The following is a 222,121-nucleotide window of genomic DNA, read 5'->3' as shown; positions in this document are numbered from 1 at the left end:
CTCTAGATCCCGCAGGTTCCGGTAGTCGAGGTTCAGGTCGCGCGGATGCAGGTGGCGTCGGGGATTTGCCTGGCGGCTGGCGTCGGCTTTTTCGACGGCGAGCCGCACGGAGCGGGCGTGGGCTGCGAGCGCTTCCGAGCGGCGGGACCAGTCAACATGCTCCGGCGGCCAGCTTTCCTTCAGCGCCTTGCCCATGTCCCAGAGTTGCTGGGCGAGGGCCTGGCGCAGCTCCGCGATACTTAGCTCTGCCGCCCGGAAGTGCAGCGGCGGGAAGACCAGCAGGTTCACGACGATGCCCACCGTGACGCCGACGCCCATCTGGAACAGGTATCCGAAGGAGAACGTGTCCGGATTATGGCCGCCGACCAACAGCACCAGGAGCGCCGCCGTCGGGATCCAGTCCCGGCCCGAACCGATCTTGGGCAGGCCGGCGAGGATAACGCCGAGTCCCATGACCACCGCGACCGTCCACGGCGACGGCGAGCCGAGGCTGAACAGCATGAACGCAAGGCCCACCCCGATCGCCAGTCCGACGAGCGTCTGGACGCCCTGCCGCATGGAGCCGGCAACGTTCTCGTACATGGCCACCAAGGCGCCCAGCGGGGCGTAGTACGGATAGTCGGCCGCTGAGCCCGGCATGAAGGGTGCGATCGCGAAGGCGACGCCCGCGGCCAGCCCGGCTTTCAGGGCCAGCTGCAGCCGGGGCCACAGCACCGCCGCGGCGACAGCGCTGCCCGCGGTGCGGGTCCATCGGCGCAGCAGGGAGGGCGGGTTGCCGGCTTGCTTTTCTGGAATGGCCATTCGGCTTACCCTAGGGCCGGGAGGCTCGTGCGACAACTGGACGAACCCCGGAGCGGGCCGCCCAAGCCGAAACGGGGCCGGTCAGGACGCCGCGTGGGCGGCCCGCCGCACCGCCGCGGACAGCCGCTGGGCCCGCCCCCCTGTCCGGCCTTCCTCGCTGCGGCGGGGCACATACCCGAACCCGAGGCCGTAGCCGGGATCCGCGAAGCCGAGGGCCGCGTTCGCTCCCTCGTGCCCGAAGGCCAGCTGGCTGCCGAAGTTCCGCCCTGGCTGGGGTTTCATGAACACGACGGCAAAGGCGTTGTCCTGCCCGGAGCACCGGTCCAGTCCCCAGACCTGCTCAGCGGCCATGAGCTCGATGGTGGCGGGGTTGAGGAAAGCGGGAACGCCGTCCACTCCGGTGGTGGCGGCGGCGTAGAGCCTGGCCAGCCCCTCGGCTGACCCCACACCACCTGCGCTGCTCATGCCCGAGGCGCGCACCAAGCGGTGGTTGGGCAGTTCCATGATGGTGCTGACCGGCGCGTTGCTGTTCAGCCCGTCGAGGCTGAGCGGGTCCAGCCACGGCTGGGCCGGGTCAGGGTCGTAGAGCACCTCGCGGTACCGGGGTTCCTGGTCCTCGGGCAGGCCCAGGAAGAAGTCGATGCCCCACGGGCGGCGGATGCGTTCGTCGTAGAGCCCCTGCAGCGTCATCCCCGTGACGCGGCGGCAGAGCTCCTCCATCAGGATCCCTATGGTCAGGGCGTGGTAGCCGAAGGCCGTGCCCGGGCGCCACAACGGCGCCGAGGCCGCGAGACGCCGCGCCGCGGCCGGGGTGGCGAACTCCGCCAGGGGAAACCCGCCGGCGACGCCGGGCAGCCCCGCCTGATGGGATAGGGCCTGCCGCACCGTGAGCCGGTCCTTGCCGTGGACGCCGAACTCGGGCCAGTAGGACGCGACGGTCCGGTCAAGGTCGAGCCGGCCGTCCTGGACGAGGAGGGCGATGACGAAGGCGGCGACTCCCTTGGAACAGGAGTAGGTGCCCGTGATGTCGCCGGGGACGAATCCCGGTCCGCCGCAGAGGTCCAGCACCTTGGTGCCGTGGTGGTAGGCCGACAGCTGCGCGCTGTAGCCCGGATCCTCGGAAAGGAAAGAGTCGAAGAGCTCACGCACACCCGCGAAACCGGGGGCGGCAAACCCGGCCGAGACGGCCGCCGTCGGCATCAGGCCGCGCCGTGTCCCGGGGCGACCTCTTCGCCGGCCCGGACCGGTCCGGGCGGCGTGCCGTCGCCGAACGGCCGGCCGCCGAGGGATTCGCGGCCGTGCTCCGAGAGCCAGTTGCCCAGTTCCGGTCCGCGCGGGACCACTCCGGTGGGATTGATGTCCTCATGCACGATGTAGTAGTGCTGCTTGATCTGCACAAAGTCGGTGGTGTCGCCGAACCCTGGCGTCTGGAACAAGTCGCGCGCGTAGGCCCACAGGACCGGCATCTCGCTGAGCTTTTGCCGGTTGCATTTGAAATGGCCGTGGTACACGGCGTCGAAGCGGGCCAGTGTGGTGAACAGGCGGACGTCGGCCTCCGTGATCGTGTCGCCCACCAGGTACCGCTGGGCCGCCAGGCGTTCCTCGAGCCAGTCCAGGGCCGTCCAGAGCCGATCGTAGGCAGCGTTGTAGGCCTCCTGGGAACCGGCAAAGCCGCAGCGATAGACGCCGTTGTTCACCTCGGTGAAGACACGCTTGTTGACGGCGTCGATTTCTTCCCTGAGGTGCTCCGGGTACAGCTCCGGCGCGCCGGCGCGGTGGTACTGGGTCCACTCCGTGGAAAAGTCGAGCGTGATCTGGGGGAAATTGTTGGTGACTACCTGCCCGCTGGGGACGTCCACGATTGCCGGGACGGTAATCCCGCGGGGGTAGTCGGGGAAGCGGCGGAAGTAGGCGTCCTGGATGCGTTCGATTCCGAGGACGGGATCCCTGCCGTCCGGGTCGAGATCGAACGTCCAGGACCTGGCGTCATGGGTGGGGCCGGGCTGGCCGAGCGAGATGACTGCCTCCAGGCCGAGGAGCCGGCGCACGATCACCGTGCGGTTGGCCCACGGGCAGGCGCGCGCTGCGATGAGGCGGTAGCGGCCAGGTTCCACGGGCCAGCCGGGCTCGCCGTGGGCGCCCGTGGCACCGTCCCGGGTGATTCGGTCCTCAATGTAGTTGGTATCCCGGGTGAATTCCTCGCCGCCGGTCACATACGCGCCCTTGGTGCTGAATCCCGGATCGTCGGTGTGGGTACTCAGGCTCATGGTCCCAGCCTAAGGCCGGGAAGGGAACGGCCCGAACGCGGCCGTGAACACAGGGGCCATCGGCTGCCAGGCAAACCACCATGCCCCGGCCACAACCACGGCGAAGAGGGCAATCCACACCGCGGCGGGGATGGAGGTGGCCCGGGCCAGCAGGTACGCGTCCGACGTCGGGAGCCTGTCCCGGTGCCGCAAATGGACGTTGGCCAGTTTGCCGAGGTCCCTGACGGCAGCGACCAGCAGCGCCAGGCCCAGCACGATCATCACGTGGCCGTTGAACACCGGCGGCACGAACAGCACCAGGAGCGCCGCGGCCAGTACGGCGGCGGCCGTGATGAGGAGCCCCACGCCGTTGCGGAGGAACAGGAAGGACGCCAGGAGGATGAGCGTGCCCACCGACATCGCGGCCGGCCCCCAGCCGTTGAAACCGCACCAGACCATCGCCGCCCCGACGACGGCGGGCACGGGGTAGCCCCAGAACGTCGACCAGGCGGCGGAGAGGCGGCTCCTGCTGTACGTCGTGGTGGTGCCGGAGTGGTCCATGCCCAGCCGGATGCCGCCGATCCGCTGGCCGGTGGTGAGGGCGGCAAACGCGTGGCCGAGTTCGTGGGTCACGGTGGCGAGCAGGCCAAAGTAGCGCCAGGACAGGCGGGGCAGGGAGACGGCCACTGCCAGCAGGATCACCGCCACGAGCTCAATACTGCTCACGTGCGGGCTGGGGGCGTGGGTGAATCCGGCAACGATCCGCTCCCACCATGTCAGGGCGAGGTTCGGTTCCCCCAGCAGGCCGGGCGGAGTCATGCCTTGCCCGAGGCATGCGCGATGCAGTACGCGGTCCAGGGCCTGGCCTCCAGCCGGTCCTCGGGGACCGGGGTGGCGCAGACAGCGCAGATTCCGTAGGTGCCCTCGTCCATCCGCGCAAGGGCGGCATCGATCTGCAGCAGGGAAGCCCTGCTCTGTTCCAGGAGCGCGGAGGCCTGGGATAGTTCGAAGGCGATCGTCGTGCCCTCGGGGTCGTGTTCGTCGTCGACGTTGGAGTCGAGGCGGGCGGCATTGACCGAGGTGATGTCCCGGCGGAGGGCGGGCAGGAGGGCAAGCTTCCGGTCACGTTCCTCGCGCAGGAGGATCCGGAACCGTTCGACGTCAACCATAGGCTTCAAGGCTAGCGCGGCCGCTGTAGCGGCGCCTAAACGGGCTGAAGGAGCCGTCCGCGCCGGGTGCCGGCCAAGCACTCAACGAACTGGTAGATGATTCCCACATCCACGGAACGGGCGCGGGCGGTGGGGGCAGCGTCTAGAGTGGGCGCATGGTGGACCAGACGCACCCCGAGACCCCCGCAACGCCCGAGGGCCGCCCAAACCCCGACCGTCCAAACCCCAATCATCCTGCAGACGCCGGCAACGCCGCGGCCCCCGAAAGTCCCGGGCAGACCGGGGACACTAATACGGCCGACACGCTCCTGCGCGAACTCGCCGCAGCCCATGGCGTCGACACCAGCTACTGGGGCTGGGACGGAGTGCAGCGTTCCGTGGCCGCCGGGACCCTGCAGGACGTGCTGGCGGCCCTCGGGGTCCCCGCCAACGGGCCCCAGGAGCAGCAACGCTCCCTGGCCGAGTCCCGGCTGGCACCCTGGCGGCGCATCCTGCCCCCGGTCCTTGTAGTGAGGGAGGGACAGGAGTCCCGCGTCGAGGTCCACGTCCCGCACGGAAGCGAAGTCCGCGTCTGGATCGACGCCGAGGACGGCAGCAGCTATGAGGCCGCCCAGCGGGAGAACTGGGACCAGCCGGTCGACGTCGACGGCGTCCTCACGGGACGTGCCACGTTCGCGATACCCGGCGGCCTCGGTCTCGGCTGGCATACCTTGAGAGCCGACGCCGCGGGCACGGCGGTGCAGTGTCCGCTGGTAGTTACGCCCGGCCGGCTCCGGGCCTCGGCCCTGCTCAAGGAACGCCGCACCTGGGGACTGACGGCCCAGCTGTACTCCGTGCGGTCCTCCCGGTCCTGGGGGATTGGCGACTTCGCCGATCTCGGGGACCTCGCCGAGGTTGCCGGGGAGCAGGGGGCCGGCTTTGTGCTCGTCAATCCGCTGCATGCCGCCGAACCAGTGCCGCCGGTCGAGGACTCCCCGTACCTGCCCACCACACGGCGCTTCTTCAACCCGCTCTACCTGCGGGTGGAGGAAATCCCGGAATACGGTTACCTGGACGCAGCCGGCCGGGCCGAGGTGGCACGCCTGGCCGAAGGCCAGCAGGCGGCCAACCGTTCCCGGGACCTCCTGGACCGCAACGCCAGTTACGCGGCAAAGCTCTCGGCGCTGGAACGCGTGTTTGCGGTCCGCCGCGGGCCGGCGCGCACCCGGCAGTTCGCCGACTTCTGCGCCGAGCAGGGGCAGGGGCTCGAGGACTTTGCGCTGTGGTCTGCGCTCGCCGAAGCGCTGCCGCCGTCGGCACCGGAATGGGCCGGAGCGGCGGCATCCCCGGCGTCGCCGTACTGTGTCGAGCAGCGGCCGAGGCTGGCAGCCCGGATCGAATTCCACTGCTGGCTGCAGTGGCTCTGCGACCAGCAGCTCGAGGCGGCCCAGCGTTCGGCACGCCAGTCGCGGATGGGGATCGGCGTCGTCCATGACCTCGCTGTCGGGGTAAAACCCGGCGGTGCCGACGCCTGGACCCTCTCCGGCGTTCTTGCCCGGGGCGTGAGCGTTGGTGCGCCCCCGGACATGTTCAACCAGCTGGGCCAGAACTGGTCGCAGCCGCCATGGCATCCGGGCCGGCTCGCCGAATCCGGCTATGCCGCCTACCGGGACATGCTCCGTACCGTGCTGCGGCACGCGGGCGGCATCCGCGTGGACCATATCCTCGGCCTGTTCCGGTTGTGGTGGATCCCCGAGGGCGGGGGGCCGGAGAGCGGCACCTATGTGCACTACGACCACGAGGCGCTCATCGGCATCCTTGCCCTCGAGGCGCAACGGGCCGGGGCGATCGTGATTGGCGAAGACCTGGGGGTGTTCGAGCCGTGGGTCCGCGGCTACCTGGCCGAGCGGGGGATATTCGGCACGTCGATTCTCTGGTTCGAATACGACGCCGATGGCCCGATTCCGCCGGAGCACTACCGCGAGCAGTGCCTGACCAGTGTCAACACCCACGATCTCCCCCCGACGGCGGGCTACCTCGCCGGTGAACACGTCACCTTGCGCGAATCGCTCGGGCTTTTGCGGCGGCCCGTGGCGGAAGAACGCGCCGAGGCCGCGGCCGAGCAGGAGGCCGTGCTGGCCCGGGTCCGGGCACGCGGCCTGCTGGCAGAAAACGGCACAGACGTCCGGACCACGGTGGAGGCGCTGTACGCCTACACGGCGCTGGCCCCGTCAGCGCTGCTGGGGGTGGCGCTGGTCGACGCCGTGGGGGAGACCCGGACCCAGAACCAGCCGGGCACCAGCACCGAATACCCGAACTGGCGCATTCCGCTGGCCGCTCCTGAGGGTGTGGTGCTGATCGATGACCTGCCGGACAACGAGCGGTTCCTGTCCCTGCTGGGCACCGTCCGCGGCGCGATGCATCCCGGAGGGTGACCGGACACGGGGGAGCCGGGCCCTGGACCGGGTGCGGGTAGTTTCTTGACCTGAGCCTGGCCTGAGGCCGGGAATGCAGACAGCATTGGCCGCACCAATACCGGCCGCTAGCATGGACCGATGACGCGGATCGGCCGACTCTCCCTGGCCGGCGGATGGGCGCTGGCGATGCTGCTGGCGGGGTGCACGTCGGTGCACCCCTTCCAGGCCGGCCCGCCTTCTCAGTCCTCATCTGCCGAGTCCCCACCGGCCGGGTCCCTGCCTGCCGGGCCGGCGGGGACCGAATCGCCGCCCGCGTCCCCCGGCCAGGACACGACCGCCGCGGCCCCACCACCATCCCCGTATTTCGCGCAGCCGGCCCCGCACCCCGCCCCGGGCGGGCAGGCCAGCAGCGGAATCGCGCACATTGTGGTCATCGTCCAGGAGAACAAGGCGGCCTCGCAGATCATGGGCGCCAGCGAAGCGGGCTACTTCAACAAGCTTGCGGCGGAATTCTCGGTGGCCGCCAACTACCGGGCCATCACCCACCCGAGCCTGCCCAACTATCTCGCCCTCACGAGCGGAACGAGCGCGGGGATCACCAGCGACTGCAAACCGGACTCGTGCACCGCCGATGTGCGCTCGATCGCCGATGAGATCACCCAATCCGGACGGACCTGGAAAATGTATGCCGAGGGCATGCCCGCGCCCTGCGCCGCGCATGACTCCCGCCGGTATGCGGTGAAGCATAATCCGTTCATGTATTACCCTGCCGTGACGGACGACGTGGCCTCCTGCTCGGACCATGTTGTTCCGTATGACCGGCTGGGACAGGACCTGCAGTCGCCGTCGACCCTGCCGGACTACGCTTTCATCAGCCCGGACATGTGCCACGACACCCACGACTGCTCCATCGGCACCGGAGACGACTGGCTCGCCCGCGAAGTGCCCAGGATTCTGGGATCCCCGGCCTTCACGGCGCAGAACTCCCTGCTGGTGCTCACGTGGGATGAAGGCAGCAAAGATGACAACCGGGTGGCTACGGTTTTTGCCGGCCCCGCGGCGCGGAAGCACTTCACATCCAATGCCGCCTACTCGCACTATTCCTTGCTGCACACCATCGAGGACGTGTGGGGGCTGAGCCCCCTGACCGACGATGTCCGCAATGCGCCCCTCATGGGCCAATTGCTGAACCACTAGCGGTCAGCCTATTCCCAGCCAATACACAGGAACCACTGCCCATAATGGACCCGAAGCTCCGGTCAACCGCTATTTGACCGGAGCTTCGCCACATCCGCCTGCACCGCCGGCGGTGTCCGCCCGGGTGAAGCTAGGGCTTGGCCTCGACGAGGATGACCAGCGTCTCGGGCAGTACGCCGTCGCTGGCCATCGCCTCGCCCGTTACCTCATTTTGCATCGCGGCCATGAGGGCATCCAGGTCAGGGACATCCATCATCACTGCGACTTGCGTCGGGTTCTCGGGGTTGACGAACGTACGAATGTTGGTGATCCCCAGTGGGCCAAACACCTCTTCGCGCTTCGGCGAGGCAAGCCAATGATCCTTGTCCTTGACATCGTGGTGGCCGATTATGGTTGGCATGGCGTTCCTCTCGCAGGGGGCCAGCGGTCCGGCGGCCCACTGCTCCGAAAGTTACTCGCCGCCGCATGCCCGGGCAAGTCATTTTTCCAGCCTCATACCGCCGCGTCTGTGCGCCTTCCGCAGGGCCGTGGCCTGAACTGGGCGGCCACCCGTCCCCAGCACCCGGTTCCCATGACAATCTCCTCCGATAGGGGCCTTTGGGCACACGCCCGGCGCGTGCAGGAGTTCCTAAAATGAAGCATGGCCGCCGACGCGATCGAGGTGGAACGCAAGTACAGCCCTTCGGAATCCGACGCCCTCCCGCCACTGGCATCAATCCCTGGGGTAGATCGCGCCGGGCAGCCCGTCAACGAAATGCTGGACGCCGTCTACTTTGATACCAAAGCACTGGCATTGGCCAGGCAACGGATCACCCTGTGCCGGCGGTCCGGCGGTCCGGATGCAGGATGGCACCTCAAATTGCCGGTCGCCGTGGGGGAGCGCCGGGCGATACGGGCGCCGCTTGGCGGCGATCAGGATGCCGTGCCGGAAAATTTGCGGCAGCTGGTCCTCGTCCACACCCGCTGCCACGCGCTGATTCCGGTTTCACACATCCGGACCAGCCGGAGGTTGACGCCGTTATACGCCGCCGACGGCGCAGTCCTTGCCAATTTCAGTGACGACCGTGTCGAGGCCCAATCCCTGCTAACCCGCGCGGGACCGTCGCGGTGGCGGGAATGGGAACTGGAACTCGCCGACGGCCCCCGTCGTTTGCTCCAGGACGCTGACGCTCTGTGCGCCGCAGAGGGAGTCACCATCGCCACGCACCCGTCCAAGCTCGCCCGGTCGCTCGGACCGGACTATCCGGAGAATCCGGCCACGGCTCCAAAGCCGAGCCCGAGCGGGCCGGCCTCGGACGTCATGCTCTCGTACGTATCCCAACAGGTACGCGCCGTGAAGCTGAATGATCCTCGCGTCCGGGTCAATGCGCCCGATGCCGTGCATCAATTCCGGGTGGCCGCCCGCCGGTTGCGGTCGGCACTGGCAACCTTTCGAACGCTCACAGATACGACGTCGGCGAGGTTTCTTAGGGGCGAGCTCCAGTGGCTCGCCGGCAACGTGGGCCAGGCCCGGGACGCCGAGGTCATCCGTGCCCGGCTAAAGGACATGATCAGTGCCGAACCTCCGGAGCTGTTAATCGGTCCAGTCGCGCAGCAGATCCAGGAGCACCTCGGCACCGTCCAGCAACAGGGCCTTGCCGCCGGCCTGGCGGCGCTGGACAGCACCCGCTACTTCCGCCTCCTCGATGCCCTCGATGCCTTCCTTGCGGTACCTCCGCTGAACGGCGGGGCAGGCAACGATGCGCCGGGGACGGTTGGCCGGCTCGTCTCCGCGGAACGAAAACGCCTCAAGGCGGCGGTCCGGTCCCTTGACGGCGGCGCAGGCGGGACACCGCAGGATGCCGCATTGCATGAAGTTCGGAAGGCTGCGAAGCGGCTGCGCTATGCCGCAGAGGTGGCTGCCCCCATTTTCGGCGCTCAAGCAACGAACGTTGCCCGGGCCGCGGAGGGCATCCAGGAGATCCTCGGAGACTTCCAGGACAGCGTGGTCACCCGGGAAACCCTACTGGTGCTGGCGGGGCAGGCCGCGGCTGGCCCCGGCGCCGGATTTACCTTCGGGCGCCTGCACGCCCTTGAGCAGCAGCGCGGCAACGAAGCCCGCTTGCGGTTCTACGATGCGTGGCAACAGGCCAGGCCGAAACCCCTGCGCTGGGCCTAGCCACCGCGTCCGAATGCCGGGAGAACCCCTATGATCGAACCCCGCAGCGCAATGCCGGCCATCTGGTCGGACGGACTGGGCCGCGCCAGCATCCGCTCCGTGCAGGTCCTCGCCGTGTCCGCCCTCGCATGGGCGATCATCTGGGCCGCCAGCCGCATCCCGCTCGTCATCATCCCCGTCCTCATCGCCGTTATCCTGGCCGCAGCGATCTCCCCGCTGGTCCGCTGGCTCACCGGGCACGCATGGCCGCGCGCCCTCGCGGTGGTTGCCTCGTTCGTGGCCATTCTCGCCGTTTTCGGCAGCGTCATCGCCGGCATCGTCATTCTGGTCTCCAACCAGTGGGGCGAGCTCACGGCCCGGGCCGCTGCGGGGGTCGAGCAACTGCACTCATTCCTGAACCACGGACCTGTCCCTGTCAGCGACCAACAGATCACCGCCGTCATGGACTCGGTGCGGGAGTTCTTCACCTCGAGCACGTTCAGTGCAGAAGCCCTCACCGGTGCCCGCACCGCGGTGGAAATCTTCACCGGCGCGGTGCTGATGGCCGTCACCCTGTTCTTCTTCCTCAAGGACGGGCCCGAAATCCGGGCCTTTCTCATTGGCATGCTGCCGGCCGACCAGCGCGCCAAGGCACGGCTGGCGGCGGATCGCAGTACCGTCGTCCTGGGCGGGTATGTCCGCGGCACGGCCATGGTGGCCGCGGTTGACGGTCTCGTCGTCGGGATCACCCTCGCCATCATGGGAGTGCCGCTGGCCCTGCCGCTGGGAGTGTTCATCTTCATCGGCGGATTCATCCCGATCGTCGGCGCTACCGTCGCTGGCACCCTCGCCATTGTCGTCGCGCTGGTCTCCAACGGACTGGTCCAGACGCTCATTGTTGTGGCCGTGGTCATCGGCGTGAACCAGCTCGAACACCACTTCCTGCAGCCGGTCCTGATGGGCAGGGTCCTCAGCATCCACGGCCTGGCGATACTGCTCGTCCTGGCTGCCGGCACCATACTGGCCGGCATTGTCGGCGCGCTGCTGGCCGTGCCGATCACCGCCGTCACGTGGACGGTCGTGAAGACATGGACCGGCAAGGACCCGCTGCCCGGACTTGAGCCGCCCGGGCCGGAGCTGCCCGGACCAGAGCCGCGGTAGCCTCGCCGTTCCGGACGCTGCCTGCAGCTGGCCGCTGCAAGGGGGGCCCGGCACTACAATTGACCGGTTCCCAGGACTTGCTCCTGCCCGGCACACGCCCGGCCACCAACAGAAAGATCCGATGCAGACCACTTCTGACCACGCCGTCCCGGCCCAAGTTGACCTGAAGCAGGCCGACCGCCCGGACCACAAGCCCCTGGTCCGCTGGCTACTGGCCAACCAGGTCGCACCCGCCGGCCCCGAAGCCGAGGAAGATCACAAGCCCAACGCCTGGTGGAAAGTCATGTGCCTGACCGGTGTCGACTATTTCTCAACCCTGTCCTACCTTCCCGGTATCGCCGCCCTGGCCGCCGGTGCCCTGTCGCCGCTGGCCACCCTGCTCATTGTGGCCCTGACCCTGCTGGGCATGCTGCCCATGTACCGCCGGGTCGCGCAGGAGAGCCCGCACGGGCAGGGCTCGGTTGCCATGCTGGAGAAGCTGCTTCCGTTCTGGCGCGGCAAGTTCTTCGTGCTGCTGCTGCTCGGGTTCGTGGCGACCTCGTGGATCATCACCATCACCCTCTCCGGAGCCGACGCGACGGTGCACCTGCTGGAGAACCCGATCGTCCCTGCGGGATTGAAAGGCAGTGCCGTGATCATCACGGTGATCCTGCTGCTGATCCTGGGCGGGGTGTTCCTGCTCGGCTTCAATGAGGCCGTGGGCGTCGCCATTCCGCTTGTGGCCGTCTACCTGCTCCTGAACGCCGCCGTCGTCGCCGCCGGGTTCATGCACGTCTTCTCCGATCCGTCCCTGATCGCCGGCTGGACCGACCGGCTGCTCGCCAGCGCCGGCGGCGGCCCCATGGACCTGATCGGCCCGGCCGTCATCGCCTTCCCCTTGCTGGTCCTGGGCCTGTCCGGGTTCGAGACCGGCGTCTCGATGATGCCGCTGATCAGGGCCACCGGCGACAGCCCCGAGCAGGTCATGGCGTCCCGGGTCAGGAACACCCGCAAGCTGCTCACCACGGCGGCGGCCATCATGAGCGTCTACCTGATGTCCACCAGCTTCCTCACCACGGTCATGATCCCGGCCAAGGAGTTCGAGGAGGGCGGACAGGCCAACGGCCGCGCCCTGGCGTTCCTCGCCCACGACCTGTTCGGCGCCGGGTTCGGCACCGTATACGACATTTCCAGCGCCCTGATCCTCTGGTTCGCCGGAGCCTCCGCCATGGCCGGGCTCATCAACATCGTGCCCCGGTACCTGCCGGCCTACGGCATGGCGCCGGAATGGGGCCGGGCCGTCCGCCCGGTCGTGATCGTCTACACCGTACTGAGCATCGGCATCACCATCGCCTTCAACGCCGACGTCAACGCCCAGGCAGGTGCCTACGCCACCGGCATCCTGGCCATGATGGTTTCCGGAGCCGTCGCCGTGACCGTCTCCGCGATCCGCCGGCACAGCCGCGCCGGCACCATCGGCTTCGGTGCGCTGACCCTGGTCCTGCTGTACGCGCTGGCCGCCAATGTCATCGAAAAGCCCGACGGCATTGCGATCTCGGCGTTCTTCATCGCCGGCATCATCGTCGTCTCGCTCATCTCCCGGGTCCAGCGCACCACCGAACTGCGGCTGGAAACCATCGAGTTCGACGAGGCAGCCCGGCAGTTCATCACCGATTCGATTGCCTTCGACGGGCAACTGAACGTCATCGCCAACAAACGCCAGGCCGGTGACAAGGCTGAATACGCGGACAAAGAGTACGAACAGCGCGGGCTGAACCCCGTCCCGGGCCCGGCGGATGTCATCTTCCTGGAAGTGGAAATCTCCGATCCTTCGGCGTTCAGCCACACGCTCCGGGTCGAAGGCGTCGAAGTGGACGGCTACAGGGTCCTGCGGGTGAAGTCCCCGGCCGTGCCGAACGCGATCGCGGCCGTCCTGCTGGCCATGCGCGACTCGACCGGCACGAAGCCCCAGTGCTATTTCGAGTGGTCCGAGGGCAACCCCGTCGGCCACCTCATGCGGTACCTGTTCCTGGGTGAGGGCGACACCGCGCCGCTGGTGCGCGAAATCCTCCGCGAGACAGAGCCCGACCAGGCACTCCGGCCCGCCATCCACGTGGGGTAGGCAGAGCGCACTCTGACCACAACGAACAGCCCCGCCGGGATTTGAGCAGTTCCGATTCCGGCGGGGCTGTCCGTGTCCTGCGACCCGTGTCTAAGCTCACACCCGGTCCCCGGGCCTCAGACGTTGGCTGATTTCCCCCAAGGGCCGATCTGGTCCAGGGTGTATCCGTCCGGGTATGCCACGACGGACATCCTTCCCGGCACGAATATGGGCTCGGTCGGCAACGGACGCAGCCTGGCCTTGAGGGAGCGGAACCGCAGCACCGCATTGAACGGCACGCGCAGCACTGCCGGGGCAGGTTTCAGGCCCAGGGCCACAGCGACCTGGGGTTTGTCCATCATCAGCGCCAGGATGGTCGGGGTGAACCGGCGAAGCAGGGCGGGGATACGGCTGGCGAAGGCCGCGACGGTCGCATTGAACAGCATCGAACCCTCGGGGCTCGGGCCCATGTTCCGGTCCTCGTATTCGTCCAGGAACCGCTCCGCCTCCGCGAAGGTGGCCGGGATGCCCTCGAGCCCCATCCGCCGGCCCAGTTCGGCGTAGAAGTCCGTGGCGGCCCGCTTCTCCAGCTCCGTCAGCCGGCGCCAGCCGTGACGTTCGGTCCAGCGCAGCGGCAGCACAAGCAAGGTCATGAGGACGTAGGCGAAGTCGTCCGGGGTACCGGGCACCCCCTTGTGGACCCGGCGGAGCAGGTTGATCATGGCCTGGCTGCGTTCGTGCTCGAACCCGTTGGCGATGATCTCGTGGAGGACGATGCCGGTGTCGTAGGAGCGCTTCATCGGCCGGGATTTCATCTCCCCGGTCGCCGCCAGGGTCCTTGCTGTGGAGGGGATGGCGAAGTTGCGGTAGTAGGCGACGAAGAAGCCCGAATGGATTTCAGTCTTGAAATCGAAGAGGACCATGTTCCGGTAGATCCCGTACATGTCCTTACCGCTCGGGCGTGTTCGGCGGGTCGGGTGCGTGAGGAGTTGCATGGGGGCTTTCCGTAGCTGTCGCAAGCTATGCCGGGGCAGGGGAGTTATGGAGCTTTGCTTCAACGGAGAGCAGGTAGCTGCGCTCCTCCGCGGTCAGGAAGGTCGCCGAAGTGCCCGCAGCGAGTTCAGCGTCCCGGATTTCGACAACCATCCGGTGCAGCCTGTCCTGTACCGGCGCCTGGGGGTCGGCCTCAAGGGTCCGGTCAAGCGACGTGCTCTGCAGCGCCTTGGACCAGATGGCCTCGACGCGTGCGAGGGTTTCGGTGTTCCGGCGGTGCAGGTTTTTGCGGGCAGCCCTGCCGGCAACCGCCGGGATCGTGAGTCCGGCGCCGGCCAGGACGGTCGCGACCAGTTCCAGCTGATGGTACGGGAAGTCAGGCCTGACCAGTACGGCCAGGAATGTCAGGTGCCGGGCCAAGAGGGACAGACACATCTCGGCCATCACCAGGAAGCCCATGATGCAGCCGGCGCCCAGCATGGAGAAACCGACGCGGAACGGGCGGCTCATCCGCGGGACGTAGCGGAAGCAGATCACGGCAATTTCCGCGCTCATCGAACAGATGAAGAGGGTGAGCATCAGTGAGAACAGGAGAGCCGGGAAACGGTCCTCGTAGATGCCCCAGGCGGGGGTCGTGACGGTGGGTCCTGCGAGGAGGAAGAACGCGGTCTGCAGGCTCAGCGTGAGCGTCAACGGAAGTGTGCGTGTCCACCAGGACCGGCGGCCGCCGGCTTCCGGGGCGATGGCGGCGTATGCGGCGAGGCGCAGATACCAGAGAGAGACAATCATCAGGGAGTTCAGGACCAGTTTGACCAGGTTCATGCCGCCCAGGGCCGTATCGACGGGGACGTAGACAACCGGGGACATGAGCAAAGAGCCCACGCCTCCGTACACGGCACAGGTGAACACCAGGTCGCTCCGGCTGCGAAGCAGGGCGGGAATGCGGGCACCGGCCAACAGGAACAGCGCCGCGGCCATCAGGAACTGCATCATCCGAAGACCGCCCCGAAGTTGCCCGGCTCCGCGTCCGGCTGCTGGTAGGAGCGGCGGATGCGGGAGGCAAGCCGGTCGGCAAGGAGTTCGGCCGTTACCTCGAGCTCGTCGGCGAAGTCGGTGCGTTTCAGGGCCGAGACGACGCGCTCCGGGTCGAGGTCCGGGAAGAAGACCTGGGCGTAGTCGTGCGAGAGGACTTCCTGCTCGTGCCGGAGGATCATGTGGGCGAACTCGTGCAGGACGATCTGCTGGCGGTGCACCTCTGACGCCGCCTTGGCGTGGAGGATGAGGTCCAGGCCGTCCATGCCGAACCACAGGCCACAGACCTTGTCGGTGGGGGTGTTCTCGATCGGCTTGATGACAATCGGACGCCCGCTCGCGGTCTCCAGGTGGGTCTGGATGGAACCCATGGAGACCGGTACCTGCAGCCGCAGGCCTTCTTCCGCAGTCCGGGCCCGCGCTCGGGCGACGCTGTAATCCATGGAGCTGATCCTTGGGATGGTCCGATAAGGGGCCGGAGTCCCTCCGACTCCAAGGAGGAGCGTATCAGCCCTGTTCAGGGGCCTTTCCGGCGCCCGGCGTGTCGGAAGAAGTGACGTTCGTCTCCGCCAGTTGCTCGTCGATGAGGTCCCGGATCTGAAGGAGCGTCTCGGGTGACAGGCCGCCGAGTTGCCGGGCAGCGAAATTGCGGACCTTGTTGGCCCGCATGCTGGCCAGGAGGTCGAGCTGGGCTTCGACTTTCTGGGGCAGCTCGTCCTGGTCGTGCAGCAGGTAGTCGCGGTTCACGCCGAAAAACTTTCCGAGGTTCTGCAGGAGCTCGGTCTTCTTCACCTCGGGCCCGGACCCGGTGCGCATGTAGTGCCAGCGGGCGCGGGAGATCGGAGTACCGGCCGCCTTCATGGCGGCGCTGACGTCGTTGAAGGTGATCTTCTTCCCGGCGGCTTCCGAAGAATCAAGGAGAAGGTTCAGCTTCCTTGCGAGTGCCGCGCCCGGCCCGGAATCGACTGACGCGTCGTTCATCGCGCGGCTCCTTTTCTGAGGTCGAAGGGTGGAACCAGAAGACAATATCATCCGATTGGACATGTCCAATAATTTTGCATTACCCTCTGAAAACAGAATTGGACATGTCTATTTCTGCACCGGAGGGGAGCCGGGCCACGCCTCCGGTACCGCCTCCATAGTGGAGGCACGCAGCCTAAGGGTTGCCCGTCAGGGGAGCCGCGCTCCGGCTGACGCCACGACGGCCGCATTCCTGCAGGAGCTTTTGGGGGGCCGGCAGGGATGCGGTCTTTTGGTTGGCCCGGCGGCGTGAGGTCCCAGTGTTCCTGTCGACGGCGGCCGCCGCGGGAGACGATGCGCTCCCCGCTCAGCGAGTCGCTAGTCCTTGGACGTCCGGCCTCGGGCCCGTCGAGCTGCCCAAACCACGAAGACCACGATGAACGCGACGGGCAATAGCACCAGCGGGTTCCAGCCTTTAACTGTCATTTGTCATCCCTCGATTTGCTTGCAAGTCTCTTGCGCAGACTCTACGCCGGCGGCCACGAGGCGAGAACGCTGTGCGGCCATCCTTTGGCGGGCACGTCCGGTGGGCTCCTGGCCGGGGCAGCGGGTATTGCTACTCAGCGGCAGCGGGGGCGACGCCGTAGCCCGTCTGCGGGGAAGCCGAAAAAAAACCCCTGGAATCCGTGGATTCCAGGGGTTTTCCCTTGTGCGCGGAGGGGGACTTGAACCCCCACCCCCTTTCGAGGACTAGCACCTCAAGCTAGCGCGTCTGCCATTCCGCCACCCGCGCAGGTGGTAATTCCGAGTTCGTTTCGCCGTTCAGCGTTTTGCTTTTCTCGGAAGCAGCGAGAAAGACTCTAGCACGACTTTTCCGGAAACAAATAATCGGGGTCCGCGGGGGTGGTGTGGGTAGGCTGAAGCAAGCAATTGAGCCACCCGCCACGAGGAGCCGCTATGACTGACAACCGGACCGAAACCAGGCCAGAGGATGAGGTCGTCAGGATCTGCCAGGAGCTGATCCGGATCGACACGTCCAACTACGGCGACGGCTCCGGCCCCGGTGAACGCGCGGCCGCCGAATACACCGCCGGGCTCATGGCCGAAGTCGGGCTGGACGCCGAAATTTTCGAAGCAGCACCCGGCCGAGCCAGCGTAGTCACCCGGCTGGCGGGGGAGGACCCCTCCGCCAGCGCCCTGGTGGTCCACGGCCACCTGGACGTCGTCCCGGCCCTGCGCGAACAGTGGTCGGTTGACCCCTTCGGCGCCGAACTGAAGGACGGCCTGATCTGGGGACGCGGCGCCGTGGACATGAAAGACATGGACGCCATGATCCTGTCCGTGCTGCGCAATTTCGCCCGCACGGGACGCAAACCCAAGCGCGACCTCATCTTCGCGTTCTTCGCCGATGAGGAAGCCGGCGGCACCTACGGCGCCCGCTACGCCGTCGAGAAGCGGCCCGAACTCTTTGAGGGCGCCACGGAGGCGATCTCCGAAGTCGGCGGCTTCTCCGCCACCATCGGCGGCCAGCGCACCTATCTGCTCCAGACGGCGGAAAAGGGCCTCTCCTGGCTCCGCCTGGTGGCCCACGGCCGCGCGGGCCACGGCTCCCAGATCAACACCGACAACGCCGTGACCAGGCTTGCCGGCGCGGTCTCCCGGATTGGTGCCTACAACTGGCCGATCGAGCTCACGCCCACCACGCGGCAGTTCCTCGACGGCGTCACCGAACTCACCGGGGTCGAATTCGATCCCGACGATCCGGAGAAGATCCTGAAGGAACTCGGCACGGTGGCCCGCTTCGTCGGCGCCACACTGCAGAACACCACCAACCCCACCCTGCTCAAAGGCGGCTACAAGCACAACGTCATTCCGGAATCGGCCGAGGCCCTCATCGACTGCCGCACCCTGCCCGGGCAGGAACAGCAGGTGCTGGAAATCGTGCGCGAACTCGCCGGCACCGGAGTGGACATCAGCTACGTGCACAACGACGTCTCGCTGGAGGTGCCGTTCGCCGGCAACCTCGTCGATTCGATGATCGATGCCCTGCATTCCGAGGATCCGGGCGCCAAGGTGCTGCCGTACACGCTCTCCGGCGGGACCGACAACAAGTCCCTGAGCCGGCTCGGCATCACCGGCTACGGCTTCGCCCCGTTGATGCTGCCGGACGAGCTCGACTTCACCGGCATGTTCCACGGCGTCGACGAACGGGTCCCGGCGGATTCCCTGAAATTCGGCGCACGGGTGCTGGACACCCTGCTCACCAACTACTGAGCGGAGACCGCCTGCCATGACGCCCGAGGACATCCTGAGCGGTCCGCTGCTGGAACGGATCCGCGGCCGCGCCGCCGGCTACGACCGCGACAACGCCTTCTTCCACGAGGACTTGGCGGACCTCACGGCGGCCGGCTACCTGAAACTTTTCGTCCCGGTGATCGACGGCGGACTCGGACTCGGGCTGGCGGAAGCGGCGCAGCTGCAACGCAGGCTGGCGACCGCGGCGCCGGCCACCGCGCTGGCCGTCAATATGCACCTGGTGTGGACCGGCGTCGCCCACGTCCTTGCCGCCCGCGGTGACTCCTCGCTGGATTTCATCCTCCAGGAGGCGGCACAGGGTGAGGTCTTCGCCTTCGGCAATTCGGAGGCAGGCAACGACTCCGTGCTGTTCGATTCCCGCACGGAGGCCGTCCCGCTGCCCGGCGGCGGCTACAGCTTCACGGGCCGCAAGATCTTCACCAGCCTGTCACCGGCGTGGACACGACTGGGCATCTTCGGGAACGACGCCCACGCTGCGGACGGCACCGGAGAACTGGTCCACGGGTTCATCACCCGGGAAACCCCCGGCTACGAGATTTTGCCCGACTGGGACACGCTCGGCATGCGGGCCAGCCAGTCCAACACGACCCTGCTGGAGGGCGCCGTCGTCCCGGCCGAACGGATCTTCCGGAAACTGCCCGTGGGCCCCAACGCAGACCCGCTGATCTTCGCGATCTTCGCCTGCTTCGAGACCCTCCTCGCCGCGGTGTACACCGGAATCGGCGAACGGGCCCTCACGCTCGGGGTGGAAGCCGTGCAGCGCCGGACATCGTTCAAGAACGGTGGCCGCAGCTACGCCCAGGACCCGGACATCCGCTGGAAGGTGGCGGAAGCGGCGATGGCCATGGATGCGCTCTACCCGCAGCTGTCCTCCGTAGCGGCCGACGTCGACGGCCTCGCGGACCACGGCAGCCAATGGTTCCCCCGGCTCGTGGGGCTCAAAGTCCGGGCCACGGAGACGGCCCGCACCGTGGTGGACCTCGCCATCCGGGTATCCGGCGGCTCCAGCTACTTCCGCGGCTCCGAGCTCGAACGGCTGTACCGGGACGTGCTCGCCGGCATGTTCCACCCATCAGATGACGAATCGGCGCACAATACCGTGGCGAACGCCTGGCTGGGCCCGCTGGAGACACCCTAGAGGGCCCAGGACTCCCCGCGGCGTTCGCGGCTGCCGATCCCAGCTGATGCGCGGCCGGGATCCGTGTGCGGCCTAGACGGTGCGCTGGACCTGGATGACTTTCCGGCGCAGCCAGAAACGCCGCCCGCCGCCCACGTAGAGGCGGCTGCGTTCCAGTTCCCATTTGCCGTACTCGGAATGCTCCACGAGCCGGCGGCGGGCCTCGGGGAGCGAATCCTCAGGACCGACCGTCAGAACGAGGTACTCGTACTGCTTGACATAGTCCCGTTCCCGCCGGACCGAGCTGCTCAGAAAATGTTCTTTCATTGCTCTCCATTTTCGTCTTTTTCCGACTAACGTGAAGTCATGAGCATCGATCCGCGTGTCGCGCTTCAGTCCCTGACCTCTGCACTGGAAGAACACCTGGCGGCGGCCTCCGCCCGCAGAAGTGACGGGGATCCCGCGGTCGAGGCGGCGTTCTTCGCCGTTGCCGATGCCTTTGAAGTCTACGACGATGCCCTGTATGAGGCGTATGGGGAAGTGACGCCGCTCGAAGTGATCGACGGCGACGAAGACGGCGACGAAGACGATGTCGACGACGAAGAGGACCTCGAGATCCTCGAGAATTCCGAGAACTAAGGGGACCTGCGGATCTCCGCGGCCTCAGCCGGGGTCGGACACGTCTTCGAGCGCCTGCGCGATCTCCGGCGGCAGCGGCGCGAGCGCCGAATCCAGGATCTCCTTGAGTTGAACCGGTGTCCGGGGACCGACGACGGCGGTTGCCACCCCCTGTTGGGACAACAGCCAGCTCAGCGACACATCCAGGGCAGTCCGGCCGAGCCCCTTCGCCGCCATGGCGACGGCTTCCACCACGCTGGACGCCGGTCCCTCGAGATAGGGTTCCACGTACGTCGCCAACCGCTGGTTGGCGGCCCGGGAATCAGCCGGGATGTGGCCGCGGTATTTGCCGCTCAGGACGCCGCGTCCCATCGGAGCCCAGGCCATCAGGCCCAGCCCCGCGTCCTCGATGGCCGGAATGAGCTCAATCTCCGCGTTGCGCTGCAGGAGCGAGTATTCGGACTGGTTGGCCACGAGGGGGAAGCCCGCGATTGCGGCGGCCTTTGCAGTCTGCCAGCCGTTGAAATTGGAGACACCGGCGTAACGCGCCCGGCCGGACCGCACCGCGTGGTCCAGCGCTGACAGGGTTTCCTCCAGCGGAACATTCGGATCCCAGGCGTGCGCGAACCAGAGATCCACGTAATCGGTTCCCATTCGGGCCAGGCTCGCGTCCAGCCCGGAGAGCATGCCGTTGCGGGATGTGTCGACGCTGCGGCGACCGTCCGCCGTCGTCAGTCCGGCCTTTGTGGAGATCACCACTTCGGAGCGCGCCACGACGTCGCCCAGTATTCCGCCGAGCATCGCCTCGGCCTGCCCGTCGGCGTAGGACGCCGCCGTATCGATCAGGGTTCCGCCGGCATCGACGAAGGAGCGCACCAGGGCGGCGGCATCCTGTTCCTCGGTTTCCCTGGCCCAGGACATGGTGCCGAGGGATAGGGCGGACACGCGCAACCCACTGTTGCCGACATAACGCTGCTGCATGTCAGCTAGCTTACGGGGTCGGGCTGCTTCGTAACGTAGGGTCTATAAACGTGAACTGGATACAAGCGGCTCTGCTGGGCCTGGTACAGGGGCTGACCGAGTTCCTCCCGATTTCCTCGAGCGCCCATCTGCGGATTGTCGGCGCCTTCCTCCCGGAAGCGTCCGATCCCGGCGCCGCCTTCACGGCCATCACGCAGCTGGGCACCGAGACGGCGGTGATCGTCTATTTCTGGCGCGACATCCTGCGGATCATCCGCGCCTGGTCCGGTTCGCTGACCGGCAAAGTCTCCCGGCAGGACCCGGATGCGCGCATGGGCTGGCTGGTGATCCTGGGCAGCATCCCGATCATCGTCCTGGGCCTGCTGTTCCAGGACCAGATCGAATCGGTACTCCGCAGCCTGTGGGGCGTCGCGACCATGCTGATTATCTTCGGCATGGTCCTCGCGGTAGCCGACACCATCGGCCGGCAGGACCGTGAACTGACGCAGCTGACCTACAGACATGGCCTCTATTACGGACTGGCGCAGGCCCTGGCCCTGTTCCCCGGTGTGTCCCGCTCCGGCGGCACGATCAGCGCCGGGCTCCTGATGGGCTACACCCGTGAGGCGGCGGCCCGCTACTCCTTCCTGCTGGCCATCCCCGCCGTGTTCGGCAGCGGACTTTACCAGTTGTACAAAGTGGTCTCCAAGGAAGGCATCACCGGCCCGTACGGGCTCCCGGAAACTGCCCTGGCCACCGTGATCGCCTTCATTGTGGGATACGTCATCATCGGCTGGTTCCTGAAATACGTCTCCACCCGCGGCTACCGGCTCTTCGTCTGGTACCGGATCATCCTGGGAATGTCGCTGTTCCTGCTCCTCGGTTTCAATGTCATCAGCGCCTAGCACTAGGCTTGGTCTGTGAAATCCTGGACCTCCCGCCCTGTTGCCCAGCTCCCCGGCAGCATGCCCGCCCTGAGCCTCTTCGATACCGCCAAGGGCGGAATTGTCACCCTGGAGGCCACGGGTGAGCAGTCCATGTATGTCTGCGGCATCACCCCTTATGACGCCACGCACATGGGCCACGCGGCCAGCTATGTCGCCTTCGACCTCCTCAACCGCGCGTGGCGGGACGGCGGCCAGCACGTCGCCTACGTCCAGAACGTGACCGACGTCGACGATCCCCTCCTGGAGCGCGCCACGGCCACCGGCGTCGACTGGCGCGATCTCGCCGCGAGCCAAATCGAGCTGTTCCAGACCGACATGGAGGCCCTGAACGTCCTCGCCCCGGACCACTACATCGGTGCCGTCGAGGCCGTTCCCCTGATCGTTCCCGCCATCGAGCGCCTGCTGCGCAACGGACTCGCGTACCGCGTCCCCGGCACCGGCGGCGAGCCCGACGGAGACGTCTACTACGACGTCGAAGCCGCCGGGAAGCACTCGACGGACGACGTCGACGCCTGGACCCTGGGATCCATTTCCGGACTCTCCGACGCCGAAATGCTGGAACTCTTCGCCGAACGCGGCGGCGACCCTGGCCGGGCCGGGAAGCGCCAGGCGCTGGATCCGCTGCTCTGGCGGGTTGCCCGCGAGGGCGAGCCCAGCTGGCCCGGTGGCGAGCTGGGGGAGGGCCGGCCCGGCTGGCACGTCGAATGCACCGTGATCGCCCAGGAGTACCTGCCCAAGCCGTTTACCGTTCAGGGCGGCGGCTCGGACCTTATATTCCCGCACCACGAAATGGGCGCCGGCCACGCGTACTCGCTGGCGGGCGTGCCGCTGGCCCGCCACTTCGCGCACGCGGGCATGGTGGGCCTCGACGGGGAGAAGATGAGCAAGTCCAAGGGCAATCTTGTCCTTGTTTCCAGGCTCCGGGCTGACGGGGAAGAACCTGCCGCGATCCGCCTCGCGATCCTGGCCCACCACTACCGCACGGACTGGTCCTGGACCGCCGCCGGATTCGCCGAGGCCAAAGACCGGCTCCGCACCTGGCGCGAGGCCCTCGCCGTGGCGCCGGAAGGCTCCGCCGCGGCCCTGCTTGGCGGGCTGCGGACCGAACTCGCCAACGACCTGAACGCGCCCGGCGCACTCGCCGCTGTCGATGCCTGGGCGAAGGCCGCCCTGGCAGCCCCTGGGGAGGCATCGGCCACGGACGCCGCGCTGGTGAGCGACGCCGTCAACGCCCTGCTCGGCGTCGAACTCTAACCGGTTTTCGATCGGCCCCGACCGGAGCAGATCCCAAATCCCAGCGGCCGTCTCCACGGTGGCTGCGTCGGCCGGTCAGGACGAAGCGGCCTCGATGATCTTCTCGTCGCCCTCGTTCACGGCTTTGACGACGGCGTCGTAGTCACCACTTTCGACAGCCTTGCTGACTTTCTTGGTGGCCTTGCTGATCGCCTTGTCGACGCGGTCGAGGTAGAGGTCCTCGACGATGGCAACGATCGCCGAGGAGCCCGGCGGCAGAAACTCCTCCGCGTTGACGCCGATGGACTTTTCCTCATGCCGCTTCCTGATGGCACCCACACCAGCGCCGATCCCGGCACCGATCACGCCGGACAGCAGCAGCGGCGGAGCGAACAGTCCGACCACCAGCCCGCCGACTGCGCCGGCCTTAGTGCCGCCGGCTACCAGTCCGCCGCCGTGCTCCTTGACCTCGGTCTTGCCCGAGGAGTCACGCGACAGGACGACGGCAGCCGCGACGGCCGCGTCGTCCATGCCCTTGATGGCCTTGAAATCCTCTGCCGCCGAGTCCTCGTCGGCGTACGACGACACGAACAAGATGTAGTTGTGATCTGTCATGGTGTGCCCTCCACTCGGTGTTGGCCGGCGTCGCGGCCAGGTCCAACTCTCGCCGCGACGGGCGCCCGCCGTCAGGGTCATAAGACTCTGGTCCGGGGAAAGCGGGACGCGGGCTAGGGCTTGTCCTTGCCCCGGCGTTTGAGGTAGCGCTCAAATTCGCGGGCTATCGATTCACCGCTGGCCTCCGGGAGGTCGGCGGTGTCCTTGGCCTCCTCGAGCTGGCGCACATACGCCGCAATTTCCGGATCCTCTGTAGCGAGCTCGTCCACGCCGCGTTCCCACGCGTCGGCCTCCTCCACGAGTTCCGTGGTGTCCAGCGGGACCTGGAGCAGCTCCTCGACCCGGTGCAGCAGGGCCAGCTGCGCCTTCGGCGACGGGGCCTGGGCTACATAGTGCGGCACGGCCGCCCAGAGCGACACGGTCGGGAGCCCGGCCAGCAGGGCCACCTCGCCGAGCACGCCCACAATCCCTACCGGGCCCTCGTACTGCGAGGCCTCCAAGTCCATCCGCTCACGCAGTGCGGCGTCGTCCGTGGAGGTGCTGACCGGAATGGGCCGGCTGTGCGGCACGTCAGCCAGCAGCGCACCGACCAGGATGACGTAGTCGACATGCAGGGCCTCGGCGTGCACCAGCAGTTCCGCGGTGTAGGCACGCCACTTGTAGGACGGCTCGGTGCCCTGGACGAAGATGACGTCCACGTTCGAGTCGGGGACGCTGGCCTTGAAGATCCGTGTGGACGGCCACTTGATCTTCCGCTCACCGGCCGCTGTCCGCCGGATCGTGGGCCGGGTGAACTGGAAGTCGTAGTACTCGTCGGCGTCGATCGCCCCGACCTTCTTGCCGCCCCAGAGCTTGTTCAGGTAGCGCAGGGCATCGCTGGCGGCCTCTCCGGCGTCGTTCCAGCCTTCGAAGGCCGCGAGCATGACGGTGATGCGCCGGCCCTCGGGGACTGGCTGCAGCAGCCGCTCCGGCTCGGAGACGGCGCCTGGTTCGGTGGGGTCTGCCTCGAAGCTGTTCATGCCATCACCCTACGTCCAAGAACCCGCCGAGCGCAGGCAATCGAGCGCCAAGGGACCGCAATTTCCGCCCGGAATCCCACGGTCGGGCGCGTGGAATTCGCCGTAGGCGTAGCGCGGGCGCCCGGCCGCGGGCTTCCCCGTAGACTGGAAGGCATGCGATCCTCAGCTTCCCGGCCCCTCCTTAAAGCAGCGCTCTGGGACATGGATGGCACCATTGTCGACACCGAGCCCTACTGGATCGCAGCCGAACACGCACTCGTCGAAGCCCACGGCGGACAATGGTCCCACGAACAGGCCATGCAGCTCGTGGGACAGTCCCTGATGTTTTCCGCGGGAATCCTGCAGGAAGCCGGCGTGGCCCTGGAACGGCGCGAGATCATCGACACCCTCACCGGCCACGTGATCAGCCAGGTCCGGAGTTCCATTCCCTGGCGCCCCGGGGCCCGCGAACTGCTCGACGAACTCTACAACGCCGGCGTCCGTTGCGCCCTCGTCACCATGTCCGAGGCCCCGCTGGCCCGGGAGATCGTTGCGAGCCTGCCCGAGCCCTACTTCGAGTTCCTGGTCACGGGAGACACTGTGACCCAGGGCAAGCCGCACCCGGAGGCTTACCTCACGGCCGTCGAGCTCCTGCAGCAGCAGGATCCCGAGCTCGGCCTGCACCACTGCGTGGCCCTGGAAGATTCCGTGCCGGGTGTCGCCGCTGCCGTGGCCTCCGGCGTCGTCACGGTCGCCATCCCGCACATCCTGCCCCTACCGCACGATCCCCGCCGCGCCACCTGGAACACCCTGGAAGGCCGGACAGTCGCTGACCTGGAGGAGCTCGTGGCCCTGCGGCACGACTTCCCCGACGCCACCTTCGGCGCCGCCGCGGACCCAACCGGCCGCTTAAGTACGGTCTCGACCACGCTCTCGACCGCGGGCCGCTCCCGTGGCTGACACCGGCAGCCAGGGGGAACGCGGCAAGACTCCGGCTAACCGCCGGGAAGGGATCCCGCTGGGCCGGATCGCCGGCATTCCGGTATTTCTGGCGTATTCCTGGTTCATCATCGCGGCCTTCACGGTGATCGCCTACGGGCCGGTCCTGCAGAGCAACAATCCGCGCCTCGGCGTCACCGCCTTCTTCGTCGCCTTCGCCTACGCGCTGCTGCTCCTGATTTCCGTGCTGGCCCACGAACTCGCGCACGCGCTGACCGCGAAGCTGTTCCACTGGCCCACGGAGAAAATTGTCCTCAACCTCTGGGGCGGCCACACCCAGTTCCAGAGCTTCACGGCCTCACCCGGCCGCTCCGTCCTGGTGGCGATGGCCGGCCCGGCCGCGAACTTCGTCCTTGCCGGCGCAGGCTGGCTCCCGCTTGCCTACGGCGACCTGAACGGCGTGGCCGACATCCTGGCCAACATCTTCGTCTGGGCCAACCTGTTGATCGGCATCTTCAACGTCCTTCCCGGCCTTCCGCTGGACGGCGGCCGGCTGGTCGAATCCGCCGTGTGGAAAGCCACCGGCAGCCAGGAGAAGGGCACAATTGCGGCAGGCTGGGCGGGCCGGATCATCGTGATCGCCCTCGCCCTGTGGTTCATTGTCCTGCCGCTGGTCAGCGGCGCACGGCCGGATATTTCCTTCACCCTCATCACCGCCCTGGTGGGCAGCTTCCTGTGGATGGGGGCGTCGGCCTCGATCCAGCAGGCCCGCCTGCGGGGCCGGCTGCACCTCGTCGACGCCGCGGCCCTCGCCGAACCCGCCCTCGGCCTTCCGGAAACCGCGACGGTCGCGGACCTCCTGGACCGGGCGCCGGGCGGAAAGCCCGCCGTGGTGCTGTGCGACCGGGACGGCCGTCCCGTGGCCATCGTCGACGCCGGCGCCGCCGCCAGCGTGCCTGCCGGACTGGCCGCAGCGACCGCCCTGACCGCGGTCTCCTACCCCCTTGGCGCGGGCGCCTATGTCCCCGAATGGTCCAAGGGCCAGGAGCTCGTCCAGTACCTGGCCCAGCTCGAGGGCCAGGAGTACGCGGTGGTGAACCGCGAGGGCGCCGTCACCGGGCTGCTGCGCCAGGCCGCCGTCGTCCGGGCCATAACGGGCAAGTACCGGAACGAACGCCAGAACCAGGGGCAGAACCGGTAGAGTTACTGGGCGGTCGTGAATTTCCGGCCCCCACGCGCAAGGACCGGTGCCCGCCGGCATGTCCGCGGCCACACAGCTTTACAGGAGCGAGGAACATCTTCATGAGCAGCGACACCGCCGCAGGCACTAACACTGCCAACACCACCGCCGCCGCAGGCACTGACACTCCCACCGCCGGGGCCAGCAGTGCCGCCGGCGCGAATGGTGCCACCGGCGCGGCGCGCCGCCGCGGACCCTTCCGTGAAGGCGAACGCGTCCAGCTCACGGACGAGCGTGGCCGCATGAACACGATCACCCTCGAAGTCGGCGGGGCGTTCCACACCCACCGGGGCTTCCTGAACCATGACGAGATCATCGGCAAGCCCGACGGCTCAGTGGTGGTCAACAACGTCGGACAGCAGTACCAGACCCTGCGTCCGCTACTCTCGGACTTCGTGCTCTCGATGCCCCGCGGCGCGGCCGTGGTCTACCCGAAGGACGCCGGCCAGATCGTGACGATGGCGGACATCTTCCCGGGCGCACGCGTTGTCGAAGCCGGCGTCGGCTCGGGCGCCCTGTCCATCTCCCTGCTGCGCGCGGTGGGGGACAACGGCTACCTGCATTCCTTCGAACGCCGCCAGGAGTTCGCGGACATCGCCCGCGGCAACGTCGAGACCATCTTCGGCGGCCCGCACCCGGCCTGGAAGATCTCCCTTGGCGACTTCCAGGAGGAAGTGGTGCGCACCGAGGAACCCGGCTCCGTGGACCGCGTGGTCCTGGACATGCTCGCGCCGTGGGAATGCCTCGACGCCGTCGCCACCGTCCTGGCCCCCGGCGGCGTGTGGATCAATTATGTCGCGACTGTGACGCAACTTTCGCGGACAGCCGAAGCCATCCGTGCGGACGGACGCTTCACCGAACCCGACGCGTGGGAATCCATGGTCCGCGGCTGGCATCTCGAAGGCCTGGCCGTCCGCCCGGACCACCGCATGGTCGCCCACACGGGCTTCCTGCTGGTAACCCGCCGCCTCGCCGACGGCGTCACGGGAATTTCGGTAAAGCGCCGCCCCTCTAAGACCGACTTTAACGAAGAAGACGTCAACGCCTGGACCCCGGGCGCTGTGGGCGAGCGTGCGGTCTCGGACAAAAAGCTGCGCCGCGCCGCCCGCGACGCAATTGCCGGAACGAACGTCGTCGACGCCCCGGAGATAACGAACTAGGCAGCATATTTCGGATGTCTCCAGCGGCACCCGCCTTCTTAGGGCTATGGTCTTAACAGAAGAGCAGGAAGGGGCTGATGCACGATGGAGACTCCGAATACTGACCCGGGCCGCACACCGGCCGAGGACGCAGCGGATGCTGCCGCCCGCACGGATGCGGCCCGCGCCGCAGCCGGCGAGGGTGACCGGTATGCCGCCAATGAACTGTCCGTCGCCGAGCGGCAGGTCAACATCCTTCGGGACAAGCTCCGCCACATTGACCGCCAGCTCGCCGCCGCGACGCAGAACAACTCCAAACTGGTCAGCATGCTGGAAACGGCCAAGGCCGAGATCCTGCGGCTGAAGAACGCCCTCGACCAGGAGGGACAGCCGCCGTACAGCTTCGGCACCGTCCTGCAGCTCAACCCGAAACGGCAGCCGACGGCCGGGAACAGCGGCCAGGCGGCCACGGAGGAATCCGTGGATATCTTCAACGCCGGCCGCAAGATGCGGGTTGGGATCAGCCCGCTGGTCAACATCAGCCAGCTCGCCGTCGGGCAGGAAGTCCTGCTCAACGAGGCCCTGATGGTGGTCGCCGGACTCGGCTACGAGCGGGCCGGGGACCTGGTCACGCTCAAGGAAATGCTGGGGCCCGACCGTGCCCTGGTGGTGGGCCGCGCCGACGAGGAGCGGGTCATCCGCCTCTCCGGCGCCCTGCTCGCCCAGCGGCTCCGGGTCGGCGACGCGCTCTCGATTGATTCCCGGACCGGGTACGCGCTGGAAAAGATCCCGCGCTCCGAGGTGGAGAACCTCGTGCTCGAGGAAGTCCCGGACATCACCTACCAGGACATCGGCGGACTGGGCCCGCAGATCGAACAGATCCGCGACGCCGTCGAACTGCCCTTCCTGCACCCGGACCTGTACCGGGAGCACGGGCTCAAGGCGCCCAAGGGCATCCTGCTGTACGGCCCGCCCGGCTGCGGCAAGACCCTGATCGCCAAGGCCGTGGCCAACTCGCTGGCCGCCCGGGCCGCCGAGCGCGCCGGCAAGACGGACATGAAGAGCTACTTCCTGAACATCAAGGGACCAGAGCTGCTCGATAAGTACGTCGGCGAGACCGAACGCCACATCCGCCTGATCTTCGCGCGCGCCCGGGAAAAGGCGTCCGAGGGCAGCCCGGTGGTGGTGTTCTTCGACGAAATGGACTCGCTGTTCCGCACCCGTGGCACCGGCATTTCCTCCGACGTCGAAACCACCATCGTCCCGCAGCTCCTCAGCGAGATCGACGGCGTCGAACGGCTGGACAACGTGATCGTGATCGGCGCCTCGAACCGGGAAGACATGATCGATCCGGCGATCCTGCGCCCGGGCCGCCTGGACGTGAAGGTGAAGATCCAGCGCCCCGACGCCGAGGCCGCGGCCGACATCTTCAACAAGTACATCACCACGGACCTGCCTTTCCACGAGTCCGACCTCGGAGAGCACAACGGCGACGTGCAGGCGACCGTGGACGCCATGGTCCAACGCACCGTCGAGGCGATGTACTCCACCGAGAAGTCCAACGAATACCTCGAGGTCACCTACGCCAACGGCGACACCGAAATGCTCTACTTCAAGGACTTCAACTCCGGCGCCGTGGTGCAGAACGTCGTGGACCGGGCCAAGAAGTACGCCATCAAGGACCTGTTGACCATCGGCCAGAAGGGCCTGCGGATCGACCATCTACTCCGGGCGGTCGTTGACGAGTTCCGTGAACACGAGGACATGCCCAATACCACCAACCCGGACGATTGGGCACGCATCTCCGGCAAGAAGGGCGAGCGCATCACGTACATCCGCACCATCGTCCAGGGCAAGGCCGGCCAGGAGCCCGGGAAGTCCATCGAGACGATGCCCAGTACAGGCCAGTACCTGTGACGGCTGTTGTCCCCGGCAAGCCCGCCGACACTGCGGGCGGGCTGCCGGTCGGCGGGGCGATGCGGGTCATGGGATCGGAGACCGAATACGGCATCCACGCGCCCTCGGCCCCGGGAGCAAACGCCACGATGATGTCAGCCCGGGTCATTCAGGCGTATGCCCAGGTGACCCGCCAGCGGGCCGCCGGCGGCGCCGAGACCCGTTGGGACTACACGGACGAGGAACCGCTGCACGACGCCCGCGGCTGGACCTTGGAGCGGAGCAGCGCGGACCCGGAACAACTCACCGACCAGCCTCCCGTCCTCGACGCCGAGGCGATCGCCCTCGCCTACGGGCGGCAGGAACTCGAGGCCGACGGCGAGGACGAGTCCGGCACGCTGCTGATGAACATGGTGCTGGGCAACGGCGCACGGTTGTATGTGGACCACGCCCATCCGGAGTATTCCAGCCCCGAGGTGACCAACCCCCGCGCCGCCGTCACGTGGGACGCCGCCGGCGACCTCGTGGCCCTGGCCGCGGTCCGGCGCCTCGCCGCGGATCCCGAACTGCCGCCGATCAACCTGTACAAGAACAACACGGACAATAAATCGGTCTCCTACGGCTCGCACGAGAACTACCTGATGCCCCGCTCGGTGCCCTTCGGCGAAATCGTGCGCGGCCTCACGCCGTTTTTCGTCACCCGGCAGATCATTTGCGGTGCCGGGCGGGTGGGCCTCGGTCAGGACAGCGCCCGGGCCGGCTACCAGATCAGCCAGCGCGCTGACTTCTTCGAAACCGAAGTGGGCCTGGAAACCACCATCCGCCGCCCCATCATCAACACCCGGGACGAGCCCCACGCCACCGCGGACAAATACCGCAGGCTGCACGTCATCATCGGCGACGCCAACCTCAGCCAGGCGTCCAACTTCCTCAAGTTCGGCACCACCGCGATGGTCCTGAGCCTGATCGAGGCCGGGCTGGCGCCGCGGATCGAAGTCCATGAGCCCGTCGCCGCGCTGCAGGCCGTCAGCCACGACACCTCGCTCACCGGGCTGCTGCGCCTGGGCGACGGCCGGCGGATCAGCGCCCTGGACCTCCAGTGGATCTATTTCGAGGCCGCCTCCAAGCACGCGCAGGACACCGGCGTCGCGGACGCCGTGGACGGTGACGGCCACACCCACGAGGTCCTGGAGCGGTGGTCCGCCACGCTGAGCGAACTCGGCGGTGACCGGGCGGCGGCCGCATCGTCAGTCGAGTGGCTCGCCAAACTGTCCCTGCTCGAGGGCTACCGGCAGCGTGACGGCCTGGGCTGGGACAACGCGCGGCTGGGCCTCGTGGATCTGCAGTGGGCCGACATCCGCCCCGAAAAAGGGCTCTACTACCGGCTGCTGGCCCGCGACCGGATGCACCGAATCGTCGACGACGCCGCGATTGCCCGTGCGGTGACCGAACCGCCGTCGGACACGCGGGCGTACTTCCGCGGGCGCTGCGTCAGCAGGTTCGGTGCAGACCTCGCGGGGGCCAGCTGGGACTCGGTGATCTTCGATGTCCCCGGCCGCGGCAGGCTCCAGCGAGTCCCAACCCGCGAGCCGCTGCGCGGGACCGAAGCCCTCACCGGCGGCCTGTTTGCCCGGCACAGGGAGGCCGGGACGTTCCTGGCAGAACTGCTCGGACTCAGCCCCGGTTCCTGAAAACAAAGCCCCCCGCGGGCGCCCCGGGCGTGGCACTATTGCTACAGGATGTCCCTTAGGAGAAAAGGGACGGACATGAAGGAGAAAACAATGGCAGGCCAGGAGCAGCAGCAGCCGCAGTCGCGGGACACCGAGGTTGACGAGGACGTCCCCGCCGCGCCGCCGGCCCCGGCGGACGCCCAGGCGTCGGCAGCCACCCAGGGCGTCGATGATCTCCTCGATGAGATCGACGGCGTGCTGGAGTCCAACGCCGAGGAATTCGTGCGCGCATTCGTCCAAAAGGGCGGCCAGTAGGAGCGCCGCCGGCCGCCGGATGAGGGCGGCGGGAGGGGCTAAGGGCCGGAAGAGTCGTTGATCCACCACGTTGAGGGAGAGCGTTAGTGCAGGAAACAACAGCCAACCGAGTAGCAGCCAACGCGACGTCCTCATTCACCGAGCATCTGCAGCGCGAACGGCCCGATTTGATGCCGTTCGGCCAAGTGCCTTTCAGCCAGTTGCCCGCCGGCGGGCACGCCGGCCAGCCAGGAGCACCGCTGCAGGCCCCGCACGGGACCACGATCGTGGCGATGACCTACGCCGGGGGAGTGCTGATGGCCGGGGACCGCCGCGCCACCATGGGCAACGTGATCGCGAGCCGGCACATCGAGAAGGTCTTTCCCGCCGACCAGTACTCAGTGCTGGGCATTGCCGGGACCGCCGGCATCGCCCTGGACATCACCAGGCTGTTCCAGGTTGAACTCGAACACTACGAGAAGATCGAGGGCACCCTCCTGAGCCTGGACGGCAAAGCGAACCGGCTCGGCGCCATGGTCCGCGGCAACCTGCCCATGGCCATGCAGGGCCTCGCCGTCGTGCCCCTGTTCGCGGGATTCGACCGACCCGCAGGTTTTGGCCGGCTCTTCTCCTACGACGTCACGGGCGGCCGCTACGAGGAACAGGAGCACCACGCGGTGGGCTCCGGCTCGATGTTCGCCCGCGGCGCGCTGAAGAAACTCTGGCGTCCCGGCCTCTCGGAACAGGACGCCGTGGCAGTCGCCGTCGAGGCCCTGTACGACGCCGCCGACGACGACTCCGCCACAGGCGGGCCGGACCCCGTCCGGCAGCTATGGCCGGTGGTGTATATCGTGAACCGGACAGGCGCCTTCCGGGTCCCGGACCGCGACCTTGCTGCCGTGGCCGGCCGCGTCATCGAATCCCGCACCGTCGCCCAGCGGGAGGCCTGAGATGACCCAGCAGTTCTATGTATCTCCCGAACAGCTGATGAAGGACCGTGCGGATTTCGCACGGAAGGGCATCGCCCGCGGACGTTCGGTGGTGGTCATCAGTTGCCGGGACGGGATTGCCCTCGTGGCGGAGAACGCGTCCCCGTCGCTGCACAAGATCGGCGAGATCTACGACAAAATCGCGTTCGCGGCCGTCGGGAAGTACAACGAGTTTGAAAGCCTGCGGCAAGCCGGGGTGCGGTATGCCGATGTCCGGGGCTATTCCTACGACCGCGAGGACGTCACGGCCCGCGGCCTCGCCAGTGTGTACGCACAAAGCCTCGGCGCGGTGTTTACGGCCGAACAGAAACCCTTCGAGGTCGAACTGGCCGTGGCCGAAGTCGGCCAGGCCCAGGAGGCGGACCATCTGTACCGGCTGACCTTTGACGGGTCCATCGCCGACGAGCACGGCTTTATTGTGATGGGCGGCCAGGCGGACAAGGTCTCCGAGGCTGTCGCGGCGGGCTGGCAGGGCGAACTCGACTTCGCGGGCGCCATCCGCCTGGCCCTCGCCGGGCTCGTGGCGGACAAGGAAACCACCACCTTGCCCGTATCCGCACTGGAAGTTGCGGTCCTGGACCGGGGATCGGAAAGCGGCCGCGGCACCCGCCGGGCGTTCCGCCGGCTCGAGGACCCGGACATCGTGGCATTGCTGGCTGAGGAGAACTGAGATGGACAAGCGCATATTCGGCATCGAAACCGAATTCGGAATTTCCTATTCAAGCCCGGAGTCCCGGCCGCTGGCACCGGAGGAAGTAGCCCGCTACCTCTTCCGCAAGGTGGTCAGCTGGGGACGGTCCTCCAACGTCTTCCTGACCAACGGCTCGCGCCTTTACCTGGACGTCGGGTCGCACCCGGAATACGCCACCGCCGAGTGCGACGACCTGGCCCAGCTGATCGCCCATGACCGTGCCGGGGAACTGATCCTGTGCGACCTCGTGGACGAAGCCCAGGAACGGCTGGCGGCGGAGGGATTCAACGGCACCGTATACCTGTTCAAGAACAACACGGACTCGGCCGGGAACTCCTACGGAAGCCACGAAAACTACCTCATCCCGCGGCGCGGCGAATTTTCCCGGCTCGCCGAAATCCTCATCCCGTTCCTCGTGACCCGCCAGTTGATCGCCGGGGCCGGCAAGATCCTCAAGACCCCGCACGGGGCGACCTTCGCGTTCTCCCAGCGGGCCGACCACATCTGGGAAGGCGTTTCCTCCGCCACTACCCGCTCCAGGCCCATCATCAACACCCGGGACGAGCCGCACGCGGACGCCGAGTTCTACCGGCGCCTGCACGTGATCGTGGGCGACTCCAACATGTCCGAAACGACGGCGCTGCTCAAGGTCGGCACGGTGGACCTGATCCTGCGGATGATCGAGGCCGGGGTGATCATGCGCGACATGCGGATGGAGAACCCGATCCGGAGCATCCGGGAAATATCCCACGACCTCAGCGGCCGGGCCCTGGTCCGGCTCGCCAACGGCCGGCAGCTCACAGCCCTGGAAATCCAGCGCGAATACCTGGGCAAGGTGACCGCGTTCGTGGCCGAACACGGCGCGCACAACCCCCACGTGCCGCTGATCCTGGACCTCTGGGAGCGCACGCTGGACGCCATCGAAAGCGGCGACACGAGCACGATCGATACCGAAGTGGACTGGGCCATTAAGAAGAAGCTCATGGACAACTACCGGGAACGGCATGGTCTGGGCCTTGACGCTCCCAGGATTGCGCAGCTGGACCTGACCTACCACGACATTTCCCGTGGCCGCGGCCTCTTCTACCTGCTCCAGGCCCGCGGGGCCGTGCGCCGGGTGGTGGACGACACCGCGGTCAAGGACGCGGTGGATGCCCCGCCGCAGACAACGCGCGCCAAACTCCGCGGCGACTTCGTCCGGCGCGCCCAGGAACTCGGCCGCGACTACACCGTGGACTGGGTCCATCTGAAGCTGAACGACCGCGCCCACCAGACCATTCTGTGCAAGGATCCCTTCCGGAGCGTGGACGACCGGGTGGATGCGCTGCTGGACTCGATGGGCTGATACCCAGCTTCGCACGTTATTCTGGGGTAGGGCCGCCCTGCGGCCGCCGCTTTCTTTGCCACGGGAAACCGAACGGCACTGAGTCCACCCTGCCTCGACGAAAGTTTCCAATTGCGCCGACTACTAGCAATTCTTCTGCCCGGCCTGCTGCTGCTGACCGCCTGCGGCGGCAGCGAAGCGCCTCCGGCTCCGGAACCCACCAGCCAGTCCGCGGGTGAGACCGCCAAGCTGGACTCGGTCAAATTGACTGAGAACGGTGACAAGAAAGCCCCCGGCGTCAACTTCACCAAGCCGCTCGACGTCAAGGAACCCACCGTCAAGGTGGTCACCGAGGGCGGTGGCGAGCGGGTCAAGGCCAACCAGATCGCCAACATTTCGATCGTGGCCTTCAACGGCACCGACGGTTCCACCCTCGAAGACACGTTCCCGAACGATCCCGAGCCGCTGGAGCTGAACGACGAGCTCAAGGGCAGCAGCCCCGTCATCTACAACGCGTTCGTGGGCGCCAAGATCGGCTCGCACCTCGCCCTGGCCGTTCCCGGCCAGGCCGCAGCCGAGGGTACCGCGGCCAAGCCGACCCAGCTCCTGATCGTCAAGGTGCTCTCCGCCAAGGACGCTCCGCCGGTTTTGGACAAGCCCGAGGGCGACGCCGTCACCCCGCCGGCCGGACTGCCGACCGTCAAGGAAAACGACAAGGGCGTCCCGGAAATCTCCGTCGCCGGCGTCAAGGCGCCGACCGCGCTCGTCTCCCAGGACCTGATCACCGGCAAGGGCCAGGCCCTCAAGCAGACCGACACCATCACCGTGAACTACGTGGGCGTCGCCCTCGCCACCGGCAAGGTCTTCGACTCCAGCTTCGAGAGTGGCAAGAAGGCCACCTTCCCGCTGACCGGCGTCATCAAGGGCTGGACCCAGGGCCTGACCGGCAAGACGGTCGGCTCACGTGTCCTTCTGGTCGTCCCGAAGGACCTCGCCTACGGAGATCAGGGCCAGGGCGACGCGAAGGGCGACCTCGTCTTCGTCGTCGATATCCTCGGCGTCAAGTAACCCACCGCTACACCTGCAACCACTACACGCCACCTCAAAGGAGCAACCATGTCATTTGGACAGCGCAACCTCGACCGCGAGAAGCCGGAAATTGACTTCCCCGAAGGAGACGTCCCCACCGAACTGGTCATCACCGACCTGATCGAAGGGGACGGCGCCGAGGCCAAAGCCGGCGACACCGTATCCACCCACTACGTGGGCGTCGCCTGGTCCACCGGTGAAGAATTCGACGCCTCCTGGGGCCGCGGCGCGCCGCTGGACTTCCGGGTCGGCGTCGGCCAGGTCATCCAGGGCTGGGACCGGGGCCTGCTGGGCATGAAGGTCGGCGGCCGCCGCCGGCTCGAGATCCCGTCCGAGCTTGCCTACGGCTCCCGTGGCGCCGGCGGGGCGATCGGCCCCAACGAGGCCCTGATCTTCGTCGTGGACCTCGTCGCCGTCCGCTAGTCCCCACCCGCCCCCTATCCTCGCAAGCTCGGACAGGGAACCCGGCGGTCGTGGGCCCACCGGCCGGTGGTACCAGCAGGCTGAATATGCTGCCGACATGCAGGAAGCGCGGTAACAATCGGAAAAGTTCTTCCGGCTGTTGCCGCGCTTTCGTCATTTTCCGGGACCGGCTTTAGTACCCTTGCGGGGTGTCCGCCTCACGTACAGAACGCCTCCTGAACCTGCTCATCGCCCTGCTCAACACCAAGTACGGCCTGCGCCGCAGCGAGCTGCGCGAAAAGGTCTATCACGACACGACGAGCAGTGACGTCGCCTTCGGCCGCATGTTCGAACGCGACAAAGGCGAGCTGCGCCAGTTTGGCTTCGACGTGGAGACCGTGACGGACACGGGCTGGGGCTCCGACGACCCGGCAACCACCCGCTACCGGATCGGTAAGGAATCGAACCGGCTGCCCGACGTCAGCCTCACCCCCGAAGAGTGCACGGTCCTGATCCTCGCGGCCCAGCTCTGGGAGCACGCCGCCCTCGGCTCCGCCGCCGTCGACGCGGTCCGGAAGCTGCAGGCCGCCGGCGGCCTGGTCGACGCCGAACTCCCCACCAGCGTCCAGCCGCGCATCCGCCCCGCCGGCCAGGCCTTCGAGGACCTGGTCGCCGCGATACACGCCCAGCACCCGGTCCGGTTCAGCTACCTCGCCGGCAGCACCGGCCAGGAGCAGGAACGCCTGGTGGAGCCCTGGGGCCTGGGCAGCCGCTTCGGCCAATGGTACCTCGTGGGCCACGACCGGGGCCGGGGGGACAAACGGTTCTTCCGCCTGTCCCGCCTGACGTCCGCCGTGACCGTCCTGGAGAAGGAGACCTTCACGCCGCCGGCAGGGTTCAACGTCCGCGCCGAGCTGGCCGGCCTGGCCGAGCTGCCGGTGCAGAGCGCCGTGGTCGACGTCGAACACGGGCGGCTCCTGGGCCTCCGCAAACGCGCCCAGCCGCTTCCGGACGCTGCGCCGGAAGCCCGAACACCGGGGCGCCCGGCCGGGACGGACCGCCTCGCGGTGCCCTTCCGCGATGCGGAGACCCTGGGCGAGGAGCTGGCCTCCTACGGTCCCCGCGTCACCGTGATTTCACCCCCCGAACTCGCCGGCGCCGTCCACCGCCGCCTCGCGGCAGCCGCCGAGTTCGCCGACAGGCCCCTGCCGGTCGTCGCCTTCCCGGCGGCGGGCCGCGCCGGCCACACCCGGAAACGAACCTCGGAGGACCAGCTCAAGCGGATGCTGCAACTCGTCCCGTTCCTTGTCCACAACCAGGGACTGCACATCAGCGAGGTCGCCGCCAGGTTTGGCATCACCCGCAAGGCACTCGAGGACGACCTGCGGATCCTGATCTGCTCGGGCCTCCCTGAGGGCTACCCCGACGATCTGCTGGACATCCAGTGGGACGATGACCACGTATTCATCACCCAGGCCCTGGACCTGACCCGCCCCGTACGGTTCACCGTGGACGAGGCCTGTGCGCTCCTGACCGGCCTGGAGACGCTCAACAGCCTGCCCGAGCTCGCCGAAGGCGGCGCCCTGGAATCGGTGACGCTCAAACTCATGGCCGCGGCGGGGGAGGAAGGCGTCAAAGCGGCCGCGCTCTCCGGCCCCGAGGTGGCCCCCGGCGATTCCGCCATCCTTGACACCGCCCGCGCCGCCCTCGAATCCGGCGCGCAGCTGCACCTGAGGTACTTCTCGGCGCAGCGCGACGCCGTGTCCGAACGTGACGTGGACCCCCTGCGGCTCTATTCGCTGGACAACACGTGGTACCTCGAGGCTTACTGCCACTCCGCCCAGGGCCTCCGCAACTTCCGGCTGGACAGGATCGAAGCCCTTGAGCCCAACGGCCGGCGGGCGGCCGCGACGGCAAAGCCGGCGGACAGCTTTCCGGTGAAACTGTTCACCCCGAACGACGACGACACGGTGGTCCTGGTGGAACTCGCGCCCCGCGGCACCGGCCTTGCTGACGACTATTACGCCGAGCGGACCGCGGCCCTGCCAGGCGGCGGCATGCTCGCCGAAATCCGGTTTGGCAGCACGGACTGGCTGCCGATGTTCGTGGCCCAGCACGGCGGGATGGTGCGGATCCTGCAGCCAGAGGCCCTCGCGGCCGCGTCGCGGGAGTGGCTCGCCGCGGCCCTGACGCAATACGAAGCCTTCCCGGATCGCCCGATAGACTGATCAGCATGCCTTGGTGGTCCTGGATCGTTATTTGGATAGCGCTTGTCGCGTTGTCGCTGTTGTTCTTCGGCGTGCTCGGCTTCCGGCTGTTCCGGCAAGCCACGACGACGCTCACCGAATTGGGTGAAGCCGCGGACCGCTTTTCCACCCTTCCTTCACCAGCGGGCACCGGCACCGTTTCAGCGGCCGGTTCGACAGCGGCCGGCGCCGGTGACCCGGGCAGCGCGGACGAATCCCTTCGGCCGGCGCCCGGCGACGCCATTTTTGCCTCGCCCGCGCGGATGCGACATGATTACCACGCATCCAAGCTCGCCCGGCAAAACGCCCGCCGGCTGCGCCGCATCCAACGCAAGAAGGACCGCGGGCAACCCCAGGCGCTGCGCGACATCGAAACGCGTTAGACATAGGATGTATTCAAACGAAAGGACCTCTCCCCATGAGGCTTGAAGGCTGGCATCTCATCATCATCATCGTTCTGGCACTGGTGCTGTTCGCTGCGCCGAAGCTGCCGGGCATGGCCCGCAGCCTGGGCCAGTCGATGCGCATTTTCAAGTCGGAAGTCCGGGAAATGAAGAAAGACGGCACCACCGATGCCAAGGATGGCTCCGAGCCGGTTGAAGGACGGGTCATCAACCACCCGCAGACCGGCGCAGCGGAAAGCCGCACGGGCGACGGAACCGACGTTCCGCCGTCGACCCGCGCCTAAGACCGCATGGCAGTAACCATGAGCCGTCGATCGAACCCCGAGGGGAGGATGGCGCTCCTCGACCACCTCAAAGAGCTGCGCAACCGGCTCTTTAAGGCGGCAATCGCCGTCGTCCTTGGGACGGTAGTGGGTTTCCTTGTCTACCAGCCAATGCTGGCGGCGCTGATCAAGCCGATCCGCGACCTGAATGAACATGAAGGCCGCCAGGCCACCCTGAATTTCGACGGCGTCGCGAGCTCGTTCGACCTCATGATCCAGGTCTCCGTATTCCTGGGCCTGATTATCGCCAGCCCCGTCTGGCTCTACCAGCTCTGGGCCTTCATCGTGCCGGGGCTGCACAAGAAGGAACGCCGCCTGGCCCTGTCCTTCGTGGCGGCGGCCGTGCCGCTCTTCGTCGGCGGCGTCCTGCTGGCCTGGCTCGTGCTGCCCAACGCGGTCCGCGTCCTGACCGACTTCACGCCGTCGGGCGGCTCCAACTTCATCAGCGCCCAGGTGTACCTGTCCTTTGTGCTGCGGCTGCTGCTCGCCTTCGGCATCGCCTTCCTCCTCCCGGTGGTCCTGTTCGGGCTGAACCTGGCCGGACTCATCAAGGGCCAGCAGCTGCTCAAGAGCTGGCGGATCACAGTCTTCCTGGTCTGCCTGTTCGCCGCGATGGCCGCTCCCGGCGCCGACGCCATGAGCATGTTCTACCTGGCCGGACCCATGCTGGCGCTGTTCTTCGCCGCGATCGGGCTGTGCCTGCTCAACGATCGCCGGCGCGAGCGGCGCGCCGTCAAACGCGACGCCGAGACCGAAGCCACCGCCGACCACGCCACCCCCAGCTCCGAGCTGGAGAATCTCTAGCCTTTCGCGCACTAGGCTGGAAACATGTCCTCACACCCCGGGCCGGAATCACCGTCCGAACGTTACCGCGCCAGCGTCGAGCGGGCTGCTGAAGCCAAGACCTATCTGGGCGGGTTCATCCGCTCGCTCGAATTTGAACTCGATGACTTCCAGCGCGAAGCATGCCTGTCCCTGCAGGCCGGCCGGGGCGTGCTGGTGGCCGCCCCCACCGGCGCCGGGAAGACGATTGTGGGGGAGTTCGCCATCTATCTGGCCCTCCAGCGTGGGCTCAAGGCGTTCTACACCACCCCCATCAAAGCCCTGAGCAACCAGAAGTACTCCGAACTGGCCGCCAAGTACGGCGCCGCCCAGGTGGGACTGCTCACCGGAGATACCAGCATCAACGGCGACGCCCCGGTGGTGGTCATGACCACCGAAGTGCTCCGCAACATGCTCTACGCGGATTCGGACACCCTGGATGATCTCGGCTTCGTGGTCATGGACGAAGTCCACTACCTCGCCGACCGCTTCCGGGGCGCCGTGTGGGAGGAAGTCATCATCCATCTGCCCAGCGAGGTCCAGGTGGCGTCCCTGAGTGCCACGGTCTCCAACGCCGAGGAGTTCGGTGCGTGGCTCGACACCGTCCGCGGGCAGACCGATGTGATCGTCTCCGAGCACCGCCCGGTGCCGCTGTGGCAGCACGTCATGGTGGGGCGGAAGATCGTGGACCTGTTTGCCGGCGACACGAGCTTTGACGAGATCGCCCTGCCTGTTGGGGCAACTGCCAGTGAGGCAACTGCCGGGGAGGCATCCGCCGTAGCCGATGCTGTTGTCGGCGGCCCGGCGGCCGCCGTCACCTCGGAAGCGCCAGGGCGGGCCGGCTTCGAGGTCAACCCGGAACTGCTGTCCATGGCCCGGGCCGAGAGCCAGATGAATTTCCGTGGCCGCTTCGGCCACGGCGGCCGGAACCAGCGCCGCCAGCAACGCAGCCAGCGGGACGAACCGCAGGGCGCCCAGCGCAGCCCGGTGCGGAAGGCCAGCCGGCCGCAGGTCATCGCCAGCCTGGACCGGCAGGACCTCCTGCCGGCCATCACATTCATCTTCTCGCGCGCCGGCTGCGATGCCGCCGTGGCCCAGTGCGTCGCGGCCGGACTCTGGCTGACCAGCGAGGCCGAACAGCAGATCATCGCCCGGCGCGTCGACGAGGCCGCCCAGGACATCCCCTCGGATGACCTCGATGTGCTCGGCTTCTGGAGCTGGCGGGACGGCCTGCTCCGCGGGCTCGCCGCGCACCACGCCGGCATGCTGCCGACCTTCAAGGAGGTTGTGGAGAAGCTGTTCGTCGACGGGCTGGTCAAGGCCGTCTTCGCCACCGAAACACTCGCCCTGGGCGTCAACATGCCGGCCCGCTGCGTCGTGCTCGAAAAGCTCGACAAGTTCAACGGCGAGGCTCACGTCAACATCACGGCGGGGGAGTACACCCAGCTGACGGGCCGCGCCGGCCGCCGCGGCATCGACGTCGAGGGCCACGCCGTCGTGCTGTGGCAGCCCGGAACGGATCCGGCCGCCGTCGCCGGCCTGGCCTCACGGCGGACCTACCCGCTGAACTCCAGCTTCCGGCCCACGTACAACATGTCGATCAACCTTTTGGCGCAGTTCGGCCGGCCGCGCGCCCGGGAGATCCTCGAATCATCCTTTGCCCAGTTCCAGGCGGATCGATCCGTGGTGGGACTGGCCCGGCAGGTCAGGAGCCGGGAAGAATCCATTGCCGGGTTCAGCAAGGCCATGACCTGCCACCTGGGCGACTTCACCGAATACGCGCGGCTGCGGCGGGCCCTGGGCGATGCCGAAACCATGGCCTCGCGGAGCACGTCCCGGGCCAGGAAGTCCTTGACCGAGGACTCCCTGAGCAGGCTGCTTCCCGGCGACGTAGTGGATGTTCCGGCGGGGAAGTCGCCCGGGCTCGCGGTGGTGCTCAGCTCCGACCACGAATCCCGCGAGCCCCGCCCCGCCGTCATGACGCTGGACAACCAGCTCCGCCGGATTGGCCTGCACGACGTCGAAGGTCCGTTGTCGCCGATCACGCGGATCAGGATTCCCAAGACCTTCAACGCCAAGGTTCCCAAGTCCCGCCGCGACTTGGCGTCCTCGGTGCGCAACGCCATCCGCGAGAACCGGCCGCCGGCGCCGCCGCGCCGCGACGACGACTTCGGCCGGGCCTCCGCTGCACCCAACCAGGAGAAGCGGATCGCCGAGCTCCGCCGGGAACTGCGCGCCCATCCCTGCCACGGCTGCAGTGAACGCGAGGACCATGCCCGGTGGTCCGAACGCTGGTGGAAACTCCGCCAGGAAACGGACGGGCTCATCCGCCAGATCCAGGGCCGGACCAACACCATCGCCAAGACGTTCGACCGTGTGTGCGGCGTCCTGACGGGCTACGGCTACCTGGAAACCTCGGACACGGGCGCGCTGTCCATCAGCCCGGACGGGCAACGCCTGCGGCGGATCTACGGCGAAAAGGACCTGCTGATTTCGCAGTCACTGCGGATGGGGGCCTTCAACGACCTCGACGCCGCCGAGATCGCCGCGCTGGCCAGTGTGCTCGTCTACCAGGCCAAGCGTGAGGACCGCGGCCTGCGGCCCAAGATGCCGAGCGTGTCCCTGGAATCCGCGGTAGACACCGTGGTCCGCGAATGGTCCGCGCTGGAGGACGTCGAGGAAGCCAACAAGCTGCCCCTCACTGGCGAGCCCGAGCTCGGCCTTGTGTGGCCGATCTTCAAATGGGCCAAGGGCCGGCACCTCCAGGACGTGCTGAGCGGCACCGACCTGGCCGCGGGCGACTTTGTCCGCTGGGTCAAACAGGTGATCGACCTCCTGGACCAGCTCGCCGACATCCCGAACCTCGACCCCCGGATTGCGCGGCTGTGCGCGGAGGCCATCAAGCTCATCAAACGCGGCGTCGTCGCCTATTCCTCCGTGGCCTAGGGCGCGGGCCGGACCGTCCCGCTCCCTGGACCACTCGCTGGCCCGCTACCGCGGCCTCCCAGATTTTCGAACCCGCCGGCGCTCGGCCGGCCCCCAGCAACAAGGAGTTCCCGCCCCATGACCGATTCGCCGGCCGCCCCCGCCCCCCGCAACGTCACGCTGTACCGCAACGGCTCGGTCTACACGGCTGCCGATCCCTTTGCGACTGCGATGCTGGTCGACGGCGACACCGTCGCCTGGGTTGGTTCCGAGCAGGCCGCCACGTCCATCGCCGATGCCTCCATGGAGGTAATCGATCTGCAGGGCGCGCTCCTGGCCCCCGGTTTCGTCGACTCCCACCTCCACCTGACGGAAACCGGAATCGCGCTGGAGGGCCTCCAGCTGGCCGGGGTGCGCTCCTCCGCTGAACTCCTCGACGCCGTCGCCGCCGCCTCCGCGTCCAGCGCGGGCGGTCCCGTCCTGGGCCACGGCTGGGACGAGACCACTTGGGCCGATCCCGCCCTGCCCTCCCGGGACGAAATCGAACGCGCGGCCGGCGGCCGCCAGGTCTACCTGTCCCGCGTCGATGTCCACTCGGCCCTGGTATCGAACTCCCTGGCCGCGTCGGCCGGACTGGACGGGCTCGACGGCGGCGGCGCCGGAAGCCAGGTCAAACGCGACGCCCACACCGCGGCCCGCCTGGCGGCCCGCCGGCTGCCGGCGGACGCCCTGCGCGCCTACCAGCAGCGCGCCCTCGCCGAGGCTGCGGCCAACGGCTACGTGGCCCTCGCCGAGATGGCCGCGCCGCATATCGGAAGCATCGAGGACCTGCGGCTCGCGGTGGCCTGGAACAGCACCTCCGGCGGCGGACCGAACGGGGTGCACGGCGTGGCAGTGCCGGAGATCCTGCCGTACTGGGGCGAGCTCGCCGGATCCGCCGAACATGCCCAGTCCATCCTGGACGAATTGGGCCTGCCTGTACTGGGCCTCGCCGGTGACCTGAACATCGACGGCTCGATCGGCTCACGGACTGCCGCCCTGCGGGCGGACTACACCGACGCGCCCGGAGAGCGCGGCAGCCTGTACCTCTCCGTGGCCGAGGCAGCCGCCCACCTCGCGGCGTGCTCCCTCCTGGGGATCCAGGCGGGTTTCCACGTGATCGGCGACGCCGGCCTGGACGCGGCCCTCGACGCCCTCGACCTCGCCGCGGCTGAGGTGGGGGAGCAGCGCGTCCGTGCCGCGGGGCACCGGTTCGAGCACGTCGAACTCGCCGATGCCGCGGCCATCAGCCGGCTGGCCCGCTATTCGGTCAGCGTCAGCGCGCAGCCGGTCTTCGACGCCCTGTGGGGTGGCGGGGACCGCCTGTACCAGCAGCGCCTCGGCTCCCGCCGGCTGGGAATGAATGCCTTTGGCAGCCTCTACGCGGCCGGTGTGCCGATCTGCTTCGGCAGCGACAGTCCGGTGACGCCGCTCCGGCCGTGGTCCAGCGTGCGCGCGTGCCTGCAGCACACCAATCCCGCCGAACAGATCTCCGCCCGCGCCGCGTTCCTCGGCCACACGCGGGCCGGCTGGCGGGCAGCCCGCTACCCCAACCCCATGGCCGGGCAACTGGTGCCGGGCGCTCCGGCCAGCTTTGCGGTCTGGGAGGTCGAGGAGCTCATGGTCCAGGTGGCCGACGGGCGCGTGCAGTCGTGGAGCACCGACCCGCGCGCCCGCACCCCGCTGCTGCCGGCGCTGGACACCGGCAGCGATCCTGCCTGCCTCCTGACGGTACGGGACGGCCAGGAACTCTATGCCAGCGGCGCCCTCCACGCCTGAACACCTGGCGCCTGATCCGGCCCGTCATCCAGCGGACGGAGCGGAAACATTTCCACCCGCGCCCCCGCCCTGAACTGCGCCGACAGACGAAACGGCAGGTCACGGCTCGGTTGACAGATCGGCCCGCCCCCGTAGCATTGAGGGGCAACGGAGGGTTGCGTACCGCGCAGACTCCGGCAGTCCCCGGTCCTTCCCAGGTTGCCGCACCCGCGGGAGCTTTACTTGGTCATGACCACGGGCACCCCCAGGGGGCGGGTCTACTTCGCAGCAGAAAACGGTTCCGGCGCCGCAATTCGTGGCCTGCCGGTACTGGCCCGAAGCGGGTGGACCTGCCCGGGCGGCCGTACGGCCGCCTCGCGGGCGCCCCACGGGCGCGCAACTCCCTATAATGGGAAGTTGCGCCTGAATATCCGGAACCATTGACTTTCGGCGCACCGACCGCTCCCTTCAAGGAAAGGCCTCGCTGTGCGTGTCCTCACCATCATCCCGACCTATAACGAGCTGGAATCGTTGCCCAAGACCCTCGGTCGCCTGCGCACAGCCGTGCCCGCCTCCGACGTGCTGGTTGTCGACGACAACAGCCCTGACGGCACGGGGCAGCTGGCGGACCGCATGGCCGCAGAAGACGGACAGGTCCACGTCCTGCACCGCGCCGGAAAGGCCGGCCTGGGAGCGGCGTACATCGCGGGCTTCAAGTGGGGCCTGGACGCCGGCTACGACATCCTCGTGGAGATGGACGCTGACGGCTCGCACCAGCCCGAGCAGCTGCCGCAGCTGATCGAGGCCGTGGAGCAGGGCGCGGACCTCGCCATGGGCTCCCGCTGGGTTCCCGGCGGCCGTGTGGTCAACTGGCCGCTCTACCGCCAGGCCATCAGCCGCGTCGGCAGCACGTACGCGCGGATCATGCTCGGAGTAAGGATCAAGGACGTCACCGGCGGCTTCCGCGCCTTCCGGCGGACCACGCTGGAGAAGCTGAACCTGGATGCGGTCGACTCGGTAGGCTATGGCTTCCAGGTGGATCTTGCCTGGCGCGTGGCCAAGCTCGGCCTGACCATCGTGGAACGGCCCATTACCTTCGTGGAGCGCGAGCTCGGCGCTTCGAAGATGAGCAGCAACATCGTCGTCGAAGCCATGATCAACGTCACCAAATGGGGACTCACGGCCCGCTGGAACAAGCTCCGGGGCAAGCAGGACAGCAGGCAGGACGCCTAAGGCGTGTCTCCCGGTCCGGGCATCACCGGGGTATAGGGTCGGGCGGTATGGCGCTGCGACTTGTTCAGGTGAATTTCAAGGCTCGGGATGACTCAACGCTCGGCCGGTTTTGGGCGGAGGCACTCGGCTGGGGTGTGTCCAGCGAGGGACCCGGTGTGACCAATGTTGAACCCCTGGGTTTCGTCTGGCCGGACCCCGCCGCCGTCTGCGTCGATGTCGTCACCGTCCCGGACCCCGAGACGGTGGGGTACCGGGCGCGCCTCGATCTCGCCACCACCTCTGCGGCCCACCAGGCGGAGCTGGTGGCGCATCTCTTGGGGCTCGGCGCGACGCCCGCCGACGTCGGCCAGGGTGCTGAGCCGTGGACGGTTCTGGCCGACCCGGAGGGCAACCTGTTCCGCGTGCTGGAGCCCCGCCCGATCTACCAGGACACCGGGCCGATCGCCGCGGTGGTGGTCAGCTGTGCAGACCCACGGGCCATGGCCGGGTTCTGGGCCGGGGCGACGGACTGGACCCTGCACGAGGTGGACGACGATCACGCGAGGCTGCGTTCGGCCAAGGGTGTCGGGCCGTACCTTGAGTTCCTTCGTACGCCCGGCGTGCCTGCCGTGTGGGGCCGTGTCCATCTCGACCTGATGCCGTACCCGGGTGATGATCAGGCGGCGGAGGTGGCCCGGCTGCGGACTCTGGGCGCCACTGACGCCGACGTCGGCCAAGGCGATGTGCCCTGGGTCTGCCTCGCCGACTCGGAGGGCAACGAGTTCTGCGTCCTCACCCCCGGCTGACGCAGTATCCCGGCTCCTGTGCGCGTCCAGGCGATGCAGCCGCAGGAGGCGCAGAGCATGGAGGAACAGGAAAAGGGCCGGGCCCGCATCGAATGATGCGGGCCCGGCCCTTGCCGTAGCCGGTGCGCTGGGGACTAGGCCGAGCGGCGTTCGCCGCGGCGTTCGCGCAGGATGGTGAGGCGATCTTCGAGGATCTGCTCAAGTTCGGGAAGCGAGCGGCGCTCCAGCAGCATGTCCCAGTGCGTGCGCACTGCCTTCTCGTTGCTGTTGACGGGGCGTTCGCCATCCACAAGCAACGCCTCCTTGCCCGTCTTCGAAACCCAGACCGGGGGGATTTCGGCTTCCGAGGAGAATGTCACGAACACCTGCTCGCCATCCTCGCAACGGTATTCAACCCGCTGGCGCGGAGCCGGTTCGACGCCGGATTCGGTCTCCATGCTCTGTGCGCCAAGGCGCATACCCCGCAGGCTGCGATCGCTCATCTTTTCTCCCTCTATTCGGTTCGCAGGGTCAAGCCCTGCGTTGTCCGGGGACCGTCAGGCGCCGGACTTCTGGTTGCACCGCGCTGTACCGTAACTGGCCCGGTGTGGCCCGGCCAGATGACAGTTACCAGTGGACAAAACTCTTTGGAACGTCATTGGAATCAACGCTGTGCGGAGCGTTTTTGTTCCGGACGGCTGAACTGACCGGACAAATATTCAAGTATACGGGAGTGGTGCGGGCGCGGTAAAGCGAGTAGCCCCGTGGCGTGAACTGCGTATCCTGTACCCGACCGGGCCGGCCTTAAGCCGGCTGGCCCCCGCCGCCGGCCGAAATGGCCGGTCCGCGGGGGCCAGGACGGAGCTATCCGATCCGACCGATCCAGGGCGGGAGCAGGCTCAGGGCCGGTTCCCTTGGCCGTCGGCTGCGGCGGGCGGTGAGTACGGTGCCACGTCCGGCGTTGAGGCCGTCTGCTCCTGCACCGCGCCTGCACCCAGTACGCTGCCGATCCCTTTGAGCGCCTCGCCAACCTCGCTGGGAATGATCCACAGCTTGTTTGAGGATCCCTCGGCAATCTTCGGGAGGGTCTGGAGGTACTGGTAAGCCAGCAGTTTCTGGTCCGGGTTGCCCTTGTGGATCGCGTCGAAGACCTTCTGGATGGCCTGGGCCTCGCCGTCGGCCCGCAGGATGGCCGCCTTCGCGTCGCCTTCGGCCTTCAGGATGGAGGACTGGCGCTGGCCTTCGGCGGTGAGGATCGCGGACTGCTTGGTGCCCTCGGCCGTCAGGATGGCGGCGCGGCGGTCACGTTCGGCCCGCATCTGCTTTTCCATCGAGTCCTGGATCGAGTGGGGCGGATCGATCGCCTTGAGCTCGACCCGGGAGACCCGGATGCCCCAGCGACCGGTCGCCTCGTCCAGGACGCCGCGGAGCTGGCCGTTGATCTGGTCGCGCGAGGTCAGCGCTTCCTCCAGGTTGAGGCCGCCAACCACGTTGCGCAGGGTGGTGGTGGTCAGCTGTTCCACTGCCTGGATGTAGTTGGCGATCTCGTAGGTGGCGGCCCGGGCGTCCGTGACCTGGAAATAGACCACGGTGTCGATCGAGACCACCAGGTTGTCCTCGGTGATGACCGGCTGCGGCGGGAAGGACACCACCTGCTCCCGCAGGTCGAGCAATGGCAGCAAGCGGTCCACAAACGGGATCAGCAGGGTAAGTCCGGGATTCAGGGTGCGTTGGTATTTACCCAGCCGTTCAACGACGCCGGCACGGGCCTGTGGAATGATCCGGACCGACCGGACCAGCACAATAATTACAAACACAATTAGTACCAGCAGCACAATTGCGACTGCGATATTCATACATCACCTATTCCCCAGTTGTTTTGTCTTAGTCTCGCGCCGGCAGCGCCGCACCGGCGGACAACAGTGCCCGCCGGACAGCGCCCCTTATTGGACGGCGGATTCCGGTTGCGGGGCCACGATCGCGGTGGCCCCTTCGATGGCACTGACCACAGCCTGCTGTCCGGGCGCCAGCACTCCCGATTCGGACCGCGCACTCCAGACGTCCCCGCCAATCTTGACGAGCCCGCCGTTTTCGCTCACAGCCTCCATGACGACGGCGGATTCGCCGATGAGGCGTTCAATATTGGTGCGCTGATCCGCCGGTCCCCGGTGGAGATGCTTGAGGGCCACCGGCCGGACGAAGCCGATCATGAGCAGGGACACCACGCAGAAGGCGATAATCTGCAGCCACGGATCGGCGCCGGCGAAGTCCGCCACCAGCCCGGCGAGGGCGCCGCCGCCGAGCATGATGAAGAACAGGTCGAGTGTGATCATCTCGACCACGGCAAACAGGAGAAAGAGCGTGAGCCACAACGCCCACCAATTCTCGATCAGCCATTCAGACATCAGTTCCCCCTTGAGTTCCGGGAGCTGCAGGCACAGGTCCCCAGTAACTGTGATTCCATCCTAAGCGGAACAGCAATAGCTGGGACCGGCGGTAGGGAATTGATGGCCAAAGTGGCCAAGTCGTTATTTCGCGGGTCGATTCCCCGGCCTGGCCTTCCGCCCCGGTTCCCCTCCCGGGGGTGGTTTTCGGGGCATGCCGGACGGCAGCCGCGAACCGGCGGGAGCGGGAATGGTCAGCGGATGGGTTGAAAGACGCTGATCCGGAAGCGGGCCGAGACAGAGGTCCGCTCCGGAAGCGCGGCCTCGAGGGCTGCCAGTGCGGCGCGGTCCAGGTGGTGGCCGGCCGGTCCCATGTAGGCCAGGTTGGCGACGTCGCGCGGGCCAAGGGTCAATGCCAGGTCCAGACCAGATGCTGCGACGGGCGCGAAGTGCTGCCCCAGGGACGCGGCGAGCCGCTCGTCCTTGGCCGGCTCGATCCCCAGCATCCCGGCCGGCCCGGCAACCTCCGCCAGGTGACCGGGCCGCGGTGTGACCACGACCAGGCGGCCGCCGGGGCGGAGAACCCGGGCGAACTCGGGCGCGTTGCGCGGCGCAAAGACCACGGTGACGACGTCGACGGCGTTCTCCGCGACCGGCAACGGCTGCCAGACGTCCCAGACGACGTTCAAAGCCTCGGGGTTCAGCCTGGCTGCGCGGCGCAGGGCGAACTTGGAAATGTCCAGGCCGATGGCCGCGGCAGGACCGCTGACCGCGGCCCGGTCCAGCACGGCCCTGAGGTAGTGGCCGGTGCCCGTCCCGGCGTCGAGCACGAGGGGCCGGCCGGCGGGGGCTTCCCGGAGCGCCGGTGTGGCGAGCCCGGCCACCGCATCGGCCAGCGGCTGGTAATGCCCCGCGGAGAGGAACTCGAAGCGGGCCGCCACCATGTCTGCGCTGTCGGCTTCAAAAACCGTCCCCTTGCCGACCAGGAAGTTGAAGTAGCCCTGCCTGGCCGCGTCAAAGCTGTGACCGGCTCCGCACACCAGGGTGCGGGCGCCGCCAGTGAAGCGGAGGCCCTGGCGGCACACCGGGCACAGGAGGGGGAGATCGGCGGCGGGCATAGCTTTCATCCTATGCGCGGATCCCCGGCCCGCCGCGCGGCCGGGGCACTGGCAACAGGGGCGCCGTGGCACCGGGCACACCGCGGCGCGCCCCGCCGCACCGGCGCAACGTGAGGTGTTTCACAGCGGGCGCGCCACGGGCTAGGCTCGCAATCGTGAAATCTGAACATCTTCCGCTGCTCAATTCCGTGTCCGCCCCTGCCGTGCACCCCGACGGTTCCCGCGCCGTGGTCTCCGTGCTCCGCCCGGACTTCGATGCCGATGCCTACGTGGGCCAGCTGTGGACCGTGCCCCTGGGTCAGGACCTGGCCCACCCGGACTTCAACGACCCGGACCAGAGGCCACGCCGGCTGACCCGGGGCTTCCGCGACACGGCACCGGACTTTTCACCTGACGGCCGTGCCCTTGGGTTCCTGCGTGCGGCAGCGGACGGAAAGCCGCAGCTGTTCGTGGTGGAAGCCGCCGGCGGCGAACCCCAGCTGTTGACGGCGGCCCCACTGGGGGTCAGCTCCTTCACGTGGTCGCCTGATTCCCGCAGCATTCTCTTCAGCGCCAGGACGCCTGACGAGGGCAGGTATGGCAGCGTCGACGGCGTGAGCGGGGGCAGCGAGGACGCCCGGCTGATCACGGATTTCCAGTACCGGATGAACGGTGTTGGCTACACCGCCGACAAGCCGCTTCAGCTGTTCATCCTCGAGGTGCCGCAGCTTGACGCCGAACCGAAGGTGGCGCCGGCCGGACGCGCCCTGAAGGCCCGCGGCACCGCGGCCGATCCCGCGGAGAATGCTGCCGGGCTGCTGCCGGCCGCCAAACAACTCACCACCGCACCAGCGGACCACAACGGCGCCGGCTTCAGCGCCGACGGCACCATCTACTTCACCGCCGCCCTGCACGATGGGCGGGATACTGACCTCGTCAGTGGAATCTACGCGCTGCCTGTTACCGGAGGGCAGCCGCAGGCTGTGGTGCCGGCCAACGCCGGACGGCAGAGCATCAGCGCCGTGCGTCAATCCGCCGATGGGCAGTGGCTCTTCTTCCTGGCCCAGGACCTGGGCGCATCCGGGCTGGACTTCGTGGCCAGGAACACCGTCCTCTATGCGATGCCTGCCGCCGGCGGACACGCCACGGCGCTCAGCGATGCCGAGGCGCTGGACCTGTCCGGCGGCAGCCGGCTGGAGCTGCGCGGCGGCGCGGGCGCCCTGGTGCTGAACAATGCGCGGGGAACCGTGGAGCTGCACGAATTCGTTGCGACGGGCGGCCACACCGTCCTCCTGGAAGGCAACCGGGTGGTGACCGGCGCCGCGGAGGGTGGCGGAACGCTCGTGGTGAGTTTCAGCGATTCGACGACGGCCGGTGATGTTGCCGTCCTCGAGCCCGGGCAGGTGCGCCGCCTGACGGACTTCTCCGCCCAGCTGCGGAGCGTGGCGGGGATCAGCGAGCCGCAGGAACTGACATTGGCCTCGGCCGACGGGTACCCGGTCCATGGCTGGCTCGTGAAGCCGGCGGGCCCGGGACCGCACCCGGTGCTGCTGAACATCCATGGCGGCCCGTTTGCCCAGTTCGGGGTGGCGTTGTTCGACGAAGCGCAGGTCTATGCCGGGGCCGGTTACGCCGTGCTGATGTGTAATCCGCGGGGTTCGGCCGGTTACGGCCAGGCACATGGCCGGTCCATCAAGGAGCGGATGGGAACCGTGGACATGCAGGACGTCCTGGCGTTCCTGGACGGGGCCGTGGGGAAATTCGAGGATCTGGACGCCGCCAATGTCGGCATCATGGGCGGATCCTACGGCGGCTACCTGACGGCGTGGACCATCAGCCACGACCACCGTTTCCGGGCCGCCATAGTCGAGCGTGGTTTCCTGGACCCCGTGAGCTTCACCGGTTCTTCCGACATCGGCTGGTTCTTCGGTGGCGAATACACCGGCCCGGCGGCGGAGCAAATGGCGGCCCAGAGTCCCATGGCGCGCGTGCAGCACGTACGGACGCCGTCGCTGGTGATCCACAGCGAGGAGGACCTCCGGTGTCCCGTGGAGCAGGGCCAGCGGTACTTCACCGCCCTCAAGCAACAGGGGGTCGAGACCGGATTCCTGGTCTTCCCCGGCGAGAACCATGAGCTGTCCCGCTCCGGCACCCCGCACCACCGGAAGCAGCGGTTCGATGAAATCCTGAAGTGGTGGGCCCGCTACCTGCCGTCCGCATCGAATCCGGCGCCGCAGCCCTAGCCCTGGCCCTGGCCCTGGCCCTGGCCCGCAGGCTTAGTCCGCGGCCGGGTCCGGCAGGAACCCGAGTTCCTGCCGGGCGCGGCTGATGTCCGGCTGGGCCCAACGGGCGGAGTATTCGGCATTGTTGCTGATGGAGCGCAGCTCGGCCCGGTCCAGGAAGAGGATCCCTTGGAGGTGGTCGGTTTCATGCTGGACAATCCGGGCCTGCCAGCCGGAGAAAGTCTGCTGGAGTTTCGTGCCGTCCGGCGCCGTGAAATCGAGCTGGACTGATTCCGGCCGCACGACCGCCGCCTGCAGGCCGCCAATGGAGAGGCAGCCTTCGTAGAACGCCGCGGACTTCGCGCCCAGGGGACGATAGCTCGGGTTCAGCATGGCAAAGAACGGCAGCGCCTCCCGCCCGCGGACGGCAGCGACGTCGGGATCGACGTCGAACTGGTCCTCCAGGACAGCGATCTGCAGTGGAATCCCCAGCTGCGGGGCCGCCAGGCCCACGCCTGGGGCCTTGTGCATCACGCTGCGCATGAGGTCGATGAGGTGGCCGAGGTCGGCATCAGCCAACTGGCCATCGTACGGCGCCGCCACGTGCCGGAGCACCGGGTGTCCGGCCTGGACAATTGGCGGGAGGATGCCGGCGCTCAGGATCTCCTGGACGGTCTCGCTTATCCGGGCGGCGCTGTAGTCGGAGGGCCTGGCGTCAAAGGGCATGCCCTCAGACTACTGGCGCCCGCACGCCTTTGTAACAAAGTCGTAGATGCGGGCGCGAAGTTGGCTGCCGGCGTCGACCTTCACAATTCCCTCGCGGCCCGCCACCCTGACCTGCAGCGGCAGGAGTGTGCCCACCTTGTCTTCGGCCACTGCATGGGGATCGCAGCGGGAGGGCCTGATGCCGAGGCGCACTTGGGCCGGGGCACCGCCGGCGCGGACCGTCACCGACCGGGGCCACGGGGCTTGTGAGCCCTCCGCCAGCAGCGTGGTTTCCTCGATCCGGTCAATCACCAGTTCACCGGCGCCGGCGGCGCGCGGTTGCAGCAGCAGACGCACGACGGCGGTCTGACCGTCCGCGGCGACCTCGAGCCCGGGATCCAGCGCGATCGTGGCGACAGCCGAGGCTTCCCGGGCCAGGCACAGCTCCGAATTGTTCCGCGCCAGGACGCCGAACGGGTCTGTTGCCGGAGCCATGGCCGGGACCGGCACGGCACCTTCCGGCGTGGCCAGCCGCAGGGATACGTGGGCGTCGCCCGCAGCCCCGGAGGTGGCTCCCGGTCCGGCCGGGCTGCCGCAATCCGGGGCGGGCAACGGTGCCGGCAGGCTCTTGGGCTGTCCGGGCGGAAGCTCGATCCCGCCGGTGCGGGCGGACCAGATGATCGGGGCCGCGAAGAGAGGGCTGGTCAGTTCCGCGCCGAGGACCGTCAGGGCATGGCCGGTGGTGTTCGTGAGCTGGATTTCGATGATCTGCTTGCTGTAGTTGTCGCGGAACTGGCTGATTTCCGCGGTCACGGGGCCTGTGGGGATCGGGGTAGCCGACGCCGTCGCGCTTGCCGGGGAGGCGGTGCCGCCGGCGGTTCCGGAGCTGCATGACGCCGCCGCGCCGAGCAGCACCAAGGCGGCCGCTGCCCGCAACACCCAATACGATGCGGCGCCGCGCATCACGGGAAGTCCGTCCATGCGCACAGTCTATTCCGGGGCAAACCCGTACCAATGCGCTGCCTAATGCATCGTGAAACGGCGGGCGATCAGGGAATTCACCGGCGGAACCGCGGCGACGCCTGCGATGCCACGGTTCCGCAGCGCCAGGAGACGGTCCGTGAGGGGCCGGCCCAGGGCCATGTTTATTTCCGCCTGGCGTGCGGCCCTCGCCGCCGCCCGCAACCGGGTCCGCTCAAAGGTCCGGAGGCGATCCGCGACATCCTGGCCGCGCACGGCCGCCGAGACGATCGGTGCCAACGCCGCCGCATCCAGCCAGCCGAGGTTCATGCCCTGCCCGCCGATGGGGCTCACCTCGTGGGCCGCATCCCCGATCATCACCACCCGGCCGGCCACCATCCGGGGGGCCAGGCGCGTGCGGACGCCGAAGCGGCTGAGCATGCTGTTGGTCCCGGCGTCGATGGCGAGCCCCGTCCGTTCGCGCACGCAGCCCATGAGCCACCGGGCGTCGACGCCGGGAGCGCCGGCTGCTGGTCCGCCGGCTGCGGGTCCGTCGGCTGCTCGTCCGCCGGCCGCGGAGTCGCCGGTACCCAGCCGGACCACCCAGCGGCGGAGCTGGCCGGGCAAGGGGAACGACTCCACGATGCCGGCGCCGGAGAGGAACAGTGCCGCGTCCGGACCGAACCCGGTGCCGTCCGCGAAGTCACCCATCAGGTAACTGTCCGGGTACTCTTTCACGCGCACGTCGGCGCCCTGCAGCGCCCGCACCGTGGAACGCACGCCGTCGGCGGCAATGACCAGCGGCGCCGAATAGCGCAGGGTGCCACTCCTGGAGTCGGCTTCCACGCTGACCCGGCCGCGGTCGTCGGACAGTCCGGTGAGGCGGACGCCGCGGTGCAGGGCGCCGTCGCCGAGCTCGTTGACCCGCCGCTCCAGGTGCGCCTCAGTACGGGCCTGGGGCAGGGACAGGACGAACGGAAAGCGGTCCGAGACGCCGGCAAAAGACATCCGGGCGAGGCATTTTCCGCCGGCCATTGCCATACCTCGGCGGATCTGGACCCCCTCGGCAATCATGGCCTCGGCAACTCCGGTTCCCGCGAGCGCGGCCAGCGCCGGCGGATGGATGCCGATGGCGCGCGACTGCGGCTCCGGTGCGCCCCGCTGTTCCAGGACCTGAACATCCACGCCGTCCTGCAGCAGCAGCGCGGCCATGAACAGCCCCACCGGACCGGCACCGATGATCAGCACCTCAGCCACTGGCGCCGGGCCCTGACTGGTAGACGCCGCCGGGAGTGCCGTGCAGCAGCAGGTTCCGGAAGGGGGCGTGGCGGGCGACGGTCCAGCCCGGGGGAGCGGCGGCGGCCAGCTCCGCGGCGGTGTAGCTTCGGCGGATGGAGGTCAGCCCGTCCCGCCGGATGTAGGAGCCGGTGAGCACCCAGGAGCCGGCAGAGAACAGCGCGTAGGCGGCGGGGCTGCGGCGGATGTCGTTGTGGACCACCGTGCCGCGGGACAACCGGGCCGACTCGGCGAGAAACTCTTCCAGCCCGTCAAGGTGGTGCAGGACATGGTTGGACACCACGAGGTCGTACCGGTTGCCCTCTTCGAGCAGCTCCGCGCTGGCCGCCTGGCGGAACGTCACGTCCGCCGTCGCGTGGCGGGCGCGGGCGAACAGGATCGCCCGCGGATCCGGGTCAATAGCGGTGACCTCGAGACGCAGTCCGTCCCGGGCCGCCCACCGGGCCAACAGCACGGAAACGTCGCCCCCGCCGCACCCGATATCCAGCAGGGACGTGGCGGAAGCAGCGGACAGCCGGGGCCTGATCCGGGACCGGTAGATGCCGCGCCAGCCGGCGACGGCACGGTTGACGAGCGCAAACTGGGCATACGTGCGCTCCAGGCGGCCGGGGTCGCAGCCCGGCAGGTCCATTTCCTCGACGGCGTCGGATGCGCGGTCCCGCAGGAGGGCCGCCCGAAGGTGTTCCATGCCCCGCTTCGCGCTGAACGGTTTCAGCGTGGCCGCTTTCAGACCCGTACCGCTACGGACTGCGCCGGTTCAGCTGATTCCGCTGGTTCCGCCGCCGGCTCCTGCCGCGGAGCCGCGGCGGCCCGCGGGGCAGCCACCCGGGTGAAGAGCGCCGTCTCGACCGTCAGGCCCGGGCCGAAGGCCATGGAGCAGATCCGTTCCGCGCCCGGGCCGGCCCAGCCGTCGTCCGCGGCGGCGTCTGCTGCCGGCAGTTCGAGGATGTGCTTGAGGACGAACAGGACGGTGGCGCTGCTCATGTTGCCGAAGTTCCGGAGGGTTTCGCGGGCCGGGACCAGCTGCTCGTCGCTGAGCTCCAGCCGGGACTGGACCTTGTCCAGAATGCTCCGGCCGCCCGGGTGGATGCCCCAGTGCTCGATCTCCCGGTAGGGGAGCCCCTGCAGCGAGCCGTCGCGGGACAGCAGCGGTTCCAGCGCGCCAATGATGTGGTCGTCGATGATGTGCGGGACATAGTTGCCCAGCACCATCTCGAAGCCCTCGTCGCCGATGTTCCAGGCCATCGAGTCCTCCCCGACGGGCGTCAGGACGGTTTCGAAGTGGTCCAGCCGCAGCAGGGGCGCTTCCCCGGGGATGTCCCGCGCTGTGATGATGGCCGCGGCAGCGCCGTCGGCGAACAAGGCCGACCCCATGATGGTGTCCGGATCATTGGAGGTCCGGACGTGAAGGGAACAGAGTTCGGCGCAGACCACCAGCACCGTTGCCTCCGGATCCGCCTCGCAAAAGGACTTCGCCGCCCGCAGCGCCGGGAAGGCTGCATAGCAGCCCATAAAGCCGAGGTGGTACCGCTGGACAGCCGGATTCAGGCCGAGGGCCCGGACAATCTTGTAGTCCGGGCCGGGATTGAAGAATCCGGTGCAGGAAACCGTGATCAGGTGGGTGATGTCCCGCGCCTCGACGCCCGGGCAGGCATCGAGGGCTTTTTGGGCTGCTTCAATGAAAAGCTTGGTCGCCTCCGTGGCGAAGATGCCGTTCCGGGTTTTGGTGCTGGGGCTGAGCACCAAGCCGGTGGCGGGGTCGAAGAACTGGGGGTTTTCCGCCTGGCTGTCCGCGGTGAGTTCCTCCACCGCCGTGTGCCTGGTGTCGATGGCTGCGGAGTCAAAGCACGTGTTGACGAGCCGGGATCCGAGCCGGGTGAGGCCCGGCTGGGCGGCGAACACGGCCCTGGCCTCGGGCTGGACCAGGATGGTTGGCGGGACTGCAGTTTCCAGAGACCTCAGGTAGACCGTCATGGTTCATTCTCAGCGAGCCTGCCGCCAAAGACAATGGAACGGCCGGAGATTCAGGAACACCTCCGGGCTGGACAACTCCGGCACGACGTAGCACGATCGCACTTGTGACCAGCAAACCCGACCGGGCGCAGCGCTTGCGCGACCTCGCGCTGTTACGCCGCGTCCGCGACCGAATGGACCGGGAATACGCACAGCCGCTGGATGTCGAGGCCCTCGCCCGCGGCGCCCACATGTCCGCCGGGCACCTCAGCCGCGAGTTCCGCCTGGCGTACGGCGAGTCGCCGTACAGCTATCTCATGACACGGCGCATTGAACGCGCGATGGCCCTGCTGCGCCGCGGCGACCTGAGCGTCACCGAGGCCTGCTTTACGGTCGGCTGCTCGTCGCTGGGCACCTTCAGCACCCGCTTCACCGAACTGGTTGGCGTGCCGCCCAGCGTCTACCGGCGCGAGGCTGCGAGGGCAACCGCGGGGATGCCCTCCTGCGTCGCGAAACAGGTCACCAGACCGGTCAGGAATCGAGAAGTCCCGGCCCCCGAACCGCAACTAGCATGAAGTCCATGGACATCAACATTCACGCGAGTTTCCTCCCACACAACGATCCCGACGCCGCCCTGGCCTTCTACCGGGACACCCTCGGCTTCGAGGTCCGCAACGACGTCGGCTACGGCGGGATGCGCTGGATCACGGTCGGCCCGGCCGGCCAGCCGGACACATCAATCGTGCTGGAACCGCCGGCCGCCGATCCCGGCGTCACCGACGAAGAGCGCGGCACCATCGACGAGATGATGGCCAAGGGCACCTACGCGCGCATCCTCCTGGCCACCAAGGACGTCGACGCCACCTTCGAGCGGCTGCAGGCCAGCGGCGCCGAGGTGGTCCAGGAACCGACAGAGCAAGCCTACGGGGTGCGCGACTGCGCCTTCCGCGATCCCGCGGGCAACCTGATCCGCATCCAGCAGCCGCTCTAAGGTGGCCGCCGGCCAGCGCCGGACCAGCCGCCAGCTGGTTAGATAGAGCCAGTCGACGACGACGGGGACGCGTGGGGCTGCCCCGCCCAACAGATGGAGACACGATGAGCATTGCCACGAGCACGGACACGCAGCCGCCCGCGCTGCATGAAGCGGACAGCCACGACCTGATCCGCGTGCAGGGCGCACGGGAGAACAACCTCAAGGACATCAGCGTCGAGATCCCGAAGCGCCGCTTGACGGTGTTCACCGGCGTGTCCGGCTCGGGCAAGAGCTCGCTGGTGTTCGCCACCATCGCCGCCGAGTCGCAGCGGATGATCAACGAGACCTACAGTGCGTTTGTGCAGGGCTTCATGCCCAACCTGGCGCGGCCCGAGGTGGACCACCTCGAGGGCCTGACGACGGCGATCATCGTTGACCAGGAGCGGATGGGCGCCAACCCCCGATCCACCGTCGGCACCGCCACCGACGCGAACGCCATGCTCCGGATCCTCTTCAGCCGCCTGGGCATGCCCCGCATCGGGCCACCGACTGCCTTTTCCTTCAACGTCCCGACGCGCAAGGCGAGCGGGGTGATGAGTACCGAGAAAGCCGGCGGCCGGGTCGAGCGGAGCGTGGTGCGCGATGTGGTCTACCTGGGCGGCATGTGCGCACGCTGCGAGGGGATGGGCGCGGTTTCGGACTTCGACCTCACCGCGTTGTACGACGACAGCAAGTCGCTCAGCGAGGGTGCCCTGACGATCCCCGGCTACAGCATGGACGGCTGGTACGGCCGGATCTTCAGCGGCGCCGGCTTCGACATGGACAAGCCGATCGCGAAGTTCACCAAGAAGGAAATGCACGACCTCCTCTACAAGGAGCCCACCAAGATTAAGGTCGAGGGCATCAATCTGACCTACGAGGGCGTGATCCCGAAGATCCAGAAGTCGATGCTCTCCAAGGACGTCGACGCCATGCAGCCGCACATCCGGGCCTTCGTGGAACGCGCCATCACGTTCCAGACCTGCCCCGAGTGCGACGGCACCCGGCTGAGCCCGGAGGCCAGGTCCGCGAAGATCCAGGGCAAGAACATCGCGGACCTCTGCGAGATGCAGATCAGCGACCTCGCCGCATGGATCCGCGGGCTTGACGCTCCTTCCGTCGCACCCCTGCTGAAAGGCCTGCAGCACCTGCTCGACTCGTTCGCCGAAATCGGGCTGGGTTACCTCTCGCTGGACCGGCCGGCGGGCACCCTGTCCGGCGGCGAGGCCCAGCGCACCAAAATGATCCGGCACCTGGGCTCGTCCCTCACAGACATCACCTACGTCTTTGACGAGCCGACGATCGGCCTGCACCCGCATGACATCGAACGGATGAACCAGCTGCTGCTGCAGCTGCGGGACAAGGGCAACACCGTGCTCGTCGTCGAGCACAAGCCGGAGACCATCGCCATCGCCGACCACGTCATTGACCTTGGCCCCGGCGCGGGTACCGCGGGCGGCAGCGTGTGCTTCGAGGGAACCGTGGGAGGCCTGCGGGCGAGCGACACCATCACCGGGCGGCACCTCGACGACCGGGCCAGGTTGAAGGACTCCGTGCGCACGCCGTCCGGCACGCTCGAGGTGCGGGGCGCCTCGACGCACAACCTCAAGGATGTGGACGTCGACGTCCCGCTCGGCGTGCTCTGCGTCGTCACGGGTGTTGCAGGTTCGGGCAAGAGCTCGCTGATCCACGGTTCGGTGGACGGCCGGGACGGTGTGGTGGTGATCGACCAGGGCGCCATCAAGGGTTCGCGGCGCAGCAACCCTGCGACGTACACGGGCCTCCTCGAGCCGATCCGCAAGGCGTTCGCGAAGGCCAGCGGCGTGAAGCCGGCGCTGTTCAGCTCCAATTCGGAGGGTGCCTGCCCCACCTGCAACGGCGCGGGTGTCATCTTCACCGAGCTCGGTGTCATGGCCACGGTCGAATCCACGTGCGAGGACTGCGAGGGCCGGCGGTTCCAGGCAGCAGTTCTGGAGTACACGCTGGGTGGCCGGAATATTGCCGAGGTGCTGGCCATGTCGATGACCGAAGCCGCGGTGTTCTTCAGCGAAGGGGAGGCCCGCACCCCGGCGGCCCACAAGATCCTCGACCGGCTCGTCGACGTCGGGCTCGGCTACCTCACCCTGGGCCAGCCGCTCACCACGCTGTCCGGTGGCGAGCGGCAGCGCGTCAAGCTCGCCACCCAGATGGCGGAGAAGGGTGACGTCTACGTCCTCGACGAGCCCACCACCGGCCTGCATCTCGCCGACGTCCAGAACCTGTTGGGACTCCTGGACCGGCTCGTCGACTCCGGCAAATCGGTCATCGTCATCGAGCACCACCAGGCGGTCATGGCGCACGCCGACTGGATCATCGACCTTGGTCCCGGCGCCGGGCACGACGGCGGCCGGATCGTTTTCGAGGGCACGCCCGGCAGCCTTGTGGCCGCCCGCTCCACCCTCACCGGCGAGCACCTGGCGGCCTACGTCGGTTCAGTGGCTGAAAACGGCATCAAGTGAACGAATGCGGTGAATCGGGGGACTAATCTGGGGGCGTGGCAAGCATTCGAGACGCTCAAAAGCAGATGACCCGCCGGCTTTTCCTCGACAAGGGGCTGGAGCTTTTCGAGGAGAAAGGGTTCGCCGCCACCACGGTGGATGACATTTCCGCTGCCGTGGGCACCACCAGGGCAACCTTCTATTCGCATTTTCCGTCCAAAGCCCAGCTCATGCGCTCGCTCGTCGAGCGGTCCAACGAGATGCTGACGGAGGCCGATGTCCCGCCGCTGCATTCGGTGGTGGAGTCCGGGGACCGTGAGCTGATAAGGGTCTGGCTGGCCCGGAAATTTGACCAGTGGGCCGACATCCGCCCCTATGTGGTGGCGGCTCACCAGGCCGCGGCCAGCGAGCCGGACATCCAGGCGGCTTTGGACCAGTGGTTCGACACGGCGATCGATGACATGCAGGCGGGCCTCGACAGCGCCGGGCGTTTTGACCCGGCCAGCCGCCGGGTCCGGTGCGCGCTGGCCTTCGGCGAACTGGAGTTCTTTTCCCGGCGCTGGATGCGGCTCGGCTGGACCGTGGACCGCGATACTTCACTGGATCTGATGGTCGAGAACTGGTGCTTCCTGCTGGCTGAGTGAGCCGGCAACGCCGGGGCGCAGCCTGTTGGCTGCGCCCCGGCGTTGTCAGCTGCCGCACGGCATCAGTGCGCCTGGACGTCCGCCGTCTGGCCATCCGCCGGCTGGCGGGAGGTGAACGGCAGGACCAGCCTGGACTGGTGGGCGGCGTCGCGGTAGATCTTGTGGGTGACGGGCCGGCCCACCGGCAGGTGGAAGGCGTCCGGCGGCAGCAGCGCGTTGTGCTCGTCGGCCAGCGGCTCCCCGTTGGAGAGCTCTGCGGTGAGCTTGTGGCCCGGCTTGAAGGTGTTCGCGAACGGATAGAGGCGCAGGACGTACTCCTCGATCGTCCCCGGCTCCACCGGCACAGTGCGGGTGTGCGGGTGGTGCGGGTTGCCCTCGGTGCTGCGGTCGTCAAGTTCGCGGTGCGAGGCCTTCAGGTATCCGCTGGTGATCAGCTGGCGCGCGCCGGTGGGCGCGTAGTCCCACAGGCGGAGGATGAAGTTGGTGTCCGGCTGGTCGATTTCGGCGAAGATGTGCGCGGCACCGGTGCCGATCATCTCCGTGTCCTCCTCGAAGGCAGGGGTGGACCAGCTGATGATCTCCACCTTGTCGGTCACTGTCAGCGGCGCCTGGTAGAAGCCGTCCGGGGCGGCGTACTCCGCGCCCATCAGCTCGGGCTCGGTCGACAGTTTGTGCCGCGGGCGCAGATAGAGGGACCTGTACTCGACGTCCTTCGGCGGCCACGCCTCCGCAGTCACCAGCTCACGCGAGCCCTCCACGAAGACGCTCACGGCCGGCTCGTCCATGACGCCGTTGTCGATGCCCTTGATCCAGTAGTCGTACCACCGGAACATCTTGTCGTGTTCTTCGATGAAGGGACGCGACTGCATAGGCGGGTACGGGCCGATGTCCAGCTTCTTGGGGCCCTTCAGCTCGTTGAACAGCTCAATCGTGCCGTCCATCGTCCAGCCGCGGCCCTGGTCGATCTGCAGGTAGACCGGGATGTCGATGTTCGGGGCCAGCGTGATGGGGTTGCGCTCCTCGTACCAGTCCCCGTCGAGCTCGTTCATCACAATGTCGAACCAGGCCTCGTGGTTCTTCGGGTAGTTCAGGACATGGACCAGGTTCGGCCAGGCGGCCACGTCGGGATCCTCGAGGCGCGCGGCGACGAGCTTCTTCAATTCCGCGGGGGAGTACTTCTCGATCATGCGGGACTTGACGTTGTCGGTGAACGCCCAGCCGGAGTCGCCGCCGCGGCCCTCGCGTGCGGCACGCGGCATGAACCACATGATGCCGCCGTGGTAGGTGGTCTCGTAGAAGTCGTAGTGGCCGCCGGAGACAAAGATCGCCTTCAGGTGCGGCGGCCGCTCGGCCGCTGCCAGCACCTGCATGGAGCCGAAATAGGAGATGCCGACCATCCCGACGTTGCCGTCGCACCACGGCTGCCCGGCGACCCACTCGATGAAGTCGTAGGCGTCCTGGCCAAGCGACACGCCACCGGCGTTGTAGTTGCCGATATGTTCGCCGCCGGAGTGGCCCGAGCCGCGCAGGTCGCCGATGACGTGGACGTAGTCCTCTTTGACGATGCGGGCGATGTCGCCGGCCTCGATGCAGCCGTCCCACATCGGGCTGGGGCGCCGCTGTGGCGGGGTTGTGAGGGCCAGCGCCTGCAATTCTTTGCCGTAGGGGCTCAGGGCCACGAGGGCGGGGCGCGGTTTGTCCCCGGTACCGTGATAGGCGTCCGCGGCGAGCTCGACGCCGTCCCGCATCGGGACCCGGAGGTCCTTGCGGACGGCGATTTTCTCTCCGCCGGCATCCAACATCTTCAGGTCATCCATGGGTGCGAAGCTCCTCATCTTTGGTCAGGCGGTCAAAGGCCGTGCGGTAGCCGTGGAGCGTCGTGAAGAACGGGGACGGCTCGAGGCTGGGGTCGCCCGCGTAGCCGAGTTCCGCGGCGACGCGGGCGAAGGGCGAGTATGGCGAGTACGTCTCCTGGAGGCCGTCGCGAAGGTACCGGCGGGCGGCGTCGTCGATTCGGGCCTCGAGGTCCAGGCTTTCCTGCAGGGCGTTCCGGGCCGCCTCACGGTCCAGTTCAACGCCGTACGGCACGCCGTCAGCGCCCCGGTACGGGTGGCCCAGGTACAGGTGTTGCGGGCGGACGACGTCGCGCAGGTACTGCAGGCTTGAGCGGTAGGCGGCCGGATCCTCGTAGCCGGGGAAGCCGTTGGCCGCTCCGTGGATCTGCACGGCGTCGCCGACGAAGACCGACTGCTGCCCGTCCACGACGTAGGCGACGGACCCGGCCGTGTGGCCGGGGATGTGGTGGACCGAGACGGTGACGTCCCCGCCCAGGGCGAGGGTCTCGCCGCCCTTAACCAGCATGGTCGGCTCCATCTCGCCGGAGATGACGTCGTTCGCGGCTTTCGTCTGCTCCTCGACGGCATTCGGATTGTCGATGTACTGCTGGCGCACGTCCACGTACTGGTCGACGTGCGCGCGCCGGGAGCGCAGCAGAGGCGCGTCGGCCTCGTGGATCACGACCTTTGCGCGCCGTCCGGTGAGTTCCCATAGGGCGTGCGCACCGCCGAGATGGTCGATGTGGCCGTGGGTCAGCAGGATCCAGCGCACATCCTCGATCCGGCGGCCGATCGCCTCCAGTGCCGGGACCATGCCTTCGGCAGGCGAAGACGCGATCCCGGTGTCGACAATGGCGGGCTCGGGAGCGTCGATGAAGAAGCTGTAGAGTCCGAACCGGCCCCACGGCGAGACCAGGGGATGAACAGCGACTGGCCCCGTCATTGCCCGGCCCCCGCGTTCAGGAAGTCGCCTGCCTCTTCGAAGGCACGGTAGAACTCCGGGATCCAGGAAAAGTTCTGGACGAAGCCGTGGTTGGCCCCCGCGTAGCGGCTGACGGTCGCCACGACGCCGGCCTCCGCCAGCCGCTGGCCGTAAAGTTCGCCCTCATCGCGCAGGGGGTCGTGCTCGGCGGTGATGATGAGCGCAGCCGGCAGGCCTGCGAGGTCATCGCGCTTGATGGGGGAGACGAGCGGGTCCGCCGGGTCCGCCCCGTTCTCAAGGTAAAAGGAGTTGAAAGGCTTGAGGCCCGCCGTCTCCAGTCCGAATCCTTCGGCGTTCTCCCGCAGCGAGGCGTAGCGGTCGACGTCGAAGTCCAGGTCCAGGGACGGGTAGAAGAGGACCTGATGCGTGATCCGGTCAAACCCGTCGTCGTGGGCTCTCGCGGCGACGGCGGCGACGAGGTTGCCGCCCGAACTGTCGCCGGCGATGGCGAGGTTCTTCCCGTCCCAGCCCAGGCTCGTACCCTGCTCGGCGGCCCAACGGACCACCCCGTAGCAGTCGTCGAGGCCGGCAGGGAAAGCGGCCTCAGGCGCCAGGCGGTAGCCGACAGAGATGACCTTATGACCGGTCTCCTTGGCCAGGGCCCGGGCAACGTGGTCGTGCGTGTCCAGGCTGCCGAGGAAGAACGCCCCGCCGTGGAGGTACACCAGAAGCCCATGAGCGTCGGCCCCGGCCGGCGTGTAGATCCGCACGGGCACCTCGCCCGGTGGCGTCACTGCGGTGGCGTCCTCGACGGAGTGCAGCGGCAGACGGTCCGCCAAGGCGGGAATTTGCGCGGCCTCGCCGGCGCGCATGGCCCCGGGGTTCAGCGGCGACCCGTCGGGCGCCGGCAGGGTGCTGAGGATCTTGGCAATTTCGGGATGGATGGTCATGGGTCAGGCCTTCGACTCTGCTGGTGCGTTGACGGCGGCGGGCTTCTGGGACGTGGGCTTTTGCCCCGGGAAGACGTCATTGACCTCGTCCTCGGTCCACCCTTGACGCGAGATGCGCTGCAGCTCGTCCGTTACCGGCTTGCGGGTTGCCTGGAACAGGGCCAGTGCATCCTTGACCGTGCCGGCCTCCGCCAAGGCATCGGCGAGCGCGCCGGCATCCTCGATGGCCGAGTTGGCGCCCTGGCCCTGGTGGTGCAGCATCGAGTGGGCCGCATCGCCCATGAGCACGACGGAGTCCGTGTGCCATGTGTCGACCGGGTCGATGTCGTAGACGGCGCGGATGTTGACGGTGTCCATGTCGAGGCCGCGGGCGATATTGACGATCCGCTCGTCGAAGCCCTCCACCGTCGCCACGAGGTCATCCTTCGTGATGGTGGGGGCCCAGGTGCTGTCCGGGCACAGTGCGGTGATATCGAAGGACATCTGGTTGCGGTGGCGCAGCGGCAGCAGGTAGACCTTCGTGCCCCTGCCCATGTACATCCGCAGGTTGTCGTCCACCACCATGCCGTGGGCGTCGTCGGCGGAGATCACAGCGCGGTAGGCGTGTTCGCCGGAGAACACCGGGCCCTTGCCGCTGAAGAGCTGCTCGCGCACGACTGACTTGATGCCGTCGGCGCCGACCACCAGGTCCGCCTCGACCGTCTTGCCGTTGGTGAAGGTCAGGACGGAGCGGCTGCCCTTGTCCTCGATGGTCTCCAGCTTGTGGCCAAGGTGCACCATGCCCTGCGGCAGCACGCTCAGGAGGGCATCGATGAAGTCGCCGCGGTGGATGAGGTGGGTCTGGCTCTGCTCGCCGAACTCAGGCCAGGTGTCCTTCATGATCGGCTCACCCGTGGCGGTGAGGATTTCGAAGTAGTCGCTCGGGGAGCTTACGTTCGCGATCGTGTCGAAGATGCCCCACTGGCTGAACCGGTGCATGGTGGCAGGACGCAGCCCGATGCCGGCGCCGACCTCCCGCATCTGGGATGCCTGTTCGTACACGCTGACGTCGGCACCGAGCAGGCTCAGGGCCTTGGCCGCCGCTGCGCCGCCGTACCCTGCGCCGACGATGGCGATCTTGAGGTTCTTGATGTCTTCAGCCTTCATGGTTTCATCTCTTTCTTGACTCTTTCTGGACCCGGGCCATGTGTGGCGGAACGGGCAAGTTGTGCTGGCCTGTCCGGGATCAGGCGTGAAGGGACAGGAACTCGGCCGGGTTGTCCTCAAGCAGGAGTTTGACCGTGGCGTCGTCGATGCCGGCCGCGCGCATGTCGGGGATCATGTCCTCGAAGATGTAGTTGATGGTGTGGCCCTTCACGCCCGGCCAGCCCAGCGGACTGCAGTTTGCGTCCGCCGAGACGAGGAGCTTGTCCGCATAGCCCTTGTTCACCAGGTTGACGAAGTGCTCCATGCGTTCGGCACGTTTGCGGCCCCAAAACGGCGGATCCGGCAGCTCGAGGTCGTAGCCGAACGTGTCGAAGCCGATGCGGCCGCCCTGCTCGTAGATCCAATCGTGCGGGGTGACCGGAGCGTTCAGGCCGTCGTCGGCGTGGCCGAAGAGCACGCGGTCCAGCGGGAGGCCCTCTTCGTTGAAGATGTTCACTGCCGGTTCCGGGTCGATGGCCAGATGAGTCAGGACCGGAGCGCCGGTGACGACGGCGGCGCGGGCCGCGGCCCGGTAAATGCGCTTGTCCAAGTCCGTCATGCGTCCGCCGCGGCTGACGCCGACCTTGATGACGCCGGCCTTGGCGCCCGTGTTGCCGATGCCGACGGTGATCTCGTGGATGAAGACCTCCGTGAGGTAGTCCACGCTCGCGCGGGAGAAGTGCGGCAGGGCGGTGTCGCCGCCGACGAAGCCGGTGCAGGCAACGATGTGCACGCCCGTCTTCCGGGACAGGGACTTGTAGTAGTCGACGTCGCGACCGTTGCAGATGCCCGTGGCGTCCACGAAGGTGCCGCCGCCGTATTCGCGGAACTTCCGCAGCTTCGGCACGGTTTCCTCGTAAGCCTGCTCCGGCGACTTCCACCATTTGGTGTCCAGTTCGGACCCGGGCATGCCGTAGCCGATGTGTTCGTGGACCGCCACGATTTCCAGTTCTTCGGCCGGGATGGTTCCCAGCACGGTGTTGACCTTGGTCATTCGTTCACCTCATGGTTTCGAAAGCTTGTTGTGGGTGGGCCGGGGCGTGCTTAGTGCACGGTCAGCAGGTTGCGCGGGTTATCCACGAGGATGCGCCGGGCGTCTTCGTCGCTCAGTCCGTGGGCCTTGAGGAACGGCACGAACGTCGTCAGGACGTGGCTGTAGGGCAGGTTGTACTCCGGCAGACCTTTGGCAACGCCGATCGAGTTGCCGGAGAGGATGATCCTGTCGGCATGGCCTGCCTTGACGAGCCCGAGCACCAGTTCGGCGCGGTCATGGTCGGTGAGGTAGTCCGCGTGGTCGTTCAGGCCCACGTGGTCAATGCCGACGAAGGCGCCCCGGCCGGCCACCTCGATGGCGGAGCCGGCAGCGTCCTTGCGGTCCAGGTCGCCGACGAGCACCCGGTCGGCTCGGAGCTGCTCGTCCAGGACGATGTCCAGATCGTGCAGGACATCGTCGCCGAAACGGATGGAGACCGGGACGCCGGTGTTCCTGGCGGCGCGGGCGGAGCCGCGGAACAGGCTTTCCTCGGTCGGGGTCATGCCGGCGCGGTCGGCAATGGTCGCGACGATGCCGGCGGCGGCGCGGCGCTCCACCCGGGGAACCACCATCCCCTCAGTGACCTCCTTGCCGAAGAGATCGGCGAACTTGTCGGCCGGCCACGGGGTGGGCGGGTTGGTCTGCGGCGTCAGGAAGTATCCGCCGAGTTCTTCCTCCGGGCCCAGGCCCGTGGAGGCGACGATGTGGACGCCGGTGGTGCGGGACAACGCCTCGTAGAGCTTGAGGTCGCGGCCGTGGAACATGCCCGTGCTGTCGACGATCGTCTGCCCGCCGTGCTCGCGGAAGTCCGCGAGCTTGGCCGCCAGGGCCTCGAAGATCTCCGCCCGGTCCATGGAGATCTCAGGGGCGTACTGGGCGCCCGGGACCACTGACAACAAGGCCTCATGGAGCGCGACAACGCCCAGCTCCGCGGCAGGGACGGGGCCCAATACGGTATTGACGGTTTGCCCGGTGGGGGCGTGGAACGCGTCCCCGCTATCGACGGGTGTGGTGTGACTCACTTGGCTTCTCCCTTGAAGATCGGGTGCTGAATACAGGGGCGCCGCGGTGCCTGACCGTGCCGTAGCCCCGTTGCGGTGTAGCCAGCATCACACCTTTCTTTACATCGTGTCAAGAAAACAGACGCACCGTACAAGTCCCTTGGATGCCGGTACATTCATGAAATAAACGTTGAGTACATTTTCTTGACATCCTGTAAAGATTGACATCAGACTGTGGTGAGAGCCACATCCACCCTCCGCCTGCCGGCTCTTGCTCCGGCAGGGCACCAGTCATGGCGCATCACCGGAGAATCGACCGGAAACAAAGGAGTTTCATCGATGAGTCAGACCATTTCGGTACCGAGCCGCGGCTCGGTACGAGCGACGTTCGTGGCCGCCTACAGCGCGGTCACACTGGCCCAGATCACGAACGCGCTGCCGGGCGCCCTCAGCGGCACGTTCGCCGCGGAATTCCATACTTCAGGCGCGGGCCTGACCTGGATCGCGGGCATGTTCTTGATGGGTATTGTCGTGTTCGAGCTCAGCTGGGGCCTCCTGGGTGACCTGTTCGGACGCAAGAAGCTTCTGTACATCGGAGCCGGGGTCAGCATCGTCGGCTCCGTCCTGGCAGCGCTGGCACCGACAACTGAGATGATGATCGCCGCCCAAGCCGTCGGCGGCATCGGGGCGGGCATCCTGTTCCCCATCTCGCTGTCCATGATCGCCGCGATTACGCCGGATCACCGCGCACGGGCGAAGGTCATCGCCACGTGGGCCGGGTTCCTGTCCCTCGGCGCGGTCATCTCCCCAGTGCTCGCTGGCTTCACCGCGCAATTCTTCACAGTGCCGGGTGCTGCGCCGGGTGCGCCGAACGAGTTCAGCGGCTGGCGGGCGGCCTACCTGGTTGCGGCCGCCATTGCCGTGCTCGTACTCCTCGTCGCGCTCCGGGCGAAGGACTCCGCAGCAGCCGAGGGGCGCAAGTTGGACATCCCCGGCCAGATTACGCTCGCGCTCGGACTTATCGCCGTCCTCTACGCCACGGTGACAGCGGTTGATGCCGGCTTCGGCAGCGCCCAGGTGATTGCGAGCTACGTCGCCGGCGGAATCCTCCTGGTCTCCTTCATCGTCATCGAATCACGCACCGCGCAGCCACTGATTCACCTGTCGCTGTTCAAGAACAGCGCCTACTCGATCACCGGCATTGTGGCGGTCACCGGCATGTTCGCCTTCCTCGCGATCTGCTTCAGCACCAGCGTCGCCGTCAGTGGACTCGCGCTGGCCGAAACCTGGAAGGTCGGTGTGCTGTTCGTCTTCATCCAGGGCCCGGCATTCGCCTTCATCCCGGTGGTGGGGTGGCTCATCCACCACGTAGCACCGCGCTGGGTGCTTACCGCGGGCTTCGTCCTCATGGCAGTCTCCGGTTTCTGGCTCTCGACATTCGCCCTCGGCACTCCGGAGGCCTTCGGCGGCACCCCGTGGACGGCCTTCATTCCGCCGCTCCTGCTGTTGGGTATCGGATTCGCGCTCACCGTCGGTTCCGTCACCGCTGTTGCCATCAACACCGTCCCGCCCCAGCAGATCGGCATGGCTTCGGCGACAACGAACCTCCTGCGCGACCTCGGCTTCGCCCTCGGCCCCGTTGTAGGCTCAGCCATCGCCTTCGGCATCGGAGCCACGGCCTTCGCGGGTCCCCTTGCCGGGATCCTCGGCGGGGCGGGGCTGCCCGCAGAGGCCGTCAGCGGGCTGGCGAACGTGCCGCCGCTGGGCTTCCTCGCCGGCTGGGACGGGGTCATCGCCCAGTTCTCCGGCCAGGCACTGGCCGGCGGCGCGCCCACCCCGGCGGTCGACGGTATGGTCCAGGCCCTCAACGCCGCACAGCCGCACATCCAAGGCGTGGCAGGGACCTCACTGGGCCAGGGGTTCCAGGCTGTATACCTCACCGCGGGCATCGCGGCGATCCTCTCCGCCACTCTCACCCTCTTCATCTCTGCCCGGTCCTCGGCGCCGGCGCCCGAGGCCATCGCTGAGACCATCGAAGCAAACGCCGAAGCGATCGTCCAAGCCTGACGGCTTCCGGCCCCGACCTGACCACCTACCATCCACAAGGAGAACACTGTGACTGCACCCACCGAATCCGTCATCGACATCTGGGACGACGACGTCCTGGTCGACCCTTACCCCACCTACGCCGCGCTCCGCGAGCAGGCCGCAGTGGTCCACCTCCCCAAGAACGACCTCTACGTCCTGACGCGCTACGACGTCATCCGCGATGCGCTCGGCGACCCGGAGACCTTCTCGTCCACCAGCATCGGCTTCAACCCCATGGTGAACGAGGCGCTGCAGGGCACCTCGCTTGCCTCCGACCCGCCCGTCCACACGCAGCTCCGCGCCACGCTGTCACAGAACCTCACCCCCCGGGCGCTCCGCGGCCTGAAAGTCGTCATCGACGAAAAGGCGGACAAGCTCGTCGCCGAGCTCGCCGCCAGCGGCAGCTTCGAGGCCATCGATTCCCTGGCGCGGGCCTTCCCGATCGAAATCGTTGCCGACCTCATTGGCTTCAGCGGACACGTCAAGGACAACATGCTGCGCTGGGGCCAGGCCGCGATGCAGGTCATCGGCCCGCTGAACCAGCGCACCCAGGAGAGCTTCCCGATCGCCGGCGAACTCTACGGCTGGTGCTCGTCGGTCACCGCAGAAGACCTCACACCCGGCTCAATCGGCCGAGGTATTTTCGATGCCGAGACACGCGGCGACATTCCCCAGGGCTCTGCGGGGCACATCATCCACCAGTACCTGGGAGCCGGCGTTGATACGACAATAGCGTCAATCGGGAACATCATCGCGCTGTTCGGCCGCCACCCGGAGCAGTTCGAACTGGTCCGGAAGAACCCGGACCTGGTCCCCGCAGCGTTCGCCGAAGTGCTGCGCTACTGGGCCCCGGTTCACATCTGGGGCCGCAAGGCAATGCGCGACGTGGAGATCGAGGGCGTCACGATTCCCGCAGGTGCCCAGGTGGGCATCCTCTTTGGGGCCGGCAACCGCGACCCGCGGCACTACGGGGATCCCGACACCTTCGACGTGATGCGGAACCCGGTCGACCACCTGTCCTTCGGCTACGGACCGCACGGCTGCGCCGGCCAGGGCCTGGCGAAACTGGAAGCGCATGCGATCATTGAGGCGCTTGCCCGCAGGGTGAAAACGCTGACGGTCTCCGACGAGGTCCGGGAGCCGAGCAACATCACGCGGAGCCTCGAGTCGCTCCAGGTCGCCAAGGTGGTGGCAGCATGAGGATCCAACTCGACCGGCCCCGCTGCGAGGGACACGGCCTCTGCGAAGAAGCCGCGCCGCGGCTGATGCACCTCGACGATGACGGCGAGCTGGTACTCGACGTCCCGGACGTGGAAGGGGCTGACCTGGACGCCGCGAAGGCAGCGGTGAGGGTCTGCCCGGTTGCCGCACTGCGTTTGGCCGCGGCATGACGATGCGAAAGATCGTGGTGGTCGGCAACGGCATCGCCGGACTCACGGCCTGCGACTCACTGCGCTCGGCCGGCTTCGACGGCGAGCTCACTGTTGTGGGCGCTGAGCGCCACCAGCCCTACAGCCGGCCGGCCCTCTCCAAGGCGCTGCTGCACGCTGTCGATGACAACACCGTCGACGGGAACAGCGACGGCGGACTCCAACCCCATGTGCTCCCCGAGCCGACTCACGAGGCAACGGAGCTGCTCGGAGTCAGCGCCACGGGCCTGGACGTCGAGGCCCGGCTGGTGCGCCTGGACGGGGGAGGGGAGCTGCCGTATGACGGCCTCGTCATCGCTTCGGGTTCCCGGGCAAAGCGACTCGGGGCGGGTGCGCAAAAGACGCAGAAGAAGGGAGCAGCCGGACCGCAACGGGACGGCTCCCACCGGGAACTCACCCTGCGCACCATCGAGGATGCGATCCTCCTCAAGGAACGCGTCGCATCGCGCCCGTCGGTTATCGTGATCGGCGGCGGAGCGCTGGGCATGGAGGTCGCGTCCGGTTGCGTGCACGCGGGCTGCGAGGTCACCCTCGTCTCCGACGGCAAGCCCCTGGCGCGTCAGCTCGGCGACCATCTGGCGGATATCTTCACCGCCGCCGCCATCCGGCGCGGACTGCGCGTGGTCGGCGGCGGGAAGGCCCGGCTTGTCGATCACGGTGCCGGGGCAAAGGTCGTCCTGGCCAACGGCACCGCGCTGGAGGCCGACCTGGTGGTCACCGCCATCGGGGACGCGCCGAACATCGGCTGGCTCTCCGGCTCGAACCTTCTCATCGACGGACAGCTGCGGGTCGATTCCCGCGGCAGGCTCCGGCCGGACATCGTCGCCGCCGGCGATGTGGCGTCCTTCCCGACCCGCCGCGGGGTGGAACGGGTGCCCCTGTGGACCAGCGCCATCGACCAGGCCAGGATCGCCGGCGTCGGCCTCCTCAAGGGTGACGCGGCGCCCGAGTTCGACTTCCAGCCGTACTTCTGGACGGAGGGCTTCGGCCTCTCGCTCAAGTCGGCGGGCTTCGCGCCGGCTGTCGGGCCTCCCGACTACTGCGAGCCCGGCGGGGCCGAGGACTCGATGCTGCTTCGCTGGGACAACACGGACGGTTCCGGCACCGCCGCCGCGCTCAACTACCGGATCCCCGTCCCCAAGCTGCGCCGGTTCGCCGACGCCGGTCCGGCCGCGCTGCGTGCGGCGGCGCCCGCTCGAACCTGACGCCGCACAACACCGTTAGGATTGATCCATGTCGTCGTTGCGAGAAGCCCAGAAGCAGCTGACCCGCGACGTGATCGTCGAACGGGCGCTGGAGCTCTTCACCGAGAAGGGGTACGCCGCGACGACGATCGATGAGATCGCCGCTGCGGCCGGCACCACCCGGGTGACTTTTTACGCCTATTACCCCACGCGCGGCGACCTGATGCGGGACTTCATGGCCCGCGTCAACGCCGTACTGGACCGCGCGGCCGGCCCCGAACGGGGATCGACCGCGGCCGAGCTCGTCGACGTCGTGCGTGCGGGCGAGCTGGCGGGCATCCTGGCCTGGCTGGAGTCGCGGGCGGCGCTCTGGCCGGTCTTCCGCCCGTACCTCGACGTGCTCGAGGAGGCCGCCGCCATCGACCGCGAAGTGCGCGCCTTGGTCGAGGGATGGCATGAGGAGGTCATTTCGGACCTCATGCGCGGAATGGAGCTGGCAGGGCGCTTCCCGGAGGAGACGCACCACATTCGCGGCACCCTTGCCTTCACCTCGCTCGACTACGTGGCCACGCTCTGGACCCGACGGAAGTTTGAACCAAACCGGGAACACGCCCTCGAGGTGCTCGCCGATAACTGGTATCACCTGCTCTGCGACGAAGGCTAAGCCTGCCCTCGCAGACGGACGCCTATGCTTATGGAATGGAACGCATTGGCGCAGGCGAAGCACTGGACAAGGCCGTCGACCACCGGGCCCTGGCCGTCGCCGTGATCGACATTTCCGCCGACGTCCGGCGGAAGTCACACAATGACACCGGCGTCCGGCCGCTGTCCAACGGCGTGCTGGAAATCCTCCGCGTCATCGAAAGCAACCCCGGCATCACCGTCGCGGAAGTCGCTTCCCGTCTGGGCCGGCAGTTCAGCAACGTCAGCGTCCAGCTGCGTGAGCTGGTCGCCGCAGGCCTCGTCACCAGGATCCGCGACGCCGCGGACAAGCGCTACGTCGCCCTCCACCCCACGGCCGAATCCCAGCGGATCAAGGCGCTCCTCGAGGGTGCCTGGGCGGGGGCGCTGGAGTCGGCCAGTTCCCGGTTGCTGCCTGCAGAGCGCGAGCAAATTGCCGCCAGCCTCCCGGCCCTGCAGCGCCTCGCCTCGATACTGTCCGAACCCGAGTAACCCACATCACCCCCCTCCACGGTCACGATCCGTCGCCCTCGATAGTTATACTTTTATAAGTATTACTACTTTGGAGGATGGGACATGGGTATGGCAACACAGTTGGAAGAGGCAGTCGTCCGGCGGGGGAGCAGGCCGGGGAACCGCTGGTGGGCGCTGGGGTTCCTCGCCCTCGCGCAGTTCATGGTGGTGCTGGACGGCACGATCGTGAACCTGGCGCTGCCGCGTCTTCAGCTCGAGACGGGGATCAGCGACTCGACCCGCTCCTGGGTGGTCACCGCCTACGCGCTGGCCTTCGGCGCGTTCCTGCTGCTCGGCGGACGCATTGCAGACTTCTGGGGCCGCAAGCGGACGTTCCTTGTGGCCGCCGTCGGCTTCGCCGCCGCGTCCCTGGTCGGCGGCATCGCGCAGCAGCCCTGGGAGCTGATCGGCGCCCGCGCGCTGCAGGGCGTGTTCGCTGCGCTGCTGGCCCCTGCTGCCTTGGCGCTGCTGACCGTCGCCTTTCCGGGCGGAAAGGACCGCGGCACGGCGTTTGCGATTTTCGGCTCCATCACCGGCGTCGGCGCGGCCGCCGGTGTCCTGCTGGGCGGGTTTTTGACCGAACACGTGAGCTGGCGCTGGTGCTTCTTCGTGAATGTGCCGATTGCCGCCATCGCCCTCTTCGGCGTGTGGTCCCTGGTCAGTGACAGCAGGGCCCAGGGGTCCACCAAGTACGACTGGCCCGGGGTTATTCTGGCAGCCCTCGGCCTGGGATCCCTCGTCTACGGCTTCACCAACGCCGAGCACGGCTGGGATGCCCCCGAAGCCTGGGGCTTCATTGCCGCCGGTGGAGTTCTCCTGGCAGTCTTCGTCTTGGTCGAGACCAAAGTCAGGCATCCGCTCCTGCCGCTGCGCGTGGCCACCGAACGAAACCGCGCGGCCGCCTTCCTGGCGTCGTTCCTTTCCGGCGCTGTCCTCATTGGCGGCATCCTGTTCATCAACTTCTACATCCAGATCGTGCTGGGCTTCGCTCCGTTCCTCGCCGGGCTGGCTTCGCTGCCGATGACGGTTGCGGTAATCATCACGGCAGCGCTCGTCGCGAAGAACCTGCCGAAACTGGGGGCCAAAATCCCGACCACCGTGGGGCCGGTCTTCATGGCGGCTGCGATGCTGTGGCTCACCCAGGTCAGCGCCGAGGGCAGCTACTTCGTCAACGTGCTCCCCGCCCTGCTTCTCCTGGGCGTCGGGCTGGGCATGGTGTTCGTGCCCATGCAGAACCTTGCCCTGTTCGGCGTGGACAAGGATGACTCCGGTGTGGCCAGTGCGTTGGTCAACGCCTCGCAGCAGATCGGCGGCTCCCTCGGCATCGCCTTGTTCAGCACCATCGCCGCAGCAGCCACGGCCGGTGGCGTGACACTGGCGGCCCTCTCTGCAGGTTATGCCTTGGTGTTCCTCTGGGCCGCAGGCGTCGCGATCCTGATTGCCCCGGTAGCCCTGCTGCTCATTAACATCGACCGCGAGACGTTCACCGGATCAGCTGGCGATACTCCAGTCGTGCACCTGGGCTGACGCAACCAGGCACGAAAAGCGGAAGGCCCCCTCGCCGAGGGGGCCTTCCGCTTTGACGGCTGTTGAGCCAGTGCTCAAATCCAATTCGGGGCGGCTGGAGCCGTCCCGTCGTTCGCTTCAGTGCCGGGCCCGGTAGCTGTGACGCCGCCATTGCCGCGGCCGGCGGCCCATTCGACGACGGCGGCCAGCGGTCCGGAGACCACGGTGGGGGTCGCCGACGCCGTGTCCCCGAACGTGAGGTCGCGGTCGGGGACCTTAACCACGAGGCCTTTGTCGGTGCCGCGGGTGTGCCAGGCGCCGGTGATGTCCGCCAGCAGCCGTTCCAGCACCGGTGCCGGGATGTCGGCGAAGCTCGCGCCGTTGGCGAGGTCGACGGCGTGCATCCAGACTTCGCGGCTGCGCATCCACACCGTTTCCGTGGCGGGCACTTCCCGGCCCTGGATGGTGCGGACTTTGTGGTGCCAGGCGTCCCCGGGCAGGTCGCGCCATTCGACGTTCAGGTGCACGGCCGAGTGGTCGAAGAGGTGCCGGAGCGCGATCGGGCTCAGCGTGGCGCCGAAGTCGATCTCGTGGTCCCGGACCGCAGTGGAGGCGTACATCGGGGTCTCCACTCCGGTGGCCGCCCACTCGATGAGCCGGGCGATCGCCCGGGCGTTGTAGCCGATGTGCGCCGTGATGTGGCGGCGGGTCCAGCCCGGCAGCAGCGAATCGCCGTCGAGCTCCGAGTCACTGAGTTCATTGAGCTTGCGGGCGAAGAACGCCGTGCCGCGCCGGGCCTGCAACAGCGCCGCGAGCAGTTCCGGGTCCGTCGTCTGGTCCTGGCGGGCAACCATCAGGCTTCCTTGATGACGCGGTTCTTCAGCTGGCCCAGTCCCTCGATGGTGGTGACCAGGACCTGGCCTTCCTGCAGGTAGCGCTTCGGGTCCTGGGCGTGGCCCACCCCGCCCGGGGTGCCGGTCGCGATCACGTCGCCCGGGTTCAGTGTGATGATCGTGGAAATGTAGGAGACCAGGAACTCCGGGGTGAACACGAGATCCCCGGTCGGGGTGCTCTGCTGGACTTCGCCGTCGACCGCGGAGGTCATCAGCGGGCCGGCGGTGAACTCATCCTTGGTGACCAGGGCCGGGCCGAACGGGGTGGACTTCTCCCAGGTCTTGCCCTGCAGCCACTGGATGGTGCGGAACTGGTAGTCGCGCATGGACACATCGTTCAGGACGGCGTAGCCGGCGATGTGGTCCGCGGCGTTGGCTTCGCTGATCCGGCGGCCTTTTTTGCCGATCACGACGGCGAGTTCGGCTTCCCAGTCGACGGCGTCGGATTCCTGCGGCAGGGCCAGGTCATCGTTGGGGCCGATCAGTGATTCCTGGTACTTGGCGAACAGGGTGGGGAACTCGGGGACTTCCCGGCCCATTTCCTTGATGTGGTTGCGGTAGTTGTGGCCCACGCAGATGATCTTGCCGGGGGAGGGGACCACGGCGTCCAGGTCGGCGCCCTCGGCCGGGTACGTGGCGCCGTTCGCCGCCTTCGCCGTCGCTTCCCAGCCCTGGGTGCGGAGCAGTTCTCCGACGTCGGCGAAGCCGTCGATCTCGGTCAGGGTGTCGCCGTCCTGGCGGACGGCCTTAGTTACTGTTTTGTCTCCAACAGAGGTGCGGAGGGTGAGGAGTCTCATTACTTGTTGCGTCCTTCGATGTAGGTGCGGTTGAAGTTCAGCCGTTCAAAAATGGGGGCGTCACTGAAGCGGAACAGATCAAACTGGGTTCCGGCCTGCAGCGACCATTCCTGCCAGGACGGGACCACGAAGAGGTCGCCCTTGGCCAGGGTCCTGGTTTCGCCGTTGAGGACCACGGAGCCGGAGCCTTCGAAGACCTGCCAGACGCTGGAACCGACCTCGCGGACGGCCTCGGTGCTGGCCCCGCCGCGCAAGCGGTGGAATTCGGCCCGGATGGTCGGCATCACGTCCCCGCCGGTGGTGGGGTTGGTGTAGCGGACGGCGGCGTGGCCCTGGGACACAGTGGCCGGGTGGCCCTCGTCCTCGAGCAGCAGCTGCTCGGACAGGGCACGGTCCGTATGTTCCCAGCGGTAGGCCGCAATGGGGGAGCTCGTGGTGTCATCCAGGCCCGACAGCGGGCGCAGGCCCGGGTGCGCCCAGAGCCGCTCGGAGCGGGAGATGTCCGGGGTGGCCTCGTCGGTGACGCGCTCGGTGCCGAATTCGAAGAAGCCGGCGTCAGCGTAGTGCACGAACGGGATGTCCAGGCCGTCGATCCAGGCCATCGGCTCATCGGTGTCGTTGTGGTGCCCGTGGAAGTTCCACCCCGGGGTCAGCAGGAAATCGCCGCGGGACATCCGCACCGGGTCCCCGTTCACCACAGTCCAGACCCCTTCGCCCTCGACGACGAAGCGGAACGCGTTCTGCGAGTGCCGGTGCTCCGGAGCCGTTTCCCGGGCGCCGAGGTACTGGATGGCCGCCCACAGCGTGGGGGTGGCGTACGGCGTCCCGGCCAGGCCTGGATTGGCCAGGGCAATGGCCCGGCGTTCCCCGCCCCGGCCCACCGGGACCAGATCGCCGGCACGGGCAGCCAGCGGGTACAGGTCGCTCCACCGCCAGACGTGGGGGACCGCCTTGGGGGTCGGGACCATCGGCATGAGGTCTGCGATCTCGGTCCACAGCGGGATCAGGTTTTCGCGGTCAAAATCCCGGTACAGCTCTTTGAGCTGGGCAGCTTCTTCGGGCGTCGGCTCCGGAGCAGTGTGCCCCGCGGCCACTGATTCGTGAGTCGTGTTCTCGGCGCTGATGGACACGTGGGCCTCCTCGGTAGGTCAGAACAGTTCTTTGGCGTAGTTCGACTCTACGGATGCCGGTGTGTGACCCCCAACATATTCTGCTGGTCAGAATTCCCGGAACCGGGCGGCCGCGGTGCTCAGTCCGGCTCGGCCGGGTTGGCCGCGATATCGATCTCCAGTTGCCGGCAGGTTTCCCGCAGGGCGGGGACCAGTCCGGCGTCAAACACGCGGCGGAAGCGGGTCGCCGGAGTGGCGACGCTGAGTGCGCCGACCACGTGCCCGTGCCGGTTGTGAAGGGCCATCCCGAGCGCGCTCACGCCCTCTTCCGTGCCTTCGAAATTGGCCGCGAATCCGTTGCTGCGGACGGAGTCAAGCTCGCGCAGGAACGCCGGGTACTCCGCGGCCGCAATGGTGTCCCCGCCAATCTCGGCATTGTTGCTGCGAAAGAGCTGGTCGATCATCGGCTGTTCCAGTTCGGCGAGCATGGCCTTGCCTCCGGACGTTTTGTTGGCGGCCATCACCGTCCCCTGCCGGTCACCAACCCGCAGCACATTGTTCCCTTCCACCGTCGCCAGGAAGCGCACTTTCGTCCCCACGCGCACCATGAGGTTCACCGTCTCGTTGAGCCGTGCAGAGAGAAGCTCCATGTGCGGCTGGGCCAGTGACCGGAGCAGCCGGGTCCAGCTCAGGCCGGCCGGCCCGACGCCCATTGCCGGGCCGGGGACATAGCGGCGGTTTTCATCCTGCACGGCGAAACCCCGGTAGACCAGCATCGCCAGCAGGCGGTGGGCGGTGGAGGGCGCCACGCCCAGCTCCTCGGCGGCGTCCTTGAGCCGGAGTGCTCCGCCGTCGCGGAGCAGCTGGAGGAGCTGCAGCGCGTTGTCCACCGCCTCGATGGAATAGGTGGGCCGTTTCTGGACGGGCTTCCGGGCCGCTCTGCCGGATGGGTTGTTCTGCACATCAGAATTGTATTGTGGTTCACCTGCGGCGGCTAGGACAGTGAGTGGCATGAATCACACACAATCTGTTGCAGTGCCGCAACGGTCTTCGCCGGGGGCCCCTGCCCCCTCTACCGTTGGTGGGCCTGCATCACGGTTCTCCAAAGGCTCGGCAGCCGCCGTCCTGGTCTGCTGGCTGTTGGTGGTCTTCGATGGCTACGACCTGATCGTCTACGGCACGGTCCAGTCCTCCCTGATCTCCGAGACCGGTTGGGGGCTGACCAAGGCCACCGCCGGGACCATTGGTTCCATGGCTTTCGTCGGCATGATGATCGGGGCAATCTTCGCCGGCCGGATGGCCGACTCGTGGGGCCGCCGCCGCACCATCCTGGGCTGTGCCATCGTCTTCTCGATTTTCACCATCCTCTGCGCCTTCGCCCCCAACGCAGCCGTCTTCGGGGGGCTGCGGCTCTTGGCGGGCATTGGGCTCGGTGGCCTGGTGCCCTCGGCGAACGCCCTCGTTGCCGAACTGGTCCCCACTAAGTGGCGGTCTACCATCGCCACCCTGATGATGTCCGGCGTCCCGATCGGCGGGTCCATCGCCGCCCTCGTCGGCATCCAACTGATCCCTGCTTTCGGCTGGGAGTCCATGTTCCTCGTGGCCGTGCTCGCACTGATGATCGTGGTGCCTCTTGGACTGAAATACCTGCCCGAGACGCTGGCCCCGGTCAGTGCCGAGGACAGGGGAACTCGCAACCTCAAAGAGCCGATCGGCTTCAAGTCTCTGCTCCGCGCCCCTTACCTGGGGGTGAGCCTGCTGTTCGCCCTCGCGACGATCGCTACCCTGTTCGCCTGGTACGGGCTGGGAACCTGGCTGCCCAACCTCATGCAGCTGGCCGGGTACAACCTGGGCTCAGCCCTGACCTTCGCCCTGGCCCTCAACCTGGGTGCGGTGGCCGGCTCGGTCATCACGGCCTGGGCCGGGACCCGGTTCGGCCCGATCCCGACGGCGATCGCCGCGGCCGCCGTCGCCGCCGGCGCGCTCGTGGTCCTGGTTACGGGACCGCCCGTGACGGTCGTCTACCTCATGCTGGTCCTCGCCGGCGTCGGCACCCACGGCACCCAGTGCCTCATCATCGCCGCCGTCGCGAGCCACTATCCCGGGCACCTGCGGGGGACCGCGCTGGGCTGGGCGCTGGGGACGGGCCGCATCGGCGCCGTCGCCGCACCCCAGATCGGTGGCCTCCTGCTGGCTGCCGGACTGGGCGTCAATTCCAATTTCCTGGCCTTCGCCGGTGCAGCCGCGATAGCAGCGGTCCTGCTGGCCGCCGTCGGGCTCAAACTCAAATCAAAACTCTCAACCTCCCCTTCACTCACAGGAGCAAGCAATGTCTGAGCACGTCCCGTCCACCAGTTTCCTGTCCACCGACGGACTGTCCACCGATGTCCTCGTCATCGGAGGGGGAATGGCCGGATTGGCCGGAGCCCTTGCGCTGCGGGAAAGCGGCGCCAACGTCACCCTCGTGGAGCGGGCCCCCGAATTCGGCGAGGTCGGCGCTGGGCTGCAGATGGCGCCCAACGCCTCCCGCGTCCTGAAGCGCTGGGGCCTGCTGGACAAGGCCCTGGAGATTGGCGTCCAGCCCAAGCATCTGGTCTTCCGCGACGCCGTCACCGGCGAGGAGCTCACGCGCCAGAGCCTCGGCGGGGAATTCGAGGAACGCTACGGTGCGCCCTACGTGGTGATCCACCGCAGCGACCTGCACCGGGTCCTGCTCGAGGGCTGCGAAGCGGCGGGCGTGAAACTGGTCAACGATGTCATGGTCGAGAGCGTGGAGACCGTGAACGGCAGGGGAGTGGCCCACACGGCCGCCGGCGTGGACTACGAGGCCGACGTCGTCATCGGCGCCGACGGGCTCAAGTCCACCCTGCGCCCGCTCGTTGCCGGCGACGAGCCGGTCCCCTCGGCCTACGTCGCCTACCGCGGCACCGTGCCCATAACCGAACACACACCCAAAGCGGACCTCGAGGACGTCATTGTCTACCTCGGACCGGACTGCCACCTGGTGCAGTACCCGCTGCGCAAGGGCGAGCTGCTGAACACCGTGGCCGTTTTCAAGTCCGCCTCCTTTGAGCGCGGCGAGGAGCAGTACGGCGGAGTCGACGAGCTCGAGGCCGCCTACAAGGACTGCGTCCCCGCCGTCCAGGCTGCGCTGAAAAACCTGGGCACCAGCATGCGCTGGCCCATGTACGACCGCGATCCGATCGAAAACTGGGTGGCCGGCCGGATGGTGCTGATGGGCGACGCCGCGCACCCGATGCTGCAGTACCTGGCCCAGGGCGCCTGCCAGGCGCTCGAGGACGCGGCAGTGCTGCAGGACGTCACCAACGGCACCGTGTTCACTGCCGACGGCGTCAACCCCGCAGCCTGGGACGGCGCGATCAAGGAATTCAACAACCTCCGCGCCGGCCGCACCGCCAGGGTCCAGCGCACCGCCCGCGTCTGGGGCGAATCCTGGCACGTCTCCGGGCTGGCCCGGACGCTGCGCAACCTGCTGTTCAAGAGCCGGATGGACAACGATTTCCGGTACAACGACTGGCTGTACGGCCAGGACGGCGACGGCGTGCCGGCGGCCCGCGCGGCACACTCCGGCATGGCGGACAAGATTTCCGCCTGATCCGGGCTCCGGGCCGGGCGCCGTCATTGGGTGACCCGTTACGAGCTCCGGGCCGGCTTCCTCAAGGAGCCGGCCCGGAGCTTCTTCCGTCATGATCCAGTACGGACTTTCCGCCGATTCCTGGAACTCGTGGGGGAGGTGGCAGCGTGTGGGGACATCTACCGTTACTGCTACGTCCGCGGCCCCGCCGGAATCTTCATCGGGCTGGTCGAGGAGCTCCGCTGACGTTCCGTCACTGCATCAGGCCGACGCTGTTTCGCGGAGGTATTGGCGGAGTCCGGGGATTGCGAAGTCCACCCTGCCGTAGCCGGCTGACTCGATCAGGCCCGCGGCGATGAGTCTCTTTCGGTACTTGGACACCACGTTGGGCTTGGCCGTCATGATGTTTCCGATCAGGCCCGCTGCCGATGATCCATCCTGAAGGGCCATGGCGTCGAGGAACTCGCGGTCCTTGTCGGAGATATCCGAAAGCGCTGACTCGACGACTACTAATGTGTTTCGTCTTTGAGCGGCGCTGATGGCTCTGTGCACGCCGCTCTCATCCAGTTTCCACTTGGCCTTCCCCGCCTCCAGCCAGAGGTAGTAGCCCACAAGCTGAATAAGGAAGGGGTAGCCCTCGGTAGCCTCCGCGGCTTCACTGCAGAGGCCGGGGGAGACGTCTATCCCTCCCTCACTGAAGAGCTCGCTGTAGGACGCGGTGACTTCGGCGATGGCTGCCTCGTGGAGATTGATCCTGTCGGCGCGTCGCAGGAAGGTCGCCACTCCCTCGTTGAGGAGGTCGGAGACTGCGGATGGCAGGCCGGCGAAGATGAGGCCGATGGGCAGTCCGTCGCGGATGAAATGCTGCACTTCAGCGGCCAGTTGGGAAATTTCTGTGCGGTCGACCGCATGTATCTCGTCGATGGTGATAACGAGTCCCGTACCTTTTGCGTCCAACAGCCGCAGAAGTTCGTTCCCGGTCCGTCGCCAGTCGGCACTTCGTTCCTGGGGGAGTTGCGTTGTTAGTCCGAACCCCGCCGCCGAGAATGCTGTGATTTTCCGTGTTGGGGGCCCGTCTCCGAGTTCCTCGACAAGCCGGAGCATGTCGTCGCCGATTCCGGCGAGGAAACCGGGGTTTGCTGTTCGGGAGATTACCGCCCAGCCGTGAGTTCCCGCGATCCGTTCCGCGGCGCTCAGCATGACTGTCTTGCCGATGCCTCTGGATCCGGTGATGATGGTCAAAAGCCCGGGCGCTCCCGAGCCTTGCTGCAGGCCGTACTCGAATTCATCCAAGAGCCCGGCCCGCCCAATCAAGTCCGGCGGTGTGGCCCCTGCGGTGGGCTTGAACGGGTTCCGCACCGGGACCTCCAGGGTGAAAGTAGGTGAAAGTGGTGAAAGTGGTGAAACTGATATCACACTATCAGGCTTCACATCCCGCAAAGCCCCAGGAGCTCCTGCAGGGCGAATATGTAGCGTCCAGGCCATCCTGCACGAAAACACGCCGACCATGCGCTCTATGCAGTCTCGGTTCTGACCACCTGAGGCTGCAGCAGTCAGGCTGCCAGATCCGACCCTGATTCGCATGGTTGGATAGCGGCATGCCGATTGCAAGCAGAGAAAATTCGCTCTGGGTCCGCACGAGCTTCGCCGAGCAATGTCTACTCCTACTCCCGTACTTTAAGTGCCGATAATCAACATTATGTCAAGTTGAACAGTGATTATTGCATCTGATGCAATATCACTGGCCCCGGGCCCTCTCCGCGGTCCTGTGCACAGAGCGACGCGGAAAATCACCGAAAGCCTCAAGCGGTGATTGCCATCCCAAGTTTCAGGTTCCTGGACGCCCGTGAATGCCGTACAAATTTCCCTTGACTGATTTATGGGTGTGAATCGGGATCGTCCAATTCATCGGCAGAAGCCAGAGACAAACCGGACGTCGAAGCCTATGCTCGGTTCAGCGTTCATTCACCAGGGGGAACAATGGATCGCATCTGGCGCCTTCGAATAGGAATTTCAGTTCTGGCGGCGGCATTGCTCATGACATCATGCGCAACCACCCCATCAGGGGTGACGGGATCAGCAGCCTCCACGCCCACCGCTTCCGGAATCGCGGCAACATCACCGAGTGCCCCGACCAGCTCCGTGAGTAACAGCCCCGTCCCGGCCACCTCCGGCCCGCCGCAGGAAACGTGCGCGGCTTTCCTGCCTACAGCGCCTTGCTCCACCTACAGCAGCGTCGCCGCAACATCCAACGGTAGGGCTCTACCCTGGACGGCCGCCGGGACCATCAAGGTGCGACTGAGCTCCGTCGAAGGTACCCTGCAGCTGGCCATGCAAACGGATTGCTCCCCCATCAGCGGGCCAGTCACAATTACTGGAAACATCATGACCCTCGGGAAGGTCGCCACTGGCGCCAGCGGCTGCATCGGTACTGCCGGCGAACATCAAGCATGGATTCATGAATTCTTGAAACGTCCCATTGCAATGACTCATACACAAGACACTTTGACCTGGACGAGCGGGACAAATACGCTCACGCTCCAAGCTGAGTAACCACGGTTCGAGAACGTTGCGGACGTCCCAGGGCGGCAGCCCGCTTCCCTGCACGGCCCCGACGGCGACAAATGAGCTGCCGGATAGGCGCCGAATCCACGGGAGGCTCCCTGCACGGCTGCCATTGAGCTGCCGGGCTCACGACCGGGCGGACTCCCCTAGATCGCTCCAGGTCCTGTCAGCCCAGCTCCCCCGCCGCCCGTTCTCAGGGCTCCGAATTGATTGATCAAATGTCCTCCGCCTAGAAATCGCGGAGAATAGCCGCGACGATCGGCCGCAGCTGCTTCGGATTGATAGTGCCTTCGGCGGTTCGAATGATTGCGGTGTCCACCTCAGCCAGGAAGGTCTCGGATGATGCATGCCCTTCCGGGACACGGATCATCCAGACGTAGCCCCTCGGCCGCGGCGGGAGGCCGGCATCCCGGAGGTACCGGTCGATGTCATGTTCGATTCCCTGCCGGTCGGCAGCTGTGAACGGTTCCTCGCAGGGTTGTTGCCTACCCCCTCGCTCGGTGTAACCGGTGATTGTCCTGGCGGCGTCCGAGGACGGGCGGCGGCGCAAGTTGTCCAGGCCGGCTGCCCAGCCGATGAGCGCCCCCCCCCAGCCATTCTCGGGCAGGTCCAGCCAGGAAGCCGAGGGCCCGGATTCCTGCACCTCACTCCACATGGGCTGCTCCTTGCCTCTCCGAATGGGTCACCTCTCCGCACGGCTGCGGCAGGGAGAACATCCGGTTCCGGGACCCGCATCCGGGCGGCTTCCCGTGGAAGCTTGAGCCCGTCATTGAAATCCGTACCTTGACCTTCGTCCGCGTATCAGGGCGTGCGGTGGGCCGGGGCGAACTGCGCCGCGCGGTTGGTTTCTTCGGCGCGGATGAGGTGCACGAGCGCGTTGATGAGGGCCAGGTGGGTGAACGCCTGTGGGAAGTTGCCGAGGTGACGGCCGCTCACCGGATCCAGCTCCTCAGCGTAGAGGCCCAAGGGACTGGCAAGGGACAGCAGACGTTCGCACAGTGCCTTGGCGCGTACCACCTCTCCGATCTCGACCAGGGCCGAGACGAGCCAGAACGAGCAGGTCGTGAAGGTCCCTTCGTCGCCGGTGAGACCGTCGTCGGTCTGCTCGGGGCGGTAGCGCAGGACGAGTCCGTCCCGGGTGAGTTCATCGGCGATGGCCAAGACCGTGGCGCGCACGCGTGGATCGTTGATGGGCAGGAATCGGACGAGCGGAACAAGGAGAAGCGAGGCATCGAGGTTCGTTGTGCCGTAGGACTGGACGAACACGCCTCGGTCGTCGACCGCATTGCGGCAGATGTCCTCATGAATCTCCGTGGCGATGGCGTCCCACTTTCGTGCGTAATCAGCCTGACCGTGCAGGCGCGCCAGCCGGGCGCCACGATCCAGGGCGACCCAGCACATGAGCTTTGAGGAGGTGAAGTGCTTCGGTTCGCCACGGACCTCCCAGATGCCGTGGTCGGGGTCCCGCCAGTGGGCGGCGGCTTGCTCGACCTGGCGGAGCAGGACGGGCCAGAGCGGCTCGGGAAGCTGGTCACGGGATTTGGCGTGGAGGTAGACGGAGTCCAGCATCATGCCCCAGACGTCGAGCTGGCGCTGGTGGGCGGCAGCGTTGCCGATCCGGACGGGGCGGGCGCCGTCGTAGCCGCCGAGTCCCTCGACAGTAACCTCGGGAAGGTCCCTTTCGCCGTCGATGCCGTACATGATCTGCAGGTCGTCCTCGGCGGCGACGTCGCGGATGAATGCGAAGAAGTCGTCGGCTTCCCGGTCCAGGCCGAGGGTGTAGAGGGCCCAGAGCGCGAACGTGGAATCGCGCACCCATGTGTACCGGTAATCCCAGTTCCGCTCTCCCCCGGGCGTCTCGGGCAGCGAGGTGGTGGGCGCCGCGACCAGAGCTCCAGTCGGCGCGTAGGTGAGGCCCTTCAACGTCAGCGCACTGCGCTGCAACTGCTCCCGCCACGGGTGGTCGGGGAACTCGCCCCCGGTGATCCATTGCCTCCAGAATTCAGTGGTCTGCCACTGCTTGCGTGTGGCTTCTTCCCACGTCCGCGGCGGGGGCAGCGACCCCCAGGAGAGCGCGATAAAGGCCTGCTCGCCCTCGGTCATCCGGCTGCGAATGACCGCGATGGAGTCCTCGATGCCCAGCCGGCGGTCGGTAGTCAGATGCAGCACCGGATCCCCCTCATCACCGCTGACGGTCACGGCCTCTCCGTATCCGGGGCTGGAGAACTCCCACCGTGCCCGGCGCTGGCCGTAGCCGAGGACCGGCTCGCACAGCACGGACAGCTCAACCGCACCGTTGACGCACCGGACGGTGCGCAGCAGGCAATGCTCGGCCTCGTAGTTCGTCGGCGGGCGGCGGTACCGGCCTGCCCTCTCGTCGGTGTGGTGCCACGGACCCATCACCAGGGCATCTCTCACGATCAGCCAGCCCGTCCTGGTCTGCCAGGTGGTCTCCAGGATCAAGCTGCCGGGGAGATAGCGGCGCGCAGTGGGCTCCCGGACGCCGTACGGCGCCACCTTGAAGCCACCCGCGGCGCGGTCGAGGATAGTCGAGAACACACTCGGCGAGTCGTGACGCGGCACGCACATCCACTCGACCTGCCCGCTCGATGCAATCAAGCAGTTGGCCTCACAGTCAGACAAAAACCCATAGTCGGCGATCGGCGGAAACGGGCTCGTGCCGGCCCCGGGCCGCCGCTTCCCCTCTGCCCCTGACCGGGCGTCGATCCTCACCACCCCAGTATGTTCCCCTCAGGGTGGAAACGGGACCCCGGCTACCTGGACGGCTTCCTCCCCAACGGTCAGTTCTTCATCGCAGAGGACGACGGCGATGCGGCGGCGAAGATCTCGTACGCACGCCGGCCAAAGAGGCGCTGGACCTGAATTCCCTATATGGTCGAGGCCTCCTCGACCCGGGACAACGTTGACCCGCTCTGCCAATCCTTGGGATTGTTCAATCGGGGCGCTGAAGGATTTCGCCGATGATTGTGCTGAGATCCCCGTCGGCTCCGCAATTCCGATGGATCGACAAGATGAGCAACGGAGGATTGATCTCATGTCACAGGTATGGCGTTTCGATCATGTTGGTATCACCGTTGCCGATCTCAACGCGGTGACGGCGTTCTTCGTCGGGCTGGGTCTCGAGGTCGAGGGCGCGCCGATGTTCGTCGAGGGCGAGTTCCTCGACACGGTGATCGGCATCCCCGACTCCCGAACGCAGATCATCATGCTGCGGCCGCCCGACGGAGGTACCCGGCTGGAGCTTTCGAGCTTTGTCCGGCCCGACCACCAGCCTGGATCGCCCGCGGCGATGGCCAATGAGTTGGGGCTGCGCAACGTGGCCTTCGAGGTCGACGACATCCAGGCGGTCGTTGACCTCCTGGCCGCGGACGGCTACGGGCTGATCGGCGACATCGGCCAGTACGAGCACATCTGGCGCATGGCCTATGTACGCGGCCCGGAGAGGACTATCGTGTCCCTGGCCGAGCGGGCCGGCACCTGCACCGGTGTCCCTTCTCCCCCGCCATGCCATTGCTACCAGTAGAGGCAAGCGGACAGGCCGGCCTATTGTGGTCGATCCGGCGAAACTCGGCTATGCCGCCTACCTTCACGACATACGGGCTCTAGCGTCTGCCGTCACCTGCCACCTCGCCCCCGCAGGCGCTGACCACGGAGAACCAGCAAGCGACTAAGAGAACGGCTCCCAGCCCCCGCGGCGTTTGGTACACACGAGTTCGACGAGCACCCATTGACGGTCTAGCTCAGTCTCAGGCACCGTCCGGCGGTCTGCTCATGGGTCGGATTTGCGAGTAGATTGTTCACATCTGCTGAGGGCCCGCGTATCAGCGAAACGACGTGGACAAGGATCCGGATGGGCCGGCCGTACCGCATTGACACTCACCAGCACATCATTCCGCCTGGGTATGCGCGCTGGATACTTGAAAAGGGCATCCGCCCCGGCGGCATTGGCCTGCCGTCGTGGTCCGAGCGCTCAGCGTTGAAGTTCATGGACAGGCACGACGTGCAGACCGGCATCTTGTCCCTGTCCACGCCCGGCGTGTACTTCGGGGACGCTGCGGAGGCACGGCGGCGGGCGCGGGAGATCAACGAATACAGTGCAGAGGTGGTCGCGGCCCGGCCTGAGCGGTTCGGGTTCTTCGCGACGCTCACGCTGCCGGACGTGCAAGGCGCCCTGGCGGAGGCCCAGTACGCCCTGGACACCCTGCTCGCGGACGGGATCGTATTGCTGGCCAACAACGCCGGCCGCTATCTGGGCGATCCTGGCTTTGAGCCTCTGCTGGAGTTCCTGCACCACCGCCGTGCCGTAGTGTTCATCCACCCCGCTGAACTGCCCGGTCCGGCGGTGCCGGGCATACCCGCCTTCGCCGCAGATTTCCTACTCGACACCACCCGCACCGCTATCAGCCTGATCCTGTCCGGTGCGATGGAAAAGTTCTCGGGAATCAGGTTCATCCTGGCCCACGCGGGCGGCTTCGTGCCTTACATCGCCTACAGGATCCTGCTGACGATGCTCAACGATAAGGACCTGGCCCTCAGCGCGCTGGCGGCGCTGGGAGATAAGAAGCAGTCCATCTTGCGGCGGTTTTATTACGACGTGGCCCTGTCCGCCAGCCCGGCGGCCCTGCCCAGCCTGCTCGAGGTAGCTGACCCGAGCCGGATCACATACGGAACTGACTTCCCGTTCGCACCCTCTGCGGCGATCGATTTCCTGAATATGGAGTATGAGAATTATCCGCTGGACTCCTCCGTGCGCGCTGCGATAGACCGCGGCAATTCCGAGGCGCTCTTTCCCCGGCTGAGGCCTGAGCAGACTTAGTTCATATTGGAAGCGTTGCATGACAGCCACTGGTCGCACCGCCTGACCCGAACCGCCGAGTGCTGGCATGATGGGCGCATGAGCAGAGTCACATGCGATCTGACTATTTCCCTCGACGGATTCGTTGCTGGCCCAAACCAAAGCGTGGCGGAACCCCTGGGGCGGGGCGGAGAACGCCTCCACAGGTGGATGTTCGAAGAAGCCGAGTCCAACGCAGCCGAGCTCGAAGGCATCCTCGCCGCTGGCGCGTACATCATGGGCCGGAACATGTACGCCGGTCCAGGGGCATGGGATGAGCAGTGGCGGGGATGGTGGGGTGAGGAACCGCCCTATCACGCACCTGTGTTCGTTCTCACCCATCATCCACGCGAGCCCGTGGAGATGGAGGGCGGCACAACGTTCAACTTCGCGGCCGATGGGATCGAATCGGCGTTGGCCCAGGCGCGGAAGGCCGCTGGCGGCAAGGACGTGGCCATAGCCGGAGGAGCGCAGACCGCCCGACAATTCCTTGCGGCGGGGCTGATCGACGAGCTGCGGCTCCACATTGCGCCCATAGTTTTGGGAGCGGGCGAGCGGTTGCTGGACGGCGTGACGGACCTCAAGCTTGAGCCGACGGAAGTGAGCGGTTCCAGCCTCGTCACCCACGTGCGCTATCGGGTAATCCGCTGACAGGCCGACCCTTAGTCCTCGGAGGTCACTCGGCCTGCCCGAGGACCACGGTATGGACGAGGCTTCGAACTTCGTCGAGCAGGCCGTGCCGCCGCGGAACCATCAGCGCGTGGTCTTCGCGGTTTATGTAGAACAGGCCACCGCGCCAGTACTTGTCGTCGTCCCGGTGAGTTAGTCCCGTGTCCCTCTTACCCTCATCGCGCTCGCGGTTGTTCCTGGCCAGGACCACTATGGCAACACCGACGGCGGCCAGGATCGGGAGCGCGACCACCAGTCCCGCCCACGGCGAGACCGTCCCGGTCCACATCAACAGCGACGAGCCCAGCATCCCCACGTCGATCATCGCGACCAGCCCGAGGAGCGCTTGACGCCCAGTGACATGTACTGCCGGTACCAGCGCGCCGAGGCCAACGGGCGAGCCGGGTCGAGGTCGGGCCGGCTGTGGAAGATGGCCGCCGCGATACGAGCAACCCGGTCACACAGATTTGCACGAACACCAGAGAGAAACGCAGGGCCCACCGACTTGGCTGCCACCCGGTTGGGCGCGCCGTTCGCGCCGTGGTGGACCGCGAGCGCGTCGGGCATCGACGGGTAGCTGATCACGCCGACTATGACCGTGGCGACGATGGCGATCACTGCCGGGGCCCCAGAGCCAGGTCGGGTAGGTAGGGCCTACGCTTGTCGGCGCCGCGCCGCGTCAGGGATTGTCCCGTGCCCCTGGGGGGACTTTTTCGCAAGCTACGAAGGAGCAACCTCATGAAGCGCGTGCTCATACCCATTGCCCTCCCTGTTCGGCCTTTCCGCAGGGTCGGGCTCGGCCGTCGCGGCACCACCGACGCCGGTCGAGCAGACGACGGACACTCTTGACTGCCCCGGTTTCCAGGTCGAGGCCGTGACTACGGGGAAGATCAAAGTGATCGAACAGTTTCCCCATCACTGCAACGGCTCGAAGCTGTTGCGGTTCTATAGCAACGTAGGTGCGGCCATCACAATCACGCTGACGGGCCCGACCTCAAAAGTGGTCAGCTACCCCTTGAACGGGACTATACAGGTGGCGCTTGGCCCCACCGACTTTGTCTATAAAGCGACCGGCAAAAACCTGATCACACTCCCAGTTGGCTCCGGCGCCCCTGGCATCTTCTACACATCAGGTCAGGTGAACTGGACTTTGAATGGGCCGGTCTACCCGAATGGGGGGCTCACCGGGCCGGGCAAATTGACGGATGTCTGTGCGCTGCTGGCGCCATAGGCGTGGCATTCCCGATCCCACACCGGGCCGCAGGTAACAGTCTGCGCCCCAGCGGCCGCCGGGCCGGATCCACCGGTGCAAAGGAGTGTCCCATGGCAGGCAAATACGAGGTCTACAAGGACAAAGGCCGGCGGGTCCCGGTTCCGGCGGAAAGCGGCGAACGGTGAGGTGATCGCGTCCTCGGAAAGCTATAAGACGAAGGCCAGCGCGATGCACGAGGTCGAGTCCGTCAAGAAGAAGGCCGGGTCCGACGTCGTGGACCTCACCGAGGGGTCCTGACCGGGCCCCTCACGGCGTGAGAAAAGCCGGCCGTCCGCTGCAAGCCGGCCGGACTTTCATCTGGCCTGGCTGTGGTCTTTCCGTGACACGAGCCGTGCGACCACGGCGCGGACCGGGCGGATGAAGCAGACCAGGGCCGCGGCCAGCAGCGCCCCGCCAATGATGAAGATTGGTGCCGGGTTGAACGTAGGGATGCTGGAGGCCCGCTCGGCGGCTGCCTGGCTCGCGACCGGCGGTGACGAGGATGCCACCGGAACGGCATTTGAGATTTCCTCGGCGGGGGGTGACCGTCTGCGGGCCGATGGCCGGACCGCACTGCGTGCCGGGAACCGGAGCGCCGGGAGCCTGCGGCTGCGCCCAGGTCTTGGCGGGGGCATTGTTCGGGGCCGGCACCCTGACGACCGGAGCCGGCGCGGGACCGGCACCCGATACACGGGGGCTGGGGGCTGGACCGGCGCGGGCGCGTGATAATCCGGTGCGGGAGCCGGGCCGTTTCCTCCGTTGCCAAGCGCTTCGGCAGGGAGATCCCCTTGCATGGGTTGTCTGCGCGCTACTTCGCTCTGACCTTGGTGTTGAACAATGCCGAAATCAGGCCGTGGACGTTCGCGCTTTCAATCCTGTTGATCGTTTGCTCCGAGCCTCGGTCACGAGAGTGCGTCCCACTTCCTTGGAACCGGGACAGCCATAGTGGAACGCTCCCCCCGCTGACCGCGAACCGCAGGCCGCCGCGTAACCTGGCCGTCCCGCATGTTGTCCCACAACCCCCACCACAATCACCCGTCGCAGATACAACCCTGGGTACGGTGCGCGGTTGTGACTGTCAACCTGGGATAGCGATTAAATTGCCGAGCTGGCCGGTCTTGCCGTTCCGTATAGGGATCCCTCTGCGGGAATCTGCGAGACTTGCCCGATGATTACCGAACACGCGCTGCTTCCCGTTATTTCCGGCCAGGAAGAAGATTTTGAGGCAGCATTCGATCGCGCTCGTTTGATTATTGCGTCGATGCCTGGCTTCGTCTCGTTGTCGCTCTCGCGCTCGATCGAAACACCCAACACGTACTTACTTCTGGTGCAGTGGGACAGTTTGGAGGACCACACCATTGGCTTCAGGGGATCCCGGCAGTATCAGCAGTGGCGGGAGCTTCTGCATAGGTTCTACGAGCCGTTTCCGTTGGTCGAACACTACGAGCTCGTGAGCTCCGCTCCTCCTCAGTAGAGCGCGCCTAGCCTGGCCGGCATCCCGGAAGGGATCCCTCACCGGTCTGGCAGACCAATGAAGGATCTACGTGTCCAGTGAAGGGGAAGGCGTCATCGATTGGGTCTCTTGCATACCGATACCCGCGGATATTATCTTCGAGCGGATTGTTGACCATCACGTCGTCAAAGTAGCCCGAGCATCTTACCGATGATCCCGGATTAAGGGGGAGGTGATTGCGCCCATTTCACTGGGGTCAACCTCGGGATGGGTAGCTGCCCAAGCATGAAGCGCGTCAATGTAGTTTTTAACCGGTCCACCCGGGTCAGGCACGCGGTCCGCTTCAGCCTGCAGTGCACGGACAGGAATCGCTCCCTCGCTGACAGCACAGCCTCCCCACGCCGGCGCATCGCGTCGTAGTGGTACTGATACCAAGCCTCGGAGTAGGCCCTCAACGCTGCACTGAGTTCTTCGTCGACCCCGTCTCATAGCTGCATGTGCCCCCGAGCGCCGTGAAGCGATGGATGCTCTACCCGTCGGTGTCGCGGAGTCCAGATGCGGTTAACGCTCCAAGATGATCCTGCAAGACTTATCCAACTTGGAGACGGAGCGGCGTCCCCGGCCGGCCCGCCCGTAAGCCGGTCCCCCACCGCGACACCCTCGATCCGCTCCCCCGCAGCGAAAAATCCCGGACAAATGTGTAAATCGCAGCGATAAGTGGCGGCATTCTCGCAGCGCTAATTGTCACCCCTGGTGCCCGTAAGCCGATCCCTTTGCGGGACGCGTATTGGCTCCGCCCGGGCTTGGCCAGCTTGTTTGCACGCAGTAGCGTTCTTCGGGTGAACGAGGAAGCTGAAGAACTTGTAGGCGGAAACGCCTCAGAGAGTGTCGTTCGTATTGGCGACACGGTCCGCAAACCGTGGCTGGAAAACTCTGCCATTGTCCAGAAGTACCTGAAAGCTCTTCAAGTAGCTGGCGTTGACGTTTTTTCCCAAACCCCTGGGCAAGGATCACGCTGAGCGGCATGTCATCGAGTACGTCGAGGGTGTATCTGCGCTGGACCAGTTGCCCCTAGGGCAGGATGACCTCTTGCGGGTCGGCCGTTTGATTCGCCAGATTCAAGATGCGAGCGAAGGATTTGGCCTCCCGGAGACGACCGGATGGAACCTTCTGCTTCCTGCCGAGAATCCGACCTTGATGTGCCACAACGACCTGGCGCCGTGGAACCTCATTATGGGCGAGCGGTGGGTGTTCATCGATTGGGACGCGGCGGGCCCGAGTACGCGCCTCTCGGACGCGCTGGTTCCAGTCCCCGAGAGCCTGGCCGCCTTCTCGTCATTCCTCCCGCCACTACCCGGAAATCCACACGGCATCGCCGTGTTCCCTGGCGCCGGACACGGCCTGTTCATGGAAGCCCCCGATCCGGCCATAGACAGAGCTTCGCAACTGGCACCGGGCCTCATTCCTATGGTTCAGTCCTTCATTCACAAAAATACGTCCGCCACGCTCAACTGACGCGCACGCAGTCGGGACCGGAGCCGACGGGTGTAATCACCAGGACCACACCTGTGGCCCACGTCGGAGTGACGCCCGAGGACGCTTGACCTGCACAAACGAGGCCTGTTCCTTCGGGGAGTCACGTCGGACCCCGAGAGAACGTTAGAAGTGGAACGGGCGTGCGGCTCCGATTTGCATTGATCAACTTCCCCCTTGCGCGGGAGTGACGACAAGCAGTTCACCGACCGAGCAGTCGAGAACATCGCAGATCGCGGAGAGTGTGGAAAAGCGAATCGCACGCGCCCGGTCGTTTTTCAGGACGGACAGGTTGACGATACTGACGCCTACTCGCTGGCTCAGCTCAGTCAAGGTCATGCCACGGGCAGCGAGGATCTCATCGAGTCGGCAATGGATTCGCTGCTCTTCGTCTGGTGCGGGAGGCATCAGATCAGCCCGTTCAGTTCGAGCTGATGGCGCCGGCCCGTCTCGAACATGCTCGCGAGAGCGGCAGTACCGACTCCGACCGCGATCGGCCAAAGATCCAGTTCCATGAGGAAGAATGCACCTGTTTCCTGTTCCGGAAGCAATGTGATCCGACTGAGGATCGAGTGGTGGGCGATTGCGTTCATGAAGGGGCCCAGGAGTCCCCAGGTCATCACGGCGATACCCGAGATGCCAACGGCGCGGGCCAGCTGCTTTCCGAAGCCCGTGCCGCGGTAGACGGACCAGCTGATCAGGCCCAGAGTCGCCGCGGACATCAGGGCGGCAAGACCGCCCAGGAGTCGTGATCCGAGCAGCAAATAGCGTTCGGTCGAGGTCAGGCTGGCCGGCTGGACATCGGCCGTGGCATACGCGGCTTTGATGACTGCGCTGTTGCCCTCACCCAGGTCGGGAGTCACCAGGTTCGTGAGGGGCACATTCAGAAGAGGCGTGTTCCCGAGCCCGGAGTACATGGCCACAAGCGCCGAAACGGCGATGCTGAGTGCGGCCAGCCCAAAAATGCCGGCAACCAGCAAAGCGCCCTTGCGGTCCAAAGGAGCAATCGTATTCGCCACAGTCCACCCCAATCCAAGACAAAGTTTATCGTTTTTCGTTAACATAACGACAAACGATAAATACTGCAAGGCGCCTGTGTGGATGACCGTCAGCCCCTACCGAAAGTCACCAGTCTGACAAATGACAGGATCCGGCAGCGGGCAGACCGATGTGGCACCTACTGCCAAGAGCGCCACTCAGTCCTGCGAAAAAGCCGCCATCTAGCGCTGCAATTGACACCTACTGTTGGGCTACTGCAGAGCTTCCGGGATGCGGAATCGCCTCCCAATGAGTTTGCGAACGGACGCCTCTAAAGGCTGATCCTCCAGCTCAACGCCCTCTCCCCCGTAATACACGCCCGTTTCGTCGGCTACAGCATCGATATCAAAAAGCCTGAGTATCTCGGCCACGCGCAACTGATATTCGACGGCGGTCATTTGGCGAGACGCACGAACTGGAATTGTGCTGAGTGTGCGCGCGACCTCAGCATCGATGGATTCAGTCATGGGCGCGCGTCGCGTTACCTGGTTCTGGTGCTGTCCGTGGGAGAAGATGACTTCCTGGTTCGCATCCAGGTGAAGGTCATCGGCGGTGACGCCGGCCAGTGTCAAGAGAAAGTGCGTCTCGAAGATCCGGATCGCATCGATCTTTCCGTAGATGACCTCGGCACCCTTGGTGAGACCGAAGTGGGCCCCAATGAAGGATTCGTTCAAATCCCTGGCCGGAACCGCGTACTGGTCAATGCTGCCACCTGGGTAGATCATGTTTCCTTTCGTAGGTGGACCTTGCCGTGCCGATCCTACGGGAGCGGCGTCACGGGGAGACGGACTTCCGCAAGGACCTTCTTGAAGGGCCAGATTAGAGATTCCGCCTTAACTGCCTTTGGCCTGATTTTGATGGACTTGCCAAGCTATGGAGAATGCTGCGGTAACGCAAACAGCGGTGAGGACACGGGTATGAACGCGATAAAAAGAGCCTTGATCGGCAAAGATAAGGAAGCCACCGCCAGCAGTACGGCCGGGGTCTCCACCGACCATGAACTCCAAGGATCAGCGGGCCCCGTCGCGCCGGCCGCCCGAAGCCCCCTCGCAGCGGCAGGTCTCCCCTAGCCTCTACGAGCGGGGCACCAACGTCGCCGAGGATCAGCGCATCGACGATGCCATCGCACGCATCTTCGGCAGGAATCGCTAGGCGGGCGCGACGTGTCCGGGGCCTTGTGCCGGCAGCCGGCGTGTGCAGACGACTTCTGACATTCCGTGCAGACGGCTTTTGAAACTGACAGTTCCGCGCAGTTACTGGTCTGGGCCATGTACGTAAGACCCGCACGATCAAATGCACGGAGACGGGGGGATTACTGCAACCATATCCTCATGACGGGAATGAAGATCGGCTATGCCCGGGTCTCGACGAACGACCAGGACCTCACCGCCCAACGCACGCTCTCCTTGCCCTGGGTGTAGAAGAGAAGCAGATCTTTATCGACCACGGCCTTACAGGAGCGAATCGGGCGCGCCCCGGACTTCGTGAAGCGATGGCGGCCTGCCGGGGCGGCGACACGCTCGTGGTGACCAAACTCGACCGGCTAGCGCGCTCCCTGCCCGATGCCAGGGACATAGCCGACGAGCTGACGGCCGAGGGGGTAGTGCTCAGTCTTGGCGGCAGCACCTATGACCCGACTGATCCGGTAGGCCGGCTGCTAGTGGGCGTAGTCGCCGCGGGTGTATTCGAAAACCCAGCCGATCAGTGCAACCAAGGCTAAACCGCCGGCAATATAGACGAGCCAGAAGCCAATCGCCATCCCTAGGAAGCCGGTGGCGGCGGAAAGTCCCAGGGACACCGGCCACCAACTCCATGGACTGAAGTGCCCCTGCTCGCCGGCGCCTTCGTGGATCTCGGCGTCGTTACGGTCTTCCGGGCGCATGCCGATGCGCCTGCCGGTGAAACCGAGGTAGGCGCCAATCATGCCGGTCAGCCCGCCAACGAGCCACAGGGCCAGAAAGCCCACCGGCTCCGTCCACCCCGTAACCCACCCGTAGACCACACCGACGGGCACGAAGAACAGTGCCAAGCCCCCGAAGATTCGAGATTCGATTCTCATCTGTCCTCGTTCTGAACTGACGGGCGCACCGGAAACCACCGGTGACGCAACCGGGGGCGGCAACGGTGGAGGCGCCCCTGAGTGCATTCTTCAGCGCCCAGGCCGGGCGCGGAAAGGGGCTAAAGTCACGCTTCGCCAGAATAGTTGCGGCGGGCGTCAATCCTGCGGCGGGCTCCAATGTGGACCAGCAACTCACAGGACGTCCTCCATGCGGGGGTCGACTTCGGCCGGGGGTTCTGGCTGTGCCGTTCTTCCGGTTTTGCTGCGTCGGCCATGAGCTGGTCAAATGCGTGCCGAGTCCGTGTGGGCGGCTTTGAGCGCGTCGGCGCGCCTGAAGGGTTCCGCCAGTGCTTTATCTGCCTGTTCGAGGCGCGACCCGGTACGGTTCACACCGCCGTCGACCGGGTGGTTAGGCTGGGTGGATGGCGACAGTTATTCTCGTGCGGCACGGCCGCACCACAGCCAATGCCACTGGACTGCTGGCCGGTCGGGCCGTCGGCGTCAGCCTGGACCAGATCGGGCGCGACCAGGCGGCTCTGACCGGAGACCGGCTCGCGGCCGTGCCCGTAGTCGGGGTGGTGTCGAGCCCTCTTGAGCGTTGTCAGCAGACCGCCCAGCTCATCCTCGATCGCCAGGCTGGCACGCCGTACGCACCGGTCGATCTCGATCTCACCGAGTGCGATTACGGCCAGTGGCAGGGCCGCACGCTCAGTGATCTCGCGACCGAGGATTTGTGGCCGGTTGTGCAGTCGCAACCGTCCGCCGTCGTCTTTCCCGGCGGTGAATCCATGGCCGCGATGCAGGCTCGGTCAGTGGCAGCGATTCGACGCCACGATGCAGCCTTCGAAGCCGAGTACGGGCCAGGGGCCGTGTGGGTGGCGGTGAGTCACGGTGACATCATCAAGTCAATCCTCGCCGACGCGCTCGGCATGCACCTTGACCTGTTCCAGCGTATTAACGTGGGCCCCGCCTCCGTATCGATCGTGCGCTACGGCGCTAGTCGGCCGAGCGTCTACGCGACCAACACCGACGCGGGTGACCTGTCGTGGCTGTCGAACGGCATCCACTCTGGCGATGCGCCGGTGGGCGGCGGTGCAGGACAAAAGGCGCCATGAACCTCATGTGCCTAAAATACTGACATGCCTACACGTGTTCACGAGTTTGCCTGGCCTGATCGAATCGTCGTCGGCACCATTGGCCTTCCAGGGGCGCGCACGTTCTACCTGCAGGTGCGCGCAGGGACGCAGATCGTGAGTATTGCCCTGGAGAAGCAGCAGTCGGCTCTGCTCGCGGAGAAGATCGACGAAATTCTCGACCAGCTCATCACAGTCGAGGGCAACCCCTTCAGCGTTCCCACGAGCACTCCCATTGAACTTGTCGACAATGACCAGCTCGAGGCCGTCCAGGAGCAGTTTCGCACCGGCGCCATGAGCTTAGGTTGGGACCCAACCACGGCCCAGGTCGTAATAGAGGCCTACCCCATCGCCGATGTCGATGCTGATGACAACGACGAACCGCTTGATGAGGGCGGCGCTAACGAGTCCGAAATGCTGCTGGTGCGAATGCCGGTCGGCACCGCCCGCGCATTCGCCAAGCGCACCCGTGAGATCGTGGGCGCCGGGCGTCCGACGTGCCCGCTCTGCGGTTACCCCATAGACGCCGACGGGCACATCTGCGCCCTTCCCGAGGTCTGATGCCAGCGCCGGACCTAGTGACCGCCGAGCTGACGCTCACCGGCCGCATCACGACGGCTTCAAACGCTACATTTCTGGGCAGCATCGGCGACGTGGTGGTCGTCTATAAGCCGATAGCAGGCGAAAGTCCGCTGTGGGATTTTCCCCACGGCACCCTGGCTCACCGGGAGGTGGCCGCCTACCTGGTCTCGCAAGTCTTAGGCTGGGACGTGGTGCCGCACACCTGGCTGCGCGATGGTCCTTTGGGCGAAGGAATGGTGCAGCTCTGGCAGGAGGAAGACCCCGCCCAATGCGCCGTGAACCTGGTCGCGACGGACCAGGTGCCGGAGACGGGCTGGAAACATGTTCTCGAGGGACGGGATGAGAACGGACGGATGGTCGCCCTCGTTCACGAAGACTCGCCAGCGCTCAGACGCATGGCGGTGTTCGACATGGTCGTCAACAACGCCGACCGCAAAGGCGACCACATTCTTGCCATGACGGACGGACACCGGCACGGCGTGGACCATGGGCTCACCTTTCACCGTGACCACAAGCTGCGCACGGTGCTGTGGGGATGGCTGGGAGACGCGCTGACCGCCGAGGAACGCGACGGCATCGATCGTGTCAGCGAAGGACTGCACGGTGGGCTGGGCCGGAACCTGGCGGACTTGCTCAGCGCCGATGAAATCGCATCGCTCGCCGCGCGCTGCGCACGGTTGCGCTTGGCAGGGCGGTTTCCGGCTCCGAGCGGTGAGATGTCGGCGGTGCCCTGGCCGCTGTTCTAGGGGAATTGCGGCTACGGGCTTCGCAGGCTGTGTCACACGACGGCATGGATCTTAAGGTAGCGACGGAGCAACTGTCACCAAGAACTCGCTGCCCAAACGCCGATAGCAGCGCCTACGCTCAACCAAGCCCGCGGGCCCCATCTTCCGCAAACGACGCGGCGAGTGTCCCATAAGCAGCACCCCTTCAGTCAGTTGTTGCGATGTCGAGGAGAAACCGCGCTGCTTACGCAGCCGAGGGATATGGGCAGAGTCCAACTTTTGTCGGCACGTCCGGCTACACTGATTATATCGAACATATATTCGAATAGGGTTGTGTTGTGGGCGTTGTTGTCGGTCCCCGCGTGATAGATGCGGGCATGTCGTTGCTGTCGGTGCTGATCTCTCCGGTCCCCGTCGCGGCCGGGTACCCCTCGCCGGCCCAGGACTACTTTGATGGGCGGATTGACCTGAACGAGCATCTGATCAAGGACATCACCAGCACGTACGTCGTGCGGGTCTCCGGAGACTCGATGGAACGCGCCGGCATCAGCGACGGGGATGAACTGATCGTCAACCGGGCCCTGGAACCCAAGGACGGGTCCGTAGTCATAGCCGTCCTGGACGGAGAATTGACCATCAAGCGGCTGCGAATCACGGCCGCCGGCGTCGTGCTGCAGGCGGAGAATCCGTCCTACCCGGACATCCGGGTTCCGTCCATGTCGGATCTGGTCATTTGGGGCGTCGCGACCCGCTGCCTGCACCATGTTTGAGGCACACCATGTCTAAGCCCTCCCCGATGCGGCGGATGCCGCAGATCGCGCACGTGGATGTGAACTGCTTCTACGCCTCGGCCGAGCGGGCATTCGACCCGTCCCTCGAAGGCCGGCCCGTCGTCGTCCTGTCCACCAACGACGGGTGCGCCGTCACCCGGTCCCCGGAAGCCAAGGCTCTCGGGATCGGCCTCGGTGACCCATGGTTCAAACTCGCCCCGCGGGCCAAGGAGTGGGGACTTGTTGCCCTCTCGAGCAACTACGAGCTTTACGGGGACATCAGCGCCCGGGTGATGGAACTGCTGGGCCGCTACAGCGCTTGGTTGGAGGTTTACAGCATCGACGAGGCCTTCCTGGGCGTCAAAGGCGCGCCGGAGGACCTGCTGATCCTGGGCCAGACCATGAAGGCAGCCGTGCGGCGCAACGTCGGGGTTCCGGTCTGCGTCGGGATCGCCGGGACCAAGACACTCGCGAAACTGGCCAACAAATGGGCCAAGCACAACCCGGCCTTCGACGGGGTCTGCCACTGGGACTCCGTGCCGGCCGCCGCCCGGGAAGCGCTGATGGGCCGGCTGTCCGTGATCGAAATCTGGGGCGTCGCGACGCGGCTGACCAAACGCCTCAACGCCTTAGGGCTCCAGTCCATCCTTGACCTGGCCCGGGCCGACCCGGTGATGATCCGGGACCGCTTCTCCGTGGTCATGATGCGCACCGTCCTGGAACTGCAGGGCACCCCGTGCATCCCGATGGAAGAAGAACGGATCGGCCGGGACCAGCTCATCTTCTCGCGCTCCTTCGCCACCCCCATCACCACCGCCGCCGGCATGCGGCAGGTCCTGTCCGTCTACGGCCAGCAGGCTTCAGCACGGCTGGCCAAACACAGCCTCCAGGCCAAGGTCCTCACCGCCTTCGCCGGCACCTCGCACTTCAACCCGAACGACACCTCCTACCCCTCGGTGTGCGTGCCGCTGCCGATGCCCACCGCCGATCCCGTCCTACTCACCCGGGCCGCCCACGCCCTCTTGCCCCACATCCAGGAAGGCATCAAATACGCCCGGGCCGGCATCATGGTCACCGACCTGCGGCCCACCGGCAACCAGGCACCGCTGGCCCTGTTCCAGAACCCGCACGAGGAACGCCACATCGGAACCCTCCTGGAAGATGTGACCCGCCGATACGGGCGCGGCTCCATCGGCCTCGGCCACGCCGGCATACGGGGCGGGCCGGACTGGACCATGAAACGGGACATGCTCTCCCCCCGCTACACCACTCATTGGGACGAACTCCCCCTAGTCAAAGCCGCCTAACGCCAACACGCGCCCGCAGCACCGCACCACGAAAGACCACCCCATGACCCTCAGCACCGAAAACCCCACACGGACCCTTGACCTTCAAGTCCGGCTCGACCCGGCAGGCAAGCCCCTTGCCATCCGGCACGACGGACGGATCTGGCTTGTCGATCCGGCCACCGAATCCCGGCACTGGATCGGCGGTGACGCCGGGCGGGGCACCCGATGCACGGCCGCCGCTGGCTGCGCCAACCCGGCCGGTATCGAATACTGGCGTGTCGAGGCCCGGCTGGGGTCGAATTCAGCGCTGCGCACCTTCACGCTGCGCCGGAATCCGCGCTCCGTCCAGTGGCTCCTGGACGACATCAGCGACGGCGGCTAGGCAACGGTGACACTGAACCGTCAGCCGATCAATGACCAGACCTGGGCGGGGATCAGGGAAGAATTCACGCTGCCCGCCCTGGAACAGGTCCGCCGCCGCCTCGCCGAACTGATGGACGACCCCGACCCTGTAATGCAGCAGCTTGTCCGCGTCTTCATCGACGACGGCACGTTCTGCCCGGGATTCCAATTCGTCGCCGGCGGCCACCTCCACCCGACCGTCGTCGGACTATTCCAGCGCGCCATAGAACTGAAGGTTCCGCACAACTACTTCACGGCCTGGATGGTTACACCCTGCCGGGAACTCGGCGGGTCCCGCCCCGTTGACCATCTGAAAAGCGGTCGCGCTCCCCTGTTTCGCGCGCTGGAATCCCACCGATGGCAGTAGAGCCGGCCAGCGAACCGACGTCCAACGGTTCCGCTGATCAGTCCGGCCCGGGGATGTATTGAGCCACACCCGGGAATCGCAGCTGCCCTGCCATTGGTAGTCTTTAGCCCACTGTCCCTTTCCGCCCGACACTTGAGGTGCGAACCATGATCCCGACGACTCCCACTCCGGGCACTGTCCTTCTTGCCGGCGCCACCGGCGATCTCGGCGGGCGTATCCTGCAGAATTTGATCGCCCTGGGGGCCACCGTTCGGGTCCTGACACGGCCAGGAACCAGCACGGAGCGCATTGCGCAGCTCCGCACCCAAGGCGTCGAAGTGATCCAGGCGGGCTACGACGATCCCGCGGGCCTCCGAAGGGCCTGCGCGGACGTTGACTGCATAGTCTCCGCGATCAACGGCGTGGACAGCACAATTTTCGACGCCCAATCGCGCTTGCTGGAGGCGGCGGCCGCGGTGGGCGTACCGCGTTTCATCCCTTCCGATTACTCCATCGATTACCGTGGAATCCGCCCCCGAAGCAACCGGAACCTGCAGTTCCGCCGAGACTTCGCACAGCGGCTGGATGCCACCGAAATCCGGGCCACTTCCATCCTCAATGGCGCCTTCACCGACATGCTCTCCGGGCAGGCACCCATGATCCTGTTCTCCCGGCGTCGTGTGCTCTTCTGGTCCGACGCCGACCAGGTGCTCGACTTCACCACGAAGGATGACACTGCCTCCTACACCGCCGCCGCCGCCCTCGACCAGCGGGCTCCCCGCGTCCTCCAGATCGCCGGAGACCAGGTCACGGCAAGGACCTTGGCCGCCACCATGTCCGACCTGACCGGAACGCAATTCCGGCTCCTCTACGCGGGCAGCGTCGGTTCCTTGACTGCTATGAGCCGGGCAGTCAAAGCCCTCATGCCGGCCTCTGACAAGCCGTTCCCGCCGTGGCAGGGCATGCAGTACTTCGCCAGCATGTTCAGCGGCGACGCGACGCTGAACTACGTCAGCAACGACCGGTACGGGAGCCGGACGTGGACAACCGCCCGGGACATCCTGGACCAGCACGTGCAGCAAAGCTCACCGGCCCCGGTCGCCTAGCCCGGGGGTTGTTGCACGGACAAGCCCCGAACCCCTAGGGTTCGGATCATGGCCGCGCCCGGGGGACCCGCTCGTTATGGAATGCACACGACGCCGACACTGCTATCCGTAGTGTGCCTCGCCGTTGTCGCGTTAACCGCGGCCTGCGCATCTACTCCCCCACTAAGCATGCCGGCCGGCGAGCAAACGGTCACCAAACCGCCCGCCGCCGGGCAGGGTATAGATGAATGCCTGCCACAGCGTGCAGAGAACGCCGTAGCCAACGGAGCGCTGGAGTGCCAGTACTTCACATCCGGTTCCATGACGCCGGCTTCTGTGCCCCGTGATCCGGGAATGAGCTCCGGCGACTACGCGATACGGTTCGGCAGCGTTGGCGGCCGCACGTTGACGACCGTGCGCATCCCCTGTGCCTCGTATGCGGTCACGGTCAGCATTGCCACCGAATCGATCACGCCGGATCCGGGGACACTGGAAAGTTCCCTGGGCACGTGCAACTTCCCGTGGGACCAGGAACAGTCGCGGATGAAACGATACCTTGAGGCTCCGCTTCAGTTTGCACAGCGGGAGACTGGAATCGTGCTGCACAACCCGGAATGGGGAATTACCCTCTTCCGGACCCCCTACGAGGCCGGCTGAGCCCGCGGTCCCGCCTAAGGGGCGCCAGGCGTGCCGCGGGAGGGGTGCGAGGCTGAGGGCCCGCGGGAGGGGTGCGAGGCTGAGGGCCCGCGGGAATAAGAACCGCCGCCACCATGTTCGTTTCCGGTGTGAAGAACATCGGATTCCTGTCCTTCGGCCATTGGACCGACCACCCGGATTCCGGCACGCGCACCGCGTCGGACGCGCTGTTGCAGGCGATCGACCTCGCGGTCGCGGCCGAGGAGCTGGGTGCGGACGGCGCCTACTTCCGAGTCCACCACTTCGCGCAGCAATACGCCTCCCCGTTCCCGCTGCTCGCTGCGATCGGGGCCCGGACAAGCCGCATCGAGATCGGCACCGGCGTGATCGACATGCGCTACGAGAACCCGCTCTACATGGCGGAGGACGCTGGCGCGGCCGACCTGATCGCGGGCGGCCGGCTGCAGCTGGGCATCAGCAGGGGTTCACCCGAGCAGGTCATCGACGGATGGCGTTACTTCGGCTTCGCCCCCGCCGAGGGCGAGTCGGACGCCGACATGGGCCGCAGGCACGCCGAGCGTCTGCTCGAGGTCCTCACTGGCAAGGGTTTTGCGGCGCCGAACCCCCGCCCGATGTTCCCGAACCCTCCGGGCCTGCTGCGCGTTGAGCCGCACTCAAGGGGGCTGCGCGAGCGCATCTGGTGGGGCTCCGGCTCGAACGCCACGGCCATCTGGGCGGCGAAGCTCGGCATGAACCTGCAGAGCTCCACGCTCAAGGATGATGAGAGCGGCAAGCCCTTCCACGTCCAGCAGGCCGAGCAGATCGAGCTCTACCGGCAGGCCTGGAAGGAGGCGGGGCACGAGCGGGAGCCGCGCGTCTCGGTCAGCCGCAGCATCTTCGCGCTGACGGACGAGCGCGACTGGCAGTACTTCGCCCGCGACCGCCACAGCTCCGACCAGGTGGGCAACATCGACGAGAAAACACGCGCGGTCTTTGGCCGCTCCTACGCCGGTGCCCCGGACGAGCTGGCCGCGAAGCTGGCCGAGGACGAGGCGATCGCCGCGGCAGACACCCTGCTCCTCACGGTCCCGAACCAGCTCGGTGTCGACTACAACGCCCACGTCATCGAGTCGATCCTGAAGTATGTGGCGCCGCAGCTCGGCTGGCGCTGACCCCTCGTGACAGATTCCCCGGGCGCCGCGCCGTCGACGCTTGCGGGGTCCAGCATTGCAACGCCAGTGCGACGACGCCGGTCCGGCCGGTACTCAGCACCGCGGCAGCCTTGACGCCGAACACCACTTCGGCTGAGGCACAGGGCGGGCGGCCGCGATGCGCTCGCGACCGCCCGCAGCAACCGGGTGCACCCTGGGCTTAGCGCACCGACTTGCGCTCGTAGATCGCCATCGACCAGGCGTACCCGGCGACCACAATCACGACGCACCACCCGATTGCCAGCACCGGGCTCCAGCCGAGCGGGGTGCCGAGCAGCAGCCCGCGGATGGCCTCAATGAACGGCGTGAAGGGTTGGTACTGCGCGAACCACTGCAGCCATTCCGGCATCGACTCGGTCGGCACAAAGCCGCTGCTGAGGAAGGGCAGGAAGGTCAGCACGAGGGGTAGGTTGCTGGCGGTCTCGGCCGACTTCGCCTGCATGCCCATGGCCACCCCGAGCCAACTGATCGCGTACGCGATGAGCACGATCAGACCTGCGGCGGAGATCCATTCGACAAACCCGGCGGTCGGGCGGAAGCCAATCAGGAGGCCGACGCCAAGCACGAGCACGACGGCGATAATCGCCTGGATGGTATTGCCGAGCACGTGCCCGGCGAGCACCGCGGCCCGCGAGATCGCCATCGTCCGGAACCGCGCGGTGATGCCCTCGGTCATGTCCATCGACACGGTCGTCGCGATGCCGCCTGCGCTGCCGGCGATGGTCAACAGCAGGATGCCCGGCATGACGTAGGCGACATACGCCTCGCGCCCGCCGGCGGGATCAGCGCCGGGCAGGCCGGCCCCGAGCGTGCCGCCGAATACGAACACGAAGAACAGCAGCAGGACTACCGGCCCCACTATGGTGAACACCGACAGGCCCGGGTAGCGCAGCATGTGCAGCAGGTTGCGGCGCAGCATCGTCACCGAGTCGGCAATGACGTGCGATTGCTGGCCGGTGCCCGGGGCCGTCCGGCGCTTGGCGGCGATGGTGGTCATGATTCGGTTCCCTTCGTCTCGACCCGGCCGGTGAGCGCGAAAAACACGTCATCGAGGTCCGGGGTGTGGATGCTGAGGTCGTCGACCTCCAGGTTGGCCGTGTCGAGGCGGTCCAGCACGGTGCGCAGCGCGCCGACACCGCCGTCGCTCGGCACGGTAAGCGAGAGCCCGGCGTCGTCGCGGACGGACTCACCGAGCAGCCGGGAGGCGGCGTCGAGCCGCCCGGCATCGGCGAACCGGAGCCGGATATGTCCACCCGGCACCAGGCGCTTGAGCTCGTCCGGCGTCCCCTCGGCGACGTGCCGGCCGCCGTCGAGCACCGCAATGCGGTCCGCGAGCTCGTCCGCCTCGTCCAGGTACTGGGTGGTGAGCAGCACGGTGGTGCCGTCCGCGACCAGGCTGCGGACAATGTCCCACATGGTGTGGCGGCTGCGCGGGTCCAGGCCCGTGGTGGGCTCGTCCAGGAAGATGACGCTGGGCGCCGAGACGAGGGTCATGGCGAGGTCGAGGCGGCGCTGCATGCCACCCGAGTAGGTGGCGAGCGGCTTGCGGGCGGCCTCGACGAGGTCGAACTGCTCCAGCAGCTCGGCCACCCGGGTCTTCGAGCGCTTCGCTCCAAGATGGCGCAGCCGGGCCATCAGCAGCAGGTTCTCCTCGCCGGTGAGCAGCTTGTCCACCGCGGAGAACTGGCCGGTGAGGCCGATCGCGGCGCGGACGCCGTCGGGGTCGCGCACGACGTCGCATCCGTTCACCAGTGCCGTGCCGCCGTCGGGCCGCACCAGGGTGGACAGGATGTGCACGGTCGTCGTCTTGCCGGCGCCGTTCGGGCCGAGCAACGCGGTGACGGTGCCCGCGTCCACGGTGAGGTCGACGTCGACGAGCACGGCCTTTGCGCCGTAGGACTTCCGCAGCCCGCGGACTTCGATTGCTGGCGTGTTCATGTGCTTCGTTCCCTTCTGTTGGTGGCCCGGAGTCATTGGGCGCGCTGGATGCTGATGTCACCGTGCTGGGTGCGTGCACGCACTGCGACGGTCTGTTCGGACGCGTCGGGAGCGCGGTCGCTGTCCAGCTGGTTGCGGACGTGCCCCTCTTTCGAGGACAGATCGAGCCAGGCGGGAACGCCGGGCCGCACGCCGATGGTGACCTGGCCGAAGCCGCTCTCGACCTGGATGGAACCACTCGAGACCTCTGCGAGCTGGATGCTGCCGTAGGCGGTCTTCGCCGCGACGGAGCCGAGTGCCTTCGAAATCTCGAGATCGCCGTAGGAGAGCTTCGCTTCAAGGTCGCCGCCGGACTCCCCGATCAGGATGGTGCCGTGCGACGCCTTGAGTATCGCGTCGCCGGTGACTTTGCCGATCCGGATCTGACCGTGGTCGGCCGTGATCTCGATCCCGCCCTCGGCGGTGCCGAGGGTCGCGTTGCCGTGCGAGGCGCGCAGCCACAGGTCGCCGGTGGAGTCGAGATCAACGCGGCCCATCGAACTCTTGATCCGGGTAGCGCCGAGGCGTCCGACGGTGCGCACGCCGCCGACCCCTATCTCGGCGGTGAGCCGCGACCCGGCCGGCAGCTCGACCTTCACATCGACCGACTCGGTGGGGCCGATCCAGCTGATGCGGGGCCGGGGGCCGGTGATGATGAGCCGCTGGCCGTCGACGTCGACCCTGGTCTCTTCCGCGCCCCGCCGGTCGACCGCCTTCGCGGGGTTCGTCGGCGAGACGGTCACAACCGTGTCGTCGCGGTCAGTGGCGATGATTTCGATCGCGCCGACCTGCAGTTTGATGGCGAGGTCGATGGGGGTGGGGGTGTCGTAGGTGGGCATGCTGGCGCCTTCCTTTTGGGTGTGTTTGATCGACCCCGCGGGTCCGCGTGGTTGGTGGGTGTCGTGTGGTGCGGTGGGCGGTTTAGCGCGCCCACCCGGCGAAGTTATCGCCGGTGCGCAGCGTGCGCTGCGCGGATCGTCGCTGCTTGGGCTGGAGAGCGGCCGCGACCGCACGGACCAGCCAGGTGTTGACGGACAGGCCGTCAGCAGCCGCGGCCTCGTCCACCCGCGTCTTGAGGGCATCCGGCAGGCGGAGCGTCGTGCGCGAGGTGCTCGCGTCGTCGAGGTCGAGGGGTGCGGCCGGACGCTCGTCGGTGTCAGATTCCGGGTTCGGCTGGGTCACCACGAACTCGACGTCGCGTCCGCGCAGCCGCATGTCGACTGATCCGGGTGCGAGGTCGCGGGTGATCTCGCCGACTGCAGCCGAGAGAACGTCGAGGAGCACGAGCCGGGTCGCGGCGTCCAGTCCGGCGGCGAGCCGCTCGGCCACGGCGCGGGTGTCCTCCGAGCCGTTCTCCGCGGCATCCACTAGCTGCCGCTGTAGGTCGTTGACGTATTGTCCGAGTTCCATGCCACCATAGTGACACCACGGTGGTGTCACGTCAAGCTTTCGTGGTGTCACGGGTGATCCGCAGGTTGGTGCGGCGGCTCGATGAGGGGTGGGGACGGGCGAAAGGCCTCGCCCTGAGTCCTAGTTGGCTTCCTGTCGGTTCACCATTTCGGCGATCCAGATCGGCGCGAACGGAGAGGTGCAGTTCGGCGGCGTCGGGTAATCCTTGAGCACCTCCAGGCGCTCGCCGATGCCGATCGCGCGGGCGCGGTGTTCGGGGTGCTCAATCCCGATCTGGGCCAGGCAGTGGTTCATCGCCCACTGCAAGCGGTCTGGGGTGTCCTTCATCTGCGCCTCGATGATGTCGAGCAGTCCTGGCAGGTCGAGGCCCCCCGGCTTCTTCGCAACGCGGTCGGTAGTCAGCGCCCAGCCGGCACTTGCCACCAGCGGGTCCGGATCGGCGAACCAGGCCACGCGCAGTTCCTCGGCATGCGGGTTCTTCTTCACCACATAGTTGACGAGCCAGTCCTGCACCTTGGGAGTGTGCGCCTGGCGCAACATGACGTCCAACTCATCACGATCGAACGCCTTCGGACGGCAGATCAGGAGCGCCAGGAGCCGCGCCGCGGTATCACCGGTCCCCCACAGCTCACCGGCCAGCTCCTGCTGCGTCTTGAGCCGCTTGGCCAACGCCCGCAGCTTGCCGAGGTTCACCCCGTGGTCGTCACCGTGCTTGGCGTTCACGTCCCGGATCCTCGGGTCCTCGAGGTCGGCCAGCTCGGCCATCACCTCGGCCGCCGTCGTTCCGGTTTCCGTCGTCTCGGCCACCTCGGCCTCCTGTCCGTTGCTTGTGCGATTCAGCATACGTCGGCGGTTCGGCCGCCCGCGGCAATAAGCGGCTTGGCGACGAAAACAGACGACTGCACCGTGGCCGCGCACGCCGGTGAGCGTCCGGTGCTCACCTGTGAATCGCCCGCTGCCCCTTGCCCCAGACTGGTTGCCTGCGGCAAGCTGTTGATCAGCTGATGAATTGATCAACCGGGAGAGACCCGACGGCGGCAGCCCCCGGAAGGTTGCCGCGGCGGTGCCGTTGCGGGGCTGGAACCCCGCAGGGCGGGAGGGCTCGGAACATGGAACGTGCAGGATCCAGGCCGGCAAAAATTCGCGACGCCGTCATTTTCTCAGTGGTGGCGGTGATGGTAATTCTTGGAATTGCGTGGATCGTGACTACCCGGTCACCGGTCACGCCGCCTCCGGGAGCGTCCGGGACCCCGGTGAGTAATCCTTCGGTATCGGGACGTGCGACTTTCCAGAAGGTCCCGAATCAGGTTCTGTTTGCGCTTGATGATTCCGGAAACCCGGACCTCTCCGGAGACTTGACGAATATCAAGCAGGGTGACGCCGGCGATTGCTATTTCCTCGCAGCGTTGATGACAGTGGCCTCCCGGCCCCTGCGACCGTCTTGAACATCGTTCATGACAACGGCAACGGCGCCCACACCATTTCTTTCCACAGCAAGTACGACGGGGTGTCCAATCCGGTGACGGTCACGGTCAACGGTGATCTTCCGTACCGCCGCGGCAAGCCCTCCAACTCCGACGGCGAGCTGGTCTCCGACCATTCCTACGCATTGCTGGGTCTGAATCCCTCCGACCAAACGGTCGTGGTGGGTGATCCGGAGGGTGGCCACACCACGCTGGCTTTTGCGACCTTCCAGTCAACGAACATCAACCAGTACATCGCGATACCGACATATCCTTGAGCGGCAGCCCTAAACGGCAGCCATGGCCCGCTCGCCGTTGAAGTATTCGAGCTGCCAGCCGTCGACCGCATGGTGGTGGGCCAGGTTGAGCACGGCGTTGTCGATGCTTTCCAGGGTGCGGCCGACGGCGCGGCTGAGACTCACGCGCAGGAGCGTGCCATGGGCGACGGCCAGGACGCGGCGGCCACGGAACTCCTCGGCCAGCGCCTCAAGCGCGGCCAACCCCCGGCCGGCGGCCTCGTCCTCGCTTTCCGCTCCTCGGAACCCATGAGGAATGCGCAGTGCGTCCAGTTCAGGACCGTCCTGCAGGCCCTCCGCGGGTCCGAAGCTGCGCTCGGCGAGCTCCGGCACGCGCCGGGCCACGCTGAGGCCGAGCCCGGCGGCGATGAGATCGGCGGTTTCAGCGGCACGGCTCAGCGGCGAGGACACGATCGCGTCCCATTCATAGCCGGACAGGACGGCGACGGCGTCGCGAGCCTGACCGCGGCCGACGTCGTTCAGAGGAATGTCGGTGGATCCCTGCAGCCGGCGCTGTGCATTCCAGTCCGTCTGGCCATGGCGGATGAGGGCGAACGTCGTAAAGGTCATGCCTTCCATTCTGCCCTGACGGCAGGCTGGCGATGACAGAGGCGCTGGCCTGGCAGCTCGGGACCCAAACAGCGGAGCCGCCGCGAGCATCCTCGTCATCGGCAAATGCGACAAAGAGCGATCGCAAAACACCGCCACTTCTCATAGTCCCTTGACGCATGGCCAGCACCGGACGCAAAGTTCACACGAGAGTTATTCCGCAGATGGCCGATAACCGTCCGGGCCCAGCCCTCATGCCGCAACAACCGCTGCACGGCGGAGCATATTGCATCCCATGAGCCCCTCCCCGGCCGAGCCGCTTGCGGTCAACAACGGAAGCGCTCCGGTCACCTCTTGGACAGGAGAAGTAAGGATGGATCTCGAGCAACCGCCCCCAGGCCCAAAGACGGTAACTGCGGCCAGGGCCGCCAAAGACGCGGCCCTGGCGTCCAGTTCCGCGTCGCGGAAGAAAGTTTCGTACGGAGCCCAGGACCGCAGAGGACCACTACTGTGGAACTCAGGCCTGGAAAGGCTCACCAACCGAACCCGTCTGCCGGGACAGCCAGCCGATGTGGGCGTGAACCTGTTCTACGAGGACCTTGAGTGGAATCCCCTCTTTGGCCCGGGCGATCCCTCGGGGATCATTCCAAGGGACACAGATCAGGTTCCGCCTGGAAATATGGCTAATGCGGGAGGGCTGATTCTGCCCTGGTGCTCGAATTCTCAGGAGGTCCGCCGGAAGGCCATTGTTGTGTACCGCCTTGGCGAGGACCTGGATACAATCGAAGATCCCCTCCTGTATGTCTTCCAGTATTACTGGGACAACGTGGGGTACTTCTTGCCGGCCACCTTTGGGTCTTTCGACGAGAAGATCTCTATGGGTGAGGGGCCCAGCGCATCCCTCAATGTGGACTTCGTTCTCGGCCCAACAGGAGACCTGGTTGCCAGGGCACGGGCATAGGGGCCTGGCCGGAGCGCGGCCCGGCCGCTGCCAATCACTTTGGGAGCCGGCAAGGGTGTCCGGATACTAAGTCGAGTTGCACGGTGGCACTATCCGGGAGTACCCGACTGTGCGGCGTAGGCAGTGGCCCGGTCGCGTACGTGGTCCACGTACGGATCAGACTGGTTGTAGGAGTAGATCGCGTCGGCCCAGCCGGCGGCGGTGGTCAGGTCACCGCCGTGGGCGCACAGGTACGAGGCGGCACTTAGCGCGGCGTCATCGATGTTAAACGGGTCGGCTGTTCCGTCGCCGTTCCCGTCCCGGCCTGCGAGCAGCCAGGTGGAGGGAATGAACTGCATGGGTCCGACGGCGTGGTCCCACCGGGCGTCACCGTCCAGGGCGCCGGCGTCCGAATCAGGGATCGCGGCGAAGCCGTCGCCATTGAGGCTCGGACCGACAATTGGCCCGCTCACCTGACCTGTGGCGGTCAGGCTGCCGCCGCCGTACGTTCCGTGGCCGGATTCGACGAAGCCCACCGCTGCCACCGTATTCCAGCCGATCCCGCACGTCGGGGCCGATGTGTTGGCCGCACTGGCCGCGGCCACGTAGGCCTGGAGGGCCCGGGCGGGGATGCCGGTCTGCGCGGCGGCATGGGTGAGCCACTCGGCGTCCGCGCTCCGGGTGATGTTCACGGCGGAGGTGATGCCGGCGGACAGCGATTCGAGTTTCGCCTCTGCCCGCGGCGGCGCGGGCAGGGCCACGCGGGTCTCCGCCCCGGAGAACCGGAAGGCCCAAAACAAGAACCCGGTGATGACGAAAAATACGAACAGGCCGAGTACGGCAAGGCGTTTCAGACGGAGCATGGACTAAGCGGGCCGGCCGGGGACGGTACTGACCCGACTGTCCGGCGCGGCACGGAAAGCCGCGCCGGCGCCGGACACGCGGGAGGCCAGGGCCCTAGCCAACGCACTCGACGCAGTAAGCGTGGCCGTTCTTTTCGCGTGCAACCTGGGACCGGTGCCGGACCAGGAAGCAGGAGTAGCAGGTGAATTCGTCCTGCGCCTGCGGGATGACCTGCACGACGAGTTCCTCGGCGACAATTTCCCCGCCCGGGCTGATCGCATCGTCAAAAGCGTCGGCTTCATCCAGTTCTCGGACAACGCTGCGGGCATCCGGGGCGTTGGCGGATTGCAGCGCCTGCAGGGAATTATCCTGCGACTCCTTGACGTCGGATCGGACTTCGTCGTAATCGGTTGCCACGGGGGTGACTCTCATTCCTGTGTTTAGTTCTGACGGGAAGCCAACGTACACCATTGCGCGCGTCGCCGCCTCATGTGAACCAAGTCCTTCAGGCCGAACGGAGTCCCGGGACCTCGTCGGCCGGCACCGGCGCGGGGTCCTGGGACCCCGCCGGGCCCGGGCCCGCCGGACTGCTGCGGGCGGCCGAGACGACGGTGTTGGCCGGCCGGGGCAGCCCGTAGTGTTCGCGGAGCGTCCGTCCACTGTATGCGCGCCGGAAGAGTCCGCGGTCCCGCAGGATCGGGATGACGTGGTCCACGAAGGCGTCCAGGCCGGACGGAAGCACGGGGGGCATGATGTTGAAGCCGTCCGCCGCCCCGGCCACAAACCATTCCTCGATCGCGTCGGCCACCTGCTCAGGTGCGCCAGAGAAAGTACGGTGGCCGCGGCCGCCGCCGAGCCTGCCGATGAGCTGGCGCACGGTCAGCCGTTCCCGCCGGGCGAGGTCCACGATCAGCGTGTACCTGCTCTTGGCCCCTTCGATCTCGTCCTCGGAGGGCAGGTCGTCCGGCAGCTCGGCGTCGAGGGCCAGGGATGCTGCGGGGACCCGCAGCACCCCGGCGAGCTGCCTTCTGGCGTGCACCGGGTGGATCAGCTCGTCGAGGTCTTGCTCCAGCCGCCGCGCCTCGGCCTCGGTTGAGCCGATGACGGGAACGATGCCCGGGAGCACCTTGATCGTTCCCGGGTCACGGCCGGCGGCGGCGGTTCGCCGCTTCAGGTCGGCGTAGAAGCGCTGTGCGTCGGGCAGCGTCTGCTGGGCCGTGAACACCGCTTCGGCGTAGCGGGCGGCGAAGTCCTTGCCGTCCTCCGAGGAGCCGGCCTGGACAATTACCGGGTGGCCCTGGGCGGAGCGTGGCACGTCCAGCGGCCCCTGGACGCTGAAGTACGTGCCGGCGTGGTTGACCGGGTGGACCCGGGTGTTGTCGCCCCAGGTCCCGGCTTCCTTGTCGCCGAGGGCGGCGTCGTCCTCCCAGCTGTCCCAGAGCTTGCGGGCCACGTCGAGGAATTCCGCGGCCCGCTCGTACCGCAACGCGTGGGCCGGCTGGTCCCGCAGGGAGAAGTTCCTCGCGGCGGCGTCTCCGGCGGTGGTGACCACGTTCCACCCGGTCCTGCCGCCGCTGATGTGGTCCACGGAGGCAAACCGGCGGGCCAGGTTGTAGGGGTCGTTGTAGGTGGTGGACGCCGTGGCGATCAGCCCGATGCGGTCGGTGACGGCGGCGATGGCGGCGAGCAGGACGGTCGGCTCGAGTGTGCCGTAGGGCCGCTGGCCGACGTCGCCGTGAAGCACCGGTGAGTCCGCGAAGAAGATCGAATCGAACGTCCCGCGTTCCGCCGTTTGGGCCAGCCGCTGGAAATGCGCGACGTCCGTCCCGGCGAAACTGTCGCTTTCCGGCAGCCGCCACGAGGCCTCGTGGTGACCGGTGCTCATCAGGAACGCGTTCAGGTGCAGCTGCCGTGCCCCGCTCACAGCTGAACTCCGGGAACGCCGGCGCGCAGTTCGACCGTCTCGGAATAGACGGAGGAGTCGCCCTGGATGGACGTGCTGCTGCGTCCGTCGACGCCGCGGGGTACGTCGCCGGCCACCGTGACCCGGTTCAGCTGCCGGGGCTGGCCGTCGTAGTTGTCCGGGGCGTAGTGCTGGGTGATGCGGTTGTCGAACAGCACCAGCTGGTCCGGTTCCCAGTTGACGCGGACCACGTTCTCGGGGCGGGTGACGTAGGCCTGGAGCAGCCGCAGGATGTCCTTGGATTCGGTGTTGGACAGTCCCACGATGCGCAGCCTTTGGGCGAAGCCGCCGATGAAGAGGCCGCGCTCCCCGGTCAGTGGGTGGACCCGGACCACGGGGTGGGCAGTCTCGAAGTGGATCCGGGTGAATTCCTTCCGCCGCTCACCGGCGCTGGCGTGCTCGAGGTTTTTCGGCACGGAGTAGTCGTAATCATTGGTGTGGATGGCCCACAGGGTGTCGGCGAAGTTCCGCAGCTCGTCCGGCAGATCGGCGTAGGCTCCGGCGGCCGAGGCGATCAGGGTCTCGCCGCCGTAGGCCGGCAAGGTGATGCTGCGCAGGGTGGAGGCCTGCGGCGGGTTTACGACGAACGTGACGTCGGTGTGCCAGTTGTTCGCGCTGCCGTTTTCGCTGTCCACCGGCAGGACGGCAGGTTTGCCCTCGACGGAGGCCACCGTGGGGTGGGCCTGGGTGAGTGGGCCGAAGCGGGCGGCGAAGCGGACCTGGGCTTCGTCGTCGTGGACGTTGGCTTCGCGGAAGACCAGGGCCTTGTGCGTGTTCAGGGCTTCACGGATCTGGCCGATTGTGGCGTCGCTGAGGTCGCTGCTGAGGTCCAGGCCGCGGATCTCGGCACCGATGCGGGCGCTGAGTTTCCGGAATTCGAGGCGCGTTTGGGTGGTTATTGACATGGTTGACTCCTTTGGTCTGCGGGGGTTAGTTCGACTGGGATCCGACGGCGGTCCGCCACCGGGAGAAGTGCCGTTCGACGGCGACCAGCAGGTAGTTGACCAGCAGGCCGAGCAGCGAGACGGTGAGGATTCCGGCATACATGTCCGGGATCAGGAAACTGGACTGGGCGTTGACGATCAGGTACCCGAGGCCCGCCTTGGCACCGACCATCTCCGCCGCAATGAGTACCAGGATCGAGGACGTTCCGGCCATCCGGATTCCGGTGAAAATGGTCGGCACCGCCGAGGGAAGGATGACCTTCAGGAACAGCCGGAAGTTGGAGAGTCCCAGCGAGCGGGCGGCCCGGACGAGCAGCGGGTCGACAGTCCTGACGCCGGCGATGGTGTTCAGCAGCACGGGGAAGAACGCGGCGTAAGCCACGATGCTGATTTTGGAGGTCTCCCCGATCCCCAGCAGGAGGGTGAAGACCGGGAGCAGCGCCAGCGCCGCGGTGTTCCGGAAGACCTCCAGCAGTGGGTTGAGGAACCGGTCAAGGGACCGGTACCAGGCGACCAGCAGGCCAAGGGCGACGGCGAAGACGACGGCGATGCCGAAGCCGCTGGCGGAGCGGGTCAGGCTGGCTGCCAGATGGTTCTGCAGTTGGCCCTTGGCGATGAGTGATCCCAGTGCCCGCAGGACCTCGTGCAGCGGCGGGAGGAAGACCCTGGTCGAGGCCGTGGCGAGGTAGGTTGGGCCCAGTTCCCAGAGCAGGAGGAACAGCACAATAGCGCCCGAGGCCCAGATCCCGCGCCCGGCCCTGCGGGCTCCGGAACGGGCCACAGCGGGAAGGCGTCGGGTTGCGGCGGGCTGTGGGGGCCGCCCGGTAGCGGCTGTAGCGGGTGCAGTCAGGTCTTTGGTCAGTGTTGGGGCGGTCATCAGGCGGCCCTTCCCTTGCTGAGCTGTCCCTTGCTGGGCTGTCTCTTGCTGAGCTGCGGTGCCTCGTCGGGCGCGGACCCGTCGGGCCGGATCTTGGCATGCCCGGCTTCCTGGGCTTTCCGGACCTCGTCGTGCAGCAGCGACCAGACTTTGTGGCGGTGTTCGATGAAGACGGCGTCGGAGCGGACGTCCCGGTCGCCGCTCCGCTCCCCCAGGTCAATGTCGACAATCTGCTTGAGCCGGCCGGGTCGGGAGCTGAGCACGGCGACCCGCTGGCCCAGGTACACAGCCTCGTCGATGCCGTGGGTGATGAAGATGATGGTCTTGCCCGTGGAGCGCCAGATGCGCAGGAGTTCCTCCTGGAGCTGTTCCCGGGTCTGGGCATCCAGCGCTGCGAACGGTTCATCCATGAGCAGGACGTCCGGCTCGTACGCGAGGCTCCGGGCGATGGCAACCCGCTGCTTCATGCCGCCGGAAAGCTCATGGGGATACCGGTCCTCGAAACCGGAGAGGCCGACGAGCTCAAGGTAGTGGCGGGCCGTGTCGGCACGGTCCCTCCGGCTCAGGCGGCGCCCGTCGCTGCCGGTTCCTTCGAGGCCGAAGGCGACGTTGGCGGCCGCGGTGCGCCATGGGAAAAGGGCGTACTGCTGGAAGACGACTGCACGGTCGCGGCCGGGCCCGGTCACCTCCTTGCCGTCCACGAGCACCTGGCCGGCGTCCGGCCGGGTGAGCCCGGCGAGGAGGTCCAGGAGGGTGGTTTTGCCGGAGCCGCTCGGCCCGACCAGAGTAATGAACTCGCCCGCGGCGACGTCCAGGGTGATGCCCTCCAGCGCCGTCAGGGTGGAGCCCTCGGGCTGGTCCTTGCTGGGCCGGACGGTGAACTGTTTCCCGACGTTGCGGAGGCTGATTTTCGGCGTCGGTCCGGCACCGCGGGTCATGATGCCGCCCCGTTCAGCAGTCCGTTGAAATCGTTGGTGTAGTACTTGGACGGGGTGATCCCGCCGCTGACGATGCCGGTGTCGTTCAGCCATGCTGACCAGCGGGTGAAGTCCTGGTCGCTGATGGCCCCCTTGGACGGGACTCCGACGCTCTTCCAGTACTTCAACGCCGCGGTGCTTTCGGAGCGCTGACGTTTGTTGATGATGTTCGTAAACCGCGCGATCACCTCGTCGCGGGGGGTGGTGCGTTCCCATTCGATGGCCTTGGCCACACCGGTGGTGAAGATCTTCGTGGTTTCCGGGTTTTTCTCGATGAAGTCCTTGCGCAGGACGTACTGGCCGCCGGCGAAGGTTCCAAAGAGTTCGAAGTCGCTGAACAGGGACCGCAGGCCGCCCGTGGCGACAGCGTTGTCCTGCAGCACTCCGCCGAGCGCCCCGACGTCGACCTGGCCGCGGCGGATGGCCTCCTCGGTGTCGTTGGGCGGAACGACGACGAGCTGTACCTGCCGGATTTCCTCCTGCGACAGTCCGTTCTTCTTCAGGTAGCTGTTGATCACGGCGTCCGCATGGGCGCCCAGGGTGTTGACGGCGACTTTCTTGCCGATCAGATCCCGCGGCGTCCGGATCGGGCTGTCCTGGGTGACGTAGAAGCCGTTGAACGTCTTCTCGTCCTCGCCGTAGTAGTTGATCACCGCAGTGACCGGCGCGCCGGCTTCGATGAGCTTGACCACGGCGCCGGAGAAGGCGCCGCCGAAGTCGGTGGCTCCTGTCGCGGCTGATTGGATGCTCGCCGGCCCGCTGGTGGTGTTGCCCACCCAGTTCAGCTTGACGTCGCCGAGGTAGCCGAGGTCCTCGGCCAGCTCCGGCAGGCTCACGTTGTTGGCCGAGCCCTCGTAGCGGAGTTCGGTCACTTCGGGTGCCCCGGGGGTATTTCCGGCAGGGGACTGGGCGCTCGCAGGGCCGCCGCAACCGGAGACCACCAGCGAGACCGCCACGGCGGCAGCAACGCCCAAGGTGGAGAAAAGTCCTGCGGGTAAGTGTCGGTTTTTCATAGCGGATTCTTTCTGGATTCGATGGTGCGGCCCGGGGCTACCGGACCGTGCCCACCATCAGAGCAGAGTCGAATCCGTTCCGCAGGTGCCTCGACACCCGAGGAAACCGCGCGTAATCCGGCGACGAAAACAGCCATGGACGCACCCCCGGTACCCGATCGGACGCAGCGGGAAGCAGTCCGTAACAGGGCAAGACTCACGCGGTCATTTGCGCCCATCCTGGGACACACCCGCGCCCCACCGGACCGGCACTGTGAAGTTTTGGTGACGCCCGGCGACGGCGTGTGAAAGGGCCGTCGCCGCGCCACTGTCGTGCAGGGGGCGAAAGATTCCTGCAGATGTGGCCGAATGTTGCGGGCCAGGCGCGGTACCGGCGGTCAGGGCCCAGTACGACCAGGCGCACAACAGGACGAGCAACAGCAGGACGAACAAAGGCGTGTCCGCCGCTGCTGTGAAGCTGCGGCGAACACGCCTTGAGCATCGGGCCGAGCCGCTGCTTACATTCCGGGGATCTGCTGCGCCTCGTGAACCTCGATTTCGCAGCCGCCGGCATGTTCAGGTGCGGATGCACCTTGGCCAGTTCCACGGCCGCATCAAGGCTGTCGGCTTCGATGATGCTGTATCCGGCGACGTCACGCTGGCTCGGCGCAGTGGCTCCACCGGCGGAAACGCGGACACCGTTGGCCAGGGGCGTTCCAAAGTCGATCAGGCCGTTGCCGACCTTGGCGGCCCAGTTGTTCCACTGTTCCATGGCGGCTGCCATGTCCTCCGGCGCGGGCGGCGCGGCCTCGGCGGGGGTCATCGGGGCGTGGTAGATGAAGACGAACTTGGTCATGTTGCTCCTGCTTTCCTAGCGGTCTGGACGGGCTTAGGTTGGAAAACTTCAGACGGCGACGGGCCGGCCGGTGAATGCGATCAGGCGCTCCAGGTTGCTCGCAGTCTCCGCGACCGGCTGGACAGCGGCGAAGCCTCGGCGGAGCCGAGGTGGTCGATCGGGTCCGGGGCAGCCGACCATGCGTCCGGACCGGCGCCGTCCGGGGAGGAGGTCTCGGCGATCAGGCGGTCAAGGTAGTGGCTCGATCTCCTGGAATGTGCCGGCGGCGTGGTGGCCGGGAGTGACGGTCCAGCGGTAGTCGCCGCCAATCCGAAGGACAACCCGGGCAGCCACCGTTTGCCAGCGGCGCAGCCGTTCCGGCTCGGTGATGAGCGCAAAGGCCTCGTCGGCGCCGACGGGCAGGTGAATGGTCTTATCGAACGTTATGAGAGTGGTCCCTTGTCTTGAGGCGAAGTATCGGAATTGATCGTGTGATGTTGCGGAGGCCGGTGGCGTTGGGCGGCCAATGCGGACGCATCTGATGCCAGCAGGTCCAGTTCGTAGGTCCAGAACTGTTCGACAAGGTCACGCAGCCGGCCCATGCCCCCTGAGTCGAGTCGGTAGTACCTGTTCCGGCCCTCTTTGCGGGCAGCCACCAGGCCGGCCTGTTATCGGAGTGGTTTGTCAGGGCGCTATGGCGCGTACCGGGTTAAAGAGTTGCCGGTAACCGGGACGGGGAATCCCCGGGTGCAGCGGCTAAAGGCCCCGGTGGTGCTCGATGAGCCATCGCGCCATCTGCTGGGCGCGCTTGGAGGCGAGCGCGTCCCCTTCGGTGGCCGAAATGATGGAGCCTTTCATCAGGATGTGCCAGGACCGGGCAAATTCCTCGGGGCGGTCCAGCCCGGCTTCCTCGGCCAGTGCCTGGATGTGCCCACGGATGCGGCTGAGGTAATCGATGCTCGCCTTGCCCAGCGGGTGCCCGGCGCCCATTTCCAGCAGCACATTGATAAATGAGCACGCCTCGAAATCCTCGCGCTGGAACCAGTCACCGAACACGTCAAAGACGGCGAGCAGCTTCTCCTCGGGGGTGTTGCCCCGCCGGCTGGCCTCGGCCACGATCAGGTCCACGGTCCACACCTGGTCGCGGAGTTCCAGGAAGGCCAGCACCAGGGCGTCCTTGGACGGAAAGTGCCGGTAGAAGGTTGCCTTGGATACCCCTGAATTGCTGATCAGCTCATTGACCCCTACGTCGCGGATGCCGCGGCGGGAGAATAACTCGTAAGCAGTGGCGAGGATACGGTCCACCGGCTCGTCGCGTCCGGCCATGGCTGTGGCGGGCAGCAGCATAGGACCCTCGGCGTCGTTGACAGTCATGATGAAAAAATTTTACACCGGACCGAGGCGAACAGACCGGTCTGCCTCGGAGTGTGCTATCAGTCTCCGCCGGATTCACCCCGGCGCTTTCGGCTAACACGACGCTGGCACGCCGCCGGCACGACGCCGGTGGGCCGGCCGAGGGCCCGCCCGGCGCCTTACCCCCAGCTAGGGATGCAGAACCCGGTCGCCATCGCGGCGTTGTGAGAAACGACCGTCCAATGCGTGGACGAAGCTGCGGAGGGTCGCGGATTCGTGCGTGCTGTTGGCCAGCCGGACGATGGCCGAAGCCGTGTGGGACAACTTGATGTTGTGGTGCTGGCTGTAGGCGGAAAGCCGATCGAAGGCGTCGTCCGAACCGATATGGAGTATTCCCATCAGGATGCCCTTGGCCTGTTCGATAAGGCCTCGGGTGCCGATGGCTCCGGCGACGGCCTCGCGGGCGGACCGGTCCGTTTCAAGTTGAACTGTCCTGGTGAGGTCCAGGATGAACCCGTCGACGAACAACAGCTTCCCGTCACTGTCCAGCACTCCCTCCCCCGCCGTCAGGACGCGGCGTTCACGCCGGCGCGCGTCGAATAGACGGTGATAATTGGCGAAAAAACCTCCGCCACGGCACACATCCTCAAAGATTTCCCTGCACTGCTTCCGGTCGTCAGGATGCACGTGCTGCATAAGAACACCCACAGTGGGCACCACCTCGCCGCGGTGATAGCCGTGGATCTGGTAAATCTGCTCGGACCACTGCAGCTCCCCCGAGGCCACATCGTAGCGAAAGGTCCCGGCGAGGCAGTCCTCGGGGGCCAGCGCGCTGGAATAGGCCTGCAACGCCTTCAACTCCGTCATGGCCTGGCCTGCCTGCCCGGCCCGCCGGCGGGCGCCCTGCCCCGGGACACGGTCAGCACGAGCTGAGCCCAACCTGCGCAGTCCGCGTCTCCAGTGCCTGCCGCCACCGCACGATCAGCCGCTGGTTCCGGGTCCCTGCGAGTCGGCCCAAGAAGCGCGCTGCGGACGGGATGCGGAGGCGCGGCGGCCCTTCAGGAGACCTGGGCGCCCCGCCACGGGCCGGTCTCGCCCGGGCGCGCTGGCCCTTCACCTGCGCCTCGTGAACTCCGCGCCTCTGCGCGCTGGGGTCCACGGGAATGCCCTCGGCCACGGACTGGAGCAGCGCGTCATCCCGCGGTGCCGAAATTTCCGAGACCAGCCCCATACCGGCATACTCCCGTACTGCTGCGATCCCGGCCACCGCCGCCGGCAGGTCTGGAAAGGGCCTGGAGAGGGCCATGACGGTCCCGTCCGGGGCCGTAAGTCGAAATCGGTAGGACGTTTCGGAATCGGTGAACAGTTCGAACATGCCTGTCATAGAACCCTCCTGGAAGCCGGGACCCGAAGGTTCCCGGCGACGCCGTTGTCACCGGGAACAGCCTGATTCCACCCGAACGATGCCAGTCACTTGTACCGGCCGAATCGAATTGATGAATTCATGAAAGTCTGAACTATGCAACTCACCTGCGCAAGAGGTACCACCCTGTCCGGCGGCGGCGACGACACTGCAGCGGTCCGGCGCTACGATATGTAAGCGGGCTGACCAAATCATGGGTGTGCAAGACAGACTTTTCTGTCTTGCTTGTGCTAGTTTTCCTGTCGCCGGGGTCTGCACAGACGCGCGGTTCAGAATAGTTGAATGTGAAGGAGGGAGGCCCCGATGCCGGATGATCTTCCTGCAAGTCCGGTCCAGACCGATGTGAAGGCAGAACTGTTCAAGGCCATGGGCCACCCTGCCCGAATCCAGTTGCTGGAAATGCTCGCCGACGGACCAGTTGCCGTAAGCCGGCTGCGCGACAACACGGGCCTTGAGCCGTCGAACCTCTCCCAACATTTGAGCATTCTCCGCCGCCAGCGCCTGATTGTCCCCTCACGGCGCGAGGGCAGGTTGTTCTATGAACTGGCCAGCCCTGAGGTTAATGTCCTGCTCGCGGCCGCCCGATCCCTGCTCGGATCTCTCCTGGTCACCACCCGGATGATCCTGAGCCCCATGGCTGAAGAGCCTGAAGAAGCAATCCGCTAAATACCGGCGCACGACGGACTATGGACAACATCGATCGACCGGCCTGGACGCGTCCGGACTAAAACCTGTAGGAGTAGCAATGGCTCACGCCGAGAACGAGACCACCATCAACCGATCTCCGGAGGACGTCTATGCGTTCCTCGCGGATGGGCTGAATAACCGCGCATGGCGCTCCGGGGTTCAGGACATAACACTGAAGAGTGGAACACCCGGGGACCTCGGTGCCGTGTACAGCCAGACTCTCTCGGGCCCCGGGGGCCGGCCGATCGTCGGGGACTACGAAATCACCGCGGCGGACCCCGGAAAGCTCCTGGGCTTCCAGGTGGTGGCCGGTCCGGCCCGTCCGGCCGGTGCGTACCGGCTCAGTGAAGCGCCGGGCGGAACGACTGTTCGTTTCAGCCTGGACCTGGAGCCCAAGGGACTCATGAAGCTCGTGGGCCCGGTGCTTGTCCGCACCATGAATGCCGAGGTCGCTCAGTTGACCAATCTCAAAAACGTTCTCGAATCCGCCTAGATGAAGGCGCAGGGCGTTCATTCTTGAGTGTGACCCGTCCGTAGCTGAAGCCATCAAGTGGCAAGCACGAACACCTCCCCCTGATGTTCCACCAGGGCGCATCAAACCAGAATGATGCGCGGCTTCTGGAAGGTAACGGTGAAGAAAGGACCATCGTCATGGCTCGCATTTTCATCACCGGCTCCACCGACGGACTTGGCCTCGCCACCGCCCGGACGCTCCTGAACGGCGGCGACGAGGTCCTGCTGCACGCCCGCTCCAGGGAACGCGCCGCCTCCCTCGATGAACTCGCGCCGCTTGCCATCGGCATCGTGATCGGTGACCTCAGCAGGGCCTCCGAAACCCGGGAACTGGCGGCGCAGGTGAACGCTTACGGGCGGATGGACGCCGTCATCCATAACGCAGGCGTCTACCTCTCGCCGGGGCGAGTCGCGACCCCGGAGGGAAACTCCCGCACCCTGGCCGTCAACGTTCTGGCGCCCTACATTCTCACCGCGCTGATCGAGCGGCCGCACCGGCTGATCTACCTCAGCAGCGGGATGCACCGCGCGGCCAGCAGCAACCTCCAGGACATCGATTGGACCCGACGGCGCTGGGACTCCAGCGCGGCCTACTCCGAGAGCAAGCTCTACGTTTCCGCGCTCTCCGCTGCCGTCGCCCGGCAGTGGACCGACGTGCTCAGCAACTCCGTTGACCCCGGCTGGGTGCCCACCAAGATGGGCGGCGCCGGCGCCCCCGACGACCTCGCCATGGGCCAGGACACCCAGGGCTGGCTCGCCGTCAGCCCTGACCCCGCCGTCCAGGTCTCCGGAATGTACTGGCATCACCGCCGGCTGCGGAAGCCGGCTCCGGAGGTCACCGACGCTGATTTCCAGGACAAGCTCACCGACAAACTCGCCGAACTCACCGGCATCACGCTCTTCTGAAGCGAAGCATCGAACCGGCCCCACCGGCACCCACGGGTAGGTAGTCCCGGCCGGCGGGTCAGGTGACGCAAAGTATCCCCCAGCCCGTCCCTATCGTGAGCTCCACTTGTCGGCTTAGGCTGGTCGCATTCTATGAACGCAGTTGAGCATCGAACACCGCCGGCATCTGGAAGTCCGGCAGCTGGTTCGAGGGGGCCGGAAGGAGGCCGGGATGACGCCGGCGGACAGGGCGTGGACACCCGAGGATCAGGGCTGGCTCCGGGAAAACCTGCGTGAGGCCATCGACCATCTGGTGGAGATGGGGTACACGGTGCGTGGGGGGCAAGGCGAAGATCCGGAACTGATTCACCCGGGCGGCTCGGCCGTGCAGACGTGGCGGGAAGACTACCCCTACGAGCAACGGATGTCCCGCGAAGAGTACGAGCTGGAGAAATACCGGCTGCAGGTTGAACTGCTGAAGTTCCAGTACTGGGGCCAGGACCAGGACCTCCGGCACGTGATCGTCTTCGAGGGCCGGGATGCGGCCGGCAAGGGCGGAACTATCAAGCGGTTCACTGAGCACCTGAATCCCCGCTCGGCCCGGGCAGTGGCATTGAGTAAACCCTCTGACCGTGAACTGGGCCAGTGGTATTTCCAGCGCTACATCCAGCACCTGCCCACGGCCGGGGAGATCGTGATGTTCGACCGCTCCTGGTACAACCGTGCAAATGTGGAGCGGGTCATGGGCTTCTGCACGGAGCAGGAGTTCGACACCTTTATGGTTCAGGCCCCGCTCTTCGAGCGGATGCTGGTGGACTCCGGGATCCACCTGACCAAGTTCTGGTTCTCGGTGACGCGCCACGAGCAGCGCACCCGTTTTGCGATCCGGCAGATCGACCCGGTGCGGCGCTGGAAACTCTCGCCCATCGATCTCGCCTCCCTGGACCGGTGGGAGGAGTACACGGCCGCCAAGGAGGAGACGTTCCTGCGGACCGACACGGACCATGCGCCGTGGATCACCATCAAGTTCAATGACAAGAAGCGGGGTCGGATCAACGCCATGCGCTACTTCCTCAACCAGTTCGACTACGAGGACAAGGACACATCCGTGGTCCACAGCCCCGACCGGCTGATCGTGCGCCGCGGCCGCGAAGCCGCCGGCGACTAGCGGCCGGCTCGCGGTCGGCGTATGCGCGATCGCACGGATGCGTCGCGCTCACGGTGGGATCCCAGCAGAAGATGGCAACATGGGGACATGACTCCTGCACACGGTTCTTCCGGCCTTTTCCGGCGTCCCCAGCCCATCAAACCCAAGGCGGGTCAAGAATCGGTGTGGGACTACCCGCGGCCGCCGAGGGTCGAGCCCCGATCCGAACGGGTTACCGTGCGGCTTGGCGGGCAGGTGATTGCCGACACCACCGATGCAGTGCGCGTCCTGGAGACAAGTCACCCGCCTGTCTACTACTTGCCGTTGGACTCATTCCCTGCCGGTGTACTCATCCCGGTCGGGGGCATCAGCTTCTGCGAGTTCAAGGGAGAAGCGCACTACTTCGACGTCGTTGCCGGCGGCGTCGTCGTTCCCCGTGGCGGGTGGACCTACCCCGAACCCACCCGGGGTTTCGGGGCGCTCAGCACCCGAGTGGCCCTCTACCCGGCTCACATGGACTCCTGCCAAGTCAACGGCGAGCAGGTGACCTTCCAGGAAGGTGACTTCTACGGCGGTTGGATCACCACGCAGATCGTCGGTCCTTTCAAGGGCGGCCCGGGCACGGCCGGGTGGTGAGCACTTCGCGCTTACGCCGGCAAGACTTGCTGACTGTGCGTGTGGCGACTCAGCCGGTGCCCGCTCTGGCGGCTTGATGCCCGTTGTGCCCCGCCTTGCCGGCGTGATAGCTTTCCGGTGATCGTGATCAATCTTCAGGAGGTGGGACCCATGAACGCAGTATCCGTAATGGGCGCTCCCCCGAAGTCCACGGTCGCGCGACTGAAGTAGTCGTCTCCGGGAGTGCCGCAAGGCAAATTCGCGAAAGGCGACTCCCATGAAAACAACACCCTCTTCAACTCCGCGCATCCGTTCGACGACCACTTCCGGCGCCATTGCAGTGACGCGGACACCACAGCCCGGAAATTGGCCCGTTTGCGGCCAACAGGCCGACGCCGCACGACAGAGCGGCAACTCACACAAGCGGGCCTTGGTGCTCGCCGGCGCCGGAGCGGCAGGCAATGCGTGGGAGCTCGGTCTCATCGCCGGCCTGTCCGAGGCCGGCATCGATGTCACCGAGGCCGATCTCATCATCGGGACATCGGCAGGATCGACAGTGGCTGCCCAGATCACCAGCGGGACACGGCCGGCCGAACTGTATGCCGCCATCCAAGCCGAAGTGCCTCGGCCACAAGCCGGCCGCTCCGGACCGGACAGGGGTCGCGCTGCGAATTTCTCGGGACAAACCTACCTGGAGTGGTCCAACGGAATCATTGGTTCTGCTGCGGATGCCTCCGACATGCGCCGCAGGATGGGCGCCGCGGCACTCAAGATGGAAGCTTCCGACGGCTCTGCCCAGCTGCGCTGGCGCGACATCGTCGCGGCCCGGCTTCCCAGCCGGCACTGGCCGCAACAGCCCGTGCTGATCACGGCTGTTGATGCGGATACCGGGGACCCGGTCGTGTTCGACCGCCACAGCGGAATCGATCTGGTGGACGCCGTCGCCGCCAGCACCAGCAACGGCTACCGCATCGGCGGGAGCCGGTACATCAACGGCGGCTATCGACGCAGTGAGAACGCGGACCTGGCCGCTGGATACGGGCGGGTGCTGGTGCTGTCACCCTTCGGCGGCAGGACGCGGATGCCGCTCGAGTGGGGCATGGATCTCGCCGCCCAAATCGACGAACTGCGCGCCGGGGGCAGCAGGGTCCAAACAGTCTTCCCGGATAGCGCCGCCGAGCACATGTTCGGCGCCAACGCGATGGATCTGTCCCTGCGTCCGCCTGCGGCTCGAGCTGGTTACAGCCAGGGCAGAGCCCTCGCGGAACTGGTCGCCGAAATCTGGCGGTGATGGCTGAAACCACTCGGCATTCGACTGTTACGGCGCGAGAGTCCAGGGGTCTCCGTGCGAGGCGCGGTGCCATGCCTGCCGCGGGCCGCCCGTTTCGTGCGCGACATCTGTCAGCCAGATCGTGCTGTCCGGGGCCCATCCGGCGATGACCGTCGCCGTTTCGGCGTCGACCTGTAGTGGGCGCGTCGCGCCGTTGAGGTAACCCAGGACGGAGAGGTGCGCGGCGTCCCACTCCCCTGCCACTTGTTCCCAATCCGGGATGACCCATCGGCCGTCGCGTCCGGTCAGGCGGAACCAGTCGTGTCGCCGGGATGCAGTGACCTCTACTGGGAACCTGCGGCACAGCGTTATCCAGTCTTCTGCTGTGCCGATCTCAAGAGTCCGGCCCGCTCCCCGAACCGGAACCGTGGTCGCCTGCTCCCACCCCAGGGAATCTTCCACGAGGCTCAGTGCGGCCGGGACCTGCCCAACGGTGTGGAGCAGCCCGTGCGGGATCGACCACCAAGTTCCTGACCAGTTGGCGCGAGGGTCGCCCGGGCGTTCGCGCGCGGCCCGCAGTTCCCCGGCTCGTTCGTCTCGGCCCCACCCAGCCAGTGTTTGTCGCGGATTCTTCGGCAGCGGTGCCTGGCCGTTTGTCGATCGCAAGTCGATGGCCCACTGCTCCGCCCGGCGAGGCTGCCAGAACCACTGGCTGTCGGGCAGCGCCATGACCTGTTCCGCGACGGGCGACAGGGCCGCCGTCACACTCGGGAGATCCGCGAGCACGTCCTCTCCATCGGGTGCCTGCCAGTACCTTGCCGTGTCCACTGACCGCTCGAGGGCCGCCTGCACCAGGTCGCTGTCAAGTTCGGTGAAGTCCAGGGAGGCGAGCCTGGCAGCCAGCTGTTCTGGTGACGCGGCAAAGGCCGGCGTCGCTGCCTCCCGGGAGGCAGCAGCGCTCAGCAGGACCCGCGAGGTCCCCGGTCCACCATCAAGTTCGTATCCCAACCAGAAGACCGCCGTTTTGACCTCCGGATCCAGCTGCATCGCCAGTTCGAGGCACAGACGGCGCCCTCGGGGCCCCCGCAGAAATACGTCCACACTTGGCGTCATCAAATCATCCTCCCACCGGAGCGCAGCTTTACCCGGAGCGGTCCCGGGTGCCGTCGATGATGGCGGGTATCGCCGCGACGCGTTCTACCATAGCGGGATGGACACCACGGTTAGCGGAGTGCCTGTGCATTACGCCGAGTTCGGCAGCGGCACGCCGGTTCTCGCTCTCCACGGCGCCGGTGTGGATCATCGCGAGATCGCCAGTGCCCTTGAACCGATTTTCGACGACGTGCCTGGCTACCGGCGCCTGTATCCGGACCTGCCCGGGATGGGCCGGACCCCGGCGCCCGAGACGATCACGAGCAATGACGACGTCGTGGACATTCTGCTCGGCCTGATCGCCAGCACTATTGGTGATGAACCGTTTCTCATCGTGGGTCAGTCCTACGGCGGCTACCTGGCCCGTGCGATTGCGAATCTGCGACCTGATCAGGCCGTCGGGCTGGCGCTGATCTGCCCTGTTGGCCCGCAGACGCGCGACGTGCCTCAGCACGAGGTCCTCGTTTCGTCGGTCGATCTGACCGGTGCACTCGACTCGGATCTCGAGGCCACTTACCGCAGCTACTTCGTTGTGCAGACGCCTGAAACGCTGCGCCGGTTCCAGGAGTATGTGGCTCCCGCAACGTCCCTGGCTGACGAGTCGAGCCTGATGCGGATCTTTTCGCACTGGGAATTGCGGGATCGGCCGGAAGCCGCGAAAGCCTATCCTCATCCGGTGTTGGTCGTTGCCGGGCGACAGGATGCCACCGCCGGGCACACAGGACCCTCGGAGCTGATCCTGCACTACCCACGCGCTACGTTGGCCGTCCTCGACCGCGCCGGCCACGCCTTGATCCATGAGCAACCCAACGTCGTGCGAGCCCTTGTCGCCGACTGGCTCATGCGCGTGCGCGAGGCATCAGACGACAAAACCTAGTGGGTAGTGGCGCCCGCACGCGGACGGAATCCCTGTGTCATGGCTCCGCCGAACAAAGGCAAGACGATCCGTCCGCGGCGCCCAACCGGCGTCATGCAATGCCCGGCAAGCAGCAAACCATCGCGACGGATTGCAGTCGGGCTGCCAGCGAAAGGACAATGGTGCCCATGACCGTCGTGACCCTCCTGGCCTTTGCCGGGCTGTGCCTGCTGCTTTCCGTCACCCCCGGCCCGGATACCTTCCTGGTGCTGAGGATCTCGCTGCAAAGTGCCGGGGCCGGCCTGGCGGCGGCGCTGGGCTCAGCTCTGGCATCCCTGGTCTGGGCCGCGCTGGTGGGAGTGGGGCTCGCCGCCGTGCTGGAGGACTCGGCGGAAGTGTTCCGTTGGCTGAAGATCGCAGGCGGGTTGTACTTGCTGTATCTGGGAATCTCGTCGCTGATCCGGGCGCGCCGCACAACTGCCTCCCCGGCGGCCGGGCACGCTCCCCGGCGGAGCTACAGCCGAAGGACCGGCTTCGGTGCCGGCGCGTTCTCCACACTGCTCAACCCCAAGGTCGGCCTGTTCTACCTCGCCGTCGTGCCGCAGTTCATTCCACACGGCGGCAACACCCTGGACACCGCCATGGTGCTCGGTGCCATCGAGAGCGCCATTGGATTCCTCTACCTGGCGGCTGTAGCCGTCGCGGCAGCGAAGGCAATGGCCTGGCTGCAGCGCCCCCGGGTCAGCAGTTGGCTCGAACGCGGCAGCAGCGGCATGATCGCCGCGCTCGGCCTGGGCGTACTGGCATCCAGCACCAGCTCGTAGCGGCGCGCCGGACCTCGACGGACAGGTGCACTCCCTATCCGGCAGAAAGCCAACCCACTCAAGAGCCGAGCTGGTTATCCGTCTCCCTCCTCTGGACCTTCAGTTGGCACATTGACTCCGCGAATTTCACGAAAACGGCGGCCGGTCCTGAAGAGGACCGACCGCCGCCGAATGAAGATCGGGGTTGCATCAGGCCTTGGCCTTTCGCTTCACCCAGCCCCATACAGCCGTAGCCACCAGGAGCACCAGGCCGATGATGGCCAACCAGAGCAGGCCCTTCACGGCGAAGCCCAGGATCGAAAGAATAAGCCAAATAATAAGTAGTGTGATTATTAGTCCCATACGGAAAGCCTAAGCCACCCAGGTGGCTGTTTCCGAACGATCAGTGATCGTGGCGGAAGATGGCCACGGCTTCGCGGACCGCGTAGTAGACGATGACCATACCGGTCACGGGGTCGGCCCACCACCAACCGGCAAAGGTGTCCAGCAAGATGCCGGCCAGCACGGCGGCTGCCAGAAGACCGTCGATAAACGTCACCTTGCCCTCTGCTATGAGAACGGGATTGCCCAGCGCCTTGCCCGTGCGGGCCTTTCCGGCTGAGAGGGCGAACATGACCACTGCCGTGACAGCCGTCCAGATAATTCCGGTGGGGCTCGGCCGTGCGTGGTGCCCTGCTGCCAAGGCGAGTCCGGACTGGACGAGCAGATAGAGAGCCAGGGCAACGAACGCCCCGGCGATCAGCCTCAACGCGAACCGTTGACGCCGTTCCCCGGCCCCGGCGAGTTCCCAGATCACCACGGTGCTGGCACCGATCTCGATCAGGCTGTCCAGGCCGAAGCCGGCCAGCGCCACCGATCCGGCCGTGATGGAAGCGACGGCAAGAACTGCCACTCCGACGACGTTCCAGCCCAGCGTGATGCCCTCAAGGATGAACCCGCGACGTCTCAGGCGCGCGGTCTCTGGGCGCTTCAGGATTTCAGGCAGCATCCGTGCCCTCTTTCCCGGCGCCCCCGGCGTTTCCGGCGATGGGTGCCGGCAGGCCGGCCAGCCGTTCGATGACGGCAAGCCCGGCCGGGGTGCCCGGCCAATGCCGCCGCAAAGACTCCGGGCCTGCGGAGCGGATCACGGAACGAAGAACCAAGGCCATGACGATCACGTCATCGGCATAGCCAATCAGCGGGAGGAAGTCCGGGACAAGATCCAGCGGCAAGAGCAGATATCCCAACAAAAGGAACAGCTTGATCCGGGCGCCGCGGGATACCGCCGGGTCGGCCGCCAAACGCCTCAGCACGCGCAACACATCCGGCAGCAACCGCAACGCTTCCCGCATACCCACCGTCTCCGGATGGGACCTCGCATAGACCCACAATCCCAGCAGAAGAACCGCGTAGACAGCTACCAGCCCGGCCAGGATCCCCAGCGCCGCGTGCCACCACTGCACGGCCCCTACTCCCCGGCCTCAGGTAGGCCATGGCCTGACGGGGCATGCAGAGTCGCGTAGACCTTCTCGGCGTACTCGTCGAATACAGCGGAACACTCGCGCAGTCGCTCGTCGGCGGCCTGCGCTTCCGGCAGTTCCAGAACGTCACGGCTTTTCAGATCACGGTACCAGCGCCGCAGGCGGTCCAGGCTCTGCTCTTCCTCTTCCAGCTCCGCCAGAGTGAACTTGGCGTTTCGGGTTTCCTTGGCGATTTCGTCCTCGAACGCCCCGCAATCGCCGGTGAATTCCTTCCACTCATCCAACCTGAGCTCCTTGAATGCCGAGCGCAGGCCTTCCACTCCCGCATCGCCGCTACCCGGCGTTGGCAGGACGAGGACACTGCCGGTTCCGCGGCCGGCCAGCTCCACGACCCTAGGAACGGCCTCCGAGAAGAACGGCGTGTCTGGAACGGTCCATACCCCCGAGGCCACTGGCGCAGCACCGATCCTCCGGAGCTCCCGCCACACACCGACCCTCGTCCGTGAGGTCTCACCAGTCAACCGGACAACAAGAACCAACCAATCCATGCATCAATCATATACTGCTACAGCAAGGTAAGTAACAGCTGTTACATCCTCCCTGCTCGGGAGGGCACAGAACCCGAGGACCTCGGCCGGGAGGTTCGGTCGGTCCGATGGAATCCCTTAGCCCTATCTGCCCGGTCTGAAAATACGGTAGCTCCGGGTGCTTTGGGATGGGACTTTCTGCCTTGCCCGGACTGCAGGCCGCTCGCGTGGGTTCTGGATACCGATGGCGGAAACCATGCCCCCGAGGATGAGCAGCACCGCCGCCACGGTCACCACCCGGTGAAATCCGTCGAGATCAAGTTTGCCGCCCATGACGAGGCCGACCAGCGAGATGCCGATCAGACCGGCAACCCTGCTGACGGCGTTATTCGCTGCCGAGCCGATGCCGGCCTGCTGTTCCGAGATCGAACCGAGAATGGCGGCGGTGAGCGGTGCGACTGTCGCCGAGAGCCCGACTGCGAACAGGAGGATCCCGGGCATCAGCTGGGTCCAGTAGTTGACCGGGATTTCCGACGCGAGCATCAGCAGGTAGCCAACTCCGGCGAGAACAGGTCCGAATGCCATGAACCACCGCGGGCCGAACCGCCCGGCCAGTGAGCCAAACCATGACGCCAGGAGGATGTTGACGAGGCTGACGGGAAGCAACGCCAGAGCGGCCGACGTCGCCGGAAAACCGGCAACCTGCTGCAGGAAAAGCACGATGATGAACCCGCCGATCGACAGCGCGGCGTAGACGAAGGCCGTAGCCACGTTGCCGACGGCAAAGTTTCGGACGGCGAAGAGGCTGAGCGGCAGGAGCGGGTGCTTCGCGGTCTTTTCCCGCCAAATGAACCCGGCGAGGCACAGGATGCCGAGGACGAGGGGCATCAGAATGGGTGGGCTCCCCCAGCCGTAGTTGCCTTGTTCGATCAGCGCGTAGACCGGCCCCGCCAACCCGAGCACACAGAGCACGGCGCCCGGGTAGTCGATCCGCACGCCCTCCTCGCGAACATCCTTGGCCCGCAGCACGGCTAGCAAGTACAAGGTCACGGCAATGGGCAGGACGTTGATTCCGAAGATCCAACGCCAGCCCACCGAATCAACGAGCACTCCACCAAGCAGGGGTCCCGCGATGAAAGCCACGGTTGTACCAGCAGTCCACTGGCCGATTGCCTTCGCCCGGGGCGCTTCGTCGAAGTTTGATGTGATCAGAGCCAGGGAGCTGGGCACCAGCAAGGCGCCCGCCACGCCTTGAAGCGCCCTGGCCAGGACCAGCCAGTCCGCTGTGGGTGCCAGCGCACACATCACTGATGTCGCGCCGAACCCGATCAGGCCTGCCCGGAGAACGACAACCCGGCCCAGCAAGTCAGAGAGCGAACCGGCGACCAGGATCAGTGACCCCAGGGTGATCAGGTAGGCATCGACAACCCATTGCTGCGTTGTCAGTCCGCCGCCCAGTTCACGGGAAATGGCCGGCAGCGCTACGTTGATGACGCTGCCGTCGAGAAACGACACAAAGGACGCGAGAATCGCGATCCACAGCACGAGCCTCTGCGTACGCGCCGACGGTAGGGAACCCATCCTTCAAGCTACACCCGCCCCGGCGGTTGCCGGACTCACATATGGAAGGACGTACAGCCCCTCGCCGGAGTATATTTTTATGTCTGGTCTCTGTCCCGCCGTTGCCCTATCGTTGGGGCACCGATTACATTCGACCGGCGGAGCTCCGCATCGGAGGTACATGATGGGAATCATCTCGTCTGGTTTTCATGGAAAACGGCGCACCGGCAATCCAGCGTTACCACCCGGTCAATACGAGACGCCAAGCTTTCCCGTACTGACGGCGGGCCCTGCACCTTATATCGCCCGGGCTGACTGGGAATTCTTCATTACAACGGAGACTGGGCAGCGCCACGCCTGGTCCTGGGATGAGCTCTTGGCACTACCGCAGGTCGACATCCGGACCGATATTCATTGCGTGACCAGCTGGTCCAAGCTGGGCACCTCGTGGCGCGGGGTGTCCCTGGACACCTTGTTCGCAGATGTGGAAACAACGTCCGAGTTCACTACGGCTCACTCCTACGGCGGCTATACGACCAATGTCCCGTTGCAGGACCTGCTGGACGGCCAGGCATGGGTGGCGTGGCAATTCGACGGTGAACCACTGGAACGGGCCCACGGTGGCCCCGCCCGCCTGCTGATACCCCACTTGTACTTTTGGAAGAGTGCGAAGTGGATCAATGGCATCGAGCTGATGCCGCACGATGTTCCCGGCTTCTGGGAATCGAACGGGTACCACATCTACGGCGACCCCTGGCGCGAGGAGCGCTACTCATGAGGCCGGACAGATGAGCACCCTGTGGCGCGTCGCCGACGTCGTCAGCGGCGTCCCTGAAACGGAATCCTCCAGAACCATCGGCCTGCGCGTGGACGGGCTGAACGGCAACCTTGCCGGCCAGCACATCGATATCCGGCTCACGGCGGACGACGGATACACGGCAGTGCGGTCCTACTCAGTAGCCACAGCCGGCATGGACGAACTCCTGGAGATCACGGTCGACGAACTGGCCAACGGGGAGGTCTCCCCCTATCTGGTCAGAGACCTGATGGTCGGGGACCAGTTGGAGATCCGGGGGCCCGTCGGCGGCTGGTTCGTCTGGCTTCCGACCGCCCCCAACCCGGTTCAGCTGATCGCCGGGGGATCCGGCATTGTCCCGCTCATGTCCATGATCCGCGCCCACGAGGCATCCGGGAATCCTTCACAGTTCCGGTTGCTGTACTCGCTGAAATCGCCCGAGGCAGGGTTCTATCGGGAGGAGCTGCTCACCTTGAACCAGGGATCTCCCAAGCTGACGGTCGACTATGTCTATACACGCAAAGTTCCGGAGGGCTGGCCAAGGGCCCCGAAGCGACTCACCGCCGAAACACTGTTGGCAAGCATCCTGCCGGCGGACATGGCACCCGACATTTTCATCTGCGGTCAGACGATGTTTGTCGAAACGGTCACAGAGTGGATGGTGCAGGCGGGCTATCCTGCCGCCTCGATCAAGACCGAACGCTTTGGCGGAACGGGAGGAACACGGTGACTGGCAACAACGGCTCCGCTTCCCCTGGTGCTGAGGACCCGCGCCTCGAGGACCAGGATATCGCCGGGACCGCAGGCAATCCGATACCTCACCTTGACGGGAACGCGGCAGCAGGACCCCTGTGGGAACTGTTCCGCATCGACATCATTGCAGCGATCGGTCGGTGCAAGAATTGTGGCGCTGTCAGGGTCTTCGGCGAAGCGGCGGTCTATGCCGATGCCCCGGGAATAGTTGTGCGCTGCAGTTCCTGCGGGGGCGTCCTGCTGCGACTCGTAGAGACTCCGACCAAATTCTGGCTCGATGTCAGCGGACTCAGCTACCTCCAGATCGACCGGGAGACCTAACGCGCTGCTCTGCTGTCCGCACCCCGCCGTGCTCAAGACCGCAGCAGGCGTGAAGAGGTAGTCTGCGACGATGCTGAACACCCTCAACCCTTGCCGCTTGTTCATCATGGGCGCCAGTGGATCTGGAACAACGACACTCGGCCGGGCGATCGCCAACCAGTGGTCAGTACCTTTCCCCTAGTTATTTGATCAACGTGTCGCCCGGGCCGCGGTTAGGCTTACCGTCATGGCGATCATCCATCAGGCAGAACTGCAGCCGACGAAACTTGAGCTTCTCGCAGAGTGGCTGCCCCGCCAGCCCTGGTTCACGGAACCCGGCACGGCAGCGCTGCACAAAGTTGGCTCCTACCGGTTCGACGACCCCGCCGGCGAGGTCGGCATAGAAACCATCATCGTGTCGGTGGGTAACTCCACTTTTCAAGTCCCACTCACGTACAGGGCCCAACCCTTGGCCGGCGCGGAATCCTGGTTGGTCGGAACCATGCAGCACTCGGTTCTCGGCCCGAGGTGGGTTTACGATGCCTGCGCCGATCCAATCTACGTGGCAGCGCTGGCGGCGAGCATCATGCTGGGCCGGCCGCAGGCAGAGCAATACCTCCAAAAAGGGGAAAACCTGGAACTCCTGGCCCAGACGGTCTTCGTGCGAAGCACCGGGCCGAAACTCGATTCAGTCCCTGACGTCTCTTCAGCGGCACCGCGCGCCACCGACGCCGGCACCGCCATCGAGACTGCTGACCTTCACCTGCTTGTTATCCGGCGGCTGGACCTGGATGAGCAACCGGCCGGCCCGCTCGCGCTGACCGGCACATGGGAAGGTCAGAAGGACAACGTCAAACTCGCCGCCATCAGTGATGCCTGACATTTCCGCGGGTTAGGGGCGCCCCACTCCGTCCGTGTCCCGGGGTTGGGTATTGCCTTCCTGCCGTTCAGGCTGGATCCCGTGCTGTTCCCGGAGCTCGCGCCCGCGGCGAATGTCCTCTTCTTCGCGGGCCTGGAGCTTGTCGCTCTGTTTCGTGTCCCGTGGCGGCAATTGGATGGTCTCTTCGGCCTCAATGCCGGCCTGGAGTTGGCGTCCACGCTCCATCTCGGCGTCGAACTCGGCACCGAACAGCAACGACATGTTCAGGATCCAGAGCCACAGCAGCGAGATGATGACGCCGCCGATCGCACCATAGGTCTTCTCGTAGCTATTGAAGTTGGCCACATAGAAAGCGAAGGCCAAGGACGCCAGCAGGAAGATGACCAAGGCGATAGCGGAACCCAGGCTCATCCAGCGGAACTTGGGCTGCTTTACGTTCGGCGTAGCGTAGTAGAGGATGGCGATCACCAGAATCACGAGTAACAGAATCACCGGCCACTTGAGAATGTTCCACGCCGTCAGGACGGCCCCGCCCAGGCCGATCGCGTTGCCGACGGCGTCCGCCACCGGCCCGCTCAGCACGAGCATGGCTGAAAGCACGAGGACGATCAGCACGGCGGCAATGGTGACGGCGAGCATCGTGCCCCGAAGTTTGATGAACGGCCGGCCCTCGTCAATTTCGTAGATCCGGTTCATTGCCCGGCCAAAGGCTCCGACATAGCCGGAGGCGGACCAGAGGGCGGTGAGGATGCCGAGTACCAGGGTGAGGCCGGCAGCGGAGGAACTGCTGAGCTGCTCGATTGGCTGGCGGATAGCGTCCACGGTGTCACCGGGCGCGACTCCTTGAACGATCTCCATGAGAGCGGATGTGGTCTTCTTGGCGTCCCCGAAAATGCCCAGCAACGACACGAGGGCCAACAGCGCCGGGAAAATAGAAAGCACCGCGTAGTAGGTCAGCGCTGCGGCGAGATCCGGGCACTGGTCCTTGGTGAATTCACGCAGGGTCTTTTTGGCGATGTACTTCCACGAGGGCTTAGTGACGTCGGCCGGGCTGTCCGGTTTACGGGAGTCGTCCGGGGCAGGTGCCGTGCGGGCCTTGGCGGTGCTGCTCTCGTCCGTTTCGGCGTCGGTCATGGATTCATTTTCTGCCTTGGTTGGGTTCTTGGCCATTGGAAATTCCTTCGTGGGGTTAAGGGAAATGGCCGGCCGCCCAGCGCATCAGCGAGGGCAGCCGGCCTTGTTCAGACGCGGCCTCAGGCCTGCTGAACGTTGTCCTTGGCTTCGGCAGTCCGATCCTTGACGTCCTCCACAGCGGCCTGCCCGTCTGCCTTGAGGTGATCGGTTGCGTCCGCGGCAGTGGCCTTGACGTTCTCCACAGCTTCCTGGGCGGGCGCCTTGAGCCCTTCGGCTACTTGCTTGGCGGCGTCCGTCAGTTCCGTGGTGAGTGGCTCGGCTGCCGATTTGAGGGCATCAGCGGCTTCACGCTCCTTTTGACTGGCCGGGATCAGGGAGGAAACGAGCAGGCCGGCACCAAAGGCGATCAACCCGGCAGCCAGTGGGTTCCCCTGTGTCCTGTTCTTCAGCTGGCCCGGCGCGCCCGCAACTGCGGCGCCCGCGTCGCTCACATGCGCGCCGACGCTTCCGGTAGTGGAGTGGACGTGGTCGGTGGTGTGGTCTGCGGCTCCCATGACTTTATCCTTCACTCCGAAGACGGCGTCTTTGACGTTCTCTTTGACTCTGTCCGTCTGCCGCTGGACGATATGCGACGGCGTGACTTTGTCAGCGACGGCGTCCACGTTTGTGCCCAGGCGGGCACGGGTTGCTTCAATATCTGCTCGGATGACATCCGGGTTTTCGCTCATCGTGTTTCCTCGCTGAATCTTAGGAGTTGGGTTTTAGGGTGGGCGGGATTTCCTGGAGGGTTTCAGCCGTCCTCGGCATGCCCTTGATCGCGTTCAGTTCCTTGCGGCCCATGGCTGCCAGAACGGCGGCGACAACTGCCCAGATGACGGCGACAACAACGCCGGACCAGCCCAGTCCCATCACGATCCCCAGCGCCCACCAGAGCGCCAAAGACAGGAACAGGAGCACGAAATGGCCAGCGACGCCGGCGCCGGCGAGCATGCCGGTGCCTTTGCCTGCCCGGGTGGCGGACTGCTTGAGTTCGACCTTGGCCAGTTCCACTTCCTGTCGCATCAGGGTGGACATGTCCCGTGTGACCTCACCGAGAAGGTCACCCAGGGACGTCGATTCAGCCTTTGCCTGCGCGGCCGTGGGAGGCATTTCGCTGCTCATCGACGGCCACCATCAAAGGGGTCATCGCGCAGCGGATCAGCCTGCTGCAATGGCTCACCAGCCACGGACTCTGAGGAACGGCGGCCCTGCCCGGCGTCGCGTAGCGGATCGGGGGTTCCCAAATCGGAGTCCAGCGGATTCGGCGGGTAGGTGTCCGCGAGGCCCGCCGTCGTGGTTTGCGGAGCGGGCATCTGTACCGGCGGCGGCGGAACCGCTACCCCGGTATCGGGGATCCGGCCAGCAGTGGACGTGCCGGTAGCGGTAGCGCCCGTCGCTTCGGGGGCGCCGGCGCTCAAGCTGCGGCTGAGACGCCCAGCCAGGACACCGGCTCCAGCCGCGAGCAGGAGGAAGGTGCCCGGGCGCTGCCGGGCAAAGGACTTTACCTCGGTCAGAAGCGAACCCGGATCCCGGCCATCGAGCCAGGACGCAACAGCGGAGGACCGCTCGGCAGCTTGGCGGACGAGGTCAGTGGCCACGCCGGGCTGGTCAGAGGCGGCAGCCATGGAATGCAATTCGCCGGCGACGGACCGCAGACCTTCGGCGACCTTCTGCTGCTGGGTTCCTGCCTGCTCGGTGAGATCGGACTTTGCCTGGTGCAGCAGGTCCCGGGCATTGGTCTTGACCTCGGCGGCAACGTTGACTGCCTCCGCCTTGGCCGTCTCGGCGACGTTCTGGGCAGCGTCTGCCGCGTGCCGCGTTACGTCTGCAGCTTCGTCCTTGGCCGCTTCCTGTTTGGAGTCAGCACGTCCCGTGCCTTGCGGGGGCACAACTCCAACACCGGCGTACCGGTCCGGGGAAGCTTCGGGTGCTGCCTGGGCCCATGGGTTCTGTGTCATCGTTGCTCTCTTTCAGGAATGGTCCGCTTGGGATCGTGACTAGCGCTACCGGATGAAATTAGTAAGCACGGTTACTAACTAGATACTAAGCACACTTGCTATATGTCGCGCAAGGCCTCGAACGAAAATCGGACGGTCCACCTTCCGCCCGTCGGGCGAATCGCCGCGCGCCCTGTGGGCCGCGGGTGAAAAATAGTAAGCATACTTGCCAAAAGGGAGCCCGGCATGCATAGGGTGGGTATCCAGCGTCGGCGCTTCGTGCCGACGTCGCAGGCAGCGTGACTTTCGTTGCCACCCAATCAGGAAGGTCTTCTTCGTGATACTCGCCCGTGAGCCCAACGCCCGGGACGGTTACCGGCTTCTAACCTCAGCGGCCCGTTTAGTGCAACGCCTCCACGACGATGCCCTGGCGCCACTGGGGTTGACGCGTGCCGCCGTCATCGCGCTGGAAGCCGTGGCACCCCGCCCGATGTACCAGGAACAGCTCGCCGCAAGAGTTCATGTCCAAAGCCAAACGCTCGGCCGCGTCCTTGCCCGGCTCGAGGACGCGGGTCTGGTCACGAGGACGCGAAACCCGGAGGATCGGCGCCAATTTCAGGTTGAGATTACCGACGCCGGCAGCGCGGCACTGCAAGCGGCATCCAGGGCGGAGCGGGCGGCCGTTCCTGCAGACTTCGACGGATGGGAGGCCCTGTCTGAGCAACTCGCCCGGTTTGTGGATTTCTTCCAGGCTCCACGGCCCGGCACCCCAGGCTCGACGTGCCCTCCCCCGCCCAAGGACGGACTCCGGCGCCAATGAACTAGCCTCCCGCGGCTGGTTGCCTCTGGGCCTCCCCCGCCCGGCGCCCACGGCCAGTCGCCGCTTCCATTGCAGTTTGGACCGGCAAGGGGCGAGCAAGACAGGGGGCCGCTGAGCCGGGTATTGCGCGTTACTATGCATGCTGATTAAATCGCCGTTACGGCCGCATTCCACGACCGGTCTACCGAAAGGAAGTACAAAGATGGGAATTCTCGCTTTTCTCATTCTCGGCCTTATCGCCGGAGCTATCGCCAAGGCGGTCCTTCCTGGCCGTCAGGGAGGCGGCTGGCTGATCACACTCGTTGTTGGCGTCGTGGGCGCAATCCTCGGAGGTTGGATCGGCTCGTTGATCTTCGGCGGAGGGCTCGCTGACTTCTTTGACCTGCGGACCTGGCTCCTCTCCATCCTCGGGGCCGTTATTGTGCTCCTGATCTATGGGGCTCTTGCCGGTCGCAGGACCAGGGCGTAGCAGCCTCGATACTCCGGGTGCAGGGTTGCCGCTGAGGACGCCCTGCCACTTCTGTCAGACGGTGCCGGGCCGGTCTTGGAACACCCCGGGAGGAAACTCCCGGCGTTTCTCGGCCCGCGCCGCCGAGTCCAACCTCATGACGTTTCACCTCAAGCCGGGCGACCGCCCGCAATGCTTCGTCGAGAACAAGCTTTGAAAGCCTCCGAGCGCAGCTCCGGCGGCCGGTTCCGGCGTCGCCGTCGTTAGTAGTTGTCGCCAAAGCGGCAGAAGTCATTGCTCCGCGCGCATCCGACACCATGCGACCAGAGATGCTAAACAGCAAGGAGATAGACATGGACAACCTATTCCGCCGCACGGGCATCGACGTGCCCGAACCAGTCCGGCGCTTCCTGCAAGGCGAGATGGACACCTGGCTCAGGGTCGAAGAATACCGGGACGGAAACACCTTGGTGGTCAGAACCGATATCCCCGGCATCGACCCGGACAAGGACATCGACATCACCGTCACCGAGGGCAACCTGAATATCGTTGCCCGTCGCACCGAGCCCGCGCACAAGGATCAACCGGGTTACCGAAGCGAAGTGCGGTACGGCGAATATTCGAGAAGCGTCCCGCTGCCCCGCGGCGCGGACCCTGACACCGTCGAGGCCAGCTACATCGACGGCGTCTTGGAAATCCGCGCCCAGATCCCGGAGCAGTCCGGACCGTCCGCCACGAAAGTCCACGTCTCCCGCGGTGGAAACCAGTCACCGGAAGCACCGGAGAACTTCGTGACCTGAACGGCATTTCCGGCACTTGACCCGCCCGGCACCCACCGGCGACCGCGCGCGCCTTCTGGCATGGCAAAGGAGGCGGCCGGTCTTGGTGCACCGGTGCCCAGCCTCGCCACGGCCTCCGCAGCCCCCGCCCCGGAAAATTGAGACAGAGCGGACACCACCTCATGACTATCAAGATCAACGACGCGGCGCTGCGTCATGCTCGGCAGCTCATCAAGGACTCGAGGTTTGCCCGGGATACCCGTGACGATTGGAGCGAGCACGCGCCCGACGCCGAGGCAGAAAACGCATTCATCGACAAGCACGGGTACAAGGAGTACGGCACGTGGCATCTGGGCGAAGACGCCGAGAAGACGCACGACACGAAGGGGCGCTACAGCTTTCCCTTCGGTGATTTCCGCCGGCTGCATCGCTGCGCGATTCTCGCCATCGAGAGCCGGGCCGCCCAGAATAGTTACGACGACATCGCCGCCGCAGCGAAGTCCCTGCTCGACGAACTGGACCAGGACTAGACCTGGCCGTACACCATACTCTCTCCGCCATCGCCCCGCGCAAGGACCCCACTTGCACGGCCTGGAATGCCCGCCACGGGTGTCCTCACCGGGCCGTCTCTTGGGCGCCGGGCTTCCCAGCGTGCCCTCCGGCGGAGCCCAGCCGCCGGGAGCCCACCTATTCATAAGGGGGCTTCCTAATCTAACCGGGCTCGTGATATAACACGGAAAACGGCGCGGGAGAACTCCCTGCGCAACGGGACCGGTCCCAGTTCCTAATCGAATGGCGGCGCATTCCATTGGACATTTCCCACCGGCTCCAAGCCGGACTGGCGGTGGCGACAACGTTCATCCCCAGTCTGCGCTCCCTTGCGGCTTCAGGCCGCTGCTCGCGAAGGTCTCGCGCAGGACCCTGACCGTGCCAGAACTGCGGGTCGGCCTCGGAAGTTTTCAGCTGAGCGCACTGCCCGCTGATCATCGCCCCTCCCGGAGTTCGCAGTGCCGCGGACGCTTCCCAAGCACCGGACAGCACCAATGCGTCCTGTCCGGTACCGGTCGGGCGGTCTATCAAGGGCTCCTGACCGGACCCACTATTTCAACCGAAGAGATCCAAGGAGAGGTCATGCTCACCACCGAACAAATTGACCGTCTGCTCAGCCAAGGCGCAAATGTCCTGTCGGGAGACGGAGAAAAGATCGGCTCCATCGGCCAAGTCTTCGTAGACAACGAAGCCGGCCAGCCCAGCTGGGTAACCGTTCGTACGGGCCTGTTCGGGATGTCCGAATCATTTGTTCCCCTCGAGGGTGCTCGGCTGGAGGGCAATGACATCGTCGTCCCGTACAACAAAAATCAGGTCAAGGACGCGCCAAGGATCGACGCCGATCGGCCTCTGGAGCCTGCCGAGGAAGACCGGCTCTACCAGCATTACCGGATGGACAGCGGACGCACCTACACGGACGCCGATACAGCTGACGCAGCATCCGCCACACGACAGGACGCCTCCGGAACGGACCGCGCCGAAACCCCCGACGCCGCAACGCCACCCACGACCCAGGACGCCACCGGAACTGACCGCGCCCAAACCCGCGACGCCGCCGGCACAGCCGGATACGGCACAGCGACACCCACCACCGAAGCCGCCCGGCCACCGACGACACTACAGGACACCACCGGAACCGACCGCTCCGAGACCCCCGACGCCACGGGCACAGCCGGATACGGCACAGCGACACCCACCACCGACGCCGCAACGCCACCCACGACAAGGCAGGACACCACCGGAATCGACCGCGCCGAAACCCGCGACGCCACGGGCCGGGGGCGCCTGCGCAAATACGTCACGACGGAAACCGTCACCAGGACGGTGCCAGTGCAACGCGAAGAGGTTCGAATCGAGCGGGAACCGATTGCCGAGGAGGACCGCGACGAGGTCTCGAACCGTCCGGCCAGCGACGACGAGGTAATCCTTCACGAAGAGCGAGTCATAGTGACCAAGGAGACCGTCCCGGTTGAACGGGTCCGCATCGTTACTGAAACGGTCGCAGATGAAGTCACCATCCGTGAGAAGGTCCACAAGGAACACTTTGACGGCGAAAGCAGCGAGGGATCCGAGGGCTCCGAGGGCACCGACACCAGCCGCGGCTGAACATGCGGATTGTTTAGATGCCCGGGGCAAGGGCTGCGGCCCATAGCCCCGGGCATCTTGTTGTCGGAACGGGGGTGGGAGCGATTGGTTGCCCCCGGCCACACCCCTCGGCGAAGGGGTCACCGGGATCCCCTGCCCACCGGCACGGCTATGGCCTCTCGCCTGCGGCAGTGCCAGTATGTTGGGAATCAGGCTGAACCACGGAGCCTGGCTCCGGGCGGAAAGGACTCGAGGTCATGACCTACATCAACAACTTCGACGATGTGGGGCGCGGCGACGTCGCCGTGGCAGGCGGCAAGGGCGTCGGTTTGGGCGGCCTCAGCCAGGGAGGACTGCCGGTCCCGCCGGGGTTCGTGCTGAACACCGCAGCCTACGCGGATTTTGTGGCTGCCAACCATCTCGAGGCCGGCATCCATGAACTGGCTGTTCTGTCGCCGCACGCGGCACCACAGGACTACGAGGAAGCCTCGAAACGGATCCGCGCCCTTTTCACCGGCGGCACCATGCCAGACGCCATCGCGGCGGAACTCGGCGCCGCCTACGGGAGGCTAAGCGACGCAGACACAGCCGTGGCGGTGCGCTCCTCCGCCACGGCCGAGGACCTCGCCTCAGCCAGCTTCGCCGGGCAACAGGAAACCTACCTCAACGTCCGGGGGACGGAGGCTGTGGCCGCGGCCGTGATTGAGTGCTGGGCCTCCCTGTGGACGGCGCGTGCCATGGCCTACCGCGCCCGTGAAGGCATCGACCCGGACACGGTGCGCCTCGCCGTCGTGGTCCAGCAGATGGTCGACGCCGAGGCGGCCGGGGTGATGTTCACCGCCAATCCGGCCAACGGGCGCCGCGACCAGACGGTGATCAGTGCTGCGTGGGGCCTGGGCGAGTCCGTTGTCAGCGGATCGGTCACCACGGACGACGTCGTCGTCGAAGCAGGGACGGGCCGTGTGCTGTCCCGCCGGACAGCTGACAAGGAGGTCATGACCGTCTACGCGGAGCGCGGCACCCTGGAGCAGCCGGTGCCGGCGACGCGCCGCCGGCAGGCCGTATTGGACGACCGGGCGGCGGCCGAGCTGGCCGGTTACGGAACACGGATTACGGAGCATTTCGGGACGCCGCAGGATATCGAGTGGGCACGCGCCGGTGGCGAGTTCTTCATCCTGCAATCCCGGCCCATCACCGCGCTGCCCGACCCGGCAGCCGACATCCCGGACACCTGGCCGGTGCCCTACCGGCACGGGCTCTACTTCCGGGCAAGCATCGTTGAGCAGCTGCCCGACCCCCTCTCGCCGCTGTTCGCCGACCTCATTGACGACTCGGTGTCACGGTCGCTGAGGGCCCTGATGGCCGGCGCCGTCGGCAAGGAGGTCATCCGCGAGGACGACGTCGGGCTGCCGACTATCAACGGCTACGCCTACTACTACTACCGCAACTCGGGAATGTGGCGGGTGATGGGCAAGTCGCTGACGGCGATGCGCGCGCTGGCCCGTGGCAAGGCGCATATGGGAGTGGCCGGCTGGCGGGAATTTTCGCATCCCCGCTACGAGCAGGTGATCAAGGACTGGTCCGCGAAGCCCGTCGGGGAGCTCTCCGGAGAGGAACTGCTGGCGGGTGTGCAGACGCTGCTTGACGCCGGCACGGTCTACTACACGGCCGTGCAGTCCATCATTCCGATCGCCGCAACAAGCGAAATCTCCTTCCGGGCCTACTACGACAAGTTCGTTCGGCGCGACGGCGATCCCCCCGCCCAGACCTTCCTCCTCGGTTACGACAGCGAACCCATCCGCGCAGAGAAGTCGCTGTACGACCTCGCAGCCTGGGCCCGGGACGTCCCGGGGCTGGCCCCGGCGATCCTCAACGAACCCACCGCTGCGCTGGCCGGGCCGCAACGCACCGGGTTCCCGCCCGCCGGAGTGGACCCGGCACCCTGGCAGCAATGGCAGGCCCGCTTCCAGGAGCACCTCGGCCGGTTCGGCCATGCGGTCTATAACCTGGACTTCGTCAGTCCGGTGCCTGCTGACGATCCCTCGCCGCTGCTGGAAACCGTGAAGTTTTACCTGCGGGGACAGGGCAATGACCCCTACGAGCGCCAGCGGCTCTCGGCCGCCCGCCGCGAAGATGAAACCAGCCAAATCATCGCCCGGCTCGGGCCGAGGCGCCGGGCCGCATTCCTCCGGCTGCTTCGGTGGGCGCAAAACGCAGCCCCGATCCGCGAGGACGCCCTGGCCGACGTCGGGCTGGCGTGGCCGCTGCTGCGGCGGATGCTGTTCGAGCTGGGCCGACGGCTCGTCGACTCCGCTGTCATCGCCGAGCCCGCCGACGTCTTCTGGCTGCGCCACCGGGAGTTGCGCAGCGCCGTCGAGTTCGGCCTTGCCGGGTCGGGCACACCGGCAGCCGTGGCAATTACCGGGGCGGACCGGCCCGTCCGCGCCGGCGCCGTCGAGGAGCGCAAGATGCTGTGGCGGGGCCAGGCCAAGGCCGCTGCCCCGCAACTGTTGCCGGAGAACCGGTGGATGGAGCGGGCCTTCGGCTCAATGATGCCGGCCGGCCCACGGGACCAGCTCGGCGACGTCATCAAGGGCGTCGGCGCCAGCGCCGGCCGGGTCACCGCCCCGGCCCGCGTCCTGAGGGGCCCGCAGGATTTCGGCCTGATGGAGCCCGGGGACGTCCTGGTAGCCCGCATCACCACCCCGGCCTGGACCTCGCTGTTCGCGATGGCCTCCGCCGTGGTGACCGACGTCGGCGGGCCGTTGAGCCACAGCTCGATCGTGGCCCGCGAGTACGGCATCCCGGCCGTGCTCGGCACCGGTGTGGCCACCCAGCGGCTCACCAGCGGCCAACGGATCCGCGTTGACGGCGACGCCGGCACCGTCACGGTCGCAGACTGACCGCGTCATCAGGACAGTTCCCCGAGTTCCGCCGACCACGGAGGATTGGCGCCCTTCCGGGAGCAGGTGATCGCCGCTGCACGGTTCGCGTACGAGACGACTGCGTGGAGCTGATCCAGGGCCAGGGTCTGCAGTTGCCGTCTTCCCTCCGCCCCGAGCGCTCCAAGTTTGGCGAGTCCGGAAATAAGCCCCGCCATGAAGGAATCGCCGGCGCCCACAGTATCTGACACTCGGATCGGTTCAGCTGCCATCTCGACCCGCCTGTTTCCGGACAGGATGACCGGGCCTGAGGCTCCGCGCGTCAGGGCCACCACCGCCGGCCCCAGTTCCAGCCAGGCCTGCAGGGATTCTTCCGGTGCCCGGTCCGGGTAGAGCCAGCGCAGGTCTTCGTCGCTGGCTTTGACAATGTCGCTCGCCGCCACGAACACTTCCGCCTGCCGGCGTGCCGCAGCCGCATCGGGACTGATCGCGGGCCGGCAATTGGGATCGAAACTGGTCGTCGCGTGCTCCCGGGCGGCCTCTACCAGGGCAAGGGTGGCCTGCTCCCCCGGCGGGAGCACCGTAGCGATAGACCCCGTGTGGACGTGGGTGGAACCTTTGACGGCAGCGAGGGCCGGGAGGGACGCCCCACTGATTGCCCAGGTGATCGAGAAGGCGTATTCGGCGGCACCGTCAGATCCCAGGGTGGCGAGGGCCGTAGATGTGGCCGCGCTTCCGCCGTTGACCACCTGGACGCCGTTCGTTTGCAGATGCTCTTCCAGCAGGTGTCCGTGCGGGTCAAGGCCATAGTGGGTCACCAGGATTGTCCTGAGGTCGAGGCGCGCAGCCCCCACTGCCACGTTGAGGGGGCTGCCCCCGGGGTGGGCCTGGCCGCCGGCAGGACCGCGGGGGTCGCGGATGATGTCGACAAGGGATTCGCCAATGACCGTCAGGACACCGTCCCCCGCGGGGAGGCGGGGCGCTGGGGTGGCGTCGGTGATGTGCATCAGCGGCCCGGGTAGACGACAGTTTTGAGCTGACCGGCCTGCTTGCCCGCTTTGAGTGCTTCTTCCGAGTCGGCCAGCGCAAACTTGCCGGTCACCAGGATGTCCAGATCTACTTTTCCGTCCGCGATCAGCTGGATGGCCAGCGGCCAGGTGTTGGTGTAGCGGAAGACGCCCGAGAGCCAGATTTCGCGGTTCTGGATGTAGGAGACGGGGAGTTCGACGTTGTCGGCTCCGAGCCCGACCAGGATGACCCGGCCGGCCGGTCCAACGGCTTTGATGCCGGAACGGACGGCCTGCGGGGCGCCGGAGGCGTCAATGAAGGCATCGACGTCGAGCCCTTCGGTACTGTCCGTCAAGGCGTTCAAGGCATGGGTGGCGCCGTGTTCCAGGGCGAAAGCGAGCCTTTCTTCTGCGATGTCCGTGATGTAGATTTCGGTCGCCCCGTAAGCGCGGGCGGCTTGGGCGGCGATGATGCCGATGGGGCCGGCTCCGGCGATCAGGACCCGGCTGCCGGGCTTGATCTGGGCGCGTTCGCAGGCCCAGAGGCCAACGGAGAGTGGTTCGATGAGGGCTGCCGCCTCGTCGCTGACGCTGTCTGGGATGTCGTAAGCGAAGTCGTCCTGGATCCTCACGTATTCGGTGAAAGCTCCGTCGATCGGCGGGGTGGCGTAGAACTCGATGTCCGGGCACAGGTTGTACCGTCCGGCCTTGCACTGCTTGCAGGTGCGGCAGGGCCGTTGGGGTTCGACGGCGACCCGCCGGCCAACGCGGGAGGGGTCCACGTCGCTGCCGACGGCGGCGATGCGTCCGGAGAGCTCGTGGCCCAGGATCAGCGGGTGGTCCACGACGTAGTCGCCGATCCGGCCGTGCTCATAGTAATGGACGTCGCTGCCGCACACACCGACGGCGGCGACCTGCACCAGAACCTGGTCCGCGTCCAACTCCGGGACGGACAGTGTTTCCATGGCCATGTCGCCCTGGCGCTTGAGGACGGCGGCGCGCATGGTGGCGGGCACTTCCGGATGTCCGGGGGTGCGGGACTGTGCGGTTGATGTGGTCATCGAAGGGATCCTTTGCGGTTTGTAGAGGCGGTGGCGGGCTATTTGACGGCGCTATTTCACTGCACCCAGGGAGAGACCCTGGACGAGTTTGTCCTGGGCGGCGAACCCTGCGAACAGCACCGGCAGGGAGATCACGACGGCGGCGGCGCAGACCTTGGCAATGAACAGGCCCTGGCCCGAGACAAAGCCGGTGAGGAAGACCGGGGCGGTGCCGGCCACGACGCCGGTGAGGACCCGCGCCAGGAGGAGTTCGTTCCAGCTGAAGATGAAGCAGATCAGCGCGGTGGCGGCGATGCCGGGCATTGCCACCGGGGCGATGACCTTTCGGAGCGTGAGCAGCAGGGTGGCGCCGTCGATCTGGGCGGCCTCAAGCATTTCGACGGGCACTTCGGCAAGGAAGGACCGCATCATCCACACGGCGATGGGCAGGTTCATCGAGGTGTACATCAGGACCAGGAACCAGATGTTATCCAGCGCGCCGGCGGTTTTGGCGAAGAGGTAGAGCGGCAGGACTGCGGCGACGACGGGCATCATCTTCGTGGAGAGGAAGAAGAACAGAACGTCGGTCCACTTTTTCACCGGCCGGATTGACAGGGCGTACGCGGCGGGGATGGCCAGCAGCAGGACCAGGACGGTGGAGAAGATCGAGGCGGTGGCGGAGTTAATCAGCGACGGCCAGGGGCTGACGCCGGAAGTTGCGCCGAAGAACTCCTTGTAGGCGTCCAGGTTAAGGTCGGCGGCGATCGACGGCGGGTTGGTGGCGGCGTCGATTTCGGAGTGGAATGAGGTCAGGATCATCCACAGGACCGGCACCGCGAACAGCAGGGCCAGCAGCCAGGCCGCAAGGCCGGCGGCGGTGTTGTTGCGGGTGGGGTCCATGCGTGACTTGCCCCGGCGTCGTGATCCCGTGGTCGGGGTGGACGGGGCGGGGACTGATGACTTGGGCCCGGCGGGGGTGAGGGTGCTCATCGTGCTGCCTCCTTCTTGAAGAGCGAGAATACGGTGCGGAGTGCGAAGGTCGCCACGAAGATGGTGCCGATGACCACCACGACGCCGGCCGCTGAGGCCAGGCCGTATTCGTTGGCGTAATAGAACGTCTCGTAGATGGCGTAGGGCAGGTTGGCCGTGCCGAGGCCGCCGGAGGTGATGACGAAGGTGGCGTCGAAGTTCTGCACGATATAGATGGCCCCGAGCAGTCCACCGAGTTCCAGATACTGGCGCAGGTGCGGGAGGGTGAGGTGGCGGAAAATTGCCCAGGGAGTGGCACCGTCCATCTGGGCAGCTTCAACGGTGTCCATGGGGCGGGACTGCAGGCCGGCGAGCAGGATGAGCATCATGAACGGGGTCCACTGCCAGACCAGGGAGACGATGATGGCCATCAGGGGTGCCGACGACAGCAGGTCCGGCTGCGGCGGGGCCTCGGAGCCGAAGAGCGACCAGATCCAGGTGAGGGAGCCGTTGATCAGACCGTAAACCGGGTTGAGGATGGCGTGCTTCCAGATGAGCGCAGCCGCGACCGGAACGATGAGGAAGGGAGCGATCAGCAGGGTCCGGGCCAGTCCCCGGCCAATGAACTTTTTGTCCAGGAGCAGGGCCAGGCCGAGGCCGAGGACCAGGCTGACCAGGACTACCGAGACGGTCTCGACGATGGTGGTGAGGATTGCCTGGAGCATGTACGGGTCGGTGACCACCTGGATGTAGTTCTCGAACCCGGCGAATCCGGTCTTGTCCGGGCTCAGGCTGTTCCAGTTCATGAACGAAATGATCAGGGTCACCACGAACGGAAGCTGGGTGACGATGATGAGGAAGATCAGGGCCGGCAGCAGCGGTGCCCGCCGTGCCCAAGCCACTGCGCGTTCCCGCGCCCTGGCGTTCCTGGATGGTTTGGCGGTGCTGCTCCCTTGCCGGGAGACGCGCGCCGTTGCGGTAGTCATGATGTTCTCCTGCGGTTGGGTTGTTACTTCTTGTACTTGTCGCCGACTTTTTGCGCGGCTTCCTGGCCCTTGGCCACCGCATCGGCAACGGAGCCCTGGCCGGCGATGGCGGAGCTCACGCCTTGGGACACCCGGGTGCCCAGGGCCGCGAACTCGGGAATACCGACGAACTGGATGCCGACCGCCGGCCGCGGCTGGACACCGGGGTTGGTCGGATCCGCGTTCTCAATGGCGAAGCGTTCGGCCTTGAAGAACGGCGCGGCCTGCTGGAACTCGGTGTTCTCGTACGTGGAAATGCGCTTGCCGGACGGGACCTTGGACCAGCCGAGCTTGGACGCGACCAGTTCCTCGTACTTCTTCGAGCTGGCCCAGGCAATGAATTTCGCGGCAGCATCCTGTTTCTTGGAGGCCGCCTGCATCGCCCAGGACCAGGTCCACAGCCAGCCGGAGGACTTGGTCTCTTTCACGGGCGCCTGGGCATAACCGATCTTTCCCTTCACGGGAGAGGCCTCGGCTTCCAGGGCACCGGCCGCGGAGGTGGCGTCGTACCACATGGCGACCTTGCTTTGGCTCATGTTGTTCAGGCATTCGGTGAACCCGGCCTGGGCGGCGCCCGCTTCACCGTGCTCCCGCACCAGCTTGGTGTAGAACTCGGTGGCTGCGGTGAATTCGGGGGCGTTGACCTTCGCATTCCAGTCCTTGTCGAACCAGGTCCCGCCGAAGGTGTTCACCATAGTGGTCAGTGGTGCGAAGACCTGGCCCCAGCCGGGCTGGCCGCGCAGGCAGATGCCCTTCATCCCTGGCGCCGCCCCGTCAGCCTTGGCGGCGAGGTCGGCGACCTGGTCCCACGTCGGCTTCTCCGGCATGGTCAGCCCTTTGGCGTCGAAGATGTCCTTCCGGTACATCAGGAAGGAGGATTCTCCGTAGAAAGGTTCGCCGTAGAGTTTGCCGTCCGTGCCGGTCAACGACGCGGTGTAGGCCGGCAGGATGTCCGCCTGGTTGAACTCGGCGTCCCTGGCCACGTTGTCCAGCGACGCCAGCCAACCGTTGGCGGAATAGAAGGGGATCTCGTAGTTGGACAGTGACGCAATGTCGTACTGGCCGGCCTGGCTTGAGAACTCCTGGCTGATCTTGGCGCGGACGTCGTTTTCCGGCAAGACGGTGTAGTTGACCCGGATGCCGGTTTCCTTCGTGAAGTTATCAGCGGTGAGCCGCTGCAGGTCCTCCATTTGGGGGTTATTGACCATCAGGACATTGATGCTGTTCGGGTCGCCTGCGGAATTGCCGCCGCCGGCGCCTGCACAGGCCGAGGCGCTGAGTGCCACGCACAGGGCGCCTGCCGCCATGGCGACGCGTGTTTTTGCGCGCATTAAGGACTCCTTTGTTCGTCAGGGGGTGCGATGCTGCCCTACTCCGATTGCTGTGTCGGGGTGCGGGCGGTGAGCGGGACGAGGGCCTCAATGCCGGGTGCCTCGCTGGTGTTCCTCAAGATTAGGCTTGTGGCATAGGGCACAACTAGCGCGATGCTTGCTGAATTCTGATACTAATTTTCCGGGAGCGGCCCCGTCCGGGCGCTATTCTGGGAAGAGTCGGCACAGATGCCGCACATTTGTCATGAGCCGAAAGCAGGGAGAACCACGATGAGCGCGGCGGACCCAGGCGGCGGCTCGGCCATCAATGACGGCGCAGCGGCCAGGCTTGCCGAAAGACTCCTGGGGATGCGGGCCAACCGTGAGGTGATTCCGGAAGACCCCAACCATTCCGTGCGCTGGCACGAGCACGACTACCCCAGCCCGGTCGCACGTTGGAACTACCATCCTGAATACGAGCTGCACCTGATCCGGAAAGGCACCGGGAAGTTCATCGTGGGAGACCACATCGGCACTTTCGAGGCCGGACACCTGGCCCTGGTAGGTTCGGGGCTGCCGCACGACTGGGTCAGCGACCTGAGACCCGGAGAAGTGCTTCAGGGCAGGGACGTCCTCATTCAGTTCGACGGAAAATGGGTCGAGAGGGCCGCCTCGATTCTGCCGGAAATGGCCGAGGTTAAACCCTTGCTGGAACAGTCCTCGCGTGGGATCGAGTTCCTCGGACGATCAGCCCGGGCCGCCGCCGTTTCCCTGGAGGCGATGGGGACCTCCACCGGATTGCAGCGGCTTCAGCATCTCTTTGACGTGTTGGCGATTCTTTCGCGTGCGCCAGAGTCCGAACGGCGCTACCTCGCCGACGAATGGTTCAGGCCGCAACTGGACGGGCAGGCCGCGGCGGTGGTGGACCTCGTCCTCGAGTATGTCTTCAGCAACCACGCCGGCAGCGTCAGGATGTCCGAGGCGGCGGCGCTGGTGGGTATGTCGGAACCGACATTTTCGAAGTATTTCAAGCGCGCGACCGGCCAGAATTTCAGTGATCTGGTGCGCAAACTTCGGCTGGCCCACGCCCGCCGCCTGCTGGAGCGGAGCGACAAATCGATCTCGGACATCTGCTACGAAGTGGGTTTCACGAACCTGTCCAACTTCAACCGGCATTTCCGCAATGACGCAGGCGAAACCCCCCGGGACTATCGTCAGCGGGTGCAGCACTGACGGCAGCAGCGCGGGGTTCTGCATTCTCCCGCCCCGGAGCGCGCGAGCTGGTCACCATGGCCTGGCGATGGGCATCGGCGGTAGATTGTGGGCATGGGACAGACTTCCTCGGGCCGCCGGGATTTTCTCGCTGATCGGATCTTGGGCGTGGCGGAGTTCAGCCACGCGCATTGGTTTTTCGGCAATCTCTATGAGGTCCTCGTCAAAATCCCGCACCGCGTCGCGGCCGCTGAAGCAAGCCGTGAACTGCCCCGCTCGCCCTTTGGAGCGGGAAGCCCGGGCCGTTATTACGCACCGATTGCACCGATCAATGCGCCGGCGGCGATCGCTGCCCTCGTGGCAGGCTGGAATCATGCCGACAGCAGGCCATGGCTGCTAGCCGCTGCGGCCAGCTCGACGACGGGTGCGGCCGCCACCGCCTATCTGCTCCGGTCCATCAACCCCGACCTGTTCTTCAGCCCACAACCGCTCAGTGAGACGCGCCGCAACCCCCTACTGAAGCGGTGGTACAGGGTCCACGCCGTCAGGCTCGCCGCCAGCGCAGTTGCCCTGGCCGCCATCCACGAGGCACGAACACTCCGGCTCCGAAACCGCGGATAACAGCCAGGCGCCACAACCTGAAGGAGATCTTCATGGGCAAGCTGACAGTGACTGCTTTTTCCACTCTGGACAACGTCGCCGAGGAGCCCCAGCTCTGGACGGGCCCGTTCTTCAGCGACGCCACCGTGGCCTACAACGAACAAGTTCTGGCCGGGGCGGATTCGATGCTGCTCGGCCGGGTCACCTATGACGGCTTCGCCGCCTCCTGGCCGTCGCGGTCGGGCGACTTCACCGCCGACACTTTCAACGCGATGCCGAAGTATGTCGTGTCGACCACACTGGACCACGCCGGCTGGAACAACAGCACGATTATCGCCGACGACATACCCGGCCAGGTCCGCGAGCTTCGCGAGCGGGAGAACGTGCTCGTGTGGGGAAGCCCGACGCTGACCAAGACGCTCATGGAGGAGAACCTCGTGGACGAGTACGTCCTGCTGGTCTCCCCCATCGTGCTCGGGCGTGGCAAGAAAATGCTGCCGGAGGACGGAACCCGGCACACACTGCGGATCGTCGAACTTGAACTCCTCGAAGGCGGGATGCTGGCCCTCCGAATGGCGCCGGCAGGGTCCTAAGGAGAGCACAACAGAGGATGCGCCTAGCTATCGCGCTTGGGTGCCGCCCGGACATGGGTGCGCTGACCTTGTTTGCCGATAAGGCTGAGGAATTCGACCGGACCGGCGCTGGTTGCGCCGAGCCAGTGCGGGGTTCGGGTGTCGAACTCCACGGCTTCGCCGGGCCTGAGGATCAGGTCATGTTCACCGAGGACCAGGCGCAAGGTGCCATTGAGGACATAGGCACAGTCGTAGCCTTCGTGGGTGCGCAGCTGAGGCTCCTGGCCATCCCTGCCCTTGGGGAGGATGAACTTGTAGGCCTGAATGCCGCCCGGGCGGCGCGTGAGAGGCAAGATCGTCGACCCGTCCGGACCTGCGACGGGACGCAGATTGAGCCGGGGGTCGCCGGTCGGCGGCGCATCGACGAGTTCGTCGAGGGTTACCCCGTGCACGCGGGCCAGGGGGAGGAGCTGCTCGAGAGCCCAGGGTCCCGCCCAGGCAGATTCGGGAGGGGCTGCCCCGAACCCGCATCTCATCCGCGAAACCAGCGGACTCGCACCGGGAACAGCGCTGGATGCCGGGTGCGGGACAGGGGCAGAGGCGACCTGGCTCGCCGCGCACGGCTGGCAGGTCACCGGCGCCGACATCTCCGGCGCTGCCCTCGCCCAAGCGGCCGAGCGTGCCGAAGGGCAGTCTGTGTCCGGCACGGTGACCTGGGTCGAGGCGGACCTGACGTCATGGGCACCGGGTGGCCGGTTCGACCTTGTGACCACCCACTACGCTCACCCGGCGATGCCGCAGCTTGCCTTCTACGAACGCATCTCGGATTGGGTAGCCCCCGGCGGCACGCTGTTGATCGTCGGGCACCTGCACGCTCCCGCCGCCCCGGGGCACGGGCACCGCCCTCCCCCGGAAGCGACTGTCACCCTCGCGGACATCACCGGGGGTCTCAACGCTGCCGTATGGAACATCACGAGTGCCGAGGAGATCACGCTGACACTCCCCGGACCCGGTGACCGTGCGTTGCCGCTGCACGATGTCGTCGTGCGTGCCACCCGGCGCGGGTGACCTCACAGTTTCCGCCGCGCTGCACCCCCGGTGTTGCTCAGTCCGGCCGGCTGGCATCGACCGGGTAGGTCATGAACGCCGGCGTCTCGTACGGATGAATGGACAACGCGGCATTGACGACGGCGTTACGCCGGGAGCGGGGGAAGATTGCCTCGATCCGGGTTTCCGGCACCTCCTCGGGGGAACCGACGACGCCGACGAACGGGGTTGCGCCGGGCAACGGGGTAAAACGGCCGGTGCCGTCGAGGCTGAACGAGCAGTGGGAGTAGTTGCCGAGCCTGCCCGCCCCGGCGTCGCCAATGGCCTGCCGGAGGGCGGGCGCAGCGTCGGTGGGGACGTAGATGACCAGACAATCCATGGGCTCCATGGCAGAAAGTCTGCCACGGGGTGCCTCTTCGGCGCCGAGGGTTCCAGCGAATCAGAATGTGGATGCGCCGGACTCGCCGAGCGGGTGCTCGCGCTCGATCTGGGCGACCTTCGGATCGTTCTCGTCGGCGCCGTAGTCCGAGTTGCGTGTGATGTCCTTCCCATCGGGCAGCTTCATTGCGTGGAAGAGAAGAGACAAGCCGGCGGCGACGATCAGGTTGATCGCAAACGCTGTGACAGCGATGTATACCTGCGTGTCCGTGCCGGGAATGGCCGCGATGGAGCCGCCAAAGTGGGCTTTCGTGACGGGATTGACCACGTTGTACGCCGCGATGGTGCCATAGGTGATTCCGGCTGCCCAGCCGCCGAAAAGCGCCCACCGGTGGAACCAGCGCGTGTAGAGCCCGGCAACCATCGCCGGAAAGGTCTGCAGGATCCAGATACCGCCGAGCAGCTGCATGTTGATTGCCGCCGACTGGTCCATGGCAATGACGAAAACCAAGGCACCGAACTTCACCACGAGCGACGCGATCTTGGAGACGTGTGCCTCCTGCCGGGGCGTGGCGTCGGGCCTGATGAGATCGACGTAAATGTTACGGGTGAACAGGTTTGCCGCCGCTATTGACATGATCGCCGCCGGGACAAGAGCACCGATGGCGATGGCGGCCAGTGCGATGCCGGCAAACCACGCCGGGAACTGGTCCAAAAACAGCTGCGGCACCACCAGTTGCGGGTTGATGGCACCATTCAGGTCGACCGGTACGGTACCGGCAAATATGGCTGCGTAGCCCAGGAGTGCCAGGAGCCCCAGCATCAGTGAGTACAGCGGGAGCACAGCGGCATTCTTACGGATCGTGTTCCTGCTCTTGGTTGCGAGGACGCCGGTGATGGAGTGCGGGTACATAAACAGCGCCAAGGCAGAGCCCAGGGCCAATGTCCAGTAGGCGGAGTAGCTGGCAGCGCCGGGGATGAACACTCCCGTGGGTTTGCCGGTAGCCGGGTTGGTCGCACTCAGTTTCGCCTCGGCGGAGTTGAAGATGGGGTCCCAGCCGCCGAACTTGATCGGCAGGTAGATGACCGCAACGATCACTGCCAGGTAGATCAGAAGATCCTTCACAACGGCGATCAGGGCCGGAGCCCGCAGGCCCGACGTATAGGTGTACGCGGCCAGGACCACGAACGCGATGATCAGCGGCAGGTCCGTCAGCAGAACGTTCTCCGAACTGCCCAAGCCCAGCACGGTGAGCACAGCCTTGATGCCGACCAACTGCAGCGCGATGTACGGCATGGTCGCGACGATGCCGGTGATGGCGACGGCAAGGGTCAGGGACCTGCTGCCATAGCGGCCGCCAATGAAGTCGGCCGGCGTGACGAGCCCATGTCGATGCGAGACGGACCACAACCGGCTCATCAGCAGGAATACGATCGGGTACAGAACAATTGTGTACGGCACCGCGAAGAAGCCGGTCACGGCCCCGGTGGCCCACATCGCAGCGGGAACGGCCACAAAGGTATAGGCCGTATACAGGTCACCGCCGAGAAGGAACCAGGTTACCCAGGTTCCAAACCCGCGGCCACCGAGGCCCCACTCATCGAGGCTGTGCAGCCCCGTTTCCTCGCCCCGGCGCCACCGCGCGGCAACAAACCCCAAAACGGCCACCAGGACGAAAAGAATAATCACAATAGTGAGTGCCACGACGTTAACGGGCCGGTCCGGAGCGGCCAGCGGAAGGGCCATCCCGCTCATCGCTCCTCCCCGGGACTGGTCATGCCGCGCACCGATTCGCGCCGGCGGCGATCCTCCTTGATGACTAGCCAGTAGGAGACCCCGACCAAGGCCGAGGTGATCGGAATCCACATCATCTGGTACCAGTAGAAGAACGGCATACCCGCCCAGCGCGGCGCATCGACCGAATACGCGGGCACATACAGCGGAACCACAATGGCGATGGTCAAAAGGATTCCGGTGATGACATATGGACCGGATCTGGCCGGCCCGCGTGTTGGCACATCGGGACTGGACATCGACGCCTCCTCATCGAGACGGCCCCGGAGCGGGAAGGCTTCCCGGGAAGTGCCGGGACCTGCAGACCGCATGTCGCAACGGTCTTTATAGAACAGAATAGACACCGGCCTTCGCCTCCGACAGTGCCAGCACGCCTCGGTGGAATGATAGTCGGGATCGGTTTGCGGCCCCGTTCGGTCCGGTCGGGCTCGTGGCCGAGAAGCTGGTTCCGGCACGCTATCTCCGCAGGCTCATTGAGGCACGCAATCGGCACCTGACCGCGGATCCGCAACCCAGACAGGGGATGGATTTCGCGGACCCGGTGACCCATTCCTCTCCGGTGGTCAACGGTGGTCATGAACAAATGGCAAGGCCATGCAACACTGGTCGGATGCCGGCGTTCAGCATCTTCACATCCAACGAGTTTTCCGATGCCGAGGTTCTCTCGTTGTACGAATCTGTGGGGTGGGCCGCCTATACCCGGGATCCAGAACTGCTCACCAGAGCGATCCGAAGTTCCTCATTTGTCGTGGCGGCCCGGAACGCGAATGGTGAGCTTGTTGGCCTCGCGAGGGTTGTGTCGGACGATGCGACCATCTGCTATCTGCAGGACATCCTTGTACGGCCGCCTTTCCAAGGCGCGGGCGTAGGCCGGGCTCTGGTGGAACACGTCACGGCACGATACGCGCATGTCCGGCAAACAGTGCTCATCACTGACAATGAACCAGGGCAACGCGCCTTCTACGAAGCCATGGGCTTTACGGAGGGGTCGAACTTCGCTCCGGAACCCGTGCGTGTCTTCGCTCTATTTCGGTAGTCCCGGAGTTTCAGTTCGAAATGACTGGTATTTCCCAGGACCTTTCGTCTTGGCCGCCGCGAACTTCTCAGCCTGTAAGAATGGGGCATGCCCCCGCCTAGCTTTCCGATCAGACGGTTGGCCGAAGACCCGGCCCACGTCCTCGACCGCCGTCGGTGGCCAGGTATCCTGCCCCCTGTTGCAGCTTGTCCGCAACGCCGGCGCCACAAGACGCGGCTACTTCCTGCGCGCGGAAACCATGCACGGCTTCTTCACCTATCTCGAGAAGAACCCGAGCACCGTGGGTACGGACATCTCGTTCCACGACATGTCACACGGCGAATCGTTCCTGGAACTGGCAGTGGATCGTTTCCGGGGACGCGGATTGTGGGTGCTCGATGAACCGGAATCAGCGCTGTCCTTCGCGGGATGCCTCAGCCTCCTCGCGGTCTTGAAAGATCTCCTCGCCGAAGGTTCCTCGCAAGTCATCATGTCCACACACTCCCCTGTCCTTGCAGCGCTTCCAGGCGCGCAGATTCTCGAAGTCGGCCCGTGGGGACTTCGGCAGCAGGAATGGTCGGACCTCGATCTGGTTTCAAACTGGCGATCCTTCCTGGACTCCCCCGAAAGATACCTGCGACACCTATAAGGCCGGCCCGGTCGGGGTTGAACTAACGTCGTCCCCGAACGGAAAATGCCAGACAAGGCCAAAGGGGAACCAAGAACCTCCGATCGCGGTCAAAGCTCATGTCATGTGTCGAGCTTTCCCGACTGCTTTTGGGCGAGGCGCTGGAGTTGCCATGCGTGAACGCCGCTCACCCAGTCCCACCCGGGAGCGGCCGATGGGCCGACCCGCGGATCGCTGGGATCATGGGCGTCACGCAAGGCGTGCACGTACGCCCGATCCTGGTCGATCCGTGCGTGTACCTGATCAGCTCCGCCGACGGACCCGTGGCCGGGGACGAGGACATCGACGTCGCCAGCCACGCCCTCGAGCAGCCGCAGCGCGGCGAGGTAGTCCTCGATCGGGTCAGCGGTGTCGTTCAAGTCGAGCATCGGGATCAAGACATCAGAAAGCATGTCGCCGGCGACGAGAACCCCACGTTCCTCAATCAACAGCGCCGCGTGGCCCGGGGCATGTGCTCGATGCTCGAGAATGCGGACTTGGGGCCCATCCCAAGGAATCTGCGCCGTATCGACGGGCAGGCCGGTAATAAGGCCGAGGAGGTCCAGCGGTACCTGTTCGGGGATGCCGGCGGCCTTCGCGACCGCCTCCAGTCCGCCCGAAAGCCGATCCCGGGCGGTAGCCGCGCATCGCGCGGTGCCGTAACGGGGAACCGCGCCGAACCCGGCGTGCCAAAGCAGGTGGTCCCAATGAGGATGCGTCGAGAAGCCTGCCACAACGGTCTGGCCCGACTCGGACAGATCCTTCGCGAGGCAGTCCATTTCGTAGCCGTGCACCCCGGGATCGATGAGCAACACGCCAGCCCGGCCCTGCACGACGACGGCGTTGCTCTGGCAGAACGCGCTCTCATGGATCAGCACGCCCTCTGCGACCTGCCTCAACACGAGCTGGCCTCGTATACATCGCGGACGGCGTGGCTGTCCCCCGGAACTTGCTCGACCCGCAGGTCGGCGGAGACATTCATCCAATGGTCCATGCGGCCCATCATCTCCTCTTCCTAACGGTATTGCGTTCTGCAACTCCTATAGTGAGGACCAAATACCTGTTAAGGAGTCGTGGGACGGTGGATCCCGGAATTGCGCCGCGACAAGATGCTGCAGAGAAGGCCAGCGGAACTCCCGATCAATTCGCAGCGGGTGGGCCCCTTCAGCATTGCGCGGAGCGCGTCGAATGATTCCTATCTCCGGCGCTGTTCGGGAGCCCCCTAAGGCCACTAACCCACACCAGAACAGCGCCGCTTACCGTTGGTACCCACAACTCAGAGGGACAGCTTGAAGCCCACGTGCGACGCTTCGAAGCCAAGACGCTCATAGAACCGGTGTGCTGCGACCCTGGACGCGTCAGACGTAAGCTGAACCAGCCTTGCGCCCCGCCGGCGCCCTTCAGCGATAGCCCACGTAATCATCGCCCCTCCCAGACCGTTGCTCCGAAGGTTAGACCGGACCCGGACTGCCTCGATCTGCAGTCGCGTAGCTCCGCCTCGGGCGAGCCCGGGAATGAAAGTCAGCTGCATGGTGGCAACCACTTCATTTTCGGTCGAGACAACAACGAGAAGAAGCTGCGCAGGGTCCGCATCAATTGCCTGGAAAGCAAGATCGTAGGGACGCCGGTGTTCGATTGCGATGGAGTCGACGGAGGCTCGGAGCTGGTCGGCAGCCAGTAGCCCAACAATCGAAGCCACATCAAATGATTCAGCTTTCCTGATCGTGAATGGGCCGCCAGGCAGTTCCAGTTCAGCGAGAGTCATTTCCCCAGTATTCCAGCCATCGGAAATATGCCAGGCGCCGACCTCCGTCGGCTTGAAACTACGTTGATAATTCTGGACTGCCGGTGACCAGCACGTCGCAGGCTAGAGCCACGCGGTATTGCGGCTCCAACTTTCCGGCCACCGTTCACGAGTCCATTTAGACCTTCGGAATATCGGGCCGGGAACCCTGGGCGGGACGGATCAGGCGATAGCGGACGGATTTGCGGGCAGCGTGGCGTTGGTCCGCCGGCGTGAGGCCAGCACGCCAATGATCGCGGTCACGACGACGACAAACGTTGCCAGTACTGACGCGTTGAGGACGAGCGAGAGTTCCATTTGGTGCGGTAGAAGCACAGATTGGTCCCACCCTGCATTGTCGGCGCGATTGATGAAGTCTGCGTCGATCGGATTCCACAAGATGGCCGCGACACTTGTTGCCACCAACGCGCAGAGACTGAGGGCCAGCTGGACGAGGGACCATGCTGACGGCTTTCCATTGTGGCTTGACGGACGTTTGTCCATAGCTTCCCCCGTTAAGTGCCGGCCGCGGCCGTTGCAGCCTCCGTTAATGCATTGCCCCTTGCCCACCGCCGGGGCGGCGTCAGCCGGCCCGGTCGCTTCGATAAGCCCTCAGTGCGTCTTCTCTGATCCACTTTCGGGTCAGGAAAGCGTCCAGAACGCAAGAAACGCCGAGGATCGTCCAGGAAGTCCAAACTGGCGCAAGGCCGGCAATCACCAAGACCCCGACAGCAACAACGAAGCCGACGGAGACGTAGCCATAGATCCGGCGTGCACGGGTTGCAAATCGTGCCTCTTGCGTTTCGCGAAAGTAGTTCAGCATCAGTCCCCCAAGGTTCGAATCGGAGCCTACAGCACTGGCTGCGCCAAATACCGACAATCGATGCGCGCCAGATACGGCGTTGACCCACACTATTTCTGAATCACGGAGTTGTCGGGCGTGTCATCGGCACACGCTATTTGGCCTGCTACTCCTCCGCAGCACGTTGGAGGATCCTGCACCGGCACGTCGGGTCGTCGAGTTGCCTCGAACCACGTCCCGTCTGGTTCGATGAGTGCATGGATCATTCGCAGCTGAAGCTGTCCGCCCCGAAACTCAATGCGGGCGATCGAGTGGCGGTTCTCTCCCCGTCGTTCGCCGCCCCCGGATTCGCCCCGGCCGTGCACGAGCAGGCGATGCGGCGGCTCACAGCGGCTACGGGTTTGATTCCTGTGGAATTCCCGACGACGCGCAAGCTCGGATCCAGTCCCGAGGAACGGGCGGCGGACATCAATGCGGCGTTCGCCGATCCCAGCATCCGCGCGATTCTCGCCACCATCGGCGGCGACGACCAGATCACAGTCGTACCTCATCTCGACGAGGCGGCCGTCCGGGCGAATCCAAAGATCTTCGTCGGATACAGCGACAACACCAACCTGCTGAACTGGCTGTGGTCACTCGGGATACGCGGATATTACGGCGGTTCGACCCAGGTCCACCTCGGCGCCGGGCCAGGTGCTGACGACGTCCACCTCGCTTCCCTACGGGCCGCGCTGCTCACTGGAGGCGAGCTCGAGATCACCGATCCCGGGGAGTCAGAGGACTTCGGGCCGGATTGGCTCGAGCTGCGGGCACTCGTCGAATACGGCGACCGCGAACCCACCGAACCCTGGAGGTGGACGGGTCCCGAACGCAAGGTCTCCGGTTACACCTGGGGTGGCTGCATCGAAGTCCTCGACCAGCTCGCCATCGCCGACAGGCTGCCCTCCGTCGACGCGCTCCGGGGCACAATCCTGATCCTCGAAACCAGCGAACTGCTGGCTCCCGCAGATTGGGTCAAGCGATGGCTTCGAGCGCTCGGCGAGCGTGGTGTCCTGGGGGCGGTCGACGGCGTGCTGGTCGCCAGGCCTCCAGTCAGCAGCCACGGGCAGGTTCCGGCTGCCGCCGAACGGGCTCGGCTCCGCGCCGCACAGCGCGATGTGGTCAGCACCGAAATCGCCCGGTACAACCCGGCCGCCGTCGTGTGCATCGGGGTTCCCTTCGGGCACACCCGACCGCAGTGGATCCTCCCCTACGGCGGTCGAATCCAACTCGACGGCGAAGCCAGGACGGTTACAGCCAGCTATGCCTGACCGTGGCGGGCAGTGCCAGGAGCACACGCCGGGTCATCATCATTTCCTATGCGGTCGGGCGCACGTTCTGATTTGATCGGAAGAGGTTGATGGGGTCGTATGCGGCTTTGACAGCGGCCAGCCGGTCGTAGTTGGCGCCGTAGGCTGCCCTCACCCGTTCCTCCCCTTCCTGGCCAAGATCGTTGACGTACACCCCGCTAGCGGCAAAGGGCTGCATCGCTTCGAAGAAGGCGCGGGCCCAGCCGACGTGGCGCTCCGTTTCTGCCGGCTTGGACCACTGGGCCAGGATGAGGAGCTCGCTCTGGGACCGGCGATGCGGAAATGCCGTGGCCGCCGGGGGAACCCGAGCGGCCACACCGTGCAGTTGTTGCATTCCGATGCCGCTCGCCGCTGAAGGCATCTCGGCCGCAAACTGGAGCAGGACATCGATGGCGTCGGCGGTGAGGTCAGTCAAGAAGCTCGATTTCCAATAGTGGTGCCGGCCCGGCGGAAAGCCGCCGTCGTGGGCGCTTTGCCAAACGCCATAATCGGTGGGCACCACCGCGTCCACATCTGGGCCGAGGTCGCGCAGGGGCCGGAGCGCCAGCTCCGCCTCATCATGCCCGCCGCTCCAGCAGACGCCGATGCCGAAGACAGGGCGTCCTGAGGTGTCACACCCCAGACTGGCCGACATCGAGAGTTCGTCGGGGCACGAAGCGGCGAATCCGGGATAAAAGCCCAGGACCTCCCTTGTCCGTTCGGCCGGGAATGAGAGCGCTCCGGCAAGAACCTGTCCGACGGGATGCAAACGATAGGTGAAAGACGTGACAACACCGAAGTTGCCGCCGCCTCCGCGGATGGCCCAAAAGAGGTCTGTGTGTTGGTCGGGGCTCGCCGTCAGCAGCCTGCCATCCGAAGTCACGATGTCGGCGGCCAGCACGTTGTCGCAGGCGAGCCCGTGTTTGCCGTTGAGCCAGCCGATACCACCTCCGAGGGTCAAACCGGCGATGCCGGTAACCGACACGACTCCGAGCGGCGTGGCCAGGCCGTGCGCCTGGGTGGCGACGTCAAGATCGGCCAGGAGCGCACCCGCTCCAGCCAAGGCGACGCGCCGTTCGGCGTCGACCTGAACGTTCTTCATGCCGGAGCAATCCAGCATGAGCCCGCGGGCGCCGACGGCGTTCCCTGCCACGTTGTGGCCGCCGCCCTTGATGGAGACAGGGAGATCATTTTCCCGGGCGAAGTTCACGGCAAGGCGAATATCCTCGGCGTCGGCAGGGCGGACAATGACGTCCGGACGGCGGTCAATCATCGCATTGAAGACCTTCCGGGCTTCGTCGTAGCCGGCGTCTCCGGGCCGGAACAGCCGGCCCCGGAGCGCCGAGCCCAGGCCATCGACGACGGATGGGTCAAGCGACGGTGCGGGGGTCCCGAAAGCCACGCCACGGCACCTTTCTCGTTCGAGATCGTCGAGGACGCGCGCCGGCCGGCGGCGTCGCGCTCATTTGACCGTCAATGAGCCGTGCATGTTGGGGTGGTAGGTGCAGTGAAAAGCGTAGGTCCCCGGTTCGGAAGGTGCCTTGAATGTGGCCGTCCCGCCGTTTTCCTTGACCTCGACATCAAAGAGGGTCGCATTCTGGTCTGCGGTTACCGTGTGCTCTGCGGTGTCCATGTTGATCACCTTCACCTCCGCGCCCGGAGCCACCGCACCCGGGATCTCGTAGGCGAAGTTGCTGATCGTGATGGTTGCGGCGGCGGCGTTTGCCGCCCCGCTTCCCGGCCCCGAAGCGGTGGAGCCGGCCGGGGCAGACGGTTCCATCGACATGCTGGGAGAGGTCCCGGCGGTCGTGGCAGGGGCCGATGCCTGCGTTCCGCCGCCTCCGGCACAGCCGCTCAGCCCGATCAGTACCGTTGCCAACACAAGTGCCGTCCGTGTCTTGTTGCCCGTCATGATGTGCCGTCCTGGACGCTGGAGGGGGCTGAGAAATCAGCCCGGCTTCCTTCCATTCTGCATCCGCCACCATCAAAAAGCACCGCTGAAAAGCGCCGACAGGGAGCACGGGCGATCAGGACTGCGTCCTGGCCTTTTGCAGGTAGGCCATGAGTCCGGCCAGCTGCTCCGGGGTCCAGGGCAGACCGGCGCTGAGGGCAGTCCTATTGTCCTGCCACATGGAACGGGCAGCGGCTTTGGTCTCTTCGCCTGCGTGGAACATGGATCCGATTTCGTCCCATGCCCTGGCCCATGCCCGGATGGACGGATCGGATACCGGCGTCCCGATTTCGACGTGCCTGGGAACCTCCTCGACCAATGCGGCCCAACGGACTTTGAGGGCCTCGATGCTGTCGCTGCCAAGTTCGGCTCTGCGGCCGGCCAGTTCCTGGCGCTGTTCCGGTGTGAAGTAGTTTTCGAGCATGGTGATCATCTCCAAAGTTGCCATGAACTGTTCCGGCGCCGGCATGGCGGCCCCGTCGATGCGTGAAAGCAGATGGCGTATCCGGTCCTGGACCGCCTGGACCTGCTCGGCGTGCTGGCGAAGATGCAGCAATTGCCTTTCCAGGAGCGTGCGCAGCGAGCCCACGTCATCGGCAGGGGTTCCCAGTGCAGCGCCGATTTCGGCCAGCGGGAGGCCGAGCATCTGCAGCGCCCGGATCCGGTAGAGCCGCCGGACGTCTTCCTCGATGTAGCGGCGGTGACCGGAAGCCGTCCGCCGGCCTGCCGACAGCAACCCAATCTCGTCGTAGTGATGGAGCGCCCGGACCGTGACGCCACACGCTTTGGCAAGTTCGCCGATGCTCCATTGACCTGTGGCACCGCTCGTCTCTGTCATGGGAACAACCGTAGATCCTCACCCCGCGTGAGGATCAAGACCCTCCGCCGGCCCCGGGGGCCGGCCACCGACGCCGGCTCCTTCCGTCCGGTCAGCCAGCCTTCCCGACGTCGGCCAACCGGTCGTTCAGCCGGTCCACCTCGTCGAGGACTTCGGTCGCCGCCCAGGCACGGCTGCGCTTGGACTGGGTGACGGGGGTAATGACCCCGGCGTTGGAGAGCCGCTGCAGTGCGGCGTACACGGAGCTTTCGGCGACGCCGGCAATGTGGGCCGCGCTGTGAGCCTCGAACACGGGCCGCTCCAGAAGCCATGGAATGATCTTCTCGTCCGCGGATCCTCTGCGTGGCCGGGCCAGCTCCAGCCACATCGCCGGCAGCGCATCGAGGGCGGCGACGGATTCGCGGGCGGCATCCGAGGCGCGGACAGCGGAACGGGCCAGGTAGAGCACGAATGGATCGGCATCACCGGAGCGGTAGTTATTGACCAGGCGGAAGTAGGTGTCGACGTCGGCGACCATCGCCGACGCGATGGGGGTGACGGTGTTCCTGGTGAGCCCACGACGCCGGGAAATCGCCCCAATGAGTGCCCGCCCGATCCGCCCGTTGCCGTCGGTGAACGGGTGGATGGACTCGAAGTGGGCGTGCGCGATCGCCGCCTGCGCCATGATCGGCACGTCGCGGCGGTTGCAGAAGACCAGCAGGTCTTCCATCAGGTCCGGCACGAGCTCCGGCGGGGGCGGGACGTGGATGGCGCCGCGCGGTGAATGGTCACTGCCGCCGATCCAGTTCTGAACTTCCCTGAACCGGCCGGCGTGTGGGCCGTCCATCGGGTCGTCCTTCATGAGCGTGTGATGGGCGGCCAGCATTGCCTCCAGCCGGATCTCGCCGGTTCGCCCGGCGTCGTCGATCATCCCTTGTACGGCGTCGGCGGCAGCCACCATGGAGCGGGCGTCGTCACTGGCCTTGAGCCCGATCATGGCCCGGGCGTAGTCGTCGCGGTTGGCGTTGACATGCTCGATTTTGGAGGAGGAAACCGCCTCGCTGCGCAACAGGAACCCGCTAATGGCGGCCATCCGCGTGCCGGCGGTGACGTCCAGGGACGCGATGGCGACGGCGGCCTCTTCCAGGGCGACGATGGTCTCACGCCCCGGATCGAACCAGCTCCCGGCGATCAAGGGTGGCAGCGAGACCACCACCTCGGTGAATTCCCGATCTTCGCGCGGCGGCCGCCCGGACGACTTCCACGGCATCATCTTGCTGCCGTGCGCGGGCCAGCGGGTCATGGATCCTCCGGAAGTCTAAATAGTCACCCTACTATTTAGATTTTAGGGGCTAAACATGAATAACGCGACGCGTGCTTCGGAAAAGCTGCCTTGGCGGGGCGCGCTGCCCTCGATCGTCCAGCCCTAGGAGCCGGCTTCCCTCACACCCGGCCGTGTGGCTTCCTGAATGACCCAGCGGTTGCCATCCGGGTCGCTGAAGTAGGCGAAGGCGATTCCACCCATGTCCTGGACTTCGCTGATTTCCGCTCCCCGCCGAAGCAGCTCAGCCCGCGTCGACGACATATCGGGGACCACCAATTGCAGGCCCTCCAGGCTGCCCGGCGGCATGCTGGTCATTCCGGTGCCGACGACGATAGAGGCGGCGGAGCCCGGCGGCGTGAGTTGCACGACCCTCATTCCCGGGATGTACTCGACGTCGTGGTCCAGAACGAACCCGAGTCGGTCCGTATAGAACGACTTGGCCTTGTCCACATCACTGACCGGTACTTGCACTACCTCGAGGCGCATCTCCATGCGGCTCACAGTACCCCTGTTTCCTGCTGCGCACAGGCCGCGGATCAAAGGCCCGCCCTACAGCTGATGCCAGATTCTGGTCGGTCACCGCGGAGTGGAACGTGCAACCTGCGACGTCGCGGCGCTCCGGGCCGGCGCCAGTGGTTTTCTGCTCAACGACGTCGGGCCCTCTGAATTGCTTGCCTCGATTAGGGCCGTCGCCGGAGGAGACGCCGCCATTTCCTCCCGGGTCAGCCGCCGGATGCTGGACCTCTTCAGCCAAAGGCTTCCCTCCGGTCCCCCGTCCGCGGGTGATGACGCGGTGGCATCACTGACACAGAGGGAACGGGAAATACTCTCGGCCATTGCCCTGGGACTTACAGACACCGAGATCGGGGAACGACTGACCGTGGCGGAACCAACAGTCAAAACCCACGTGGGCCGCATCCTCATGAAACTCGGGCTGCGCGACCGTGTGCACGCCGTCATCTTCGCCTACGAACACGGTCTGGCCAGCTGCCGGCGGACGAACTGACGGGTGGTCCGAGGGCGGGAAATGCACCCATAGGACGCAGCGGGGAGGTCAGGCCTGGCTCAGCGCCTTGGCCTTGATGGCGTCGAATTCGCTCTGGGTCAGGGTGCCGGCGTCGAGGAGTTCCTTGGCCTTTGCGATTTCCTGGGAGGGGGACGCCGTGGCCACGGAGCGGATGTATTCCGTTGTTGCGGCTTCGGCCTGCTGGGCACTGCGGGCCTGGCGCTCGGCCATGCTGCGGCCCCGCGCGATCAGGTACACGAGAACCGTGAGGAACGGCACGAAGACCAGGAAGATGATCCACACAGCCTTGAGCCAACCGCTGAGTTCGTGGTCCCGGAAAATATCCGAGATAACTGCAAACAGCGCGAAAAGATACGCGATGAACGCGAATGACCAAAAGAACAGCCAAATGAAGTTCCAGAATTGCTCCACGGGAGCCATCCTTCCGTTCCGAGGAGGCCCTGCTGGCATCCTTAAGCGCCAAACTAACTCCCCGGGTCGTGCCCCGTTAGGACCAAAGGGCCCGAATCCAGCGCGGAAGCGCCACTATGCGGGGCCAGCAGAACGAACTGTGGAGCAGGCGCGGGATGGCGGAACCGGAAGCGGCGGGCCTAAAAGAAGTGCAGCTCACTCGCCGCATCCGGCGAGGGGTGCACCACGGGAGCCTGGCCAAGTTCGAGCAGGATGTCGTTAATGCTCAGCTGGCCGTCCAGCTGAGGATCCAGCTGCACCGGGACACCAGCCTCCGGAACGGCGTCGCTACTCATGCCACGATCATATGTGCGGACAGTCCCTGGGCCGGGGGGCCACGCCGACCGGGGTCAGGGAGGGCCCCGGGGGCCACGCGGACCCGCGGCGTCATGCGCCGTCGTAGGCCTCCTGCAGGGCGGCGATGTCCAGCTTGCGCATAGCGAGCATTGCCTGCATGGCACGCTGGGCGCCGTCGGGGTCGGGGCCAGCGATCAGTTGTCCCAGCACGGCCGGCACAACCTGCCACGAGACCCCGTACCGGTCCTTGAGCCAGCCGCACTGGCTTTCCTGGCCGCCGTCAGTCAGGGCCGACCAGTACCGGTCCACTTCTTCCTGCGACGCGCAGTCGATCACAAAGGACACCGCCTCATTGAAAGTGAAGGCCGGACCCCCGTTCAATGCCGTGAAGGTGCGCCCGTCAAGCAGGAACTGAACGGTAATGGCCTGGCCGGCGGGCCCGGGACCGCCGTCGCCGTACCGCGAGACGTCGAGGATTTTGCCGCCGTCGAAGATGGAGACGTAGTACTCGGCGGCTTCCTCGGCCTGGTTGTCGAACCACAGGCAGGTGGTGATTTTTTCGCTCACAGCGCTCCCCTTGCGTTTGCCGTGCCGCCGGCAGACTCCGGCGGCGATCAGCGGCATGGGGCCGAGCCTAGCCCGGAGGTGACTTCACACACAACGGTCCCCGCCCGGAGCCCATCCTCACGGGACTAGGCTTGGATGCATGCCTTCTCCAACCCCCAAACTCCCCCGCCCATCCGCCCAGGACGCTCCCCATTCCGGCCTCCGGCCCGCGCAGACAGCAGCCCTGGCAGCATGCGCAGATGCACTCCTGATTCTGCTCTTCGCGGCGATCGGGCGCGACGCGCACCAGCGCGGGGAAATCATCACCGGCGTCTTTGCGACGGCGTGGCCGTTCCTGGCCGGCGCGGCACTGGCCTGGCTGGTCCTGCGGCTGTGGCATGACCCCCTGCGGGTGTGGCCCGCCGGCGTCGCTGTCTGGCTGGGAACCGTCGGCGTCGGGATGATCCTGCGGGCCCTCACCGGGCAGACGGTGGTACTGCCCTTCATCATCGTGGCCCTGCTGAGCCTGGCCGTTTTCCTCCTGGGTTACCGCCTTGTGGCCGCGGGCGTTCGGCGGCTGCGTTCACGCCACCGCCAGGCCTAATGCACTAGGCTTGCAGAAGATGGCAGCGCCCGTGCAAGGGCAGCCGACAGGCCCGCAAACGGCGCAACCGATCCGGAAAGGTTCACACGTGGTCACCGCATTCGTCCTGATCAAGACAAACGCTTCACGCATCCCGGAGACCGCCGAGGAAATCTCCGCCATCGCCGGCATCAGCGAGGTCTATTCCGTAACGGGCGAGTGGGACCTGATCGCCATCGCCCGGGTCGCCAAGCACGAGGACCTGGCGGACGTCATCGCGGACAAGCTCTCCAAGGTTCCCGGCGTCGCGCACACCACTACGCAGATCGCGTTCCGCGCTTACTCCCAGCACGACCTCGATGCGGCCTTTGCCCTCGGATTCGAGCAGTAGCGAACAACCGAACTACGAACAGCTCATGAGACGGGCCCGGCAGAAATCTGCCGGGCCCGTCTCATGTGATCTTTAGGCGGTCTGCGACAGGGCGACCCACCTGTCCAGCACCGCGGCCGCGGCTCCGGATTCAATGGACTGCTCGGCACGGTTGAACGCGACGGCCATGCGCTCCGCCAGCGGACCCACAGCGTCGAGGTCGAACGCCACCAGCCCGGCCGCGGCGTTGAGCAGCGCCGCATCGCGGGCCGGCCCCGGCGCACCGCCGAGGACAGCCCGGACGACGGCGGCATTGGCCACCGCATCCCCGCCGCGCAGCTCCTCCAGCGTGGCCGTCCGGATGCCGAGATCGCGTGGATCGAACGCCTCCTCAGTTACCTCACCGTTGCGGATCTCCCACACCCGCGACGGGCCGGTGGTGGTGAGCTCATCCAGGCCGTCATTGCCGCGGAAAACCAGGCCGCGGCTGCCTCGCTTGGCCAGCACTCCGGCCACCAGCGGGGCCATCTGCTCATTGGCGACGCCCACCGCCGACGCCTGGACATGTGCCGGGTTGATCATGGGGCCCAGGAAGTTGAACGCCGTCGGAACGCCGAGTTCACGGCGGGCGACGGCGGCATGCCGCATGGAGGGGTGGAAAACCTGGGCGAAGCAAAACGTGATTCCCGCCTCTTCGGCGTTGAGTGCCACGCGGGGAATGGGGAGATCCAACCGGACGCCGAGGGCCTCCAGGACATCGGCGGATCCCGACGAGGACGACGACGCACGGTTGCCGTGCTTGACCACCCGGGCCCCAGCTCCCGCGGCGATAAGGGCGGCCATCGTGGAGATGTTAACAGTGTTCTGCTGGTCTCCACCAGTGCCGACGATGTCCAGTTTCTCACCGGCAATGTCAATGGGGTTGGCGTTGGCGATCATCGCCTCCACCAGGCCGGCCAGCTCATCCACGGTCTCGCCCTTGGCCCGCAGCGCCACCAGGAATCCCGCCACCTGGGCCGGCGTTGCCTCACCGGACATGATGGAATTCATGGCCCACTCAGTGCTCCCGGCAGTAAGGTCGGCGCCGCTGATGAGTGCGTTGATAAGCCGCGGCCAGGTGTTGCCTGCCGCCTGTGCAGATGCCTGTGAAGTCACCTCCCGATGCTATCGAGGTCCGCCCCGCAAAGACCAATGTGAACCCCGCCGGGAACTTTTCCGCGCGAATTCGCGTCTTTGTAGAAAAAGTCCTCCGAAAACGCGGTTTGCGTTGGGCAGGACGGACTTTTATAGACATAATGTCTATGTGACATCTGCGACCCATGCCCCCAGTACCCCGGCGCACCCGACGCTGAACCGCCCGAACATGGTTTCTGTTGGAACCGTTGTGTGGCTGTCCAGTGAGTTGATGTTCTTCGCCGGTCTCTTCGCCATGTACTTCACACTCCGTTCGACTTCCGGACTGATGTGGGCCGAAGAGACAGCCAAGCTCAACTTCCCGTTTGCGCTCGTTAATACGATCGTCCTTGTGGCAAGTTCCTTTACTTGCCAGATGGGCGTGTTCGCTGCCGAGCGGCTCCAGCCGCGCCGGACCGGCGGACGCTTCAGCTTCACCCAGTGGGGGATGAACGGATGGTTCATCCTGACGTTCCTCATGGGTGCCTTCTTCGTCGCCGGCCAGACGACCGAGTACGCCATGCTCGTTTCCGAGCATGTAACGCTGGCCACCAACGCCTACGGTTCAGCCTTCTACATCACGACGGGCTTCCACGGCCTGCACGTCATCGGCGGCCTGATTGCCTTCCTGCTCATCATGGGCCGCTCCTTCGCCGCGAAGAAGTTCGGACACTTTGAGGCAACTTCGGCGATTGTCACCTCGTACTACTGGCACTTCGTGGACGTCGTCTGGATTGGCCTCTTCCTGGTCATCTACGTCCTCAAGTAGTCAGACTTGACTCTTTTTCTACAAGAGGCAGAATTTCAAGAAGCGGCTCCCGGAGCCACCGCAGGATCGAATAAAGGAACCACCACGTGAAGGCACTCTCGCAGAAGCGACGTCACCCACTGGCAGCAATTGCACTGCTGCTGATGGGCCTCTTGGTCACGGGTGGGCTGTACGCCGTTGCCACCACCGTCAACCAGGCCAAGGCCGACACCACCACCTACAGCGCGAGCGACGTAGAGGAAGGCGGCAAGCTCTTTGCCGCCAACTGCGCCACCTGCCACGGCATGGGTGCCAGCGGGTCGCAGGCCGGACCGTCCCTTGTGGGCGTCGGCGCCGCCGCTGTTGACTTCCAGGTAGGCACCGGCCGCATGCCCATGCAGATGAACGGCCCGCAGGCCTACAAGAAGCCCGCCCAGTTCAACGAGGAACAGACCAAGCAGCTGGCTGCTTATGTTGCTTCCCTCGGCCCCGGCCCGGCCATCCCCGAGGCAGGTGTGCTCGATGAAAAGGGCGACGCTGCCAACGGTGGAGAGCTGTTCCGCACCAACTGCGCCATGTGCCACAACGCCGCCGCTGCAGGCGGCGCACTGACCCGGGGCAAGTTTGCTCCTGCCCTCGCAGGTGTCTCCGGCCAGCACATCTACGAAGCAATGGTCACCGGCCCCCAGAACATGCCGGTCTTCAGTGACGCGAACATCTCTCCGGAGGGCAAGCGCGACATCATCACCTACCTGAAGCAGATTGAGGCCAACGGTTCACCCGGCGGCGCCGATCTTGGTGCTCTGGGACCGGTCTCCGAAGGTCTCTTCGTCTGGATCGCCGGGCTGGGCGTCATCATCGCGTTCACCATTTGGCTGACATCCCGCACTTCTTAAGCGGACCTTGCACCTGTAAGAATTTTCTGCTGACCCGTCAGCAGTTTGAATTGAAACCTAACTCGGCACTCGCCGAGACGAGAGAAGGATGAGGCGAATTATGGGCAACCATAGTGACGGCGGTCCGAACGACTCGGGCACCGTAGCTACGGCTGGTCAGAATGAGGTGGAGAAATTCCAGGATCCTGGAATTCCCCCGCACCGTTTGCGCCTGGCTGACACGGACCCGAAGGCCGCAAAAAAGGCAGAACGGCAGGTAGCCCTTCTGTTCGGCATCTCGGTCGTTGGCACCTTGATATTCCTGGTGGCGTACTTTGCGATCGATCTGGGGCAGGACTCCGCGATCGCGACGATCCGTCTCCAGAACGCACTGCTGGGCATCGGCACCGCGTTCGCGATGCTGGGCATCGGCACCGGTATCGTCCACTGGGCCAAAGCCCTCATGCCGGACCACGAGGTCTCGGAAGAGCGCCACGCGATCCGCACCGAGGAAGACCGCCAGGCTGCCGTCCGCATCGTCGATGACATCGTCGAGGAAACCGGCATCAAGCGCCGGCCACTGATCCGCAACACCCTGCTCGGCGCCGTCGCCCTCGCCCCCCTGCCGGCCCTGGCCATCTTCGGTGACCTCGGTCCCCGGCCGGACGACAAGCTGGCCCACACCCTGTGGGCCCCGGCCCCGGACGGCAAGCTCAAGCGGCTGGCCCGCGACCCGGACGGCACCCCCATCAAGGCCGCCGACGTCACCATGGGCTCCGCGTTCCATGTCATCCCCGAGGGTCTCAATGAACTGAGCGAAGGAAAGCTGAACGAGAAGGCCAAATCGGTCGTTCTGCTCATGCGCCTGGACCCCGCACTGCTCAACCCCTCCCCCGAGCGCGCAGACTGGGCCTACAACGGCATCGTTGCATACTCCAAGATCTGCACCCACGTTGGCTGCCCTGTTGCGCTGTACGAACAGCAGACCCACCACCTGCTCTGCCCGTGCCACCAGTCAACCTTCGACCTGACGCAACAGTGCAAGGTTATCTTCGGCCCGGCCAGCCGCCCCCTCCCCCAGCTGCCTATCGCAGTCGACGCTGAGGGCTACCTCGTCGCCACGAGCGACTTCCATGAACCCGTTGGACCGACCTACTGGGAGCGTGAGCAGCATGTCCTCAACAACAACGCCTGATGCCCCTGTCTTCGTCGCCAAGACCACAGGCGGCCGCATCACCGATTTCGTCGACCAGCGGGTTGGCGGCTCCGGAATCCTCCGTGAATTCGGCCGGAAGGTCTTCCCGGACCACTGGTCGTTCATGTTCGGCGAAGTGGCACTGTACTCCTTCGTCATCCTGCTGCTCTCGGGCACGTTCCTGACGTTCTTCTTCGATCCGTCCATGGCGGAGACGCATTACGCGGGCTCGTACACGCCGCTGAAGAACGTTGAAATGTCCGTGGCCTACAGCTCCTCGCTGAACATCTCCTTCGATGTCCGCGGCGGCTTGTTCATGCGCCAGGTACACCACTGGGCAGCCCTGCTGTTCGTCGCGTCCGTGTCCGTGCACATGCTCCGCGTGTTCTTCACCGGCGCATTCCGCAAGCCCCGCGAACTGAACTGGGTGGTGGGCAGCGTCCTGCTCATCCTCTCCATGGCCGCAGGCTTCACCGGCTACTCACTCCCCGATGACCTGCTCTCCGGCAACGGCCTGCGCATCATCGACGGCGTCATCAAGTCCATCCCGGTCATCGGCACCTACACCTCGTTCTTCCTCTTCGGCGGCGAGTTCCCGGGCACCATGATCATCAGCCGCCTGTACATGCTCCACATCCTCCTGGTTCCCGCGCTCATCCTGCTGATGATCGTCATGCACCTCTTCATGGTGGTTGTGCACAAGCACACGCAGTACCCCGGCCCCGGCCGCAACGACGGCAACGTCGTCGGCTACCCCCTGGGACCGGTATACGCGGCGAAGGCCGGCGGCTTCTTCTTCATCGTGTTCGGTGTCGTTGCCATCATGGCGGCGTTCTTCACCATCAACCCGATCTGGAACTACGGCCCGTACGACCCCTCCCCGGTTTCTGCAGGCACCCAGCCTGACTGGTACATCGGCTTCGTTGACGGCGCCCTCCGCCTGATGCCGGGCACGATCGGCGACTGGAAGGTCGAGCAGATCTGGTTCGGCCACATGTTCACGTTCAACGTGCTGCTGCCGGCACTCGTCCCGGCGGGCATCCTTTTCACGGTCATGTTCGCCTACCCGTGGATTGAACGCTGGATCACCAAGGACAACCGCGAACACCACGTCCTGGACCGCCCCCGCAACGCTCCTACCCGTACGGCAATCGGCATGGCCGGCTTCGTCTGGTACTGCGTGATGTGGGCAGCGGCCGGCTCGGACCTCATCGCCACCCACTTCCACGTGGCCCTGAACGATGTGACCTACTGGCTGCGCGCACTGTTCTTCATCGGCCCGGTCATCGCGTTCATCGTCACCAAGCGGGTCGCCCTGGCGCTCCAACGCAAGGACCGCGAGATTGCCCTGCACGGCCGTGAAACCGGCCGCATCGTGCGACTTCCGCACGGCGAGTTCATCGAGGTCCACGCCCCGCTGGATGAATACAAGCGCTACAAGCTGGTCGGCTTCGAGTCACCGGCCCCGCTGCCCGCGGTGCCGAACGAGCACGGCGTCGTGGACCGCAAGGAAAAGCGCCGCGCGAAGCTGTCCCGCTGGTTCTTCGAAGACCGGGTTGCTCCGGCCACTCCGGCTGAGCTGGAGGCCGCTCACGGCCACCACGGCGCCCACGAAGCGATCGAAACTGCTGAGTCGAAGTCGCTGAGCCACTAGGCGGCACCCAGCACCACACAGGAAGGCCCGATCCCCTTGGGGACCGGGCCTTCCCGCTTCCCCGGAGACGACAGCAACGCGGTGCACTTCGCACCCTAACCCCCTCGGCGGGACGGGCGCGCAGTGCCCCGCGTTGTTGTAGTTAGGGGCGGTACCCCGAGGCATAGTTCCGGGTAGGCCGGACGCCGGGGCGCTGCAGGGGCACCCAGAGCTTGTAGCGGTCAGCCCGGTAGTAGGACACGGAGTAGTCCACCATCGCGCGGGCCACGAACGCGTGGCGCTGGATCTTGAGCAGCGGGGTTCCGACCTCGACGTTCAGGAGACGGGCCGTGGACGGCGACGCAGCCGTCGCCTCGATCATGTCCTCGCCCCATTCCATCACCAGCCCGTAGCGTTCGCTCAGCACGTTGTAGAGGGATGTGGGCGGTTCGCCATCCAGCAGGCCGGGGACCCGGTGGGCCGGGATGAAGTTTTCGTCCACGCTCATCGGTTCGTTGTCCGCCAACAGGAGGCGCCGGAACCGGACCAGGGGTGTCCCCTCCTCCAACTGCAGCTCACGGGCCAGGAACGCGCTGGCGCCAATCTGCTCGAAGCTCAGGACCTTGGCGGCCGGAACCATGCCGCGGCGCTGCATCTCTTCGCTGTAGGAAGTCAGCTTGACCTGGAGATCCAGTTTGGGTTTGCGCACAAACGTGCCCAGGCCCACGACGCGTTCAATCACTTCCTCACCCACGAGGGCATCGATGGCCTGGCGCACGGTCATCCGGGCGAGGCCGAAGCGCTGGGCGAGGTCCCGCTCGGAGGGCAGCGCAGATCCGGGCGGGCACGCGGCCGCGATGTGCGCCCGGAGGATCTCGCGCAACTGCACGTAGATCGGCACCCCGCTCTGACGGTCGATCTCGCCAATCATCTTGGACGCGTTAGTGGACGCCATGGTTCAGCCTCCGGTTGCGGCCCGGCGCGGGAAATAGACTCATATCTCAAGGGTAAGCCCGTGACCCGGCAGGTCTAGACCACGCCGCCGACTCAAGTCGTGCCGGGCACTCCCCCGACGCTACCCTTGTAGGTACAGGCCGGAGCCGGGGCAATGCCGCCCGCCCGGTCTGACGGACTGCCTGCCGGACGCCCTCCACCTGGGTCACCGGTCGCGTGGCCAGCCCGTGCAGCAGCGACACGTACAGAACAACACCAGCATGAGGGAGTCCCGTTGCCAGTTCGCAAGGCAATCGTCACGGCCGCCATCGGCCTCCACGCCCGGCCGGCGGCAGTATTTGTCCGGGCGGTCACGGCGACCGGCCTCCCGGTGACCATCAGCAAGGACGGCAGGCCAGGCGTCGACGCCCGCTCGCTGCTGGAGGTCATGACCGAGGACTTCGAGTGCGGCTGTGAGGTGGAGCTGGCCGTTGCTGCGGACGCCCTCCCGGCCTCCTGCAGCCCCGCAGAGGCCGAGGGTGCACTGGAAGAACTCGGAATCCTCTTGGAATCGGCAGCGGCCGCCTGAGGCCTTCGCCGCTCCCATTCGACGGCCCGCAGTGCGGTGCCGCCCTCCAGGAGGGACGCTGCGCAGGGGGCTGGGCATGCAGGGGCGCGCCGCACCCGTCCGGCAGGAACTCGAGAACCAAGACACAACGACGGCGGGCCCCACCAATGGTGGGGCCCGCCGTCGTGCGTTCTGAACTTTTAGTCCGGGTGGGCGCTAGTGCGCGTGGTCACCGCGGCTGTACTCGTAGACCCAGCCGACCAGTGCGACCACTGCCATCCCGCCGGCGATGAAGACGATCCACCAGCCCACGGCGAGGCCGAGGAACCCTGCGGCGCAGGACAGGCCCAGCATCAGCGGCCACCAGCTCCAGGGGCTGAAGTGTCCCTGCTCGCCGGCGCCTTCGTGGATCTCGGCGTCATTGCGGTCCTCGGGGCGCATGCCCACGCGGCGGCCGGTGAAGCCGAGGTAAGCGCCGATCATGCCGGCGAGTCCGCCAACCAGCAGGATGGCCAGTGCGCCCACCCATTCAGTCCAGTTGGTCAGGTATCCGTAGATGAATGCAACGGGCACGAAGAAGAAGACGCCGAAGCCAAAGATCCTTGATTCGATTTTCACTTGGCGGTGTCCTTCTGGTCGGCGTTACCGAGAGCCGCTGCTGCCGGAGCAGGCGAATCCGCGGTGTAGGACTGGGAGAGCTCCGGGTGGTGCAGGTCCAGGGCAGGACGTTCGGAGCGGATGCGGGGCAGGGAGGTGAAGTTGTGGCGCGGCGGCGGGCAGGACGTGGCCCATTCCAGCGAGGCACCGAAGCCCCACGGGTCGTCAACTTCCACACGCTCGTTGCTGCGCCAGGTGATGTAGACGTTCCAGAAGAACGGAATCAGCGAGGCGCCGAGGACGAACGAGGCGATGGTGGAGAACTGGTTCATCCACGTGAAGTTGTCCTGCGGCATGTAGTCGGCGTAGCGGCGGGGCATGCCCTCGACGCCGAGCCAGTGCTGGATCAGGAAGGTGCCGTGGAAGCCCAGGAACAGCATCCAGAAGTGGATCTTGCCGAGGCGCTCGTTGAGCATCTTGCCGGTCCACTTGGGCCACCAGAAGTAGAACCCGGCGAACATGGCGAACACGACGGTGCCGAAGACCACGTAGTGGAAGTGCGCCACCACGAAGTAGGAGTCCGAGACGTGGAAGTCCAGCGGCGGCGAGGCCAGGATGATGCCGGTGAGGCCGCCGAAGAGGAACGTCGCCAGGAAGCCGATGCTCCACAGCATGGGGGTCTCGAACGTGATGGAACCGCGCCACATGGTGCCGATCCAGTTGAAGAACTTCACACCGGTCGGAACGGCGATGAGCATCGTCATGAAGGAGAAGAACGGCAGCAGGACCGAGCCGGTGACGTACATGTGGTGGGCCCACACAGTCACGGACAGGGCGGCGATGGAGATGGTCGCGTAGACCAGGCCCTTGTAGCCGAAGATCGGCTTGCGGCTGAAGACCGGGAAGATCTCGGAGACAATGCCGAAGAACGGCAGCGCGATGATGTATACCTCAGGGTGTCCGAAGAACCAGAACAGGTGCTGCCAGAGGACGGCACCGCCGTTCTCGGGATCGAAGATGTGCGCACCGAAGCGGCGGTCGGCGCCGAGGGCAAACAGCGCGGCGGCCAGCGGCGGGAAGGCCATCAGGACCAGGATGGAGGTCACGAGGGCGTTCCAGGTGAAGATCGGCATCCGCCACATGGTCATGCCCGGGGCGCGCATGCAGATGATGGTGGTGATGAAGTTGACGGCGCCGAGGATGGTGCCGAAGCCGGAGAGCGCCAGGCCGAAGACCCAGAGGTCACCGCCCACGCCGGGGCTGAACGTCGTGTTGGACAGCGGCGCGTACGCGAACCAGCCGAACGACGCGGCACCCTGCGGGGTGATGAACCCGGAGACGGCGATCGTGGAGCCGAAGAGGAAGAACCAGAAGGCCAGTGCGTTAAGTCGCGGGAAGGCGACGTCGGGGGCACCGATCTGCAGCGGCATGATGACGTTGGTGAAGCCGGCGAACAGCGGCGTCGCGAACATCAGCAGCATGACGGTGCCGTGCATGGTGAAGAGCTGGTTGTACTGCTCTTTGGTCTGCAGGATCTGCATGCCGGGCTCGAAGAGTTCGGCACGGATCAGCAGCGCCATGATGCCGCCGAAGCAGAAGAAGATGAACGACGCGATCAGGTACATGTACCCGATCGTTTTGTGGTCGGTCGAGGTGATCCAGTTGACGACGATGCGTCCCTTGGACTTCGGTACTACGGGAGCCTCGAGGATCCCGGCGGATTGAGTGTAAGTTGCCACGTCGCTCCCCTTACTTGGTTTCGGCCGGGGCCGGGTTGCGGTCGTACTCTTCACCGAGCAGGCCGGTGTTCCCGTCCTGGCGCAGCTGGTTCATGTGCGCCTGGAACTCCGACTCGGAGACAACCTTCACGCGGAACAGCATTTCGGAGTGGTACTCGCCACAGAGTTCGGCGCACTTACCGTCGTAGGTGCCCTCCCTGGTGGGCGTCAACCGGATGTAGTTGGTCTTGCCGGGAATCATGTCGCGCTTCTGCAGGAAGGCAGGAACCCAGAAAGAGTGGATGACGTCGCGCGCGTTGAGCTCGAGGTCAACCGACTTGTTGACCGGCAGGTACAGGGTGGGCAGCTTGTTCTTGTCCACGTCGTTACCGGTCAAGTGCGCCTGGACGCCCGCTTCGTGCACGTCCTCGGTGACGACGTTGCCCTTCAAATAGTTGAAGTCCCACGCCCACTGCTTGCCACGGACGTCGACGACGACGTCGGCCGGCGTTGAGCGGTCATCGATCGACTGCTGGTCGCGGTCGGTGAAGTAGAAGAACACCAGGACCATGAACAGCGGGATCGTCAGGTAGAACACTTCAAGCGGAAGGTTGAAGCTGTTCTGGCGCGGGAAGCCCACGGTTCCCTTGCGGCGCCGGTACGCGACGATGCACCAGATCATCAGGCCCCAGGTGATGATGCCGACGACCAGCGCGGCAATCCATGAGTTGACCCAGAGGTCCATGATGAGGTCAGTGTGATTGGTGGTGCCACGCTCGGTGGGCAACCAGCCCTTCTGTACCTCTGGTGAACATCCAGTCAAAGCCAACGCGCCGGCTAGTGCCAAGCCAGTGATCGTAGTGATCTGTTTGCGTCGGCTGCCGGTTCGGTTCTGCGAACTCACAGACGGCCCTTCCTACTTGTTGCTGTTGCCCCGCAAATGACGGGCAGGGCAAACGAAAAGTTTTACTACTCGGTGTAGAGCTTACCGCTCCCCGAGAGTTTTCGCCCACATGTCCACACCGTGCGTCGGGAGCTTTTTGTAGGCGCTGCTCGTTGAGGATCCTGCGGCACTAAGGCCGGGCAAAATGCCCGGCCTTAGTGGAAGGAATTAGTGGAAAGAATCTCCGCAGGCGCAGGACCCGCCGGCATTCGGGTTATCGATCGTGAAGCCCTGCTTGGCGATGGTGTCCTCGAAGTCGATGCTGGCACCGCTGAGGTAAGGAACGCTCATCTTGTCGACGACGACTTCCACCCCGTCGTAGTCGCGCACTGCATCCCCGTCGAGCAGCCGCTCGTCGAAGTAGAGCTGGTAAATCAGGCCGGAGCAACCGCCGGGCTGCACGGCAACGCGGAGGCGCAGATCGGTGCGGCCTTCCTGCTCCAGCAGGCTGCGGACCTTTCCAGCCGCGACATCGGTCAGCATGACCTCGTGCGTGGCCAGCTCGCCGGCCTCGGCGGCAGAGTTGCCGGCGCTGTTTTCATTGGTTGTAGTGCTCATGGCCTACCTTCTTGCAACGGTGGTGGCGGCCCCGCTCGCACGGTGCCCGCCCCTACTTAAACGGTATGGGCTATAGCTACATGCTACTTCGCGCAGCCCTGTAGCTCTAACTTCTGACGTAACCGTGGGAGACGGCTGGATGTTCCCCGGGACCCGCCAGGCGCGGGGGCTAGAGCGCGCCTTCGTTGTTCAGGCGCGCGAGCAGCAGGGCCTCGGCGACAATCGCGTTCCGGAAGTCGCCCAGGTGCAACGATTCGTTGGCGCTGTGGGCTCGGGAATCGGGATCCTCGACGCCGGTGACCAGGATCTGCACGTCCGGGTAGAGCTCGGTGAGGTCCGCGATGAAGGGAATCGATCCGCCGATCCCCATTTCGACGGCGGGCACACCCCAGGCCTCGCCCAGGGCCCACATGGCCACGGACGCGGCCTTCGAGCTCGTGTCCGTCAGGAAGGAGTTGCCGTTCTCCCCCGGGGTGAACACCACCTCAGCGCCGAACGGGGCGTGGGTTTCGACGTGCTGGCGGACAGCCTCCATGGCGGCTGCCGGGTCCTGCCCTGGGGCCAGGCGCAGGCTGAACTTGGCCCGGGCCCGCGGCAGCAGGGTGTTGGAGGCCACGTCCACGGCCGGGGCGTCAAAGCCGATGATGGACAGGGCGGGCTTGGTCCACATGCGTGAGGCAATGCTGCCGGTCCCGGCGAGCTTCACGCCGTCGAGCACGGAGGCGTCGGCGCGGTACTCCTCCTCGGTGAGGTCGACAACCACGTCATCGCGGCTCACCAGGCCCTTGATCGCGACACTGCCCTCGTCGTCGTGGAGGGTCGAGATCAGGCGGGCCAGCAGGGTCGGGGCGTCGAGCACGGGGCCGCCGAACATGCCCGAGTGCACGGCGTGGTCCAGGACCTTGACCTCGATGGTGCCGTCCACCAGGCCGCGCAGGCTGGTGGTGAGGGCTGGAATGCCGACCTTCCAGTTGCTGGAGTCGGCCACGACGATCACGTCGGCGCGGAGCAGCTCGCGGTGGGTTTCCAGGAACTGCCGGAACGTTGGCGAGCCGGCCTCCTCTTCGCCTTCGAAGAAGAACGTCACGCCCAGGCCCAGTTCGTCACCGAGCACGCGCGTGACCGCAGAGTAGGCGGCGATGTGCGCCAGGATGCCGGCCTTGTCATCGGCGGCACCGCGGCCGAAGAGCCTGCCGTCGCGCTCGACGGCGGTAAAGGGGTCGGTTTCCCACAGTGCCAGGTCGCCGGTGGGCTGGACGTCGTGGTGGGCGTACAGCAGGACTGTCGGCTTGCCCTCCGCGGCCGGGCGGCGGGCGACGACGGCGGGCCCGCCGGGCGTCCCGTCTTCCTTGTCGCAGCGGAGGATCCGGACGTCGTCGAAGCCGCTGGCCCGCACGAGGCTGGCGACGGCGTCGGCGCTGCGGTTCAACGGGGCGGGATCAAAGCTGGGCCAGGCGATGCCTGGAATGGCGACAAGGTCCGTCAGCTGGCCAATCGTCTCGTCGAACGATTCGGCAACGGCCTGGCGGAGGGCCTCGGCATCGATGGTGCCCTCGTGGTCCATGGTGGTCTGCGGGTTCCCCGCGGTAGATGAAGTCATGGCCAAAACACTACCCGTGCTCTGAATCACTACAAACAGCGTCACGCCCGGGCCTGCGCCGTGTGGGCTGGGTCTCGGGCCCGTGTCTGCGGGGTATTCTTTAGGGGTGTTTGGACGTAAAAAGGAAGCGCCATCGGCGCAGGACGTAGTTGACCAGCAGGCATCCGAGGCAGCAGCCCATAGCGCCATGACCGGCAAGGGCGCACCCACGCCCAAGCGCAGCGCCCAGGAGGCGGCCCGCAAACGGCCCCTCGTGCCGGAGGACCGCAAGGCTTCCAAGGCGGCCGAGCGCGCCGCCGTCACGGAGCAGCGGCTCAAGATGCGGCAGGCCATGGACACCGGTGACGATAAGTTCCTGCCGCTGCGGGACAAGGGTCCGCAGAAGCGGTTTGCCCGTGACTTTGTCGATGCCCGCTTCAGCCTTGGTGAGTTCCTCATGTTCGGCGCCCTGCTGTTTGTCATCATCTCCTTGCTCGTGCCGGCCTCCAGCGCACAGATGGTCTACGTCCTGGGCGCCTTCTGGGTCATGTTCCTCGCGGTCTTCGTGGACGTCTTCATCCTCTCCCGCAAGCTCAAGAAACGGCTCGGCGAAAAGTTCGGCGACGTCGAGCGCGGCACCGTCTGGTACGGCTCCATGCGCTCCCTGCAGTTCCGCCGCCTGCGCCTGCCCAAACCCCAGGTCCGGCGCGGCGAGTTCCCCGCCTGACATTCCCTTCCACCATTCTTCAACCAGGAAGCCCCCGGCAGTCACCTGCCGGGGGCTTCCTGGTTGCGGCGACCGGTCCGGGCCCGATCGCAGCGTAAGGTCTAGCGCCGGCTCGGGTGGGTGGCCAGCAGCCGGTTGATGCGCGCGGCCCAGAAAGGTCCCTCGTAAAGGAACGCCGTGTAGCCCTGGACGAGGGTGGCGCCGGCGTCCAGCCGTTCCTGCACGTCCTGTGCCGTTTCGACGCCCCCCACCGAGACCAGGGTCAGCGCTCCGCCGGTGACGGACTTGAGCCGGGCCAGGACCTCCAGGGACCGTTTCTTCAGGGGCGCCCCGGAAAGACCTCCTGCCCCGCACGCCTCAACCTTGTCGGGGCTGGAGGCGAGCCCGGTGCGGGCGATCGTGGTGTTGGTGGCGATGATGCCGTCCAGCTTCAAGTCAAGCGCCAGGCGCGCGACGTCGTCGATGTCCTCATCACTGAGGTCGGGCGCGATCTTGACCAGGAGGGGAACGTGGCGGCCGGCGGCCTTGTCCGCCTCCTCCCCCACTGCGGCCAGCAGCGGGCGCAGGGTCTCCACGTCCTGCAGCAGCCGAAGACCGGGGGTGTTGGGCGAGCTGACGTTCACCACGAGATAGTCCGCAGCGGGGGCCAGGCTGCGCGCGCTGATCAGGTAATCGGACACCGCATCCTCGAGCCCGACCACCTTGCTCTTGCCGATGTTCACCCCGATCACGGGCCGGACGCCGGGGTGCTGGCGCTGCAGGGCGGCGCGGGCGGACTTCAGGCGCGGGGCCACCGCCGCGGCGCCGTCGTTGTTGAACCCCATGCGGTTGACGACGGCCCTGTCCTCCACGAGGCGGAACAGCCGCGGCGCCGGGTTCCCGGGCTGGGCCTGGCCGGTGATGGTGCCGACCTCCACATGGCCGAAGCCGAGCTCCGCCAGCGCCTCGATGCCGTGGCCTTCCTTGTCGAAGCCGGCCGCTAGGCCGAATGGGGACGGGAAGGTCAGGCCAAACGCCTGGGTCTGCAGCGACGCCGCGGGGGCGGTGAACTTCTGCAGCAACCGCCCGGCACCGCAGGTGTGGGCGAGGCGGATGGCCTTGAACCCGATCTTATGGGCGCGTTCGGCGTCCATCCATGAGAAGGCCAGCCGGAAAAATGTGGGATATACGCGCATGCCTCTAGTTTTCCGGTTCGGGCCGCGCAGACCAAACCAGCGCACGCGCCGGCACGGTTGTGACTGCCCGTTGTGACTGTCGTTGTGACTGCGGCGCCCCGCGCCCGGGCCCGGCGGCGGAAGTGCGCCGGCGCGAGTTAGCATGAAGCCATGACCAGCAATGAGGGTGTCGGAACGGGCGGCCGTGGGGCTTCGGGTCGCGGGATCGAGGCCGATGTTGTGGTGGTCGGCGCCGGCCTGGCAGGGCTCGTGGCCGCGGCCCAGGCCTATGCCGCCGGCCGCCGGGTGGCGGTGCTCGATCAGGAACCCGAGGCCTCCGTCGGTGGCCAGGCGCACTGGTCCTTCGGCGGCCTCTTCATGGTCAACACTCCGGAGCAGCGGCGGCTCGGGGTGCGGGACAGTGAAGAGCTGGCCCTAGCCGACTGGCATGCGTCGGCGGGATTCGACCGGCCGGAGGACGCCCTGGCGAAGGAGTGGGCGGCGGCGTACGTGAACTTCGCCGCCGGTGAGAAGCGTGGCTGGCTCGCCGCGCTGGGCGTCGGGCTGTTTCCCCTGGTCCAGTGGGCCGAACGCGGCGGCTACGGCCCGGACGGCCACGGCAACACTGTCCCGCGCTTCCATGTCGCGTGGGGCACGGGACCGGCGCTGGTGGCCCCCTTCCTTTCCAAGCTGCGCGAAGGCGAAGCCGCCGGCCGCGTGTCCTTCCATTTCCGCCACCGCGCCACCGGGCTCGTGAAAACCGCGGGCCGGGTGAGCGGCGTGCGTGGCGAACTGCTCGAAGCCAGCGGCGCAGGCCGGGGCGAAAGCTCTTCACGACGCCCGGCCGGTACTTTCGAGGCTGCGGCCGCGGCCGTGGTGGTAACAAGCGGCGGCATCGGCGGCAACCACAATGTGGTCCGCAAGCAGTGGCCAGGCGGCGCGGCGCCGGAGCGGATGCTGAGTGGCGTGCCGGCATCCGTGGACGGGGACTTCCTCCCGGCTGTGGGCCGCGCCGGCGGACACCTCATCAACGGGGACCGGATGTGGCATTACCCGGAAGGTATCCACAACCATGCCCCGGTCTGGCCGCGGCACGGCATCCGGATCCTGCCCGGACCGTCGGCCCTGTGGCTGGACGCGACGGGGCGGATGCTCCCGCCTCCCCTGTTTCCGGGCTTCGATTCGCTCGGCGCCCTGCGCCACATCCTGGCCACGGGACATGCCCATTCATGGTTCGTCCTGAACCGCAGCATCGCGCTGAAGGAGTTCGCGCTGTCAGGATCCGAGCAGAACCCGGATCTCACGGGCAAGGACGTCCGTCGGTTGGTCTCACGGCTGAAGCCCGGCAGCGATACGCCGCTGCAGCGGTTCCTGGAACGCGGGGTGGACTTCCTGCAGGCAGCGGACCCCGCCGGGCTCGCCGGGCAGATGAACGATCTGACGGGTGTGCAGCTCATCGACCCCGCGGCCCTGGAGCAGCTGATCCGCGACCGGGACCGGCAGTTTGCCAGCGGGATGGGCAAGGATCCGCAGCTGGCGGCGATCCGGGCAGCGCGGCGTTTCGCCACCGACAAGATCATGCGGGTCGCCCCGCCGCACCGGCTGCTGGATCCGCGGCGCGGTCCCCTGCTCGCCGTCCGGCTCTCGGTCCTGACGCGCAAGAGCCTTGGCGGTGTGCAGACGGACCTGCAGTCGCGGGTCCTGGATGCCGCCGGGCAGCCCGTGCCCGGGCTGTTCGCGGCCGGTGAAGCCGCAGGGTTTGGCGGCGGCGGAATCCACGGCTACCGGGCACTCGAGGGAACGTTCCTGGGCGGATGCCTCTTCTCCGGACGTTCCGCGGGCCGGGCCGCTGCGTCCGCGGCCTAGTCCGGGCAGGCACTCAGCAACACAGGAGGAAAGTCGATGCAGTGGCGGACCGACATTCTCGGGGAGGATTTCCAGGCGTGCACCTTTGAGGCCGTCAGCCCTGACGGTGTGCTGCGCACTGCCACCCTGGTCCGCCACACTCCGCTCCCGCCGGCACCATCGGCGCTGCCGGCCCGGGCTGTGCTGTTCCTGCACGGCTGGAGTGACTACTTCTTCAATGAGGAACTCGCGGAATTCTGGGCGGGGCAGGGGTTTGAGTTTTTCGCCCTCGACATGCACAACCATGGCCGCAGCCTGCGCCCGGGCACCCACGGCGGCTACGTCGCGGACCTGGACAACTACGACGCCGAAATCACTGCAGCGCTCGGGATCATCGGTTCGCTCAGGCCGGACGCCACGCCGCCGCAGGTGACGCTGATGGGACACTCCACCGGCGGCCTGATCGCGGCGCTGTGGGCCGACCGGCATCCGGGGATGGTGTCACAGCTGGTCCTGGACAGCCCCTGGCTGGAAGTCCACGGCAGCCCCGCCCTGCGCCGGGCCGCGCGGACCATGGTGGAGCCGTTCGCCCGGTTCTGGCCGGAGTCGGTGATCCGGCTGCCCGAGCGGGCCTTCTACTGGCGCAGCATCAGCAGCGCCGCGGAAGGCGAATGGGCCCTGGACGATGCCTACCGTCCGCCGCACGCCTTTCCGGTCCGCGCCGGCTGGCTCAGCGCCGTGCTCGCCGGCCAGTCCAGGGTGGCGCGTGGGCTGAACATCGATGTGCCCATCCTGGTGCTCATCTCGGGCGCCAGCGCCAACGGGATGTTCTGGAAGGAGTCCATGCGCCGCACGGACGCGGTCCTGGACGTGAACACAATCGCCCTCCGCGCGCTCAGCCTGGGCCGCACCGTGACGCTGGAGCGGATTGACGGCGCCCTGCATGACGTCTTCCTCTCCGCCCCGCGGGTCCGCGCGGACGCCTATGCCCGGCTGTCCCGGTGGATCAGGGCGTACGTCTACGACTGACGCGGATCAGCTGACCTGGCCGCCCGCGGCGGGAGCGGCGTCGATGGCTCCACCGTAGCGGCGGTCCCGCTGTGCATAGATCTCGACGGCGTCCCACAGCGTCCGCCGGTCCACGTCCGGCCACAGGGTGTCCATGAACACGAACTCGGCATAGGCCGACTGCCAGAGCATGAAGTTGGAGAGCCGCTGTTCCCCGGAACTGCGCAGGAACAGGTCCACGTCCGGCAGGTCCGGCTCGTCGAGGAACTTCTGGATGGTCCGCTCGGTGATGGCCCCCGGCTTCAGCCGGCCCTGGGCCACTTCCTCCGCGATCGCGGAGACGGCGTCGGCGATCTCGGCCCGTCCGCCGTAGTTGACGCACATGTTCAGGGTGCAGGTGCTGTTGCCCCGGGTGTAGTCCTCGGCCTCTTCGAGTTCGCGGATCACCGAGCCCCACAGCTTCGGGCGCCGCCCGGACCAGCGGATCCGGACCCCCCATTCATCGAGCTGGTTCCGCTGCCGGCGCAGGACGTCCTTGTTGAAGCCCATCAGGAAGCGCACCTCCTCGGGGGACCGACGCCAGTTCTCGGTGGAGAAGGCGTACACACTGACGTATTCGATCCCCAGCTCGATCGCGCCGGCCATGACGTCCAGCAGGGCAGGCTCCCCCGCCTTGTGGCCCTCGATCCGGGGCAGACCGCGCTGGTTCGCCCAGCGCCCGTTGCCGTCCATGACGATCGCCACATGCCGCGGGATGAACTCCGCGGGAATCGCGGGCGGAACAGCGCCGGACGGGTGCGGATACGGAGCCAGCACCGGGGTGGTCCGCCGCCGGCCGTTGAACTGTTTCGCCTGGCTTTTCTCCAGGTTCTTTCCCAGGCTTCTTCCCAATGCCACTTTTACGTTCGCTCCACATGTTTGAGGGATTTCAGGACTCGTTCCAGGTGCCACTGGAGGTAGCTGGCTACCAGGCCGGCCGCTTCCCGGCGGTGGACGGACGCGGAGGCATCCGCCGTCGTCCAGTTTCCGGTGAGCAGGGCACCCAGGAGGAGCACCGTCTCCGGGGCCGGCGCGGGCGATCCCGGCGGCCGGCACCCGTGGCAGACCATGCCGCCGAGCGGCGCGGAAAAGGCGGTGTGCGGCCCGGGCGCACCGCACCGGGCGCAGTCGGTGAAGCTGGGCGCCCAGCCGCCGGTCGCGAGGGCGCGGAGCAGGTAGGAATCCAGGATGAGTTCGGGGGCGTGGTCGCCCCGGCTCAGGGACGCGAGGGCCCCCACCAGCAGGTTGTACTGGGCGGTGCCGGCTTCGCCGTCGACGTCGGTGAGCTTCTCCGCCGTCTCGGTCATGGCGGCCGCCACCGTGTACCGGCCATAGTCCGCGGCGATGTTCCCGCCGTAGGCGCCCTTGGCCACGGCCTGCGTGACGACGTCCAGGGTGCGCCCGGAAATCAGCTGGAGATCGGCCACCATGAACGGTTCCAGTCTGGCGCCGAACCGGCTGCTGGTGCGCCGGACCCCCTTGGCCACCGCCCGCACCTGGCCGTGGTGCTTGGTCAACAGGGTGATGATCCGGTCGGCCTCGCCCAGCTTATGGGTGCGCAGCACGACGGCGTCATCACGGTAGGCACGCGCAGCAAAGGATTGTTGGACCACAGTTAATCTTCGCACTGTCTTTACGGAATCACGGTATGGGCACCGCCGCCGAGGTAGAACGGTAAAAGACGGAGGTAAAAGACGGAGGCAAAATACTGCGCCGCCGGAGTGTTTCCGGCGGCGCAGTTATGCGTTGTTTGACAGTGCCTGCCCGTCCTCGGACGGAGCAGGCAGGGACGGATCAGGCGCGGGCGTCCCGGATGGCGCGGTTGACGGCTGAGATGACGGCCTTGAGGGCTGACGTGCTCGTGTTGGCGTCGATCCCCACGCCCCAGAGCACGCGCTCCCCCACGGCGCATTCGACATACGCGGCGGCCAGGGCGCTGCCGCCCTCGGAGAGTGCGTGTTCGCTGTAGTCCAGGACCCGGACGTCCACGCCGTCCTCGCGCAGGATGCTCAGCAGGGCCGCGATGGGGCCGTTCCCGGTCCCGGTCCGGCGGACCTGGGTCCCGTCGATCTTCAGGGCGGCGGTCAAGGTCATGTCGCCGTCTTCGTCCGTCTCCGTGCTGATCGAACCGAGGGCGTAGCGGCCCCACTGCGTGTCGGCAGAGCCCGAGGGCAGGTATTCGTCCTGGAAGACCTGCCACAGCTGGGGTCCGCTGACTTCTCCGCCCACCGTGTCGGTCCGTTTCTGGATGACGCCGGAGAACTCGATCTGGGCGCGGCGCGGTAGGTCGAGGCTGTGCTCGTTCTTGAGCAGGTAGGCGACTCCGCCCTTGCCGGACTGCGAGTTGACCCGGATGACCGCCTCGTAGCTCCGGCCGAGGTCCTTCGGGTCCACCGGCAGGTACGGGACCTGCCAGGTGTAGTCGGCCACGTCCTTGCCCGCCGCGGCAGCGTCCTTTTCGAGGGCCTCCAGGCCCTTCTTGATCGCGTCCTGGTGCGAACCGGAGAACGCCGTGAAGACGAGGTCTCCGCCGTACGGGGACCGCTCGGCCACCGGCAGCTGGTTGCAGTACTCCACCGTGCGGCGGATTTCGTCGATGTCGGAGAAGTCGATCATCGGGTCGATGCCCTGGACGAACATGTTCAGGCCCAGGGTCACCAGGTCCACGTTGCCGGTCCGCTCGCCGTTGCCGAAGAGGCAGCCCTCGATCCGGTCTGCCCCGGCCAGGTAGCCCAGCTCGGCCGCGGCGACGCCGGTGCCGCGGTCGTTGTGCGGGTGCAGGGACAGGATGATGCCTTCGCGCGGGTGCAGGTTCCTGCTCATCCACTCGATGGAGTCGGCGTAGACATTGGGGGTGGCCATTTCCACCGTGGCGGGCAGGTTGATGATGACCTGACGGTCAGCCGAGGCCTCGAAGACGTCGGCGATCGCGTTGCAGACCCGGATGGCGTACTCCAGCTCGGTGCCGGTGAAGGACTCGGGCGAGTATTCGTAGGTGATGTGCGTATCGGCGAGAGTTTCCTCGTACTTCTTGCACAGCCGCGCACCCTGCAGGGCGATGTCGAGGATGCCGTCCTCGTCCTGGTTGAAGACCACGCGGCGCTGCAGGACGGACGTGGAGTTGTAGAGGTGGACGATTGCCTGCTTCGCGCCGACCAGGGACTCGTAGGTCCGCTCGATCAGGTGTTCGCGGGCCTGGGTCAGCACCTGGATCGTGACGTCGTCCGGGATGTGGTTGCCCTCGATCAGCTGCCGGACGAAGTCGAAGTCCGTCTGCGATGCCGAGGGGAACCCGACCTCGATCTCCTTGTAGCCCATCCGGACCAGCAGGTCGAACATCTTCAGCTTGCGGGCGGGGCTCATGGGATCGATGAGGGCCTGGTTGCCGTCGCGCAGGTCCACGGCGCACCAGCGCGGGGCCTTGGTGATGACTTTGTCCGGCCAGGTGCGGTCCGGCAGTTCAACGGTGATCTGGTCCTGGAACGGGATGTAGCGGTGGACCGGCATTCCTGAGGGCTTCTGTGCGTTTCGCATTACAATCGGGGCCTTTTCTGTGATTCTTGGTGAAAGGGTGGCCGGGCAACACAAACTCCGCAGCGAGGGTGGGCCTTGCGCTAGATCGCGTCTGAGGCCTCGCCGCGGCAGCTAAGAAGGAGCAGTTCTGCGCGCACCTTTTCACAGTAACACGGGTGCGTAAGATGAAGGAGCCAGACCACCGTAACGTCCACCATGCAGACCGTGCGCCGGCAAACGCTCCGGGCCGGACTGCCTCTCAAAGGAGCATCCGTGCCACTTTCGGGGATCGATCTGTCCACCATCGACGCCAGCGTCCGCCCGCAGGATGACCTGTACCAGCATGTGAATGGCGGCTGGCTCAACACTACGGTCATCCCGGACGACCGGGCGCTGGAGGGCACCTTCACCGCCCTGCGCGACGCATCGGAGCTCGCGGTGAAGGAGATCATCGGGCAGGCCGCCGCACGCGGTGCGGAGGCTACCGGCATCGAGCGCAAGATCGGGGACCTGTACAACAGCTTCATGGACGAAGCGGCGGTCGAGTCCAAGGGCCTGGACCCGCTCCGGGCGCGGCTGGCGCAGGTGTTCGCGACGACGTCGGTGCCCGAACTCGTGGCGCTGGCCGGACGGCTGTTCCGCGCCGATGTGTCCGGACTCTTTTATATCTACCCCGCGCCGGATGCCGGAAACCCGGACCGGGTCCTGCTCTACACGGGCCAGGGCGGCCTGGGCCTGCCTGATGAGTCCTATTATCGGGAAGCGAAGTTCGCCCCGATGGTCCAGGCCTACCGTGCACACGTGGGAGCCATGCTTGGCCTCGCGGAGGTTGCCGACCCTGAGGGGGCGGCCGGACGCGTGGTGGCGCTGGAAACTGCGCTGGCTTCGCACCACTGGGACAACGTGACATTGCGGAATCCGCAAAAGACGTACAACTTGAAGTCCGCCGCAGAAGCGGCGGAGCTGTTCCCCTTGCTGGCGGACTGGTTCGACGCGGCCGGCATCGAGCCGGAGAAGCGTGCCGAGCTGGTGGTGAGCACCCCCGACTTCTTCTCCGGCGCGGCCTCGCTGCTGGATTCCGAACCGCTGGCGACCTGGCAGGGATGGCTCGCCATGCGCGTGGTCAGCGCGGCCGCCCCGTACCTGTCTTCCGAGTTCGTGGACGCGAACTTCGCGTTCTATGGCACCACCCTGAGCGGTACGCCGCGGATCAAGGACCGTTGGAAGCGCGGCGTCGCGGTGGTCGAGGCGGCCCTCGGTGAAGCGGTCGGGCAGATCTACGTGGCCGAACATTTCCCGGAGGGGCACAAGGCGCGCATGCAGACCCTCGTAGCCAACCTGATCGAGGCGTACCGCGAGTCCATCACCGGGCTGACCTGGATGGGCGAGGCAACCAAGCTCGAGGCCCTGAAGAAACTGGACTCCTTCCGCGCCAAGATCGGCTTCCCGGACAAGTGGATCGACTACTCCGCCGTGGAGATCGACCCCGCCGATCTGCTGGGGAATGTGGAGCGCGCGCACAGCGCCGACGTCGACCGCCACCTCGACGAGATCGGCAAGCCCGTGGACCGCGAGAAGTGGCTGATGACGCCCCAGACGGTCAACGCCTACTACCATCCGCTCCTGAACGAGATCGTGTTCCCTGCGGCCATGCTGCAGCCCCCGTTCTTCACTGCCGACGCCGATGACGCCGTCAACTACGGTGGCATCGGTGCCGTGATCGGCCATGAAATCGGCCACGGCTTCGATGACCAGGGCTCGCAGTACGACGGCAGCGGCCTGCTGCGCAACTGGTGGACGGAGGATGACCGCACCGCGTTCGAGGCTCTGGCCGCCCGGCTCGTGGCGCAATTCGATGCCCTCTCCCCCACGGCAGCCCCCGGCCACACCGTCAACGGCAAGCTGACCCTGGGCGAGAACATCGGCGACCTGGGCGGGCTCACCATCGGCTACAAGGCCTACCTGATCAGCCTCGACGGGCAGGAACCGCCGGTGCTCGACGGCCTGACCGGAGTGCAGCGTTTCTTCGCGTCCTGGGCCGCGGGGTGGCGGCAGGTCATCCGGACCGAAGAGGCCATCCGCCGGCTGGCGACGGATCCGCACTCCCCGAACGAGTTCCGCACGAACGCCATCGCCAAGAACCTCGACGCCTTCCATGCAGCATTCGGCGTCACGGACCGGGACGGCATGTGGATGGCACCGCAGGAGCGCGTCAGCATCTGGTGACACGGGGGCCCGGTCACTGGCACCGACCCAGCCGGGAGGGCTGTGCGTACACGCTTGCGTGAATACATCGACAGCTGTACTTTCGATTCTGTGGAGACTCTTACGCATGCCCCGGTGCTGGCACGGTTCGGTTATGCCGTGTCAGACCCGACCCGGGCAGAAATCCTGCTTGCCCTCACGACTGCGCCGTCCTATCCCTCTGAGCTGGCGGATTCCCTCGGGGTATCCCGGCAGAGCATGTCGAACCACCTGACATGCCTGCGGGGATGCGGCCTGGTCGTTGCCGTGCCGGAGGGGCGAAGGACCCGCTATGAGCTCGCCGATCAGCGCCTCGGCCATGCCCTCAAAGATCTTCTGGGCGTCGTGCTGGCGGTTGACCCGGCCTGCTGCGCACCCGACGGGACGTGCACGCTGTGATGATTTCCCTCCAACTGTCGCCGAGCCCGGCCCGCCGCGCCGTCCTCAGCCGCCGGATCCGCTTGTTCGCGGCGGCCACCATCAGCTATAACCTCATCGAGGCCGTTGTGGCTTTGTGGGCCGGGGGTACGGCCGACTCGTCGGCGCTCCTCGGCTTTGGCCTCGATTCCATCATTGAGGTCGCGTCGGCGCTGGCGCTGTCGTGGCAGTTTTCCACCAAGGACCCCGAACGGCGTGAACACCTCACCTTGCGGATTATCGCCGTCTCATTCTTCGCGCTGGCAGCCTTTGTCTCCGCCGAGGCCATCAGGTCACTTCTCGGCGCCGGCGAGGCACAGCACTCGACACCGGGCATCGTGATTGCCGCACTGAGCCTGGTGATCATGCCGGTCCTGTCCTGGCTCCAGCGCCGGGCCGGCCGGGAGCTCGGATCACGCACGGCGGTGGCTGACTCCAAACAGACCCTGCTCTGCACGTATCTGTCGGCAGTCCTGCTCGCGGGTTTGGTGCTGAACAGCACCCTCGGCTGGTGGTGGGCCGATGCCGGCGCGGCGCTGGTCATCGCCGCGATCGCCCTCCGGGAGGGCATCAACGCCTGGCGCGGCGACATCTGCTGCACGGTCCCCCACGCGGCGGCAGACACCCTTCCGACGGCCACGGAGCCGGCCTGCTGTGACGGATGCGGTGCCGATTCAACACCTCCAAAGGGACTCTTCCTACCTGAGGTGGGGGTGGGACAGCCCGCCGCCAATGAGCAGCATGCGTAGTCGGTAGTGCTTCCGGTTGCGGAAGCCGCTGTGTCAGCAGCACTCATCCGGCACGCGGTTCAAGGAGCTCATCGGCGCTGCCGGCCGGCTGATTTCTTACTAGAGCGACAGCTCACGACACGCTAATGTGGGGGCACCCAAAGCAGAGGAGAGCCCCGTGGGCAAGGTGGTCATGTACAGCTCGGTGTCGGTGGACGGCTTCGTCGCGGACGAGAATGACCAGCCCGGACCGCTGTTCGACTGGTTATCCAACGGTGACGTCCCGTTGGACGAGAGCGGCGAGGTGAAGGTGTCGCAGGCCTCCTACGACTACACCCGCCCGTACTGGGACCAGATCGGGGCGACACTCGTCGGCCGCCACGTCTTCGACCTGACGGACGGCTGGGACGGGAAGCCGCCGAGCGGGATCGACCACGTGGTCGTCGTGACGCACCGGCCGCAGCCCGAGGGCTGGGACCCCGAGGCGCCGTTTCACTTCGTCGACGGCGTCGAGGCAGCCATGGCCAAGGCGCAAGAGCTTGCGGGTGACCGCATCGTCGAGGTCGCCGCTGGTGACGTCGGTGGCCAGATGCTTGCCGCGGGCCTGGTCGACGAGGTGCGCATGGACGTCGTACCCGTCGTGTTCGGGTCAGGCAAGCGCTACTTCGGGTCGGTCCACGCCCAGCACCTGTTGGAGGATCCCGACGTGGTGATTCAGGGCAACCGGGTGCTTCACCTGCGCTATCGGGTGCGCGGTTGAGGTCCATACCGTGTTCCACGACCCCACGACCCCACGACCCCGCAGGACGTGGAAGAGCCTCCAAAGGCCGCCGTCCAGCACCCATGACAAAAAGGAAGGCTCCCGTTCAGGAAAATCTGAACGGGGGCCTTCCTGGTTGCCGGGTCAGCGAGTGATCAGTTCCGGGTTGGCCTGCTGGCAAACGGTGTCGCCGGCTGTCTGGTTGACGATGTCCTTGGGCAGCTGCGGGGCAGCGGCGGCGGTCGGCGTCCCGTTGGCGAAGTCACTGCCCAGGTAGACCTGGACACCGGCAACTCCGGCGGCCGGGAGCACCCGGTCCGGCGCCACACCGAGCAGGGCCGCGACGTCCCCGGCCACGTCAGCGTAGTCCGCACCGTAGTAGACCGCCGTCGCGGCGACGGGCGGAGCCGTCAACTGGCCTACCTGGGTGAAACCGGCGCCCTTGATGGCCTGCATGATCTCCTGGGTCCGGGCCGGAACACCCGAGCCGTTGGCCACGGTGACGGGCTGCAGGGTCTTGTCATAGGCCGGGGCGGTGGGGCTGGGCGTCGGCGTGGCGCTGGCACTCGGGGAAGCGCTCGGCTTCGCGGTCGGATCCGTCAGGTCCACGTCGTTGCGCATGGCGGCGAACAGCTGGGATGCCGCGGGCTCGGCCAGCTGCAGCCGGTTGATGTCCGTTTCGGCCGGGACTGTCGGCGTGGCCACGAAGGCTACCTTGCCGACGTCGATGTTCTTCAGCCGGTTGCCCACGGTCAGCAGCGTCGGCACCGAGGCCAGACCGTCGTCGATGGTCAGGTTCTTGGTGATCGCGTCCGCGATGCCGAGCATCCGGGCCGGGTTGGTGAGGGTGCCGTCGTCCTTGATTTTCCGGGTCAGCGCGGACAGGAAGCCCTGCTGGGCCTTGATCCGGCCGAGGTCGCCGCCGTCGCCGAAGGCGTGCCGGGTGCGCACGAACGACAAGGCCTGCTCGCCCTGGACGGTGGAGGTGCCCTTGGGCAGGCGCAGCTTCGAGTCGGGGTCATACACGGCGTCGCTGACACACACTGACACGCCGCCCACGGCGTTGGAGAGTTCCTTGACGGCATTGAAGTCGGCCATCATGAAGTGGTCGATCTCCAGGCCGGTGAGCTTGTTGACGGTGTCCACGGCGCAGCCGATGCCGGCCTCGGACATCGCCGAGTTGATCATGACGCCGGTCTGGGCCGGGTACTCCTTGTTGGTTTTCGGATCCTTGCACTTGGGGATGTCGACCAGCAGGTCACGGGGGAAGCTGACGACGTTGACCCGCTTGTTGTCCGCGGAGATGTCCATCAGCATCATCACATCCGAGTGCCCATATCCGGTCGCGTCATCGCTGGTGCCGTACTGCGAGTTCTTCCCGTCGCGCGTGTCCGAGCCGAGGATCAGGATCTGCATCCGGTCCGTCGAATCGTTCACGGCACCTTCGGTCTTGATGCTGCCGGCGCTCAGTGGGGCCTTGGTGAGGTTGCCCTGGAGCCGGATGGTCCAGTAGGCGCCAAAGGCGATCACGCCGACCAAGAGCACGGCCACCACGCCCGTAAAGACTTTCAGCCAGGTGGGGGTCCGGCGGGCGGAGCCGAGGTGGCGGGCCGGACCAACGGCAGGATCGGCCGTGTGCCGGGCAGCGGCTGTTGACCGGGCCGGCGGGGCGGATCCGTCGGCACGGTTGTCACGGGGTCGAACCACTTGTTGAGCCTTCCTAAACGAACGGGGAGTCAGCCCATTTTAGAGTCCGAATCTGAGAAAACGCCGATGGCCCTCTCTTGGGAGCGGCGGGAAGGGCCAACGGCCACAATAGCGGCCTAAGAACAGCGCGTCTCAGAAGCCCAGTTTGACGAGCTGCTTCGGGTCGCGCTGCCAGTCCTTGGCGACCTTGACGTGCAGGTCAAGGTAGATCCGGGCACCGAGCAGCGCCTCGATCGCCTTGCGCGCGTTGGTGCCCACCTCGCGGAGCCGGGCACCGCCCTTGCCGATGATGATGGCCTTCTGGGAAGGCCGCTCGACGTACAGGTTGACGCGGACGTCCAGGAACGGACGGTCCTCGGGCCGGCCTTCCCGCGGAACGATCTCATCGACGACGACGGCCAGGGAGTGCGGCAATTCGTCGCGGACTCCTTCGAGGGCTGCTTCCCTGATGAGTTCGGCGATCATCACCGCTTCCGGTTCGTCCGTCAGGTGACCGTCGGGGTACAGCGGCGGCGACGCCGGCATGTGACCGATCAGGACGTCGGCAAGGGTCTCGACCTGGAAGCCGTCAGTGGCGGAGACCGGGACGATGTCCTTCCAGCCGTCCTCGCCGAGGACCTCGCGGCCCAGGGCGGCGACGGCGAGCAGCTGCTCGGTGAGGGCCTGGCGGTCGACGGTGTCGGCCTTGGTCACGATCGCGATGATGGGCTTGTTGGGGATGGCGGCGAGCTGGGCGGCAATGAACTTGTCCCCCGGGCCGATTTTCTCGTTGGCCGGCAGGCAGAATCCGATCGCGTCGACTTCGGCGAGGGTATCGGCGACCAGTTCGTTCAGCCGCTTCCCCAGCAGCGTGCGCGGGCGGTGCAGGCCCGGGGTGTCAACGAGGATCAACTGGGCGTCGTCCCGGTGCACGATGCCACGGATTGTGTGGCGCGTGGTCTGGGGCTTGGCCGAGGTGATCGCGACTTTTTGGCCGACCAAGGCGTTGGTGAGGGTGGACTTGCCCGCATTGGGCCGTCCGACCAGCACCGAGAAACCGGCGCGGTAGCCGCCGTAGGCTGCGTCGCCGTCGGACTTATTCTGCTTGCTCACGTGAGACTCCCTGTTGGATTGGTGCGGCCTCGTCGAGAAGGTCTTCAAGGTCAGTTTGTTCTTTTGCTACGGCGGCCGCAATGATGTGGCTGACGCGGTTCCGCCGGCCCTCCAGCCTGTCGGCGCGGAGGGACAGTCCGTGGACCTGGACGGTGCTGCCGACAATCGGCACCCGCCCGAGGGCCTTGGCGAGCAGGCCGCCCACGGTGTCTACTTCGTCGTCGTCGAGCTCGAGGTCGAAGAGTTCGCCGAGGTCATCGATGCTCATGCGGGCGCTGACCCGGTAGCTTCCGTCCCCCAGGGCCACGGCCTCGGCGCTTTCGGTGTCGTATTCGTCCACGATTTCGCCGACGATCTCCTCGATGAGGTCCTCGAGCGTGACCAGACCCGCCGTTCCGCCGTATTCGTCGATGACGATCGCAACGTGTGTGGATTCCTTCTGGAGTTCGCGGAGCAGGTCGCTGACGAGCTTCGAGTCCGGCACGTAGCGGACCTCGCGGGCCACCTCGTCCACGACCGGGGGTTCCTCGTCCGGGCCGAGGTTGTGGAGCGAGGCGGCAACGTCCTTCAGGTACACAATGCCTAGGATCTGGTCCGTGTTTTCGCCGATAATCGGGATCCGCGAGTACCCGGAGCGCAGGAACAGCGACATCGCCCGGTGCAGGCTGGACCCGGAGTCGATCGTGAGGATGTCTGTCCTGGGCACCATGACGGAGCGGACCAGGGTGTCCCCGAAGTCGAAGACCGACTGGATCAGCTCGGCCTCGTTGTCCTCGATCACGTCGGACTCGGTGGCCCGGTCCACGAGTTCGCGGAATTCTTCCTCGCTGAAGAACGCCTCGCTGTCGGCCGGCGCGCCGGGAGCCACGACGCTGCCGAGCCGCACCAGCCAGCCCGGGATCGGGCCGAGCACGGCGTAGAGGGACCGGACCAGCGGGGCGCTGAACCGGACCAGGGCGGCAGAGTGGACCCGGCCGAGCTGCCGCGGGGACACCCCCACGATCACGAAGCCGACCAGCGCCATGATGCCGGTGGCCGCCAGTCCGGCCAGCCAGACGTTGTCCAGCATGCTGTAAAGGAGCACGGTCACGGCGACGGCGGCGGCCATCTCGAACCAGACCCGCCAGAACCGCAGGGCGCGCATGTGCCCCACGGGCTGGGCCAGGATGCGTTTGAGCGAGGTGCCCCTGCTGTTCAGGACCGCCTGCTCGGCGTCGTGCCGGGGCAGGAAGTTGAACGCGGACTCGGCAGCGGTCAGCACTGCGGCAAAGCTAAGGAACACCAGCGCCATGCCGGCGAGGATCAGTGGGGTCACTGAACCGTCTCGGACGGGGCCGCTTTGCCGGTGAAGGCGGTCAGGAGTTCGCGCTGCAGCCCGAACATCTCTTCCTTCTCTTCCGGCTCGGCGTGGTCATAGCCCAGCAGGTGCAGGATGCCGTGCGTGGTCAGCAGCAGCATCTCGTCCTGGGTGGAGTGGCCGGCGTTGCGGGCCTGGACCTCGGCCACCTGGGGGCAGATGGCGATGTCGCCGAGCATGCCCTGCGGCGTCGGCTTGTCCGGCGTTCCCGGGGTCAGCTCGTCCATGGGGACAGAGAGGACGTCGGTGGAGCCTGGCTCGTCCATCAGTTCGAGGTGCAGCTTTTCCATGGCCGGTTCGTCCACGAGCAGAATGGACAGCTCCGCCTGCGGGTGGATGTAAAGGCTTTCGAAGATGAAACGCGACAGCGCCACGAGCCCGGCCTCGTCCACGACGACGCCGGATTCGTTGTTGACCTCAATGCTCATGCGTGTTCTCCCCGCGTTTCCCGGGCAACAGAGTGCTTGACCCGGTTCCTTTGGACTTCGTCCCAGATGCTGTAGGCGTTGACGATATCCCCCACCAGGCGGTGCCGGACGACGTCTGAGGCGTCCAGGATCGAGAAGTTGACGTCCTCGATTCCCTGCAGGATCTCCTCGACAATCCTGAGCCCCGAGCGGGTGCCGAAGGGCAGGTCCACCTGGGTGATGTCGCCGGTGACCACCATCTTGGAGCCGAAGCCCAGACGGGTCAGGAACATCTTCATCTGTTCCGGCGTGGTGTTCTGCGCCTCATCGAGAATGATGAAGGCATCGTTCAGCGTGCGGCCTCGCATGTACGCCAACGGGGCGACCTCGATGGTGCCGGCGGCCATGAGACGGGGAATGGATTCGGGGTCCATCATGTCGTGCAGGGCGTCGTACAGGGGCCGCAGGTAGGGGTCGATCTTGTCGCTCAGGGTGCCCGGCAGGAAGCCGAGCCGCTCCCCCGCCTCGACGGCAGGACGGGTCAGGATGATGCGGCTGACTTCCTTCTGCTGCAGGGCCTGGACGGCCTTGGCCATTGCCAGGTAGGTCTTGCCGGTACCGGCCGGACCGATCCCGAAGATCACGGTGTTGGCGTCGATCGCGTCCACATAGTTCTTCTGGTTCAGCGTCTTGGGCCGGATGGTCTTCCCCCGGGTGGAGAGGATGTTGGTGGTCAACACTTCCACGGGGTTCTGCAGCGACTGGCTGCGCAGCAGGGAGACGAGCTGCTGCAGCACGGCCGGGGTGATGACGGTGCCCCGGGCCACCAGCCCGCGCACCTCGTTGAGCAGGCGCATGATGCGCGGCACGTCGGCGGCAGGACCGCTGATCGCAAGCTCGTTGCCCCGGACATGGAAATCGACGGCGGGGAACTGGTTTTCGATGAACCTTAGGGCTTCGTCATGGCTGCCCAGCGACTGGACCATCTGCTCTGAGTCGTCGAACAAGACCACCTCCGTCCGCAGCCCTGGTAGGGAGTGGGGAAATTCCCCTGCGGTGCGTTCTCGGGCGCTGAACCGGGCCTTGCCGTTCGCTGCTTCAGTCATGGTGTTGGCCCGCGGGCCTCTGGTCCCCTCCAGTATGAATATGGTCTGTCGCCGTGATCCGTACCGACGGCGGTTCGCACCGCCCGCGGCCAGGGTCTACGGGTGCTTCCATCTTACGCCAGCGCGGCGCGGCCGACGCCGGAGGGGATCCGGCGCCGGCCGTTACGGGTAGGCGTTTCCGAAGATGACCCACCCCTCGAGCCAGTGGGCGCCTGTTGCCGGGCACGGCTGTTCCGCGTTGCCGGGTTCCGGCGCCCGCTCCGGCTTCGGAACCCGTTCCGGTTCCGACACGGTCAAGCCGCGCTCTCCAGCGCGCCGGCGCGGGACCCGACGCCCGCGTACCGTCCCTTGTAGAAGAGCAGGGGCTCAGCGTCGGGGCGGGCGCCCAGGGCGCGGACGGCGCCGACGACGATCGTGTGGTCGCCGCCGTCGTACTCCTGGTGGAGTTCGCAATCCACCCAGGCCAGGGCGTTATCCAGGACGGGGTTGCCCAGCGGCGAGGGAGAATGGCCGACGCCGGCGAACTTGTCCGTCCCCGAGCGCGCGAACTGCCCCGCCAGATGCTGGTGCTCTGCCGCCAGGATGTTCACGGCAAACCGACCCGCCGCACGCAGCAGCGGCCAGGTGCTCGATGTCCGTGCGGGGCTGAAAGTGACCAGGGCCGGCTCCAGGGACAGGGAGGCGAAGGACTGGCAAGTGAAACCGGCCGGCCCGTGCTGGGTTGCTGCGGTGATCACCGTCAGTCCGGTGGCGAAGTGTCCGAGAATGTGGCGGAGTGCCTTCGGGCTGAGGTCAGAATGTTCCGTCATGGCGGGTCCTTTCGAGCGCTGGTAGCCCCAATCAACCACCGCAGACGCGGGTTCCCAAGCCCGGCTGCAACGCACAGTCGCGCAACGACACAACGCGTCACGGACCCGTTGCATGACGTAAGAATTCGGCACCAGGAGTTCGCCGGCCATGGCCGTTAGGCTCGGTTGATGGCAAACCAGGAAAATTTGATGGACGTCAGATCCGCGTACGACACAGTCGCCGAGACCTATTCAGCGGTGATCCCGGATACCAGTTTCGAGGCCCCGCTGGATATGGCCATGATGGACCACTTCATCGCCCACATGCGCGGCACGGCGGACCGGACGGTGATCGACGTCGGATGCGGTGCCGGACGCATGACCAGTTACCTCGGCCACGCGGGGCTGAACGTCAGCGGTGTCGACCTGTCGCCCGAAATGGTCCGGATCGCGCAACAACTGCATCCCGGGCTCTTGTTCGAGCTGGGAGAGCTGACGGACCTGCCCCAGGCCGACGCGGCTGCGGACGGTGTCCTCGCCTGGTACTCGATCATCCACTCTCCCCCGACGGCTCTGCCGGCGATCGCGCGCGAGTTCTGGAGGGCGCTCCGCCCTGGCGGTTCGGCGCTCGTCGCCTTCCACGCCGGCAGCGGCCACCGCACGATTGACCGTGCCTACGGACACGACGTCCAGCTCCGGGCGGAACTGCACGCACCCGAGGAGGTGGCGCTCCGGTTCACCGAACAAGGCTTTGAGATGCGCGCCCAGCTGGTGCGTTCACCGAGGGCCAAGGAAAAACATCCACAGGCCGCCATCCTCGTCGACAAACCCTTCGTGTCTTCAACACTTAGTCCTTCATAGGGGAAGTTAACGTGCTCGCAGGGCCGAACCAGCGGTGAACTGCTCTTCCCGGGCGTAGTCGAGATAGTGTTTGAGGGACGGATCGCCGGTTCCCGGCATGGCTCCCGCCGCTGCCGCCTTCACCAGCCAGTCCACCTGATGCGGGATGGTCTGAGCGTATGTCCCCACAGGTTCATAGCCGAGGTCGAGGGAGGCCCTGGTGCTCAGTACCAGCGGAGGCCGGAAATCCCACGGATGGTCACCGAGGCCCGCGGGTGCGCTGTCATCCAGAAGCACTTCTTCCCAGTGGTGGCCCAGGTAGCGGGCAATTGCTGCGGCGATCTGCCGGGCATTCGGCGCATCTGGATCGGCGCTGTTGAGGATCCGTGCCACGGGCACGGCGGCAACCCGTTCCACGAGGGCCGCCGTGTTCACCGCTGCCGTCGTGTGGTCTGCGCCCTGCCCCGCATGGGCCAGGAACACGGCCGGGCGCCGGTCGAGCACCCGTTTGACGAACATCCATTCCCGGGGCAGGGCCGCGCCCTCACCATGAACCTTGGACGCCCGGATCACCGTCACGGGATGGCCGCTGTCCAGGAGGGTGTTCTCTGCGGCCACCTTGTTGGCGCCATAGCCTTCCCGGGATTGGTAGTCCCCGGTTCCCGGCCGCATGGTCGGATTGTTCTCAAGGATCGGCGCATCAAAGCGGGGCGCTACATCGGAATTGACGTGGTTGCCGGCGGCGTCAACGTACACAGCCTTGCTCGAAAGCATGACGGCCGAGGTCACCGCGGCCAGGTGCGGCAGGAGTTGCCGGGCGTCGGCGTCGGTGTAGCACACCGCGTCCACGAGGAGATCGGCACCACCGGCCATCACCCCGGCCAGTGCGGCGTCGTCACGACGGTCGGCGGCGATAAATCGGGCACCGGCGGCAGCCAGGTCAGCCGGCATCTTGGTCCGGTCCCGGCCCGTCACGTCCACAGCCCAGCCGGCACGGATCAGCCGCCACGCAATCGCGCGGCCGAGAACGCCAGTGCCTCCAAGGATCACAGCCCGTTTCATTTGTCCGACTCTAACGGACGGGTGCCTTTGCGGGCGCACCGCCAAAGTAAGGTACTTCCTCAGTCGACGTTCAGCGTGACACCTGCCCGGCTAAATGTCGGAGCGGACCATCCGTATTTCAGGTAGTTCCTCCCATTCGGGTGAAAGCAACTTACGCGTCCCATCAGGCTGAAAACCGTTCTTGGCGTAAAAGGCCTGAGCGCGCACATTGGCCTCAAGGACCCACAGGTAGGCGGGTAAATCGCCGAGGGCGGCCTTCAACAGGGCGACACCGAGCCCAGTGCCATGAGTGCGCCTCAGAGTGTAAATGGAGTAAAGCTCAAGTTCGCCAGGCAGGTCATCGTCACGCCCCGTACCGGCGTCGGCAAATCCAACTATTTCATTACTCTCGTCCACGGCGATGATTCGCGGCTGGGCGCTGTCCAGATACGGTCGGCGTTTTTCCACGCGCACCGGCATGCTGGCACGGCGGGCATCGAAGAACGCCGGGGACAAAAGGTGCCCGTAGCATTCCTCATGGGCCAGGGTGTGCATCCTGACAACGGCATCAGCGTCCTCGACCGCGGCCTGGCGGATCTGATATTCCATCGTCCCAGCCTAACTTTGACTTGAGAGCTTGCCAGGGTCATTTTGCAGCCGGCCCGCAGAACGCTGCACCGGTAAGGAAGCGACGCCGTCACCAGCCGCCGCGAGTCGGCGTATGTCCCTTTCGGGCATCGTCGGGCATTGCCATTTCGGCCCGCAGGCCCAGGAGCCGGATCGGACGGTCCGCTTCGATTCCGGCTGCGAGGTCCAGCGCCTGCGCGAGGATTTCGTCCCGGTCGAATGTCTCGGGAAGCTTCCTCGCGTGGGTCTTGGTGACGAACGGCGCGTACCGGACCTTGAGGGTCAGCCCAACCACGGGCCGACCTTCGGCCACAACATCCTCCAGGACGCGCGCTGTCAACTCCCTCACGGCGTCGTCGACCTGGGCGGGTTCGGTCAGGTCGCGCTGGAAGGTGGTCTCCCGGCTATGCCCTCGGGCAACCCACGGAGTGTCGTCCACAACACTGGCACCGTCCCCGCGTCCGAGCTCCGCGTACCAAGGTCCCATCCTGGGGCCGAACTCCGGGACCAGGTCACGGGGGTCGGACGCGGCTAGCTCGGCCACTGTGTTGATGCCGAGTTTGGCCAGCCTGCCCGACACCCTGGTTCCGACGCCCCAGAGCTCCTTGGTGGGCCGACGGCCCATGACGTCGAGCCAGTTCCCGGCAGTGAGACGGAAGACGCCGGCCGGCTTGCCGAAACCGGTGGCGACCTTGGCCCGGACCAGGGTGTCGCCGATGCCCACGCTGCAGTGCAGCTGCGTTCGCTCCAGGACAGCGGCCTGCAGCTGCCGGGCGTAGGCTTCCGGATTCTCCGTCTCGGTGCCTACAAAAGCTTCATCCCACCCGAGGACCTGCACGGTGCCGCCGGGCTGCGCGCGCAGGGTAGCCATGACCGTTTCAGACGCCGCGAGGTAAGCCTCCTGATCGACGGGCAGGATCACAGCTTCGGGCACTTTCCGGGCAGCAATGCGTAAGGGCATTCCGGAACCCACGCCGAACGCCCTCGCTTCGTAGGATGCGGTCGACACCACGGCGCGTTCCGTGGGGTCGCCCCGACCGCCGACAATGATCGGCTTGCCAGCAAGCTCCGGCCGCCGGAGCACTTCGACCGCCGCGATGAACTGGTCGAGATCGACGTGCAGCACCCATGGGATTCCGCTCACGCCACCAGTCTGCCCTAAACATCCCTTACAAGCACCGGCCCTCCACCAAGCCTGGCCGGACTCGCCGTCGTCAACGTGCCCTCCCATGCCCGTCGCTGCTGCGCACCGAAGTGCTTGGAGACCGGGTGCGGACAGCGTTGGGCGCAAAGGCCGACGATCTGGAAAAGTGTCGAACTCCTGGCCCTGACGCCCTACGCTGGCCTCCCAGCAGCGGCGAGGAAACGGCTCCGCCTCCGCGATGGCATGCCAATGCACTGATACGCCTGGTGCTGCGTCCCCTCGCCCGGACCACGTCAGCGCAAGGAACCACAAGCGGACGCCATTAGGTATCAACTTTGTATCGGCCTCATATCGTTCCCGTTGCAGTTCCGGCGCCAGGGCCCAAACCCGGCTTCCGCGCCGCGCCCGTGTGCCATGCTGGAATCCGGCTGTCCCGGCATCGCCGGGCCGGCCTCCGGCCGGTGAGGGATCGGGCGGCTGTCAGCGGCCGGCGACGGCAACAAACGGATCATCACCGCGGGACGCGGGGCTTAAGACGAAGGGACAGCGGCATCAGGAAGCGTGGAGCTCAGCAGCCATCGGTGGGGCGCGTCCGCCGCGTCGCGCTGGCGTTGGCGCTGCCTGCCGTGCTCGTCCTGTCCGGCTGCGTGGCGACGCCGCAGAGCGGCATCACAAATTCCAGCAGTCCATCAGAGCTCATTCCCGCCCCGGCGTCGGGCGTCCCCACCACGAGCGCACCGCTCGAGACTGCCCAGACGTCGAACAAGGCTCCGGTGTATTGGATCGGCCGGGCCAATGACAACGCGTTTCTCTACCGCGAGTTCCGCGACGTTCCGGATCAGGACAATCCCGTCACCCGCGCCCTTCGGGTCATGATGTCGCAGAAGCCCTTGGACCCGGATTTTTTCACGCCCTGGCAAAATCCGAAGAAGCTGGCGACGTCGATTTCCGGCAAGAACGTCATCACGGTGGATGTCTCCGCTGATGCCTTCAACAGCAACGTGGATGCGGCCATGGCCGAGCGCGCCATCCAGCAGCTCGTCTACACGGCGACAGCTGCCGCGGCCAGCGCCGGCCTCATCGATGCCGGACAGCAGGTCCAGGTGGTTGTGCTGGTGGACGGGCACACCGACTACGTCGCGTTCAACCATGTCCGGCTGGGCGAGCCGACGTCCCGCAGCGCCGGGATGGTGGCACCTGTGTGGATCATTGATCCGCAGGAGGGCACGTCCGTGGCCGACGGTTCGGTCAAGATCAGTGGCCGCAGCACCGTCCAGGGCGGGAAGCTCCGCTGGGCGATCCTCAAGGTTGACGGCGACGGCGACAACGCCAAGACCGCGTATCTCAACGGCAGCGCCACCGCCTCGGCCGATGCAGCCCGGCCCGGGTTGTTCACCTTGTCCGTGAACCTCGGCCCGGGCAATTACGAGGTCCGGGTGTCCCAGGTGGACGCATCCGACAGCGCCAAGGAAGTATTCCAGGACACCCGCGGGTTTACGGTCAAATAGCCGTCACCTCAACAAGGCATCACGTCACCTGCGGCGCCGGCTGCCGCAGGTCACCAGCGGCCGAGGATATCGCTGGCCAGCACAGTGGCGGCGGGCCCGGCCGTGGACGAACGCAGCACATGGTGCCCCAAAAGGGCCGTAACTGCGCCGGCGTCGCAAAGCCGGGTCACCTCCCGCGGACTGATCCCGCCCTCCGGACCCACGATCAGCAGGACCTCACGGGATCCGGCATCGTCTGCCACAACCTCGCCGGGCCCAACACTTTCCAGCCAGGCCTCGAGTACCTGCCGCAGCGGGCGCACAGCGTCCTCGTGCAGGATGACGGCGAGGTCTGCCGCCGCTACGACCGTCTGCAGCCCGGCGCCGTCGACGGCGGCCCGGACCTCGGGAATCCATGCCCGGCGCGCCTGCTTGGCAGCTGCCGTCACCACCGACTGCCACTTGGCATGTGCCTTCGCGGCCCGCTCAGCCTTCCACCGCACAATGGACCGCTCGGCCTGCCAGGGAATGACGGCGTCGATGCCCAACTCGGTCGCGGTCTCGGCCGCCAGTTCATCGCGGTCGCCCTTGGCGAGGGCCTGGACCAGGACCAGCCGTGTTCCGGGCCGTGGTTCCTCAGCCAGGCCCACGCATTCGACGGTCAGCTCCCCGGCAGCGACGGCTGTCACGGTGCCGGTCAGGCGCTTGCCGGCGCCGTCCGCGATGTCGACGGCTTCGCCGACGCCGATCCGTTTGACGGTGACGGCGTGGCGGGCCTCGGTGCCCCCGAGGACGAAGGCCGAGCCGGGGACCTGCTGGTCCAGGGCGCCTGGGGCGGTGAAGAAGACCGGGTTACTCACCGCTACAGGTTACCGAGCCGGTCCCGCAGTTTGGCGAAGACGCCGCCGCTGGCCGCGAGCTTTCCTTCCGTGAGGTGCTCACCGCGGTGCTTGGCCAGCTGGCGGAGAAGTTCCTCCTGGACGTGATCGAGCTTGACCGGCGTTTCCACCTGCAGGTGCACCTTCAGATCACCGCGGCCGTGGCCGCGCAGGTGCGTGACGCCGAGACCGCGAAGGGTGATGATCTCGCCGGACTGGGTGCCGGCCTTGACGTCGATCTCCTGCTGTCCGTCGAAGGTGTCGAGGGATATTTCGGTGCCGAGGGCGGCCGCCGTCATGGGAATGTTGAGGCTCGCGTGGAGGTCATCGCCCTCACGCACGTAAGTGGCGTCGTTGTTGACCCTGATCTCCACGTACAGGTCCCCGGCGGGGCCGCCGGCGGGGCCGGCCTCGCCCTGGCCGGACAGCTGGATGCGGGTGCCGGTGGCCACACCGGCCGGGACCTTGACGGTGAGGGAGCGGCGGCTGCGGATCCGGCCCTGGCCGCTGCATTCGTTGCACGGGTCCTTAATGACGGTGCCGAAGCCCTCGCAAGACCCGCAGGGGGCGGACGTCATGACCTGGCCCAGGATGGACCGCACGGCGCGCTGGACCTGACCGCTGCCGCCACAGATGTCGCAGCGGACCGGGTGGGTGCCTTCCCGGCAGCAGGACCCCTCGCAGGTGGGGCAGATGACGGCCGTGTCGACCTCGAGCTTTTTGTTCACGCCGAACACCGCATCGCGGAGGTCGATCCGGACGCTGATCAGCGCGTCCTGGCCGCGGCGGACCCGGGACGACGGGCCGCCCTGGCCGCCACCGGCGCCGAAGAAGGTCTCGAAGATGTCCTGGAAGGCGAAGCCCTGGCCCGAGTAGCTGCCGCCGCCGAACCCGTTGTCGGTACCGTTCTCGTTGCCCGTGGTGTCATAGACCCGGCGCTTCTGCGGATCGGAGAGGACCTCGTAGGCGTGCGTGACGGCCTTGAACCTGTCCGAGGCGTCCTCCCCGGGGTTCACGTCCGGGTGCAGGGTCCGGGCCAGTTTCCGGTAGGCCTTCTTGATCTCCTCCCCCGATGCGTCGCGGGAGACTCCAAGAACGTCGTAGTGGCTGCTCAAAGTGTGTATCTCTTCCTTGTTGTACTGCCTGTGGGCACTGCCTGTGGGGCAAGAAGTCGTATTCGGTCCCGGGCCTGTCAGGGGCCCAGGATCCTCGAAAGGTAGCGGGCCACCGCTCGGACGGCCGCCATGGTGGTGGGATAGTCCATCCGGGTGGGCCCAAGCACTCCGACCTTGGCCGTGGCGTCCGGCCCGTATGCAGTGGCCACGACCGAGGCCTCGGCGAGACCGTCGTAGGGGTTTTCCCGACCGATGCTGACGGTCACGCCGCGCGGGTCTTCGGCCATTTCGCTGAGCAGGCGGAGCATGACCACCTGTTCCTCGAGGGCCTCCAGCACGGGGCCGATGCTGAGCGGGAAGTCCACATTGGAGCGGGCCAGGTTGGCGGTGCCGGCCATGACCATGCGCTCTTCACGGCTGCTCGTGGCCAGGGCCTCGAGGCCGCGGGCCAGCGCCTGGGCTGCTCCGCGCCGCGCGGGCGGGCCGCCGGCAACGACGGCGGGCAGCAGCTGCGGCATCAGGCTCAGCGGTGTACCGGACAGGCTGGCCAGAAAGCTCGTCCGCAATTCCGCCAGCGCGTCGTCGGGAATGTCCTGCCCGACGTCGATCACGCGCTGCTCCACCTTGCCGGTGTCAGCGATCAGGACCGCCAGCACTTTCCGGGGCGCCAGCAGCACGAACTCGATGTGCCGCACCCGGGCGCGGCTGCGCAGCGGATACTGCACGACGGCGACCTGGTTGGTCAGGTGCGAGAGGAGCCTCACGGTCCGGTCAAGGATGTCGTCGAGGTCCTCGGATCCTTCCAGCAGCGCCTGGATGGCCCGGCGCTCGGCCGGCGACAACGGCTTCACCGCCGAGATCTGGTCGACGAACAGCCGGTAGCCCTTGTCAGTGGGGATCCGGCCGGCGCTCGTATGCGGTGCCGTGATCAGACCCTCGTCTTCCAGCGCCGCCATGTCATTTCGGATCGTGGCGCTCGAGACGCCGAGATGGTGCCGTTCAACGAGCGCTTTGGAACCAACGGGCTCACGCGAATGGACGTAGTCCTCCACGATGGCGCGCAGCACTTCGAGTTTGCGCGGTTCGCTCACGCTCCACCTCCTGTCGACTGTCCCGCAGCCGGTGCCACTCCCCTCGTCCGTCCGGGTCCACAAGTGGTGCACGGACGGCCCGACACAGGACAAGGGTTAGCACTCGACATGCCTAAGTGCTAACCAGTCTAATATGAGTCGCCGCGTTGTTAGCATTGGATTCGCTCCAGGCGTGGCCCGCGGGAACGCGATTCCCGTCACGCCGGCGCCGAGACCGTGGCAGCCGCTGCCGTTGCCGCGTCGTCGCGGTCCGGTTCCGGCCCCCGGAGAGTTCCACCGACCGCCCGTACATTCCGAGTGCAAAGTTAGCGTGTAGAGATGTCGTACCAGAACTGGGGACCCCAGGACCTGTCCGCCCCCGCCAAGACCCAGTTGCCGGAAGTCCCGGTGGAACGCGGGATGGTCCTCGAGGAGGTCCAGTCCGGTTGGGTGGGCGCCGTAACCCGGGTGGAGAAGTCCGGCGGCATGCACGTGGTGGCCCTGGAGGACCGGCGGGGCAAGTCGCGGTCCTTCCGTCTCGGCTTCGGCTTCCTCTTGGACGGCCAGCCCATCCGCCTGATGCCGCCGGCCCCGAAGAAGACGGCACCGGCCGCCGGGGCCGGCCGTACGGCGTCGGGCTCGGTGCGGGTGGCGGGGCAGCGCGCACAGGTGGCCAAGGCCAGCCGCATCTGGGTGGAAGGAAAGCACGACGCCGAGCTGGTGGAGAAAGTGTGGGGCGATGACCTCCGGGTGGAGGGCATCGTCGTCGAGCCCCTGCACGGCATTGACGACCTCGCGGCCGCCGTGGCGGACTTCGGCCCGGGCCCTGGCCGGCGCCTCGGCGTACTCGTAGACCACCTCGTGTCCGACTCCAAGGAGTCGCGGATCGCCGACGCCGTCATGGCCTCACCGGGCGCCGCCGGCAACGTCCTGATTGTGGGGCACCCCTACGTTGACGTGTGGCAGGCCATCCGGCCCGCGGTCCTGGGGATCGAGCAGTGGCCCGTGATCCCCCGCGGCACGGACTGGAAGACCGGGATCCTGATGGCTTTCGGCTGGCCCCACTCCACAAAGGAGGACATCGGCCTCGGCTGGCAGAAACTCCTGGGGGCTGTCCGCAGCTACGCTGATCTGGAGGCGTCGCTGCTTGGCCGCGTGGAAGAGGTCATTGACTTCCTCACCGTGCCCTAGTCCGCCGCGGCGGCCGCCCGTGATCTCCATTTCCGGGCCCGAGCAAGTATTCTTGAAACGGCGGCCGCGCTTCCGGTGCGGTCCCGGCTATTTCAGGCACAACCCAGGCAGCAACGCATCACCGCAATCCGAAGGGCTACACCGTGGCAGATAACGCACGCGAACACACGGGCAATCAGGCTGGCCATGGCCAGCCCCCGTACCATGGCGTTCCGGCAAACGCGCTGCCGCTGACGGCCAGCGAGGACCGCCAGTGGGCCACGCTCGCGCACTTCGGCGGCATCCTGGGCTGCGTGCCGTCGTTGCTGATCTACCTCATCTTCAAGGACCGCGGCCCGTTCACCGCACAGGAATCCAAGGAAGCCCTCAATTTCACGCTGCCGCCGACCCTAGCCGCAGTGCTGGCCAATCTGCTGGTCTTCATCCCGGTAGTGGGCAACCTCTTCGCCGTACTCGCCACAGTGATCTGGATCGCCGTGACGTGCTTCTCGGTGGCGGCAGGCATCCACGTCAACCGCGGCCAGCCGCACCGCTACGAGTTCAACCTGCGCTGGATCAAATAGCCGGCCTGCCCGGACCAAGCAAGAGAGCCGGCCGCCGCCCTTCAGGGGCAGCGGCCGGCTCTGTTTTGTGCGGCAGGGTGTGTTGTGGCCGCTGATGCGGCAGCCAACTATTGGAGGCTTTGCCGGGCAGACTAGTCCGGCAGGATCCTGCGGACGACGGCGTCGGCCAGCAGCCGGCCCTTAAGCGTGAGAATGAGCCGGCCTTTGAAAGCCGCCGCGGGGTCCACGAGGCCGTCCGCGATCAGCCCCGCGACAGCGTGCCTGCCGGTGTCCCCCAGGCCGCCGAGGCTTGGGATGTCGAGTCCGGAATTGAGCCGGGCCTCGAGCATGACCCGTTCCACGTTGCGGGTTTCGGAGTCCAGCGTTTCGCGTCCGGCGGCGGGTGAGGCGCCGGCGCCGAGGCGGTTGGCGTAGGCGGTGGGGTGCTTGACGTTCCACCAGCGGACGCCGCCCACATGCGAGTGTGCCCCGGGCCCGATGCCCCACCAGTCGTCCCCGCGCCAGTAGGCGAGGTTGTGCCGGCAGGCCTGTTCGGGGGTGCGGGACCAGTTGCTGACCTCGTACCAGTTGAGCCCGGCGGCGGAAATCAGTTCGTCGGCGAGTTCGTATTTGGCGGCGTGGTCGTCGTCGTCGATTTCCGGCACTTCGCCACGGCGGATCTGCGCGGCAAGCTTGGTGCCGTCTTCAACGATCAGGGCATAGGCGCTGATGTGGTCGGGGGCGTAGGACAGTGCGGTCTCGAGCGAGTAGCGCCAGTCCTCCAGCGACTCCCCCGGCGTCCCGTATATGAGGTCGAGGCTGACCGAGAGCCCGGCACTACGCGCCCACTGCACCACCTCGGGCACCCGGCTGGGCGTGTGGGTGCGGTCCAGGACCTTCAGGACGTGCGGCACGGCCGACTGCATGCCGAAGGAGACGCGGGTGAACCCGGCGTCGGCCAGCAGCTGCAGGGATGCGGGCGTGACGGAATCGGGGTTCGCCTCGGTGGTCACCTCGGCGCCGGGCTGCAGTCCCCAGGCGTCGATCGCGGCTGTGAGGATGCGCGCCAGGTCCTCCGCCGGCAGCAGCGTGGGGGTGCCGCCGCCGAAGAAGACCGTGCTGAGGGGACGGTCGGGCAGGCCGCTGCCCCTCAGGGCCGCGGCGGCGAACTCCACCTCCGCGATCGCGGTGGCGGCGTAGGCGCCCTGGGAGGCACCGCCGCCCAGCTCGGTGGCGGTGTAGGTGTTGAAATCGCAGTACCCGCAACGGACGGCGCAGAACGGGATGTGCACGTACAGCCCGAAAGCGCGCTGATCGGCGCCCTCACCGGCCTGGGCGGGCAGCAGCCCGTCCACCGGCGCCGGGTCGCCGAGGGGAAGAACGCTAGGCACGGGCCCGGCCTGCCGATACTGCAGCAACAGTCATTACCTGCACCGTTACTTCTTGGCCTTGTCCTTGGACTCGTCCGTTGTCAGCGCGGCGATGAAAGCCTCCTGCGGCACTTCGACGCGGCCCACCATCTTCATGCGCTTCTTGCCTTCCTTCTGCTTTTCCAGCAGCTTGCGCTTTCGGGTGATGTCACCGCCGTAGCACTTGGCGAGGACGTCCTTGCGGATGGCGCGGATGCTTTCGCGGGCGATGATCCGGGAGCCGATGGCGGCCTGGATGGGCACCTCGAACTGCTGGCGCGGGATGAGTTCGCGCAGCTTGCCGGTCATCATCACGCCGTAGGCGTAGGCCTTGTCGCGGTGGGTGATGGCGGAGAACGCATCAACCTGTTCGCCCTGGAGCATGATGTCCACCTTGACCAGGTCGGCCACTTGCTCGCCGTCGGCCTTCCAGTCCAGTGACCCGTAGCCGCGGGTCTTGGATTTGAGGATATCGAAGAAATCGAAGACGATTTCGGCCAGCGGCAGGCGGTAGCGGATTTCCACCCGGTCCTCGGAGAGGTAGTCCATGCCGCCAATGACGCCGCGCCGGCTTTGGCACAGCTCCATGATGGCGCCGACAAACTCGTTCGGCGCAAGGATGGTGGCGGACACCATCGGCTCACGGACCTCAGCGATCTTGCCGGTGGGGTATTCGCTGGGGTTGGTGACGTGGACGACCTTCTTGTCCTCCAGCGTGACCTCGTATTCCACGTTGGGCGCAGTGGAAATGAGGTCCAGGTTGTATTCGCGTTCGAGCCGCTCGCGGGTGATTTCCAGGTGCAGCAGGCCCAGGAATCCCACGCGGAAGCCGAAGCCCAGCGCGGCCGACGTTTCGGGCTCGTACACCAGTGCGGCGTCGTTGAGCATCAGTTTCTCCAGCGCATCGCGGAGCACCGGATAGTCCGTGCCATCGAGCGGATACAGGCCGGAGAAAACCATGGGCTTCGCGTCCGCATAGCCTGGGAGGGACTCGGTGGCCGGCTTGGCCAGGTTGGTGACGGTGTCGCCCACCTTGGACAGGCGGACGTCCTTCACACCGGTGATGAGGTAGCCGACCTCGCCGACGCCAAGGCCCTTGGAGGGGGTGGGTTCCGGGGAGCTCACACCAATCTCAAGGAGCTCGTGCGTGGCACGGGTGGACATCATCTGGATGCGTTCACGCGGGCGCAGCATGCCGTCGACGACGCGGACGTAGGTGACCACACCGCGGTAGGTGTCGTAGACCGAGTCGAAGATCATGGCCCGGGCGGGGGCGTTCGGATCGCCCACCGGTGCCGGCAGGTCGCGGACGATCTTGTCCAGCAGGACCTCGACGCCCATGCCGGTCTTGCCGGAGACGCGGAGCACGTCGTCGGGGTCGCCGCCGATCAGGTTGGCGAGTTCCGCCGCGTATTTCTCGGGCTGGGCTGCCGGGAGGTCGATCTTGTTCAGGACCGGGATGATGGTGAGGTTATTTTCCATCGCCAGGTAGAGGTTGGCGAGGGTCTGGGCCTCGATGCCCTGGGCCGCGTCCACCAGCAGGATCGCGCCTTCGCAGGCCGCGAGCGAGCGGGAGACCTCGTACGTGAAGTCGACGTGCCCGGGGGTGTCGATCATGTTCAGCGCGTAGCTGGTGCCGTCGAGTTCCCAGGGCATGCGGACGGCCTGGGATTTGATGGTGATGCCGCGTTCGCGCTCAATGTCCATGCGGTCCAGGTACTGGGCCTTCATGTCACGGGACTGGACAACACCGGTGAACTGGAGCATCCGGTCGGCCAGTGTGGATTTGCCGTGGTCAATGTGCGCAATGATGCAGAAGTTCCGGATGATGGCCGGATCTGTTGCGGCGGGCACCGGGGCGGTGCGGGCCATGGGAGACACGCAGGGTCCTTACTGTTGGCATTACTGTTGGCTTTTCCACGGCTCGGTGCGGATGCTCGTATGCCATCCTGCGACGTGGCGCAATTCTGTCCCTATAGTCTCCCACGTCCGGGCCAGTGGCAGTGCATCCCTGCGTTGCGTTGCGCGCTGCCCTGGGTCCGGTGGACTCTCGGCGGCATTCCGCCCGCCGGTCTGGCCTCGGTTCGGCTGCGGTTGGCCCCCCGGCTCTGGCTGCGTGCTGCGCCGTTCCCGGGACCGCCGGCGCCTGGCCGCCCGCCGACTGCCGGCCACCCTCTGCCCCACCTCTCCCTCCCTGTTTCCCTGCCCCTTTCCCTGCGGGGGTTGCCGGTATGGTTTCCCCATGGCTTGGAACTTACGATCGATCAGCGGCGCGGTCCGCGATGCCCTGCGCTTCCTGGATAAACTTGGCGGCTCCGCACCGGGAACCACCCGTGGGCCGGCGGCAAAACCTGCCCGAAAGCCTGCGGCGAAGCGGCGGCCGGGCCAGGCGCGTCCCGGTACCCCGGCCCGCTCCACAGGCGGCACCCCGGCCGCCGGACTGACCGGGACATATCCCGGCGACTTCCGGGGGCGGGCCGCCGTCCGCTATGCCCCCGCACCCAACGGCCTGCCCGAGCCCGGCGAAATCGTCTGGACCTGGGTGCCCTACGAAGAGGACTACTCCCAGGGCAAGGACCGTCCGGTGCTGTTGGTGGGCGCCAGCGGCAGGTATTTGTTGGGCCTGATGCTGACGAGCAAGGACCACGACGGCGACTCCCGCCGGTCGGATGACTACGTGGACATCGGCACGGGACCCTGGGACCGTCAGTGGCGGCCCAGCGAAGCGAAACTGGACCGGGTTCTGCAGATCAACGCGAAGGACATCCGGCGCGAAGGAGCGATCCTGGACGCAGGCCGCTTTAACCTCATCGCGGCCGCGCTGCGGCAGCGGCACGGCTGGAGCTGACCCGGCGGACGCCGTGCGCGGCGACGGATCGCCACCCGCACTCGTGCCTGCACGTTGATCTCTGCTATTATTTACAGCTGTGTGTCCGTGCAGGTCGACGGCCACAGATGGTTGGTCGCCATAGGTATCCCCACGCCGCTCAGTCAATGGCCAATCTGAAAGCCCTCTAGACCATTTTCCGCATTGAAAAAGAGAGTTCACACGTGGCTAATATCAAGTCCCAGAAGAAGCGCATCCTGACCAACGAAAAGGCTCGCCTGCGCAACAACGCAGTCAAGTCTGAGCTGAAGACGGCCATCCGCGCCGTCAACACCGCCGTTGAGTCCACCGACAAGGATGCTGCGGCTGTTGCACTGCTTTCTGCCAGCCGCAAGCTGGACAAGGCCGTCAGCAAGGGCGTTCTCCACAAGAACAACGCTGCAAACCGCAAGTCGGCCATCTCCAAGAAGGTCAACGCGCTCTAAGGTTTCCAGTTCACTTGAACTGATGATTGTGGCCGGCACCCCTTGGGCGCCGGCCACATCCAGTTAAACCGGTTCCGCAACGGGCCGGCTCCGGACCCGTTCTGGTACGACTCCGGTACGCCGCAGGCTGCCCGCAGCCGGGTCCGCGCCAGCAGGGCCGACACGCCGCACCTGGTCCGGCCGGACCCGCAGGGCCGACACGCCGGGCCACTGGGTTCGAACGCGGGTGTCAGGAACTCCTGGCCGAGGTGGCAATCACCGTTACCGCATGTTCCACGGCATAGACAGGATCCCGGGAGAGGCCCTTGACCTGGGCGTCTGCCTCGGCGGTGACCTGGATGGAGCGGACCAGCCCCTCGGGCGTCCAGCGCCGGACTTCCCGCTGGGCCTGTTCGACGAGCCAAGGCTGCATACCTAGTTGCTTGGCGATCTGCGAGGACGACCCCTGCGCGCCGGCCACCTTGGCCAGGGAGCGCAACTTCGACGCCAGGGCAGCCACGATCGGCACCGGGTCCGCGCCGGTGGCCAGGGCGTGGCGAAGAGTGGAGAGGGCCAGCGGGCCGTTGCCGGCCATCGCGGCGTCGGCGACCTTGAAACCTGTTGCCTCGACCCGGCCGCCGTAGTACTTGTCCACCATGGCCGCGTCCACGCCGGTGGTGGCGTCAGCGATCAGCTGGCTGCAGGCGGCGGCGAGTTCGGCGAGCTGCGCGCCAACCGCATTAACGAGGGCGTGCACGGCGTCGGGGTCGATACGACGGGAGGCCGCCCGGAACTCGGCAGTGACGAAGGCGATCTTCTCGGCGTCTTTCTTGAGCGGCTGGCAGTCGACAACGGGCCAGCCCGCGGCCTTGATGGCGTCCAGCAGCTTCTTGCCGCGGACTCCCCCGCCGTGGCGGAGCACCAGGAAGGCTTCCGGTTCCGGCTGGACCACATACTTCAGGGCATCGGCAAGGAAGGCATCGTTCATCGCCTCGAGCCCGTCAACCTCGATGAGCTTTTGTTCGCCGAACAGCGAAGGGCTGACGTTCATGGCCAGGGACCCGGCCGTGTAGCTGCCGGCATTGAGCCGCGTAATTTCGACGTCGGGCGCCACTGCGCGGACCTGCGCGCGGATACGGTCCATGGCCCGGGCACCTATGTAGTCTTCCGGACCGCCCACCAGGACGACGGCAGCAGGTGTCACGTCACGCCAGGTGGCGGTGTTCGACGCCGAGGTCCTGGGCCGTTGGGTCTGGGCAGCAGCCACTCGTGATTCCTCCCGGAAGTTGGTTTGCGGACTCTAAGCGTCCCACGCCCGGACCGGTGCTCCAAGCCGCGGCCGACGGGCCGCCGGGCGCCTGACCGTGTCGCCGCGTGCGACCGTCCATCGAGGACGGCGACTACCCGCGAGTGTGCCGCGAGGACGCCACGGGCGACCGCGGCAGGGTGCAGGCCGAGCCACGCCGCCGCCAGCACAGCCGCGGAAAAGATTCCCATGGTGGCTGCACCGAAGACTCCTTCCGGCCATGGCAAGGCGGCGCCCGGGAGAGCCGCGAACAGCCGGGCGACCCCCGCCACCGCGCCTGCGAAGACAGCAGCTGCGGCCATGAGGAGGCCCGCGGCGGCCGGGAGAGCGGGCAGGAGCACCACGGCGGCCGTGCCGAGGAGCGTAACGGGCGCCACGAGCGCTGCAGCGGCCACATTCGCGGGCAGCGTGTAGGCGCCGAACTGCGGCTGCAACAACACGATCGCCGGGCCGCAAAAGAGCTGGGCGGACAGGGGTACGGCGACGCCGGCTGCAGCCCAGCGCGGCACCGAAGGTGGCAGCCAGTCCATGATGCGGCGTCCGGCGACCACGATTCCCAGCGTGGCCAGGACCGAGAGCAGGAATCCGAAGCTGGCAGCCAGGACCGGCTGCGCCAGCAGCAGCCCGATGACGGCAACACAGAGCAGGCTGAGTCCGCGCCCCGCCCGGCCAAAAGCTACGGACGCGAGGCCGATGCTGCCCATGAGGGCGGCCCGCAGCACACTCGGATCCGGTCCCACCATGAGGACGAACAGCGCCAGCCCCGCAAGACTGGCCGCGGCGGCTGGCGCGCGCGGAAGCCGGAGCGTGCGGGCGGCGAGCAGCAGCGTCCCGAGGATCAGGCTGCAGTTGGCCCCGCTGACGGCGGTCAGGTGCGTCATCCCGACGGTCTTCATGGCGGCTTCCAGCTCGGGGTCCAGGGCGCTGGTGTCGCCGGTGACCATCCCGGGCAGCAGCCCGCCGGCGTCGCCCCCGAACCGTGCCGCCGCGGCGGTGAAGGCGAGGCGAAGCTCCCCGGGGCCCTGCTGCCAGGGCCCGGGTCCCCGCAACAGGGCTGGCGCCGACGTCGCTGACAGAAGTCCTGCCTCCGGCTCCCCTGGCGCGGAGGGACGGAGTTTGCCCGTGGCGCGCAGGAGCTGGCCCGGAACGGCGTCTCCCCACGTGGCCCCGCCCATGACGACGAACCGCGCGTCCCCGGCGACCCTGTGGCCGCCGAAGGTCATCGCCGTCAGGATCACGGGAACTGCCCAGCGGTCCGGCAGGCCACCGGCCCCGGGAATCCTGAGCCGCCGCGGGGCGCCTGCAATCTCCAGTTCCGCGACGACGGCCGCGCGGGCGGCCACAGCTTCAGCGATGGCGCCGTCGTGCCGCCGGGAGGCCTCGACGGCGGCGTGCGAGCCTGCCGCGAGGGACAGCAACAGCGCCACGGCCACCGTGGCGCGAATGCTGCGCGGAACCGTCTGCCCGGCACTGCGGCCGCACCCGTGGCCACACCGCCCACTCCTGGCGCCCCGCTCCCTCGACGGGCGGAGCCCAGAACGGCCGAGGATGACGCGACCGGCCACGATGAGCATGCCTCCGGCCGCCGCCAGCGCCGTGCAGAGACCGGCCAGCCCTGCAGGGGACAGCCAGTTTCCGGCAACGGCGGTCCCCCAGACAAGGAGTGCCGGGAGCACCAGGCGAAGGTCCGTCCGCCGTGTCCGTTCGATCGGGCGCTGACGCGCGGCGGTGTAGCGCGCGGGTTTGCCGGATCCGCGGATCCGGCCGGAGGCCACCGGGTCCCCGTGCTCCGCACGCGCCGGGGAATCGACGGCCGCATCGACGTAGCGCTGCCAGCGGCTCTGCGGGACCGCCACAGAACCCAGCGGGCCGGTCCGGTCCACGCCACGCCGTGCAGTGCCAGGCTGTGCAGCGCCAGGCTGTGCAGTGCAGGGCTTTTCGATCTCAGGATTTGCCACGTCAGATACCCACCAACGGGAGCAGGGCCTCAAGCAACTTCGGACCGATCCCATCGACGGCGTCGAGCTCCTGCACTGTCTTGAACCGCCCGTGCTGCTGGCGCCAATCCACGATCCGCTGCGCCAGCACCGGCCCGACGCGCGGGAGGGTCCCGAGTTCCTCGAGGCCGGCGGTGTTGAGGTTGACTTTCCCGGCACCGCTGACTGGCCCTGTGCCGCCCGTACCGGAAACGGGCGCAGGTGAGCCGTCCATGGGCGCATCGGCCTGACCCGGTTCGCCGCGGATGGGTACCAGGACCTTCTGCCCATCCTCCAGCACGGCGGCCAGGTTGAGCCGGTCCGGATCCCCGAGAACCGTGGGGCCGCCCGCCGCTGCAAGCGCCTCATGCAGCCGGCTTCCCGCCGGCAGTTGAACCACCCCCGGGCTGGCCACGGCACCGGCAACATGGACCTCGATGCTTTCCGGCTCCGCGGTGGCATCATCTCCCCGCGGCGCGGTTGACGCGCCATCCGCCGGATCGGGTGCTTCCTCGGCGGCCGGGGCGGAGTCGCTAAGAGCCACCACCTGCGCGCCGCCGGTCCCGGCCTGCCACCAGAAGCAGCCGCCCAGGACCACGGCGAGGACGCCCAGCAGGGCAGCAGCCTTAACCCCTGTCCTGGCCCGAAATCGTACAGCCAGCGCCTGTCTCCCGGCCCGGCGGTACCCGCGGGTTTCATCCACATGGTGTGAAGTGCCGCCCCCTACGCGCCGTCCAGCGGCGAGGACGGCATCAGCTGCCCGGACCGGGACAGGGCTGCCTGGCGCCGGAACCTGCAACTCCAGCAGCCCCGCCGAGTCGCCTGGTTCCCGGCCCGGATCCGCGGATTCGCCCGGATCCGCAGCATCTTCCGCACCCCGGGCAGCCCAGCGCGTCGCTGCCAGGCGTTCACGGGCAACCCTGACGCCTGTGGCGGATTCAGTTCCCGGGTTGCGGCGCGGCATGGAACGACTCTAGGCAGCCCTCACCCCCGCTGATACCGGAGACCGGGCGTATGTGGAAATACCTGAGTAATACGCGTAGATCCGCGGCATCAGGCAAGTATTCCCTACGCTGGTGCCCGCCCGGACCCGGTGGTAACGTCTGCATCCAATCGAGAAGACTTTGCCGGCTGGGGGCAACCCTGATCGCCTGGATGTAAATATCAGGCGTCGAAAGCTGGTGTGCAATGAAGTGGTTGTTTGGGCCCGCGGCGGTGCTGGCGCTTGGCGGCACCATGCTGCCAGCCCCGCCGGTCGTGGCAGACACAACGCAAGCCACCTCAACCCAGGTGGTCAAGTTTTCTCTGGAAAGCAGTTTCTGCCCCCAGTACGGTCTGTACGGCATAGCGCATGTTTCGGTCGACGGCACGGCGGGAATGACTGCCGACCAGAATTTCAT

The 222,121-nt window shown here is 66.4% G+C and carries 229 protein-coding genes, 1 tRNA gene and 2 pseudogenes (1 of these 232 only partly in view); 112 read left to right on the top strand and 120 right to left on the bottom strand.

Features of this window, described 5'->3' with window-relative positions; translation table 11 throughout:
- From AC1DRO_RS01925 to AC1DRO_RS01905, 5 genes are all read right to left on the bottom strand, one after another.
- Nucleotides 1-801: the 5' portion of an FUSC family protein gene (locus AC1DRO_RS01925; protein WP_476949604.1), read on the bottom strand. 351 nt of this gene lie to the left of the window's left edge; 801 of the gene's 1,152 nt are visible here — the first part of the coding sequence; it begins with the start codon at nt 799-801; its stop codon lies off the left edge, out of view.
- Nucleotides 802-882: 81 nt separating this feature from the next.
- Nucleotides 883-2,001 (bottom strand): serine hydrolase domain-containing protein, encoded by a 1,119-nt coding sequence (locus AC1DRO_RS01920; RefSeq protein ID WP_476949603.1) that lies wholly within the window; start codon nt 1,999-2,001, stop codon nt 883-885.
- Complete coding sequence (locus AC1DRO_RS01915) at nt 2,001-3,068, bottom strand: glutathione S-transferase family protein (RefSeq protein ID WP_476949602.1); 1,068 nt, start codon at nt 3,066-3,068, stop codon at nt 2,001-2,003. The genes AC1DRO_RS01920 and AC1DRO_RS01915 overlap by 1 nt, the downstream gene beginning before the upstream one ends.
- A 9-nt stretch (nt 3,069-3,077) precedes the next feature.
- Entirely contained in the window at nt 3,078-3,866 is a 789-nt protein-coding gene (locus AC1DRO_RS01910; protein ID WP_476949601.1) for a M50 family metallopeptidase, read from the bottom strand.
- Nucleotides 3,863-4,216, bottom strand: coding sequence for a TraR/DksA family transcriptional regulator (locus AC1DRO_RS01905; RefSeq protein WP_028275564.1), 354 nt, complete (start codon nt 4,214-4,216; stop codon nt 3,863-3,865). Before AC1DRO_RS01905 ends, AC1DRO_RS01910 begins: the two co-directional genes overlap by 4 nt.
- A gap of 155 nt (nt 4,217-4,371) precedes the next feature.
- Between AC1DRO_RS01905 and malQ the strand changes: the two genes are divergently transcribed.
- Together malQ and AC1DRO_RS01895 are read left to right on the top strand one after the other, a co-directional pair.
- A complete protein-coding gene (malQ, locus tag AC1DRO_RS01900) occupies nt 4,372-6,630 on the top strand; it encodes a 4-alpha-glucanotransferase (protein WP_476949600.1) in 2,259 nt (752 codons plus the stop codon).
- Nucleotides 6,631-6,750: 120 nt separating this feature from the next.
- Nucleotides 6,751-7,809, top strand: coding sequence for an alkaline phosphatase family protein (locus AC1DRO_RS01895; RefSeq protein ID WP_476949599.1), 1,059 nt, complete (start codon nt 6,751-6,753; stop codon nt 7,807-7,809).
- A 130-nt stretch (nt 7,810-7,939) separates the two neighbouring features.
- Here the strand turns inward: AC1DRO_RS01895 and AC1DRO_RS01890 are convergent, their stop codons facing one another.
- On the bottom strand, nt 7,940-8,209 hold the full coding sequence (locus AC1DRO_RS01890) for a hypothetical protein (RefSeq protein ID WP_028275566.1): 270 nt from the start codon (nt 8,207-8,209) through the stop codon (nt 7,940-7,942).
- A 240-nt stretch (nt 8,210-8,449) separates the two neighbouring features.
- On the opposite strand from AC1DRO_RS01890, the gene AC1DRO_RS01885 reads away from it, so the two are divergent.
- From AC1DRO_RS01885 to AC1DRO_RS01875, 3 genes are all read left to right on the top strand, one after another.
- A complete protein-coding gene (locus AC1DRO_RS01885) occupies nt 8,450-9,967 on the top strand; it encodes a CYTH and CHAD domain-containing protein (RefSeq protein WP_476949598.1) in 1,518 nt (505 codons plus the stop codon).
- A gap of 30 nt (nt 9,968-9,997) precedes the next feature.
- Complete coding sequence (locus tag AC1DRO_RS01880) at nt 9,998-11,107, top strand: AI-2E family transporter (RefSeq protein WP_476949597.1); 1,110 nt, start codon at nt 9,998-10,000, stop codon at nt 11,105-11,107.
- Between the two features lie 121 nt (nt 11,108-11,228).
- Nucleotides 11,229-13,208: an APC family permease gene (locus AC1DRO_RS01875; protein WP_476949596.1), complete on the top strand. Its 1,980-nt coding sequence runs from the start codon at nt 11,229-11,231 to the stop codon at nt 13,206-13,208.
- Nucleotides 13,209-13,324: 116 nt separating this feature from the next.
- On the opposite strand, the gene AC1DRO_RS01870 is transcribed toward AC1DRO_RS01875, so the two are convergent.
- From AC1DRO_RS01870 to AC1DRO_RS01850, 5 genes are all read right to left on the bottom strand, one after another.
- Nucleotides 13,325-14,182: an oxygenase MpaB family protein gene (locus tag AC1DRO_RS01870; protein WP_476949595.1), complete on the bottom strand. Its 858-nt coding sequence runs from the start codon at nt 14,180-14,182 to the stop codon at nt 13,325-13,327.
- 25 nt (nt 14,183-14,207) lie between these two features.
- Complete coding sequence (locus tag AC1DRO_RS01865; RefSeq protein WP_476949594.1) at nt 14,208-15,173, bottom strand: hypothetical protein; 966 nt, start codon at nt 15,171-15,173, stop codon at nt 14,208-14,210.
- Nucleotides 15,170-15,655 (bottom strand): hypothetical protein, encoded by a 486-nt coding sequence (locus AC1DRO_RS01860; RefSeq protein WP_476949593.1) that lies wholly within the window; start codon nt 15,653-15,655, stop codon nt 15,170-15,172. The genes AC1DRO_RS01865 and AC1DRO_RS01860 overlap by 4 nt, the downstream gene beginning before the upstream one ends.
- A gap of 64 nt (nt 15,656-15,719) precedes the next feature.
- Nucleotides 15,720-16,193 carry a hypothetical protein gene (locus AC1DRO_RS01855; RefSeq protein ID WP_476949592.1) on the bottom strand — a complete coding sequence of 158 codons (474 nt, stop codon included), beginning with the start codon at nt 16,191-16,193 and terminating at the stop codon, nt 15,720-15,722.
- A 689-nt stretch (nt 16,194-16,882) separates the two neighbouring features.
- A tRNA-Leu gene (locus AC1DRO_RS01850) sits at nt 16,883-16,965 on the bottom strand.
- A gap of 164 nt (nt 16,966-17,129) precedes the next feature.
- Between AC1DRO_RS01850 and AC1DRO_RS01845 the strand changes: the two genes are divergently transcribed.
- On the top strand, nt 17,130-18,446 hold the full coding sequence (locus tag AC1DRO_RS01845) for a M20/M25/M40 family metallo-hydrolase (protein ID WP_028275570.1): 1,317 nt from the start codon (nt 17,130-17,132) through the stop codon (nt 18,444-18,446).
- A 16-nt stretch (nt 18,447-18,462) separates the two neighbouring features.
- Nucleotides 18,463-19,626 carry an acyl-CoA dehydrogenase family protein gene (locus tag AC1DRO_RS01840; RefSeq protein WP_476949591.1) on the top strand — a complete coding sequence of 388 codons (1,164 nt, stop codon included), beginning with the start codon at nt 18,463-18,465 and terminating at the stop codon, nt 19,624-19,626.
- Between the two features lie 72 nt (nt 19,627-19,698).
- On the opposite strand, the gene AC1DRO_RS01835 is transcribed toward AC1DRO_RS01840, so the two are convergent.
- The gene (locus AC1DRO_RS01835; RefSeq protein WP_018772920.1) at nt 19,699-19,932 is read right to left on the bottom strand and encodes a DUF5703 family protein; all 234 of its coding nucleotides are present in this window, start codon (nt 19,930-19,932) and stop codon (nt 19,699-19,701) included.
- A gap of 39 nt (nt 19,933-19,971) precedes the next feature.
- On the opposite strand from AC1DRO_RS01835, the gene AC1DRO_RS01830 reads away from it, so the two are divergent.
- Nucleotides 19,972-20,244, top strand: coding sequence for a hypothetical protein (locus tag AC1DRO_RS01830; protein ID WP_223916379.1), 273 nt, complete (start codon nt 19,972-19,974; stop codon nt 20,242-20,244).
- A gap of 24 nt (nt 20,245-20,268) precedes the next feature.
- Here AC1DRO_RS01830 and AC1DRO_RS01825 read toward each other — a convergent pair whose 3' ends face one another.
- Nucleotides 20,269-21,204 carry an aldo/keto reductase gene (locus AC1DRO_RS01825; protein WP_223916377.1) on the bottom strand — a complete coding sequence of 312 codons (936 nt, stop codon included), beginning with the start codon at nt 21,202-21,204 and terminating at the stop codon, nt 20,269-20,271.
- 50 nt (nt 21,205-21,254) lie between these two features.
- Between AC1DRO_RS01825 and AC1DRO_RS01820 the strand changes: the two genes are divergently transcribed.
- Nucleotides 21,255-22,088, top strand: a complete 834-nt coding sequence (locus AC1DRO_RS01820) for an undecaprenyl-diphosphate phosphatase (RefSeq protein WP_476949590.1) — start codon at nt 21,255-21,257, stop codon at nt 22,086-22,088.
- A gap of 15 nt (nt 22,089-22,103) precedes the next feature.
- Nucleotides 22,104-23,384: a cysteine--1-D-myo-inosityl 2-amino-2-deoxy-alpha-D-glucopyranoside ligase gene (gene mshC / locus AC1DRO_RS01815; protein ID WP_476949589.1), complete on the top strand. Its 1,281-nt coding sequence runs from the start codon at nt 22,104-22,106 to the stop codon at nt 23,382-23,384.
- Nucleotides 23,385-23,459: 75 nt separating this feature from the next.
- On the opposite strand, the gene AC1DRO_RS01810 is transcribed toward mshC, so the two are convergent.
- Both AC1DRO_RS01810 and AC1DRO_RS01805 read right to left on the bottom strand, forming a co-directional pair.
- Entirely contained in the window at nt 23,460-23,978 is a 519-nt protein-coding gene (locus AC1DRO_RS01810) for a DUF1269 domain-containing protein (protein ID WP_476949588.1), read from the bottom strand.
- A 113-nt stretch (nt 23,979-24,091) separates the two neighbouring features.
- Nucleotides 24,092-24,997, bottom strand: a complete 906-nt coding sequence (locus AC1DRO_RS01805) for a PAC2 family protein (RefSeq protein ID WP_018772914.1) — start codon at nt 24,995-24,997, stop codon at nt 24,092-24,094.
- A gap of 153 nt (nt 24,998-25,150) precedes the next feature.
- On the opposite strand from AC1DRO_RS01805, the gene AC1DRO_RS01800 reads away from it, so the two are divergent.
- From AC1DRO_RS01800 to AC1DRO_RS01710, 19 genes are all read left to right on the top strand, one after another.
- Nucleotides 25,151-25,936, top strand: coding sequence for an HAD family hydrolase (locus tag AC1DRO_RS01800; RefSeq protein WP_476949587.1), 786 nt, complete (start codon nt 25,151-25,153; stop codon nt 25,934-25,936).
- Complete coding sequence (locus AC1DRO_RS01795) at nt 25,929-27,116, top strand: site-2 protease family protein (RefSeq protein ID WP_476949586.1); 1,188 nt, start codon at nt 25,929-25,931, stop codon at nt 27,114-27,116. The genes AC1DRO_RS01800 and AC1DRO_RS01795 overlap by 8 nt, the downstream gene beginning before the upstream one ends.
- A 101-nt stretch (nt 27,117-27,217) precedes the next feature.
- Nucleotides 27,218-28,315, top strand: a complete 1,098-nt coding sequence (locus AC1DRO_RS01790) for a tRNA (adenine-N1)-methyltransferase (RefSeq protein WP_028275577.1) — start codon at nt 27,218-27,220, stop codon at nt 28,313-28,315.
- Between the two features lie 84 nt (nt 28,316-28,399).
- Nucleotides 28,400-30,211: a proteasome ATPase gene (gene arc, locus AC1DRO_RS01785; protein WP_476949585.1), complete on the top strand. Its 1,812-nt coding sequence runs from the start codon at nt 28,400-28,402 to the stop codon at nt 30,209-30,211.
- Nucleotides 30,208-31,881: a depupylase/deamidase Dop gene (dop, locus tag AC1DRO_RS01780; protein WP_476850914.1), complete on the top strand. Its 1,674-nt coding sequence runs from the start codon at nt 30,208-30,210 to the stop codon at nt 31,879-31,881. The genes arc and dop overlap by 4 nt, the downstream gene beginning before the upstream one ends.
- Nucleotides 31,882-31,971: 90 nt before the next feature.
- Entirely contained in the window at nt 31,972-32,175 is a 204-nt protein-coding gene (locus AC1DRO_RS01775) for a ubiquitin-like protein Pup (RefSeq protein ID WP_026266331.1), read from the top strand.
- An 86-nt stretch (nt 32,176-32,261) separates the two neighbouring features.
- A complete protein-coding gene (prcB, locus tag AC1DRO_RS01770; RefSeq protein WP_476949584.1) occupies nt 32,262-33,104 on the top strand; it encodes a proteasome subunit beta in 843 nt (280 codons plus the stop codon).
- Nucleotide 33,105: 1 nt separating this feature from the next.
- Nucleotides 33,106-33,813, top strand: a complete 708-nt coding sequence (gene prcA / locus AC1DRO_RS01765; RefSeq protein WP_476949583.1) for a proteasome subunit alpha — start codon at nt 33,106-33,108, stop codon at nt 33,811-33,813.
- Between the two features lies 1 nt (nt 33,814).
- On the top strand, nt 33,815-35,179 hold the full coding sequence (gene pafA / locus AC1DRO_RS01760; RefSeq protein WP_476949582.1) for a Pup--protein ligase: 1,365 nt from the start codon (nt 33,815-33,817) through the stop codon (nt 35,177-35,179).
- A gap of 111 nt (nt 35,180-35,290) precedes the next feature.
- On the top strand, nt 35,291-36,226 hold the full coding sequence (locus AC1DRO_RS01755; protein WP_476949581.1) for an FKBP-type peptidyl-prolyl cis-trans isomerase: 936 nt from the start codon (nt 35,291-35,293) through the stop codon (nt 36,224-36,226).
- A gap of 48 nt (nt 36,227-36,274) precedes the next feature.
- Nucleotides 36,275-36,670, top strand: a complete 396-nt coding sequence (locus AC1DRO_RS01750) for an FKBP-type peptidyl-prolyl cis-trans isomerase (protein WP_476949580.1) — start codon at nt 36,275-36,277, stop codon at nt 36,668-36,670.
- A 188-nt stretch (nt 36,671-36,858) separates the two neighbouring features.
- Nucleotides 36,859-38,877: a helix-turn-helix transcriptional regulator gene (locus AC1DRO_RS01745; protein ID WP_476949579.1), complete on the top strand. Its 2,019-nt coding sequence runs from the start codon at nt 36,859-36,861 to the stop codon at nt 38,875-38,877.
- A 5-nt stretch (nt 38,878-38,882) separates the two neighbouring features.
- Complete coding sequence (locus AC1DRO_RS01740) at nt 38,883-39,278, top strand: hypothetical protein (RefSeq protein ID WP_476949578.1); 396 nt, start codon at nt 38,883-38,885, stop codon at nt 39,276-39,278.
- Between the two features lie 35 nt (nt 39,279-39,313).
- Nucleotides 39,314-39,583 (top strand): Sec-independent protein translocase subunit TatA, encoded by a 270-nt coding sequence (gene tatA / locus AC1DRO_RS01735; RefSeq protein ID WP_476949577.1) that lies wholly within the window; start codon nt 39,314-39,316, stop codon nt 39,581-39,583.
- 48 nt (nt 39,584-39,631) lie between these two features.
- Entirely contained in the window at nt 39,632-40,426 is a 795-nt protein-coding gene (gene tatC / locus AC1DRO_RS01730) for a twin-arginine translocase subunit TatC (protein WP_028275586.1), read from the top strand.
- 24 nt (nt 40,427-40,450) lie between these two features.
- Nucleotides 40,451-43,390: a DEAD/DEAH box helicase gene (locus tag AC1DRO_RS01725; protein ID WP_476949576.1), complete on the top strand. Its 2,940-nt coding sequence runs from the start codon at nt 40,451-40,453 to the stop codon at nt 43,388-43,390.
- Between the two features lie 117 nt (nt 43,391-43,507).
- Nucleotides 43,508-45,187: an amidohydrolase gene (locus AC1DRO_RS01720; RefSeq protein WP_476949575.1), complete on the top strand. Its 1,680-nt coding sequence runs from the start codon at nt 43,508-43,510 to the stop codon at nt 45,185-45,187.
- 465 nt (nt 45,188-45,652) lie between these two features.
- Nucleotides 45,653-46,399: a polyprenol monophosphomannose synthase gene (locus AC1DRO_RS01715; protein ID WP_476949574.1), complete on the top strand. Its 747-nt coding sequence runs from the start codon at nt 45,653-45,655 to the stop codon at nt 46,397-46,399.
- Between the two features lie 47 nt (nt 46,400-46,446).
- Entirely contained in the window at nt 46,447-47,184 is a 738-nt protein-coding gene (locus AC1DRO_RS01710; RefSeq protein ID WP_476949573.1) for a VOC family protein, read from the top strand.
- Nucleotides 47,185-47,318: 134 nt separating this feature from the next.
- Here the strand turns inward: AC1DRO_RS01710 and AC1DRO_RS01705 are convergent, their stop codons facing one another.
- From AC1DRO_RS01705 to AC1DRO_RS01690, 4 genes are all read right to left on the bottom strand, one after another.
- Nucleotides 47,319-47,666: an RNA polymerase-binding protein RbpA gene (locus AC1DRO_RS01705; protein ID WP_026266329.1), complete on the bottom strand. Its 348-nt coding sequence runs from the start codon at nt 47,664-47,666 to the stop codon at nt 47,319-47,321.
- A gap of 396 nt (nt 47,667-48,062) precedes the next feature.
- Nucleotides 48,063-49,019, bottom strand: a complete 957-nt coding sequence (locus AC1DRO_RS01700; protein ID WP_028276337.1) for an SPFH domain-containing protein — start codon at nt 49,017-49,019, stop codon at nt 48,063-48,065.
- Between the two features lie 87 nt (nt 49,020-49,106).
- A complete protein-coding gene (locus AC1DRO_RS01695; RefSeq protein WP_028276336.1) occupies nt 49,107-49,568 on the bottom strand; it encodes an NfeD family protein in 462 nt (153 codons plus the stop codon).
- Nucleotides 49,569-49,801: 233 nt separating this feature from the next.
- Nucleotides 49,802-50,665 (bottom strand): methyltransferase domain-containing protein, encoded by an 864-nt coding sequence (locus AC1DRO_RS01690; RefSeq protein WP_476949572.1) that lies wholly within the window; start codon nt 50,663-50,665, stop codon nt 49,802-49,804.
- 155 nt (nt 50,666-50,820) lie between these two features.
- Here AC1DRO_RS01690 and AC1DRO_RS01685 point away from each other — a divergent pair, with 155 nt between their 5' ends.
- The gene (locus tag AC1DRO_RS01685) at nt 50,821-52,887 is read left to right on the top strand and encodes a S9 family peptidase (protein WP_476949571.1); all 2,067 of its coding nucleotides are present in this window, start codon (nt 50,821-50,823) and stop codon (nt 52,885-52,887) included.
- Between the two features lie 33 nt (nt 52,888-52,920).
- On the opposite strand, the gene AC1DRO_RS01680 is transcribed toward AC1DRO_RS01685, so the two are convergent.
- Genes AC1DRO_RS01680 through AC1DRO_RS01660 form a run of 5 tightly spaced genes read right to left on the bottom strand, consistent with a single transcriptional unit; the run spans nt 52,921 to nt 57,801 of the window.
- Nucleotides 52,921-53,592, bottom strand: coding sequence for a peptide deformylase (locus tag AC1DRO_RS01680; protein ID WP_476949570.1), 672 nt, complete (start codon nt 53,590-53,592; stop codon nt 52,921-52,923).
- Nucleotides 53,593-53,601: 9 nt separating this feature from the next.
- Nucleotides 53,602-54,552 (bottom strand): hypothetical protein, encoded by a 951-nt coding sequence (locus AC1DRO_RS01675; protein ID WP_476949569.1) that lies wholly within the window; start codon nt 54,550-54,552, stop codon nt 53,602-53,604.
- 42 nt (nt 54,553-54,594) lie between these two features.
- Nucleotides 54,595-55,788: an FAD-dependent oxidoreductase gene (locus AC1DRO_RS01670; RefSeq protein ID WP_476949568.1), complete on the bottom strand. Its 1,194-nt coding sequence runs from the start codon at nt 55,786-55,788 to the stop codon at nt 54,595-54,597.
- A complete protein-coding gene (locus tag AC1DRO_RS01665; RefSeq protein ID WP_476949567.1) occupies nt 55,781-56,515 on the bottom strand; it encodes a class I SAM-dependent methyltransferase in 735 nt (244 codons plus the stop codon). Before AC1DRO_RS01665 ends, AC1DRO_RS01670 begins: the two co-directional genes overlap by 8 nt.
- A 38-nt stretch (nt 56,516-56,553) precedes the next feature.
- The gene (locus AC1DRO_RS01660) at nt 56,554-57,801 is read right to left on the bottom strand and encodes a type III polyketide synthase (RefSeq protein ID WP_476949566.1); all 1,248 of its coding nucleotides are present in this window, start codon (nt 57,799-57,801) and stop codon (nt 56,554-56,556) included.
- A gap of 104 nt (nt 57,802-57,905) precedes the next feature.
- On the opposite strand from AC1DRO_RS01660, the gene AC1DRO_RS01655 reads away from it, so the two are divergent.
- From AC1DRO_RS01655 to AC1DRO_RS01640, 4 genes are all read left to right on the top strand, one after another.
- A complete protein-coding gene (locus tag AC1DRO_RS01655; RefSeq protein WP_476949565.1) occupies nt 57,906-58,355 on the top strand; it encodes a helix-turn-helix transcriptional regulator in 450 nt (149 codons plus the stop codon).
- A complete protein-coding gene (locus tag AC1DRO_RS01650; RefSeq protein WP_476949564.1) occupies nt 58,352-58,771 on the top strand; it encodes a VOC family protein in 420 nt (139 codons plus the stop codon). Before AC1DRO_RS01655 ends, AC1DRO_RS01650 begins: the two co-directional genes overlap by 4 nt.
- A 104-nt stretch (nt 58,772-58,875) precedes the next feature.
- Nucleotides 58,876-61,290 carry an ATP-binding cassette domain-containing protein gene (locus AC1DRO_RS01645; protein WP_476949563.1) on the top strand — a complete coding sequence of 805 codons (2,415 nt, stop codon included), beginning with the start codon at nt 58,876-58,878 and terminating at the stop codon, nt 61,288-61,290.
- 35 nt (nt 61,291-61,325) lie between these two features.
- A complete protein-coding gene (locus tag AC1DRO_RS01640) occupies nt 61,326-61,913 on the top strand; it encodes a TetR/AcrR family transcriptional regulator (RefSeq protein ID WP_028276328.1) in 588 nt (195 codons plus the stop codon).
- Nucleotides 61,914-61,975: 62 nt separating this feature from the next.
- Here the strand turns inward: AC1DRO_RS01640 and AC1DRO_RS01635 are convergent, their stop codons facing one another.
- The 6 genes from AC1DRO_RS01635 to AC1DRO_RS01610 all read right to left on the bottom strand — a co-directional run bounded on the left by AC1DRO_RS01635 (nt 61,976) and on the right by AC1DRO_RS01610 (nt 68,860).
- Entirely contained in the window at nt 61,976-63,730 is a 1,755-nt protein-coding gene (locus AC1DRO_RS01635) for a CocE/NonD family hydrolase (protein ID WP_028276327.1), read from the bottom strand.
- Nucleotides 63,723-64,691, bottom strand: a complete 969-nt coding sequence (locus AC1DRO_RS01630) for an MBL fold metallo-hydrolase (RefSeq protein ID WP_476949562.1) — start codon at nt 64,689-64,691, stop codon at nt 63,723-63,725. The genes AC1DRO_RS01635 and AC1DRO_RS01630 overlap by 8 nt, the downstream gene beginning before the upstream one ends.
- Nucleotides 64,688-65,620: an alpha/beta hydrolase gene (locus AC1DRO_RS01625; protein WP_476949561.1), complete on the bottom strand. Its 933-nt coding sequence runs from the start codon at nt 65,618-65,620 to the stop codon at nt 64,688-64,690. The genes AC1DRO_RS01630 and AC1DRO_RS01625 overlap by 4 nt, the downstream gene beginning before the upstream one ends.
- Before the next feature lie 3 nt (nt 65,621-65,623).
- Nucleotides 65,624-66,766, bottom strand: coding sequence for an FAD-dependent monooxygenase (locus AC1DRO_RS01620; RefSeq protein ID WP_476945160.1), 1,143 nt, complete (start codon nt 66,764-66,766; stop codon nt 65,624-65,626).
- Between the two features lie 79 nt (nt 66,767-66,845).
- Nucleotides 66,846-67,799, bottom strand: coding sequence for a phosphotriesterase family protein (locus AC1DRO_RS01615; protein WP_476949560.1), 954 nt, complete (start codon nt 67,797-67,799; stop codon nt 66,846-66,848).
- 50 nt (nt 67,800-67,849) lie between these two features.
- Nucleotides 67,850-68,860, bottom strand: coding sequence for a phosphotriesterase family protein (locus AC1DRO_RS01610; RefSeq protein WP_476949559.1), 1,011 nt, complete (start codon nt 68,858-68,860; stop codon nt 67,850-67,852).
- 318 nt (nt 68,861-69,178) lie between these two features.
- On the opposite strand from AC1DRO_RS01610, the gene AC1DRO_RS01605 reads away from it, so the two are divergent.
- From AC1DRO_RS01605 to AC1DRO_RS01575, 7 genes are all read left to right on the top strand, one after another.
- Nucleotides 69,179-70,906: an MFS transporter gene (locus AC1DRO_RS01605; RefSeq protein ID WP_476949558.1), complete on the top strand. Its 1,728-nt coding sequence runs from the start codon at nt 69,179-69,181 to the stop codon at nt 70,904-70,906.
- Nucleotides 70,907-70,954: 48 nt separating this feature from the next.
- Complete coding sequence (locus AC1DRO_RS01600) at nt 70,955-72,127, top strand: cytochrome P450 (RefSeq protein ID WP_476949557.1); 1,173 nt, start codon at nt 70,955-70,957, stop codon at nt 72,125-72,127.
- Complete coding sequence (locus AC1DRO_RS01595) at nt 72,124-72,318, top strand: ferredoxin (protein WP_243177561.1); 195 nt, start codon at nt 72,124-72,126, stop codon at nt 72,316-72,318. The genes AC1DRO_RS01600 and AC1DRO_RS01595 overlap by 4 nt, the downstream gene beginning before the upstream one ends.
- Complete coding sequence (locus AC1DRO_RS01590; protein WP_476949556.1) at nt 72,315-73,562, top strand: NAD(P)/FAD-dependent oxidoreductase; 1,248 nt, start codon at nt 72,315-72,317, stop codon at nt 73,560-73,562. The genes AC1DRO_RS01595 and AC1DRO_RS01590 overlap by 4 nt, the downstream gene beginning before the upstream one ends.
- A 28-nt stretch (nt 73,563-73,590) precedes the next feature.
- Complete coding sequence (locus AC1DRO_RS01585; protein ID WP_476949555.1) at nt 73,591-74,205, top strand: TetR/AcrR family transcriptional regulator; 615 nt, start codon at nt 73,591-73,593, stop codon at nt 74,203-74,205.
- Nucleotides 74,206-74,240: 35 nt separating this feature from the next.
- Nucleotides 74,241-74,714, top strand: a complete 474-nt coding sequence (locus AC1DRO_RS01580) for a MarR family winged helix-turn-helix transcriptional regulator (protein WP_476949554.1) — start codon at nt 74,241-74,243, stop codon at nt 74,712-74,714.
- 84 nt (nt 74,715-74,798) lie between these two features.
- The gene (locus AC1DRO_RS01575) at nt 74,799-76,262 is read left to right on the top strand and encodes an MFS transporter (protein ID WP_476949553.1); all 1,464 of its coding nucleotides are present in this window, start codon (nt 74,799-74,801) and stop codon (nt 76,260-76,262) included.
- Nucleotides 76,263-76,336: 74 nt separating this feature from the next.
- Here AC1DRO_RS01575 and AC1DRO_RS01570 read toward each other — a convergent pair whose 3' ends face one another.
- From AC1DRO_RS01570 to AC1DRO_RS01555, 4 genes are all read right to left on the bottom strand, one after another.
- Nucleotides 76,337-77,095, bottom strand: a complete 759-nt coding sequence (locus AC1DRO_RS01570; protein WP_476949552.1) for a maleylpyruvate isomerase family mycothiol-dependent enzyme — start codon at nt 77,093-77,095, stop codon at nt 76,337-76,339.
- Nucleotides 77,095-77,931, bottom strand: a complete 837-nt coding sequence (locus AC1DRO_RS01565) for a fumarylacetoacetate hydrolase family protein (RefSeq protein WP_459384731.1) — start codon at nt 77,929-77,931, stop codon at nt 77,095-77,097. The genes AC1DRO_RS01570 and AC1DRO_RS01565 overlap by 1 nt, the downstream gene beginning before the upstream one ends.
- On the bottom strand, nt 77,931-79,061 hold the full coding sequence (locus AC1DRO_RS01560; protein WP_243177549.1) for a cupin domain-containing protein: 1,131 nt from the start codon (nt 79,059-79,061) through the stop codon (nt 77,931-77,933). Before AC1DRO_RS01560 ends, AC1DRO_RS01565 begins: the two co-directional genes overlap by 1 nt.
- A gap of 119 nt (nt 79,062-79,180) precedes the next feature.
- Nucleotides 79,181-80,002: an IclR family transcriptional regulator gene (locus AC1DRO_RS01555; RefSeq protein WP_476949551.1), complete on the bottom strand. Its 822-nt coding sequence runs from the start codon at nt 80,000-80,002 to the stop codon at nt 79,181-79,183.
- Nucleotides 80,003-80,051: 49 nt separating this feature from the next.
- On the opposite strand from AC1DRO_RS01555, the gene AC1DRO_RS01550 reads away from it, so the two are divergent.
- The 3 genes from AC1DRO_RS01550 to AC1DRO_RS01540 are packed head-to-tail and all read left to right on the top strand — an operon-like array spanning nt 80,052 to nt 82,881.
- On the top strand, nt 80,052-81,377 hold the full coding sequence (locus AC1DRO_RS01550; protein WP_476949550.1) for an MFS transporter: 1,326 nt from the start codon (nt 80,052-80,054) through the stop codon (nt 81,375-81,377).
- On the top strand, nt 81,370-82,656 hold the full coding sequence (locus tag AC1DRO_RS01545; protein ID WP_476949549.1) for an FAD-dependent oxidoreductase: 1,287 nt from the start codon (nt 81,370-81,372) through the stop codon (nt 82,654-82,656). The genes AC1DRO_RS01550 and AC1DRO_RS01545 overlap by 8 nt, the downstream gene beginning before the upstream one ends.
- Nucleotides 82,657-82,686: 30 nt before the next feature.
- On the top strand, nt 82,687-82,881 hold the full coding sequence (locus AC1DRO_RS01540) for a hypothetical protein (protein ID WP_476949548.1): 195 nt from the start codon (nt 82,687-82,689) through the stop codon (nt 82,879-82,881).
- A 15-nt stretch (nt 82,882-82,896) separates the two neighbouring features.
- Here the strand turns inward: AC1DRO_RS01540 and AC1DRO_RS01535 are convergent, their stop codons facing one another.
- The 3 genes from AC1DRO_RS01535 to AC1DRO_RS01525 form a co-directional block, all read right to left on the bottom strand.
- A complete protein-coding gene (locus AC1DRO_RS01535; protein ID WP_476949766.1) occupies nt 82,897-83,994 on the bottom strand; it encodes an ATP-binding protein in 1,098 nt (365 codons plus the stop codon).
- A gap of 1,435 nt (nt 83,995-85,429) precedes the next feature.
- On the bottom strand, nt 85,430-85,855 hold the full coding sequence (locus AC1DRO_RS01530; RefSeq protein WP_476949547.1) for a DUF5956 family protein: 426 nt from the start codon (nt 85,853-85,855) through the stop codon (nt 85,430-85,432).
- Between the two features lie 146 nt (nt 85,856-86,001).
- Complete coding sequence (locus tag AC1DRO_RS01525; protein ID WP_476949546.1) at nt 86,002-87,933, bottom strand: glycoside hydrolase family 15 protein; 1,932 nt, start codon at nt 87,931-87,933, stop codon at nt 86,002-86,004.
- A 9-nt stretch (nt 87,934-87,942) separates the two neighbouring features.
- Here AC1DRO_RS01525 and AC1DRO_RS01520 point away from each other — a divergent pair, with 9 nt between their 5' ends.
- The 4 genes from AC1DRO_RS01520 (at nt 87,943) to AC1DRO_RS01505 (ending at nt 90,706) form a co-directional block, all read left to right on the top strand.
- Nucleotides 87,943-88,083, top strand: a complete 141-nt coding sequence (locus AC1DRO_RS01520) for a hypothetical protein (RefSeq protein WP_476949545.1) — start codon at nt 87,943-87,945, stop codon at nt 88,081-88,083.
- Between the two features lie 172 nt (nt 88,084-88,255).
- Nucleotides 88,256-88,744, top strand: coding sequence for a VOC family protein (locus tag AC1DRO_RS01515; protein ID WP_476949544.1), 489 nt, complete (start codon nt 88,256-88,258; stop codon nt 88,742-88,744).
- Nucleotides 88,745-89,071: 327 nt separating this feature from the next.
- Nucleotides 89,072-90,037: an amidohydrolase family protein gene (locus AC1DRO_RS01510; RefSeq protein WP_476949543.1), complete on the top strand. Its 966-nt coding sequence runs from the start codon at nt 89,072-89,074 to the stop codon at nt 90,035-90,037.
- A 78-nt stretch (nt 90,038-90,115) separates the two neighbouring features.
- Nucleotides 90,116-90,706, top strand: a complete 591-nt coding sequence (locus AC1DRO_RS01505) for a dihydrofolate reductase family protein (protein ID WP_476949542.1) — start codon at nt 90,116-90,118, stop codon at nt 90,704-90,706.
- Between the two features lie 25 nt (nt 90,707-90,731).
- Here AC1DRO_RS01505 and AC1DRO_RS01500 read toward each other — a convergent pair whose 3' ends face one another.
- A complete protein-coding gene (locus AC1DRO_RS01500) occupies nt 90,732-91,049 on the bottom strand; it encodes a hypothetical protein (RefSeq protein WP_476949541.1) in 318 nt (105 codons plus the stop codon).
- On the bottom strand, nt 91,046-91,342 hold the full coding sequence (locus AC1DRO_RS01495; RefSeq protein ID WP_476949540.1) for a DUF1648 domain-containing protein: 297 nt from the start codon (nt 91,340-91,342) through the stop codon (nt 91,046-91,048). Before AC1DRO_RS01495 ends, AC1DRO_RS01500 begins: the two co-directional genes overlap by 4 nt.
- Nucleotides 91,343-91,484: 142 nt before the next feature.
- Here AC1DRO_RS01495 and AC1DRO_RS01490 point away from each other — a divergent pair, with 142 nt between their 5' ends.
- Together AC1DRO_RS01490 and AC1DRO_RS01485 are read left to right on the top strand one after the other, a co-directional pair.
- Nucleotides 91,485-91,955, top strand: coding sequence for a hypothetical protein (locus tag AC1DRO_RS01490; RefSeq protein ID WP_476949539.1), 471 nt, complete (start codon nt 91,485-91,487; stop codon nt 91,953-91,955).
- Between the two features lie 168 nt (nt 91,956-92,123).
- The gene (locus AC1DRO_RS01485) at nt 92,124-92,234 is read left to right on the top strand and encodes a DUF1508 domain-containing protein (RefSeq protein ID WP_476949538.1); all 111 of its coding nucleotides are present in this window, start codon (nt 92,124-92,126) and stop codon (nt 92,232-92,234) included.
- A gap of 56 nt (nt 92,235-92,290) precedes the next feature.
- Here the strand turns inward: AC1DRO_RS01485 and AC1DRO_RS01480 are convergent, their stop codons facing one another.
- Nucleotides 92,291-92,485: a hypothetical protein gene (locus AC1DRO_RS01480; protein ID WP_476949537.1), complete on the bottom strand. Its 195-nt coding sequence runs from the start codon at nt 92,483-92,485 to the stop codon at nt 92,291-92,293.
- 659 nt (nt 92,486-93,144) lie between these two features.
- On the opposite strand from AC1DRO_RS01480, the gene AC1DRO_RS01475 reads away from it, so the two are divergent.
- Nucleotides 93,145-93,450, top strand: a complete 306-nt coding sequence (locus AC1DRO_RS01475; protein ID WP_476949536.1) for an antibiotic biosynthesis monooxygenase family protein — start codon at nt 93,145-93,147, stop codon at nt 93,448-93,450.
- Between the two features lie 957 nt (nt 93,451-94,407).
- Complete coding sequence (locus tag AC1DRO_RS01470) at nt 94,408-94,944, top strand: phosphotransferase (protein WP_476949535.1); 537 nt, start codon at nt 94,408-94,410, stop codon at nt 94,942-94,944.
- 183 nt (nt 94,945-95,127) lie between these two features.
- Here the strand turns inward: AC1DRO_RS01470 and AC1DRO_RS01465 are convergent, their stop codons facing one another.
- The 3 genes from AC1DRO_RS01465 to AC1DRO_RS01455 all read right to left on the bottom strand — a co-directional run bounded on the left by AC1DRO_RS01465 (nt 95,128) and on the right by AC1DRO_RS01455 (nt 96,725).
- Nucleotides 95,128-95,370 carry a helix-turn-helix domain-containing protein gene (locus AC1DRO_RS01465; protein WP_476949534.1) on the bottom strand — a complete coding sequence of 81 codons (243 nt, stop codon included), beginning with the start codon at nt 95,368-95,370 and terminating at the stop codon, nt 95,128-95,130.
- Nucleotides 95,370-95,960 (bottom strand): hypothetical protein, encoded by a 591-nt coding sequence (locus tag AC1DRO_RS01460; protein WP_476949533.1) that lies wholly within the window; start codon nt 95,958-95,960, stop codon nt 95,370-95,372. The genes AC1DRO_RS01465 and AC1DRO_RS01460 overlap by 1 nt, the downstream gene beginning before the upstream one ends.
- 252 nt (nt 95,961-96,212) lie before the next feature.
- The gene (locus AC1DRO_RS01455; protein ID WP_476949532.1) at nt 96,213-96,725 is read right to left on the bottom strand and encodes a hypothetical protein; all 513 of its coding nucleotides are present in this window, start codon (nt 96,723-96,725) and stop codon (nt 96,213-96,215) included.
- Between the two features lie 271 nt (nt 96,726-96,996).
- On the opposite strand from AC1DRO_RS01455, the gene AC1DRO_RS01450 reads away from it, so the two are divergent.
- Together AC1DRO_RS01450 and AC1DRO_RS01445 are read left to right on the top strand one after the other, a co-directional pair.
- Complete coding sequence (locus tag AC1DRO_RS01450) at nt 96,997-97,152, top strand: hypothetical protein (RefSeq protein WP_476949531.1); 156 nt, start codon at nt 96,997-96,999, stop codon at nt 97,150-97,152.
- 179 nt (nt 97,153-97,331) lie between these two features.
- Nucleotides 97,332-97,675, top strand: a pseudogene (locus tag AC1DRO_RS01445) (recombinase family protein); the annotation flags it as partial.
- Here the strand turns inward: AC1DRO_RS01445 and AC1DRO_RS01440 are convergent.
- Nucleotides 97,658-98,059, bottom strand: a complete 402-nt coding sequence (locus AC1DRO_RS01440) for a cytochrome c oxidase subunit 4 (RefSeq protein WP_476949530.1) — start codon at nt 98,057-98,059, stop codon at nt 97,658-97,660. The pseudogene AC1DRO_RS01445 and the gene AC1DRO_RS01440 sit on opposite strands and share 18 nt — an antisense overlap.
- Nucleotides 98,060-98,481: 422 nt before the next feature.
- Between AC1DRO_RS01440 and AC1DRO_RS01435 the strand changes: the two genes are divergently transcribed.
- The 10 genes from AC1DRO_RS01435 (at nt 98,482) to AC1DRO_RS01390 (ending at nt 106,199) form a co-directional block, all read left to right on the top strand.
- Nucleotides 98,482-99,174, top strand: a complete 693-nt coding sequence (locus tag AC1DRO_RS01435) for a histidine phosphatase family protein (protein WP_243177522.1) — start codon at nt 98,482-98,484, stop codon at nt 99,172-99,174.
- A gap of 24 nt (nt 99,175-99,198) precedes the next feature.
- Complete coding sequence (locus tag AC1DRO_RS01430) at nt 99,199-99,753, top strand: DUF3090 domain-containing protein (protein WP_476949529.1); 555 nt, start codon at nt 99,199-99,201, stop codon at nt 99,751-99,753.
- Nucleotides 99,753-100,520, top strand: a complete 768-nt coding sequence (locus AC1DRO_RS01425; protein ID WP_476949528.1) for an SCO1664 family protein — start codon at nt 99,753-99,755, stop codon at nt 100,518-100,520. The genes AC1DRO_RS01430 and AC1DRO_RS01425 overlap by 1 nt, the downstream gene beginning before the upstream one ends.
- A 317-nt stretch (nt 100,521-100,837) precedes the next feature.
- Nucleotides 100,838-101,269 (top strand): LexA family protein, encoded by a 432-nt coding sequence (locus AC1DRO_RS01420; protein WP_223916267.1) that lies wholly within the window; start codon nt 100,838-100,840, stop codon nt 101,267-101,269.
- 8 nt (nt 101,270-101,277) lie between these two features.
- Complete coding sequence (locus AC1DRO_RS01415; protein ID WP_476949527.1) at nt 101,278-102,576, top strand: Y-family DNA polymerase; 1,299 nt, start codon at nt 101,278-101,280, stop codon at nt 102,574-102,576.
- Nucleotides 102,577-102,619: 43 nt separating this feature from the next.
- On the top strand, nt 102,620-102,940 hold the full coding sequence (locus AC1DRO_RS01410) for a hypothetical protein (protein ID WP_459384712.1): 321 nt from the start codon (nt 102,620-102,622) through the stop codon (nt 102,938-102,940).
- A 6-nt stretch (nt 102,941-102,946) separates the two neighbouring features.
- Entirely contained in the window at nt 102,947-103,327 is a 381-nt protein-coding gene (locus AC1DRO_RS01405; RefSeq protein WP_476949526.1) for a hypothetical protein, read from the top strand.
- A gap of 146 nt (nt 103,328-103,473) precedes the next feature.
- On the top strand, nt 103,474-104,412 hold the full coding sequence (locus AC1DRO_RS01400; protein WP_476949525.1) for an NmrA family NAD(P)-binding protein: 939 nt from the start codon (nt 103,474-103,476) through the stop codon (nt 104,410-104,412).
- 333 nt (nt 104,413-104,745) lie between these two features.
- On the top strand, nt 104,746-105,048 hold the full coding sequence (locus AC1DRO_RS01395; protein WP_476949524.1) for a hypothetical protein: 303 nt from the start codon (nt 104,746-104,748) through the stop codon (nt 105,046-105,048).
- Nucleotides 105,049-105,161: 113 nt separating this feature from the next.
- Nucleotides 105,162-106,199: an LLM class flavin-dependent oxidoreductase gene (locus AC1DRO_RS01390; RefSeq protein ID WP_253906731.1), complete on the top strand. Its 1,038-nt coding sequence runs from the start codon at nt 105,162-105,164 to the stop codon at nt 106,197-106,199.
- A 199-nt stretch (nt 106,200-106,398) separates the two neighbouring features.
- Here the strand turns inward: AC1DRO_RS01390 and AC1DRO_RS01385 are convergent, their stop codons facing one another.
- The 5 genes from AC1DRO_RS01385 to AC1DRO_RS01365 all read right to left on the bottom strand — a co-directional run bounded on the left by AC1DRO_RS01385 (nt 106,399) and on the right by AC1DRO_RS01365 (nt 110,468).
- Nucleotides 106,399-107,235 (bottom strand): ABC transporter permease, encoded by an 837-nt coding sequence (locus AC1DRO_RS01385; RefSeq protein ID WP_476949523.1) that lies wholly within the window; start codon nt 107,233-107,235, stop codon nt 106,399-106,401.
- A complete protein-coding gene (locus tag AC1DRO_RS01380) occupies nt 107,232-108,176 on the bottom strand; it encodes an ATP-binding cassette domain-containing protein (RefSeq protein ID WP_476949522.1) in 945 nt (314 codons plus the stop codon). The genes AC1DRO_RS01385 and AC1DRO_RS01380 overlap by 4 nt, the downstream gene beginning before the upstream one ends.
- Nucleotides 108,177-108,208: 32 nt before the next feature.
- A complete protein-coding gene (locus AC1DRO_RS01375) occupies nt 108,209-109,054 on the bottom strand; it encodes a DUF4097 family beta strand repeat-containing protein (RefSeq protein ID WP_476949521.1) in 846 nt (281 codons plus the stop codon).
- A gap of 82 nt (nt 109,055-109,136) precedes the next feature.
- Complete coding sequence (locus AC1DRO_RS01370) at nt 109,137-109,625, bottom strand: histidine kinase (RefSeq protein ID WP_476849190.1); 489 nt, start codon at nt 109,623-109,625, stop codon at nt 109,137-109,139.
- Between the two features lie 120 nt (nt 109,626-109,745).
- Complete coding sequence (locus AC1DRO_RS01365; protein WP_476949520.1) at nt 109,746-110,468, bottom strand: DNA alkylation repair protein; 723 nt, start codon at nt 110,466-110,468, stop codon at nt 109,746-109,748.
- 598 nt (nt 110,469-111,066) lie between these two features.
- Here AC1DRO_RS01365 and AC1DRO_RS01360 point away from each other — a divergent pair.
- Nucleotides 111,067-111,366 (top strand): hypothetical protein, encoded by a 300-nt coding sequence (locus AC1DRO_RS01360; RefSeq protein ID WP_476949519.1) that lies wholly within the window; start codon nt 111,067-111,069, stop codon nt 111,364-111,366.
- Nucleotides 111,367-111,375: 9 nt separating this feature from the next.
- Here the strand turns inward: AC1DRO_RS01360 and AC1DRO_RS01355 are convergent, their stop codons facing one another.
- On the bottom strand, nt 111,376-111,954 hold the full coding sequence (locus tag AC1DRO_RS01355; protein WP_476949518.1) for a histidine phosphatase family protein: 579 nt from the start codon (nt 111,952-111,954) through the stop codon (nt 111,376-111,378).
- 556 nt (nt 111,955-112,510) lie between these two features.
- Here AC1DRO_RS01355 and AC1DRO_RS01350 point away from each other — a divergent pair.
- A complete protein-coding gene (locus AC1DRO_RS01350) occupies nt 112,511-112,894 on the top strand; it encodes a hypothetical protein (protein ID WP_476949517.1) in 384 nt (127 codons plus the stop codon).
- Between the two features lie 89 nt (nt 112,895-112,983).
- Here AC1DRO_RS01350 and AC1DRO_RS01345 read toward each other — a convergent pair whose 3' ends face one another.
- From AC1DRO_RS01345 to AC1DRO_RS01290, 12 genes are all read right to left on the bottom strand, one after another.
- Nucleotides 112,984-113,736 carry a lytic transglycosylase domain-containing protein gene (locus tag AC1DRO_RS01345; RefSeq protein WP_476949516.1) on the bottom strand — a complete coding sequence of 251 codons (753 nt, stop codon included), beginning with the start codon at nt 113,734-113,736 and terminating at the stop codon, nt 112,984-112,986.
- Nucleotides 113,737-113,830: 94 nt separating this feature from the next.
- The gene (locus tag AC1DRO_RS01340) at nt 113,831-114,133 is read right to left on the bottom strand and encodes a DUF4193 domain-containing protein (protein WP_028276296.1); all 303 of its coding nucleotides are present in this window, start codon (nt 114,131-114,133) and stop codon (nt 113,831-113,833) included.
- Between the two features lie 88 nt (nt 114,134-114,221).
- The gene (locus AC1DRO_RS01335; protein WP_476949515.1) at nt 114,222-115,640 is read right to left on the bottom strand and encodes an LLM class flavin-dependent oxidoreductase; all 1,419 of its coding nucleotides are present in this window, start codon (nt 115,638-115,640) and stop codon (nt 114,222-114,224) included.
- Nucleotides 115,637-116,584, bottom strand: a complete 948-nt coding sequence (locus AC1DRO_RS01330; RefSeq protein ID WP_476949514.1) for a TauD/TfdA dioxygenase family protein — start codon at nt 116,582-116,584, stop codon at nt 115,637-115,639. Before AC1DRO_RS01330 ends, AC1DRO_RS01335 begins: the two co-directional genes overlap by 4 nt.
- Before the next feature lie 25 nt (nt 116,585-116,609).
- Nucleotides 116,610-117,500 carry an ABC transporter permease gene (locus AC1DRO_RS01325; RefSeq protein ID WP_028276294.1) on the bottom strand — a complete coding sequence of 297 codons (891 nt, stop codon included), beginning with the start codon at nt 117,498-117,500 and terminating at the stop codon, nt 116,610-116,612.
- Complete coding sequence (locus AC1DRO_RS01320) at nt 117,500-118,438, bottom strand: ABC transporter ATP-binding protein (protein WP_476949513.1); 939 nt, start codon at nt 118,436-118,438, stop codon at nt 117,500-117,502. Before AC1DRO_RS01320 ends, AC1DRO_RS01325 begins: the two co-directional genes overlap by 1 nt.
- Nucleotides 118,435-119,490, bottom strand: a complete 1,056-nt coding sequence (locus AC1DRO_RS01315; protein ID WP_476949512.1) for an ABC transporter substrate-binding protein — start codon at nt 119,488-119,490, stop codon at nt 118,435-118,437. The genes AC1DRO_RS01320 and AC1DRO_RS01315 overlap by 4 nt, the downstream gene beginning before the upstream one ends.
- Before the next feature lie 196 nt (nt 119,491-119,686).
- Nucleotides 119,687-120,325 (bottom strand): YciI family protein, encoded by a 639-nt coding sequence (locus AC1DRO_RS01310; protein ID WP_476949511.1) that lies wholly within the window; start codon nt 120,323-120,325, stop codon nt 119,687-119,689.
- A gap of 228 nt (nt 120,326-120,553) precedes the next feature.
- Nucleotides 120,554-120,658, bottom strand: a complete 105-nt coding sequence (locus AC1DRO_RS01305; RefSeq protein ID WP_476949510.1) for a hypothetical protein — start codon at nt 120,656-120,658, stop codon at nt 120,554-120,556.
- Between the two features lie 402 nt (nt 120,659-121,060).
- On the bottom strand, nt 121,061-121,678 hold the full coding sequence (locus AC1DRO_RS01300; RefSeq protein ID WP_476949509.1) for a TetR/AcrR family transcriptional regulator: 618 nt from the start codon (nt 121,676-121,678) through the stop codon (nt 121,061-121,063).
- A gap of 168 nt (nt 121,679-121,846) precedes the next feature.
- Entirely contained in the window at nt 121,847-122,524 is a 678-nt protein-coding gene (locus AC1DRO_RS01295) for a PAS and ANTAR domain-containing protein (RefSeq protein WP_476949508.1), read from the bottom strand.
- A 52-nt stretch (nt 122,525-122,576) separates the two neighbouring features.
- Nucleotides 122,577-123,041, bottom strand: a complete 465-nt coding sequence (locus AC1DRO_RS01290) for a YegP family protein (RefSeq protein WP_476949507.1) — start codon at nt 123,039-123,041, stop codon at nt 122,577-122,579.
- Nucleotides 123,042-123,383: 342 nt separating this feature from the next.
- Here AC1DRO_RS01290 and AC1DRO_RS01285 point away from each other — a divergent pair, with 342 nt between their 5' ends.
- The 6 genes from AC1DRO_RS01285 (at nt 123,384) to AC1DRO_RS01260 (ending at nt 128,218) form a co-directional block, all read left to right on the top strand.
- A complete protein-coding gene (locus tag AC1DRO_RS01285; protein ID WP_476949506.1) occupies nt 123,384-123,746 on the top strand; it encodes an ArsR/SmtB family transcription factor in 363 nt (120 codons plus the stop codon).
- Between the two features lie 79 nt (nt 123,747-123,825).
- Nucleotides 123,826-124,260, top strand: a complete 435-nt coding sequence (locus tag AC1DRO_RS01280) for an SRPBCC family protein (protein ID WP_476949505.1) — start codon at nt 123,826-123,828, stop codon at nt 124,258-124,260.
- A 158-nt stretch (nt 124,261-124,418) separates the two neighbouring features.
- Nucleotides 124,419-125,186, top strand: coding sequence for an SDR family NAD(P)-dependent oxidoreductase (locus tag AC1DRO_RS01275; protein ID WP_476949504.1), 768 nt, complete (start codon nt 124,419-124,421; stop codon nt 125,184-125,186).
- Between the two features lie 211 nt (nt 125,187-125,397).
- Complete coding sequence (ppk2, locus tag AC1DRO_RS01270; protein WP_476949503.1) at nt 125,398-126,333, top strand: polyphosphate kinase 2; 936 nt, start codon at nt 125,398-125,400, stop codon at nt 126,331-126,333.
- A gap of 87 nt (nt 126,334-126,420) precedes the next feature.
- Nucleotides 126,421-126,948, top strand: a complete 528-nt coding sequence (locus AC1DRO_RS01265; protein ID WP_476949502.1) for a DUF427 domain-containing protein — start codon at nt 126,421-126,423, stop codon at nt 126,946-126,948.
- 256 nt (nt 126,949-127,204) lie between these two features.
- The gene (locus tag AC1DRO_RS01260; protein ID WP_476949501.1) at nt 127,205-128,218 is read left to right on the top strand and encodes a patatin-like phospholipase family protein; all 1,014 of its coding nucleotides are present in this window, start codon (nt 127,205-127,207) and stop codon (nt 128,216-128,218) included.
- A 27-nt stretch (nt 128,219-128,245) separates the two neighbouring features.
- On the opposite strand, the gene AC1DRO_RS01255 is transcribed toward AC1DRO_RS01260, so the two are convergent.
- Complete coding sequence (locus tag AC1DRO_RS01255; protein ID WP_476949500.1) at nt 128,246-129,310, bottom strand: hypothetical protein; 1,065 nt, start codon at nt 129,308-129,310, stop codon at nt 128,246-128,248.
- A 97-nt stretch (nt 129,311-129,407) separates the two neighbouring features.
- On the opposite strand from AC1DRO_RS01255, the gene AC1DRO_RS01250 reads away from it, so the two are divergent.
- Together AC1DRO_RS01250 and AC1DRO_RS01245 are read left to right on the top strand one after the other, a co-directional pair.
- Nucleotides 129,408-130,226 (top strand): alpha/beta fold hydrolase, encoded by an 819-nt coding sequence (locus tag AC1DRO_RS01250; protein ID WP_476949499.1) that lies wholly within the window; start codon nt 129,408-129,410, stop codon nt 130,224-130,226.
- A gap of 167 nt (nt 130,227-130,393) precedes the next feature.
- Nucleotides 130,394-131,029 (top strand): LysE family translocator, encoded by a 636-nt coding sequence (locus AC1DRO_RS01245; protein WP_476949498.1) that lies wholly within the window; start codon nt 130,394-130,396, stop codon nt 131,027-131,029.
- A 189-nt stretch (nt 131,030-131,218) separates the two neighbouring features.
- On the opposite strand, the gene AC1DRO_RS01240 is transcribed toward AC1DRO_RS01245, so the two are convergent.
- The 5 genes from AC1DRO_RS01240 to AC1DRO_RS01220 form a co-directional block, all read right to left on the bottom strand.
- Nucleotides 131,219-131,371 carry an LPXTG cell wall anchor domain-containing protein gene (locus tag AC1DRO_RS01240; protein ID WP_028276278.1) on the bottom strand — a complete coding sequence of 51 codons (153 nt, stop codon included), beginning with the start codon at nt 131,369-131,371 and terminating at the stop codon, nt 131,219-131,221.
- A gap of 40 nt (nt 131,372-131,411) precedes the next feature.
- Complete coding sequence (locus AC1DRO_RS01235; RefSeq protein WP_476949497.1) at nt 131,412-132,017, bottom strand: cation efflux transmembrane domain-containing protein; 606 nt, start codon at nt 132,015-132,017, stop codon at nt 131,412-131,414.
- Entirely contained in the window at nt 132,007-132,471 is a 465-nt protein-coding gene (locus tag AC1DRO_RS01230; RefSeq protein ID WP_243177468.1) for a DUF1232 domain-containing protein, read from the bottom strand. Before AC1DRO_RS01230 ends, AC1DRO_RS01235 begins: the two co-directional genes overlap by 11 nt.
- Nucleotides 132,472-132,476: 5 nt before the next feature.
- A complete protein-coding gene (locus tag AC1DRO_RS01225) occupies nt 132,477-133,037 on the bottom strand; it encodes a Chromate resistance protein ChrB (protein ID WP_476949496.1) in 561 nt (186 codons plus the stop codon).
- Between the two features lie 123 nt (nt 133,038-133,160).
- A complete protein-coding gene (locus AC1DRO_RS01220; RefSeq protein WP_476949495.1) occupies nt 133,161-134,561 on the bottom strand; it encodes an MFS transporter in 1,401 nt (466 codons plus the stop codon).
- Between the two features lie 199 nt (nt 134,562-134,760).
- Between AC1DRO_RS01220 and AC1DRO_RS01215 the strand changes: the two genes are divergently transcribed.
- From AC1DRO_RS01215 to AC1DRO_RS01200, 4 genes are all read left to right on the top strand, one after another.
- A complete protein-coding gene (locus AC1DRO_RS01215; RefSeq protein ID WP_476949765.1) occupies nt 134,761-135,354 on the top strand; it encodes a sulfite oxidase-like oxidoreductase in 594 nt (197 codons plus the stop codon).
- Nucleotides 135,355-135,364: 10 nt separating this feature from the next.
- A complete protein-coding gene (locus AC1DRO_RS01210; protein ID WP_476949494.1) occupies nt 135,365-136,102 on the top strand; it encodes an FAD-binding oxidoreductase in 738 nt (245 codons plus the stop codon).
- Entirely contained in the window at nt 136,099-136,446 is a 348-nt protein-coding gene (locus AC1DRO_RS01205; protein ID WP_216699117.1) for a DUF6510 family protein, read from the top strand. The genes AC1DRO_RS01210 and AC1DRO_RS01205 overlap by 4 nt, the downstream gene beginning before the upstream one ends.
- Before the next feature lie 226 nt (nt 136,447-136,672).
- Nucleotides 136,673-137,305, top strand: coding sequence for a CG0192-related protein (locus tag AC1DRO_RS01200; RefSeq protein ID WP_476949493.1), 633 nt, complete (start codon nt 136,673-136,675; stop codon nt 137,303-137,305).
- Between the two features lie 12 nt (nt 137,306-137,317).
- Here the strand turns inward: AC1DRO_RS01200 and AC1DRO_RS01195 are convergent, their stop codons facing one another.
- The 4 genes from AC1DRO_RS01195 to AC1DRO_RS01180 all read right to left on the bottom strand — a co-directional run bounded on the left by AC1DRO_RS01195 (nt 137,318) and on the right by AC1DRO_RS01180 (nt 140,436).
- Complete coding sequence (locus AC1DRO_RS01195; RefSeq protein ID WP_476949764.1) at nt 137,318-138,439, bottom strand: YihY/virulence factor BrkB family protein; 1,122 nt, start codon at nt 138,437-138,439, stop codon at nt 137,318-137,320.
- 119 nt (nt 138,440-138,558) lie between these two features.
- A complete protein-coding gene (locus AC1DRO_RS01190) occupies nt 138,559-139,167 on the bottom strand; it encodes a DUF3618 domain-containing protein (RefSeq protein WP_476949492.1) in 609 nt (202 codons plus the stop codon).
- 19 nt (nt 139,168-139,186) lie between these two features.
- Complete coding sequence (locus AC1DRO_RS01185) at nt 139,187-139,600, bottom strand: phage holin family protein (RefSeq protein ID WP_028276270.1); 414 nt, start codon at nt 139,598-139,600, stop codon at nt 139,187-139,189.
- Complete coding sequence (locus tag AC1DRO_RS01180) at nt 139,597-140,436, bottom strand: ATP synthase subunit B family protein (RefSeq protein ID WP_476949491.1); 840 nt, start codon at nt 140,434-140,436, stop codon at nt 139,597-139,599. Before AC1DRO_RS01180 ends, AC1DRO_RS01185 begins: the two co-directional genes overlap by 4 nt.
- 469 nt (nt 140,437-140,905) lie before the next feature.
- Here AC1DRO_RS01180 and AC1DRO_RS01175 point away from each other — a divergent pair, with 469 nt between their 5' ends.
- From AC1DRO_RS01175 to AC1DRO_RS01150, 6 genes are all read left to right on the top strand, one after another.
- Entirely contained in the window at nt 140,906-141,235 is a 330-nt protein-coding gene (locus AC1DRO_RS01175) for a MarR family winged helix-turn-helix transcriptional regulator (RefSeq protein WP_476949763.1), read from the top strand.
- 202 nt (nt 141,236-141,437) lie between these two features.
- A complete protein-coding gene (locus tag AC1DRO_RS01170; RefSeq protein WP_028276267.1) occupies nt 141,438-141,704 on the top strand; it encodes a GlsB/YeaQ/YmgE family stress response membrane protein in 267 nt (88 codons plus the stop codon).
- 332 nt (nt 141,705-142,036) lie between these two features.
- Nucleotides 142,037-142,483 (top strand): Hsp20/alpha crystallin family protein, encoded by a 447-nt coding sequence (locus AC1DRO_RS01165; protein WP_476949490.1) that lies wholly within the window; start codon nt 142,037-142,039, stop codon nt 142,481-142,483.
- Between the two features lie 161 nt (nt 142,484-142,644).
- Nucleotides 142,645-142,992 carry a hypothetical protein gene (locus AC1DRO_RS01160; RefSeq protein ID WP_028276265.1) on the top strand — a complete coding sequence of 116 codons (348 nt, stop codon included), beginning with the start codon at nt 142,645-142,647 and terminating at the stop codon, nt 142,990-142,992.
- 601 nt (nt 142,993-143,593) lie between these two features.
- Nucleotides 143,594-144,616: a PRC and DUF2382 domain-containing protein gene (locus AC1DRO_RS01155; protein WP_476949489.1), complete on the top strand. Its 1,023-nt coding sequence runs from the start codon at nt 143,594-143,596 to the stop codon at nt 144,614-144,616.
- A 236-nt stretch (nt 144,617-144,852) separates the two neighbouring features.
- Nucleotides 144,853-147,498: a PEP/pyruvate-binding domain-containing protein gene (locus AC1DRO_RS01150; RefSeq protein WP_476949488.1), complete on the top strand. Its 2,646-nt coding sequence runs from the start codon at nt 144,853-144,855 to the stop codon at nt 147,496-147,498.
- Between the two features lie 8 nt (nt 147,499-147,506).
- Here the strand turns inward: AC1DRO_RS01150 and AC1DRO_RS01145 are convergent, their stop codons facing one another.
- Genes AC1DRO_RS01145 through AC1DRO_RS01125 form a run of 5 tightly spaced genes read right to left on the bottom strand, consistent with a single transcriptional unit; the run spans nt 147,507 to nt 152,849 of the window.
- Nucleotides 147,507-148,484, bottom strand: coding sequence for a carbohydrate kinase family protein (locus tag AC1DRO_RS01145; protein ID WP_476949487.1), 978 nt, complete (start codon nt 148,482-148,484; stop codon nt 147,507-147,509).
- The gene (locus tag AC1DRO_RS01140; protein WP_476949486.1) at nt 148,484-149,545 is read right to left on the bottom strand and encodes an NAD(P)-dependent alcohol dehydrogenase; all 1,062 of its coding nucleotides are present in this window, start codon (nt 149,543-149,545) and stop codon (nt 148,484-148,486) included. The genes AC1DRO_RS01145 and AC1DRO_RS01140 overlap by 1 nt, the downstream gene beginning before the upstream one ends.
- A gap of 51 nt (nt 149,546-149,596) precedes the next feature.
- The gene (locus tag AC1DRO_RS01135; protein ID WP_476949485.1) at nt 149,597-150,514 is read right to left on the bottom strand and encodes a carbohydrate ABC transporter permease; all 918 of its coding nucleotides are present in this window, start codon (nt 150,512-150,514) and stop codon (nt 149,597-149,599) included.
- Nucleotides 150,511-151,479, bottom strand: a complete 969-nt coding sequence (locus tag AC1DRO_RS01130) for a carbohydrate ABC transporter permease (protein WP_476949484.1) — start codon at nt 151,477-151,479, stop codon at nt 150,511-150,513. Before AC1DRO_RS01130 ends, AC1DRO_RS01135 begins: the two co-directional genes overlap by 4 nt.
- Before the next feature lie 23 nt (nt 151,480-151,502).
- Nucleotides 151,503-152,849, bottom strand: coding sequence for an ABC transporter substrate-binding protein (locus AC1DRO_RS01125; RefSeq protein ID WP_476949483.1), 1,347 nt, complete (start codon nt 152,847-152,849; stop codon nt 151,503-151,505).
- Between the two features lie 270 nt (nt 152,850-153,119).
- Here AC1DRO_RS01125 and AC1DRO_RS01120 point away from each other — a divergent pair, with 270 nt between their 5' ends.
- From AC1DRO_RS01120 to AC1DRO_RS01110, 3 genes are all read left to right on the top strand, one after another.
- Entirely contained in the window at nt 153,120-154,061 is a 942-nt protein-coding gene (locus AC1DRO_RS01120; RefSeq protein WP_084476006.1) for an AraC family transcriptional regulator, read from the top strand.
- Nucleotides 154,062-154,154: 93 nt separating this feature from the next.
- The gene (locus AC1DRO_RS01115) at nt 154,155-154,661 is read left to right on the top strand and encodes a hypothetical protein (RefSeq protein ID WP_476949482.1); all 507 of its coding nucleotides are present in this window, start codon (nt 154,155-154,157) and stop codon (nt 154,659-154,661) included.
- A 32-nt stretch (nt 154,662-154,693) separates the two neighbouring features.
- Entirely contained in the window at nt 154,694-155,233 is a 540-nt protein-coding gene (locus AC1DRO_RS01110) for a dihydrofolate reductase family protein (protein ID WP_476949481.1), read from the top strand.
- A 23-nt stretch (nt 155,234-155,256) separates the two neighbouring features.
- Here AC1DRO_RS01110 and AC1DRO_RS01105 read toward each other — a convergent pair whose 3' ends face one another.
- Nucleotides 155,257-155,664 (bottom strand): cupin domain-containing protein, encoded by a 408-nt coding sequence (locus tag AC1DRO_RS01105; RefSeq protein ID WP_476949480.1) that lies wholly within the window; start codon nt 155,662-155,664, stop codon nt 155,257-155,259.
- Between AC1DRO_RS01105 and AC1DRO_RS01100 the strand changes: the two genes are divergently transcribed.
- Complete coding sequence (locus AC1DRO_RS01100) at nt 155,555-156,280, top strand: class I SAM-dependent methyltransferase (RefSeq protein WP_476949479.1); 726 nt, start codon at nt 155,555-155,557, stop codon at nt 156,278-156,280. The two genes, AC1DRO_RS01105 and AC1DRO_RS01100, sit on opposite strands and share 110 nt — an antisense overlap.
- Nucleotides 156,281-156,317: 37 nt before the next feature.
- Here AC1DRO_RS01100 and AC1DRO_RS01095 read toward each other — a convergent pair whose 3' ends face one another.
- From AC1DRO_RS01095 to AC1DRO_RS01085, 3 genes are read right to left on the bottom strand one after another with little or no spacing between them, the layout of a single operon-like run.
- Nucleotides 156,318-156,647, bottom strand: a complete 330-nt coding sequence (locus AC1DRO_RS01095) for a hypothetical protein (RefSeq protein WP_476949478.1) — start codon at nt 156,645-156,647, stop codon at nt 156,318-156,320.
- Nucleotides 156,648-156,698: 51 nt separating this feature from the next.
- A complete protein-coding gene (gene mctP, locus AC1DRO_RS01090) occupies nt 156,699-158,393 on the bottom strand; it encodes a monocarboxylate uptake permease MctP (RefSeq protein WP_476949477.1) in 1,695 nt (564 codons plus the stop codon).
- Nucleotides 158,390-158,671, bottom strand: a complete 282-nt coding sequence (locus AC1DRO_RS01085; protein WP_476949476.1) for a DUF3311 domain-containing protein — start codon at nt 158,669-158,671, stop codon at nt 158,390-158,392. The genes mctP and AC1DRO_RS01085 overlap by 4 nt, the downstream gene beginning before the upstream one ends.
- Nucleotides 158,672-158,862: 191 nt before the next feature.
- Between AC1DRO_RS01085 and AC1DRO_RS01080 the strand changes: the two genes are divergently transcribed.
- On the top strand, nt 158,863-159,468 hold the full coding sequence (locus AC1DRO_RS01080) for a GNAT family N-acetyltransferase (protein ID WP_476949475.1): 606 nt from the start codon (nt 158,863-158,865) through the stop codon (nt 159,466-159,468).
- 178 nt (nt 159,469-159,646) lie between these two features.
- Nucleotides 159,647-160,096: pseudogene (locus AC1DRO_RS01075) on the top strand (AAA family ATPase); the annotation flags it as partial.
- A gap of 101 nt (nt 160,097-160,197) precedes the next feature.
- Here the strand turns inward: AC1DRO_RS01075 and AC1DRO_RS01070 are convergent.
- The 3 genes from AC1DRO_RS01070 to AC1DRO_RS01060 all read right to left on the bottom strand — a co-directional run bounded on the left by AC1DRO_RS01070 (nt 160,198) and on the right by AC1DRO_RS01060 (nt 162,215).
- Complete coding sequence (locus tag AC1DRO_RS01070; RefSeq protein WP_476949474.1) at nt 160,198-160,992, bottom strand: MBL fold metallo-hydrolase; 795 nt, start codon at nt 160,990-160,992, stop codon at nt 160,198-160,200.
- 398 nt (nt 160,993-161,390) lie between these two features.
- Complete coding sequence (locus AC1DRO_RS01065; protein ID WP_476949473.1) at nt 161,391-161,879, bottom strand: GNAT family N-acetyltransferase; 489 nt, start codon at nt 161,877-161,879, stop codon at nt 161,391-161,393.
- A 201-nt stretch (nt 161,880-162,080) separates the two neighbouring features.
- Nucleotides 162,081-162,215 (bottom strand): hypothetical protein, encoded by a 135-nt coding sequence (locus tag AC1DRO_RS01060; protein ID WP_476949472.1) that lies wholly within the window; start codon nt 162,213-162,215, stop codon nt 162,081-162,083.
- A 741-nt stretch (nt 162,216-162,956) separates the two neighbouring features.
- On the opposite strand from AC1DRO_RS01060, the gene AC1DRO_RS01055 reads away from it, so the two are divergent.
- Nucleotides 162,957-164,009, top strand: coding sequence for a S66 family peptidase (locus tag AC1DRO_RS01055; protein WP_476949471.1), 1,053 nt, complete (start codon nt 162,957-162,959; stop codon nt 164,007-164,009).
- 46 nt (nt 164,010-164,055) lie between these two features.
- Here the strand turns inward: AC1DRO_RS01055 and AC1DRO_RS01050 are convergent, their stop codons facing one another.
- From AC1DRO_RS01050 to AC1DRO_RS01030, 5 genes are all read right to left on the bottom strand, one after another.
- A complete protein-coding gene (locus AC1DRO_RS01050; RefSeq protein ID WP_476949470.1) occupies nt 164,056-165,429 on the bottom strand; it encodes an FAD-binding oxidoreductase in 1,374 nt (457 codons plus the stop codon).
- 60 nt (nt 165,430-165,489) lie between these two features.
- Nucleotides 165,490-165,939, bottom strand: coding sequence for a cupredoxin domain-containing protein (locus AC1DRO_RS01045; RefSeq protein WP_476949469.1), 450 nt, complete (start codon nt 165,937-165,939; stop codon nt 165,490-165,492).
- Nucleotides 165,940-166,054: 115 nt separating this feature from the next.
- A complete protein-coding gene (locus tag AC1DRO_RS01040; protein WP_476949468.1) occupies nt 166,055-166,816 on the bottom strand; it encodes a MerR family transcriptional regulator in 762 nt (253 codons plus the stop codon).
- Between the two features lie 91 nt (nt 166,817-166,907).
- On the bottom strand, nt 166,908-168,098 hold the full coding sequence (locus tag AC1DRO_RS01035; RefSeq protein WP_476949467.1) for a Fic family protein: 1,191 nt from the start codon (nt 168,096-168,098) through the stop codon (nt 166,908-166,910).
- Between the two features lie 123 nt (nt 168,099-168,221).
- A complete protein-coding gene (locus AC1DRO_RS01030; RefSeq protein ID WP_476949466.1) occupies nt 168,222-168,611 on the bottom strand; it encodes a VOC family protein in 390 nt (129 codons plus the stop codon).
- Nucleotides 168,612-168,705: 94 nt separating this feature from the next.
- On the opposite strand from AC1DRO_RS01030, the gene AC1DRO_RS01025 reads away from it, so the two are divergent.
- Complete coding sequence (locus tag AC1DRO_RS01025; protein WP_476949465.1) at nt 168,706-169,125, top strand: LuxR C-terminal-related transcriptional regulator; 420 nt, start codon at nt 168,706-168,708, stop codon at nt 169,123-169,125.
- Nucleotides 169,126-169,173: 48 nt separating this feature from the next.
- Here the strand turns inward: AC1DRO_RS01025 and AC1DRO_RS01020 are convergent, their stop codons facing one another.
- The 3 genes from AC1DRO_RS01020 to AC1DRO_RS01010 form a co-directional block, all read right to left on the bottom strand.
- Nucleotides 169,174-169,566: an SHOCT domain-containing protein gene (locus AC1DRO_RS01020; RefSeq protein ID WP_476949464.1), complete on the bottom strand. Its 393-nt coding sequence runs from the start codon at nt 169,564-169,566 to the stop codon at nt 169,174-169,176.
- 170 nt (nt 169,567-169,736) lie between these two features.
- Complete coding sequence (locus AC1DRO_RS01015; protein ID WP_156945122.1) at nt 169,737-169,892, bottom strand: hypothetical protein; 156 nt, start codon at nt 169,890-169,892, stop codon at nt 169,737-169,739.
- A 91-nt stretch (nt 169,893-169,983) separates the two neighbouring features.
- A complete protein-coding gene (locus AC1DRO_RS01010; protein WP_476949463.1) occupies nt 169,984-170,517 on the bottom strand; it encodes a VOC family protein in 534 nt (177 codons plus the stop codon).
- 82 nt (nt 170,518-170,599) lie between these two features.
- Here AC1DRO_RS01010 and AC1DRO_RS01005 point away from each other — a divergent pair, with 82 nt between their 5' ends.
- Together AC1DRO_RS01005 and AC1DRO_RS01000 are read left to right on the top strand one after the other, a co-directional pair.
- Nucleotides 170,600-171,043: a DUF3054 domain-containing protein gene (locus AC1DRO_RS01005; RefSeq protein ID WP_476949462.1), complete on the top strand. Its 444-nt coding sequence runs from the start codon at nt 170,600-170,602 to the stop codon at nt 171,041-171,043.
- Between the two features lie 88 nt (nt 171,044-171,131).
- Entirely contained in the window at nt 171,132-171,413 is a 282-nt protein-coding gene (locus tag AC1DRO_RS01000) for an Lrp/AsnC family transcriptional regulator (RefSeq protein WP_028276733.1), read from the top strand.
- A 72-nt stretch (nt 171,414-171,485) separates the two neighbouring features.
- Here the strand turns inward: AC1DRO_RS01000 and trpD are convergent, their stop codons facing one another.
- A complete protein-coding gene (gene trpD / locus AC1DRO_RS00995) occupies nt 171,486-172,547 on the bottom strand; it encodes an anthranilate phosphoribosyltransferase (protein ID WP_476949461.1) in 1,062 nt (353 codons plus the stop codon).
- A 148-nt stretch (nt 172,548-172,695) separates the two neighbouring features.
- On the opposite strand from trpD, the gene ctaE reads away from it, so the two are divergent.
- The 4 genes from ctaE (at nt 172,696) to qcrB (ending at nt 177,037) form a co-directional block, all read left to right on the top strand.
- On the top strand, nt 172,696-173,334 hold the full coding sequence (gene ctaE / locus AC1DRO_RS00990; RefSeq protein WP_476949460.1) for an aa3-type cytochrome oxidase subunit III: 639 nt from the start codon (nt 172,696-172,698) through the stop codon (nt 173,332-173,334).
- 86 nt (nt 173,335-173,420) lie between these two features.
- Nucleotides 173,421-174,209, top strand: a complete 789-nt coding sequence (gene qcrC / locus AC1DRO_RS00985) for a cytochrome bc1 complex diheme cytochrome c subunit (RefSeq protein ID WP_028276731.1) — start codon at nt 173,421-173,423, stop codon at nt 174,207-174,209.
- A gap of 100 nt (nt 174,210-174,309) precedes the next feature.
- Nucleotides 174,310-175,383, top strand: a complete 1,074-nt coding sequence (qcrA, locus tag AC1DRO_RS00980; protein WP_476949459.1) for a cytochrome bc1 complex Rieske iron-sulfur subunit — start codon at nt 174,310-174,312, stop codon at nt 175,381-175,383.
- Nucleotides 175,361-177,037: a cytochrome bc1 complex cytochrome b subunit gene (gene qcrB, locus AC1DRO_RS00975; protein WP_028276729.1), complete on the top strand. Its 1,677-nt coding sequence runs from the start codon at nt 175,361-175,363 to the stop codon at nt 177,035-177,037. The genes qcrA and qcrB overlap by 23 nt, the downstream gene beginning before the upstream one ends.
- Nucleotides 177,038-177,179: 142 nt before the next feature.
- Here the strand turns inward: qcrB and AC1DRO_RS00970 are convergent, their stop codons facing one another.
- The gene (locus AC1DRO_RS00970; protein ID WP_028276728.1) at nt 177,180-177,971 is read right to left on the bottom strand and encodes a GntR family transcriptional regulator; all 792 of its coding nucleotides are present in this window, start codon (nt 177,969-177,971) and stop codon (nt 177,180-177,182) included.
- 273 nt (nt 177,972-178,244) lie between these two features.
- Between AC1DRO_RS00970 and AC1DRO_RS00965 the strand changes: the two genes are divergently transcribed.
- Nucleotides 178,245-178,538, top strand: coding sequence for an HPr family phosphocarrier protein (locus AC1DRO_RS00965; protein WP_476949458.1), 294 nt, complete (start codon nt 178,245-178,247; stop codon nt 178,536-178,538).
- Between the two features lie 195 nt (nt 178,539-178,733).
- Here AC1DRO_RS00965 and AC1DRO_RS00960 read toward each other — a convergent pair whose 3' ends face one another.
- From AC1DRO_RS00960 to AC1DRO_RS00940, 5 genes are all read right to left on the bottom strand, one after another.
- Nucleotides 178,734-179,135, bottom strand: coding sequence for a cytochrome c oxidase subunit 4 (locus AC1DRO_RS00960; protein WP_018773077.1), 402 nt, complete (start codon nt 179,133-179,135; stop codon nt 178,734-178,736).
- Nucleotides 179,132-180,853 (bottom strand): aa3-type cytochrome oxidase subunit I, encoded by a 1,722-nt coding sequence (ctaD, locus tag AC1DRO_RS00955; RefSeq protein WP_223917347.1) that lies wholly within the window; start codon nt 180,851-180,853, stop codon nt 179,132-179,134. Before ctaD ends, AC1DRO_RS00960 begins: the two co-directional genes overlap by 4 nt.
- 10 nt (nt 180,854-180,863) lie before the next feature.
- Nucleotides 180,864-181,736 (bottom strand): aa3-type cytochrome oxidase subunit II, encoded by an 873-nt coding sequence (gene ctaC, locus AC1DRO_RS00950; RefSeq protein WP_028276725.1) that lies wholly within the window; start codon nt 181,734-181,736, stop codon nt 180,864-180,866.
- A gap of 207 nt (nt 181,737-181,943) precedes the next feature.
- Nucleotides 181,944-182,333 (bottom strand): HesB/IscA family protein, encoded by a 390-nt coding sequence (locus tag AC1DRO_RS00945; protein ID WP_028276724.1) that lies wholly within the window; start codon nt 182,331-182,333, stop codon nt 181,944-181,946.
- 169 nt (nt 182,334-182,502) lie between these two features.
- The gene (locus tag AC1DRO_RS00940; protein ID WP_476949457.1) at nt 182,503-183,933 is read right to left on the bottom strand and encodes a M20/M25/M40 family metallo-hydrolase; all 1,431 of its coding nucleotides are present in this window, start codon (nt 183,931-183,933) and stop codon (nt 182,503-182,505) included.
- A 106-nt stretch (nt 183,934-184,039) separates the two neighbouring features.
- On the opposite strand from AC1DRO_RS00940, the gene AC1DRO_RS00935 reads away from it, so the two are divergent.
- Nucleotides 184,040-184,639 (top strand): DUF3043 domain-containing protein, encoded by a 600-nt coding sequence (locus AC1DRO_RS00935; protein WP_476949456.1) that lies wholly within the window; start codon nt 184,040-184,042, stop codon nt 184,637-184,639.
- 101 nt (nt 184,640-184,740) lie between these two features.
- Here the strand turns inward: AC1DRO_RS00935 and AC1DRO_RS00930 are convergent, their stop codons facing one another.
- Nucleotides 184,741-185,814 carry a quinone-dependent dihydroorotate dehydrogenase gene (locus AC1DRO_RS00930; protein ID WP_476949455.1) on the bottom strand — a complete coding sequence of 358 codons (1,074 nt, stop codon included), beginning with the start codon at nt 185,812-185,814 and terminating at the stop codon, nt 184,741-184,743.
- 150 nt (nt 185,815-185,964) lie between these two features.
- Here AC1DRO_RS00930 and AC1DRO_RS00925 point away from each other — a divergent pair, with 150 nt between their 5' ends.
- Both AC1DRO_RS00925 and AC1DRO_RS00920 read left to right on the top strand, forming a co-directional pair.
- On the top strand, nt 185,965-187,659 hold the full coding sequence (locus AC1DRO_RS00925) for an FAD-binding dehydrogenase (protein ID WP_476949454.1): 1,695 nt from the start codon (nt 185,965-185,967) through the stop codon (nt 187,657-187,659).
- Between the two features lie 36 nt (nt 187,660-187,695).
- Nucleotides 187,696-188,667, top strand: coding sequence for an alpha/beta hydrolase (locus AC1DRO_RS00920; protein WP_476949453.1), 972 nt, complete (start codon nt 187,696-187,698; stop codon nt 188,665-188,667).
- Nucleotides 188,668-188,673: 6 nt separating this feature from the next.
- On the opposite strand, the gene AC1DRO_RS00915 is transcribed toward AC1DRO_RS00920, so the two are convergent.
- The 3 genes from AC1DRO_RS00915 to leuA form a co-directional block, all read right to left on the bottom strand.
- Nucleotides 188,674-189,525, bottom strand: coding sequence for an isoprenyl transferase (locus AC1DRO_RS00915; RefSeq protein ID WP_476949762.1), 852 nt, complete (start codon nt 189,523-189,525; stop codon nt 188,674-188,676).
- A gap of 20 nt (nt 189,526-189,545) precedes the next feature.
- A complete protein-coding gene (gene recO / locus AC1DRO_RS00910) occupies nt 189,546-190,298 on the bottom strand; it encodes a DNA repair protein RecO (RefSeq protein ID WP_476949452.1) in 753 nt (250 codons plus the stop codon).
- A gap of 181 nt (nt 190,299-190,479) precedes the next feature.
- The gene (leuA, locus tag AC1DRO_RS00905; RefSeq protein ID WP_028276716.1) at nt 190,480-192,219 is read right to left on the bottom strand and encodes a 2-isopropylmalate synthase; all 1,740 of its coding nucleotides are present in this window, start codon (nt 192,217-192,219) and stop codon (nt 190,480-190,482) included.
- A gap of 252 nt (nt 192,220-192,471) precedes the next feature.
- Here leuA and AC1DRO_RS00900 point away from each other — a divergent pair, with 252 nt between their 5' ends.
- The 4 genes from AC1DRO_RS00900 to AC1DRO_RS00885 all read left to right on the top strand — a co-directional run bounded on the left by AC1DRO_RS00900 (nt 192,472) and on the right by AC1DRO_RS00885 (nt 196,347).
- Nucleotides 192,472-194,424, top strand: a complete 1,953-nt coding sequence (locus AC1DRO_RS00900; protein WP_476949451.1) for a M13 family metallopeptidase — start codon at nt 192,472-192,474, stop codon at nt 194,422-194,424.
- A 90-nt stretch (nt 194,425-194,514) separates the two neighbouring features.
- Entirely contained in the window at nt 194,515-194,841 is a 327-nt protein-coding gene (locus AC1DRO_RS00895; RefSeq protein ID WP_476949450.1) for an ArsR/SmtB family transcription factor, read from the top strand.
- A complete protein-coding gene (locus AC1DRO_RS00890) occupies nt 194,841-195,608 on the top strand; it encodes a cation diffusion facilitator family transporter (RefSeq protein ID WP_476949449.1) in 768 nt (255 codons plus the stop codon). The genes AC1DRO_RS00895 and AC1DRO_RS00890 overlap by 1 nt, the downstream gene beginning before the upstream one ends.
- Nucleotides 195,609-195,765: 157 nt before the next feature.
- Nucleotides 195,766-196,347, top strand: a complete 582-nt coding sequence (locus AC1DRO_RS00885) for a dihydrofolate reductase family protein (RefSeq protein WP_476949448.1) — start codon at nt 195,766-195,768, stop codon at nt 196,345-196,347.
- Between the two features lie 144 nt (nt 196,348-196,491).
- On the opposite strand, the gene AC1DRO_RS00880 is transcribed toward AC1DRO_RS00885, so the two are convergent.
- From AC1DRO_RS00880 to AC1DRO_RS00855, 6 genes are all read right to left on the bottom strand, one after another.
- Complete coding sequence (locus AC1DRO_RS00880) at nt 196,492-198,054, bottom strand: LCP family protein (RefSeq protein ID WP_476949447.1); 1,563 nt, start codon at nt 198,052-198,054, stop codon at nt 196,492-196,494.
- Between the two features lie 132 nt (nt 198,055-198,186).
- Nucleotides 198,187-199,146, bottom strand: a complete 960-nt coding sequence (era, locus tag AC1DRO_RS00875) for a GTPase Era (protein ID WP_476870887.1) — start codon at nt 199,144-199,146, stop codon at nt 198,187-198,189.
- A complete protein-coding gene (locus AC1DRO_RS00870) occupies nt 199,130-200,461 on the bottom strand; it encodes a hemolysin family protein (RefSeq protein ID WP_476949446.1) in 1,332 nt (443 codons plus the stop codon). Before AC1DRO_RS00870 ends, era begins: the two co-directional genes overlap by 17 nt.
- Nucleotides 200,458-200,931, bottom strand: a complete 474-nt coding sequence (gene ybeY, locus AC1DRO_RS00865) for an rRNA maturation RNase YbeY (protein ID WP_028276709.1) — start codon at nt 200,929-200,931, stop codon at nt 200,458-200,460. Before ybeY ends, AC1DRO_RS00870 begins: the two co-directional genes overlap by 4 nt.
- Nucleotides 200,928-202,016, bottom strand: a complete 1,089-nt coding sequence (locus AC1DRO_RS00860; RefSeq protein ID WP_028276708.1) for a PhoH family protein — start codon at nt 202,014-202,016, stop codon at nt 200,928-200,930. Before AC1DRO_RS00860 ends, ybeY begins: the two co-directional genes overlap by 4 nt.
- Nucleotides 202,017-202,309: 293 nt before the next feature.
- Nucleotides 202,310-202,825, bottom strand: coding sequence for a flavin reductase family protein (locus AC1DRO_RS00855; RefSeq protein ID WP_476949445.1), 516 nt, complete (start codon nt 202,823-202,825; stop codon nt 202,310-202,312).
- A gap of 189 nt (nt 202,826-203,014) precedes the next feature.
- Between AC1DRO_RS00855 and AC1DRO_RS00850 the strand changes: the two genes are divergently transcribed.
- Entirely contained in the window at nt 203,015-203,665 is a 651-nt protein-coding gene (locus AC1DRO_RS00850) for a class I SAM-dependent DNA methyltransferase (protein ID WP_476949444.1), read from the top strand.
- 6 nt (nt 203,666-203,671) lie between these two features.
- On the opposite strand, the gene AC1DRO_RS00845 is transcribed toward AC1DRO_RS00850, so the two are convergent.
- The 3 genes from AC1DRO_RS00845 to AC1DRO_RS00835 all read right to left on the bottom strand — a co-directional run bounded on the left by AC1DRO_RS00845 (nt 203,672) and on the right by AC1DRO_RS00835 (nt 206,456).
- Nucleotides 203,672-204,706, bottom strand: coding sequence for an NAD-dependent epimerase/dehydratase family protein (locus tag AC1DRO_RS00845; protein WP_476949443.1), 1,035 nt, complete (start codon nt 204,704-204,706; stop codon nt 203,672-203,674).
- Between the two features lie 90 nt (nt 204,707-204,796).
- Entirely contained in the window at nt 204,797-205,294 is a 498-nt protein-coding gene (locus AC1DRO_RS00840; RefSeq protein ID WP_476949442.1) for an N-acetyltransferase family protein, read from the bottom strand.
- An 88-nt stretch (nt 205,295-205,382) separates the two neighbouring features.
- Nucleotides 205,383-206,456: a DNA polymerase IV gene (locus AC1DRO_RS00835; RefSeq protein WP_476949441.1), complete on the bottom strand. Its 1,074-nt coding sequence runs from the start codon at nt 206,454-206,456 to the stop codon at nt 205,383-205,385.
- Between the two features lie 581 nt (nt 206,457-207,037).
- Here AC1DRO_RS00835 and AC1DRO_RS00830 point away from each other — a divergent pair.
- Complete coding sequence (locus AC1DRO_RS00830) at nt 207,038-207,964, top strand: GerMN domain-containing protein (RefSeq protein ID WP_476949440.1); 927 nt, start codon at nt 207,038-207,040, stop codon at nt 207,962-207,964.
- Between the two features lie 50 nt (nt 207,965-208,014).
- On the opposite strand, the gene AC1DRO_RS00825 is transcribed toward AC1DRO_RS00830, so the two are convergent.
- The 3 genes from AC1DRO_RS00825 to hrcA all read right to left on the bottom strand — a co-directional run bounded on the left by AC1DRO_RS00825 (nt 208,015) and on the right by hrcA (nt 211,027).
- Nucleotides 208,015-208,803, bottom strand: a complete 789-nt coding sequence (locus AC1DRO_RS00825) for a 16S rRNA (uracil(1498)-N(3))-methyltransferase (protein ID WP_476949439.1) — start codon at nt 208,801-208,803, stop codon at nt 208,015-208,017.
- A 2-nt stretch (nt 208,804-208,805) separates the two neighbouring features.
- Complete coding sequence (dnaJ, locus tag AC1DRO_RS00820; protein WP_243177400.1) at nt 208,806-209,936, bottom strand: molecular chaperone DnaJ; 1,131 nt, start codon at nt 209,934-209,936, stop codon at nt 208,806-208,808.
- Nucleotides 209,937-210,013: 77 nt separating this feature from the next.
- A complete protein-coding gene (hrcA, locus tag AC1DRO_RS00815) occupies nt 210,014-211,027 on the bottom strand; it encodes a heat-inducible transcriptional repressor HrcA (protein WP_476943603.1) in 1,014 nt (337 codons plus the stop codon).
- A 318-nt stretch (nt 211,028-211,345) separates the two neighbouring features.
- Between hrcA and AC1DRO_RS00810 the strand changes: the two genes are divergently transcribed.
- Together AC1DRO_RS00810 and AC1DRO_RS00805 are read left to right on the top strand one after the other, a co-directional pair.
- The gene (locus AC1DRO_RS00810; protein WP_476949438.1) at nt 211,346-212,197 is read left to right on the top strand and encodes a DUF3097 domain-containing protein; all 852 of its coding nucleotides are present in this window, start codon (nt 211,346-211,348) and stop codon (nt 212,195-212,197) included.
- A gap of 143 nt (nt 212,198-212,340) precedes the next feature.
- Nucleotides 212,341-212,760 carry a DUF4870 domain-containing protein gene (locus AC1DRO_RS00805; protein ID WP_026537291.1) on the top strand — a complete coding sequence of 140 codons (420 nt, stop codon included), beginning with the start codon at nt 212,341-212,343 and terminating at the stop codon, nt 212,758-212,760.
- 131 nt (nt 212,761-212,891) lie between these two features.
- Here AC1DRO_RS00805 and hemW read toward each other — a convergent pair whose 3' ends face one another.
- Complete coding sequence (gene hemW / locus AC1DRO_RS00800) at nt 212,892-214,130, bottom strand: radical SAM family heme chaperone HemW (RefSeq protein WP_476949437.1); 1,239 nt, start codon at nt 214,128-214,130, stop codon at nt 212,892-212,894.
- Between the two features lie 45 nt (nt 214,131-214,175).
- Nucleotides 214,176-216,029 carry a translation elongation factor 4 gene (gene lepA, locus AC1DRO_RS00795; protein WP_476949436.1) on the bottom strand — a complete coding sequence of 618 codons (1,854 nt, stop codon included), beginning with the start codon at nt 216,027-216,029 and terminating at the stop codon, nt 214,176-214,178.
- Nucleotides 216,030-216,390: 361 nt separating this feature from the next.
- On the opposite strand from lepA, the gene AC1DRO_RS00790 reads away from it, so the two are divergent.
- Nucleotides 216,391-216,996 carry a type II toxin-antitoxin system PemK/MazF family toxin gene (locus tag AC1DRO_RS00790; RefSeq protein WP_476949435.1) on the top strand — a complete coding sequence of 202 codons (606 nt, stop codon included), beginning with the start codon at nt 216,391-216,393 and terminating at the stop codon, nt 216,994-216,996.
- 203 nt (nt 216,997-217,199) lie between these two features.
- On the top strand, nt 217,200-217,460 hold the full coding sequence (gene rpsT, locus AC1DRO_RS00785; protein WP_018773112.1) for a 30S ribosomal protein S20: 261 nt from the start codon (nt 217,200-217,202) through the stop codon (nt 217,458-217,460).
- Between the two features lie 229 nt (nt 217,461-217,689).
- On the opposite strand, the gene holA is transcribed toward rpsT, so the two are convergent.
- The 3 genes from holA to AC1DRO_RS00770 are packed head-to-tail and all read right to left on the bottom strand — an operon-like array spanning nt 217,690 to nt 221,685.
- Nucleotides 217,690-218,706 carry a DNA polymerase III subunit delta gene (holA, locus tag AC1DRO_RS00780; protein WP_028276695.1) on the bottom strand — a complete coding sequence of 339 codons (1,017 nt, stop codon included), beginning with the start codon at nt 218,704-218,706 and terminating at the stop codon, nt 217,690-217,692.
- A complete protein-coding gene (locus AC1DRO_RS00775; RefSeq protein ID WP_476949434.1) occupies nt 218,640-220,703 on the bottom strand; it encodes a ComEC/Rec2 family competence protein in 2,064 nt (687 codons plus the stop codon). Before AC1DRO_RS00775 ends, holA begins: the two co-directional genes overlap by 67 nt.
- A gap of 1 nt (nt 220,704) precedes the next feature.
- Nucleotides 220,705-221,685 carry a ComEA family DNA-binding protein gene (locus AC1DRO_RS00770; protein WP_476949433.1) on the bottom strand — a complete coding sequence of 327 codons (981 nt, stop codon included), beginning with the start codon at nt 221,683-221,685 and terminating at the stop codon, nt 220,705-220,707.
- Nucleotides 221,686-222,121 lie beyond the last annotated feature (436 nt).

It is taken from the genome of Arthrobacter sp. P4_F11 (genome assembly GCF_056401395.1).
The sequence above is the reverse complement of the archived record's forward strand: the minus strand, read 5'-3'. Positions and strand labels throughout refer to the sequence as shown.

Excerpts from the sequence above, each read along its gene's own strand:
- AC1DRO_RS01860 (WP_476949593.1), bottom strand. The coding sequence starts at position 15,655 with ATGGATTACAGCGTCGCCCGAGCGCGGGCCCGGACTGCGGAAGAAGGC.
- AC1DRO_RS01505 (WP_476949542.1), top strand. The coding sequence starts at position 90,116 with ATGAGCAGAGTCACATGCGATCTGACTATTTCCCTCGACGGATTCGTT.
- AC1DRO_RS01515 (WP_476949544.1), top strand. The coding sequence starts at position 88,256 with ATGTCACAGGTATGGCGTTTCGATCATGTTGGTATCACCGTTGCCGAT.
- AC1DRO_RS01845 (WP_028275570.1), top strand. The coding sequence starts at position 17,130 with ATGACTGACAACCGGACCGAAACCAGGCCAGAGGATGAGGTCGTCAGG.
- AC1DRO_RS01245 (WP_476949498.1), top strand. The coding sequence starts at position 130,394 with ATGACCGTCGTGACCCTCCTGGCCTTTGCCGGGCTGTGCCTGCTGCTT.
- AC1DRO_RS01395 (WP_476949524.1), top strand. The coding sequence starts at position 104,746 with ATGAGCTCCGGCGACTACGCGATACGGTTCGGCAGCGTTGGCGGCCGC.
- AC1DRO_RS01455 (WP_476949532.1), bottom strand. The coding sequence starts at position 96,725 with ATGATCTACCCAGGTGGCAGCATTGACCAGTACGCGGTTCCGGCCAGG.
- AC1DRO_RS00925 (WP_476949454.1), top strand. The coding sequence starts at position 185,965 with ATGACCAGCAATGAGGGTGTCGGAACGGGCGGCCGTGGGGCTTCGGGT.
- AC1DRO_RS00940 (WP_476949457.1), bottom strand. The coding sequence starts at position 183,933 with ATGACTTCATCTACCGCGGGGAACCCGCAGACCACCATGGACCACGAG.
- AC1DRO_RS01520 (WP_476949545.1), top strand. The coding sequence starts at position 87,943 with ATGTTCCCCTCAGGGTGGAAACGGGACCCCGGCTACCTGGACGGCTTC.
- AC1DRO_RS01325 (WP_028276294.1), bottom strand. The coding sequence starts at position 117,500 with ATGACCGCCCCAACACTGACCAAAGACCTGACTGCACCCGCTACAGCC.
- AC1DRO_RS01425 (WP_476949528.1), top strand. The coding sequence starts at position 99,753 with ATGCCAGCGCCGGACCTAGTGACCGCCGAGCTGACGCTCACCGGCCGC.
- AC1DRO_RS01310 (WP_476949511.1), bottom strand. The coding sequence starts at position 120,325 with ATGACCAAGTTCGTCTTCATCTACCACGCCCCGATGACCCCCGCCGAG.
- AC1DRO_RS01060 (WP_476949472.1), bottom strand. The coding sequence starts at position 162,215 with ATGGAACTCTCGCTCGTCCTCAACGCGTCAGTACTGGCAACGTTTGTC.
- AC1DRO_RS01125 (WP_476949483.1), bottom strand. The coding sequence starts at position 152,849 with ATGCGCGCAAAAACACGCGTCGCCATGGCGGCAGGCGCCCTGTGCGTG.
- AC1DRO_RS01130 (WP_476949484.1), bottom strand. The coding sequence starts at position 151,479 with ATGACTACCGCAACGGCGCGCGTCTCCCGGCAAGGGAGCAGCACCGCC.
- AC1DRO_RS01875 (WP_476949596.1), top strand. The coding sequence starts at position 11,229 with ATGCAGACCACTTCTGACCACGCCGTCCCGGCCCAAGTTGACCTGAAG.
- AC1DRO_RS00930 (WP_476949455.1), bottom strand. The coding sequence starts at position 185,814 with ATGCGCGTATATCCCACATTTTTCCGGCTGGCCTTCTCATGGATGGAC.
- AC1DRO_RS01710 (WP_476949573.1), top strand. The coding sequence starts at position 46,447 with ATGGCGCTGCGACTTGTTCAGGTGAATTTCAAGGCTCGGGATGACTCA.
- AC1DRO_RS01545 (WP_476949549.1), top strand. The coding sequence starts at position 81,370 with ATGTCTGAGCACGTCCCGTCCACCAGTTTCCTGTCCACCGACGGACTG.
- AC1DRO_RS01885 (WP_476949598.1), top strand. The coding sequence starts at position 8,450 with ATGGCCGCCGACGCGATCGAGGTGGAACGCAAGTACAGCCCTTCGGAA.
- AC1DRO_RS01200 (WP_476949493.1), top strand. The coding sequence starts at position 136,673 with ATGGCGATCATCCATCAGGCAGAACTGCAGCCGACGAAACTTGAGCTT.
- AC1DRO_RS01180 (WP_476949491.1), bottom strand. The coding sequence starts at position 140,436 with ATGACACAGAACCCATGGGCCCAGGCAGCACCCGAAGCTTCCCCGGAC.
- AC1DRO_RS01265 (WP_476949502.1), top strand. The coding sequence starts at position 126,421 with ATGACTCCTGCACACGGTTCTTCCGGCCTTTTCCGGCGTCCCCAGCCC.
- AC1DRO_RS01435 (WP_243177522.1), top strand. The coding sequence starts at position 98,482 with ATGGCGACAGTTATTCTCGTGCGGCACGGCCGCACCACAGCCAATGCC.
- AC1DRO_RS01175 (WP_476949763.1), top strand. The coding sequence starts at position 140,906 with ATGTACCAGGAACAGCTCGCCGCAAGAGTTCATGTCCAAAGCCAAACG.
- AC1DRO_RS01255 (WP_476949500.1), bottom strand. The coding sequence starts at position 129,310 with ATGACGCCAAGTGTGGACGTATTTCTGCGGGGGCCCCGAGGGCGCCGT.
- AC1DRO_RS01005 (WP_476949462.1), top strand. The coding sequence starts at position 170,600 with ATGCCTTCTCCAACCCCCAAACTCCCCCGCCCATCCGCCCAGGACGCT.
- AC1DRO_RS01905 (WP_028275564.1), bottom strand. The coding sequence starts at position 4,216 with ATGGTTGACGTCGAACGGTTCCGGATCCTCCTGCGCGAGGAACGTGAC.
- AC1DRO_RS00810 (WP_476949438.1), top strand. The coding sequence starts at position 211,346 with ATGTCGTACCAGAACTGGGGACCCCAGGACCTGTCCGCCCCCGCCAAG.
- AC1DRO_RS01280 (WP_476949505.1), top strand. The coding sequence starts at position 123,826 with ATGGCTCACGCCGAGAACGAGACCACCATCAACCGATCTCCGGAGGAC.
- AC1DRO_RS01475 (WP_476949536.1), top strand. The coding sequence starts at position 93,145 with ATGATTACCGAACACGCGCTGCTTCCCGTTATTTCCGGCCAGGAAGAA.
- AC1DRO_RS01085 (WP_476949476.1), bottom strand. The coding sequence starts at position 158,671 with ATGTCCAGTCCCGATGTGCCAACACGCGGGCCGGCCAGATCCGGTCCA.
- AC1DRO_RS01855 (WP_476949592.1), bottom strand. The coding sequence starts at position 16,193 with ATGAACGACGCGTCAGTCGATTCCGGGCCGGGCGCGGCACTCGCAAGG.
- AC1DRO_RS00850 (WP_476949444.1), top strand. The coding sequence starts at position 203,015 with ATGGACGTCAGATCCGCGTACGACACAGTCGCCGAGACCTATTCAGCG.
- AC1DRO_RS01155 (WP_476949489.1), top strand. The coding sequence starts at position 143,594 with ATGCTCACCACCGAACAAATTGACCGTCTGCTCAGCCAAGGCGCAAAT.
- AC1DRO_RS01840 (WP_476949591.1), top strand. The coding sequence starts at position 18,463 with ATGACGCCCGAGGACATCCTGAGCGGTCCGCTGCTGGAACGGATCCGC.
- AC1DRO_RS01240 (WP_028276278.1), bottom strand. The coding sequence starts at position 131,371 with ATGGGACTAATAATCACACTACTTATTATTTGGCTTATTCTTTCGATC.
- AC1DRO_RS00945 (WP_028276724.1), bottom strand. The coding sequence starts at position 182,333 with ATGAGCACTACAACCAATGAAAACAGCGCCGGCAACTCTGCCGCCGAG.
- AC1DRO_RS01165 (WP_476949490.1), top strand. The coding sequence starts at position 142,037 with ATGGACAACCTATTCCGCCGCACGGGCATCGACGTGCCCGAACCAGTC.
- AC1DRO_RS01190 (WP_476949492.1), bottom strand. The coding sequence starts at position 139,167 with ATGAGCGAAAACCCGGATGTCATCCGAGCAGATATTGAAGCAACCCGT.
- AC1DRO_RS01030 (WP_476949466.1), bottom strand. The coding sequence starts at position 168,611 with ATGGAGATGCGCCTCGAGGTAGTGCAAGTACCGGTCAGTGATGTGGAC.
- AC1DRO_RS01015 (WP_156945122.1), bottom strand. The coding sequence starts at position 169,892 with ATGAGTAGCGACGCCGTTCCGGAGGCTGGTGTCCCGGTGCAGCTGGAT.
- qcrA (WP_476949459.1), top strand. The coding sequence starts at position 174,310 with ATGGGCAACCATAGTGACGGCGGTCCGAACGACTCGGGCACCGTAGCT.
- AC1DRO_RS01150 (WP_476949488.1), top strand. The coding sequence starts at position 144,853 with ATGACCTACATCAACAACTTCGACGATGTGGGGCGCGGCGACGTCGCC.
- AC1DRO_RS01235 (WP_476949497.1), bottom strand. The coding sequence starts at position 132,017 with ATGCTGCCTGAAATCCTGAAGCGCCCAGAGACCGCGCGCCTGAGACGT.
- AC1DRO_RS01035 (WP_476949467.1), bottom strand. The coding sequence starts at position 168,098 with ATGACCCGCTGGCCCGCGCACGGCAGCAAGATGATGCCGTGGAAGTCG.
- AC1DRO_RS01750 (WP_476949580.1), top strand. The coding sequence starts at position 36,275 with ATGTCATTTGGACAGCGCAACCTCGACCGCGAGAAGCCGGAAATTGAC.
- tatC (WP_028275586.1), top strand. The coding sequence starts at position 39,632 with ATGGCGCTCCTCGACCACCTCAAAGAGCTGCGCAACCGGCTCTTTAAG.
- AC1DRO_RS00840 (WP_476949442.1), bottom strand. The coding sequence starts at position 205,294 with ATGGAATATCAGATCCGCCAGGCCGCGGTCGAGGACGCTGATGCCGTT.
- AC1DRO_RS01095 (WP_476949478.1), bottom strand. The coding sequence starts at position 156,647 with ATGGAGCCCATGGATTGTCTGGTCATCTACGTCCCCACCGACGCTGCG.
- AC1DRO_RS01675 (WP_476949569.1), bottom strand. The coding sequence starts at position 54,552 with ATGGACGGACTTCCCGTGATGCGCGGCGCCGCATCGTATTGGGTGTTG.
- AC1DRO_RS01040 (WP_476949468.1), bottom strand. The coding sequence starts at position 166,816 with ATGACAGAGACGAGCGGTGCCACAGGTCAATGGAGCATCGGCGAACTT.
- AC1DRO_RS01740 (WP_476949578.1), top strand. The coding sequence starts at position 38,883 with ATGCCTTGGTGGTCCTGGATCGTTATTTGGATAGCGCTTGTCGCGTTG.
- AC1DRO_RS01045 (WP_476949469.1), bottom strand. The coding sequence starts at position 165,939 with ATGACGGGCAACAAGACACGGACGGCACTTGTGTTGGCAACGGTACTG.
- AC1DRO_RS01680 (WP_476949570.1), bottom strand. The coding sequence starts at position 53,592 with ATGCCCTTTGACGCCAGGCCCTCCGACTACAGCGCCGCCCGGATAAGC.
- AC1DRO_RS01430 (WP_476949529.1), top strand. The coding sequence starts at position 99,199 with ATGCCTACACGTGTTCACGAGTTTGCCTGGCCTGATCGAATCGTCGTC.
- AC1DRO_RS01135 (WP_476949485.1), bottom strand. The coding sequence starts at position 150,514 with ATGAGCACCCTCACCCCCGCCGGGCCCAAGTCATCAGTCCCCGCCCCG.
- AC1DRO_RS01895 (WP_476949599.1), top strand. The coding sequence starts at position 6,751 with ATGACGCGGATCGGCCGACTCTCCCTGGCCGGCGGATGGGCGCTGGCG.
- malQ (WP_476949600.1), top strand. The coding sequence starts at position 4,372 with ATGGTGGACCAGACGCACCCCGAGACCCCCGCAACGCCCGAGGGCCGC.
- AC1DRO_RS01890 (WP_028275566.1), bottom strand. The coding sequence starts at position 8,209 with ATGCCAACCATAATCGGCCACCACGATGTCAAGGACAAGGATCATTGG.
- AC1DRO_RS01920 (WP_476949603.1), bottom strand. The coding sequence starts at position 2,001 with ATGCCGACGGCGGCCGTCTCGGCCGGGTTTGCCGCCCCCGGTTTCGCG.
- AC1DRO_RS01450 (WP_476949531.1), top strand. The coding sequence starts at position 96,997 with ATGAACTCCAAGGATCAGCGGGCCCCGTCGCGCCGGCCGCCCGAAGCC.
- ppk2 (WP_476949503.1), top strand. The coding sequence starts at position 125,398 with ATGACGCCGGCGGACAGGGCGTGGACACCCGAGGATCAGGGCTGGCTC.
- AC1DRO_RS01290 (WP_476949507.1), bottom strand. The coding sequence starts at position 123,041 with ATGACAGGCATGTTCGAACTGTTCACCGATTCCGAAACGTCCTACCGA.
- AC1DRO_RS01285 (WP_476949506.1), top strand. The coding sequence starts at position 123,384 with ATGCCGGATGATCTTCCTGCAAGTCCGGTCCAGACCGATGTGAAGGCA.
- AC1DRO_RS00860 (WP_028276708.1), bottom strand. The coding sequence starts at position 202,016 with ATGACTGAAGCAGCGAACGGCAAGGCCCGGTTCAGCGCCCGAGAACGC.
- AC1DRO_RS01170 (WP_028276267.1), top strand. The coding sequence starts at position 141,438 with ATGGGAATTCTCGCTTTTCTCATTCTCGGCCTTATCGCCGGAGCTATC.
- AC1DRO_RS01380 (WP_476949522.1), bottom strand. The coding sequence starts at position 108,176 with ATGAACACGCCAGCAATCGAAGTCCGCGGGCTGCGGAAGTCCTACGGC.
- AC1DRO_RS01370 (WP_476849190.1), bottom strand. The coding sequence starts at position 109,625 with ATGGAACTCGGACAATACGTCAACGACCTACAGCGGCAGCTAGTGGAT.
- AC1DRO_RS01250 (WP_476949499.1), top strand. The coding sequence starts at position 129,408 with ATGGACACCACGGTTAGCGGAGTGCCTGTGCATTACGCCGAGTTCGGC.
- mctP (WP_476949477.1), bottom strand. The coding sequence starts at position 158,393 with ATGAGCGGGATGGCCCTTCCGCTGGCCGCTCCGGACCGGCCCGTTAAC.
- AC1DRO_RS01630 (WP_476949562.1), bottom strand. The coding sequence starts at position 64,691 with ATGACGGGGCCAGTCGCTGTTCATCCCCTGGTCTCGCCGTGGGGCCGG.
- AC1DRO_RS01590 (WP_476949556.1), top strand. The coding sequence starts at position 72,315 with ATGACGATGCGAAAGATCGTGGTGGTCGGCAACGGCATCGCCGGACTC.
- AC1DRO_RS01690 (WP_476949572.1), bottom strand. The coding sequence starts at position 50,665 with ATGCCCGCCGCCGATCTCCCCCTCCTGTGCCCGGTGTGCCGCCAGGGC.
- AC1DRO_RS01615 (WP_476949560.1), bottom strand. The coding sequence starts at position 67,799 with ATGACCAAGGTCAACACCGTGCTGGGAACCATCCCGGCCGAAGAACTG.
- AC1DRO_RS01010 (WP_476949463.1), bottom strand. The coding sequence starts at position 170,517 with ATGCCGCTGATCGCCGCCGGAGTCTGCCGGCGGCACGGCAAACGCAAG.
- AC1DRO_RS01565 (WP_459384731.1), bottom strand. The coding sequence starts at position 77,931 with ATGAGACTCCTCACCCTCCGCACCTCTGTTGGAGACAAAACAGTAACT.
- AC1DRO_RS01510 (WP_476949543.1), top strand. The coding sequence starts at position 89,072 with ATGGGCCGGCCGTACCGCATTGACACTCACCAGCACATCATTCCGCCT.
- AC1DRO_RS01415 (WP_476949527.1), top strand. The coding sequence starts at position 101,278 with ATGTCTAAGCCCTCCCCGATGCGGCGGATGCCGCAGATCGCGCACGTG.
- AC1DRO_RS01825 (WP_223916377.1), bottom strand. The coding sequence starts at position 21,204 with ATGCAGCAGCGTTATGTCGGCAACAGTGGGTTGCGCGTGTCCGCCCTA.
- AC1DRO_RS01210 (WP_476949494.1), top strand. The coding sequence starts at position 135,365 with ATGAGCACCCTGTGGCGCGTCGCCGACGTCGTCAGCGGCGTCCCTGAA.
- AC1DRO_RS01800 (WP_476949587.1), top strand. The coding sequence starts at position 25,151 with ATGCGATCCTCAGCTTCCCGGCCCCTCCTTAAAGCAGCGCTCTGGGAC.
- AC1DRO_RS01295 (WP_476949508.1), bottom strand. The coding sequence starts at position 122,524 with ATGACGGAGTTGAAGGCGTTGCAGGCCTATTCCAGCGCGCTGGCCCCC.
- pafA (WP_476949582.1), top strand. The coding sequence starts at position 33,815 with ATGGACAAGCGCATATTCGGCATCGAAACCGAATTCGGAATTTCCTAT.
- AC1DRO_RS01775 (WP_026266331.1), top strand. The coding sequence starts at position 31,972 with ATGGCAGGCCAGGAGCAGCAGCAGCCGCAGTCGCGGGACACCGAGGTT.
- AC1DRO_RS01260 (WP_476949501.1), top strand. The coding sequence starts at position 127,205 with ATGAAAACAACACCCTCTTCAACTCCGCGCATCCGTTCGACGACCACT.
- prcA (WP_476949583.1), top strand. The coding sequence starts at position 33,106 with ATGACCCAGCAGTTCTATGTATCTCCCGAACAGCTGATGAAGGACCGT.
- AC1DRO_RS01145 (WP_476949487.1), bottom strand. The coding sequence starts at position 148,484 with ATGCACATCACCGACGCCACCCCAGCGCCCCGCCTCCCCGCGGGGGAC.
- AC1DRO_RS01575 (WP_476949553.1), top strand. The coding sequence starts at position 74,799 with ATGGGTATGGCAACACAGTTGGAAGAGGCAGTCGTCCGGCGGGGGAGC.
- AC1DRO_RS01315 (WP_476949512.1), bottom strand. The coding sequence starts at position 119,490 with ATGAAAAACCGACACTTACCCGCAGGACTTTTCTCCACCTTGGGCGTT.
- qcrB (WP_028276729.1), top strand. The coding sequence starts at position 175,361 with ATGTCCTCAACAACAACGCCTGATGCCCCTGTCTTCGTCGCCAAGACC.
- AC1DRO_RS01355 (WP_476949518.1), bottom strand. The coding sequence starts at position 111,954 with ATGACCTTTACGACGTTCGCCCTCATCCGCCATGGCCAGACGGACTGG.
- AC1DRO_RS01400 (WP_476949525.1), top strand. The coding sequence starts at position 103,474 with ATGATCCCGACGACTCCCACTCCGGGCACTGTCCTTCTTGCCGGCGCC.
- arc (WP_476949585.1), top strand. The coding sequence starts at position 28,400 with ATGGAGACTCCGAATACTGACCCGGGCCGCACACCGGCCGAGGACGCA.
- AC1DRO_RS01805 (WP_018772914.1), bottom strand. The coding sequence starts at position 24,997 with ATGAACAGCTTCGAGGCAGACCCCACCGAACCAGGCGCCGTCTCCGAG.
- AC1DRO_RS01110 (WP_476949481.1), top strand. The coding sequence starts at position 154,694 with ATGGGCAAGCTGACAGTGACTGCTTTTTCCACTCTGGACAACGTCGCC.
- AC1DRO_RS01660 (WP_476949566.1), bottom strand. The coding sequence starts at position 57,801 with ATGACGGTCTACCTGAGGTCTCTGGAAACTGCAGTCCCGCCAACCATC.
- AC1DRO_RS01810 (WP_476949588.1), bottom strand. The coding sequence starts at position 23,978 with ATGACAGATCACAACTACATCTTGTTCGTGTCGTCGTACGCCGACGAG.
- AC1DRO_RS01140 (WP_476949486.1), bottom strand. The coding sequence starts at position 149,545 with ATGACCACATCAACCGCACAGTCCCGCACCCCCGGACATCCGGAAGTG.
- AC1DRO_RS01345 (WP_476949516.1), bottom strand. The coding sequence starts at position 113,736 with ATGCTCCGTCTGAAACGCCTTGCCGTACTCGGCCTGTTCGTATTTTTC.
- tatA (WP_476949577.1), top strand. The coding sequence starts at position 39,314 with ATGAGGCTTGAAGGCTGGCATCTCATCATCATCATCGTTCTGGCACTG.
- AC1DRO_RS01910 (WP_476949601.1), bottom strand. The coding sequence starts at position 3,866 with ATGACTCCGCCCGGCCTGCTGGGGGAACCGAACCTCGCCCTGACATGG.
- AC1DRO_RS01585 (WP_476949555.1), top strand. The coding sequence starts at position 73,591 with ATGTCGTCGTTGCGAGAAGCCCAGAAGCAGCTGACCCGCGACGTGATC.
- AC1DRO_RS00890 (WP_476949449.1), top strand. The coding sequence starts at position 194,841 with ATGATTTCCCTCCAACTGTCGCCGAGCCCGGCCCGCCGCGCCGTCCTC.
- AC1DRO_RS01550 (WP_476949550.1), top strand. The coding sequence starts at position 80,052 with ATGAATCACACACAATCTGTTGCAGTGCCGCAACGGTCTTCGCCGGGG.
- AC1DRO_RS01275 (WP_476949504.1), top strand. The coding sequence starts at position 124,419 with ATGGCTCGCATTTTCATCACCGGCTCCACCGACGGACTTGGCCTCGCC.
- AC1DRO_RS01410 (WP_459384712.1), top strand. The coding sequence starts at position 102,620 with ATGACCCTCAGCACCGAAAACCCCACACGGACCCTTGACCTTCAAGTC.
- AC1DRO_RS00845 (WP_476949443.1), bottom strand. The coding sequence starts at position 204,706 with ATGAAACGGGCTGTGATCCTTGGAGGCACTGGCGTTCTCGGCCGCGCG.
- AC1DRO_RS01790 (WP_028275577.1), top strand. The coding sequence starts at position 27,218 with ATGAGCAGCGACACCGCCGCAGGCACTAACACTGCCAACACCACCGCC.
- AC1DRO_RS01605 (WP_476949558.1), top strand. The coding sequence starts at position 69,179 with ATGAGTCAGACCATTTCGGTACCGAGCCGCGGCTCGGTACGAGCGACG.
- AC1DRO_RS01720 (WP_476949575.1), top strand. The coding sequence starts at position 43,508 with ATGACCGATTCGCCGGCCGCCCCCGCCCCCCGCAACGTCACGCTGTAC.
- AC1DRO_RS00920 (WP_476949453.1), top strand. The coding sequence starts at position 187,696 with ATGCAGTGGCGGACCGACATTCTCGGGGAGGATTTCCAGGCGTGCACC.
- AC1DRO_RS01215 (WP_476949765.1), top strand. The coding sequence starts at position 134,761 with ATGGGAATCATCTCGTCTGGTTTTCATGGAAAACGGCGCACCGGCAAT.
- AC1DRO_RS00855 (WP_476949445.1), bottom strand. The coding sequence starts at position 202,825 with ATGACGGAACATTCTGACCTCAGCCCGAAGGCACTCCGCCACATTCTC.
- AC1DRO_RS01620 (WP_476945160.1), bottom strand. The coding sequence starts at position 66,766 with ATGAAGGCTGAAGACATCAAGAACCTCAAGATCGCCATCGTCGGCGCA.
- AC1DRO_RS00770 (WP_476949433.1), bottom strand. The coding sequence starts at position 221,685 with ATGCCGCGCCGCAACCCGGGAACTGAATCCGCCACAGGCGTCAGGGTT.
- AC1DRO_RS00970 (WP_028276728.1), bottom strand. The coding sequence starts at position 177,971 with ATGGCGTCCACTAACGCGTCCAAGATGATTGGCGAGATCGACCGTCAG.
- AC1DRO_RS01635 (WP_028276327.1), bottom strand. The coding sequence starts at position 63,730 with ATGGATGACCTGAAGATGTTGGATGCCGGCGGAGAGAAAATCGCCGTC.
- AC1DRO_RS01465 (WP_476949534.1), bottom strand. The coding sequence starts at position 95,370 with ATGCCTCCCGCACCAGACGAAGAGCAGCGAATCCATTGCCGACTCGAT.
- AC1DRO_RS01375 (WP_476949521.1), bottom strand. The coding sequence starts at position 109,054 with ATGCCCACCTACGACACCCCCACCCCCATCGACCTCGCCATCAAACTG.
- AC1DRO_RS01650 (WP_476949564.1), top strand. The coding sequence starts at position 58,352 with ATGAAGTCCATGGACATCAACATTCACGCGAGTTTCCTCCCACACAAC.
- AC1DRO_RS01830 (WP_223916379.1), top strand. The coding sequence starts at position 19,972 with ATGAGCATCGATCCGCGTGTCGCGCTTCAGTCCCTGACCTCTGCACTG.
- AC1DRO_RS01020 (WP_476949464.1), bottom strand. The coding sequence starts at position 169,566 with ATGGCTCCCGTGGAGCAATTCTGGAACTTCATTTGGCTGTTCTTTTGG.
- AC1DRO_RS01330 (WP_476949514.1), bottom strand. The coding sequence starts at position 116,584 with ATGTCAATAACCACCCAAACGCGCCTCGAATTCCGGAAACTCAGCGCC.
- AC1DRO_RS01695 (WP_028276336.1), bottom strand. The coding sequence starts at position 49,568 with ATGTCTGAATGGCTGATCGAGAATTGGTGGGCGTTGTGGCTCACGCTC.
- AC1DRO_RS01665 (WP_476949567.1), bottom strand. The coding sequence starts at position 56,515 with ATGGAACACCTTCGGGCGGCCCTCCTGCGGGACCGCGCATCCGACGCC.
- AC1DRO_RS01880 (WP_476949597.1), top strand. The coding sequence starts at position 9,998 with ATGATCGAACCCCGCAGCGCAATGCCGGCCATCTGGTCGGACGGACTG.
- AC1DRO_RS01065 (WP_476949473.1), bottom strand. The coding sequence starts at position 161,879 with ATGACTCTCGCTGAACTGGAACTGCCTGGCGGCCCATTCACGATCAGG.
- AC1DRO_RS01055 (WP_476949471.1), top strand. The coding sequence starts at position 162,957 with ATGGATCATTCGCAGCTGAAGCTGTCCGCCCCGAAACTCAATGCGGGC.
- leuA (WP_028276716.1), bottom strand. The coding sequence starts at position 192,219 with ATGCGAAACGCACAGAAGCCCTCAGGAATGCCGGTCCACCGCTACATC.
- AC1DRO_RS01440 (WP_476949530.1), bottom strand. The coding sequence starts at position 98,059 with ATGAGAATCGAATCTCGAATCTTCGGGGGCTTGGCACTGTTCTTCGTG.
- AC1DRO_RS01530 (WP_476949547.1), bottom strand. The coding sequence starts at position 85,855 with ATGTGGAGTGAGGTGCAGGAATCCGGGCCCTCGGCTTCCTGGCTGGAC.
- AC1DRO_RS01225 (WP_476949496.1), bottom strand. The coding sequence starts at position 133,037 with ATGGATTGGTTGGTTCTTGTTGTCCGGTTGACTGGTGAGACCTCACGG.
- AC1DRO_RS00790 (WP_476949435.1), top strand. The coding sequence starts at position 216,391 with ATGGCTTGGAACTTACGATCGATCAGCGGCGCGGTCCGCGATGCCCTG.
- AC1DRO_RS01595 (WP_243177561.1), top strand. The coding sequence starts at position 72,124 with ATGAGGATCCAACTCGACCGGCCCCGCTGCGAGGGACACGGCCTCTGC.
- AC1DRO_RS01625 (WP_476949561.1), bottom strand. The coding sequence starts at position 65,620 with ATGACCATCCATCCCGAAATTGCCAAGATCCTCAGCACCCTGCCGGCG.
- AC1DRO_RS01580 (WP_476949554.1), top strand. The coding sequence starts at position 74,241 with ATGGAACGCATTGGCGCAGGCGAAGCACTGGACAAGGCCGTCGACCAC.
- AC1DRO_RS01390 (WP_253906731.1), top strand. The coding sequence starts at position 105,162 with ATGTTCGTTTCCGGTGTGAAGAACATCGGATTCCTGTCCTTCGGCCAT.
- AC1DRO_RS01500 (WP_476949541.1), bottom strand. The coding sequence starts at position 91,049 with ATGATCGACGTGGGGATGCTGGGCTCGTCGCTGTTGATGTGGACCGGG.
- AC1DRO_RS01120 (WP_084476006.1), top strand. The coding sequence starts at position 153,120 with ATGAGCGCGGCGGACCCAGGCGGCGGCTCGGCCATCAATGACGGCGCA.
- AC1DRO_RS01115 (WP_476949482.1), top strand. The coding sequence starts at position 154,155 with ATGGGACAGACTTCCTCGGGCCGCCGGGATTTTCTCGCTGATCGGATC.
- AC1DRO_RS01160 (WP_028276265.1), top strand. The coding sequence starts at position 142,645 with ATGACTATCAAGATCAACGACGCGGCGCTGCGTCATGCTCGGCAGCTC.
- AC1DRO_RS01700 (WP_028276337.1), bottom strand. The coding sequence starts at position 49,019 with ATGAATATCGCAGTCGCAATTGTGCTGCTGGTACTAATTGTGTTTGTA.
- AC1DRO_RS01320 (WP_476949513.1), bottom strand. The coding sequence starts at position 118,438 with ATGACCCGCGGTGCCGGACCGACGCCGAAAATCAGCCTCCGCAACGTC.
- AC1DRO_RS01185 (WP_028276270.1), bottom strand. The coding sequence starts at position 139,600 with ATGAGCAGCGAAATGCCTCCCACGGCCGCGCAGGCAAAGGCTGAATCG.
- AC1DRO_RS01645 (WP_476949563.1), top strand. The coding sequence starts at position 58,876 with ATGAGCATTGCCACGAGCACGGACACGCAGCCGCCCGCGCTGCATGAA.
- AC1DRO_RS01365 (WP_476949520.1), bottom strand. The coding sequence starts at position 110,468 with ATGCTGAATCGCACAAGCAACGGACAGGAGGCCGAGGTGGCCGAGACG.
- AC1DRO_RS01300 (WP_476949509.1), bottom strand. The coding sequence starts at position 121,678 with ATGACTGTCAACGACGCCGAGGGTCCTATGCTGCTGCCCGCCACAGCC.
- AC1DRO_RS01915 (WP_476949602.1), bottom strand. The coding sequence starts at position 3,068 with ATGAGCCTGAGTACCCACACCGACGATCCGGGATTCAGCACCAAGGGC.
- AC1DRO_RS01865 (WP_476949594.1), bottom strand. The coding sequence starts at position 15,173 with ATGATGCAGTTCCTGATGGCCGCGGCGCTGTTCCTGTTGGCCGGTGCC.
- AC1DRO_RS01725 (WP_476949576.1), top strand. The coding sequence starts at position 40,451 with ATGTCCTCACACCCCGGGCCGGAATCACCGTCCGAACGTTACCGCGCC.
- AC1DRO_RS01835 (WP_018772920.1), bottom strand. The coding sequence starts at position 19,932 with ATGAAAGAACATTTTCTGAGCAGCTCGGTCCGGCGGGAACGGGACTAT.
- AC1DRO_RS01385 (WP_476949523.1), bottom strand. The coding sequence starts at position 107,235 with ATGACCACCATCGCCGCCAAGCGCCGGACGGCCCCGGGCACCGGCCAG.
- AC1DRO_RS01705 (WP_026266329.1), bottom strand. The coding sequence starts at position 47,666 with ATGAGCGATCGCAGCCTGCGGGGTATGCGCCTTGGCGCACAGAGCATG.
- AC1DRO_RS01195 (WP_476949764.1), bottom strand. The coding sequence starts at position 138,439 with ATGACCGACGCCGAAACGGACGAGAGCAGCACCGCCAAGGCCCGCACG.
- AC1DRO_RS01570 (WP_476949552.1), bottom strand. The coding sequence starts at position 77,095 with ATGGTTGCCCGCCAGGACCAGACGACGGACCCGGAACTGCTCGCGGCG.
- AC1DRO_RS01870 (WP_476949595.1), bottom strand. The coding sequence starts at position 14,182 with ATGCAACTCCTCACGCACCCGACCCGCCGAACACGCCCGAGCGGTAAG.
- ybeY (WP_028276709.1), bottom strand. The coding sequence starts at position 200,931 with ATGAGCATTGAGGTCAACAACGAATCCGGCGTCGTCGTGGACGAGGCC.